The organism is Nocardia sp. NPDC056000 (assembly GCF_042269265.1).
Classification (GTDB): domain Bacteria; phylum Actinomycetota; class Actinomycetes; order Mycobacteriales; family Mycobacteriaceae; genus Nocardia.
Window position 1 is genome coordinate 164,432 of the sequence record NZ_JBHJXS010000004.1, and the last position, 218,655, is coordinate 383,086.

The 218,655-nt window shown below is 65.3% G+C and carries 248 protein-coding genes and 1 pseudogene (1 of these 249 running past the window's edge); 137 read left to right on the forward strand and 112 right to left on the reverse strand.

The features are described from left to right. Positions 1–591, reverse strand: partial view of a TetR/AcrR family transcriptional regulator gene (locus ACFC4D_RS12845; protein WP_376062886.1) — the 5' portion only. It extends 42 nt beyond the left edge of the window; only the first 591 of its 633 coding nucleotides appear in the window; it begins with the start codon at positions 589–591; its stop codon lies off the left edge, out of view. A 143-nt stretch (positions 592–734) separates the two neighbouring features. Between ACFC4D_RS12845 and ACFC4D_RS12850 the strand changes: the two genes are divergently transcribed. Further along, a complete protein-coding gene (locus tag ACFC4D_RS12850) occupies positions 735–1,493 on the forward strand; it encodes an SDR family NAD(P)-dependent oxidoreductase (protein WP_376062887.1) in 759 nt (252 codons plus the stop codon). A gap of 127 nt (positions 1,494–1,620) precedes the next feature. Here the strand turns inward: ACFC4D_RS12850 and ACFC4D_RS12855 are convergent, their stop codons facing one another. Next, positions 1,621–2,511, reverse strand: coding sequence for an RNA polymerase sigma-70 factor (locus ACFC4D_RS12855; protein WP_376062888.1), 891 nt, complete (start codon positions 2,509–2,511; stop codon positions 1,621–1,623). A 173-nt stretch (positions 2,512–2,684) separates the two neighbouring features. Between ACFC4D_RS12855 and ACFC4D_RS12860 the strand changes: the two genes are divergently transcribed. After that, positions 2,685–3,152, forward strand: coding sequence for a carboxymuconolactone decarboxylase family protein (locus tag ACFC4D_RS12860; protein ID WP_376062889.1), 468 nt, complete (start codon positions 2,685–2,687; stop codon positions 3,150–3,152). A 109-nt stretch (positions 3,153–3,261) separates the two neighbouring features. On the opposite strand, the gene ACFC4D_RS12865 is transcribed toward ACFC4D_RS12860, so the two are convergent. Continuing rightward, entirely contained in the window at positions 3,262–3,891 is a 630-nt protein-coding gene (locus ACFC4D_RS12865; RefSeq protein WP_376062890.1) for a TetR/AcrR family transcriptional regulator, read from the reverse strand. A gap of 113 nt (positions 3,892–4,004) precedes the next feature. On the opposite strand from ACFC4D_RS12865, the gene ACFC4D_RS12870 reads away from it, so the two are divergent. The 3 genes from ACFC4D_RS12870 to ACFC4D_RS12880 all read left to right on the forward strand — a co-directional run bounded on the left by ACFC4D_RS12870 (position 4,005) and on the right by ACFC4D_RS12880 (position 7,068). Then, the gene (locus ACFC4D_RS12870; RefSeq protein WP_376062891.1) at positions 4,005–4,226 is read left to right on the forward strand and encodes a hypothetical protein; all 222 of its coding nucleotides are present in this window, start codon (positions 4,005–4,007) and stop codon (positions 4,224–4,226) included. Then, positions 4,223–5,773, forward strand: coding sequence for a carboxylesterase/lipase family protein (locus tag ACFC4D_RS12875; protein ID WP_376062892.1), 1,551 nt, complete (start codon positions 4,223–4,225; stop codon positions 5,771–5,773). Before ACFC4D_RS12870 ends, ACFC4D_RS12875 begins: the two co-directional genes overlap by 4 nt. Before the next feature lie 449 nt (positions 5,774–6,222). After that, positions 6,223–7,068, forward strand: a complete 846-nt coding sequence (locus tag ACFC4D_RS12880) for a class I SAM-dependent methyltransferase (RefSeq protein WP_376062893.1) — start codon at positions 6,223–6,225, stop codon at positions 7,066–7,068. An 11-nt stretch (positions 7,069–7,079) separates the two neighbouring features. Here the strand turns inward: ACFC4D_RS12880 and ACFC4D_RS12885 are convergent, their stop codons facing one another. After that, positions 7,080–7,640, reverse strand: a complete 561-nt coding sequence (locus ACFC4D_RS12885; protein WP_376062894.1) for a TetR/AcrR family transcriptional regulator — start codon at positions 7,638–7,640, stop codon at positions 7,080–7,082. A 38-nt stretch (positions 7,641–7,678) separates the two neighbouring features. Between ACFC4D_RS12885 and ACFC4D_RS12890 the strand changes: the two genes are divergently transcribed. Further along, positions 7,679–8,716: an epoxide hydrolase family protein gene (locus ACFC4D_RS12890; protein WP_376062895.1), complete on the forward strand. Its 1,038-nt coding sequence runs from the start codon at positions 7,679–7,681 to the stop codon at positions 8,714–8,716. A gap of 100 nt (positions 8,717–8,816) precedes the next feature. Here the strand turns inward: ACFC4D_RS12890 and ACFC4D_RS12895 are convergent, their stop codons facing one another. Next, complete coding sequence (locus ACFC4D_RS12895; RefSeq protein ID WP_376062896.1) at positions 8,817–9,731, reverse strand: LysR substrate-binding domain-containing protein; 915 nt, start codon at positions 9,729–9,731, stop codon at positions 8,817–8,819. 129 nt (positions 9,732–9,860) lie between these two features. Between ACFC4D_RS12895 and ACFC4D_RS12900 the strand changes: the two genes are divergently transcribed. The 4 genes from ACFC4D_RS12900 to ACFC4D_RS12915 all read left to right on the forward strand — a co-directional run bounded on the left by ACFC4D_RS12900 (position 9,861) and on the right by ACFC4D_RS12915 (position 13,924). Then, positions 9,861–10,631, forward strand: a complete 771-nt coding sequence (locus ACFC4D_RS12900; RefSeq protein WP_376062897.1) for an SDR family oxidoreductase — start codon at positions 9,861–9,863, stop codon at positions 10,629–10,631. 37 nt (positions 10,632–10,668) lie between these two features. Beyond that, positions 10,669–11,856 (forward strand): MFS transporter, encoded by a 1,188-nt coding sequence (locus tag ACFC4D_RS12905; protein WP_376062898.1) that lies wholly within the window; start codon positions 10,669–10,671, stop codon positions 11,854–11,856. A 907-nt stretch (positions 11,857–12,763) separates the two neighbouring features. Continuing rightward, positions 12,764–13,294, forward strand: coding sequence for a DinB family protein (locus tag ACFC4D_RS12910; RefSeq protein ID WP_376062899.1), 531 nt, complete (start codon positions 12,764–12,766; stop codon positions 13,292–13,294). Positions 13,295–13,489: 195 nt separating this feature from the next. Continuing rightward, a complete protein-coding gene (locus ACFC4D_RS12915; RefSeq protein ID WP_376062900.1) occupies positions 13,490–13,924 on the forward strand; it encodes a hypothetical protein in 435 nt (144 codons plus the stop codon). A gap of 198 nt (positions 13,925–14,122) precedes the next feature. Here ACFC4D_RS12915 and ACFC4D_RS12920 read toward each other — a convergent pair whose 3' ends face one another. Both ACFC4D_RS12920 and ACFC4D_RS12925 read right to left on the reverse strand, forming a co-directional pair. Beyond that, on the reverse strand, positions 14,123–14,425 hold the full coding sequence (locus tag ACFC4D_RS12920; RefSeq protein WP_376062901.1) for a hypothetical protein: 303 nt from the start codon (positions 14,423–14,425) through the stop codon (positions 14,123–14,125). Positions 14,426–14,536: 111 nt separating this feature from the next. Continuing rightward, the gene (locus ACFC4D_RS12925) at positions 14,537–15,130 is read right to left on the reverse strand and encodes a DUF1120 domain-containing protein (RefSeq protein ID WP_376062902.1); all 594 of its coding nucleotides are present in this window, start codon (positions 15,128–15,130) and stop codon (positions 14,537–14,539) included. 199 nt (positions 15,131–15,329) lie between these two features. Between ACFC4D_RS12925 and ACFC4D_RS12930 the strand changes: the two genes are divergently transcribed. From ACFC4D_RS12930 to ACFC4D_RS12950, 5 genes are all read left to right on the forward strand, one after another. Continuing rightward, positions 15,330–15,809: a DUF2975 domain-containing protein gene (locus ACFC4D_RS12930; RefSeq protein ID WP_376062903.1), complete on the forward strand. Its 480-nt coding sequence runs from the start codon at positions 15,330–15,332 to the stop codon at positions 15,807–15,809. Positions 15,810–15,818: 9 nt separating this feature from the next. Beyond that, positions 15,819–16,025, forward strand: a complete 207-nt coding sequence (locus tag ACFC4D_RS12935) for a helix-turn-helix domain-containing protein (RefSeq protein ID WP_376062904.1) — start codon at positions 15,819–15,821, stop codon at positions 16,023–16,025. An 83-nt stretch (positions 16,026–16,108) separates the two neighbouring features. Then, the gene (locus ACFC4D_RS12940; RefSeq protein ID WP_376062905.1) at positions 16,109–16,882 is read left to right on the forward strand and encodes a MerR family transcriptional regulator; all 774 of its coding nucleotides are present in this window, start codon (positions 16,109–16,111) and stop codon (positions 16,880–16,882) included. A gap of 39 nt (positions 16,883–16,921) precedes the next feature. Further along, on the forward strand, positions 16,922–17,146 hold the full coding sequence (locus ACFC4D_RS12945) for a hypothetical protein (protein WP_376062906.1): 225 nt from the start codon (positions 16,922–16,924) through the stop codon (positions 17,144–17,146). An 88-nt stretch (positions 17,147–17,234) separates the two neighbouring features. Further along, complete coding sequence (locus ACFC4D_RS12950) at positions 17,235–18,062, forward strand: hypothetical protein (protein ID WP_376062907.1); 828 nt, start codon at positions 17,235–17,237, stop codon at positions 18,060–18,062. 126 nt (positions 18,063–18,188) lie between these two features. Here ACFC4D_RS12950 and ACFC4D_RS12955 read toward each other — a convergent pair whose 3' ends face one another. Beyond that, positions 18,189–19,064: a sigma-70 family RNA polymerase sigma factor gene (locus ACFC4D_RS12955; protein ID WP_376062908.1), complete on the reverse strand. Its 876-nt coding sequence runs from the start codon at positions 19,062–19,064 to the stop codon at positions 18,189–18,191. After that, entirely contained in the window at positions 19,061–19,453 is a 393-nt protein-coding gene (locus tag ACFC4D_RS12960) for a VOC family protein (RefSeq protein ID WP_376062909.1), read from the reverse strand. The genes ACFC4D_RS12955 and ACFC4D_RS12960 overlap by 4 nt, the downstream gene beginning before the upstream one ends. Before the next feature lie 163 nt (positions 19,454–19,616). On the opposite strand from ACFC4D_RS12960, the gene pip reads away from it, so the two are divergent. Together pip and ACFC4D_RS12970 are read left to right on the forward strand one after the other, a co-directional pair. Continuing rightward, positions 19,617–20,609, forward strand: a complete 993-nt coding sequence (gene pip / locus ACFC4D_RS12965; RefSeq protein ID WP_376062910.1) for a prolyl aminopeptidase — start codon at positions 19,617–19,619, stop codon at positions 20,607–20,609. 223 nt (positions 20,610–20,832) lie between these two features. Next, positions 20,833–21,669: an SAM-dependent methyltransferase gene (locus tag ACFC4D_RS12970; RefSeq protein ID WP_376062911.1), complete on the forward strand. Its 837-nt coding sequence runs from the start codon at positions 20,833–20,835 to the stop codon at positions 21,667–21,669. 27 nt (positions 21,670–21,696) lie between these two features. On the opposite strand, the gene ACFC4D_RS12975 is transcribed toward ACFC4D_RS12970, so the two are convergent. Beyond that, positions 21,697–22,173 carry a MarR family winged helix-turn-helix transcriptional regulator gene (locus ACFC4D_RS12975; protein ID WP_376062912.1) on the reverse strand — a complete coding sequence of 159 codons (477 nt, stop codon included), beginning with the start codon at positions 22,171–22,173 and terminating at the stop codon, positions 21,697–21,699. 41 nt (positions 22,174–22,214) lie between these two features. Here ACFC4D_RS12975 and ACFC4D_RS12980 point away from each other — a divergent pair, with 41 nt between their 5' ends. Continuing rightward, positions 22,215–23,111 carry an alpha/beta hydrolase gene (locus ACFC4D_RS12980; RefSeq protein ID WP_376062913.1) on the forward strand — a complete coding sequence of 299 codons (897 nt, stop codon included), beginning with the start codon at positions 22,215–22,217 and terminating at the stop codon, positions 23,109–23,111. Here the strand turns inward: ACFC4D_RS12980 and ACFC4D_RS12985 are convergent. The 5 genes from ACFC4D_RS12985 to ACFC4D_RS13005 form a co-directional block, all read right to left on the reverse strand. Next, positions 23,108–23,797: an alpha/beta fold hydrolase gene (locus ACFC4D_RS12985; protein WP_376062914.1), complete on the reverse strand. Its 690-nt coding sequence runs from the start codon at positions 23,795–23,797 to the stop codon at positions 23,108–23,110. The genes ACFC4D_RS12980 and ACFC4D_RS12985 overlap by 4 nt on opposite strands. A 45-nt stretch (positions 23,798–23,842) precedes the next feature. Beyond that, positions 23,843–24,655 carry a hypothetical protein gene (locus tag ACFC4D_RS12990; RefSeq protein WP_376062915.1) on the reverse strand — a complete coding sequence of 271 codons (813 nt, stop codon included), beginning with the start codon at positions 24,653–24,655 and terminating at the stop codon, positions 23,843–23,845. 5 nt (positions 24,656–24,660) lie between these two features. Beyond that, positions 24,661–25,815, reverse strand: a complete 1,155-nt coding sequence (locus ACFC4D_RS12995) for an SMI1/KNR4 family protein (protein ID WP_376062916.1) — start codon at positions 25,813–25,815, stop codon at positions 24,661–24,663. 81 nt (positions 25,816–25,896) lie between these two features. Then, positions 25,897–26,847, reverse strand: a complete 951-nt coding sequence (locus tag ACFC4D_RS13000; RefSeq protein ID WP_376062917.1) for an NADP-dependent oxidoreductase — start codon at positions 26,845–26,847, stop codon at positions 25,897–25,899. Positions 26,848–26,999: 152 nt separating this feature from the next. Next, positions 27,000–27,221, reverse strand: a complete 222-nt coding sequence (locus tag ACFC4D_RS13005; RefSeq protein WP_376062918.1) for a DUF2283 domain-containing protein — start codon at positions 27,219–27,221, stop codon at positions 27,000–27,002. 168 nt (positions 27,222–27,389) lie between these two features. Here ACFC4D_RS13005 and ACFC4D_RS13010 point away from each other — a divergent pair, with 168 nt between their 5' ends. Continuing rightward, entirely contained in the window at positions 27,390–28,220 is an 831-nt protein-coding gene (locus ACFC4D_RS13010) for an SDR family oxidoreductase (RefSeq protein ID WP_376062919.1), read from the forward strand. 109 nt (positions 28,221–28,329) lie between these two features. Here ACFC4D_RS13010 and ACFC4D_RS13015 read toward each other — a convergent pair whose 3' ends face one another. Further along, positions 28,330–28,926, reverse strand: coding sequence for a TetR/AcrR family transcriptional regulator (locus ACFC4D_RS13015; RefSeq protein ID WP_376062921.1), 597 nt, complete (start codon positions 28,924–28,926; stop codon positions 28,330–28,332). Positions 28,927–28,991: 65 nt separating this feature from the next. On the opposite strand from ACFC4D_RS13015, the gene ACFC4D_RS13020 reads away from it, so the two are divergent. After that, positions 28,992–29,885 carry an oxidoreductase gene (locus ACFC4D_RS13020; protein WP_376062922.1) on the forward strand — a complete coding sequence of 298 codons (894 nt, stop codon included), beginning with the start codon at positions 28,992–28,994 and terminating at the stop codon, positions 29,883–29,885. A gap of 22 nt (positions 29,886–29,907) precedes the next feature. Here the strand turns inward: ACFC4D_RS13020 and ACFC4D_RS13025 are convergent, their stop codons facing one another. From ACFC4D_RS13025 to ACFC4D_RS13040, 4 genes are all read right to left on the reverse strand, one after another. Continuing rightward, entirely contained in the window at positions 29,908–30,438 is a 531-nt protein-coding gene (locus ACFC4D_RS13025) for a GNAT family N-acetyltransferase (RefSeq protein ID WP_376062924.1), read from the reverse strand. Between the two features lie 65 nt (positions 30,439–30,503). Next, on the reverse strand, positions 30,504–31,154 hold the full coding sequence (locus tag ACFC4D_RS13030; RefSeq protein WP_376062925.1) for a TMEM175 family protein: 651 nt from the start codon (positions 31,152–31,154) through the stop codon (positions 30,504–30,506). 15 nt (positions 31,155–31,169) lie between these two features. Beyond that, complete coding sequence (locus ACFC4D_RS13035; protein ID WP_376062926.1) at positions 31,170–31,709, reverse strand: DUF6790 family protein; 540 nt, start codon at positions 31,707–31,709, stop codon at positions 31,170–31,172. 68 nt (positions 31,710–31,777) lie between these two features. Next, a complete protein-coding gene (locus ACFC4D_RS13040) occupies positions 31,778–32,200 on the reverse strand; it encodes a MarR family winged helix-turn-helix transcriptional regulator (protein ID WP_376062927.1) in 423 nt (140 codons plus the stop codon). 254 nt (positions 32,201–32,454) lie between these two features. Here ACFC4D_RS13040 and erm point away from each other — a divergent pair, with 254 nt between their 5' ends. The 3 genes from erm (at position 32,455) to ACFC4D_RS13055 (ending at position 34,741) form a co-directional block, all read left to right on the forward strand. Further along, on the forward strand, positions 32,455–33,264 hold the full coding sequence (erm, locus tag ACFC4D_RS13045) for an ErmE/ErmH/ErmO/ErmR family 23S rRNA (adenine(2058)-N(6))-methyltransferase (RefSeq protein WP_376062928.1): 810 nt from the start codon (positions 32,455–32,457) through the stop codon (positions 33,262–33,264). A 276-nt stretch (positions 33,265–33,540) separates the two neighbouring features. Next, a complete protein-coding gene (locus tag ACFC4D_RS13050) occupies positions 33,541–33,996 on the forward strand; it encodes a nitroreductase family deazaflavin-dependent oxidoreductase (protein ID WP_376062929.1) in 456 nt (151 codons plus the stop codon). A 232-nt stretch (positions 33,997–34,228) separates the two neighbouring features. Then, positions 34,229–34,741, forward strand: a complete 513-nt coding sequence (locus ACFC4D_RS13055; protein ID WP_376062930.1) for a hypothetical protein — start codon at positions 34,229–34,231, stop codon at positions 34,739–34,741. Between the two features lie 88 nt (positions 34,742–34,829). Here ACFC4D_RS13055 and ACFC4D_RS13060 read toward each other — a convergent pair whose 3' ends face one another. Then, positions 34,830–35,765, reverse strand: coding sequence for a GlxA family transcriptional regulator (locus ACFC4D_RS13060; RefSeq protein WP_376062931.1), 936 nt, complete (start codon positions 35,763–35,765; stop codon positions 34,830–34,832). 71 nt (positions 35,766–35,836) lie between these two features. Between ACFC4D_RS13060 and ACFC4D_RS13065 the strand changes: the two genes are divergently transcribed. After that, positions 35,837–36,172, forward strand: a complete 336-nt coding sequence (locus tag ACFC4D_RS13065) for a cupin domain-containing protein (protein WP_376062933.1) — start codon at positions 35,837–35,839, stop codon at positions 36,170–36,172. Here the strand turns inward: ACFC4D_RS13065 and ACFC4D_RS13070 are convergent. Continuing rightward, complete coding sequence (locus tag ACFC4D_RS13070) at positions 36,169–36,591, reverse strand: MerR family transcriptional regulator (protein WP_376062934.1); 423 nt, start codon at positions 36,589–36,591, stop codon at positions 36,169–36,171. The genes ACFC4D_RS13065 and ACFC4D_RS13070 overlap by 4 nt on opposite strands. 53 nt (positions 36,592–36,644) lie before the next feature. Here ACFC4D_RS13070 and ACFC4D_RS13075 point away from each other — a divergent pair, with 53 nt between their 5' ends. Together ACFC4D_RS13075 and ACFC4D_RS13080 are read left to right on the forward strand one after the other, a co-directional pair. After that, positions 36,645–37,604, forward strand: a complete 960-nt coding sequence (locus ACFC4D_RS13075) for an oxidoreductase (protein WP_376062935.1) — start codon at positions 36,645–36,647, stop codon at positions 37,602–37,604. 66 nt (positions 37,605–37,670) lie between these two features. Next, a complete protein-coding gene (locus tag ACFC4D_RS13080; protein ID WP_376062936.1) occupies positions 37,671–38,477 on the forward strand; it encodes an LLM class flavin-dependent oxidoreductase in 807 nt (268 codons plus the stop codon). 31 nt (positions 38,478–38,508) lie between these two features. Here ACFC4D_RS13080 and ACFC4D_RS13085 read toward each other — a convergent pair whose 3' ends face one another. The 3 genes from ACFC4D_RS13085 to ACFC4D_RS13095 form a co-directional block, all read right to left on the reverse strand. Then, on the reverse strand, positions 38,509–39,747 hold the full coding sequence (locus ACFC4D_RS13085; protein WP_376062937.1) for a thiolase family protein: 1,239 nt from the start codon (positions 39,745–39,747) through the stop codon (positions 38,509–38,511). Between the two features lie 88 nt (positions 39,748–39,835). Then, positions 39,836–40,765, reverse strand: coding sequence for a hypothetical protein (locus ACFC4D_RS13090; protein WP_376062938.1), 930 nt, complete (start codon positions 40,763–40,765; stop codon positions 39,836–39,838). 70 nt (positions 40,766–40,835) lie between these two features. Continuing rightward, on the reverse strand, positions 40,836–41,234 hold the full coding sequence (locus ACFC4D_RS13095; protein ID WP_376062939.1) for a DUF4259 domain-containing protein: 399 nt from the start codon (positions 41,232–41,234) through the stop codon (positions 40,836–40,838). Between the two features lie 96 nt (positions 41,235–41,330). On the opposite strand from ACFC4D_RS13095, the gene ACFC4D_RS13100 reads away from it, so the two are divergent. Next, complete coding sequence (locus ACFC4D_RS13100) at positions 41,331–41,771, forward strand: YybH family protein (RefSeq protein ID WP_376062940.1); 441 nt, start codon at positions 41,331–41,333, stop codon at positions 41,769–41,771. A gap of 5 nt (positions 41,772–41,776) precedes the next feature. On the opposite strand, the gene ACFC4D_RS13105 is transcribed toward ACFC4D_RS13100, so the two are convergent. Further along, positions 41,777–42,757: a protein kinase family protein gene (locus ACFC4D_RS13105; protein WP_376062941.1), complete on the reverse strand. Its 981-nt coding sequence runs from the start codon at positions 42,755–42,757 to the stop codon at positions 41,777–41,779. A 298-nt stretch (positions 42,758–43,055) separates the two neighbouring features. Here ACFC4D_RS13105 and ACFC4D_RS13110 point away from each other — a divergent pair, with 298 nt between their 5' ends. From ACFC4D_RS13110 to ACFC4D_RS13120, 3 genes are all read left to right on the forward strand, one after another. Beyond that, positions 43,056–43,760, forward strand: a complete 705-nt coding sequence (locus ACFC4D_RS13110) for a hypothetical protein (RefSeq protein WP_376062943.1) — start codon at positions 43,056–43,058, stop codon at positions 43,758–43,760. A 32-nt stretch (positions 43,761–43,792) separates the two neighbouring features. Next, a complete protein-coding gene (gene aat, locus ACFC4D_RS13115; protein WP_376062944.1) occupies positions 43,793–44,530 on the forward strand; it encodes a leucyl/phenylalanyl-tRNA--protein transferase in 738 nt (245 codons plus the stop codon). 422 nt (positions 44,531–44,952) lie between these two features. Next, a complete protein-coding gene (locus ACFC4D_RS13120; protein WP_376062945.1) occupies positions 44,953–46,008 on the forward strand; it encodes a DoxX family protein in 1,056 nt (351 codons plus the stop codon). A 47-nt stretch (positions 46,009–46,055) separates the two neighbouring features. Here the strand turns inward: ACFC4D_RS13120 and ACFC4D_RS13125 are convergent, their stop codons facing one another. Beyond that, positions 46,056–47,042, reverse strand: coding sequence for an aldo/keto reductase (locus ACFC4D_RS13125; RefSeq protein ID WP_376062947.1), 987 nt, complete (start codon positions 47,040–47,042; stop codon positions 46,056–46,058). 215 nt (positions 47,043–47,257) lie between these two features. Between ACFC4D_RS13125 and ACFC4D_RS13130 the strand changes: the two genes are divergently transcribed. Beyond that, on the forward strand, positions 47,258–48,151 hold the full coding sequence (locus tag ACFC4D_RS13130) for a helix-turn-helix transcriptional regulator (protein WP_376062948.1): 894 nt from the start codon (positions 47,258–47,260) through the stop codon (positions 48,149–48,151). A gap of 82 nt (positions 48,152–48,233) precedes the next feature. Here ACFC4D_RS13130 and ACFC4D_RS13135 read toward each other — a convergent pair whose 3' ends face one another. The 10 genes from ACFC4D_RS13135 to ACFC4D_RS13180 all read right to left on the reverse strand — a co-directional run bounded on the left by ACFC4D_RS13135 (position 48,234) and on the right by ACFC4D_RS13180 (position 55,392). After that, positions 48,234–49,121 (reverse strand): patatin-like phospholipase family protein, encoded by an 888-nt coding sequence (locus ACFC4D_RS13135; RefSeq protein WP_376062950.1) that lies wholly within the window; start codon positions 49,119–49,121, stop codon positions 48,234–48,236. Positions 49,122–49,217: 96 nt separating this feature from the next. Continuing rightward, positions 49,218–49,538 (reverse strand): hypothetical protein, encoded by a 321-nt coding sequence (locus ACFC4D_RS13140; RefSeq protein WP_376062952.1) that lies wholly within the window; start codon positions 49,536–49,538, stop codon positions 49,218–49,220. A gap of 94 nt (positions 49,539–49,632) precedes the next feature. Next, positions 49,633–50,127: a hypothetical protein gene (locus ACFC4D_RS13145; RefSeq protein ID WP_376062953.1), complete on the reverse strand. Its 495-nt coding sequence runs from the start codon at positions 50,125–50,127 to the stop codon at positions 49,633–49,635. A gap of 230 nt (positions 50,128–50,357) precedes the next feature. Further along, positions 50,358–50,882 (reverse strand): Ltp family lipoprotein, encoded by a 525-nt coding sequence (locus tag ACFC4D_RS13150; RefSeq protein ID WP_376062954.1) that lies wholly within the window; start codon positions 50,880–50,882, stop codon positions 50,358–50,360. 346 nt (positions 50,883–51,228) lie between these two features. After that, complete coding sequence (locus ACFC4D_RS13155) at positions 51,229–51,996, reverse strand: esterase/lipase family protein (protein WP_376062956.1); 768 nt, start codon at positions 51,994–51,996, stop codon at positions 51,229–51,231. Positions 51,997–52,354: 358 nt separating this feature from the next. Beyond that, entirely contained in the window at positions 52,355–52,861 is a 507-nt protein-coding gene (locus ACFC4D_RS13160; protein ID WP_376062957.1) for a hypothetical protein, read from the reverse strand. Between the two features lie 368 nt (positions 52,862–53,229). After that, positions 53,230–53,751, reverse strand: coding sequence for a hypothetical protein (locus ACFC4D_RS13165; RefSeq protein WP_376062959.1), 522 nt, complete (start codon positions 53,749–53,751; stop codon positions 53,230–53,232). Positions 53,752–53,938: 187 nt separating this feature from the next. Beyond that, on the reverse strand, positions 53,939–54,292 hold the full coding sequence (locus tag ACFC4D_RS13170; RefSeq protein WP_376062960.1) for a hypothetical protein: 354 nt from the start codon (positions 54,290–54,292) through the stop codon (positions 53,939–53,941). Positions 54,293–54,589: 297 nt separating this feature from the next. Continuing rightward, positions 54,590–55,045 (reverse strand): hypothetical protein, encoded by a 456-nt coding sequence (locus ACFC4D_RS13175; protein ID WP_376062961.1) that lies wholly within the window; start codon positions 55,043–55,045, stop codon positions 54,590–54,592. Next, the gene (locus tag ACFC4D_RS13180; protein ID WP_376062963.1) at positions 55,045–55,392 is read right to left on the reverse strand and encodes a GntR family transcriptional regulator; all 348 of its coding nucleotides are present in this window, start codon (positions 55,390–55,392) and stop codon (positions 55,045–55,047) included. Before ACFC4D_RS13180 ends, ACFC4D_RS13175 begins: the two co-directional genes overlap by 1 nt. A 159-nt stretch (positions 55,393–55,551) precedes the next feature. On the opposite strand from ACFC4D_RS13180, the gene ACFC4D_RS13185 reads away from it, so the two are divergent. Continuing rightward, the gene (locus ACFC4D_RS13185) at positions 55,552–55,821 is read left to right on the forward strand and encodes an SUKH-4 family immunity protein (protein WP_376062964.1); all 270 of its coding nucleotides are present in this window, start codon (positions 55,552–55,554) and stop codon (positions 55,819–55,821) included. Between the two features lie 17 nt (positions 55,822–55,838). Here the strand turns inward: ACFC4D_RS13185 and ACFC4D_RS13190 are convergent, their stop codons facing one another. Continuing rightward, on the reverse strand, positions 55,839–56,591 hold the full coding sequence (locus tag ACFC4D_RS13190; protein WP_376062965.1) for an SDR family oxidoreductase: 753 nt from the start codon (positions 56,589–56,591) through the stop codon (positions 55,839–55,841). A 222-nt stretch (positions 56,592–56,813) separates the two neighbouring features. After that, positions 56,814–57,428: a TetR/AcrR family transcriptional regulator gene (locus ACFC4D_RS13195; protein WP_376062967.1), complete on the reverse strand. Its 615-nt coding sequence runs from the start codon at positions 57,426–57,428 to the stop codon at positions 56,814–56,816. 80 nt (positions 57,429–57,508) lie between these two features. Between ACFC4D_RS13195 and ACFC4D_RS13200 the strand changes: the two genes are divergently transcribed. Next, positions 57,509–59,080, forward strand: coding sequence for an FAD-dependent oxidoreductase (locus ACFC4D_RS13200; protein ID WP_376062968.1), 1,572 nt, complete (start codon positions 57,509–57,511; stop codon positions 59,078–59,080). A gap of 68 nt (positions 59,081–59,148) precedes the next feature. Here ACFC4D_RS13200 and ACFC4D_RS13205 read toward each other — a convergent pair whose 3' ends face one another. Continuing rightward, entirely contained in the window at positions 59,149–59,787 is a 639-nt protein-coding gene (locus tag ACFC4D_RS13205) for a TetR/AcrR family transcriptional regulator (RefSeq protein ID WP_376062969.1), read from the reverse strand. Between the two features lie 59 nt (positions 59,788–59,846). Between ACFC4D_RS13205 and ACFC4D_RS13210 the strand changes: the two genes are divergently transcribed. Both ACFC4D_RS13210 and ACFC4D_RS13215 read left to right on the forward strand, forming a co-directional pair. Then, positions 59,847–60,629: an alpha/beta fold hydrolase gene (locus ACFC4D_RS13210; protein ID WP_376062970.1), complete on the forward strand. Its 783-nt coding sequence runs from the start codon at positions 59,847–59,849 to the stop codon at positions 60,627–60,629. A gap of 62 nt (positions 60,630–60,691) precedes the next feature. Beyond that, complete coding sequence (locus tag ACFC4D_RS13215; protein ID WP_376062971.1) at positions 60,692–61,426, forward strand: 3-keto-5-aminohexanoate cleavage protein; 735 nt, start codon at positions 60,692–60,694, stop codon at positions 61,424–61,426. A gap of 25 nt (positions 61,427–61,451) precedes the next feature. On the opposite strand, the gene ACFC4D_RS13220 is transcribed toward ACFC4D_RS13215, so the two are convergent. The 4 genes from ACFC4D_RS13220 to ACFC4D_RS13235 all read right to left on the reverse strand — a co-directional run bounded on the left by ACFC4D_RS13220 (position 61,452) and on the right by ACFC4D_RS13235 (position 64,749). Beyond that, positions 61,452–62,144 (reverse strand): LuxR C-terminal-related transcriptional regulator, encoded by a 693-nt coding sequence (locus ACFC4D_RS13220; RefSeq protein WP_376062972.1) that lies wholly within the window; start codon positions 62,142–62,144, stop codon positions 61,452–61,454. Next, positions 62,123–63,361 (reverse strand): histidine kinase, encoded by a 1,239-nt coding sequence (locus ACFC4D_RS13225; RefSeq protein WP_376062974.1) that lies wholly within the window; start codon positions 63,359–63,361, stop codon positions 62,123–62,125. Before ACFC4D_RS13225 ends, ACFC4D_RS13220 begins: the two co-directional genes overlap by 22 nt. Continuing rightward, positions 63,358–64,161 (reverse strand): CPBP family intramembrane glutamic endopeptidase, encoded by an 804-nt coding sequence (locus ACFC4D_RS13230; RefSeq protein ID WP_376062975.1) that lies wholly within the window; start codon positions 64,159–64,161, stop codon positions 63,358–63,360. Before ACFC4D_RS13230 ends, ACFC4D_RS13225 begins: the two co-directional genes overlap by 4 nt. A gap of 183 nt (positions 64,162–64,344) precedes the next feature. Beyond that, entirely contained in the window at positions 64,345–64,749 is a 405-nt protein-coding gene (locus ACFC4D_RS13235; RefSeq protein WP_376062976.1) for a winged helix-turn-helix transcriptional regulator, read from the reverse strand. 97 nt (positions 64,750–64,846) lie between these two features. On the opposite strand from ACFC4D_RS13235, the gene ACFC4D_RS13240 reads away from it, so the two are divergent. The 3 genes from ACFC4D_RS13240 to ACFC4D_RS13250 all read left to right on the forward strand — a co-directional run bounded on the left by ACFC4D_RS13240 (position 64,847) and on the right by ACFC4D_RS13250 (position 67,122). Beyond that, on the forward strand, positions 64,847–65,746 hold the full coding sequence (locus tag ACFC4D_RS13240) for an alpha/beta fold hydrolase (protein WP_376062978.1): 900 nt from the start codon (positions 64,847–64,849) through the stop codon (positions 65,744–65,746). 47 nt (positions 65,747–65,793) lie between these two features. Then, positions 65,794–66,564, forward strand: a complete 771-nt coding sequence (locus tag ACFC4D_RS13245) for a MerR family transcriptional regulator (RefSeq protein ID WP_376062980.1) — start codon at positions 65,794–65,796, stop codon at positions 66,562–66,564. A 123-nt stretch (positions 66,565–66,687) separates the two neighbouring features. Next, entirely contained in the window at positions 66,688–67,122 is a 435-nt protein-coding gene (locus ACFC4D_RS13250) for a YdeI/OmpD-associated family protein (protein ID WP_376062982.1), read from the forward strand. Between the two features lie 23 nt (positions 67,123–67,145). Here the strand turns inward: ACFC4D_RS13250 and ACFC4D_RS13255 are convergent, their stop codons facing one another. Continuing rightward, complete coding sequence (locus tag ACFC4D_RS13255) at positions 67,146–67,844, reverse strand: cysteine hydrolase family protein (protein ID WP_376062984.1); 699 nt, start codon at positions 67,842–67,844, stop codon at positions 67,146–67,148. 137 nt (positions 67,845–67,981) lie between these two features. Here ACFC4D_RS13255 and ACFC4D_RS13260 point away from each other — a divergent pair, with 137 nt between their 5' ends. Both ACFC4D_RS13260 and ACFC4D_RS13265 read left to right on the forward strand, forming a co-directional pair. Continuing rightward, positions 67,982–68,350, forward strand: a complete 369-nt coding sequence (locus ACFC4D_RS13260; RefSeq protein ID WP_376062986.1) for a PCC domain-containing protein — start codon at positions 67,982–67,984, stop codon at positions 68,348–68,350. Next, positions 68,350–68,718, forward strand: coding sequence for a VOC family protein (locus ACFC4D_RS13265; protein WP_376063658.1), 369 nt, complete (start codon positions 68,350–68,352; stop codon positions 68,716–68,718). The genes ACFC4D_RS13260 and ACFC4D_RS13265 overlap by 1 nt, the downstream gene beginning before the upstream one ends. A 132-nt stretch (positions 68,719–68,850) precedes the next feature. Here the strand turns inward: ACFC4D_RS13265 and ACFC4D_RS13270 are convergent, their stop codons facing one another. After that, complete coding sequence (locus tag ACFC4D_RS13270) at positions 68,851–69,267, reverse strand: PASTA domain-containing protein (protein ID WP_376062987.1); 417 nt, start codon at positions 69,265–69,267, stop codon at positions 68,851–68,853. 171 nt (positions 69,268–69,438) lie between these two features. On the opposite strand from ACFC4D_RS13270, the gene ACFC4D_RS13275 reads away from it, so the two are divergent. Next, entirely contained in the window at positions 69,439–69,816 is a 378-nt protein-coding gene (locus ACFC4D_RS13275) for a GFA family protein (protein ID WP_376062989.1), read from the forward strand. A gap of 18 nt (positions 69,817–69,834) precedes the next feature. Here the strand turns inward: ACFC4D_RS13275 and ACFC4D_RS13280 are convergent, their stop codons facing one another. Next, positions 69,835–70,476, reverse strand: coding sequence for a TetR/AcrR family transcriptional regulator C-terminal domain-containing protein (locus ACFC4D_RS13280; protein ID WP_376062991.1), 642 nt, complete (start codon positions 70,474–70,476; stop codon positions 69,835–69,837). Between the two features lie 169 nt (positions 70,477–70,645). Here ACFC4D_RS13280 and ACFC4D_RS13285 point away from each other — a divergent pair, with 169 nt between their 5' ends. From ACFC4D_RS13285 to ACFC4D_RS13295, 3 genes are all read left to right on the forward strand, one after another. Further along, complete coding sequence (locus ACFC4D_RS13285) at positions 70,646–72,124, forward strand: APC family permease (protein WP_376062993.1); 1,479 nt, start codon at positions 70,646–70,648, stop codon at positions 72,122–72,124. Continuing rightward, a complete protein-coding gene (locus ACFC4D_RS13290; RefSeq protein WP_376062994.1) occupies positions 72,121–73,737 on the forward strand; it encodes an amidohydrolase in 1,617 nt (538 codons plus the stop codon). The genes ACFC4D_RS13285 and ACFC4D_RS13290 overlap by 4 nt, the downstream gene beginning before the upstream one ends. A 125-nt stretch (positions 73,738–73,862) precedes the next feature. Then, positions 73,863–74,342 carry a GNAT family N-acetyltransferase gene (locus ACFC4D_RS13295; protein WP_376062995.1) on the forward strand — a complete coding sequence of 160 codons (480 nt, stop codon included), beginning with the start codon at positions 73,863–73,865 and terminating at the stop codon, positions 74,340–74,342. 67 nt (positions 74,343–74,409) lie between these two features. Here ACFC4D_RS13295 and ACFC4D_RS13300 read toward each other — a convergent pair whose 3' ends face one another. Continuing rightward, a complete protein-coding gene (locus tag ACFC4D_RS13300; protein ID WP_376062996.1) occupies positions 74,410–76,131 on the reverse strand; it encodes a hypothetical protein in 1,722 nt (573 codons plus the stop codon). Between the two features lie 229 nt (positions 76,132–76,360). Next, positions 76,361–77,062, reverse strand: a complete 702-nt coding sequence (locus ACFC4D_RS13305; protein ID WP_376062997.1) for a hypothetical protein — start codon at positions 77,060–77,062, stop codon at positions 76,361–76,363. Between the two features lie 171 nt (positions 77,063–77,233). Here ACFC4D_RS13305 and ACFC4D_RS13310 point away from each other — a divergent pair, with 171 nt between their 5' ends. The 12 genes from ACFC4D_RS13310 (at position 77,234) to ACFC4D_RS13365 (ending at position 89,307) form a co-directional block, all read left to right on the forward strand. Continuing rightward, a complete protein-coding gene (locus ACFC4D_RS13310) occupies positions 77,234–78,499 on the forward strand; it encodes an ATP-grasp domain-containing protein (protein ID WP_376062998.1) in 1,266 nt (421 codons plus the stop codon). Beyond that, on the forward strand, positions 78,496–79,368 hold the full coding sequence (locus tag ACFC4D_RS13315) for a hypothetical protein (protein ID WP_376063000.1): 873 nt from the start codon (positions 78,496–78,498) through the stop codon (positions 79,366–79,368). Before ACFC4D_RS13310 ends, ACFC4D_RS13315 begins: the two co-directional genes overlap by 4 nt. Beyond that, the gene (locus tag ACFC4D_RS13320; protein WP_376063002.1) at positions 79,368–80,426 is read left to right on the forward strand and encodes a pyridoxal-phosphate dependent enzyme; all 1,059 of its coding nucleotides are present in this window, start codon (positions 79,368–79,370) and stop codon (positions 80,424–80,426) included. The genes ACFC4D_RS13315 and ACFC4D_RS13320 overlap by 1 nt, the downstream gene beginning before the upstream one ends. Beyond that, positions 80,423–81,466, forward strand: coding sequence for an enolase C-terminal domain-like protein (locus ACFC4D_RS13325; RefSeq protein ID WP_376063003.1), 1,044 nt, complete (start codon positions 80,423–80,425; stop codon positions 81,464–81,466). The genes ACFC4D_RS13320 and ACFC4D_RS13325 overlap by 4 nt, the downstream gene beginning before the upstream one ends. Beyond that, positions 81,463–82,767, forward strand: coding sequence for an MFS transporter (locus ACFC4D_RS13330; RefSeq protein ID WP_376063004.1), 1,305 nt, complete (start codon positions 81,463–81,465; stop codon positions 82,765–82,767). Before ACFC4D_RS13325 ends, ACFC4D_RS13330 begins: the two co-directional genes overlap by 4 nt. After that, positions 82,764–83,609, forward strand: coding sequence for a class I SAM-dependent methyltransferase (locus ACFC4D_RS13335; protein ID WP_376063006.1), 846 nt, complete (start codon positions 82,764–82,766; stop codon positions 83,607–83,609). Before ACFC4D_RS13330 ends, ACFC4D_RS13335 begins: the two co-directional genes overlap by 4 nt. Beyond that, positions 83,606–84,454 carry a hypothetical protein gene (locus tag ACFC4D_RS13340; RefSeq protein WP_376063007.1) on the forward strand — a complete coding sequence of 283 codons (849 nt, stop codon included), beginning with the start codon at positions 83,606–83,608 and terminating at the stop codon, positions 84,452–84,454. Before ACFC4D_RS13335 ends, ACFC4D_RS13340 begins: the two co-directional genes overlap by 4 nt. 55 nt (positions 84,455–84,509) lie before the next feature. After that, positions 84,510–85,358, forward strand: coding sequence for an ABC transporter ATP-binding protein (locus ACFC4D_RS13345; RefSeq protein WP_376063009.1), 849 nt, complete (start codon positions 84,510–84,512; stop codon positions 85,356–85,358). Next, positions 85,358–86,437 carry a FecCD family ABC transporter permease gene (locus ACFC4D_RS13350; protein WP_376063010.1) on the forward strand — a complete coding sequence of 360 codons (1,080 nt, stop codon included), beginning with the start codon at positions 85,358–85,360 and terminating at the stop codon, positions 86,435–86,437. The genes ACFC4D_RS13345 and ACFC4D_RS13350 overlap by 1 nt, the downstream gene beginning before the upstream one ends. Before the next feature lie 34 nt (positions 86,438–86,471). Further along, positions 86,472–87,452, forward strand: a complete 981-nt coding sequence (locus tag ACFC4D_RS13355; RefSeq protein WP_376063011.1) for an ABC transporter substrate-binding protein — start codon at positions 86,472–86,474, stop codon at positions 87,450–87,452. Continuing rightward, positions 87,449–87,973, forward strand: coding sequence for a GNAT family N-acetyltransferase (locus ACFC4D_RS13360; RefSeq protein WP_376063012.1), 525 nt, complete (start codon positions 87,449–87,451; stop codon positions 87,971–87,973). Before ACFC4D_RS13355 ends, ACFC4D_RS13360 begins: the two co-directional genes overlap by 4 nt. A 95-nt stretch (positions 87,974–88,068) precedes the next feature. Further along, positions 88,069–89,307, forward strand: coding sequence for a DUF1254 domain-containing protein (locus tag ACFC4D_RS13365; RefSeq protein WP_376063013.1), 1,239 nt, complete (start codon positions 88,069–88,071; stop codon positions 89,305–89,307). 25 nt (positions 89,308–89,332) lie between these two features. Here ACFC4D_RS13365 and ACFC4D_RS13370 read toward each other — a convergent pair whose 3' ends face one another. The 3 genes from ACFC4D_RS13370 to ACFC4D_RS13380 are packed head-to-tail and all read right to left on the reverse strand — an operon-like array spanning position 89,333 to position 92,882. Then, entirely contained in the window at positions 89,333–91,165 is a 1,833-nt protein-coding gene (locus ACFC4D_RS13370; protein ID WP_376063014.1) for a glycoside hydrolase family 15 protein, read from the reverse strand. A gap of 20 nt (positions 91,166–91,185) precedes the next feature. Further along, positions 91,186–92,508: a hypothetical protein gene (locus ACFC4D_RS13375; RefSeq protein WP_376063015.1), complete on the reverse strand. Its 1,323-nt coding sequence runs from the start codon at positions 92,506–92,508 to the stop codon at positions 91,186–91,188. Further along, complete coding sequence (locus ACFC4D_RS13380) at positions 92,508–92,882, reverse strand: SHOCT domain-containing protein (protein ID WP_376063016.1); 375 nt, start codon at positions 92,880–92,882, stop codon at positions 92,508–92,510. The genes ACFC4D_RS13375 and ACFC4D_RS13380 overlap by 1 nt, the downstream gene beginning before the upstream one ends. A 224-nt stretch (positions 92,883–93,106) precedes the next feature. Here ACFC4D_RS13380 and ACFC4D_RS13385 point away from each other — a divergent pair, with 224 nt between their 5' ends. Continuing rightward, a complete protein-coding gene (locus ACFC4D_RS13385; protein WP_375960117.1) occupies positions 93,107–93,517 on the forward strand; it encodes a hypothetical protein in 411 nt (136 codons plus the stop codon). Positions 93,518–93,567: 50 nt separating this feature from the next. Then, positions 93,568–93,894 (forward strand): hypothetical protein, encoded by a 327-nt coding sequence (locus ACFC4D_RS13390; RefSeq protein WP_376063018.1) that lies wholly within the window; start codon positions 93,568–93,570, stop codon positions 93,892–93,894. A 9-nt stretch (positions 93,895–93,903) separates the two neighbouring features. On the opposite strand, the gene ACFC4D_RS13395 is transcribed toward ACFC4D_RS13390, so the two are convergent. Both ACFC4D_RS13395 and ACFC4D_RS13400 read right to left on the reverse strand, forming a co-directional pair. Then, entirely contained in the window at positions 93,904–96,420 is a 2,517-nt protein-coding gene (locus ACFC4D_RS13395; RefSeq protein WP_376063019.1) for a LuxR C-terminal-related transcriptional regulator, read from the reverse strand. Positions 96,421–96,466: 46 nt separating this feature from the next. Then, complete coding sequence (locus tag ACFC4D_RS13400; RefSeq protein WP_376063020.1) at positions 96,467–96,838, reverse strand: hypothetical protein; 372 nt, start codon at positions 96,836–96,838, stop codon at positions 96,467–96,469. Positions 96,839–97,215: 377 nt separating this feature from the next. Here ACFC4D_RS13400 and ACFC4D_RS13405 point away from each other — a divergent pair, with 377 nt between their 5' ends. Continuing rightward, complete coding sequence (locus tag ACFC4D_RS13405; RefSeq protein ID WP_376063021.1) at positions 97,216–100,587, forward strand: BTAD domain-containing putative transcriptional regulator; 3,372 nt, start codon at positions 97,216–97,218, stop codon at positions 100,585–100,587. A 344-nt stretch (positions 100,588–100,931) separates the two neighbouring features. On the opposite strand, the gene ACFC4D_RS13410 is transcribed toward ACFC4D_RS13405, so the two are convergent. After that, a complete protein-coding gene (locus ACFC4D_RS13410) occupies positions 100,932–101,594 on the reverse strand; it encodes a TetR/AcrR family transcriptional regulator (protein ID WP_376063022.1) in 663 nt (220 codons plus the stop codon). A 162-nt stretch (positions 101,595–101,756) separates the two neighbouring features. Between ACFC4D_RS13410 and ACFC4D_RS13415 the strand changes: the two are divergent. The 4 genes and pseudogenes from ACFC4D_RS13415 to ACFC4D_RS13430 all read left to right on the forward strand — a co-directional run bounded on the left by ACFC4D_RS13415 (position 101,757) and on the right by ACFC4D_RS13430 (position 107,067). After that, positions 101,757–102,654 (forward strand): annotated as a pseudogene (locus tag ACFC4D_RS13415) (metal-dependent hydrolase). A gap of 71 nt (positions 102,655–102,725) precedes the next feature. After that, positions 102,726–103,757 carry a PDR/VanB family oxidoreductase gene (locus ACFC4D_RS13420; RefSeq protein ID WP_376063660.1) on the forward strand — a complete coding sequence of 344 codons (1,032 nt, stop codon included), beginning with the start codon at positions 102,726–102,728 and terminating at the stop codon, positions 103,755–103,757. A 16-nt stretch (positions 103,758–103,773) separates the two neighbouring features. Then, a complete protein-coding gene (locus tag ACFC4D_RS13425) occupies positions 103,774–105,396 on the forward strand; it encodes a cytochrome P450 (RefSeq protein WP_376063023.1) in 1,623 nt (540 codons plus the stop codon). Positions 105,397–105,438: 42 nt separating this feature from the next. Continuing rightward, the gene (locus ACFC4D_RS13430) at positions 105,439–107,067 is read left to right on the forward strand and encodes a cytochrome P450 (protein ID WP_376063025.1); all 1,629 of its coding nucleotides are present in this window, start codon (positions 105,439–105,441) and stop codon (positions 107,065–107,067) included. Between the two features lie 13 nt (positions 107,068–107,080). On the opposite strand, the gene ACFC4D_RS13435 is transcribed toward ACFC4D_RS13430, so the two are convergent. Further along, positions 107,081–107,683, reverse strand: a complete 603-nt coding sequence (locus tag ACFC4D_RS13435) for a TetR/AcrR family transcriptional regulator (RefSeq protein WP_376063026.1) — start codon at positions 107,681–107,683, stop codon at positions 107,081–107,083. Positions 107,684–107,860: 177 nt separating this feature from the next. Between ACFC4D_RS13435 and ACFC4D_RS13440 the strand changes: the two genes are divergently transcribed. The 6 genes from ACFC4D_RS13440 to ACFC4D_RS13465 all read left to right on the forward strand — a co-directional run bounded on the left by ACFC4D_RS13440 (position 107,861) and on the right by ACFC4D_RS13465 (position 113,212). After that, positions 107,861–109,435 carry a flavin-containing monooxygenase gene (locus ACFC4D_RS13440; protein ID WP_376063027.1) on the forward strand — a complete coding sequence of 525 codons (1,575 nt, stop codon included), beginning with the start codon at positions 107,861–107,863 and terminating at the stop codon, positions 109,433–109,435. Beyond that, positions 109,432–110,358 carry an SDR family NAD(P)-dependent oxidoreductase gene (locus tag ACFC4D_RS13445; RefSeq protein ID WP_376063028.1) on the forward strand — a complete coding sequence of 309 codons (927 nt, stop codon included), beginning with the start codon at positions 109,432–109,434 and terminating at the stop codon, positions 110,356–110,358. Before ACFC4D_RS13440 ends, ACFC4D_RS13445 begins: the two co-directional genes overlap by 4 nt. A gap of 48 nt (positions 110,359–110,406) precedes the next feature. After that, positions 110,407–111,300, forward strand: a complete 894-nt coding sequence (locus tag ACFC4D_RS13450; RefSeq protein WP_376063029.1) for an SDR family NAD(P)-dependent oxidoreductase — start codon at positions 110,407–110,409, stop codon at positions 111,298–111,300. A 372-nt stretch (positions 111,301–111,672) separates the two neighbouring features. Beyond that, positions 111,673–111,978: a hypothetical protein gene (locus ACFC4D_RS13455; protein WP_375960105.1), complete on the forward strand. Its 306-nt coding sequence runs from the start codon at positions 111,673–111,675 to the stop codon at positions 111,976–111,978. Continuing rightward, positions 111,971–112,327 carry a hypothetical protein gene (locus tag ACFC4D_RS13460; RefSeq protein ID WP_376063031.1) on the forward strand — a complete coding sequence of 119 codons (357 nt, stop codon included), beginning with the start codon at positions 111,971–111,973 and terminating at the stop codon, positions 112,325–112,327. The genes ACFC4D_RS13455 and ACFC4D_RS13460 overlap by 8 nt, the downstream gene beginning before the upstream one ends. 600 nt (positions 112,328–112,927) lie before the next feature. Continuing rightward, on the forward strand, positions 112,928–113,212 hold the full coding sequence (locus tag ACFC4D_RS13465) for a hypothetical protein (protein ID WP_376063032.1): 285 nt from the start codon (positions 112,928–112,930) through the stop codon (positions 113,210–113,212). 14 nt (positions 113,213–113,226) lie between these two features. Here the strand turns inward: ACFC4D_RS13465 and ACFC4D_RS13470 are convergent, their stop codons facing one another. The 3 genes from ACFC4D_RS13470 to ACFC4D_RS13480 all read right to left on the reverse strand — a co-directional run bounded on the left by ACFC4D_RS13470 (position 113,227) and on the right by ACFC4D_RS13480 (position 114,830). After that, on the reverse strand, positions 113,227–113,727 hold the full coding sequence (locus ACFC4D_RS13470) for a hypothetical protein (protein WP_376063034.1): 501 nt from the start codon (positions 113,725–113,727) through the stop codon (positions 113,227–113,229). A gap of 113 nt (positions 113,728–113,840) precedes the next feature. Then, a complete protein-coding gene (locus ACFC4D_RS13475) occupies positions 113,841–114,116 on the reverse strand; it encodes a GlsB/YeaQ/YmgE family stress response membrane protein (protein WP_375960099.1) in 276 nt (91 codons plus the stop codon). Positions 114,117–114,191: 75 nt separating this feature from the next. Continuing rightward, positions 114,192–114,830 carry a TetR/AcrR family transcriptional regulator gene (locus ACFC4D_RS13480; protein ID WP_376063036.1) on the reverse strand — a complete coding sequence of 213 codons (639 nt, stop codon included), beginning with the start codon at positions 114,828–114,830 and terminating at the stop codon, positions 114,192–114,194. Between the two features lie 123 nt (positions 114,831–114,953). On the opposite strand from ACFC4D_RS13480, the gene ACFC4D_RS13485 reads away from it, so the two are divergent. The 6 genes from ACFC4D_RS13485 to ACFC4D_RS13510 are packed head-to-tail and all read left to right on the forward strand — an operon-like array spanning position 114,954 to position 121,635. Further along, positions 114,954–116,324, forward strand: a complete 1,371-nt coding sequence (locus ACFC4D_RS13485) for a flavin-containing monooxygenase (protein ID WP_376063038.1) — start codon at positions 114,954–114,956, stop codon at positions 116,322–116,324. A gap of 29 nt (positions 116,325–116,353) precedes the next feature. Continuing rightward, on the forward strand, positions 116,354–117,586 hold the full coding sequence (locus tag ACFC4D_RS13490) for an NADH:flavin oxidoreductase/NADH oxidase family protein (RefSeq protein ID WP_376063040.1): 1,233 nt from the start codon (positions 116,354–116,356) through the stop codon (positions 117,584–117,586). Between the two features lie 16 nt (positions 117,587–117,602). Then, positions 117,603–118,403, forward strand: a complete 801-nt coding sequence (locus ACFC4D_RS13495; RefSeq protein WP_376063042.1) for an SDR family NAD(P)-dependent oxidoreductase — start codon at positions 117,603–117,605, stop codon at positions 118,401–118,403. Between the two features lie 2 nt (positions 118,404–118,405). Next, complete coding sequence (locus ACFC4D_RS13500; protein ID WP_376063044.1) at positions 118,406–119,185, forward strand: acetoacetate decarboxylase family protein; 780 nt, start codon at positions 118,406–118,408, stop codon at positions 119,183–119,185. 31 nt (positions 119,186–119,216) lie between these two features. Next, on the forward strand, positions 119,217–120,341 hold the full coding sequence (locus tag ACFC4D_RS13505; RefSeq protein WP_376063046.1) for a hypothetical protein: 1,125 nt from the start codon (positions 119,217–119,219) through the stop codon (positions 120,339–120,341). A 16-nt stretch (positions 120,342–120,357) separates the two neighbouring features. Continuing rightward, positions 120,358–121,635: a cytochrome P450 gene (locus tag ACFC4D_RS13510; protein WP_376063048.1), complete on the forward strand. Its 1,278-nt coding sequence runs from the start codon at positions 120,358–120,360 to the stop codon at positions 121,633–121,635. 237 nt (positions 121,636–121,872) lie between these two features. On the opposite strand, the gene ACFC4D_RS13515 is transcribed toward ACFC4D_RS13510, so the two are convergent. Both ACFC4D_RS13515 and ACFC4D_RS13520 read right to left on the reverse strand, forming a co-directional pair. Continuing rightward, on the reverse strand, positions 121,873–123,333 hold the full coding sequence (locus ACFC4D_RS13515) for an aldehyde dehydrogenase family protein (RefSeq protein WP_376063050.1): 1,461 nt from the start codon (positions 123,331–123,333) through the stop codon (positions 121,873–121,875). A gap of 28 nt (positions 123,334–123,361) precedes the next feature. After that, positions 123,362–124,867: a GMC family oxidoreductase gene (locus ACFC4D_RS13520; protein WP_376063052.1), complete on the reverse strand. Its 1,506-nt coding sequence runs from the start codon at positions 124,865–124,867 to the stop codon at positions 123,362–123,364. 393 nt (positions 124,868–125,260) lie between these two features. Here ACFC4D_RS13520 and ACFC4D_RS13525 point away from each other — a divergent pair, with 393 nt between their 5' ends. After that, positions 125,261–127,057: a thiamine pyrophosphate-requiring protein gene (locus tag ACFC4D_RS13525; RefSeq protein WP_376063054.1), complete on the forward strand. Its 1,797-nt coding sequence runs from the start codon at positions 125,261–125,263 to the stop codon at positions 127,055–127,057. Positions 127,058–127,114: 57 nt separating this feature from the next. Here the strand turns inward: ACFC4D_RS13525 and ACFC4D_RS13530 are convergent, their stop codons facing one another. From ACFC4D_RS13530 to ACFC4D_RS13540, 3 genes are all read right to left on the reverse strand, one after another. After that, positions 127,115–127,459, reverse strand: coding sequence for an STAS domain-containing protein (locus tag ACFC4D_RS13530; RefSeq protein WP_376063056.1), 345 nt, complete (start codon positions 127,457–127,459; stop codon positions 127,115–127,117). A gap of 347 nt (positions 127,460–127,806) precedes the next feature. Continuing rightward, positions 127,807–128,763 carry a YihY/virulence factor BrkB family protein gene (locus ACFC4D_RS13535; RefSeq protein ID WP_376063058.1) on the reverse strand — a complete coding sequence of 319 codons (957 nt, stop codon included), beginning with the start codon at positions 128,761–128,763 and terminating at the stop codon, positions 127,807–127,809. A 27-nt stretch (positions 128,764–128,790) separates the two neighbouring features. Further along, complete coding sequence (locus ACFC4D_RS13540; RefSeq protein WP_376063060.1) at positions 128,791–129,066, reverse strand: cold-shock protein; 276 nt, start codon at positions 129,064–129,066, stop codon at positions 128,791–128,793. A 163-nt stretch (positions 129,067–129,229) separates the two neighbouring features. Between ACFC4D_RS13540 and ACFC4D_RS13545 the strand changes: the two genes are divergently transcribed. The 11 genes from ACFC4D_RS13545 (at position 129,230) to ACFC4D_RS13595 (ending at position 136,775) form a co-directional block, all read left to right on the forward strand. Then, a complete protein-coding gene (locus ACFC4D_RS13545; RefSeq protein ID WP_376063062.1) occupies positions 129,230–130,357 on the forward strand; it encodes a YbdK family carboxylate-amine ligase in 1,128 nt (375 codons plus the stop codon). Positions 130,358–130,488: 131 nt separating this feature from the next. Continuing rightward, the gene (locus tag ACFC4D_RS13550; RefSeq protein ID WP_376063064.1) at positions 130,489–131,502 is read left to right on the forward strand and encodes an iron-containing redox enzyme family protein; all 1,014 of its coding nucleotides are present in this window, start codon (positions 130,489–130,491) and stop codon (positions 131,500–131,502) included. A gap of 17 nt (positions 131,503–131,519) precedes the next feature. Continuing rightward, positions 131,520–131,672 carry a CDGSH iron-sulfur domain-containing protein gene (locus ACFC4D_RS13555; protein WP_364644286.1) on the forward strand — a complete coding sequence of 51 codons (153 nt, stop codon included), beginning with the start codon at positions 131,520–131,522 and terminating at the stop codon, positions 131,670–131,672. 39 nt (positions 131,673–131,711) lie between these two features. Next, on the forward strand, positions 131,712–132,212 hold the full coding sequence (locus ACFC4D_RS13560) for a flavin reductase family protein (RefSeq protein ID WP_376063066.1): 501 nt from the start codon (positions 131,712–131,714) through the stop codon (positions 132,210–132,212). Positions 132,213–132,324: 112 nt separating this feature from the next. Next, positions 132,325–133,053 (forward strand): glycosyltransferase, encoded by a 729-nt coding sequence (locus tag ACFC4D_RS13565; RefSeq protein ID WP_376063068.1) that lies wholly within the window; start codon positions 132,325–132,327, stop codon positions 133,051–133,053. Then, a complete protein-coding gene (locus ACFC4D_RS13570; RefSeq protein ID WP_376063070.1) occupies positions 133,028–134,020 on the forward strand; it encodes an acyl-CoA dehydrogenase family protein in 993 nt (330 codons plus the stop codon). The genes ACFC4D_RS13565 and ACFC4D_RS13570 overlap by 26 nt, the downstream gene beginning before the upstream one ends. Further along, positions 134,005–134,754 carry a PIG-L deacetylase family protein gene (locus ACFC4D_RS13575; RefSeq protein WP_376063072.1) on the forward strand — a complete coding sequence of 250 codons (750 nt, stop codon included), beginning with the start codon at positions 134,005–134,007 and terminating at the stop codon, positions 134,752–134,754. The genes ACFC4D_RS13570 and ACFC4D_RS13575 overlap by 16 nt, the downstream gene beginning before the upstream one ends. Further along, complete coding sequence (locus tag ACFC4D_RS13580; RefSeq protein WP_376063074.1) at positions 134,751–135,371, forward strand: class I SAM-dependent DNA methyltransferase; 621 nt, start codon at positions 134,751–134,753, stop codon at positions 135,369–135,371. The genes ACFC4D_RS13575 and ACFC4D_RS13580 overlap by 4 nt, the downstream gene beginning before the upstream one ends. Positions 135,372–135,570: 199 nt before the next feature. Beyond that, the gene (locus tag ACFC4D_RS13585; RefSeq protein ID WP_375960056.1) at positions 135,571–135,870 is read left to right on the forward strand and encodes a hypothetical protein; all 300 of its coding nucleotides are present in this window, start codon (positions 135,571–135,573) and stop codon (positions 135,868–135,870) included. Positions 135,871–135,927: 57 nt separating this feature from the next. Next, positions 135,928–136,395 (forward strand): response regulator, encoded by a 468-nt coding sequence (locus ACFC4D_RS13590; protein WP_375960054.1) that lies wholly within the window; start codon positions 135,928–135,930, stop codon positions 136,393–136,395. Between the two features lie 86 nt (positions 136,396–136,481). Beyond that, on the forward strand, positions 136,482–136,775 hold the full coding sequence (locus ACFC4D_RS13595) for a hypothetical protein (protein ID WP_375960052.1): 294 nt from the start codon (positions 136,482–136,484) through the stop codon (positions 136,773–136,775). 24 nt (positions 136,776–136,799) lie between these two features. On the opposite strand, the gene ACFC4D_RS13600 is transcribed toward ACFC4D_RS13595, so the two are convergent. Continuing rightward, positions 136,800–137,792 carry a TIGR03557 family F420-dependent LLM class oxidoreductase gene (locus ACFC4D_RS13600; protein WP_376063076.1) on the reverse strand — a complete coding sequence of 331 codons (993 nt, stop codon included), beginning with the start codon at positions 137,790–137,792 and terminating at the stop codon, positions 136,800–136,802. A 199-nt stretch (positions 137,793–137,991) separates the two neighbouring features. Here ACFC4D_RS13600 and ACFC4D_RS13605 point away from each other — a divergent pair, with 199 nt between their 5' ends. The 5 genes from ACFC4D_RS13605 to ACFC4D_RS13625 all read left to right on the forward strand — a co-directional run bounded on the left by ACFC4D_RS13605 (position 137,992) and on the right by ACFC4D_RS13625 (position 141,732). After that, positions 137,992–138,540: a hemerythrin domain-containing protein gene (locus ACFC4D_RS13605; RefSeq protein WP_375960048.1), complete on the forward strand. Its 549-nt coding sequence runs from the start codon at positions 137,992–137,994 to the stop codon at positions 138,538–138,540. A gap of 40 nt (positions 138,541–138,580) precedes the next feature. Next, the gene (locus ACFC4D_RS13610) at positions 138,581–139,249 is read left to right on the forward strand and encodes a hypothetical protein (protein WP_376063078.1); all 669 of its coding nucleotides are present in this window, start codon (positions 138,581–138,583) and stop codon (positions 139,247–139,249) included. A 61-nt stretch (positions 139,250–139,310) separates the two neighbouring features. Beyond that, positions 139,311–140,111 (forward strand): alpha/beta fold hydrolase, encoded by an 801-nt coding sequence (locus ACFC4D_RS13615; protein WP_376063080.1) that lies wholly within the window; start codon positions 139,311–139,313, stop codon positions 140,109–140,111. Further along, the gene (locus tag ACFC4D_RS13620; protein ID WP_376063082.1) at positions 140,111–141,376 is read left to right on the forward strand and encodes a SpoIIE family protein phosphatase; all 1,266 of its coding nucleotides are present in this window, start codon (positions 140,111–140,113) and stop codon (positions 141,374–141,376) included. The genes ACFC4D_RS13615 and ACFC4D_RS13620 overlap by 1 nt, the downstream gene beginning before the upstream one ends. Then, positions 141,373–141,732 (forward strand): STAS domain-containing protein, encoded by a 360-nt coding sequence (locus ACFC4D_RS13625; RefSeq protein ID WP_376063084.1) that lies wholly within the window; start codon positions 141,373–141,375, stop codon positions 141,730–141,732. Before ACFC4D_RS13620 ends, ACFC4D_RS13625 begins: the two co-directional genes overlap by 4 nt. Before the next feature lies 1 nt (position 141,733). Here ACFC4D_RS13625 and ACFC4D_RS13630 read toward each other — a convergent pair whose 3' ends face one another. Continuing rightward, entirely contained in the window at positions 141,734–142,240 is a 507-nt protein-coding gene (locus ACFC4D_RS13630) for a MarR family winged helix-turn-helix transcriptional regulator (protein WP_376063086.1), read from the reverse strand. A gap of 97 nt (positions 142,241–142,337) precedes the next feature. Here ACFC4D_RS13630 and ACFC4D_RS13635 point away from each other — a divergent pair, with 97 nt between their 5' ends. Beyond that, on the forward strand, positions 142,338–143,975 hold the full coding sequence (locus ACFC4D_RS13635; RefSeq protein ID WP_376063088.1) for a DHA2 family efflux MFS transporter permease subunit: 1,638 nt from the start codon (positions 142,338–142,340) through the stop codon (positions 143,973–143,975). A 78-nt stretch (positions 143,976–144,053) separates the two neighbouring features. On the opposite strand, the gene ACFC4D_RS13640 is transcribed toward ACFC4D_RS13635, so the two are convergent. Further along, positions 144,054–144,482, reverse strand: a complete 429-nt coding sequence (locus ACFC4D_RS13640; RefSeq protein ID WP_376063091.1) for an SRPBCC domain-containing protein — start codon at positions 144,480–144,482, stop codon at positions 144,054–144,056. Between the two features lie 163 nt (positions 144,483–144,645). Between ACFC4D_RS13640 and ACFC4D_RS13645 the strand changes: the two genes are divergently transcribed. After that, positions 144,646–145,449: an aminotransferase class IV family protein gene (locus ACFC4D_RS13645; RefSeq protein WP_376063093.1), complete on the forward strand. Its 804-nt coding sequence runs from the start codon at positions 144,646–144,648 to the stop codon at positions 145,447–145,449. A gap of 42 nt (positions 145,450–145,491) precedes the next feature. On the opposite strand, the gene ACFC4D_RS13650 is transcribed toward ACFC4D_RS13645, so the two are convergent. From ACFC4D_RS13650 to ACFC4D_RS13660, 3 genes are read right to left on the reverse strand one after another with little or no spacing between them, the layout of a single operon-like run. After that, on the reverse strand, positions 145,492–145,818 hold the full coding sequence (locus tag ACFC4D_RS13650) for a DUF1048 domain-containing protein (RefSeq protein WP_376063095.1): 327 nt from the start codon (positions 145,816–145,818) through the stop codon (positions 145,492–145,494). Between the two features lie 2 nt (positions 145,819–145,820). After that, positions 145,821–146,177: a DUF1048 domain-containing protein gene (locus tag ACFC4D_RS13655; RefSeq protein ID WP_375960028.1), complete on the reverse strand. Its 357-nt coding sequence runs from the start codon at positions 146,175–146,177 to the stop codon at positions 145,821–145,823. After that, positions 146,174–146,479 (reverse strand): PadR family transcriptional regulator, encoded by a 306-nt coding sequence (locus tag ACFC4D_RS13660; protein WP_376063662.1) that lies wholly within the window; start codon positions 146,477–146,479, stop codon positions 146,174–146,176. The genes ACFC4D_RS13655 and ACFC4D_RS13660 overlap by 4 nt, the downstream gene beginning before the upstream one ends. A gap of 104 nt (positions 146,480–146,583) precedes the next feature. Here ACFC4D_RS13660 and ACFC4D_RS13665 point away from each other — a divergent pair, with 104 nt between their 5' ends. Beyond that, positions 146,584–146,850, forward strand: coding sequence for a MerR family transcriptional regulator (locus ACFC4D_RS13665; protein WP_376063097.1), 267 nt, complete (start codon positions 146,584–146,586; stop codon positions 146,848–146,850). A gap of 154 nt (positions 146,851–147,004) precedes the next feature. Continuing rightward, positions 147,005–147,211 (forward strand): hypothetical protein, encoded by a 207-nt coding sequence (locus ACFC4D_RS13670; protein ID WP_376063099.1) that lies wholly within the window; start codon positions 147,005–147,007, stop codon positions 147,209–147,211. On the opposite strand, the gene ACFC4D_RS13675 is transcribed toward ACFC4D_RS13670, so the two are convergent. Beyond that, complete coding sequence (locus ACFC4D_RS13675; protein WP_376063101.1) at positions 147,184–147,699, reverse strand: DUF4383 domain-containing protein; 516 nt, start codon at positions 147,697–147,699, stop codon at positions 147,184–147,186. The genes ACFC4D_RS13670 and ACFC4D_RS13675 overlap by 28 nt on opposite strands. 108 nt (positions 147,700–147,807) lie before the next feature. On the opposite strand from ACFC4D_RS13675, the gene ACFC4D_RS13680 reads away from it, so the two are divergent. Beyond that, positions 147,808–148,374 (forward strand): TetR/AcrR family transcriptional regulator, encoded by a 567-nt coding sequence (locus ACFC4D_RS13680; RefSeq protein ID WP_376063102.1) that lies wholly within the window; start codon positions 147,808–147,810, stop codon positions 148,372–148,374. Positions 148,375–148,558: 184 nt separating this feature from the next. On the opposite strand, the gene ACFC4D_RS13685 is transcribed toward ACFC4D_RS13680, so the two are convergent. Further along, complete coding sequence (locus tag ACFC4D_RS13685) at positions 148,559–149,104, reverse strand: DUF6968 family protein (protein ID WP_376063103.1); 546 nt, start codon at positions 149,102–149,104, stop codon at positions 148,559–148,561. Between the two features lie 117 nt (positions 149,105–149,221). On the opposite strand from ACFC4D_RS13685, the gene ACFC4D_RS13690 reads away from it, so the two are divergent. Then, entirely contained in the window at positions 149,222–149,761 is a 540-nt protein-coding gene (locus tag ACFC4D_RS13690; protein ID WP_376063105.1) for a GNAT family N-acetyltransferase, read from the forward strand. A 31-nt stretch (positions 149,762–149,792) separates the two neighbouring features. On the opposite strand, the gene ACFC4D_RS13695 is transcribed toward ACFC4D_RS13690, so the two are convergent. Further along, complete coding sequence (locus tag ACFC4D_RS13695; RefSeq protein ID WP_376063107.1) at positions 149,793–150,401, reverse strand: TetR/AcrR family transcriptional regulator; 609 nt, start codon at positions 150,399–150,401, stop codon at positions 149,793–149,795. A gap of 87 nt (positions 150,402–150,488) precedes the next feature. Between ACFC4D_RS13695 and ACFC4D_RS13700 the strand changes: the two genes are divergently transcribed. The 4 genes from ACFC4D_RS13700 (at position 150,489) to ACFC4D_RS13715 (ending at position 156,733) form a co-directional block, all read left to right on the forward strand. Continuing rightward, complete coding sequence (locus ACFC4D_RS13700; RefSeq protein ID WP_376063108.1) at positions 150,489–152,693, forward strand: molybdopterin-dependent oxidoreductase; 2,205 nt, start codon at positions 150,489–150,491, stop codon at positions 152,691–152,693. Beyond that, positions 152,693–154,375, forward strand: a complete 1,683-nt coding sequence (locus tag ACFC4D_RS13705; RefSeq protein WP_376063110.1) for an FAD-dependent oxidoreductase — start codon at positions 152,693–152,695, stop codon at positions 154,373–154,375. Before ACFC4D_RS13700 ends, ACFC4D_RS13705 begins: the two co-directional genes overlap by 1 nt. A gap of 59 nt (positions 154,376–154,434) precedes the next feature. After that, complete coding sequence (locus ACFC4D_RS13710; RefSeq protein WP_376063112.1) at positions 154,435–155,436, forward strand: zinc-binding alcohol dehydrogenase family protein; 1,002 nt, start codon at positions 154,435–154,437, stop codon at positions 155,434–155,436. 370 nt (positions 155,437–155,806) lie between these two features. Then, entirely contained in the window at positions 155,807–156,733 is a 927-nt protein-coding gene (locus tag ACFC4D_RS13715) for a LysR family transcriptional regulator (RefSeq protein ID WP_376063113.1), read from the forward strand. 11 nt (positions 156,734–156,744) lie between these two features. On the opposite strand, the gene ACFC4D_RS13720 is transcribed toward ACFC4D_RS13715, so the two are convergent. Both ACFC4D_RS13720 and ACFC4D_RS13725 read right to left on the reverse strand, forming a co-directional pair. Beyond that, positions 156,745–157,425: a hypothetical protein gene (locus ACFC4D_RS13720; protein ID WP_376063114.1), complete on the reverse strand. Its 681-nt coding sequence runs from the start codon at positions 157,423–157,425 to the stop codon at positions 156,745–156,747. Positions 157,426–157,536: 111 nt separating this feature from the next. Beyond that, positions 157,537–158,574 carry an oxygenase MpaB family protein gene (locus ACFC4D_RS13725; protein WP_376063116.1) on the reverse strand — a complete coding sequence of 346 codons (1,038 nt, stop codon included), beginning with the start codon at positions 158,572–158,574 and terminating at the stop codon, positions 157,537–157,539. A gap of 53 nt (positions 158,575–158,627) precedes the next feature. On the opposite strand from ACFC4D_RS13725, the gene ACFC4D_RS13730 reads away from it, so the two are divergent. Further along, the gene (locus ACFC4D_RS13730; RefSeq protein WP_376063117.1) at positions 158,628–159,017 is read left to right on the forward strand and encodes a hypothetical protein; all 390 of its coding nucleotides are present in this window, start codon (positions 158,628–158,630) and stop codon (positions 159,015–159,017) included. Positions 159,018–159,034: 17 nt separating this feature from the next. Here ACFC4D_RS13730 and ACFC4D_RS13735 read toward each other — a convergent pair whose 3' ends face one another. After that, positions 159,035–159,475 carry a YdeI/OmpD-associated family protein gene (locus ACFC4D_RS13735; RefSeq protein ID WP_376063119.1) on the reverse strand — a complete coding sequence of 147 codons (441 nt, stop codon included), beginning with the start codon at positions 159,473–159,475 and terminating at the stop codon, positions 159,035–159,037. 140 nt (positions 159,476–159,615) lie between these two features. Here ACFC4D_RS13735 and ACFC4D_RS13740 point away from each other — a divergent pair, with 140 nt between their 5' ends. The 4 genes from ACFC4D_RS13740 (at position 159,616) to ACFC4D_RS13755 (ending at position 164,943) form a co-directional block, all read left to right on the forward strand. Continuing rightward, on the forward strand, positions 159,616–160,638 hold the full coding sequence (locus ACFC4D_RS13740) for an AraC family transcriptional regulator (protein WP_376063121.1): 1,023 nt from the start codon (positions 159,616–159,618) through the stop codon (positions 160,636–160,638). A gap of 162 nt (positions 160,639–160,800) precedes the next feature. Continuing rightward, positions 160,801–162,198 carry a lipase family protein gene (locus ACFC4D_RS13745; protein ID WP_376063122.1) on the forward strand — a complete coding sequence of 466 codons (1,398 nt, stop codon included), beginning with the start codon at positions 160,801–160,803 and terminating at the stop codon, positions 162,196–162,198. Positions 162,199–162,261: 63 nt separating this feature from the next. Next, positions 162,262–164,280 (forward strand): CocE/NonD family hydrolase, encoded by a 2,019-nt coding sequence (locus ACFC4D_RS13750; RefSeq protein ID WP_376063123.1) that lies wholly within the window; start codon positions 162,262–162,264, stop codon positions 164,278–164,280. A 204-nt stretch (positions 164,281–164,484) separates the two neighbouring features. Next, positions 164,485–164,943, forward strand: a complete 459-nt coding sequence (locus tag ACFC4D_RS13755) for an ATP-binding protein (RefSeq protein WP_376063124.1) — start codon at positions 164,485–164,487, stop codon at positions 164,941–164,943. A gap of 13 nt (positions 164,944–164,956) precedes the next feature. Here ACFC4D_RS13755 and ACFC4D_RS13760 read toward each other — a convergent pair whose 3' ends face one another. Together ACFC4D_RS13760 and ACFC4D_RS13765 are read right to left on the reverse strand one after the other, a co-directional pair. Then, positions 164,957–165,343 carry an STAS domain-containing protein gene (locus ACFC4D_RS13760; protein ID WP_376063125.1) on the reverse strand — a complete coding sequence of 129 codons (387 nt, stop codon included), beginning with the start codon at positions 165,341–165,343 and terminating at the stop codon, positions 164,957–164,959. A gap of 72 nt (positions 165,344–165,415) precedes the next feature. Beyond that, positions 165,416–166,162 carry a pirin family protein gene (locus ACFC4D_RS13765; protein ID WP_376063126.1) on the reverse strand — a complete coding sequence of 249 codons (747 nt, stop codon included), beginning with the start codon at positions 166,160–166,162 and terminating at the stop codon, positions 165,416–165,418. A gap of 179 nt (positions 166,163–166,341) precedes the next feature. On the opposite strand from ACFC4D_RS13765, the gene ACFC4D_RS13770 reads away from it, so the two are divergent. After that, entirely contained in the window at positions 166,342–166,758 is a 417-nt protein-coding gene (locus ACFC4D_RS13770; protein WP_364644404.1) for a lipopolysaccharide assembly protein LapA domain-containing protein, read from the forward strand. Between the two features lie 110 nt (positions 166,759–166,868). Then, the gene (locus tag ACFC4D_RS13775; protein ID WP_376063665.1) at positions 166,869–167,573 is read left to right on the forward strand and encodes a PAS and ANTAR domain-containing protein; all 705 of its coding nucleotides are present in this window, start codon (positions 166,869–166,871) and stop codon (positions 167,571–167,573) included. Between the two features lie 5 nt (positions 167,574–167,578). On the opposite strand, the gene ACFC4D_RS13780 is transcribed toward ACFC4D_RS13775, so the two are convergent. The 4 genes from ACFC4D_RS13780 to ACFC4D_RS13795 form a co-directional block, all read right to left on the reverse strand. Continuing rightward, complete coding sequence (locus ACFC4D_RS13780) at positions 167,579–168,130, reverse strand: DUF6968 family protein (RefSeq protein WP_376063127.1); 552 nt, start codon at positions 168,128–168,130, stop codon at positions 167,579–167,581. Between the two features lie 88 nt (positions 168,131–168,218). Beyond that, complete coding sequence (locus ACFC4D_RS13785; RefSeq protein WP_376063128.1) at positions 168,219–168,902, reverse strand: PP2C family protein-serine/threonine phosphatase; 684 nt, start codon at positions 168,900–168,902, stop codon at positions 168,219–168,221. Between the two features lie 409 nt (positions 168,903–169,311). Next, entirely contained in the window at positions 169,312–169,581 is a 270-nt protein-coding gene (locus ACFC4D_RS13790) for a hypothetical protein (protein WP_376063129.1), read from the reverse strand. 84 nt (positions 169,582–169,665) lie between these two features. After that, a complete protein-coding gene (locus tag ACFC4D_RS13795; protein WP_376063131.1) occupies positions 169,666–170,034 on the reverse strand; it encodes a VOC family protein in 369 nt (122 codons plus the stop codon). Positions 170,035–170,098: 64 nt separating this feature from the next. Between ACFC4D_RS13795 and ACFC4D_RS13800 the strand changes: the two genes are divergently transcribed. Further along, positions 170,099–170,551 carry a MarR family winged helix-turn-helix transcriptional regulator gene (locus ACFC4D_RS13800; protein WP_376063133.1) on the forward strand — a complete coding sequence of 151 codons (453 nt, stop codon included), beginning with the start codon at positions 170,099–170,101 and terminating at the stop codon, positions 170,549–170,551. Positions 170,552–170,561: 10 nt separating this feature from the next. Here ACFC4D_RS13800 and ACFC4D_RS13805 read toward each other — a convergent pair whose 3' ends face one another. Genes ACFC4D_RS13805 through ACFC4D_RS13815 form a run of 3 tightly spaced genes read right to left on the reverse strand, consistent with a single transcriptional unit; the run spans position 170,562 to position 172,722 of the window. Then, positions 170,562–171,338 carry a MerR family transcriptional regulator gene (locus ACFC4D_RS13805; RefSeq protein WP_376063135.1) on the reverse strand — a complete coding sequence of 259 codons (777 nt, stop codon included), beginning with the start codon at positions 171,336–171,338 and terminating at the stop codon, positions 170,562–170,564. Between the two features lie 30 nt (positions 171,339–171,368). Beyond that, the gene (locus ACFC4D_RS13810; RefSeq protein ID WP_376063136.1) at positions 171,369–172,262 is read right to left on the reverse strand and encodes an alpha/beta fold hydrolase; all 894 of its coding nucleotides are present in this window, start codon (positions 172,260–172,262) and stop codon (positions 171,369–171,371) included. A 28-nt stretch (positions 172,263–172,290) separates the two neighbouring features. Beyond that, complete coding sequence (locus ACFC4D_RS13815; RefSeq protein WP_376063137.1) at positions 172,291–172,722, reverse strand: winged helix-turn-helix transcriptional regulator; 432 nt, start codon at positions 172,720–172,722, stop codon at positions 172,291–172,293. 99 nt (positions 172,723–172,821) lie between these two features. Between ACFC4D_RS13815 and ACFC4D_RS13820 the strand changes: the two genes are divergently transcribed. Beyond that, entirely contained in the window at positions 172,822–173,229 is a 408-nt protein-coding gene (locus ACFC4D_RS13820; RefSeq protein WP_376063138.1) for a RidA family protein, read from the forward strand. A 3-nt stretch (positions 173,230–173,232) separates the two neighbouring features. On the opposite strand, the gene ACFC4D_RS13825 is transcribed toward ACFC4D_RS13820, so the two are convergent. Continuing rightward, entirely contained in the window at positions 173,233–173,805 is a 573-nt protein-coding gene (locus ACFC4D_RS13825) for a TetR/AcrR family transcriptional regulator (protein ID WP_376063139.1), read from the reverse strand. A 163-nt stretch (positions 173,806–173,968) separates the two neighbouring features. On the opposite strand from ACFC4D_RS13825, the gene ACFC4D_RS13830 reads away from it, so the two are divergent. The 6 genes from ACFC4D_RS13830 to ACFC4D_RS13855 all read left to right on the forward strand — a co-directional run bounded on the left by ACFC4D_RS13830 (position 173,969) and on the right by ACFC4D_RS13855 (position 179,547). Then, complete coding sequence (locus ACFC4D_RS13830; RefSeq protein ID WP_376063141.1) at positions 173,969–175,492, forward strand: ABC transporter substrate-binding protein; 1,524 nt, start codon at positions 173,969–173,971, stop codon at positions 175,490–175,492. Between the two features lie 55 nt (positions 175,493–175,547). Continuing rightward, complete coding sequence (locus ACFC4D_RS13835; RefSeq protein ID WP_376063142.1) at positions 175,548–176,474, forward strand: ABC transporter permease; 927 nt, start codon at positions 175,548–175,550, stop codon at positions 176,472–176,474. Further along, positions 176,471–177,283 carry an ABC transporter permease subunit gene (locus tag ACFC4D_RS13840; RefSeq protein WP_376063143.1) on the forward strand — a complete coding sequence of 271 codons (813 nt, stop codon included), beginning with the start codon at positions 176,471–176,473 and terminating at the stop codon, positions 177,281–177,283. The genes ACFC4D_RS13835 and ACFC4D_RS13840 overlap by 4 nt, the downstream gene beginning before the upstream one ends. Continuing rightward, positions 177,280–178,725: an ABC transporter ATP-binding protein gene (locus tag ACFC4D_RS13845; protein WP_376063144.1), complete on the forward strand. Its 1,446-nt coding sequence runs from the start codon at positions 177,280–177,282 to the stop codon at positions 178,723–178,725. Before ACFC4D_RS13840 ends, ACFC4D_RS13845 begins: the two co-directional genes overlap by 4 nt. A 70-nt stretch (positions 178,726–178,795) precedes the next feature. Further along, entirely contained in the window at positions 178,796–179,233 is a 438-nt protein-coding gene (locus ACFC4D_RS13850; protein ID WP_376063146.1) for a hypothetical protein, read from the forward strand. Then, on the forward strand, positions 179,221–179,547 hold the full coding sequence (locus ACFC4D_RS13855; RefSeq protein ID WP_376063148.1) for a transcriptional regulator: 327 nt from the start codon (positions 179,221–179,223) through the stop codon (positions 179,545–179,547). The genes ACFC4D_RS13850 and ACFC4D_RS13855 overlap by 13 nt, the downstream gene beginning before the upstream one ends. A gap of 73 nt (positions 179,548–179,620) precedes the next feature. Here the strand turns inward: ACFC4D_RS13855 and ACFC4D_RS13860 are convergent, their stop codons facing one another. The 6 genes from ACFC4D_RS13860 to ACFC4D_RS13885 form a co-directional block, all read right to left on the reverse strand. Continuing rightward, positions 179,621–181,177 (reverse strand): alpha/beta hydrolase, encoded by a 1,557-nt coding sequence (locus ACFC4D_RS13860; RefSeq protein WP_376063149.1) that lies wholly within the window; start codon positions 181,175–181,177, stop codon positions 179,621–179,623. A gap of 134 nt (positions 181,178–181,311) precedes the next feature. Beyond that, positions 181,312–182,145 carry an alpha/beta fold hydrolase gene (locus ACFC4D_RS13865; RefSeq protein WP_376063151.1) on the reverse strand — a complete coding sequence of 278 codons (834 nt, stop codon included), beginning with the start codon at positions 182,143–182,145 and terminating at the stop codon, positions 181,312–181,314. Continuing rightward, positions 182,126–183,601 (reverse strand): AMP-binding protein, encoded by a 1,476-nt coding sequence (locus tag ACFC4D_RS13870; RefSeq protein ID WP_376063153.1) that lies wholly within the window; start codon positions 183,599–183,601, stop codon positions 182,126–182,128. The genes ACFC4D_RS13865 and ACFC4D_RS13870 overlap by 20 nt, the downstream gene beginning before the upstream one ends. Next, positions 183,598–184,275 (reverse strand): TetR/AcrR family transcriptional regulator, encoded by a 678-nt coding sequence (locus ACFC4D_RS13875; protein ID WP_376063154.1) that lies wholly within the window; start codon positions 184,273–184,275, stop codon positions 183,598–183,600. The genes ACFC4D_RS13870 and ACFC4D_RS13875 overlap by 4 nt, the downstream gene beginning before the upstream one ends. Beyond that, positions 184,272–185,309 carry an alpha/beta hydrolase family esterase gene (locus ACFC4D_RS13880; RefSeq protein WP_376063156.1) on the reverse strand — a complete coding sequence of 346 codons (1,038 nt, stop codon included), beginning with the start codon at positions 185,307–185,309 and terminating at the stop codon, positions 184,272–184,274. Before ACFC4D_RS13880 ends, ACFC4D_RS13875 begins: the two co-directional genes overlap by 4 nt. Then, entirely contained in the window at positions 185,306–186,673 is a 1,368-nt protein-coding gene (locus ACFC4D_RS13885; RefSeq protein ID WP_376063158.1) for a spinster family MFS transporter, read from the reverse strand. Before ACFC4D_RS13885 ends, ACFC4D_RS13880 begins: the two co-directional genes overlap by 4 nt. Before the next feature lie 181 nt (positions 186,674–186,854). On the opposite strand from ACFC4D_RS13885, the gene ACFC4D_RS13890 reads away from it, so the two are divergent. Further along, positions 186,855–187,739, forward strand: coding sequence for an SDR family oxidoreductase (locus ACFC4D_RS13890; protein ID WP_376063159.1), 885 nt, complete (start codon positions 186,855–186,857; stop codon positions 187,737–187,739). 80 nt (positions 187,740–187,819) lie between these two features. Here ACFC4D_RS13890 and ACFC4D_RS13895 read toward each other — a convergent pair whose 3' ends face one another. Genes ACFC4D_RS13895 through ACFC4D_RS13915 form a run of 5 tightly spaced genes read right to left on the reverse strand, consistent with a single transcriptional unit; the run spans position 187,820 to position 190,255 of the window. Beyond that, entirely contained in the window at positions 187,820–188,338 is a 519-nt protein-coding gene (locus tag ACFC4D_RS13895) for a hypothetical protein (RefSeq protein ID WP_376063160.1), read from the reverse strand. After that, complete coding sequence (locus ACFC4D_RS13900; protein WP_376063161.1) at positions 188,335–188,607, reverse strand: Ada metal-binding domain-containing protein; 273 nt, start codon at positions 188,605–188,607, stop codon at positions 188,335–188,337. The genes ACFC4D_RS13895 and ACFC4D_RS13900 overlap by 4 nt, the downstream gene beginning before the upstream one ends. Positions 188,608–188,631: 24 nt before the next feature. Then, on the reverse strand, positions 188,632–189,249 hold the full coding sequence (locus ACFC4D_RS13905; RefSeq protein ID WP_376063163.1) for a methylated-DNA--[protein]-cysteine S-methyltransferase: 618 nt from the start codon (positions 189,247–189,249) through the stop codon (positions 188,632–188,634). After that, positions 189,246–189,737: an RNA polymerase sigma factor gene (locus ACFC4D_RS13910; protein ID WP_376063165.1), complete on the reverse strand. Its 492-nt coding sequence runs from the start codon at positions 189,735–189,737 to the stop codon at positions 189,246–189,248. Before ACFC4D_RS13910 ends, ACFC4D_RS13905 begins: the two co-directional genes overlap by 4 nt. A gap of 2 nt (positions 189,738–189,739) precedes the next feature. After that, a complete protein-coding gene (locus ACFC4D_RS13915) occupies positions 189,740–190,255 on the reverse strand; it encodes a methylated-DNA--[protein]-cysteine S-methyltransferase (RefSeq protein ID WP_376063166.1) in 516 nt (171 codons plus the stop codon). Positions 190,256–190,733: 478 nt separating this feature from the next. On the opposite strand from ACFC4D_RS13915, the gene ACFC4D_RS13920 reads away from it, so the two are divergent. The 4 genes from ACFC4D_RS13920 to ACFC4D_RS13935 all read left to right on the forward strand — a co-directional run bounded on the left by ACFC4D_RS13920 (position 190,734) and on the right by ACFC4D_RS13935 (position 193,755). After that, complete coding sequence (locus ACFC4D_RS13920) at positions 190,734–191,615, forward strand: hypothetical protein (RefSeq protein WP_376063167.1); 882 nt, start codon at positions 190,734–190,736, stop codon at positions 191,613–191,615. A 164-nt stretch (positions 191,616–191,779) separates the two neighbouring features. Then, a complete protein-coding gene (locus tag ACFC4D_RS13925) occupies positions 191,780–192,466 on the forward strand; it encodes a hypothetical protein (RefSeq protein WP_376063169.1) in 687 nt (228 codons plus the stop codon). 368 nt (positions 192,467–192,834) lie between these two features. Continuing rightward, positions 192,835–192,975 (forward strand): hypothetical protein, encoded by a 141-nt coding sequence (locus ACFC4D_RS13930; protein WP_376063170.1) that lies wholly within the window; start codon positions 192,835–192,837, stop codon positions 192,973–192,975. A 207-nt stretch (positions 192,976–193,182) separates the two neighbouring features. Then, entirely contained in the window at positions 193,183–193,755 is a 573-nt protein-coding gene (locus ACFC4D_RS13935) for a TetR/AcrR family transcriptional regulator (RefSeq protein ID WP_376063172.1), read from the forward strand. Here the strand turns inward: ACFC4D_RS13935 and ACFC4D_RS13940 are convergent. Further along, entirely contained in the window at positions 193,749–194,363 is a 615-nt protein-coding gene (locus ACFC4D_RS13940) for a TetR/AcrR family transcriptional regulator (protein ID WP_376063173.1), read from the reverse strand. The two genes, ACFC4D_RS13935 and ACFC4D_RS13940, sit on opposite strands and share 7 nt — an antisense overlap. 16 nt (positions 194,364–194,379) lie before the next feature. On the opposite strand from ACFC4D_RS13940, the gene ACFC4D_RS13945 reads away from it, so the two are divergent. Both ACFC4D_RS13945 and ACFC4D_RS13950 read left to right on the forward strand, forming a co-directional pair. Continuing rightward, complete coding sequence (locus ACFC4D_RS13945) at positions 194,380–195,531, forward strand: RNA-guided endonuclease InsQ/TnpB family protein (RefSeq protein ID WP_376063174.1); 1,152 nt, start codon at positions 194,380–194,382, stop codon at positions 195,529–195,531. 117 nt (positions 195,532–195,648) lie between these two features. Next, positions 195,649–195,795 (forward strand): hypothetical protein, encoded by a 147-nt coding sequence (locus ACFC4D_RS13950; protein ID WP_376063175.1) that lies wholly within the window; start codon positions 195,649–195,651, stop codon positions 195,793–195,795. Between the two features lie 8 nt (positions 195,796–195,803). On the opposite strand, the gene ACFC4D_RS13955 is transcribed toward ACFC4D_RS13950, so the two are convergent. After that, positions 195,804–197,213 carry an amidase family protein gene (locus tag ACFC4D_RS13955; RefSeq protein WP_376063176.1) on the reverse strand — a complete coding sequence of 470 codons (1,410 nt, stop codon included), beginning with the start codon at positions 197,211–197,213 and terminating at the stop codon, positions 195,804–195,806. A gap of 194 nt (positions 197,214–197,407) precedes the next feature. Here ACFC4D_RS13955 and ACFC4D_RS13960 point away from each other — a divergent pair, with 194 nt between their 5' ends. Further along, the gene (locus ACFC4D_RS13960) at positions 197,408–197,929 is read left to right on the forward strand and encodes a nuclear transport factor 2 family protein (RefSeq protein ID WP_376063177.1); all 522 of its coding nucleotides are present in this window, start codon (positions 197,408–197,410) and stop codon (positions 197,927–197,929) included. Between the two features lie 6 nt (positions 197,930–197,935). Here ACFC4D_RS13960 and ACFC4D_RS13965 read toward each other — a convergent pair whose 3' ends face one another. After that, the gene (locus ACFC4D_RS13965) at positions 197,936–198,601 is read right to left on the reverse strand and encodes an NAD-dependent epimerase/dehydratase family protein (protein ID WP_376063179.1); all 666 of its coding nucleotides are present in this window, start codon (positions 198,599–198,601) and stop codon (positions 197,936–197,938) included. Positions 198,602–198,686: 85 nt separating this feature from the next. Further along, positions 198,687–199,568: an NAD(P)-dependent oxidoreductase gene (locus ACFC4D_RS13970; protein ID WP_376063180.1), complete on the reverse strand. Its 882-nt coding sequence runs from the start codon at positions 199,566–199,568 to the stop codon at positions 198,687–198,689. A 49-nt stretch (positions 199,569–199,617) separates the two neighbouring features. Here ACFC4D_RS13970 and ACFC4D_RS13975 point away from each other — a divergent pair, with 49 nt between their 5' ends. Continuing rightward, a complete protein-coding gene (locus tag ACFC4D_RS13975; protein WP_375957922.1) occupies positions 199,618–200,022 on the forward strand; it encodes a MerR family transcriptional regulator in 405 nt (134 codons plus the stop codon). Positions 200,023–200,050: 28 nt separating this feature from the next. Here ACFC4D_RS13975 and ACFC4D_RS13980 read toward each other — a convergent pair whose 3' ends face one another. Then, positions 200,051–200,941, reverse strand: coding sequence for an alpha/beta fold hydrolase (locus ACFC4D_RS13980; RefSeq protein ID WP_376063182.1), 891 nt, complete (start codon positions 200,939–200,941; stop codon positions 200,051–200,053). Between the two features lie 122 nt (positions 200,942–201,063). Here ACFC4D_RS13980 and ACFC4D_RS13985 point away from each other — a divergent pair, with 122 nt between their 5' ends. Both ACFC4D_RS13985 and ACFC4D_RS13990 read left to right on the forward strand, forming a co-directional pair. Further along, complete coding sequence (locus tag ACFC4D_RS13985) at positions 201,064–201,936, forward strand: alpha/beta fold hydrolase (RefSeq protein ID WP_376063183.1); 873 nt, start codon at positions 201,064–201,066, stop codon at positions 201,934–201,936. A gap of 80 nt (positions 201,937–202,016) precedes the next feature. Then, on the forward strand, positions 202,017–202,667 hold the full coding sequence (locus ACFC4D_RS13990) for an alpha/beta fold hydrolase (protein ID WP_375957929.1): 651 nt from the start codon (positions 202,017–202,019) through the stop codon (positions 202,665–202,667). Positions 202,668–202,723: 56 nt separating this feature from the next. Here ACFC4D_RS13990 and ACFC4D_RS13995 read toward each other — a convergent pair whose 3' ends face one another. Further along, positions 202,724–203,161 carry a response regulator transcription factor gene (locus tag ACFC4D_RS13995; RefSeq protein ID WP_376063185.1) on the reverse strand — a complete coding sequence of 146 codons (438 nt, stop codon included), beginning with the start codon at positions 203,159–203,161 and terminating at the stop codon, positions 202,724–202,726. 497 nt (positions 203,162–203,658) lie between these two features. On the opposite strand from ACFC4D_RS13995, the gene ACFC4D_RS14000 reads away from it, so the two are divergent. Next, entirely contained in the window at positions 203,659–203,901 is a 243-nt protein-coding gene (locus ACFC4D_RS14000) for a hypothetical protein (protein ID WP_376063186.1), read from the forward strand. A gap of 69 nt (positions 203,902–203,970) precedes the next feature. Then, positions 203,971–204,636, forward strand: coding sequence for a hypothetical protein (locus ACFC4D_RS14005; protein WP_376063188.1), 666 nt, complete (start codon positions 203,971–203,973; stop codon positions 204,634–204,636). Between the two features lie 12 nt (positions 204,637–204,648). Here ACFC4D_RS14005 and ACFC4D_RS14010 read toward each other — a convergent pair whose 3' ends face one another. After that, positions 204,649–204,849, reverse strand: a complete 201-nt coding sequence (locus tag ACFC4D_RS14010) for a CsbD family protein (protein ID WP_364644510.1) — start codon at positions 204,847–204,849, stop codon at positions 204,649–204,651. Between the two features lie 112 nt (positions 204,850–204,961). Next, positions 204,962–206,071, reverse strand: a complete 1,110-nt coding sequence (locus tag ACFC4D_RS14015; RefSeq protein ID WP_376063189.1) for an FAD-dependent oxidoreductase — start codon at positions 206,069–206,071, stop codon at positions 204,962–204,964. A 65-nt stretch (positions 206,072–206,136) separates the two neighbouring features. Between ACFC4D_RS14015 and ACFC4D_RS14020 the strand changes: the two genes are divergently transcribed. Then, positions 206,137–206,817 (forward strand): TetR/AcrR family transcriptional regulator, encoded by a 681-nt coding sequence (locus tag ACFC4D_RS14020; protein ID WP_375957940.1) that lies wholly within the window; start codon positions 206,137–206,139, stop codon positions 206,815–206,817. Positions 206,818–206,848: 31 nt separating this feature from the next. Here ACFC4D_RS14020 and ACFC4D_RS14025 read toward each other — a convergent pair whose 3' ends face one another. Next, positions 206,849–208,279, reverse strand: coding sequence for an MDR family MFS transporter (locus ACFC4D_RS14025; protein ID WP_376063191.1), 1,431 nt, complete (start codon positions 208,277–208,279; stop codon positions 206,849–206,851). A 160-nt stretch (positions 208,280–208,439) separates the two neighbouring features. Here ACFC4D_RS14025 and ACFC4D_RS14030 point away from each other — a divergent pair, with 160 nt between their 5' ends. Beyond that, a complete protein-coding gene (locus ACFC4D_RS14030; RefSeq protein WP_376063192.1) occupies positions 208,440–209,117 on the forward strand; it encodes a TetR/AcrR family transcriptional regulator in 678 nt (225 codons plus the stop codon). Between the two features lie 4 nt (positions 209,118–209,121). On the opposite strand, the gene ACFC4D_RS14035 is transcribed toward ACFC4D_RS14030, so the two are convergent. Then, on the reverse strand, positions 209,122–209,748 hold the full coding sequence (locus tag ACFC4D_RS14035; RefSeq protein WP_376063193.1) for a peptide deformylase: 627 nt from the start codon (positions 209,746–209,748) through the stop codon (positions 209,122–209,124). 30 nt (positions 209,749–209,778) lie between these two features. Here ACFC4D_RS14035 and ACFC4D_RS14040 point away from each other — a divergent pair, with 30 nt between their 5' ends. Beyond that, positions 209,779–210,189 (forward strand): YrdB family protein, encoded by a 411-nt coding sequence (locus tag ACFC4D_RS14040; RefSeq protein WP_375957951.1) that lies wholly within the window; start codon positions 209,779–209,781, stop codon positions 210,187–210,189. Continuing rightward, on the forward strand, positions 210,186–210,641 hold the full coding sequence (locus tag ACFC4D_RS14045) for a hypothetical protein (protein WP_376063195.1): 456 nt from the start codon (positions 210,186–210,188) through the stop codon (positions 210,639–210,641). The genes ACFC4D_RS14040 and ACFC4D_RS14045 overlap by 4 nt, the downstream gene beginning before the upstream one ends. 7 nt (positions 210,642–210,648) lie before the next feature. On the opposite strand, the gene ACFC4D_RS14050 is transcribed toward ACFC4D_RS14045, so the two are convergent. Further along, on the reverse strand, positions 210,649–211,410 hold the full coding sequence (locus tag ACFC4D_RS14050; RefSeq protein WP_376063196.1) for a dienelactone hydrolase family protein: 762 nt from the start codon (positions 211,408–211,410) through the stop codon (positions 210,649–210,651). Positions 211,411–211,450: 40 nt separating this feature from the next. Beyond that, positions 211,451–213,034: an acyl-CoA synthetase gene (locus ACFC4D_RS14055; protein WP_376063668.1), complete on the reverse strand. Its 1,584-nt coding sequence runs from the start codon at positions 213,032–213,034 to the stop codon at positions 211,451–211,453. Between the two features lie 301 nt (positions 213,035–213,335). Between ACFC4D_RS14055 and ACFC4D_RS14060 the strand changes: the two genes are divergently transcribed. Both ACFC4D_RS14060 and ACFC4D_RS14065 read left to right on the forward strand, forming a co-directional pair. Then, complete coding sequence (locus tag ACFC4D_RS14060) at positions 213,336–213,590, forward strand: hypothetical protein (protein WP_376063197.1); 255 nt, start codon at positions 213,336–213,338, stop codon at positions 213,588–213,590. After that, complete coding sequence (locus ACFC4D_RS14065; protein ID WP_376063198.1) at positions 213,587–213,940, forward strand: hypothetical protein; 354 nt, start codon at positions 213,587–213,589, stop codon at positions 213,938–213,940. Before ACFC4D_RS14060 ends, ACFC4D_RS14065 begins: the two co-directional genes overlap by 4 nt. Before the next feature lie 1,096 nt (positions 213,941–215,036). On the opposite strand, the gene ACFC4D_RS14070 is transcribed toward ACFC4D_RS14065, so the two are convergent. The 3 genes from ACFC4D_RS14070 to ACFC4D_RS14080 all read right to left on the reverse strand — a co-directional run bounded on the left by ACFC4D_RS14070 (position 215,037) and on the right by ACFC4D_RS14080 (position 217,304). Next, positions 215,037–215,720 (reverse strand): type 1 glutamine amidotransferase domain-containing protein, encoded by a 684-nt coding sequence (locus tag ACFC4D_RS14070; protein ID WP_376063200.1) that lies wholly within the window; start codon positions 215,718–215,720, stop codon positions 215,037–215,039. Then, complete coding sequence (locus tag ACFC4D_RS14075; RefSeq protein ID WP_376063201.1) at positions 215,717–216,649, reverse strand: acetoacetate decarboxylase family protein; 933 nt, start codon at positions 216,647–216,649, stop codon at positions 215,717–215,719. The genes ACFC4D_RS14070 and ACFC4D_RS14075 overlap by 4 nt, the downstream gene beginning before the upstream one ends. A gap of 76 nt (positions 216,650–216,725) precedes the next feature. Next, positions 216,726–217,304, reverse strand: a complete 579-nt coding sequence (locus ACFC4D_RS14080; protein ID WP_375957969.1) for a TetR/AcrR family transcriptional regulator — start codon at positions 217,302–217,304, stop codon at positions 216,726–216,728. Between the two features lie 61 nt (positions 217,305–217,365). On the opposite strand from ACFC4D_RS14080, the gene ACFC4D_RS14085 reads away from it, so the two are divergent. Further along, on the forward strand, positions 217,366–218,649 hold the full coding sequence (locus tag ACFC4D_RS14085) for an NADH:flavin oxidoreductase/NADH oxidase family protein (protein ID WP_376063203.1): 1,284 nt from the start codon (positions 217,366–217,368) through the stop codon (positions 218,647–218,649). Positions 218,650–218,655 lie beyond the last annotated feature (6 nt).

Here is a 218,655-nt window from a genome sequence, read left to right on the forward strand (position 1 = left end):
GGCCTGCTCGACGGAGTAGCGGATGTCCGAGGGTGCGGGGTTCCAGTCGGTCAGCAGCATGCGGGGCCACAGGACGTAGTTGGCGATCATCCCGAGGAATTGGTTGGCGGCACTCTCGGCGTCCGGGACGTCGGCGTTGCCGGCCTCGTGCTCGGACTCGAGGTAGTGCTGGACCGAGGTGAAGTAGGGCAGTTTGCCGAGCTGGAACTGCATTCGTCCCAGTTCGGGGAAGCGGGGTAGTTCGGCGATGACGATGCGGAACAGGGCTGTCATGCCGGGCCTGCTCATCAGGTCGGCGTAGCGGTGGCCGATGGAGGTCAGGCCCGAGCGCAGGTCTCCGGTCTGAGGTTGTGCGACAGTGCCTTCGGCGTCGCGCTGCCAGGACTCGGTGACGATGGCCTCGAAAAGTGCTGCCTTGGTGGGGAACTGCTTGAACAAGGTGGACTTCGATACTGCCGCCCCTTCGGCAATGCGGGCTAGGGACGTGCCGTCGTAACCGTGGTTCAGGAACAGGTCCGTGGCTGCGGAGATGATCGCCTCCCGCTTTTGCTGGGCGAGGCGGCGGTGATGGGGGGAGAGCTCTGCTGCCATGCGTGCAGTATGCCCTAGCTCCGAGGCGAGTCACTTGACTCGCCTCCTGCGGCGTGCCTACAGTGCGACGGGATGGCGAGTCGATCGACTCGCATCTGGTTGCGGCCACCGACTCGTTGGTGCCGTGCGATGAGGAGCAGCTGATGACAGTCGACAGGATTGCCTTGGTGACCGGTGCGAATCGTGGCCTGGGTCGGAGCACGGCCCTCGCCCTGGCAGCGCGCGGGGTGCGGGTCGTTGTGACCCATCGCGGTGATGCGGACGGGACCGAGGAGACGGCGCGGCAAGTGCACGCTGCGGGCGGGAGTGCCGCCGTGGTGCGTCTCGACATCAGCGACGTCTCCTCTTTCGGGGCCTTCACGTCCGAGCTGAACGGACTGCTCGAGCGCTGGGAGGCTTCGCGGCTCGATATCGTGGTCAACAATGCGGGGGTCGGTGTCTTCGGCCCGCTGGAAGCTGTCACGGTCGACGACTTCGACACGGTGTTCGGCACGAATGTGCGCGGCACCTTCTTCCTTATTCAGGCGCTTGTGCCGTTGCTGGCGCAGGATGCCCGCATCATCAACGTCTCGTCATCGTTGACCCGCCACACCAGTCCCGCGACCTCGGTCTACTCGGCTTCCAAGGCTGCGGTCGAGGCCCTGAGCCGCACTCTGGCAGCAGAACTCGGCCCCCGTGGCATCCGGGTCAACTCCATTGCCCCGGGGCCGACCGCCACCGACTTCAACGGCGGTGCGATGCGCGATGACGCCCAGATGCGCCAGGGCCTCGCCGGGCAGACGGCGCTCGGCCGCGTCGGCGAACCCGAGGAGATCGGCGACGCCATCGCGACGCTGGCGTCGCAGGGTCTGCGCTGGATGACCGCCCAACGCATCGAGGTCTCCGGCGGCGCTCTGCTCTGACCGACTCGGCTGGCGCGAGGCGACGAAAACTCAACTGGCCGTGGCTATCTGGGGCCGATCGAACATAGAACCGCCGAGTTGAAGGTGTCTTGGCCTCCGTTTGCAAGGTGGGTTCGTGGACATCGCACTAGCGGTGCAGGATGGTCTCCTGGGCAATGCGCGACAGCTTCTCCGGGTTGCGGACGGAGTAGAGACCGGTGATGAGTCCGTTGTCGACGTGCACGGCGATCACGGTGTCGATCTCGCCGTCGAGCCGCAGGACCAGGGCTGGGAAGCCGTTGATGGCGGCGGGTTCGGCCGACATTTCGCGGCCGATTCGGGGGAGCGAGGCTGCCAGTAGAGCGGCGACCGCGTCGGCGCCCGTAATTGGTTGCAGCGCAGCCTGTTTGATACCTCCGCCGTCTCCGAGGAAGACGACGTCCGGGGCAAGCCTGTCGAGAAGCCCTTGCACGTCGCCGGTTTCGATGGCGCGATGGAAAGCCTCGACGGCATCACGCGCGTCCGTCGGGGATACGCTGCCGCGGGGCCGACGGGCGGCGACGTGTCCCCTTGCGCGGTGGGCGATTTGACGAACGGCGGCCGGGGTTTTGTCCACGGCATCGGCGATTTCGTCGTAGTCGAGGTCGAAAACCTCGCGCAGCACGAACACAGCCCGTTCGGTCGGGGCGAGGGTTTCCAGAACCAGGAGCATGGCCATCGACACACTGTCGGCGAGCTCCACGTCCTCGGCCACATCCGGTGCGGTGAGCAGCGGTTCGGGTAGCCAAGGACCGACGTAGGACGCCTTGCGGCGGCCGAGAGTGCGCAGGCGCATGAGCGACTGGCGGGTGGTGATGCGCACCAGATAGGCGCGCCGGTCCTGCACGGTGGACAGGTCGACGCCGACCCACTTCATCCAGGTTTCCTGCAGCACATCCTCGGCGTCGGCGGCCGAGCCGAGCATCTCGTAGGCGATGGTGAACAGCAGATTCCGGTGCGCCACAAACGTTTCTGTGGCGGCGTTGCCAGGCTGGCTCATCAGTACTTTCCGTCCGTTCGATCTCGTCTCTCGCGCACATGAGATGCCGGCGCCGCCCGTTTTGTGACAGTCCTGCGTAGTGGGATGGGTCACAGCCCAGCCCTGTCACAGGGCTCGGACCGTCGGCATCTCATGGTCGTCAAGCACAACAACACGATTCGAAGGACGATGTCATGGAACCCCGTTTCAACCTGTTCATCAACGATCTCGGCGCCAAGTTCGCGAAGCGATTCGGCAACGCCAGCATGGTGATCATCCAGTCCGAACTGCCCAAGGCCACACAGGATCTGGTGATGCTGCGCGTGAGCCAAATCAACGGCTGCGCGTACTGCACCGACGTGCACAGCAAGGATCTCGCACACGCCGGAGAACCCGCGGTGCGCGTCAATCTGCTCGCCACCTGGCGCGAGGCGACGGTCTACACCGACGCCGAGCGCGCCGCACTCGCACTGGCCGAGGAGGGAACCCGCATCGCCGACGCGCACCCCGGCGTCTCCGACGAGACCTGGACCCAAATCCGCAAGCACTACGACGACGACCAGACCGCGGCCCTGGTCGCGCTGGTCGCCCAGATCAACGCGGCCAACCGGCTCGGCGTCATCGTGCGACAACGGGGCGGTTCCTACGAGCCCGCTGCCTGAGCCAGCACCTCAGCGAGGTAGTCGAGACCGCGACGAGCACTCTGAATGCCTGCGCGTTCAGGCGGTCATCATCGGGTGCTCGACTACCTGGTGTCCCGGGTCCGCCCGGTCAGCGACTGGGATCTGCCTCGGCTCGAGGGTCGCTGATGAAGATGCGGTCCAATTGCCTATCGATCAGCGCGACAGCACGATCTGCGGACAGCTGCTCGAGTAGCATCCGAGTCTGCAAACCTTCCGTGCCGGCCAAGAGGAACATCGCTTCGTCGCTCGGGTCGGCGTCGTTTCGGACCTGGCCGAGCCTCTGCCCTTCAGCGATCAGGTCGGCAACCAGGTTAGCCAGTGCGTGCGGCGCATTCCGGGCCACCGAGGTGAGGGCGGGCTCGGTGAGAAAGCGGATGAAATACGCCGCGTACACGATGTGGCGGTTACGGCGTTCCTCGTCGAGCGGCAGCATTTCATGCAGGACTCCGCGGACGATCGCGCGCATGCCGGGGGACTCGCCGAGGGTTGCCATGCGTTCTTTGGCTTGCTGTTCGGCCTCGTTGTTGAGGATTTCCAACGCGCCGAGCAGCAGCTGATCGCGGGTGCCGAAGTAGTACTGCAGGAGTCGTGCCGAGACTCCGGCCTCTGCGGCGACCAGTCGCAGGGTTACTTGTTCCAGCCCGCCGCGTCCGGCCAGCCGCCACACCGCTTCTGCGATCTGGTGCCGGCGCAAGTCGTGGTCGACCTGCCGGGGCATGGGCCTTCTCCTTCTGCCAGGACAACTTGTGGTGCGATCGTATCAACAACCTGTTATGGTGCGATCGAACCACAACGGAGAAGTGCTCCCCGGAGCGATAGGAGAAGGCAGTAGTGCGTCACACAATCACCCTGGTCCTGGGAATGATCCTGCTGGTGCTCGGCGTGCAGAGTGCCATCCGGCTGACCGCCGACCATGAGAACGGTGGGTTGCTCGGCGAGCTCCCGGGCGGGTTTCCGGTCCTGCTGACCTGCTACGTCGTAATCGGTGCCGCAGGTGCGGGCCTGGCCGGCTGGGGTAGTCGCGGAGCCAAGCGAACCGGGCGTGCCAAGTGAGCCGTCGTCAAGCCCTGGCTGCAGGCATTCTCGTTGGGCTGCTTGGTCTGATCGCGTGTGCCTCGCCGAGTGAGCCGCACGTCGATATTGTCGTCGCCACCGAGTCCGGGACGGTCCGCGGTACCGGCGGTGATCGTGTGCAGCACTTCCGGGGCATCCCATACGCGGCCGCGCCGATCAACGAGAAACGTTGGGCTGCACCGCAACCTGTGCCCGACTGGAACGGTGTGCGCGACGCGACGAACTCCGGGCCGGCCTGCATGCAACCAGAAGCGCCCGATATGCCATCCGGTGTACCGCGCAGCGAAGACTGTTTGACCCTCGATGTGACCGTGCCTGCGCGATCCGGCAAGAATCGTCCGGTCATGGTGTGGCTTCCGGGCGGTGGCTTCATCACCGGCGCCGGATCGATCTACGATCCGACGCGTCTGGCGCAGTCCGGCGACATCGTGGTGGTCACCGTCAACTATCGGCTGGGTGTGTACGGCTTCTTCGCCCACCCAGAACTTGGCGACAGCAACTTCGGCCTCCAAGATCAAGTGGCGGCGCTGCGCTGGGTTCGAGCCAATATCGCTCACTTCGGCGGAGACCCGACCCAGGTCACCCTGGCCGGAGCCTCCGCCGGCGCAATGAGCGCCTGCACCCTCATGGCAGCACCGCAAGCACGAAACCTGTTCCATCGCGCGATCATTCAAAGCGGATCATGCCGAACCAACCACCCCGCCGGGGCTCTGGGAGAAGGAGTCGGCGCGATCTCGACCTGGCAGCCGCTCGCCACCATTCAAGGTGCCGGCCGAGCATTGGCCGAGCAGTTCTCCTGCGAAGACCTCGCTTGCCTGCGCGCGTTCCCCGCCGAGACGCTGCTTGCCTACACCGCCATGTTTCCGCTCGTCGCGTACGGAACGCCGCTCGTCCCAGTGGAACCCGGCAGCGCTTTCGCCGCCGGGGAGCAATCCGACATCGCACTGTTGCAAGGCAATACGCTAGACGAACATGCCGAGTTCACTGTGGCGGCCTATCCCGAACCGATCACCGCCGAGCGGTACTCGGCCATTCTGAGAACCGCGTTCGGCGACGCGGCCGATCTCGTCGAACGCCGATACCCCGTACACGCGTTCACCTCGCCGACCGCCGCGGCAAGCCGGGTGTTCAGCGACCGCGATTGGATCTGCGCTTCCTGGAGATCCGGCCGTGACCACGCCCAACAGGCTCCCACCTACGCCTACACCTTCACCGACCCCACCGCCCCGACCCCTGGCGGAAACCCGGTGCCCGCACTCCTGCACCCCGCGACCGTCCACGGATCGGAGACGTACTTCCTGTTCGACTTCCCCGACGGCCCCCCACTCACCACCGCACAGCGCCCCCTGGCCGAACAACTCATCGGCTACTGGACCCGATTCATCCGAACCGGCAACCCGAACGGCAACTCCGCGCCCAGTTGGCCCCGACTCGACGCTTCAGATCTCGCCCTCTCGCTCACCCCCGACGCAATCGCGCCCTTCAACATGCGGACCACACACCACTGCGACCTCTGGGACGCATAGATGCTGCTCGTGACCGCCTCAACATACTGAGTCGCTTCCGGGCCATGCTGACTTCAGTCAGATTCAGTGAGCGATAATGCCGCGACCCGAGCGTTGGTTGGTCGTCCAAACCGGTTGGCTGTCAGCGCTTCTCGGTGCACTCTTCTGCCGAGTGGCGGATGCTCACCGGCGGTGGGATTCGCGCAAGGTAGTCGTCGGCGTCGGTTCTACTGCGACGCAACACGAGTTCGTTGTCGCACCGGTTCAGAGGCCCCGGGGTTCCGGTGGCGCCCGGGCGTGGTGGCGTGCAGGCGGTTGTGATGCTGGCGTGGATGGCGTCTGGAGTATCCCGAACCGACGCGCAGATCGCGGCGGCGAGGGCGATGTGGCTATGGCCGTCATGGCACTTCAGGCGCATCCTGTGAAGAGCGGGGAGTGAACGAGCGTGATCGGCCGCCGGGGAGGAATGCATGGAAAGCGCACCGAGCAGGACGGCGATGTTCGCGGCCGTCTCGCGTGGATTGTTCCGCCTGGAGAACGCGTCGCCGTGGGTACTGGACGATGTGCTGGCCCTGGTGCTCGTCGGCCCGGTGTGGCAGCAGCTACGAGACCGGTTCGATCCGATGTTCCCTCGGCAGGTCGTTCGCGAATCCCGCGCGGCTGTCTGCACTCGTAGCCGGTACGCCGAGGACCGGTTGGCTGCCGGTGCCTTCACGCAGTACGTGATTCTCGGTGCGGGGCTTGACTCGTTCGCGTGGCGGCGGCCGGATCTGCTCGGCCCGCTGACGGTGTTCGAGGTCGATCACCCTGCCTCCCAGGCATGGAAGCTCGAGCGAGTCACCGAACTCGGCCTGCTGCAGAGTGATTCGCAAATATTCGTGCCGGTTGATTTCGAGGCCGGGCCTGTCGAGGATGCGCTGGGCCCGGCCGGGTTCGACTGGGCGCAGCCGACCATGTTCTGCTGGACGGGCGTCGCTCCCTATCTGACCGCACAGGCGATCGAGTCGGGGTTGCGCACGATCGCGGCGGCTGCACCCGGGTCCGAGGTGGTGTTCTCCTACCGTCCCGAGGACTCTGCGCTCGATGACGTGGGGACCGAATTCGCTCGTATCTACACGCCGATCGCGGCTTCTGTCGGCGAGCCGCTTCAGCCCGGCTGGCCGGTATCGGTGATTGAGCGACTGATCAGCCGATGCGGGCTGAAGGTCATGGACCATCCCACCCGTGCAGACCTCGAGCAGCGGTACTTCGCCGGACGCACCGATGGCCTGCGGCCCTATACCTTCGAAACCCTGGTGGCCGCACGGGTCATCTGAGACGGTTCCGATCACCCGTCGGCGAGACGCTGGATGGTGGCGCTCAGCCAAGTCCGCAATTCAGCAGCGTCACCGAGTTCTGAACGCAGCACCCGTCGACGAGTCGAAACACCCAGCACGAAGGCGTCGATCGCCGCGGCTCGCGCATGGGCGTCGACATCGTCCAGGCCGCTCTCGCGCAGATATTGATACAGCGGCTGCAGTGAGTTGGTATCGAGGAACACCGCGAGCGCCTCCGCCGCTTCCGGGCGTTCGCCGGACGCGCGTTGCAGCACGAGCAGCGGATCCTCTTCCGGCACACCGAACCAGCGCTCGACGATGCTCGCCGCGAGGCGCGAACCCAGCTCGGAACGGTCACCGTCGAAGGAATTGGAGACCGGTATCTCCACCCGAGTCGCCGCCAAGAAGACGCCCTCCTTGCCGCCGAAGTAGCGGGTGATGAGGTTGGGCGACACACCGGCCGCATCGGCAACGCCTTTGACCGTGGTCGCCGCGTATCCGTTCTGCGCGAACTGGCGTTGCGCATGCTCGAGGATGCGCTGCTTGGTGGCGGCCGCGTTGCGCAGAGTCATGTGTACGAGCATACACATTGTTGTGTACGCTGATACACATGATCGATGATCTACGGAAACGACTCGAGCGGGCGCGACGTGTCACGACACCGTGGAGCGCCGACGAGACGCGGGGCATCACCGGAACTCGCCTGGACGCGCTGCTCGAACGCTGGGCAAACGGATACGACTGGGGCGTACACGAGCGCCGCATCGCCGAGTTGCCTTGGGTAACAGTGCAAGCGGGCGATAGCGAGCTCCGGGTGATCCACCGGTCCGTGTCACCTGATGCCCCGGTCGTCGTACTACTGCACGGCTGGCCCGACTCGGTGCTGCGGTTCGAGCGTGTCCTGCCGTTGCTCGCGGACATGAACGTGGTGGTTCCCGCGCTGCCGGGCTTCCCGTTCGCGGCCCCGCTCGAAGGCTCTGGCATGTCGGTCAACCGGATCGCCGAGATCGTCGCGGACGCATTGGCTGCACTCGGTTATGCCCGCTACACGGTGTCCGGCGGCGACGTAGGCGGCACCGTCGCGGAAATTCTTGCGGCACAACACCCGGACCGTGTCGCCGCCCTGCACCTGACGAACGTGGCGCCACTACGCGCGCTCACCGCGGATCGTGCGACGCTCGCGCCCGACGCGGCCGCTTACCTCGACCGGGCCGCGCACTGGTTCCGAACCGAGGGTGGATACATCGCCGAACAGTCGACGCGGCCGAACACTCTCGCCGTCGCGCTCGGCGACTCACCCGCTGGTCTCGCGGCCTGGATCATCGAGAAATTGGAATCCTGGTCCGACGCTTCGGCTTTCACCGATGACGACCTGCTCACCTGGGTCACCGCCTACTGGGCCACCGGCACGATCGGCACCTCATTCGCCACCTACGTCGAACCGGCTACTCTCCCCGCCCGAATCCACACGCCGACAGTACTTTCCATCTTCCCGCGCGACATCAAACCCGAGCCCCGAAGCTACGCCGAGGTGTTCCTCGACATCCGCGCCTACGTGGAACACGCCGCCGGCGGCCACTTCGCAGCGTGGGAACAGCCCGAGGCATATGCGGCCGACCTACGCCGAGCGGTCCAGCTGAACGCGTGACACTCCGCCGAAACGCATTGGCGTCGAACGAATTCCCGAAGTATCGAGGAATTCGTTCGCGACCCGGCTGCGGCGCTCCCCGCGGTTCGCTGATCCGGAATCAGACGAGGGCGGCGTGCGTGCTTCCGATGATCGTGCGGACCTCGGCGATCATGCGGGCGATGAGATGCGGTGGGGCGCTGTCGGTCCAGACGATGGCGAGGTCGGACGCGGGTGCGTCGAGCACCGGGCGCCACACCACGGTGGTGCCGGGGATCCAGCGGGTCAACGGTTCGGGGGCGAGCCAGACGCCCTTGCCGCGCGCGACCATCATCAGGGCGTCCTCGACCTTGTCGACGACCGAGCCGCGTAGGGCAGAGGTGCCGTCCGGGCGCGGGTCGGCGAGCCAGTGGCAGAGGTTCTGTTCGGACAGGTAGATGTCCGGGCGCAGCACCGGCTCATCGGCCAGTTCGGCGAGTGTCACCGATTCTCGCTGGGCCAGTGGGTGTTTCGGTGACAAGGCGACCATGCGCGGGTCGGTGCGGACCGTCGCGTGCTGAAATCGGTCGTCGCCAAGTGGAAGCCACATGAATGCGGCGTCGACCTCCCCGGACAGCAGCAGCGCGCGTTCCTCCGGTGGGGTGTGCACAGTGGTCAATTCGACCTCGAGTCCGGGGACCGCGGCCTCCATGGCATCGGCGACCTCGGTGGCGAACAGCGCTGTGGCGTACGGGCAGCAGGCCAGGCGCAGTCGGCCGAGGCGGCCGCGGTCGGCGGCGCGGACTCGGTCGGTGAGATCGCCCAGCTCGGCTACGACGGCATTGCCGCCGCGCGCGAGTTCCTCACCGGCGGGCGTGAGCAGGACTCCCCGCGAGGTCCGGACCAGCAATGTCACGCCGATCGCCCGTTCGAGCTGCTGAATCTGGGTGGAGACGGTCTGCTGGCTCAGGTGCAGGCGCGCGGACGCACGCGTGATATTGAGTTCGGCCGCGACGGCCAGAAATGACTGCAGCTGACGGATATCCAGGTCGATCACAGCAGCCACCCTATCGTTCGCTCGGCTACCGGCTTCCTCGGTGGCGGGTACCGAGTTCTTTTGTTTCCGCTTTCCTCGCGGACCCAGCAGGCTTGTGGCAACACACCGACCATTACGAAAGGAACTCCGGTGCGACCCATTACGACCACCCTGGCGCGGCAGCAAAGGCACACCGGCACAAAGGATCTCATCGGCAAGGTCGCGCTGGTGGTGGGTGGCAGCCACGATCAGGGCGCCGCCTGCGCCGAGGTGCTCGCCGCTCGTGGCGCGACCACCGTGATCAGCTACGCCCACGGCGAGCACGCCGCCGCCCGGACCCTGTCCACGCTGGAAGGCTATGGGGTACGGGCTGAGGCGATCCGGTCCGACGCCATCCAATCCTGTGATGTCACACGTCTTTTCCAAGGTTTGGCCGCCCGCCACGGCCGACTCGACATCGTGGTACACGCGGTCGGGGCGGTCGTGCACAAGCCGCTGGCCGAGCACACCGACGCGGACTTCGATCTGCTGATCGACTACAACACGCGCAGCGCCTTCAATACCTTGCGGGCCGCGACGCACCATCTCGCGGACAACGGCCGCTATGTCGTCATCACCGGTGCGCTCGTCGACACCGGCACACACGCGTCGGGAATGTCCGCGGCGGCCAAGTCCGCGGTGGAGCACCTCGTGTCGGCGACCGCGCGAGAACTCTCGGGTCGCGATATCACCGTCAATTCCGTTGCCCCCGGGCCTGTTTCGGATTCCATCTACTCCGCTGCGGACATCCCGTTTCCGTCGTCGGCGCGCAGTCGTCTCGGCCAACCGGAGGATGTCGCCTCGGTCGTCTCATGGCTGACCAGCGAGGCCGCCACCTGGATCTCGGGGCAGGTCATTCGCGTCGACGGCGGAATCGCCTGAGCGCGACAGCAATATCTCACCATCAAGGAGCACAACCATGACCACCACCACTACCCCCTCGGGCATCGATGAGCGGGTATCGCTCACCCGCTGGCTCGGTGTCGGAGCCGTAGCCGTCGGCACCTTCGCCGTCGTCACCTCCGAACAACTGCCCGTCGGGCTGCTCACCTCGGTCAGCAGTGCCCTCGATATCTCCGAAGGTACTGCGGGCCTTATGGTTACGGTGCCCGGCCTGGTCGCCTCCGCTACCGCGCCGATCCTGCCGGTCGCCATCGGACGTCTCGACCGCCGACACGTCCTGATCGGTCTCATCTCCCTCATGGTCGGCGCGAACCTGCTGTCGGCCTTCGCTCCGAACTTCGCGGTACTGCTGATCTCCCGCCTGCTGATCGGCATTGCCATCGGCGGATTCTGGTCGCTGGCAGCCGGGATCGCCGTCCGCATGGTGCCCGGTGAATACGTTCCCAAGGCCACCGCGATCGCCTTCGGCGGCGCCACCGCGGCCAATGTCCTGGGCATCCCCGCGGGCACTCTGATCGGCGAACTCACCGACTGGCGTATCGCTTTCGGCCTGCTCGGCGGTCTCGGCCTGCTGGTGGTCGCCGCCCTGCTCTGGCTCCTGCCGCCGCTGCCCGCCGACACCGCCATCCATCTGCGCACCCTCGCCGATCAATTCCGCAACCCCGTGGTCCGCACCGGCGTCCTCATCACATTCCTTCTGGTCAGCGGTCACTTCGCCGCCTTCACCTTCGCCGCCCCGATCGTCGAGCAGCACATGGGAATCGACAAGGCTCTCCTCGGCCCAGTTCTGCTGGCCTTCGGTGTAGCGGGCATCATCGGCAACTTCGTCACCGGCGCGGCCACCGGGCGCAACGTCCGCGCCACCATCATCGCGATCAGCGTCGCCCTGGCCACAGTCCTCGTCCTGATCGCTCTCGTAGGCACCGGCCCCGTCGCAGGCACTGTCCTGATGATCTTGTGGGGGTTGTCTTTCGGCGGCATCCCAGTCGGTGTCCAAACCTGGATCCTGCGCGCGGCCCCCGACTCCGCCGAACCCGCCACCGCCCTCAACACGGCCGTCTTCAACCTCGCCATCGCCCTGGGCGCGCTCTTCGGCGGCCTCCTCACCAACACCTTCCCGCTCACCACCGTCCTCTGGTTCGCAGCGGTTCTGAGCCTGCTGGCCACCGCCGCAGTCCTGACCACTCGCCCCAGCGCCAACTGAGCATTCGAAGGAGTAAGCCCATGCCCGCTGATACCCGTCCCACCACGCCGCCTCCGCCACCATTCCAGCGCCGCCCCAGCTGGCGAACCACCCCTTGCACCGCCCCGCAACGCCCGCCCTCGCCCCGCCGCTCCTGACTCGAAACCAACCATGAAGACGCCGAATCCTTCTCGGCAAGTGGTGATTCGAGCCCTGACCGCTCACGACGTCGATCCCTTGACCAGACACTCAGGTCAAGGGATCGACGTCGTGAGCCGCTCGACTCCCTGACACAACCTCGCACGCCCGCCCGAGAGCCGACAGCAATCCCAGTACTGGCCGAGTATCGCCAACGCGTCCTCATGAGAGAGCACCAAAGGTGGACGTTCGCGGTAGTACCGACCTCTCAGTCTCACGTCCGTCTCGGTGATCACCGCGAACCATCCATTACCGGATTGGGGCCGTTGCCCTCACCAGCACCCTGTTCAGAGGATGTCTCGACAGCTGCCTGGGGTTCGGAACAGATCTCGGTGAATCCCGTTTCGGCGGTTCGGCGTTCGGCGTCGTATTCACTGGCCTGCGGATCGGCGCTGAGGAACGCGGTGGTGAACCCGCGCTCGGCTACCTTTATGTCGCTGATCGTCCGCCAGGGTGAGAAACAATTGAATCTCGTACTGCTCCACGCTCACTAAACACTTTCAAGTCCCAGCCCGGATCAGGCTACGGCTGAGGGTTGTCACGTTCGGCACGGTCTGTGTCTCCATGGCCGGATTCCGACACTACAAACCCAGCTTCGGCGTACTCGAGGACGCGCTTGCCAAAGCGTCTTTCCAGGCCCGCTTCCCGAGCGAAAGCTTATGTCCCGCCTGAACGTGGGACCGCGAAATCAAGTTGTTGACGCACATGTCCGTCAGGCAGTGTGCGACGTATGGATACCTCGCGCTCTGCTGTGCTGCGCCTGCAATTCGATATCGTCTGGGGCCTGCTGGACTACCACCTCGAACGGCTTGTGACCGACGACTTCCTGTGGGAGCCGGCGCAGGTGGTGTGGACGCTTCGGCAGGACGAACACGGCCACTGGGTGCCGGATTGGGCAGATTCCGAACCGGACCCGATTCCGGTGCCGACCATCGGCTGGATCAGCTGGCATATCGGTTGGTGGTGGAGTGTCACCATCGACCATCTACGACACCGCAGTCCGCGCGACCGCGATGACGTTCGGTGGCCGGGGCCCGGCCCCGCCGTCGCCGAGTGGTTGCGTGAGCTGCGACTGCAATGGCTCGAGATCCTCGACGGCTGCACCGAAGCCGACCTCGAAACCCCGATCGGCTTTCCGTGGCAAGACGACCCAGCGAAGTCCGCTATCCATACGATCGCGTGGGCCAATGCTGAGCTGATGAAGAACGCCGCCGAACTCGGCCAACTTCGAATCCAGCGGGTGGCCGGTCTCGCGGCCTGATCGAAACCCGAGTCTGCGCTGGTCGGCGCTGGAACTGTTCGCTGGGTGTGGACAGCCGAGCCGATCAGGATGGGCCCAGGGCGCGATCGAACTCGAGGGCGGCAAACCACCTCGAACAGGACGGACGGCAGCGAAAGTTCTTCGGACGCTGTCGATTCGACGGCAAATCGGGCCAGGCCCGGTCACGCTGACTTCATGTACATCCCATGCTCGCAGCTACGACGAACACCGCTGGAGCGCTTCGATCAGGACCTTGCTTGGCATCGATACGACCAATGGTTCTTCGCTGCCGGCGCCTGCCACATCCTGGCCTACGTGTTCGTCGAGCAGCATCACGAGGGTTTCACCGTCGTCGGGCTGTGGCCAGGCACCGCCGCCGATCCGAGTCACGTCTTCGCCACAGACGGCACCTGGGCGTTCGACCACAGCGGATGGACACCGATGGCCGAACTACTCGAGGCGAGCCGCGCGGCCGAGCCCGACGCCGACTATCACCCGCACCCGATCTCCATGGATCTCGACGAGTTCTGCGCTCGTCACTGGAGTCGAAGCCCAGCGGAATTCCCTCGGGATCCCCGACCGCGAGCCTGTGCCTACATCGCACGATTCCCGCCGCGAGGCGCACGATAATGCCGCCTACAAGTCCGTTCGAGATCTGCAGAAGTCAGACTTTGAGCCCGGTGACGTCATCGTGGGCGAGATCAATAGCCAATAGGTCCAACCCGTGAACAGCCCCAACTGCTGTCGGGCACCGAAACAGAATCCGCTGCAGCAAACGCATTCGGGAACATTCTCTGGAGGTCCGTCGAGGGTGCTGGTTGGGCGCGATCAGAGGTGATCATCGGCGAGGGCGAAGGGGTCTTGGCCGGATTTGTACGCGCACCATTCCTGCCAGACATTGTCGGGGTCGATGTCGCGGTATCCACGTGACTGATCCACCGCTTGCTGTGCCGACAGTGGCAGCATCATGCAGTGGGCGTGATCGCGTACCTCGAGGACCTCGTCCTCTGTCAAAGCCTGTCCCTTGTCGTCTTCCCGGCGAATCAGCAGGGTCATGAGCGCGGGAATCGGGATGGGCACCAAAGGATCGTCGTCGTGCACCGCCGGCTTGCTGGGTTGAACAGTGGGCACGACAGATCCATTCTCCAGGGCAGGCAAGGCGGCAGCACTCGAAAGCACTGCAGGAACGGTATAACGAACTCGACGCCACACCTTCCTCGACTAATGCTGCTGGCGGACGGACTACAGGTAAACCAGCGTCAGGGTGGCGGAGCCGTCGATGGCGATTTCGTCGGTCAGGGTCAGGCCCGTGGTCGGGGGAAGGGAGGCGCTCACATCAAGGTCCAGGGTCAATTTCCGGACTCGCAGTGGCTGGTTGACCTCTGTCATGGAGGCGAACGCGATCTGGATACCGGGCATCCAGAGGTCATTGGGGTGCCAGGTGGCACCCTCATCGGTGGAGCCGATCGGTTGTACCGGCACGCCGTCGGCGATGGGGTTGCGCAGGGCGATGGCGTACCAGCCCCACGACCGTGCGTCCTCGGTTCGTCCCAAACCGAAGGCATCGGCCCGTGTGGCCGAACTGGCTCGTTGGTCGAGGGCTTGCAGCGCATAGAGATTCGGGGCGTCGCAGGTGATCGAGAGCGACATTGTCTGCGTGCCGAGGTTCGTCTCTCGTTCGGAGTTCAGATCCTCGGCGGAGACCTTTCCGAATTCGACCACTCCGCCGCTGGACAGGCTGGGAGTGCAGGCGCTCGGCGTGATCAAGCCGGTGACTGTTAGGTCGACGGACCTTGTCCGGCTTGCCGGCAGGAGACTGATGGTGACCGTTGCCATGAGACGGCACTCCTTCGATTGGCCGAAGGTCAACAGTAGCAACGTATTACGTGTTCAGCGTCGGGATCAGTTACTGCCGGTCAGATTCCCCGGCATCGTGCGGGCTGCGGAGTCAAGGCTGGTTCGCAGCGCGAAGGAGATATCGATTAACAATATATTAGTATTGACAAACGATATGCCGTGATCGTACGTTGGGTGCGTGAACCGAGGCTCAGCGGTTTTTCTGCAGGTAGTCATCGCCCTGGTTGGGCTCGCGGCCCTCGCGATCCTGCTCGGAGAACCTCATCTCGAGGGTAGGAATGCGCACGCCACGCTCACCGAGATCTACTTCCACGATCCGTTCCTGGTGTGCGCGTATATCGCATCCATTCCGGTCTTCGTTGCGCTCTATCACACGGCGAAGTTCACCGGATACGCCGGGAGGAATCGCGTTTTCGCGCACGCGGCGGTGAAATCCCTACGGGCCATTCGCCGTTGCGCGATCGCCGTCATCGGATGTGCGGTGGGATTCGAAATCTATCTTGTCGCTTCCAACGGCTCCGACGATCGAGCGGGAGGCGTCGCGATCGGTCTGCTGATCATGTTCATTGCATCGGTGATCGCTGCGGGCGCGGCCCTGTTCACGCGGATCGTGCAGCACGGCGTGGACCTGCAAACCGAGAACGATCTGACGGTGTGACGAGACGATATGGCAATCGTAGTCAACATCGACGTCATGCTCGCGAAGCGAAAGATGACCGTCACCGAACTCGCCGAGAGAGTCGGAATCACGATGGCCAACGTGTCCGTGCTGAAAAACGGTAAGGCGCGGGCTATTCGGTTCTCCACATTGGACGCGATCTGCGAAGCGCTGGAGTGTCAGCCGGGCGACATCCTGGAATACAAGCAGAACTGATCCCTTCGAAGGGTCAGCGGGTTGAACACCGCTCGGCTTGCGCTGCTTGACCCTGACGTGGCGTGAGGGTGCATGGTGAGGAAGTGACTACTTCCGGAGGCTGGACAGTCGGACCGCTTGCCGAGGCCAGTGGTGTGACGGTGCGGACGTTGCATCATTGGGACGCGATCGGTGTCTTGAGTCCGTCTCGGCGGACCCCTGGCGGATACCGGGAGTACACCGGCGAGGACCTTGTCCGTCTGTATCAGGTCTTGGCGCTGCGTAGTTTGGGCTTGAGCCTGGAGTCGATCGTTGTCTGCCTCGATGCGGGCGTCGATGCGGCCCGGGTCGTCGATGACCATCTGCGTGGTGTCGAGGCGTCCCTCGCGGCACTGGATGCAGTGCGGCGGAAACTGGTGCGGCTCGCTGCCGAATTGGCGACCGATCAGGGTGCGACACCCGAGACACTGCTGCAGGCGCTTGGTGCGCTCGGCGGTGCGAGCCCGGCGAGCGAGCAGGTACTGAACCGGCATCTCGATACCGATCAGATCCGACGACTCGATGCTCGGTCGACGGCGCTCGGCCCCGCGAAACACTATCTGTTGGAGATCGAATGGCCCGAGCTCTATCGCAGGGCTGATCGGCTGCGGCGGGAAGGGGTGGATCCCGCTGACGACCGCGTTCGACGCCTGGCGCACCGCATGGACGAGTTGAGCGCGCTGTTCACCGGTGGGGACGCCGGGGTTTCGGAGGGAGTTCGTAATGCCTGGCGTGACAACCCGGCTGCCATGTCCGGTGATCCCGCCGCGCCCGCCGATGAGTGGCGAGCACTGGCGGACTATCTCGACCACGCGCGCCATGACCCCACCCGTGAATAACCGCCACCGAAATCATGTGCTGCGCAAAGGAGTAACTCCATGAACCGCCGAGCACGCCTGTCCGTCGCCGTCGCTTCGATGGTGCCGATGGGACTGGGTGTCCTCATCTGCTGTCTGCTGGTCGCCGCGGGAACCGAACCCGCCGGTGTGGTGTCGGCGCTGGCACTCGCCGCCGTGATTATGGGCATCTTCACCTATTTTCGGTTACGCCGGACACCGCCCACTCGACGCGGGCGAACCAGCGCCGAGAACAGCAATCCGTGAAAAGACGTACCGGTCAAAGTGCCTGTATCGGTTCGGATACCGGCGCAAACTGGTTGTGTCCCTTCATGAATCGGCACTGGAGTACGCCATGCTCGTTCTTACCGATCACAGCAAATCCGGCAGCACGGAGACCTTTCCGCAGAAGGACTTCATCGAGGGGGCGAAGATGCTGGCGGACAGGGTCGATCCGCCCACCAAATCGGCTGGGACGCTACACAAGTTGCTCACCGTCGTGGTCCAGGTCGCCATCGAGGACACCGAGAACACCTACACCGAACAAGACGTCGCCTACGCATACCGCAAACTGGTCCGGCTGGCCAAGGCGCGGGTGACGAAATGGCAATCCGATTCCGCCGCATGTGATTTGTTCTTGGCGGACAAGGAAGAGAACGGTCGGCGTGCCGGCTGGCTGAGCAAGATCCAGCGGGAGCAGGACAAACGGCTCGACAAACTCGAGCAGAGCGATTTCGTGGTGTTCACCCGCGGCACCGATCCGACGCAGGCGCTCAACATCATGACCTACGAGACCTTCGGCGGTGTATGGCCCGGTCCGCAGCGCACCGACAAGCCGACCGAGGAGCAAGCGGGCGTGCAGACCGGTTTCGGCATCAAATCGACGAGTCAGGGGCGGCTGGAGGAGTGGTCGCTGGGCACCCTGGATGGTTTCTCGACGGGCGGATACATGCTCATCGCGGCGGCGAAACCGACTGCGGTACGGCTGCCTCCGGTGAAGGTGCGTGGCGCGGGCGAGAGCGGTGTCACCGGGTTCGCCGATCAACGGCTACTCGGTGTCGCAATCCTGAAGGCCGGTCCCAAATCCAGCGCCGATCCGCTGGAACGGGCGATCGAGGGCGTGATGAAACAGGGACAGGACAACGCGGCAAGCGCCTTGCGCGACGCCATCCTGCATCGCTGACGGTCCGGCACACAGCTGGGACCATCCGTAACTGCCGACCGTCCCGCTGGCCAACCGGCCGCTGTGCTGCCGGTTGGCCAGCTCGGACGACTATCTCAGGCGCAGGCCGATGTCGGCGACACACACTCAGGACGGGTCGGGCAGGTGGATCGAGGCGAGTTTGGCCGGATCGACCACGATATGAATAGTGGTGATCCGTCCCTCGGTAACGCCAAAGGCGATGACCGACAAGACAGTTCCGTCGGTACGCCAGGACATATGCCCGGGAATGCCGTTGACCAGCACGGGCCGGTGACGGGCGACCTCCCCGGAGAACATTCGGGCACCGGCGGCGACCTTGGTCGCGCCGAGCGTGACCACCACGCCATCGGTAGTGTCCACGGTCAACTTCACGTTCGGATCGAGCACGCGAAGTAGTGCCTCGAAATCCCCACCCCGGACAGCGGCCTGGAAGGCGTGGACGACCTCTCGGTGTTCTCGACCGCTACCCGTCTGCCGGTCTCCGGCGTGGACTTTGCGGCGCGCGCGACTTGCGATCATCTTGGCGGCGTCGGTGGATTTGCCCAGGATCTGGCCGATGTCGTGGAACGGGATTGCGAACATGTCATGCAGCACGAACGCCAGCCGCTCACTCGGGGTGAGTGAATCGAGCACGACGAGCAGCGCGAAGCCGACTGAATCAGCCAGCGCCACTTGCTCATCCGGCGTGAGGTCGTCGTCGGGCGTCACCACGAAGTCCGAAAACTCCTGCCCATAGGTGGTTTCCGGGCGGGCCTGACGCGACCGCAGCAGGTCCAGGCTGATCCGGCCGACTATGGTGGTCAGCCAGCCTGCCAGGTTGTCGATGCTCGCCGTGTCCTGACGGGCGAGACGCATCCAGGCCTCCTGCACCACATCCTCGCTGTCGACGTGCGAACCCAGCACGCGGTACGCGACCGCGCGCAGCCGATCGCGCTGGGCTTCGAACGTCTCGATGACGACGTCGGAGGGATGGGTAGTCACGGCTTGCGCTGCTGACGAAGCGAGATCCGATTGCCGTCCGGGTCCGTCGCCTCGGCGCGAACCCCGAAGGGATAGTCCTCGGGTTCGGATGTATCGAAGGTGACGCCGCGTGCGCGCAGGAGCTCGAAATCCTTTCGCAGATCATCGGATTCGAGGATGAGCGGACCGGGCGCGGCATTCCGGCCCACAGCGGCCGGCTGTCCTGCGGCCGCCGCGTGCGGCCACAGGATGATCTGCACCGGGCTGTCCGCAACACCGACGGTGAGGAAACGCCCGTCCGGCCCGGCGACGTCGATCCGCTTGTCCAGGCCGAGTCGCTCGGTGTAGAACTCCAGCGCGCGGTCCTGATCGGTGACGTAGATCGTCACGTACATGATGTTGGTCAGCATCTCGTTCTCCATGTGCTCGTCGAGGTGACGACCGTCGAATTCTGTCGTCGCACCTATGACGAGGGCTCGCCGGGGAAGGTAACAGGACCGTTCGCTGACGTGGTTCGCTCATCCCGTCCCGACACGTCACCGCTGTCGCTGTCGCCTGCCTCCGTTAGCCTCGATGATTGTGCCGACGTCGTTTCCCCTGATCGATCCGTATGCCGACGGTCTGCTCGAGGTCGGTGACGGTAATCGCGTGTACTGGTGTACCAGCGGCGATTCCGCCGGTCGACCGGTGCTGGTCGTACATGGTGGGCCGGGCAGTGGGAGTAGTGCGCGAGCGCGGAAGTCGTTCGACCCGAACATCTTTCGGATCGTGCAGTTCGATCAGCGCGGGTGCGGGCGCAGTATTCCGAACGCCGCCGATCCGGACACGGATATGGCGGTGAACACCACTGAGCACCTGATCGGCGATATGGAGCGGCTGCGCATCCATCTGGGCATCGACCGCTGGTTGCTGTACGGCGGCTCCTGGGGTTCGACGCTCGCCCTCGCTTACGCCCAGCGATACCCGGAGCGAGTTACCGGCATGGTGCTGATCGGTGTCACCACCACGCGCCGCCGTGAGATCGATTGGCTGTACCGGGGTCTGGCGCGGCTGCTGCCCGCGCAGTGGGAGCGATTCCGCGCCCTGGTCCCTGGCGACGGTGACCCGGTCGAGGGCTACCGTCGGCTGCTCGAACACCCGGACTTAGAGGTGCGTCGCACTGCCGCGGTCGAGTGGTGTCGCTGGGAGGACGCTGCCATCGCACACGAATCCCAAGGCAGCCCAGGGCAATACAGCGCCAAACCCGACGCCGAGATGCTCACCTTTGTCCGGATCTGCACCCACTATTTCGCGCACGCGGCCTGGCTCGAGGAAGGGGTCCTACTCCGCGAAGCTCATCGGTTGGCCGGGATCCCCGCCGAACTCATCCACGGCCGCCTCGACCTGAGCGCCCCACTCGAAACCGCCTGGGACCTCGCCCGAGCTTGGCCGGACGCCCGCCTGCACATCATCGACGATTCCGGCCACACCGGCAGCCCCGCGATGGGCGAAGCACTCGCCCGCGCCATCGCCCGCTTCGCCGGGCCCAGTACCGACCGGTCACCCTTGAATTCGAAGCCCGAATGACAACGGGCAGAGATCATCTCGGCACGCCGAAGATACTGACGTCGGCGTAAGACATTTTGTGCCAGGCGATTGTCCAGGAATTGGCTTTTACCAGGTCAGATGTGCTGACAGCGATCTCACGGCATATCCAAAGCTATTGGCGATCAACGCATTCGCGCGAAATTCGCCGCTCGGCTGTTACATACTTGTGGCGAACTGGACACATGACACTCAGGAGTCTGCGATGCCCGAGTCCGACTACCCGAGCTCGGTGCCGGTAGGGGTGGACACCACCCGTGCCAGCATCGCCCGGGTTTACGATGCCTTCCTCCACGGGAAGGACAACTTCGAGGTGGATCGGGAGGTGCTGGCGCGAGTGCAATCCGTTGCGCCCCAGGCCACCGACCTGGCCTGGGCCAATCGTGACTTCTTGATTCGGGTGTGCCGCTTCCTGGTTCGCAATGCGGGGATCGATCAGTTCCTCGATCTCGGGTCGGGGTTGCCGACGGCGGAGAACACCCATCAGGTGGTGCAGCGCGTCGATCCCGATGCGCGCGTGGTGTACGTGGACAACGATCCGATGGTGCTCGCGCACGGTCGGGCGTTGCTGGCTGAGAACAACAAGGCCACCATCTCCACCGCCGATATCTTCCAGCCGCTGGAAGTGCTGAAGCACCCATCGGTTGTCGAGCATCTGGATTTCAGTCGGCCGCTGGCGCTGCTGCAGGTCGGGACGCTGCACCATTACCTCGGTACGGACGCGCCCGAGATCATGCAGACCTATATCGACGCCCTGCCGTCCGGGTCGTTCGTGGCGATTTCGCACTTCTTCGATCCGAAGGATCCCGAGGAGCCCGAGCTCAGCGAGCTGGCGGTGAACATGGAGGACAAGTTCATTCACAGTCCGATGGGCAGCGGGCGCTTCCGCACCCGCGAGGAAATCCAGGCCATGTTCGGTGATCTGGAAATGATCGAACCCGGACTGGTGCTGTGCGATGACTGGTGGCAGGACGGTCCGCGGCTGACCAATCTCAGCGCGGTGCGGCATTGCATCGTCGGTGGTGTCGGCCGCAAGCGGTAGCCCGAAGGTATCGGGCCGGGGGATCGGTCAGCCTGCGGGCGTACCGATTCCGGCCTGCTCGAGGACGCCGCGCAGCTGCGAAAAAGCTTGCGCGACAGTCGATAGCGATGAGCTCGGCAGATTGCTGCCGAGCAAATCGGTCAGGCACTCGGTGAAGGTGTCGTCCGTCGCCTGTACCAGGCGCATGCCGTCCTGGGTCAGTGCCAGCAGCGACGATCGGCGATCGGCGGGATTCGGTTGTCGCGCAACCCATCCCTGCTGCTCCAAGCGGTCGATGCCCTTGCTGATCGCTCCCACGCCCGCGGCGAATTCGCTCGCGAGGTCGGCCACTCGCGCGCCCGGATGATCGCGTAGGAACCGCAGGAATTCCAGCTGCGAGGTGACGATCCCGTGCCGTTCGCGCAGCCGATCGTTGAGCGCGTTGTACAGCCGCGTCTCGCACCGGACCAGATCGGAGAACAATCTCGGCAGGTCAACGGCCTCGCTCGCTGATATATATTCCATGGCATATAGTGTACTGGAAGATACTTCTTAGGAAGGTGCATATGAGCAGGGAGCAACGCGCGCAGATCGACACACTGCTACGCCAGCCGCGACCGGCCGGACCTCGATCGATCGACGAGATCCGCACGGGATTCCGGGCGCTGATGGCCCAAATGAACGTGCCGAGCGAGATACGCACTCGGCCCACCACCCTCGGCACCCGGCCCGCCGTGCTCGTCGAACCGACGAAAAGCGTGCGCCCCGGGACGATCCTGTATTTCCACGGCGGTGGTTTCGTCAGCGGCTCACCCGAGACCGCGATGTCACTGACCGCGAACCTGGTGACCCGCACCGGATTTCGAGCCGTATCGGTGGATTACCGGCTCGCACCCGAATATCCGTTCCCGGCCGCGATCGAGGACACCCTCGATGCCTACCGGGCCCTGCTCGACAGTGGCGAAGACCCTTCGGCCATCGCTTTCGCCGGTGACTCCGCAGGCGGGGGACTGACCATCACCACCTGCCTGGCCGCTCGCGATGCCGGATTGCCTGTGCCCGCGGCGATCGTGGCGTTCTCACCCGGCCTTGACGCGACGCGCACCGGCGACAGCATGCGCACCAAAGCGGGTATCGATCCGCTGTTCACCCGCGAAAGCCTCAACCACAACGGTGCCATGTACGTCGCGGGCCAGGACCCGCATCAGCCGCTGCTCAGCCCGGCTGTGCTCGCCGACCTCGGCGGCTTTCCGCCGCTGCTGCTTCAAGCAGGCAGCAATGAAATGCTGCTGGACGATTCCACCCGCTTGGCCGAGCGCGCCCGAGCCGCCGAGGTGGATGTCATCCTCGACATCACCGCCGACGTACCGCACGTCTTCCAATCCTTCACCGGCACACTCGATGAAGCCGACCAGGCACTGGACCGTGCGGCGCTCTTCCTCATCCAGCACCTCGGCGTTTAATCGAACGCGTCGGGGACGGTGGACAACAGCAGTTCGAGGAACTGCTCGGGACCATCGGCGAGCACATTGTGCCGAGCCGCCATCTCATGCACGTGCCACTCCGAGTCCCCTTGCAGCCGTTGATATGTCGAGGTGAAGGGACTGTTGTCGAACTGCGCCGCGTACACGTAATCCTTGCGCCGGAAGGTGTGCTCGGGTCCGATCAGCCGCAGGCGCTGAACCACCGACGCCAGTGGATGCGGTGTGGCGCGGGGGTCGAAGAACGGCAGCGGTGCGATCCCGATCCCGTCATCGGAGGCCCCGTCGATGTACCAGGCGCGTTGTTCATCGTTGGTGAGATTCCATGCGGCATCACCGTTTCCGGGAACGAAGGCATCGACGTACATCACAGCGTCGATCCGCTCACCCACCCGATCGGCCACGCCACTCACGACCATGCCCGCATAGCTGTGTCCAACCAGGATGACCTCGTCCAAGCGCTCATTCTCCAACAGCGCCAGCACATCACGGATGTGCGTATCCAGATTCACCGAGGCGTTGAGCAGATGCGCCCGGTCCCCGAGCCCGGTCAACGTCACCGCGTACGCGGTATGCCCCAACTCGCGCAACCGCTGAGCGACCGGCTCGAACCACCAGCCACCATGACATGCGCCAGGAATCAGAACGAACGTGCTCAACGCGCCCACTCCTCTGTCGTCTTCGGACCGATGGTGACTATTCTCGGCTATCGATCAGACGCCCTGCATCGGCTGGTGCGCAAAGGGTTTTGCGCGGGGGTGACTGAAGATCTGGAGCAGGCAACCGGAGTCACTCGTGTGTAAGCGCAGTCGATAGTCGCCGTACCCTGCGGGCAGCGGTGGCAGCTCATGGCGGGCTCCGGCGAGTTCGCACAGATACACCCCGCCCGCGTGGAATCGAGAGCTCAGCTCGGCGATCTGCGGGTAGGAGCGATCGGGCCCGGGGTCATCGAGTGCGGTGACGACAGTAACCGCCATCTCGCCGTCGTCGACCGGCGCCCAGCACAACGCCGCACCGGGGACGGCGTCTATCGGGCCGAGGGAGGTGGCGTGCGGCGGGATCGGGAGAATCTCACCGATCTTGTTCGGCCATTCGAGCAGAAAGAACTGCCCGGCGCGGATGCGCAGCACGAATTCGTGTTGCTCGGTACCTTCGCGCCGATCCGGAGCATAGTAAGCGGGAATATCGCTGATGCCTCGTGTGGCAAGGTATTTCGTGTATTCGGCGTCGGTGATCCGTCGCGTGCGATCGACGATGCCGGGAACGTCTCCCGGCTCGGGGTACTCCTGTTGGCCCATCACGGCGAAACCGCGCGCCGGTTCGGCGGGGTCGGGTTTGTGCCACCTGGACACCTTGAGCATGCCGCAGGACCGGCAGGCGATCCGGCTGATGTTGATCGTGTGCCCGGACTCGTCGATCTCGGTATCGGTCACCACGAGTCTGTCGCGGTCGGGAAAGTCATGGCGGTCGCCGCACTCGTCGAAGATCAACGCCATCGCCATATCGTGACGACTGGGGAATTGCACGCCGATCACCCTCTCGGTCGGGACAGTAGTGCATGGCCGCGCTCGGGAGTCAGCGTCTCGGCCAGGATCGGATCTGCCAGTAGCGCGATCGGAGCGATGTGGTCGGGCGTTCGCGGCCGCCATCGCACCAGCGCCGCGCCCACCGCTTCCCAGAGTGCATCCGGATCGTCGGCATGCTCGCGCAAAGCCTGCCGGATCAGCGCATTGAATTCCGGATTCCCGAACTCGAGTTCGGGACCGCCGCGCCGCAGCCGGGCCTGATACTCACCGATGATCAGATGCATCCGCTCGTCGAGCATCGCCGTTTGCAGGACCGTGCTCTGGTACGGGCGCGCGTTCGCGGCATGATCGGCGAACAGCGTCGGCAACAGTTCCGCGGTGAACAGCGGATCGTCGCGAAAATTGGCGAATCCCGGTGCCGCGGCGACCCATCGGCGCAGCGACTGCGTAGTGTCCATGCGTTCACGATTGAGGAACATCTGGAGTTGCGCCCGCAGCACGGTGGCACGGTCACGCCCGAACTTCTCGGCCTCCTCCAGCAGCTGTGCCGCCGCGTCGACCGCACCGGCGAGCGCGGCCGCGCGGGCCTGCTCGACCGCCGTATCCCAGTCATCGCGAGTTTGGCCCTCGGGCTGGTCGATATTGTGGAATGTGGCGTAGAGGTCTTCCATCAGCGCGGTGAACGACGCGAACCTCCGGGGGCCATCACTCCAGGAGGACAGGATGTAGGCGGCCCATTCCCCCTCGGCGTCGACATCACCCGGATCGAGGAACAGGATCTGCGCGTCACCCTCCCGCGAGATCAGCAGCCCACGGCCCAGCGGATTGCCGTCCTCGGGAGCCGGATTCTCATCGAGGAGGTCCTTCCAAGCTTCTTCCCAGAACGGTTCGATGTCCCGCAACCACCCGATGTCGGACGTGTCCAGCATCTGGTCAACGAAAACCCCCGCATGCCGCCAGCCATCGGTCGTCAACAGAAATTCGCGATACGACGGCGGCAGCGTCCGCCCGATCCGCCCCTCGGCCCCCGCGATCGCCTCCTCGCTCGCCGGTGCGAACCCGAGCCACCCATCGCGCAGGATCTCCGGATCCTCCTGCCCGGGTTCGCGGCTGCGAATCCACTCCTGACTCCAGCGCGACAACCACGGTCTCCAACTCATGGTCGAGCACTGTGCCAGAAGGGTCCGACATGCTTGCTTCGAATTGCTGTCCCGCATCTGGCGGATCGGCCACCTCCGGGATCAGAGATCGATCACGACCTTGCCCCGGACGTGTCGGTCCGCTTGGAGTTCGACGGCCGTGCGGATGTCTTCGACAGGGAACGTCGCGGCGATGGGCACACGGAGACGGCCGGAGGCGATCAGTCGCGCGATGTTCTCGAGCGCATCGGGTGCGGCGTTGGCTCCGTTGGCGGCTGGGATCCCCTCGATCACGGTCGCGATGGTGCAGATGCGATTGTCCGGAACTCCGAGTTCGCGAGCCGCGTGCACGGTGTCAGTGCCGTGCAGATCCAATGCCGCTGTGACGGTGCCCATTTCGCGGACCCGGTCGGTGAGGCCGTCGCCGTATGCGACCGGTTCCGCGCCGAGGTCGCGCAGGTACTCCGCCGTCGACGGCGAACCGGTTCCGATAACTCGCGCTCCCGCGATTCGCGCCAACTGCACAGCGAACACCCCGACTCCGCCGCCCGCGCCGCCGATCAGCACCGTGTCCTGCGGACCGAGGTCGAGCACGTCGAGAGCGGCGGACGCGGTACTGCCCGCGATCGAGAGCGTGGCGGCGGTGCGATCATCGACCCCGTCCGGGGTGTGATGAGCGACCCCGCTCACGATGTTCCCGTCCGCGTCCACCACGACGAAATCGGCGATCGCCCGGGACAGCGCCGTCCCGAACACCCGGTCACCCACCGCGTAACCGCTTACGCCCGTACCGATTTGATCGATGACACCCGCGTAATCGGTCCCGAACCCGACAGGCAGGCTCAATCCGAACCGAGCTGCGGTCTCCGCATCCGCGGTCATCACCCAGTCCATCGGATTCAATCCGGCCGCCGTGACCCGAACCCGGATCTGCCCATCTCCCGCCTGAGGTTCAGGCACATCCTGAACGGTCAATACCTCAGGGCCACCGAATGATTCGAGCCGAACGGCCCTACTCGCGTCAGCCCGCCGTCCACCATTGCGCTGCTGCATATTCGCCGTCTCCTCGCGTTCGTGGAGCCATCGGACCGAGCCATTCCCACCGTCATCGATCATCGCAGGATCGACAACCCGTGAACGAACGACACGACAAATCGATCACCAGCCCGAGCGCTGTACAGCGGCCGGCAGTGAGCCGGCGGGTGTCATTCGCCGGGAAGCAGGTCCGGATCCAGTTTCGAACTCGCGCCGAGCACCTCTATCCCGACAATGACGCCATTGGCGTCGAGATCGAGATTGACCATGCCCCCGACCGCGTTCGGATCAACCGGAACCACCGTTGCCACACCCCCGGGCGGAATCTCGCCCGTCAAATATATGTACGCGGCATCGGCCACGGGGTCATAGGTGACTCTGGGTTCGATCATGCTGACATCCTGCCTCTACCAACGAATCCGACGTGTACCGCGCGCACTGCTCACTGATCCGGATCGAGCGATTGGAACCACCTGGTATGGCTCGCGCAGGTGCTCGGGACGTTCGGTCGGAACATATCGCTTGACCTGAACATTGGTTGAGGTAGCAGGATCGAGTTCATGATCTTGGTAACCGGTGCAACAGGCAGGGTCGGCCGCGCGGCCGTCAACCAACTACATGAGGCGGGCGTCGAGGTCCGGGCACTGGTCCGCCGCCCGGAGGCGGCGGATCTTCCGCCGGGCGTCGAGGTCGTTCGCGGCGATCTGTCGGATCCGGGCAGTCTCGATGCCGCGCTGGAGGGAGTGCAGGGGGTGTTCCTGGTGTGGCCCACACTGGAAGCGGACGCGGTCGCGCCAGAGGTGATTGGGCGGCTGGCCGAGCAGGCCCGCCACGTTGTGTACCTCTCCGCCCGGGGCGCCGACGAGCGGGTCGGCGCGGTACTCGGTTCACACGGCTATCTCGAACGGCTCATCGAGGAATCGGGGGTGGGTTGGACCTTCGTGCGGGCAGGGGGTTTCGCGGCCAATGACCTCGGCTGGGCGGAGTCGATTCGCTCGGAAGGTGTTGTGCGCGAACACTACGATCAATGGGCGAGGTCGGTGATTCACGAGCGCGATATCGCCGCGGTGGGCGTCGGAGCACTGCTCGAGGGCCGTACCGGCACTGTCTACGACGTGACCGGCCCCGAGTCGCTGACCGCCCCGCAGCGGGCGCGGATCATCGCCGACGCGCTCGGGGTGCCGGTGCGGTTCGAGAAGATGTCCAGGGAGCGGATGCGTGCGGTGACGGCTGCGTGGATGCCGGTCGACGATGTGGACAAGGCGCTGCGGGAAATGGACGAGATGACCGCGCGGCCGGAGCCGGTGCTGCCCACCGTCGCCGAGGTCACCGGCGCGCCCGCGCACACATATCGAGAATGGGTCAACGACCACCTTGCCGATTTCCGTTGAACCCCAGCCGGTTTGACGCTCTGCCTCATTCGTGTTCGGCGTGCCACGGCGGGGCGATGATCTGACCCGGCTTCTCGCTGAGAAGATCGACTGCATGAGGTGAGTCGGGTCAGACCTCGCGGGGGAGCAGGCCCTGGGTCAGGTTGGTGACGACCTCGTCCAGCAGTTGCTCGGCGGCCTCCGGGGTGACCATTCCGGAGATGACGAAGCTGGCCAGGCCCTGCAGCGAGACCGCGACCGACATTCCGATGCGCAGCGGATCGCCCGCGACGATCTCCCCGCGTGCCTGTGCCTCGGCCGTCAAGGCCACCGGCACAGCGAAGGCGTGTCGTACTGCGGTTGCCATTTCCGTGCCCCCGGTAGGGCTGTGCTTGCGGGTGAACATCAGCGTCAGCAATGCCGGATTGTCCACGGCGAAGCGCAGATACGCGCGCGCGAGCCGGTGGAAGCGTTGTACGAATGGGCCGTCGGCGTCGGAAGCGCGAAAGGCTGCCCCGAGTCGTTCGAAACCCGATTGCGCCAACGCGTCCAGCAGCGCCTGCTTGTCCCGGAAGTGGCGACTGGGCGCGTTGTGGGTGACGCCCACATCGCGGGCGAGCTGCCGAAGCGAGAGTTGCTCCGCGCCGGTTTCGCGCAGCGTCTGCTCGGCACGCTGGAGCAACTGCTCGCGCAGGTCGCCGTGGTGATACGAACGGGAGGTTGTCATGACGGATGCAGCGTATCAGCAATGTGGGCATTGACCACTTTGTGGGCAGTGTCTACATTGGCGATATGTCGAAAACCAACTGGACCGCACAGGATCTACCGCGCATGGACGGCCGCACCGTCGTCGTCACCGGGGCCAACAGCGGGCTCGGACTGGTGACCAGCCGGGAACTGGCCAGGGCCGGTGCACGGGTTGTACTCGCCGTGCGCGACACCGAACGCGGGGCCGCCGCGGCACGCGAGATCGGAGGTGTCACCGAGGTCCGCCAGCTCGACCTCGCCAATCTCGGCTCGATCCGGGAATTCGCCCGGCGCTGGTCCGAGCCGATCGATGTGCTGATCAACAACGCCGGAATCATGATGGTCCCCGAGGGTCGCACCGCCGACGGTTTCGAGCGCCAGTTCGGCACCAACCATTTGGGCCACTTCGCCCTCGCGAACCTGCTGCTCCCGCATCTGACCGACCGCGTGGTCACGATCTCCTCGCAGGCGCACCGCCGCGGCCACATCGACCTGGCCGACCTGAACTGGAACAAGCGGCCCTACAACCCAAGTGGCGCCTACGGTCAGTCGAAACTCGCCAACCTGCTGTTCACCCTCGAATTGCAGCGCCGCCTCACCGCGGCGGGCTCCACGCTGCGCGCGGTCGCCGCCCACCCCGGCTGGGCGGCGACGAATCTGCAGAAGCACACCCAGAACCCGATCGCGGACTTCGCAATGTCCGTGGGCAACAAGCTGATCGCTCAAAGCGCCACCGCCGGTGCCCTGCCGACTTTGTTCGCCGCGACCCAGGACCTGCCGCCTGCTGCCTACATCGGCCCCGACGGCTTCTACGAGTACCGCGGCTACCCCACCCTGGTGGGTCGCTCCCATGCCGCATCGAATCCCGAACTGGCACAGAAACTCTGGCAGCAGTCGGAGAAACTCACCGGCATCATCTTCTCATCGCTCGCCATATAGCCGCTCGCGACAGAGCCGCACATCATGCTCGAGGCTGCGCGCTCAGAGACTTGCCGTACCAGACCTCGGCGTAGTCGCCGGTGTTGTACGCCGGAATTTCCGCGTAGCCGTGGCGGCGGTAGAGGGCTTGGGCTTCGACCAGATCCAGTCGGGTATCGAGAACGACCCGGGTGGCACCGAGGGCGGTAGCGGCGGCTTCTGCCGCGATCAGCAGGTGTTGTCCTCCACCGGTTCCGCGCCATTGCGGCCGTACGAACACGCGGGTCAGTTCGACGACATCGTTGCCGAGTGCTCGAAGGCCGGTGCATGCGGCAGGTTCGCCGTCGTATCGGCCGAGCAGGAATAGACCGCGTGGCGGGATCAAGTCGTCTGTCGAATCGGCGGCGAGTTCTCGGTCGAGTTCTGCCGGTGTCGATCGGCGGCCCAGATGGAGCAGGCGGTAGCGGTCGGCGACCTCGACGTAGTACTCCCGCAGCAGCGCGGCGGCTTCGGGGTGTCGCACCGGGGCCGGGGCAACGACCCAGCCTGGATGTTCGTCCGAGTTACGGGTCACGGTCGCAACACCTTTCGGGTTTCGGTCGTCGAAGTCGCTGCACTGGTCAAGAGCTGCAACAGATTTCAGTCAGTCGGAGCGCCCCCGCGCAACCGGTAGATCAGACCTCCGCCGAACGTGGCTGACAATGGCGCGAGAATCCAGACGTACCACACGTACGGACTGAGCCAGGCGAGTGCGGCCGTGGCGAGGAAAACCGAGGCGACCGCGAACGAGGCATCGGCGCTACGACGGATATCAGCCGCGACGATGCCCTCGGCGAGTACGGATCGGCGTGCGGCCAGCTCGCGCACCACACCTTCGTTGCCGAACAGCAGCGCCGCTGTCACGGCGAACAGGCATACGGCGAGACTGTTGTCCGTCGCGTGCCCGAACACCGCCGTCGAATAGGGCAGGATCGCGACGAAGAACAAGAGCGGCGCATGCCAGGCGAGAGTGAGCCGATCCAGCAGCGTCACCTCGTAGATCAATGTGTGATGGCGGCGCCATACCGACCACAGCAGGAAGAACGCGAGGACGAACGCCACGAACGAGGCGCGCTCGTGCCACAGGAATGACGCCAGGGCACCGGTATCGACCAGGTCCTCGCCTTCCGGCCGCTTGATCTCGACGACCAGCAGCGTGATCGCGATCGCGAGAACGGCGTCGGCGAACGCGCCGATGCGGTGTGGTGACCAGCCGCTGGCGTTGCTGTTCGCGTCGGTGTGATGCGACATCGGAGTCTCCCGGGGTTATGCGCGGGCTGCGCGTGCGGCGGGCGCGAGTGTGGGCTGCTCGGTGCTGGCGAGTTGTTGCGATCGGAGCGCCAGGATGATCATGACTGCGGGAAAGAGTATGTCGCACACCAGAACTCCACCGGTATTGCCGGGAGCATGGTCGCCGTGGGCGAACCACTGGTAGACGTGGCCGATCGCCGCGCCCCACAGGAACATTCCGGCGCCGAGTCCGATGGTGATGCGCTCACGGGCGCCGGCCGAGGCGGCGCGGAAACCCATGACAGCGAGCCCGAGATTGGCGAAGGCGATCTCGAACTGGAACGGGGTGCGGTCGAAGCCGATCGCGGTGGCCATCACGTCCGGGGCGGTCAGGAAGGCGATCGTCATCCACAGGCTGCCGCAGCCGAGCGCGGCGACGGCCCACCATCGCTGCCACGTCTCGAGAGCAGCCGCACGGGAGGGGCTGTGCCGTGTGCGGACCAATGCGCCGACAACGGCGATCACTATCCACACCAAGGGGAAAGCCGACTGGGCAAGGTACGACATCGCGTTCATACCTTGAGTGTTGCATGGTTAATATTAACCATGCAACACTTACGTTGATCGAGAAAGTCGGCGTCGTGCTATCGACGCGGCTCCAGAAGCTTTGCCAGCGCGGCGGTATCACGCAGGTACTGCTCGTACGGGAAACCCGCTTCCAGCAGCGCGTCGCGCAATTGGTTCTGCAATGGCCTGTCGGTGCTGTGGAAGGCATCGCGCCCGGCTTCGGTGGTGCTGACCAACCGTCGCCGCGCATGCTCCGGATCGGTCTCGACCGCGACGAACCCGGCGGCTTCAAGCGGCCGCAAGGCCCGGCTGACCGCCGGATCGGATACCGAAAGTGCCTGTGCCAGCTGATGCTGGGTCACCGGCTCGATTTCCTCCAGCATTCCCAGCAGGCGTATCTGGCTGTACGTCAAGACCTCGGTCTCGCCGCCGCGTCGGCGCGCGGCCTCGCCGAGTAGATACACCACGCGATGCAGCAGGTCTCCGAGTCCATCGTCCATGAATCGAACGTATCAGAGTCTTGCCTGGTTAAGATTCATCGCCGAGGTCCACCCCGCGCCGAAAATCGTTTGCCGCGTCGAACGGCGGTTTCTAGGGTGGCAGCCATGTGCAGCTTCCAATTCTTCGTGCGGGTGCGCCCGAGCCGGGCTCTGGCCCGCTAGCCGTCGCAGGTAGATCCGTACCCGCGTCGGCAGGCGCGCCCAGGGCCCTTCGAGATCCGTCAATTTCTCGAGGACCCGAAAGGGCATGTGCTGTGGCGCAACGCTTTTCTTCCCGTACCCAAAGCAAGCTCGGCACCGGCGGCGGGCGCACCCCGCGCGACCGGGCTCGCCGTGAGCTCTCACAGAATTTCCTGGTGGACCGTCATGCCGTCGAATCGTTTGTGGCGTTGGCGAATCCGTGTGGACTCGTGCTCGAACCCGGTGCGGGTGAGGGTGCGCTGACTCTGGCACTGGCCGGACACGGCGCGGAGGTGATCGCGTACGAAATCGACCCGCTCCCGGCGGCGAAACTCACCGCGCGCACCCGAAGGCATCCCGAAATCCGCGTGGTACAGGGTGATTTCCTGCGAGCCCGACCCCCGCGCACCCCCTTCGCGGTGGTCGGCAATATTCCTTTCTCGGCTACCACCGAGATCGTGGACTGGTGCCTGAACGCACCCGCACTCACCTCCGCGACACTGCTCACCCAACTCGAATACGCCCGCAAGCGGACCGGTGACTACGGCCGCTGGAGTCTGCGCACGGTGCTGAGCTGGCCAAGGTTCACCTGGACCCTGCATAACCGAGTGCCGCGCAGCGCATTTCGTCCGATCCCGGCGGTCGACGCGGCGATCCTGCGCATCGACCGCCGACCACACCCGCTCGTGGCGGACCGCTCTTCCTTCGAGCGACTCGTCCGCCTCGGCTTCTCCGGGATCGGTGGCTCGATCGGCGCATCACTGAAAACCCGTCACCCACACGCGGATTCGGCTCTGTCCGCCGCAGGCATCGCCCCCGGCACGGTGGTGGCCTACGTTCATCCGGACCAGTGGCTGGCGCTGCACGCGGCGCTCACCGGATAGTGCTTAGGGGCATGGGTTTCGCCAACTCGTAGACGAGCGGCGGCCGCACGGTGTAGAACGACCGCATGCTGATCCGGACACGATCGAATCAGCACGGCGGACAATGGAATGGCTGGCACCGTGCGGCGGCTACTCGTCTCGGGGTGTGACCAACGCAGACGCCTACCGTTCCCGACCAAAGGCAATGCTCATGTGCGATGAGATGAATACATACAGGTCGACCGCTGACCTCATCCCTGCGTGTACCAGCCCGTCTGTCGCTGACGCGGTGCTGTCGTGACCGCCGGAGCCGAACTCGGTGCCCGACTGCTGCGCACGCGATGGGTCGTGCGTGCCCCGATCGCGCTGTTCCGTGCCGGATTGGGGTTCGTCTTCGGCTCGCGCATGCTGATGCTGCAACACATCGGACGCCGCAGCGGCGCAGCACGATTCGTGGTCCTCGAGGTCGTCGATCGACCCGCGCCGCAGGAGATCGTCATCGTGTCGGGATTCGGCAAACAGGCGCAGTGGTACCGCAATATCGTCGCCGACCCACATGTGCGGGTGTGGATCGGAACGCGCCGCGGCGCCCCGGCGATCGCCACCGCGATGAGCGAGCCGGAATCAGCCGCAGCGCTCGCCCACTACGCTCGGATCCATCCCGTAGCGTGGGATCGGTTGCGCGCCACCATCGAACAGGCCACCGCCGCACCGGTCGAGACATTGCCGATGGTCCGATTGACACTTGCCTGACCTGAGCACGAGGTGCGGTATCCACCTGTCACCGCCGAGTCCGCCGGACTCCTCACCAACGGTGGTTCTCACTTCAGGGGCAGGGGTACGCGCCGGTCCATCCACATGCGATGTCACGATGCCCGCTCGCTCGGTGACTGTGTCGGAGTTGTTAGATTGCAGGACAATGACATCCGAGGGTTTGCCAGGGGGATCTGATCCCGCGCACGATGTAACGGCGTCAGTTCGTTCTGTGATCGAGCGGGTGGTCGCCGACGGGCTCCGGCGTGAGTCGATGGTGGGGGCGTCTGATGCACAGATCGAGAGTTGGGCGATCGCGCAGCGTGTGTCGGACGTTCCCGTTGCCGTGCGAGAGGTGTTGCGCTGGATCGGAGTTCGAGGCGGTCGATGGCTCAGCGGAAGCTCGTTCGGAGTCGACGCGGTAGGTGCGAGGTCAAAGGGCGCGGCACAGGCCACGTTGCGGGAGCTCGGCGACACGATGGCCGACTCCGGCGGGATGCTGGTCCTGGTTGATCACCAGTCCTACCAATTCGACGTGATTGGTGGAGCAGACCTGAGTGCGCTCGATCCTCCGGTGTGGGCGATCACTGAAGGCGAGTTCGTGGAGCAGTGCTGGCCTTCGGTGACCGAGTGGCTCAACGCGATCGCACCGGAGGTGGCTCGCGATCGTGAACGCCTAGCATTTCAGCGCGCGCACGGTGAATGGATCGATCCAGCCTGGTCCGAGTACATCGAATTCGATTGAGAGGTTGGCGTCGGTGACTCACGTCCATCGTCGCCCAGTGATGTCGGTACCCGCGCTCGCCGCATATCGCGTTGACCGACATGGCACTTCAGGGGCACCGGAATGCGCGACGGTATGCGCCCGGCGTCGTGCCGACGTGGGCGCGGAAGCGGCGTCGCAGGTTCACTGCCGAGCTGAGGCCGACCCGTGTCGCGATGACCTCGACGGGAAGTTCGGTCTCTTCGAGCAGAGTGCGCGCGGCGGCCACCCGCCGGGACAGCACCCACCCGCCGGGGCTCGTGCCCAGTTGATCGGCGAAGCGCCGGGCCAGCGTGCGCGGCGAGACGTTGAGAAACGAGGCCATCTGCTCGACCGACAGTGGGTCGTGCAGGCGCGCTCCCGCCCAGTCGAGCAGACCATCCAAGGTGTCCGCCGCAGGTGCGGGCGGCGGGTGCTGGGTCTGGTCGCCTTCCCGATGCGGCGGCATGACCATGTGCCGGGCGATCAGCGCCGCATGCGCCGCGCCGTGGTCGCGACGCACCAGGTGTAGGCACAGGTCGATGCCGGCGCCCGCTCCGGCGCTGGTGGCGACGTCGCCGTGGTCCACGTAGAGCGCGCCGGATTCCACACGCACATCGGGGAATTCGCGCGCGAGCTGCTGCGCGCGAGCCCAGTGCGTGGTCGCGGAGCGGCCGTCCAGCAGGCCGGTGCGAGCCAGCGCGAAGACGCCGGAGCAGATCGTCACCAGTCGTGCGCCGCGCGCGTGCGCCCGCAGCAGTGCGTCGCGGACCGCGTTCGATAGCGGCGCGTCCACCGGCGACCAGCCGGGGATGAGCACCGTGTCCGCGGTCTCGAGCGCCGCCAAACCATGCGTCACCGAGATCGCGTACCCCGCTGTCGTCGGCACCGGACCGGGCGTCTCGGTGCACACCTCGAACTCGTAGTGCTGCGGTATCCCGGCCCGTTCCGTACCGAATACCTCGACCGCGCAGCCGAGCTCGAAGGTCGACTGCACCGGCCGCACCAAGGCAACCACGCGATGCATGGCAGAAAAGTACCCCATGCTGTCCGGCGGGACTCTCGCCACCTCCACGGCTACCGGGCAGCGTGGAGCGCATGCACTCCGAAATCCTCGACCAACACGGATACACCTTCGCCACCGTCACCGAATCCCCTGTCCGAGAACTCTTTCCCGGCATCCGGCTGCGTTCGCTGTGGAGCGGACCTTCCGGTGCGCACGCTCACGTGCTGGAAATGGACCCCGGCTCCTCGTGGCCACACCGCGACGTCCACGAGCCGGGACCGGAAGAGGTCTACGTGGTCGCAGGCACCTTCAACGACGGCGCCCGTGACTACGCGGCCGGTACCTTCCTGCACGCACCGGCGGGTACCTGGCACGTCCCCGCGACCTCGACGGGCTGCACGCTTTTCCTCTTCTACCCCGAGGGTTAGCCGACTACCGGCGGTGCGGGCGACCAGATTCCGGCGGCGGTGCCGTTCTCGACATGCTCACGGTAGGTGGCGACCTTGCCTCGAATGATGTCCAGGCTTTCGGTCAGGTCGCTGATCTTTTCCCGGACCGCCTTCTCGTGGGATTCCAACAGCGCGAGGCGTTCTCGTTCATTGCCCGGGCCTGATCGGACCAGTTGGGCGAACTCTCGCAAGGTCGCGATGGGCATGCCGGAACCGCGCAATCGATTGCACAGCAACAACCATTCGACATCGACCGAGTCGAAGGTTCGTTGTCCGCCGGTGGTGCGGGGGATCGGGCGCAGGAACAGTTCCTCGCGTTCGAAGAACCGTAATGCGTGTACGCCGAGGCCCGTGGCCTTCGCTACGTCGCCAATGGACAGACCGTCCGTGTGACCCATCGCCGCTCCCATAGCTTGACCTAGATTGCACTCTAGATTTTAGGTTGGGCCGCATGACACTCACACGGCAATCCCCGATCGGCTCGGGCCTGGGTGCGCACAGCACGGCTGACGACGCACTCACTGGTATCGACCTGACCGGCAAGACCATCCTGATCACCGGCGGTTATTCCGGCCTGGGCAAGGAAGCCACGATGGCACTCGCGCGCGCCGGCGCGCGAGTGATCGTGCCTGCCCGCCGTCGGGACGTCGCCCGCGACGCGCTCGGCGGCATCGCCGGAACGGAGATCCATGAACTCGACCTCGCCGATCTCGACAGCATCCGGACCTTCAGTGAGAGGTTGCTGGACGCCGGCACGACACTCGACATCGTCATCAACAACGCGGGCGTCATGGCCTACCCGCAGCGACATCTTCCTTCCGGCTGGGAGGCACACCTGGCCATCAACCACCTCGGACATTTCGCGCTGATCAACCGACTGCGGCCTGCCCTGGCCGGCGCCGGAGCGCGAGTGGTGTCGGTGGCCTCGTCGGGCCACTTCCTCAGCGATATCCGTTGGGAAGACCCGCATTTCGCGCGCGGTTACGATCACTGGCTCGCGTACGGCCAGTCCAAGACCGCGAACTCACTATTCGCCACCCATCTCGACACTTTCGGCGCGGGAATCGGCTTGCACGCCTTCGCGGTTCATCCGGGTAGCATCCTGACTCCCTTGCAGCGCAACATCTCCCACGACGAACACCTCGCGCAGGGCTGGATCACGGCCGAGGGCCGCCACGCCGAGGGCTTCAAAACCCCGGCCCAGGGTGCGGCAACGGCGGTGTGGGCGGCCACCTCTCCGCAATTGGACAACCGCAGCGGCCTCTACTGCCAGGACTGCGATATCGCGAATCCGGCGACCACCGACGACATGCTCATCGGTGGTGTCAAACGTTGGGCCGTCGATCCGGAATCCGCGGCCCGCCTATGGAATCTGTCGAGCGAACTCACCGGTCTCGACAGTTTTTCCTGACCGCCGATGAGTTTCGGGTGGTTTCATCGTCCAAGCCTCTGAATTGATCGAGAGAAGGAGTTCGATGTGACCAGACCATTTCGATTCGGAGTTGTCGCCCCGATCATGACCGATCTGCCGACCTGGCGGGACAGTGTGCGCCGCATCGCCGGCCACGGCTATTCGACGCTGCTGGTGCCCGACTTCCCGCTGACGCAACCGGCGCCCGCCGCCACGCTCGCCACCGTCGCGGCCACGACCGACTTGCGGGTGGGCACCTGGGTGTACGCCTCCCCGTTCCGCGCACCCTGGCTGACCGCCTGGGAATCGCACTCGCTGTCGGTGCTCACCGAAGGCCGCTTCGAAATGGGCATCGGCACCGGGCGGCCGGGTATCGAGGATGAGTTGCGCGACAAGGGAATATCCGACGTGCCGTCGCCGTCGGCGCGATTGGCGCAGATTCGTGAGACCGTCGCCAGGCTGCGCGATCTCGACGGCCCCGACCTGCATACGCCGGTCGCGATGGCTGTATTCGGTCCCAAGGCCCGGGCGCTGGCGGCCGAGGTCGCCGATACGGTCACCTTCGTACTGGGTGGTCAGCCCCGCGATGAAGTCGCCAGGCTCGCAGCCGATTTCCGTGCTACTTCCGATGCCGAGCTCGCCCTTGCGGTGCCGGCGGTCGGTGACACGGTCGCGCCGCATATGGCGCCGCCCGGCACCGACCCCGCCGCGTGGCGTGCGGCGGACGCGATGACCGTGCTCCCGGAGGACCCTGCGGCCGCCATCGAGGAGATTCAGCGTCGGCGCGAGGAGAACGGCTTCTCCTACTTCGTCATCGGTGCGCACGTCGCCGACCAATTCGCGCCGGTTGTCGCCAAACTCGCCGGACAGTGAACCCGACTACCGCCTGATCGCTATCGAGTTCTCATGCGGCAGCAGGGTTTTCCAGGACGATGGCGACGCCCTGGCCCGAGCCGATGCAGACCCCGATCGCCCCGTACCGCGCATTGCGTTCGCGCAGTTCGGTGGCCAGGGTCAGGACGTAGCGCGCGCCGGTGGCGCCGAACGGGTGACCGATCGCCACCGCACCGCCGTTCGGTGTGAGCTTCTCATCGGGAATGACGAAGCCGCCCAGCTGATTCGGCAGTTCCCGCAGTACGCCGAGCGCTTGAGCGCTGAACGCCTCGTGCACTTCCCAGATGTCGATCTGCTCGGGTGTCAGTCCGGCTCGTTTGAGCGCCAAGGGCAGTGCCCACGCCGGAGCCAGACCCATGTAGAGCGGGTCGATCCCGTACACCGCGGACGACACCACCCGTGCCAGCGGTTCGACACCGAGCTCAGCGGCCCGTTCGCCCGAGGCCAGCACCAGCGCACTGGCCCCATCGGTCAGCGGCGTCGAGTTCCCGGCGGTCATCTGCGTCGTCCCCGGCTGCGGGGGCAGCGCGGCGAGGCGTTCGGCCGTGGTGTCGTCCCGGATGAACTCATCGTGTTCGAACAGCCGCGCGGGCGTCTTGCGGGTTCCCGGAATCTCGACCGGCATGATCTCCTTGGCCAGCCGTCCGGAATCCCTGGCCGCCTTGGCATTTCGCTGCGTGCGGAGCGCGAACGCGTCGATTTCCTCGCGGGTCAGCCCGTAGCGGTTGGCCACGTTCTGGGCCGTCTCGATCATTCCGATGTAGGCATTGCGCGCCAGCAGCACCGGATTGGCCGGACCGCCCGCGCCCGCCCACATGGTGTCGAGCAGGATGACCGGCCCGCGCGGCCCGAACGGAGTGTCGCCCTTCATGTACGCCCAACCCGACCGCGACATTGACTCGACACCGCAGGCGATCCCGACGCCCAGGTCTCCGGCCTTGATCGCATGCGCGATATTGACCGTCGCGCTCAATGACGATCCGCAGAACCGGTTGATCGTCGCACCCGCGACAGTGTCCGGGAAGCCCGCCGCCAGTGCCGCCCACCGCGCGACATCGCCCATGCCCTCGTGGGCCGGATTCACGCATCCCGCGACAATGTCCTCGATCTGATCGAGTCCCAGGCCGACGCGCTCGCACGCGCCCTTCATAGTCATCCCGAGCAGGTCATCGGCCCGAATATGCGAGAGCGAACCCCCGTATTTGGCGAACGGGGTCCTGACTCCACCGAGCACGAACGCATCCGTCATCACGATCTCCTTCGACAGGGTCCTGCGTGTCCGCCAGGATCGATCTTGGCGCTATCGATCTTGCCAGTTCCGCGGACGCGCGGTGCGGTCAGTCTTCGATGCCGAGGATCGCGGCCACGTCCGCATCGGCGCCATCGGTGACCTCGAGCCTCAGGTGGGCGAAGGCCGGGGCCAATGCCGCGAGCGCGGTGGGCCGGTCGCCCTCGATGTCGTGCTCGTGGATGTACACGCTGCGCAATGTCAACGATTCGAGCTGAGGCAGCAGCGGGGACTCGGCCAGCGTCACGAGGGTGTCGTAGTCGTCGGTGTCGAACTCCGCGGCACCCAGGTCGAGATGGCGCAGTGCGGGGAACCCGGCCGGATCCAGGCTGCCCAATTGCTCACCGGGACAGACGGTGCCGAAGACATCGGGACCGATCTCCAGTGTCAATGTCCGAAGGCTCGGCAGCTTGGCCGGGAAGACCGCGCCGTCGGCGAAAACCGCACCGCGCACACGCAATTCGGTCAGCTCGGGCAATGCGTCACCGTCGATATCGTCGAAGAGCAGGCCACCTTCGATGGTGAGTTCGCGCAATGCGGGCACCGCGGCCCACAGGTTGCTCGCGATGTCATCCACGAATCCCTCGTGCAACCACTCCAGCGGATCGATCCGGCCACTGGTGGAGGTGATGGCGGGCTCGAACAGGTCCTCGAAGTCGTGGCCGAAGTACAGGGCGGTCAGCTGTTCGCGGCGGAGCCCGGCAAGTGCCCACGCGGCCCGGCGCGCAGAGTAGTGAAAGTCGGTCAGGTGCAACTCGAGTCGGCGCAGCGAGGCCGAGGCGGGGTCGGTGAGCAGGGCCTCGATCAGCACGGCCTCCCACTGCTCCGGGTCGCTCGCATCCGAGCCGAGCTGCTCCACCAGCGCGCCGCGCACAGCGGTGGTGTGCGGCGATAGCCGGAATACGGCCTCCTGCAACCGGTTACCAGACCAGGTGAGCTGCCAGGAACCGTCAGCGGCCAAAGCTTCGAAGTCGATCACGGCCGCATAGTAGTTGGTGCGCACGACATTTCACGCACACGGGCCTCGTGCGCGGCAATCGATGTGCGCGCTACAGCTCTTCCGCCAACTCTTGCTCCCGAATCGCGGCCAAAGCTATGGCTTTGTCGAATGTCCCGGTGAGTACCGCGCGACGCTGGGCCTTGAACTCCTCACTGGGGCCGAGCTCGTCGATATACCCGTCCCACACCCGCAAATACCGCTCACGCCATTCGCTGAGCACCGCCACCGACGGAATGTTCGCACCAACCCGCGCGGGTTCGACCAGCTGGACAAGGATTTCGAGCCATGCGGGCACCATGTCCCCGCCCCACTCATCGGGTTCCAACGTGGTGTCATCGGACGGATCCTGGAATTGTTCGGCGATATTGCCGATGATGTGATCGGTCAGCTCCCCGAGCCCGTCTGCGGCGGTATCGCTGTCGAAATTCCCCGGACCCCATACACCCATGACAACCTCTCCGGCCGAACGCTTTTGGCGCAGGCAGCGTATCAACACCTCGATTGCCCGCCGTGCGCCGCATCCGGACGGTCGTACGGTGGAACGATGACTGTCGACATCCACGGCCAGCGCCCGACAGCGGCGACTGCCGCAACCGATCAGGATTCCGCTCCAGCAGAGATCGCGAGGGTGTTCAGCGATCTCGAAGCCGCGCTTGTGGCAAGGGATGCCGAGGCGTTCGACAGTGTGTTCACCGATGATGTCGTTTTCATCAATCCGGCGGGTGCGATCTATTCGAACTGGGATCAATTGCACGCCTATCACTCGGCCGCGCTGCGGAACAGCCCGGATGCCGAGTCGCACTACACGATTCTGGCACTGCGATCTCTTGCCGGTGGACACGCGATCGTCAATGTCGAACAGACCCTGCGCACTCCGGATTTCTCGGTAACCAACCGTGGGACATGGGTTTTCACCGAACGAGATGACCGCTGGTGGGTCTGTTCGGTGCACAATACGAATGTGGCCGGCAGCGCCCGAGCCTGAAGCCACTACCTGTCCAGTAGTCGGCGGATCTCCTCATTCGGATACGGGGTCTTCCTGCTCGTTTGCTGAAACGCACGCGTGAACACCGACATTGCTGCGGCGACCGGCGCGTGGCGGGTGAGGACTGCGGCGGCGCCCTCGGGGATGCCCTCCGGCTCCTTGCCCTCGGCAATGTCGTGCGCCATCGATGCGCGTGCCTCCCGGTCCTGCGGGCCGTACAGGGCGTACAGCAGCCAATTCACCAGATAGGTTGCCGTGAAGCCGCGGTCATAGCTCCGGTTCTGCTCGAAGAACGCCGTCTCCCGCGGCGAGAGATCGAACTCTTCGGAGAGCGCGAGGCCGTAGTCGGCGAAATAGAGTCGTCGGCCGTCGGTCAGGACGTTCCAGAAATGCGCGTCCAGGTGCAAAAGCCCGCGGCTGTTCATGAACGAAACTCCCTCGGCCAGTTCTCGTTCCACCATGGCGCAGGCTCGATCGGTGGCCGCAGCACCCGACTCGATCTGTTCGTTCAGCCACTCGTGGAGGGTCTGCGGGATGTACTCCAGGAACAGCGCGATACTCGCCGACGAATCCCGCAGGGCCTCGATCCGATGGCGTATCTGAGGTCGGTTGTCCCAGTAGGCGACGGCGCGATCGACATCGGCGAGTTCGGTCGGCAGCGGTGTCGTGTCCGGCAGTACCCGCCAGTGGTACATCAGCGGAAATCCCTCATGTTCGCCCGCGAGCACCCAGTCGGTCGTCATGGTGTGCACGGCGAGTTCGCGCCACGCGCCGAAGCCCGCCCCACCGATGAGGCCGACGCCGTAGTGGTGGAACATCGGCAACTCGAACAGGTTCGCCGTGGACCGGACATGCTTTGGTCGGCGTTCGAGATCGGTGAGCGGCACACGCTTCACGAAGACCGGGGTTCCGGCGATATCCAGCAGCGCTGACTTCCCGCCGATACCGGCACCGAGCGGTGCGGCCGCATCCACGAGTTCACGCAACGCGTCATCGCTGTGCAGCGCAAGGGCCGTGGAGACAGCGCTGTGTGTGCGAAGTCGCGTCGAGGGCCTAGGTAATGGGCGGGGATCGGTCCGGTCCTGTACCCGACGGACATCGTGGCTTGTCCCCATAACTGCACTCTAGTTTGCGAATTCCGAGGATTGCCGTTCGTCCGGAGCGAGGGATGACCGCTGAGGCAGGATCGGCAGGGGTTGATACCTTCACTCGGCGTGGATGATTCGCTGAATCGTCCCTGCCGTCACCGAGCTGTCCGCTGTTTCGAACTGGAAACCACAAGGCATGTTGGATCGTCCCGCCCATATTCCCGCCGCCATTACTCAAGCTCCGCTCACCTTCCCGTGGACCAATCAGATCTCGATGCGCCTCGACGACTTCGACGGTGTACCAGCACATCTGGGGACCGCGCTGGCGAAGATCAGTTACAAAGGCAGACTGGCTCTCGCGCTGGCCAGTCTGGAATGGGTGGTGTGGCGGCTGTCCGGCTGGATCGATGTGCGGGACGCGCTCGAGCGACTCGAGGCTGCCTGGGTGTTGCAGGTGTCGGTGTCCGAGGTACGCGATTTGGGGCTCGAGAGTGTGCGTGATGACCTCGGTGTGCGCGGCAACCCTGCGGGCCCGTTGCAGGAAGTGTTGATGCGTCTGGAGATCCTGGAATTGATGTTCCGGAAAGGCAAGCCGCAGTTGAGTACCAAGTCAGGCTTATGCGCGGTGCTCGCCTCGCATGTGCTGCCCGCGGACAGCGGATTCGAGGACTGGCTGGAGGTGGCGCTCCACGCGCTGGCGGTCACCGATCCCTGCGCACCCGATTTCGACCGGCGTGCCCTGCGCTTCGATTACAGCGGCGAGGCTGCGGTGCCTCGCGCCTGGTTCGATAATCCGAGCGCCCCTCGTGATCCGGAATCCGCTGTGGCCCAGTGGGATTCCTTCGTCGCCACCGCCCATGCCGGGAACAACCCATACCTCGTACCCGTCGTCACAGCCTGAGTTTGTCCTCCCGGATCGGTAATGTCTGCCCGGTGACCGACGCTACCGACCTGATGCGGATGTATCTGGCCGATCCGGACCAGCCGTTCCCGCCTGTCGAGCTCGCGGACCCGTCCGGATTGATCGCTTTCGGCGGTGACCTGTCGCCCAAGCGGCTGCTGGACGCCTATTCCGCGGGCATCTTTCCCTGGTACAACCCCGGTGAAACGATCCACTGGTACTGCCCGGACCCGCGAAGCATTCTGATTCCGACCGATTTGCGGGTGAGTAAGTCCTTCCGGAAGTCCGTCGCGGCCGCCGATTACGCGGTGACGATGGATCGCGCATTCGCCGATGTGATGTCGAATTGTGCCGGACCGCGTGCCAAAGAGGCCGGAACCTGGATCGGCTCCGATATGCAGGCGGCTTACCTGGAGCTGCATCAGCTCGGCCATGTCCACTCGGTCGAGGTGTGGCGCGACGGTGATCTGGTCGGCGGACTCTACGGTGTCGCACGCGGGCGCTCATTCGCCGGCGAGTCGATGTTCTCCCGTGCCCGTGACACCTCCAAGGTCGCGCTGTATTGGCTCTGCGCCCAACTGACCGCCTGGGAATTCGCTCTGATCGACTGCCAGGTCACCACCAGCCACCTCGGCTCCCTCGGTGCGATCGATGTGCCCCGTGCGGACTATCTGCGCCTACACGCCGAGGCTGCCGCCCGTCCCGCCCTACCCGGCCCCTGGCAGTTCGATATCCCAGTCCCCAACTCCGCCAACCATGTACCGGCGTGAGGGTCTTCGTATCCGGCTTCCGATTTAAGAATCTTGTAAGCACCGAACATGGTCCGCCTTCATAGGGTCGCCGTTATCGCGCCCCTGTGATGAAACGGATTGTGAATGAGCGTTCGAACCGTCGAGCCGGGACTCGATGCCCAGGCATCGGAGCGACCGGAAGTCGAACGCTGGCGGCCTATCACCAGAATTCTGATCCGGTTCGCACTGGTCTATTTCGGCCTGTTCGCACTCCTGACCCAGGTCATTCTGGAATTTCCGGGCCTGGGGGCGCTGGTGCGGCCGATCGTCCAGGAATGGCCGCGGCCGGTGGTCGAATGGACCGGGCGTGCGGTTTTCGGAATGGCTGTCGCACAACGAGATTCAGGTAGCGGGGATACGGCTACGATTGGGTGCTGCTGTTCTGCATTCTCGTGACGGCGGTGACTGTGACGCTGGTGTGGAGCATCCTGGACCGCAGGCGCGTCGAATACCGCAGGGCCGCAGGCTGGTTGCTTGTATTCGTGCGGGTATGCCTCGCGGTGACTATGCTGAGTTACGGCTTCGTCAAAGCCTTCCCGCTCCAAATGCCCTCCCCATCACTGACCCGGTTGCTCGAGCCGTTCGGTGATCTCACCCCGATGAGTGTGCTGTGGAGCCAGGTCGGGATATCCCCGGTGTACGAGATCCTGCTCGGAATCGCGGAAATACTCTGCGGTGTACTGCTTCTGGTGCCGCGCACAGCCGTGGCCGGTGCGCTGCTGACCGTGGTCAGTGCCGCGCAGGTGTGGATCCTGAACATGACGTACGACGTGCCGGTGAAGATCCTGTCGTTCCATATATTGCTCATGGCGCTGGTTCTGGTGGCCCCCGAAGCGCGCCGAATCGTGACCGTGCTGCTGGGCAATGCCGTCGGACCTTCGACCGCACCGCAGCCCTTCCGGACCACCCGCCAACGGCGAGCCATGGCGGGTATCCAAGTGGGACTGCTGATTTGGCTGATGGTGGCGGGCGCGGTCACCGGCGTGCTGTCCTTGCAGCAGCGCGAGTCCAGATCGGAGTTGTACGGGATCTGGGAGGTCGCTTCCTTCACCCGCGACGGACAACTCCTACCGGCCCTCCTCGACGATGAAATCCGCTGGCGTCGAGTGATATTCGACCGGCGCGCCACCGCAGACGTCCAATCGATGAATGATCGATTCCTGCCCATGCGTGCCGAAATCAGCCCCAACGCACACCAACTCCTACGGCGCCCCCGAAACGATCCTGACTCCACCGCCCCGTGGGCGAACCTCACCGTCGACCGTCCCACGCCGAATCAACTGCGACTCACCGGTGATGTAGATGGACATCCGGTCACTGTGGAACTGACCCGCTACGACCTGGCCCGTTTTACTCTGCGACAGAGCGGATTCCACTGGATCAGCGAATTCCCCAACAACAGTTGCGTTTCCGGCCGACCGGCATGCCCCGCACCCTCGGGACTGTCAGTGAGGTGAACAAGGACTACATTATCGCCGTGCCCGATTTCGGGCAGCGGCCTGGTTCAGCGGCCGAGCAGCGACTTCAACTGTTCGGGAACGCGCTCACCGTGGACATGGTTCGCGGCGGCCTCGATGCTTTGCAGGTCGTGGGGCGTCAATTCGACGTCGACCGCTCCCAGATTTTCCCGGAGGCGATGCGGTTTGGTCGTGCCGGGGATCGGCACGAACCATGGCTGCTGCGCCAGCACCCAGGCGAGAGCGATCTGAGCCGGTGTGGCTTCCTTGTCGTCGGCGATCTGGCGCAGCACGTCGATCAGCGTTTGATTGGCGAGCCGTGCTTCTACAGTGAAGCGCGGCAGCATGCGGCGTAAGTCGTTGTCGGCCAGCGATGTACGGGAATCGATCGTGCCGGTCAGATAGCCCTTGCCCAACGGGCTGAACGGCACCAGGCCGATACCCAGCTTCGCCAAGGTCGGAATGATCTCGGCTTCGAGGTCTCGCGTCCAGAGCGAGTATTCACTTTGCAGCGCGGTCACGGGCTGCACAGCGTGGGCGCGGCTGATTGTCGTCGCACCGGCCTCCGATAGACCGAAATGCTTGACCTTGCCTTCGGCGATCAGTTCCTTGACTGTGCCCGCGACGTCTTCGATGGGTACGTCGGGATCGACACGGTGTTGGTAGAGCAGGTCGATGCGATCGGTTCGCAGACGCTGGAGCGAGGCCTCGGTCACTCGACGGATCTGCTCGGGTCGGCTATCGAGCCCCGAGGTCGGGGTCGGGCCGTGCTCTCCGTGCGCCAGGCCGAATTTGGTGGCGATCACCACCTGGTCGCGAACCGGCGCCAGCGCCTGACCGACCAGCTCTTCATTGGTGAATGGACCATAGACTTCCGCGGTGTCGAAGAACGTCACACCGTGCTCGACTGCGGTCCGCAGCAGCTTCGTCATCTCGGCCGGGTCCGGGGTCGTCCCGTAGAAAAAGCTCATGCCCATACAGCCGAGGCCCAGGGCTGAGACTTCGAGGTGCTGTCCGAGTTTGCGTGTCTGCACTGGAGAATGCTCCTTCGGTTGAGGTTGTCCCGGCTATGGCTCCGCTGTATGGCGGGCCGGTAACAGCACGTTATGACCGCCTTGCATGGGTGGGGAGGGCCCGCTCATACAGGTACGGTCATTACCCCCTTGTCCGAGCGCCACTCAGGTCTCGAACCTCTCGGGGGCACCGGCAGAACCTCCCTCGGCGTGCGCGCAGCGCCTACGGTGAAGAGATGACCACGATCGACTTGCGCACCGAGATCAAGGAATTCCTGAGCTCACGTCGCGCCCGGATTGCGCCCGAGAGGGCCGGGCTGCCCGCCTTCGGCGGTAATCGAAGGGTCGAAGGTCTGCGTCGCGAAGAGGTCGCTCTACTGGCCGGGATATCGGTCGACTACTACGTGCGGATGGAGCGCGGCAGCCTCACCGGTGCCTCCGATGGAGTGCTGGACGCTTTGTCCTGTGCCTTGCAACTCGACGAGGCCGAGCGCGATCACCTATTCCACCTTGCACGGCAGTCCAAGACCTCCACCGGTCCGCGCCGCCGCAGGCCCGCCGTGACAGTGCGTCCGGCGCTGCACCAGGTGCTCGACGCCATCACGGCGGCGCCCGCCTGGATCTGCAACGGCCGCTACGACGTACTCGCCGTGAATCCGCTTGCCCGCGCGCTGTTTTCACCGGTGCTGGCCGACACACGCCGCCCGGCGAACGTCGCACGGTTCGTATACCTGAATCCCGAAGCGGCACAAACGTTCTTCGTCGACTACGACCGAATCGCCCGCGATGTGGCCGCAAAACTCCGCATGGAAGCCGGTCGCAACCCGCACGATGCGGAGCTGATTGCACTCATCGGTGAATTGTCAACGCGCAGTGAACTATTCCGTCGGCAGTGGGCATCGCGGGACGTTCGCCTCCACCGATCCGGCCGCAAGCGAATGCATCATCCGGCAGTAGGCCAGCTCGACCTGGACGTCGAGTCGATGGAGCTCCCCGCCGAACCCGGCCTGCTCCTGAATATCTACACCGCGCCCGCCGGCTCATCGACCGCAGATGGTCTGGCGGTACTGGCATCGTGGGCGGCCAGCCAGGAGAGGCCGGCAACCGAGGTTCACACGCTCATCGACTGACCGCCGCCTCGATCGCGAAAACCTGGAGCACTCCGCCCAGATGGGCTCAACGGTCTCCTCAGCTCTTCACCATGCAGCTACGTCAGCTCGTGCGCGACACCCAGGCCGACTGCGCCAGCTGCTCGGCCAGCGCCTCTGCCTGGCGAATGCCCGCTCGGAAAGCCTCAGGCCAACAGGCGAATACGTCGGGATTGGTCGCGGACGCTTTGAATACCTCGACGGTGGCGGCATCCGGAACGAAATGCACGACGGCATCGGCCGCGGTCCCGGCGAGTTCGGCACGAAGCGGTTCACGCGGCCACTGATATGCCAGTGGCTCGATGACCAGGACAACATCCGCGTCCGCGGCGATATCGGCGTTGGTGGCCGACCACACCCCGCCATCGATGTAATAGCGGTTGTCCACAACGACCGGAGGGAAGGTTCCGGGGAAGGCGCGGCTTGCGACGGTGGCCGTCGTCAGCGCAATACCGCTGTCACTGTTCCAGATTCGGCGCTGCCCGCTCTCGGCATCGACAACGACGACCTGCAGTCGTCCATCCGGCCAGGCGTCGCCGCCGATAAACCATGTCGCCTGCTCGATCAGTTCGGGCTCGGCCGGTTCCTCGGCCATCACCAACTGTCCGACCTTGCGTCGCGCGACATCTCGATCCGCATTCCGGTCGAACAGTACGGAAAACACCGCGGCCGTCAGCTCAGGCTTGCGGGGTGGGTACGACACTGTCACGCCGTCGAGAAAGGGGCTTTCGGCGAGCGAGTCGAGATCGCGGCCGGTGACCAGCATCGCACCGACCGACGCGCCCGCAGAGGTGCCCACAATCGAATCGGACGCGCTCAAATCGATTCCGCGACGGCGCAACTCAGTGGCCAACCCCGCCATCCACGCTGTGCCGTAAATACTGCCGCCGCCCAGTACCACCGAACGTCGAATGGCGTCACCCGAGGTTCGATCATCAATATTCCCCACCATGCGGCCATCCTAGCCACGCTGAACAGCGTTGCAAGTCAACAGATTCCGCTGACCGGTGGGTCATCACGGCAATACCGTGCGATCCGAAGGCACCGGTCAGTCCTGCGATTCCTTGCGGATAAACGCCACTTCCCATCCGGATTGCACCACAACCCTCGCGGGTGCGTCCACCCGGTCGATGAGCTCCTCGACCCCAAGCCCGGGGAAGTCGGCGACGACCTCACCACCCACACAACTCGCCGACTCTCGATCGCCTGCGGTGATGGGTCCATCCACGACGAACCGAATCAGGATGCAATCGTCCTCAACCTTGTAGAACACCGCCCGGACCGCAGTCGAAACCTCACCCCACAAGGCACGATTGACCGAGGCGAGAAGTGCACTGCGGCTTGGTCCCTCCCGGCCACGATCAGTCACATACCGAGTATCCGGTGAGGATCGCGAGGTCCCGCAATCGACATGCCGAGTCGGCCATCATGGCCATGTCGATGAGCGGCGGAACAGTGCTTTGTCAGCCATGGCAATAGACCCGGACAAGTACTGTGTCTTCGGGCAATCCCGCCAGGTAATTCTCGTTGCCGCCGGGCGGCACCGGGCAGTCGGGCTCGTCTTCGTAGGACGTGTGTTCGTCCCAGTCCTCATGCGCCCAGACACCCCTCGGCTCCACCCACCAACCGTCGAGAGTGAGCACATCGGTCCATCGGAGAGTGTCAACCGGGATGTTCAGCAATGCCTTTGGGCCGCCCGCGCATTCGCGTCGGATGTGCGGAAACCTGAAGCCGGCGTTGTCGGGGGAGTCGTAGATCAGCCGAGGATCGTCCTCACACCCCGGTCGTACATCGAACCTGCCTTCCTTGCCGCCAGCCCGAATACGCCATGAATCCCACATCGATCGCTCAGCGGGCTGTTCGTACATCTCGAATGGCGCGAGCGCTCGAGTGAGCGCGGCCTGAACGTCATCGATCGCATCCGGCGGCAAACACACAATTACCCAGATATGCGCCAAATCCCTACCCTCCCGCAGAACCAAGCGCTCAGGCTATCGCCCAGAATCAGCAGACGCAGCTGGATTTTCGACCGATTCGCCGACCGCAGCGGCCTGATCATCAGGACTAGCGGATCTTTCTGCGCCGCAGTCGATCTGACCGCACGCGCTGCGGCTGTGCGAGCACTGCGACCGGCCGCGCGCCGCAGTGCTCGCTTCTCGTCAACGGGGTCTACCACCCAAAAAGGTTGTCAGTAGGAGGCATTGGCTCCGTACTCGGCCTGGGCGCGCGTAAAGCCGTCGTACACCAGCTGATCGATCAGTCCGGACCGAGAGAACGAGGTGTAATCGAGGTACTGCTTGGCGCACTTTGCCGCCTGCTTGTTCCAGTCCACATCCAGGCTGTCGACTGCGAACGTAGCGTCTGCGGTGGAGAAGTGTTCGTACTCGAGTTGGTGGATCAGACCGCTGCGGGAGAAGGCGGAGTAGTCGAGGTACTGCTTGGCAGACCGAATGGCGTTGCGCTGGCTGGAGGTGATGTCCTGCTTGGCCGGGGAGAATTGGACCGCGAGTGTCGATACCGGCGCCGCGATATCCGACTGAGCGATGTCCGCCGCGGCCGCAGCGCTGTTCCAGGCGGGTGCCGCCAGAGCGAGAGCCAGTACCGGGGCGCCGATCAGCCACACCCATTTCTTCTGCTTCTTCGGCGCGTCCGCGGCCGACAGGTAGCTGGGCAGCAGGGTGGGGAGCGGCTCGACGTGGGTCGGTGTGTTCACGAGTGTCCATTCGTCAGGTGATGGGTGGAGCATCATGCAGCCGTCCCATCTGCTGACGTCAGAGTGTTGTTAGCCGGATAGGTGCGGTGAGTGCCAGTTAGGCACGGGATGTCGGTGCGATGGCCGTTGATGTCCCCTGAGCACCTACGAGACCGCGCGGCATGCGCCGTTCTCAAACCCGTAGGTGCGGAAGGTATCTGGTTGCCTGGCATGCTCGGTGAGTACGACGACCACAGGCCCCTCGGTGCCGCCCGACGAGGGTGATGAACTGAGCGGGGACCAGTTCGGTGTGTGTTCATCTCGTACCCGCGGTCGTCGATTGGGCGCTGGCGGTTGTCAGAAGGTGTTAGGGCTGGAGTTGCTGTGCTACCCAATTCGCGGTGTCGGAGCTTGATCGCAGGCTGGAGTGCCCGACTGGGGTGGTGCCTGGGAACAGGTCCTCGTAGAAGTTCATGTTCACGCCCGGTTCGGTGAGATTCGTGCACACGGTCGCTGGTGTCGCGAGTTCGTCGTTGCGGGTGGACAGCACCGAGTAACGGACGCCGGGCTGGGTGATGGGGCCGTTGAAGACGGCCTGGTACACCGGCGAGGACGGCAACATCTGGACGAGGTTGGCCTTGTCGGGGGTGAGAAACACCGCATGCGCGACGACGGGGGCACCGTCGAGGACTTTGAGGAAGTAGTTGGCGACGATCGTTCCGGCCGAATGCGCGATGATGTCGACCTGATCGGCGCCGGTGGTCTGGCGCACCTTGGTCACAAAGTCCGCGACTTGCTGTGCGGCGCTGGGAATATCGCCGGTCCAGCGGCTGCCGTTGATGACCCCTCCCTGGAACAGGAACGCGCAGTGCCCGGCTGCGCGCACGGTGCTCAACAGTGTGTTCCATTGAGTCGTGGTCTCGGCAGTGGTTCCGTCCCCGCCCGGCAGCACCACGACTGGCCGGGGGTGCGCAGAGTCCGGCGTGCAATCGATGGGCGGCTCGATCGTCGTGCCCGCGGGCACAACCGCCGACCCGGAACCGGTGTCCGGAGCGGCGGCTACGGGTCCCGCCGCCATGATTGCGACTGTGCCCGCGCTGACCAGCGCAGTCATGAACTTCGCGGCGATTCTCATCTTTTCGACAGCCCCTTCGGCATCAACTTCGTGATCGACCCCCGACCGAGTGCGAATCCCGCACCGGGACAGGACGATACAGCGACACTGGCATTTCGACAGCTGCAGGAGTAGGTCGCCGGATGCTGATGTGTATGAACCCAAGGATCATTCGAAGGTTGGGGCGCGGGCCGCTGGGAAGTTGGGGCCACCCGCCGCGAGTGCTCGGCGAGGTTGCCTGACCGATGTCGGTGCGGTCCGCTGGGGCGGCGAAGTATGCCATGGCGGGCGGTTTGGCCCGCTCGGATGAGAGCGAGCCAGATTCGGCTTACACCTCAGACAAAGGAATTGGAATGATCGCGGGCTGATACCGGTGATCTCACCACCAAGGTGAGCGATCACCGTTACTCCAACGGTGACGGTACTGGATCCAGTAGATACTCAGTGTACGACGCCATTCTCCTGGGCCCTCGCGCAGCAACTGAGGCCAGTCAGCCATATATAGCGGGTTGTATCGATTCTTCTTCTCTTTCCTGAGCCATCGTGGAACCGAGCCGGTGGCCTGCCTCCATGCTTCGTCCCACTGCTCAGGTGCGGCCACGCGGTGCATGCAGGCCGCCGAACGGATATCGCGGATTTCATCGCGGTCCTTGTTCTTTCGAAGCGCGGCCAACAGCCAAGGGATTGCATCGGGATTGCCCAGCGGAGTCCGCAGTGCCGCCATGATCAACACCCGGCGTTGCTCGAAAACCGAAACCCCGTCCAGCACTTCATTTATAGCCGCGTTGAGGCGTTCGAGTTCCCAGCTCCCGCCGTGCAGACTGACAATAGCTACCAGCCTGCCGGCAGCCTCGTCCAGCTTCTCCCAGTGGTTGTCGTAGTGCACTGCAGACTCCCACTGAAACTAGGCGAGCCTGACCAGGCCCCGGATCGTCATGGTAACTGGGAGAACGAAGGTCAGCAGCGAATTCTGTCGATACGGGCCATGGCCGGTCGTTCCCGCTTGCGGTTACTGATACTACGGATGCAGGTCACTGCCCACGGCCACGTTACCGATCATTGGTATGAGCCCGCAGTGGGAAGTTACTGTCGGCCAACCGGTTTGGGCAGCCGACCATCGCTCGGGTCGCGGCAAGAGCGATGTTCAATCACGCCTATCTGACGGTATGAATCGGCTATGCCAGTGGCCTGGCCTGCACCCGGAGGATGGTGGTAATCCCGAGCTGGGCAATCGCTTCGGCCATGACCGGGGACTCAATTCAGCGACGTCACTGGCTGTGTCTGTTCGATGTTGCGCAGGAGTCGGCTGCGGTAGGTCCGCAAGGCGGCGATCACGGCGAACAGCGCGGTGAGCGCTCCCAGTGCAACGCGTACGGAGTGCGCTACCTCAATTTCCCGGACGGTGCGGTTCAGTTCTTCGACGGTATAGCGGTCGCGATCGTCGAACAGGATTGTCCAGCGTTCCGACAGGTATAGCGCCGACAGCAGGAACAGCCCCGACACCAGCGCCGCCAGCGAAGCGAGCGTCCACGCCCGTGCGGTTCGCGACCAGAGGCTCGCCGCCGTCGCCACGACCGCGCTCAGAGTCAGGACCGCGCCGAGTGGGCGCATCACGCTGCCGACCGAGACGACTGCGGTGAATTCGTCGGCGACGATCAGCGACTTCGGGATGTCGTGAAAATAGTTCGGGTACAAGAAGACTGTTTCAGCGATCATGGTGCAGAACACCAGTGTCGCGAGCGCCGCGTAGACGGTGGCGGCAGTCAGTTTCGGCAAGGCGTTCCCTCTGTAATTCCTGGTCCGGTGATGGGCTTGAGCGAATTTAGGTCGCGCCGCCACCGGGCACATCCGGGCTCGACCCTGAATCGAGACCGCAGTCACCCTGAATCTGGGGCCCGCCGGAGCCGCGAAGGGACTTCAGAACGGGAGTCTCGCCCGTATGTTCCACCGACCTCGGATCGGCTCAGTCCGTTGACCTTCCGAGGAAATGCGCTGGGTGTTCTGATGCTTCGGTCACTGCCACCAGGCCACCGGCGACCGCTCGCACCCAAAGGGTGTGATGCCATTCGTTGGCGTCGGGTTCCGGCTCGGTTGTGATCACAGGATTGGGGCCGGTTTCGATGAGATGCAGCAGAGTCCACGCGAGGCCGTAACAATCATCCGGTCCAAAGCAGTGGACCAGCGCGGCGGCTTCCTCGCCGGTGACCGGACCGGCTATCGCTTCGAGCTGGGCCTGGCGGTACGAGATCTGCTCTTCGCTGGCATCCCGATCCGGTAGGGCGCCCGCGGCGACGAATGCGGCGACTTCAACTCTCACACTGCCAGCTTGCAGGATCCGACATCAATCGATGAAAACGCGAACCTATTCGGCATGAGCCCGCGATGAAACGGCCCGAGTTCACCTCGGGTCGTTGATCTTCCGTCAGCGTGCCAGCTCATGAGGTTGGTGTTGTAGTGGTGACCTCGACGGCTGGATCAGAATCCGCAGGATGTGCCGATCGCGTCCATCGCATCGGTGAAGGCCGTCCGCGTCCCGCTCCCGAAATCGTCGAGGTCGATGCGGACGCGAGTCGATTCAGTTGTCGCATGCGACCGGTTCCCAAATTCGCGAGAGTTACGGTGTGATGCCCATTGCCCACACTGCGGCTGCGGGCTCCGGCATCGAGATGGTCATTGTGCGGCCGCTGGCCAAATGTACGCGTAGCGCGGGTCCGAACTTCGGGGTCAGGAACCATCCGCGTTTCCCTCGTCGGTAGATACCCCAACCGCGCCAAGGAGATTCCCGCAGAAAGACAGGTTCGGCGTGAACGATCGCTGCGCGAGCAACCCTGGCCCGGGGCAGGCCGAGCAATCCCATGCTCACTGTCAGGCCGGTAGGGCCCGCGCTTACGCGCAGACTCGAATCCACCACCGTTTTCACCAGCGTGAGGATCAACAGCACGTACAACGGTGCTGCCCATCGCGTGGGCGTCATGTGCATGTTGTAGACCATCAGAATCGAGGCGAACAGGCTGAGGCACAAGAACGGCCAGTTCGTGACACGGCCGGTATAGACCGTCGAGGCGGGCATTACATCAACTCCTGGATCATGCCGAGTATCTCGGTCTTGCTGTAGCCGTGGGCATGTGCGATATCGATGAGTTGACGTGCGGCCTGCTCCACAGGTGCCGTGGCGGGCGCGGTCGCGGTGACACGGACCCCGCGACCGCGCCGGAAGTCCACCACCCGCTCGGCTCGCAGCCGCCGATAGGCGGCCAGCACGGTATTGCGGTCCACCGACAACGCCTCGGCCAATTCCGTTGCCGGTGGCAATGGTTCGCCTATCGACAGCTCTCCCGTGGTCACCGCGCGCCGTACACACGCGGCAATCTGCTCGTGCAGTGAGACCCGGGAGGCTTGATCGATATGCCACAGCATGATGCTAATAAGACTAGCACCATCTGTCGCCGCAGATGGTGCCGTGGGAAGGAGTGGCTCATGCCGTGCGCCGGGATGTAAGCCTCGCCCGCCCCGTAGGCTCGTTTCCAGTTCCGCTGGCGCGGTAGAGGTTTGACCATCCGACCTATCGACATGTCGATGGTGTTCACCTGCTTTCTCGATGGGAACGAGTACGACCTGTACGAGCGGGTGAACCTCGAGCTCGTGAACTCGACCGTTCGATCGTTTGTCGAGTTTCTCCACAGATTCTCGGTCTTCATCGATGCGGATATTGGGATCGAGGGGCGGATGGATCGAGCGACCGCACTCCGCGCAGAGCTCATGGAGATCGATGAGGCGGCATTCATAAGCCCGCAATCGTGGTGGTCAATGGCAATGGCCGAGCTCGGCGCAATCCAGTCGCGATAGTCAGCCCGGAGCCAATGTCATTCCGGGACAGTGAAAGCCTCGGTGATGCCACCGTCGAGTGGGATGGCGGCGCCGGTGATGAATCCGGCATCGTCACTGGCCAGAAACGCGATGGTGCCGGCGGCCTCGTCCAGGGTGCCGAAGCGGCCCATCGGCCAGTGCACCAGTCGCTTTTCCAGCACACTCGGATTGCTTTGCAGGATCTCGCGTTGCGCGGGCGTCTCGATCGGCCCGAACAACACGGCATTGACCCGAACTCCGCTGCGGGCCAGGTGGACGCCGAGGTCTCTGCTCAATTGCACCACCCCGGCCTTGGCCGCTGCGTACGCCATCGGCGCCGTCGCTGACCCGACAGCAGCCAGGAACGAGGCGGAATTGATCACCGAGCCACCGGATGGCTCGGTGTTCAGAAGGTGTGGGATTCCGTGCTTGCAGGACAGGAAGATACTGGTCAGATTCGCATCCTGGGCGTCACGCCAGGTTTGCAGGCTCATCTCCAATACCGACCGATCACCGCGATCCATCAGGCCCATGTTGTTGTAGATGACGTCGAGGCGACCATGGTCGCGAACAACGTCGCGGTACATCGCCTCGACCGCGGATTCGTCGGTGAGGTCGGCCTGTATCGCCTGCGAGCCGACCGAGTGAGCGAGTTTGTCGACACCAATGACCACCCCGCCCTCACTCGCGAACCGCTCGGCCACCGCTCGGCCGATCAGACTGGCGGCTCCGTTGACGACGCACACCTTGCCGGCAAACCTCTCGGCCACAACGACCTCCGCATCAACCTGACAGAATGACCTCGGTCAATATCCGTACCAGAGGTAGGTTCCCATGGTGGATCCGCCGAGCGGGGGCAACACCCTGCGGCATAAGCGCGCAGTAGGGCGGATCGCGCTTCGTCAGCACCGCACCTCTGTTCCTCGGCACCGGGTGCGTGGTCTGCTCGGCGCGGAGACTCGGTGTCGAAAAGTGTTGCGGCTAAACCGGATTCAACCCTCGTGATCTCGCTCAGGTCGGACCAGCGGCAGGAATATCGTGTCGACGATATCCGCGATATCCGCGTCGGTCATCGGCTGCATCGTCATGAAGATGTGGTGACGCAGGAGATCGACAGGTAGCGCGCGCAGCCGCGGGGTGAGTCTGGCCGGGTCGATCTCGCCGCGTTCGGTGGCTGCCGCCAGGATCTCGTCGAGTACGGTCGGTGGCCGCCCGCCCAGGGAGATCTCGCGCAGGTCTGCGAGGGTTTTGCCGGTTTCCTGGTAGTAGCCGCCCAGTTGTACGCCCATGACGGTCGCGAGATCGAGGCGGGAGTCGTTGAGGTCGCGCAGCAGGGCGATGAGGTCCCCGCGCAGGGATCCGGTGTGTGGGGTCGTGACCGGTCGCATCCGCCCGGCGTGCGCGATGGTGGCGTGCAGCATCTCGTGCCGACCCGCCCAGCGCCGGGCCAGGACCGGGCGGCTGGTCCCGGCGCGGGCGGCGACGGCTTCGAGGGTGAACCCGGCGTAGCCGTGCTCGCACAGCACGGCCCAGGCGGCGTCGAGCAGCGCTTCCTCCAGGGCCGCGCCGCGGCGCCGTTGGATGGGTTGATCGTTTTTAGGATGCACTTGTGCATCTTATCAGCCCGCAGTACTCTCGATTCCATAAGATGCGGATCTGCATCTAAAGACTGTTCGTGGAGGAAGTCATGAACGCACACAACACGATTCAGACCGAAGTCCTCGTCATCGGTGCCGGCCCGGTGGGCCTCACTCTCGCGTGCGATCTTGCCCGCCGCGGCGTGGCCTGCCATGTCATCGAACGCGCGGACGCACCCAGCCGCGCCTCCAAAGCCAAAGGGATCCAGTCACGTTCGCTCGAGGTGCTCGACGATCTCGGCGCCGTGGACTACATCGTGCGACAGGGCATCGTGGAGCTGCCGGTGCGTTTCCACGATGCATCCGGCGCAACGGTCGATCGCCCGCCGCTCACCGTCCCGGCCGCGCCCTACTTCCACACCCCCTACCCCAACATGCTCTGGATCGGGCAGTTCGATGTCGAGCACGCACTGCGCGAACGGCTGTACCAGCTGGGCGGTGCGATCGAATACGGCGCGGAAGCTATTGCCCTGGAACAGGATTCGGACCGCGTCACGGTCACCGTGCGAACCGCGGTGGGGGAGCGCACCGTCGAGGCGCGCTATGCCGTCGGGGCGGACGGCGGCAAGAGCACCGTCCGCCATCTGATCGATCTCCCGTTGAAGGGCGAGACCCGCGACACCGAGCGCTGGTACCTCGGCGATGTCACCATCGCCGGACTGCCTCGCGACCGCATACATGTCTTCACCTCGTCCTCGGGCATGCTGGTCCTGACCCCCCTGCCCACCGCCGATATCTGGCAGCTCCAGAACCGGATCCCCGACGATGCGGACCCGGCCGAGCCGTCGCTCGAGCTGTACCAGCGCCTGCTGGACGACCGCAATGCCGAGATCACCCTCGCGGACGCGACCTGGCTCTCGATCTACCGGGTGAACATCCGCATGGTCGATGACTACCGCCGCGGCCGGGTGCTGCTGGCCGGTGACGCCGCGCATGTGCATTCGCCCGCCGGCGGACAGGGCATGAACACTGGCATCCAGGACGCCTACAACCTCGGCTGGAAGCTGGGTGCGGTGATCAAGGGCGCGGACCCGGACCTGTTGGATAGCTATGCCGCCGAACGCATTCCGGTCGCCCGGAACGTACTGGAACTCAGCACGCGGCGGCTGGACAGCGTCGTCGGCGGCGCGAACGGTGATATCGGGCAGGCGGCCGATGCGCTGTCCGGGCTCGCCGACAGCGCACTGACCACCGGGCTCGGCATCCACTACGGCGATCGCGCCGCCGCGAACGGTGACACGCGTCCGATCGCTGGTGACCGCGCCCCGAACGCCACCGGGCTGCGCGGCCCCGAGGGCACACTCGGCCTGTTCGACCTGACCCGCGGTCCGCAGTGGACCCTGCTCACCTTCGACATCGACAGCAGCGCAGTGGATCTCATCGATAGCCTCGAATCCGATGAGCTGCACGTGTACCGGATCACCAGCACCCCCGGTGACGGAATCTTCGACGGGAACGGCGAATTCGAGCAGTTCTATGCGCCCGCGCCCGGTGAATTGCTACTCATCCGGCCGGACGGTTACCTCGCCGACCGCGTGACCGGCACGGACTCGAGCCTGGCGAACAGCGTCAGCGCACTGCTGCGGTTGATGCCCGCGTCGCCGGTGAGGAACGCGGGATAGGCGTCCAGCCCGGCGACGAAGTGCCGCACCGCGTTACCGTGCGTCCTGCTCTCCTGCGGCCGGGTTGATCACGCGGTGGCCGCGTGTCGCGACGGTGGTGAGGTGACCTGCTGGCAGATCAGCTCCCGGGCGAGGCCCGCGGTCGCCAGCAGGTCCTCGCGCACCGCGCCGAGGTTGGACTGGACCGACAGTCCATCCCAGATGGCCTGGATGAGCTTGATCAGGACCGCCGCACCGGTATCGGCGGGCAGGTCGCCGTCGCCGATCGCTTGTTCGATGCGCGCGAGCAGGATCTGTTCGTTGGCGTAGCGGAGTTCGGCAATGTAGGCGGTGGTGTCGAGAGTGCTTGTGCTGTCACTCATTACCGCGCTGTTGATCAGACATCCGGGGTGCGTGTCGCCGGGTTGGGTGAACTCGTGCACGGAGTCGACGAGGAGGCGGTCGACAACGGATCGAATGTCCTTCTCGGCCACGGCTTGGTGATGGATCTCCCGGTACCGCTCGGCGTAGGTCCGTACCGCTTCCTCGAACAATCCAGCCTTGCTGCCGAAAGCGGCGTAGAGGCTGGAGGTGGACAGGCCGAGTGCCGTTGTCAGATCTCGGGTCGATGTGCCGGAGTATCCGCGCCGCCAGAACAGTCGGGCCGCGGCGAGAACCGCGTCGTCGCGGTCGAAAGCACGTGGTCGTCCACGGTGTCGCTCAGGCATGACTACCAATTGTAGAGCAGTTGATCCATAATCAATTTATGGAGCGATCGATTCAGAAGGTGCTGTCGAACGGCGAGCGCAGCCGGGTGGTCATCGATATCTACGGGGATCCAGAGGCCCCCGGCCTCGTCGTGGTCCCCGGTGTGATGACTGACGCGCGCGCTTGGCACGATGTCGCGCATGCCATCGACGCCTGGCCGTCGGTGGCGGTCGTGAACCGCCGGGGCCGTGCTCCATCCGGGCCATTGACCGATGAGTACTCGATGCGCGGCGAACTCGACGATCTCGACCTGGTCATTGACGAACTCGGCGGTCCGACAACCTTTTTCGGCTGGAGCTACGGCGGTCTGATCGCATTGCTGGCCGCAAACGATCGTCCGATGCGCCAAGTGATCGCCTACGAGCCGGTCATGCGGCCGTTCGGTGCCCACGCGCTACCGGCATTGAAAGACGCTACCGAACAACAGGATTGGGACCGCTGTGTCGAGATCGTGAACCGGCAGATCTCCGGATTCCCCGCAGCGCAGGTCGAAGCCCTCAGAGCGGACCATGACGGGTGGGAGATGCTGCGTCGCTGGAGCGAGCCGCTATACGCCGAAATCACCGTGCTCAATACGACGCCGATACCGGACGCGCTTGCACAACAGGCAGATCGAGTGGATTTGCTCATCGGCCAGCACAACCGCGGCACGGCTCCGTACGGCACCTCGTTCGACGATGTGCGCCAGCGCATCACCCATGCCGACATCCACGAACTACCTGACCAAGGCCACCTGGGGCACATCCAGGCCCCTGCTCGGCTCGGCCACCTCCTCAATACGCTCGCGTACCGGCAGGCGTAGCGCGCCAAGGCAATTCGTGCACGGCCCCATCGATGTCACAATCATCTGAAAAACTCGGCAGCATGCTGCAGGTATGCCTGAACGGTGCCCGAACCCGGAATGACTTCGCCTCTCTCCCGGTGACCCCCGACCAGCTCGCGGCAGCGGCCCGCGACGCGGTGCGCGCCGGAGCCGAGGACATTCATCTGCACCCCAAGGACTCCGCCGGGTACGACACCGTGGAGCCCGACCATGTTGCCGCAGCGGTGACGGCGGTGCGTGCAGCGGTTCCGGGCGTGCGCGTCGGTGTGACAACCGGCGCGTGGACCACCCAGCACGCCGACCAGCTTCTCGCACACGTGCGTGAGTGGACCGTGCTGCCCGATCACGCCTCGGTGAACTGGCATGAGGACGGTGCCGTCGCGATCGCGGAAACGCTGCTGGCCAAGGGAATCGGGATCGAGGCCGGAATCTGGTCCGGAACCGATTCCGCCGCAGGGTTTCTCGCCTGGCCCCACGCGCACCGGGTCCTGCGCGTGCTGGCCGAAGTCACCGACACCGATCCGTGCACCGCCCCACAGACAGCCGCAGCACTCCTGGACACATTGACCACGCTCACCGATGTGCCGATCCTGCTCCACGGAGAGGACAACGCCGCCTGGACCATCCTGTCCATGGCCGCCGCCCGCGGCCTGGACACCCGCATCGGCCTCGAGGACGTACTCCACCTACCCGACCAGTCACCGGCCGAGAACAATGCCGACCTGATCCAGGCCGCTCGTCACATCATCGGCCGGGCAGGCGACCAGTCTCGATAACTCCCGCACTAGGGATGGTGACCATTCATTGACGGCTGTTGAGGTACGCGATGGTGGCGAGGACTCGGCGGTCTCCGGTTCCGTCGAGTGGGAGTTTCGCGAAGATGCTTCCGACGTGTTTCCGGACGGCGGCCTCGGAGACGACTAATTCTCGGGCGATCTGGTTGTTGGTCATGCCCTGCGCGATGAGCGCGAGTACCTGTTGTTCGCGCGGCGACAGCGACGACAACGCCCCCTGATGTCGGGATTTTCCGATGAGCGCGGTGATGACGTCGGGATCGATCACGGTCGCGCCGTGCGCGATCGCGTTCATCGTGTCCAGGAAGTGGCGTACGTGAGCGACCCGATCCTTGAGGATGTACCCGAGACCGCCCTGACCGGTTCGCGCGTTCTTGTCGATGAGTTGGTCCAGCGAGGCGACCGTCGTGTACTGGGACAGAATGAGCACCGGCAGCGCAGGCCGGTTTGTCCGCAGTTGCACGGCAGCGCGGATCCCTTCATCGCTGTGGGTCGGGGGCATACGGACATCGGTGATGACCAGGTCCGGATTGTGTGCTTCGGTGGCTTCGAGGAGGCCGTCTCCGGTCGCGACCGCGGCGCATACCGTGTGTCCGTCGGTTTCGACGACGGCGGCGATCCCGGCGCGCAGCAGCGGACTGTCTTCGGCCAGGACAATCCGCAATCCTGTTGTGGGGGTTAGTTCGTCGGCAGTGGGCATCGCATGGCTACTTCGGTTGGTCCTCCGGGTGGGCTGGTAATCGTGAGCGTGCCATCGATGGCCGCGACCTGGTTGATCAGCGACTCGAGTCCGTGGCCTGGAATCGGCTCGGCGCCGCCGCGTCCATCGTCGATGATGCTCAGACGCCACGATGATCGGGTGCGGTCGGCGGAAATGGTCACCTGGTGTGCGCCGGAGTGCTTCATGATGTTGGTCAGCGACTCGGTGATCACGAGATAGCCGGTTTGCTCCAGCACGGCAGGTAATCGACTGGGGGACTGCGTATTTCGGAGGTCGACGTGCACCGGCAGCGGACAGTGGCCGACGAGATCGGTGACCGCGGCGGCCAGCCCGTGCTCGCTGAGCGCGCGCGGCTGCACCCCGAGGATGACCGCGCGCAACTCAGCCAGCGCGGCGTCGAGCTGTTGGTGAGCCAGAGCTGCCAGCTTGCCGGTGTCGTCATCGCCATGGGCGGCTTCGGCGAGTCCGAGCGTGACGGCGAGGGCGACCAGTCGATGCTGGACGCGGTCGTGCAGCTCGGCCTCTATCCGGCGACGTTCCTGCTCGACGGCCTCCAGCAGCGCGGTGCGCGAGTCGGTGAGCCGAACCACCTCGCGCCGCAGTTCCGAATCACCGGCGATGGTGAGACCCGCCAGTGCGGATCCGGCGGCGGCGAGCAGGCCGTGCAGATAGGCCGTGACTGCCACGGCGAGAACGCCTATGGCCATCGCGGTCCACGCTTGCGGCATTGTCTCGATCTGCCACCACAGGACAGTGACCGGCCTGTCGTCGAGCAGCCACGGTGCGGCGATCAGCACCAGGTCGAGTCCCAGCATGAGGACGGTCACGCAGATCGCGACGGGGCCGATCAGGACTGTCAGGAGCGCGAAATATGCGAGGTGACGCCACGCGGGAAACCTGGCTCGAGCCGTGGCGGTGCGAGTGTCGTCGCGGACGCGGTCGGATATCTCGGGGTCGATCAGTGCGAGCCGTGCTGCTTCCAACTCCATCACTGGCGTCCACAGCGCGGTCCGGAGCTTGCCGGTGATGCCCACGAGCAGCAGTGGGATCAGTGCCACCATCAGAACCCCCGCGACGATTCCCGCGAGAATGTTGCCAACGGCAGCCCGCAGCGGCCAGGCGGTGAACAGATAGCGCGGTCCGGTGAGCATGGCCTCGGCCACCGAGGAGGTCTCATCGTGTGCGGGAGCAGTCACGACCGGCGGCTCCGGTCCACAGGGCGCTGATTACTGGTCACTCGCCCAGTGTGCCCGCTGGCAATGATCGCGATGACGAACGGGGTCAGTCCGGCGCACAGCAGCAGCATCAGAGCATTGGTGCCGAACGCATCACCGAGAACCAGGTGCAGGCCCTGCGAGATGACGAAATTGCTGCCGGCGTGCAGCATCGCGCCTGGCCACACCGATCGCGTCTCGGACCACAGCCATCCGATGATGAACTCGAGCAGCACACTCAACGGCAGCCACAGCAGCATGGCCCACACCGCGTCCAGGACGCCGGTATTGCCGCCGAAGTATCCGACCCAGGGGAGCGGCCAGTGCCACACACCCCAGATCAGTCCGGTCAGAAATGTCGTCGCCACCGGCCGTCCCGGGACCAGTCGATCGCGCAGATAGGCGGTCCAGCCGTACTCTTCGCCCCAGAAGAACGGAGCCATCACCACGCACATCAGCGGACCGGCGAGCAGATACAGCCATGACGCACCGTCCATGTCGAGATCGGCAGGTGACCATCCCGCGGTGATCGCGATGCTCACCGCTACCGCCAGCGCACCCCACGGCAGCGTCACCGCCATCACCACGTGCCGCCACACCTGCCGAAGATCAATTCGCAGACCGGAGTTCGCGAACCCCTGACGCGTAATCCATCGCCGCACCACGCACGCCGCCAGTGCCGGAACGAATGCGGCGGTGAGAATTTGGGTGAGCGGATCGTCCAGCGATCCCCCCGCCGCGTGCACTCCGAGCCACGGCACCCATGCCCCGGCGAACGCCAAGAACAAGAACCACAACACACCACGGCGACGTATCGCGGGCGGCTCGGCAGCTGCCGTCGCCGCGGGATGGATGGTTCGATCCTGAACACTCGCGATTGGAGGGTGTTTCAACATGTTTCGAGTGTCATCGCGAGTTCGGCGCGGGACCCTACCCCGTGCGCCCGTTGTCAGGTAGCGCGTGCGCTACCTGTCGGTGTGTGCGTCGTTGGCGATGTTGGCGTGGTCGATCTCGGCCATGTGATCCTCGGCCCAGGTGCGCAGTGCCGCCAATGGGATCTCCAGGGACAGGCCAAGTTCGGTGAGCCGATAGTGCACCCGAGGCGGCACGGTCGGCTCCACTCGACGGATGACCAGACCGTCCCGGACCATGCTGTGCAGGGTCACCGAGAGCATCTTCTGCGATACGCCGGGCATGCGCCGCCGCAGTTCGGCGAACCGCACCTCGCCCGGAGCGGCTTGTGCGAGGACCTTGACCGCCATCGATGTCCACTTCGTGCCGATGCGGTCGAGCAGCTGGCGGGTCGGGCATTGCGAATCGAACAGATCACCGCGAACCGGCGTCGTCGTGTGCGCTGATCGAGTGGTCACCTGGACCTCACCACCTGTCGTCGAAGTGCCTTCTTGGCAGCGCAACTGTCGTTACCTACCGTTTCCTGGTAACCGATGGTAACCACCTGGAGGTCTCATGGCCCACACACCACCGCTCCACCCCGCGCCGATCGAGCTGCGCCGGATCGAGACCAACGGCATCCACGCCAATGTCGCCGTTGCCGGTTCCGGCCCCGCAGTCGTTCTGCTGCATGGTTTTCCGCACACCTGGCGACTGTGGAGCGAGATCATCGGCCCGCTGTCCGCGCAGTACCGGGTGATCGCTCCGGACCTGCGTGGATTCGGAGCCACCACCCGTGCGGCGGACGGCTACGACGCCGGAACACTCGCCACCGATATCGCCGGGATCCTCGACGCGCTCGGCGAACCCACCGCGGCCGTGGTCGCGATCGATGCCGGGACCCCCGTCGCGGTCCTGCTCGCCCTGCGCCACCCCGACCGGATACGACGGCTCGTGGTCATGGAGGCACTGCTGGGCAGACTCCCCGGCGCGGAGGATTTCCTCGCCGCCGGGCCGCCGTGGTGGTTCGGATTCCACGCCGTCCCCGGTCTCGCCGAATCGGTCCTGCTCGGCCACGAGGCACGGTATATCGACTGGTTTCTCACCACCGGCACCCGCGGCCGGGGTGTGCGGGCAGACATCCGTGACGCGTTCGCCGACGCCTACACCGGACAGGACGCCCTACGCTGCGCCTTCTCCTACTACCGGGCACTCCCGGCCAGCGCTCACCAGATCGATCTCGCCCTCGCCGATAACCGGCTCACCACACGCACTCTGGCGATCGGCGCCCACCCGGTCGGCGATGCGCTGGAGCAGCAACTTCGACCCATCGCCGATGACCTTGTAGGACAGGTCATTCCGGACTGCGGTCACATCATCCCGCTGGACAGGCCACACGAACTGCTCGATCTGGTGATGCCATTCCTCGAGGCGGACTCCACCCGGATTCGGCGCGAAACGCAGGCTTGCTCCTGACGTAACGTCAGGTCATAGCGTCGTCGATATCGGCGCACAGTGCGCCGATGGGAGCGAGTGGAAGCGGGATGAAGGTGCGGGAAACCGAAACGGTGTGGAAGGTCGGTGAACTCGCGGCCGAGGCCGGATTGACAGTGCGGACGTTGCACCACTACGACCGCATCGGCCTGGTGAGCCCGGCCGAACGCAGCGGTACCGGTCACCGGTTGTATACCGAGCCCGATGTCGAGCGGCTGTATCAGGTGCTGGCCCTGCGTCAGCTGGGTCTGAGCCTGGATCGGATCGCCGAGGTGCTCGCGGGCACGGTGGAGATGCCGCAGGTGCTGGCAACGCATCGCGATTACCTGGCCGCGCAGTTGGCCGCGACACAGGAACTGCACGCCCTGGTGGCAAGGCTGGCCGCGACCGCGCAGAACCGCCCGCACATCTCCGCGGATCGCTTCCTGGAATTGATCAGAAGGACAGTCATGGTCGACGACATTCTCGAGCAGTACTTCACCCCGGAGCAGTTGGCGCAGCTTGCCCAGCGCCGGGAGGATCTCGGTGAACAGCAGATCCAGCGCGCCGAATCCGCCTGGAGCGAACTGATTCCGCAGGTCGATGCCGCGATCGAGGCGGGCATGGACCCGACCTCGGAGCGCGCTCAACAGCTGGCGGCACAGTGGATGGGCTTGCTGGAGGAATTCCACGGCGGTGACGACGGGCTGCGCGAGAGCATGACCCGGATGTACACCGGCGATGCGACCCAGGGCGAGGTCTGTGGCCCGTCACCCGCGCAGATCGCGTTCATCACGGCCGCGAATTCCGCACGCGGATAACCGATTTCGCAGGCTGACCGGCACGCTCCAGCGTGCCGGTCAGCCCTGTCTGAAATGTCCGGAACTTCGGCGCATATAGTGCCGAACACGGCGATGGTCCCGGCGGAACAACAGGAGACGACGATGAAGTTCAAGACCGAGGTCGAGCCACCCGAGCCCATGCGCGGCCTGGAAGTCCCGCCCGAGGTGGTGGAAGCGCTCGGCGAGGGCGCACGACCACCGGTGACGATCACGATCAATGGCCATTCCTGGAAGAGCCGGATCGCCCTCATGCGCGGCCGCCACCTGATCGGCCTCAGCCACGCCAACCGGCAAGCCGCAGGCGTCGACATCGGCGAGCAGATCGAGGTCGAGGTGGAACTCGACACCGAGCCCCGAGTCGTCGTCGAACCCGAGGATTTCACCGCGGCCTTGGACGCCGACCCCGTTGCCCGTGCCGCCTACGACAGCCTCTCCCACAGTCGCAAGCGCGAGCACGTGCTCTCCATCGAGAGCGCGAAGAAGCCCGAAACCCGCCAACGCCGCATCGAGAAAGCCATCACCACCCTGCGGGGCTGACGCCCGAGCGGCGAACCTGCCTCTCAGTCGGATGTTTGAGCCAAAGCAGCCACGGCTCTCTCGTCCCAATAGGCAGGATCGCGGCCGTAGTTGGGTGTGGTGAACGCGCGATCCCATTGCGCGCCTTCGGCAATGAGTTCACGCCAGGGTGCGACTTCGACGTAGAGGACGCGCATCGAATTGAGGGCGCCGTGGTGCAGGGCGGGTCCGTCGGTGGAGACGGCGTCCTCGGCGACGGCCATCTCATAGTTGCGTTCGAGACCGCTGCGCACGGTCGCCTCCACGCATACGTTGGTTTGCAGCCCCGCCACCAGAAGGCGTTGTACACCAAGGCTTCTCAGGATCGGATCGAGTTCGGTGTAGGTGAAGAAGCTGTGCCGAGTCTTGTCGAGCACCAATTCTCCAGGCGCGGGCGCAACCAAATCCATGATCTGGCTACGCCATTCGCGCTCGGCGGCAGTCAACGCCGGAAGTCGTGCGCCCCGAATCTTCTGATGATGGGCTGCCCGCGGATTGGCGGCCAGCAGCCCGGCCGGACTGGCCGTCTGCCGTGAGTACACGATCGGTACATCGGCCGACCGCGCCGCAGCCAGCAGTTCCGCGCATTCGCTGACAACTTCGTTCAACCGCCAGATCGGCGGCCACCCCAAAAGATCCCGGACACGATCCTCGGCGATGTACCCGTTCTGTACATCGATCATCAACACTGCGAGATCGGCCATGACCCACCTTTCCGCACCCGAATACCGACCGGCGTCGCCCTATCGATCATCCGCTGTCCACGTCACAAGCGCGCCGAATCGGCATTTCAAGCCGAAGTCGCACACCGTGACGCTGCCTGCTGACTAGCATGCCGAGCATGCTGATCTTCACGATCGACGCCGGCGAGATGATCGAATCCATTGAGCACCAGTCGAACTCCGCCGGAATCACCCAAGCTGCGATCGTGTCGCTGATCGGCGGCGTCGATGAGTTCACCGTCTCCACGATGCCCGCCGACGACCCGACCAAGGACATCGTTTGCACCTATCGACTACCAGGCGAAATGCACGGCAGTGGAGAGATCCGAGACGGCAAAGTCCACGTGCACGCCACCTTCGCGATCCAGGGCGATCGAGCCGTGGCAGGTCACGTGCATGCGGCCACAATTGGGACCTGGTTTGCCCGCGCCTATGTGCTGCCGGTGGGGGATAGCTGGGCCACCGTAGTCGCCTGTGCCACTTTGTAATTGACGTCAGCGACCTCGACCGTGCTACCGATTTTTGGGGCAGTGCCCTCGACGCGGTCGAAGAGCCGGTCAATCCGCAGAGTCGCCATGTATACCGGCGCTTGCGCTTGCCTGACTCGCAGATCCGGGTGCTGCTACAGGCAACTCCGGAAGAAAAGCGGATGAAAGAACGGATGCATCTCGATATCGAGACCGACGACGTTGAAGCCGAGGTCTGTCGCCTCGAGGCGCTCGGGGCCGAACGTTTCGATCATCAGTGCGAACGAGGCTATGACTTCTGGGTGCTTCGCGATCCGTGGGGCAATGAATTTTGTGTGCTGCAAACTGAATTCCCCAACCTGTTGGCTCACAGACCCGTGTGGGACTGAGATCCGCTCTTCAAGTCTGTCTGCGGCAGCAGGCCGATCACATACGCAGGTGTATGCGGTCATCCGATCGGAGCGCTGATCGTGGTGTTCTCACGATCCGGAACCGGTGTGAATTGGCCGACTGGCGCTGTCCTAGTTGGGCTTACTCTCTGCGACGCTCAGAGTTATCGACTGTTGTTCCCCGACCAGCGTGCCCGGCGCTGGAGATTGATCGATGACGAGATAGATCGGGCTGTTGGATTTGTCTAGTACGTTGGTGCCGTCAGGGCCGATCGCTGAATCAATCGCGAAGCAGACGCCATCCCCAAGTTCTGCGTCAACCAGTCGCTCACCTCGCAGATCAGGAAGGGCTTGCGGCCAAACCTTCGCGTGGCACCTCTCGGCGATGGTCGATGCCGACGTGGGCGAGGCTTGTGCTTCTCTCGGGGAGTTGTCGCACGCGGTCGCGCCAATGGTGAACACGCCAAGCAACACTCCAACGATGGCACGCCTTGCAGGCATTAAGTCCCCCTTGGGAATTGGATCCTGGAATGCAAGCATATTTTCCACGAGAACACTCGGTAGTGTCAGCGGATCGTCAAGGGTCCGCTCAGTGGCTAGCGCACCGGGGGATCTGTCGGTCCACCTTGCTAGGGTTCGGCCGTACCTCGTCATCGAATCTCTTCCGGATCAGAAGAACCAGCGTCTGCCTCGGGACGATCATGCGAAAGGGTGTGCGCCATGCATTCCGGTGGTTGCTTGTGCGGGAATATCAGGTACCGGGCAGTGGGGGAGTTGTCGTTTCCTCATCTGTGCAGTTGCCCGCATTGTCAGCGACTGTCCGGCGCTCCGGTGATGTCGTGGGTGGACTTTCCTCGTGACGGGTTCGAGTGGACCGGGCCCGGTGGTGAGCCGGTGTGGTACAACACCTTCCCTGATTCTCAGCGCGGGTTCTGCGGGGTGTGCGGGAGTTCGGTTGCCGCGCAGGATGATAGTGATGCGGAGTTGGTCGGTGTCACGATGATGAGTCTCGATGACCATGGTGGGCTGGTGCCCGAGCGGCAGAGTTTTCGGCCCAATGCCGTTCCGTGGTTGCCGATTGTCGGCGCGCAGGACTGACCTGTCACAGGTGGCGGTTCACGAATACGAGGTGCTTGTGGCGGAGGGTGTTTCCCCGAGTCGGAGCGCCAATCCGTCGAGCAGGCAACGTAATCCGTATTCGAAGGCGGCGTCCGCGCGTGCCACCACTTCGGTGGGTGCGGCGGCGATGGCGGTGGTCATGTTGGGGTGATTGGTGTCGTCGGTCGCCCAGATCACGTCCGGTGCGGACAGATCCAATGCCGAGCCCAGGGCGAAGCTGTCGAACACCATGATCACCGGGAGTGCTTCTTCGCGGGGGAAACCGGCGTCGATGATGACTCCGGCGATGTACTCGTACTGTGCGAGCACCTCCGGCGCGGAGACTGTCTGCCCGATCAACAATCGCACCAGTTCGGGATAGGCGCTGAACGCGGAGCGATATTCGCGCAGCCAGGTGGCAAGGACCGTGCGCCACGGGCCGTTTCGGTCGACGTTCACGAATTCGCGTCCCGCGATGCGGCCGCGGATCAGTTCCACCAGCTCGGTCCGATTGCGGACGTGGTGGTAGACCGAGGACACCGATACCCCGAGTGTGTCCGCCAGTCCGGGCATGGTCAGCCCCTTGGATGAGGTGACCAGTTCCAGCGCCGCGTCGACGATCATCGCCCGGTTCAGGCGCGGGGTCTTCGGTCTGGCCATGCCTCGGGTCCACCTTTCTGTTTTCCACGAAGTTACCGCGATGCCTTGACGGGACCGTTGTCGTCCCTCAGCATAGTTAATCGAATCACATTCGATTAATCTTCGTGCCGGTGTCCGCGCCCGGAGAACTCTGGAAGGCCGCCCGCCTATGTCTTCACTCGATCAGTCGATGGCTGCCGACCGTCCTGGTGACGGTCTCAAACGAAATGCCCTGGGGGCCAGCGGAATTGCCTTCATGGTGATTGCCGCGGCAGCGCCGCTGACCGTCATGGCGGGGGTGGCCCCGCTGGCCTTGGCCGTTGCCGGGCCGGGCGCGCCCATCGCCTATCTGGCCGCCGGGGTCATCTACGCGGTATTCGCGGTCGGATTTCTGGCCATGACCCGCCATATCGGGGGAGCAGGGGCGTTCTACAGCTACATCACCCTCGGCCTCGGGAAAACCGTCGGTCTGGCCTCGGGAGTGCTGGCGGTGGTGTCCTACAACGCGCTTCAGATCGGCGTGTACGGGCTGATGGCGGTGCAAACCCAAGCGGCCATTGACCGGCTGTTCGGCATCCATGTCGACTGGCCGATATTGGCCCTGAGCGCTATCGCGATCGTTTGGTTCGTCGGCCGTCGCGGTGTCGATGTCGGCGCGAAATTCCTGGGCGTACTGCTGATCGCCGAAACCGCGATCCTGCTGGTACTGGCTGTATCGGTGGTCCTCAAGGGCGGCGCGAACGGCATCACCTTAACTTCGTTCACCCCCGATGCGGCCTTCGCGCCCGGTATGGCCGGGGTGCTGTCCTTCACCTTCGCGGCGTTCATGGGATTCGAATCGACCGCCGTCTATCGCGCCGAAGCCCGTGATCCCGACCGAACCATCCCGCGCGCAACGTATTTCGCGGTCGCGTTCATGGCGCTTTTCTACTGCTTCATCGTATGGTCGATCGTGCAGGCGTTCGGCGATGCGAATGTCCAAGCGGCCGCACAACAGGACACCGCCGGACTGTTCTTCACCGCGATCGAACAGTACGTCGGGGTGTGGTCCTCGGATGTGATGTCCGTGCTGATCGTGACCAGTGCGCTGGCCTCGCAGATCGCCTTTCACAATGCGATCAACAGGTACACGCTGTCGCTGGCCCGCGATGGCGTGCTGCCGAAATGGCTCGACCGGACCCATCCCACGCTCAAGTCGCCCAATCGGGCGGGTGCGCTGCAAACCGTGCTGGCGGCGGTCATCGTGATCGGCTTCGCGATTGCCAAGGCTGATCCGTACCGCCGCCTGCTGATCTTCGTCAATACCCCGGGGATCGTGGGAGTGATTGCCCTGCAGGCGCTTACGGCTATCGCCGTGGTGGCGTACTTCGTCAATAAGAAGGCCGTCTCGGTCGAGCGTGTCGGGGTCATCGCCGCCTCACTCGGAGCGATAGCTCTCGGCATCGCTCTGTTCCTGGTGATCTGGTACATCAACCTGCCGACCGCCACGACCGGCACCACCAACGCCATTCTCATCGGCGTCGTTCCCTTCGTCATGATCCTCGGCGCGGCTGCCGCCGTCTGGTTCCGCAGATACCGCCCCACCGCCTATGCCGCCATCGGTGGTTTCGGCGAAGACCGCGACACCACGACCCCAACCAACCTCGAAAGCAAGGAGACAGCCCTATGACAACGGCCGATATGATCATCACCGCCGCAACAGTTCACACCCTCGACGGCGCAAGTCCCGTCGTGCGTTCGGTGGCCATCTCCGATGGATATATCGTCGCCGTCGGCGATCAGGCCGACACCCGATCGTGGCGTGGCAGCTCCACCGAAGTCATCGACCTCGGAAACGCCACTCTCACACCGGGACTCATAGACGGTCACATCCATCCGGTCACCGGCCTGAATCTGACTTACGGCACTGACCTGTCCGGGGTTCGTGATCTCGATGCCCTACGCGAAACTCTCAGCAGGGCACGCGAATCCATCGACAGCGATGGCTGGCTGCGCGGCTGGGGCTTGGACCCCAACGTATTCGGCGACCTCCCGGTCACCCACGCCCCCATCGTGGAGACGATCGGATCATCGATCCCCGTATTCATCGAAATGTTCGACGCCCATTCGGCATTGGTGACCCCTGAAGCCCTGCGCCGCGCGGGCATCACCGGCCCGCGAGAGTTCGTACAGCACTCCCGCATCGTCTGTGACGAAACCGGCACCCCCACCGGACATCTGCTCGAACCCGCCGCAATGGCCCTGGTCCGCGAAATCCTGCCCCGCGAATCCACCCAATCGCGCCGAATTCGTCTGCGCGCCATCCTCGATGGCATGGCCGCGGTAGGCATCACCGCCGCCAACGCCATGGATTTCGAAGGCGACAGCAGCGACCTGATGTTCGACCTCGAATCCGACCGCGACCTCCCCATTCACCTGCGCTTCGCCCCCTTCTGCCTCCCCGGAAGCGACCGCGCGACCCTGGATCACATCATCGAACTCCAATCCACCCGCGGCCGCCGCTGGCGAGTAGACGGCGTGAAATTCATGATGGACGGCACCATCGACGGCGGCACCGCCTGGCTCGACGAGCCCGACACCCACGGCGAATCCACCGCCCCCTTCTGGCCCGAACCGGCCGAATACCGCCGCGCCGCACTGTATCTGGCCCAACACGGCGTCCCCATCGTCACCCACGCCATCGGCGACGCCGGAGTCCGCTACGCCCTCGACACCCTCTCCCGCGCGGCCCTCCCGCCCAACGGTGCCCGGCACCGCATCGAACACATCGAAACCCTCCCCGACGACCTGGTCCACCGCTTCGCCGAACACAACGTCGTAGCCAGCATGCAACCCACCCACTGCACCCACTACACCCGAGCCGACCACACCGACAACTGGTCCACCCGCCTGGGCCCCGAACGCGCCGCCCGCGCCTTCCGCACCCGCGACATCCGAGACAACGGCGGCACCCTGGCCCTCGGCTCGGATTGGCCTGTGGCCCCGTACGATCCGCGCGCCATCCTCGCCGACGCCCAACTTCGCCGCCCCGCAGGCCACCCCGATATAGAACCGGTCTGCCCCAAACAATCCCTCTCCGCCCTGATGGCCCTCGAGGGCTACACCACCCACGCCGCCACCGCCGCAGGCCAATCCGCCCTGACCGGCCGCATCGCAGTAGGCATGCGCGCCGACCTCACCGCCTTCACCGTCGACCCCCTCCAGGCCCCACCGGACGAACTCGCCGACGCCCCCATCGCCCTGACGGTGAACAGCGGCCGAATCACCCACCGCCACAACTGATGAACCGCCGCCGTTGCTGGACTGCTCCGAAAGCTCGATGCTGTCTGGATACCGGGCAGTGGATATTGTCGAATTCCGCGACATGTTCAGCGGCACGAGCAGATTCGGCAACGTTAGGGGGCGGCGTGATAGAGGTGCAGGTGCTTCGACCCGATGACTGGAGGATATGGCGTCAGCTCCGCCAGGAGGCACTGACGGACGCACCGGCAGCATTCGGCTCGACACTCGTCGAGTGGACCGGCCCTGGCGACACCGAACCGCGGTGGCGTGCGCGGCTGACCGACGTTCCGTTCAATGTGATCGTCCGGTGGTGCGGGATTCCGTCAGGCATGGTCAGCGCCTATAACATTGCCGACGACGGCCCGGTCGAACTGATATCGATGTGGGTCGCACCGCTCGCCCGCGGGAGAGGTGTCGCCGACGCGGCAGTCAATGCGGTCCTGCGCTGGGCCGTAGGCCGACCAGTCGGCTTATCGGTGAAGGTCGACAATCAGGCCGCGATCCTCCTGTATCAACGACACGGATTCGCCGATGCGGGCCCTTCGCCTGACGACCCCGGCGAACGGCGCATGCTGAGGTCGATGACTCTGAACCCGACGCCCTGACCCGCACCTCGGAAGGGCAGGTCCCGGGGCTTCCGGACAGCGTCTTAACGGCTGTGAGAGCTTCCGGCTAGCGCTGCTGCGGGGTGCAGTCGTATTTCGCAGGGCCCCAGTTGTTCTGGCTGAAGTCTGCCGGGCGGTAGAGCGCCTGGATCAAGGTCGCGCGGTCGGGGAGGGTCACGCACAGGCTCGGGCCGGCGGGGCCGTCCGGGGAGTATTCGGTGGCGAAGGCCCGGGACATTCCGGCGATCGGCTCGCGGAGAGCCGCGCACGCACCCTCGTCGGTGTCGGCGCGGCCGTAGCACTGGAACCAATTGATCGCCGAGGTGGTCGACAGGTAAGCCGATTTCACGTTGTAGGGGATGCCGAACAGATTGAACGAGTCGGTGTGGGTGCCGCCCTCGTAGGTCAGGAACATCAACGGACTGTTGCCGTGTGCCTCCCGGCGGAGGTTGTCGTAGTACTCCTTGACCCCGATCGGGCCGTCGGTGACATCGGCGAGGCCGTTGGGCTGGGGTGTGATCAGGTAGCCGTTGGGCACCGGGATGTCGAAGTCGGCAGTTTGCAGTTGGATCGGGATATCGGCTGTGGTGTAGGAGAATCCGGACAATCCCACGATCGAACTCACTTTGGGCAGGGGATTGCCATCGAACCCCTGCCCGAGGCCCTGCCAGAAGCCGTAGCTGGTGATACCGCCCGAGCCGAAGGACTGACCCCACAGGTTGACGTGGTCGAGGTCCATTCGGTCGGCCCACGGGTTGAGTTCGTTGTCCCCAGCTGGAGCGTAGGCGGGGTTGTAGCGCTGAAGTCGTGGAATCTCACCGCGTGCCAGATTGCCGAGTTCGTCGCCGTTCAGATCGACGATCGGCGCGATCGGGGCGCGGTTGAGCCAGCGCATGAAGTCCTGGATGTCGCGGGCCGAGCCGGGGAAGTTCAGGTGCGGATTCTTCAGCTGGGGGAAGTAGACATCGGCGATGGTGCCCCCGGTCCCCGCGGCATTGCCCGAGTAGGCGAGTGAGATTCCGATGAAGCCTTCGCGCACCGCGCTGAGCGTGTATCTGTTGACGTCGGACTGCTTTTCGGCCGCGCCCGGGAGCATGACGGTCACCGGGAATTTCTCCGACGAGTCCTCGGCCCCCTCGGGGAAGAAGATCTTCGCGCCGAGTTTGATCCCGCGATTGTTGACGACCTGGAATTTCTTGACGGTTCCGAGTTTGAATACCTCGCCGGGTGCGGTGCCCGGCACGCATACGCCCTCGGTGTTCTCGAACAGGACATCCGCGTTGGGCTGGACGCACGGATAGCGGAACTTCGCCTCCTGTGCGTCAGGATTCTCGTAGTCGTCCTCGAGGACCGCGTCGGTGACGTTGTTGGTGAAATTGCCGTCGTGGCTCCAGTTCGGGACGTACGCCGGGTTCACCGGCGCGGCCAGCCCGAGGGGTGGCAGGTGCAGTACGCCGTCGATGATCTTCTGCGCCGCCACCAATTGCCGTTGCGCGGCATCGGGACCCGACCACGTCTCCGGTCGCAGCAGATCTTGGAACGGCAGCCCGGCATTGGCCAGATTCACGAGCGCGGCCGAACGGAGCCAATAATCCAATGCCCCCGGCATCGACAGGTCGTGCTCGGTGCCGGTCAGCAATTGCAGGACCTCGGCGAACGGATAGGTGGGATCGGGTGGTTGTGGAGCCGGATACGGCTCGGCCGCAGCGGGATTCGCCCCACCGAACACCACAACCATCGCTACTGCGGCGATAGCGATCCGGGTGAATACGCGGCGCATAGTCGTCATATCTATCCCCTGCCGATCTGGAATCCACCGAACGGCGGCTCCCCGAAGCAGGTCGCCGCCGTTCCGCTCGATCACCCATGCCGAACCGTATGGATTGCTTCATCAACCGTATGGACCCCGAGCGGACCGGCCTACGACCCCAGCCGCCAGGATGTTGACGATTGGCGACACCGCAACGGCCACAACGGATATGCGGCCCTGAGGTCGAGATCGACCTCAGGGCATCGGTCTATTTCCCCGGGTAAGGGGAAGTGATCGTGGTGAAGTATTGCGCGGCGGCGAGGATCGCGGTGGGGGCTGTGACGAAGAGTTGGCCGGCGAGGGTGCCGAGGAAGCCGATGGCGGCGGTGCCCGCGATGCAGCCGACGAGAGCGCCGGGGAGGGCCCCGAACATGGCGGTGAGAGCGCCGGTGAGGGTGGCCCCCGCCGCGCCGCCGATGAGGCAGCCGATGGCGGCGCCGCCGATGCCGCCCACCAGAGTGCCGATCGTGGCGCCCATGCTGATGGTGCTGGTCATGCGGCTCCAGGCGGCCTGTTCACGGTCGTACTCGGATTTCCACGGCGCGGAGTTCTCGAAGGGCAGAGCGACCGGGCGGTAGACCGCGTGTGCCAGGTCGAACTGTGGTGTCAGGGTGGCTGTGCGGTCGGTGACCTGCGCGGCTATGGGAAAGACGAAATCGTCTACACGGAAGGCTAGTTCGGTGCCGCCCAGTACGGTGCCGTCGGTCGCTCTGATCGTGAAGGTGCCGTTGTCGGCGCTCAATGAACCGCCGTCGGTGCGAATGGTCGTGCTCGTGTCGCTGACGGTCGCGGTGTAGTTGACCGGCGATTCGGCGGTTGCGGGGGTGGCATTGACCGTCGCGGCGGTGACGCAGGCGGCGGTCAGCAGTAGTGCTGTGGACAGCACGGGACGGTGGGCGGAATATCCCATCGATGTACCTCGAATTCCTCATCGGGTGTGGTGGATTGCGCACGGGTGACCGCATCGGACTTGGCTCGCTGGCCATTCGGTCGAACCCCGGCGGTGGGCGAGCCTACGGGTTTACAAGCATAATGACAATCGTTATCATTAGCGGCCTGACGCCAGGGTGAGGGAGACCGAGTGGGACATCTGCTGATGATCGAGAGTTGGGTCGGATCGATGAGTACGCTGCTGCCGCAGGCGATTCGCGAGCGTGGAGATCGGTTCAGCTTTCTGACCCGCGACCTGCAGCACTACCTGCGAGCGGCGCCGAATACGGGGCATCCACTGCTCGGAGCCGCGAATATCGTTGCGGCCGAGACGAATGACGAGGTGGCGCTGCTGCCGTGGGTGCGGCGGCTGCACGATGCGCTGGAGTTCGACGGCGTGGTGTCCTCCTGTGACTACTACCTGCCGACGGTGGCCGCGGTTGCCGCGGAACTGGGATTACCCGGGGCGAGCAGGGAAGCCATGGCGGCGGCCTGCGACAAAGCGCGTACGCGCCGAATCTGCGGTGCCGCAGGGGTTCCCGGTCCCGAGTTCACGCTCGGAAGCGACCCCGCCGACCTGGTCGAGGCCGCCGAGCGAATCGGCTATCCGGTGGTGGTGAAACCGGTCGATCTGTGCGGTGGCATGTTCGTGCGCCGCGTGCACACCGCCGACGAGTTGCGCGCGGCGGTCGCGGAGATCGCCGGATTTCCGGTGAACGCCCGTGGGCAGTCCCGCGCCGCCCAGGTGCTGGTGGAGGAGTGTCTCAACGGACCCGAATTCAGCGTGGAGACAGTCACTTTCGGTGGCGAAACCGCGGTTATCGGAATCACCGACAAGCAGGTGATCGGTGCGCCGTTCTTCATCGAGGCCGGACATATGTTCCCGGCGGCTCTCGAGCCCGACTTGGCGACTCGGATCGGCGATGTAGCCTGCGCTGCCATTGCCGCTCTGGGACTGGACAATACGGTGGCGCACACCGAGATCAAGCTGACCGCGAGCGGTCCGCGACTGGTCGAGGTGAACCCGCGGCCGGCGGGCAATCGCGTCACCGAACTGGTGCGCCGGGTGACCGGCATCGACCTGGCCGCGGTCTGCGCGGACCTGGCCCTGGGCCGCGAACCGGAGTTGAGCGCACGGCCCACCGGAGTGGGCAGTGCCGCAATAGCTTTCCTCGTTCCGCAGGAAAGCGGTGTGCTCGACGGCATCACCGGCGCGCAGGACTGGCCGCTGGACCCGCGGATCGTGGACTACGACATCGCCATGCCGGGCAAGCGAGTCGAGGCCGCGCACAACAACAACGGCTACCTCGCGCACGTCATGGTCGTTGACGAAAAGCGCGGGGCGGCAGGGGACTATGCGCGAACACTGATCGATTCGCTCCGGGTCGGATACGACCGGGTCGAGGTTTCGCGATGATCGACCGCACGGTCACCGAACTCGCCACCGGCGTCGATACGCACAGTCGGCCATACTCGGTGCCGGAGTTGATCTCCTGGGTTCGGCAGGGGCGAGTGGGTCCCGATCCCGCCGCGGTCACCGTGGCAAGCGCCTTCATCACCCTGCACAGCACCCGTCACCTGGGCCGGAATCAGAAGTACCGCAATGAAATTCTGAGTCTGCGCGTCGGCGCGGGTGTCGGCTCGTGCGCCTTCGAACCCGGCGAGCGCGCCGATCACACGGACGCGGTTGAGGACTGCGTCGGGTCGAGCATCGCCGAACTGCTGGACCATCCGAGCCGTACCGTGCGGATCGCCGCGTTGGACGCTTACCTCGCACACGCTCGCCCGCACCCCGACGCCGGGGGAGTGCGAGGTGAATCGCAGCTGGTGGCCGGAGTGTCATCACTCGAGAAGTCTCAGCATCGTGCCGCCGGTGTGATCGACCTGCTGCCCGCGCGAACACGCACGGTACTGGTGATCGGTGTGGTGAATTCCCTTCTGGCACAGTTGCGCGAGCGCGGAATCGACTACATCCCGTGCGATTTGGCGGGCGGGGTCACCGAATGGGATGAACCGGTGCTCACCCGACCCGATGCCGCCACCACGCCCTACGACGCACTGCTCGTCACCGGGATGTGCCTGGGTAACAACAGTTTCGACGACCTCCTGGAACAGGCACGCCGACGGGCCATTCCGATGGTCATGTTCGCCCAGACCGGCAGCGCGGTGCTGCCCTGGTTCCTCGGCGCACCCGGATTGACCGCGGTGGCGGCCGAACCCTACCCGTTCTTCTCCCTCGACGGCGGTCCCAGCACGCACTATCACTACCGTGGCGGGGAGTTCTGATGTCGTGGACCGCATCCGGTGAGCGGGGGTTGCTGCCGCTGATCGGTGATACGCCACTGGCGTGGATACCCGCTGACGCGCACGGCCACACCGGCTTCCACGCCAAGATCGAATCCGCCGGGATCGGCGGTATGAAGGCCCGCGCGGCCGTCGCCATGCTCGCCGGTGCGACCGCGCGCGGCGAACTCACACCCGGCGCACCGGTGGTCGAATCCACCAGCGGCACACTGGGTGTGGGCCTCGCCCTGGCCGCTCGGGCACTCGGGCACCCGGTGATCCTGGTCGTGGACAACGAGATCGAATCCGATATGCGTGCCCTGTTCACCGCCTTCGGGGTTCGCCTCGAGGTGGTCGAACACCAGCATCCCGAGGGCGGCTGGCAGCAGGCGCGCCTGGACCGGCTGGCGCAGGTCCTGGCTGCCGTGCCGGGCGCGTACTGGCCCGATCAGTACAACAATCCCGACAACGCCGCGGGCTACGCGGAGATGGCGCGCGAGATCACTGACCAGCTAGATCGCGTGGATGTACTGGTGGCGACCGTCGGATCCGGCGGGCACTGTGCGGGACTCACGCGCGTACTGCGCCGACGCTGGCCCGAACTGCGGGTCATCGGCGTCGATTCGGTCGGGTCGCGAATCTTCGGCCAGCCCGCCCGCCAGCGCGTCATGCGCGGACTGGGCAGCAGCATCCTGCCGCGCAATGTGGTGTATCCGGACTATGACGAGGTGCACTGGGTGGGTCCGGTCGAAGCGGTCGCGTCCTGCCGCGCGGTCGCCGCGCGCACCTGTCTCGCGGGTGGCTGGAGCACCGGCGCGGCGGCTTTGGTCGCAGGATGGGCGGCGCGCCGCGAACCCGGCGCTCGGGTGCTGACCGTGTTCCCGGATGGCCCGCACCGCTACCTGCGCACCATCTATGACGACGAATGGTGCACCACGCGTGGGCTTTTCGCTCCTGCCGCGATGCGGCCGGTGGAAATCGCGGATCCCGGGCAGGTCGAGGTCAGCGGCTGGGCGCGCTGTCGTATGGTCCGCGATCCGGCCGCGGCGGTGCCGGTATGAGGCTGGATCATCGGGTGCGGCGGCTCACCCTGGCGGAGCCGCTGCGCATTTCGCGCGCGGCGATGAGTGAACGCGACGCGGTGTGGGTGCGGTTGTCGCACAACGATATCCACGGTCGTGGTGAAGTAGTGACCAGCCCTCGGCTGGCCTTGGATGTTCCGGCGATCGAGCAGTCGCTGCGGACCGTCACCGCCTGGATCGGGGCCGAACCGCACCCGGGCGGGCTGCGCGAGCGATTGCCCGAACTGCGGAAACGGCTGGCGCATGCGCTGCCGGTCGCAGCCGCCGTCGACGCGGCGGTGCACGACTGGCTCGCCATCGAGGCGGGAATGTCGCTGTACGAAGTGCTGGGTACGCCGCGGTGGGATCGGGTGCCGACGGCCTACACCATCGGCATCGTTGCCGCCGGGGAGGCGGCGCGGACCGCGGAACGGTTGGCGCACAAGGGATTCACCACTCTCAAAGTCAAGCTCGGCGCGGGTGACCCGGCCGAGGATATCGAGCGAGTCGCCGCGATCCGCGCGGTCGCGCCGGAGTCCGAGCTGCTGCTCGACCCCAATGGTGCCTGGGATGCCGATACCGCGATCGCTGTCCTGAGCGAACTCACCGAGTTCGGCATCGCCGCGGTAGAACAGCCGGTCCCCGCCGGTCGCCCCGATCAGCTTGCCGCAGTGGCGAAATCGGTGCCCATCCCGATCATCGCGGATGAGGACGCCGGGACCAGGACCGATCTGGATGCCCTGCCCGATGGTCTGGGCGGCATCAATATCAAGCTCGCCGAATGCGGCGGACTGGACGCGGCGCTATCGATGATCGAGTGGGCGCGCGGGCACGGTGTCGAGGTGATGCTCGGTTGCCAAGCCTCGACCTCCCTGAGCATCGCCGCCGCGGCGCATCTGAGCGCGGCGGCGCGATGGATCGACCTGGACGGGCACCTGCTCCTGGCCCGGGACCCGTGGCAGGGCCTCGGCGGAGAGGACGGTTACCTGCACCGCCCGTCCGACCCCGGACTCGGCATCCGGTACCGAGGCGACTCGTGAACACCCTGCGCCTGTTCCGGTCCTTCCCGCTCTCGGTGCGACTGCTGCTGGTGAACCAGTTGGCGGGCAATACCGGGTTCTACATGCTCATGCCCTTCCTGGCCGGATACCTGCTGACCGATGTGCGGTTGTCCGCGGCGGTGGTGGGTGTGGTGCTCGGGGTACGCAATCTCAGCCAGCAGGGCCTGTTCCTGGTGGGTGGAGCGATCTCGGACCGACTGGGTGCGCGCGGGGTGATCATCGTGGGCGCGGCCATCCGCGCTCTCGGATTCGCGCTGTTCGCCGTCGGCGGATCGCTGGCGGTGGTGCTGCTCGCCTCGGTGCTGACCGGGTTCGCCGGGGCGCTGTTCAATCCGGCCGTGCGGGCCTATATCGCCCGCGACAGCGCCGAGCGTTCCGCCTCGGCCTTCGCGCTGTTCAACGTCTTCGGCAATGTCGGATCGGCGCTGGGTCCGCTGGCCGGAACTGTCCTGGTGGCCATGGGTTTCCGGCTCACCGCAGGGGTGGCGGCGGGCATTTTCCTCGCGCTCACCATGGCCCAGTTGGTGCTACTCCCGGCCCGCCTGGTACCCCGTGCCGATCACGGCGTCCTGCGCGACTTCCGAAATCTACTCGCCCACACAGCTTTCTGGGGCTTCGCGGCGGCGCTGGCGGGCATGTTCGCATTGCAGAGCCAGAGCTATTTCATCCTGACACTGCAGGCGCGCGAGGTGGCCGGTCCACACGCGACCGCGGCGGTCGCCGCATTGTTCCTGGTCGATACCGCGGTGATCCTGCTCCTGCAGGTTCGGATCACCCAGCGCATCGCCGGTGGTGAACGCGGACCCGCGATGGCTACCGGAATGGCCGTCATGGGCGCGGCTTTCGTGATTCCACCGCTTTCCGCACCGTTGCTCGACTCCGAGGCCGGAGGCGGAATCGTCGGCGTCACGCTGCGAATGACGCCGATCCTCGCGGCCGTGGTCGTACTCACGATCGGCGTGATGATCGTGCAGCCCTTCGTCAACGAACTGATCGCCGCTTTCGGCGGCGAGCGCCTCACCGGAACCTACTTCGGCGCTTTCTATCTCATATCCGGCGTGTACACCGTCTGCCTGACCTCACTGGTCGGTGTGGCGGTCGATCACAGCGGAGGACCGCTCGCATGGTGGCCCGCCGTGCTGTGCGCCGGAACCGGATTCGCCGCCGCTCTCGCGGTGACCGCCCTCTATCGCGGCGGCCACCTACCCGAAACCGCCTCGGCCGCCGCGTCTGTCGCGGACGAGGCACTCCCCGAACCCGAAAACCGAGGCTCCCGATGACCAGTCCCATCGCCGGGCCGGTGCTCGCCACCGAGAACCTGCTCACCGACAATCCGGCCCTGTACGAACGAACTTTCCCCGACACCGGCGAGCGCAATGCGCGCTTCGTCCACGATCTGGTCACCGAATTCGGCGACGGCTCCGGAACCGCCGCGCCGCGAGTGCTCGATATCGGATCCGGCACCGGTCGTGATGCGGCGCGTCTGGCCGAATTGGGTTACGCGGTGTCGGCGGTGGATATTTCGCCGCGCATGGCCGACTACGCACGCACGAAATACCCCGGCATCGACTTCCGGGTGGGCGATGCTCGCCTGGTGGAGACTCCCGCGCCGGTCGATGTCCTCACCTGCCTGGGCAGCACACTGCTGCACCTGCATTCCAGTGTCGACGTGGCCGCCGCGCTCAGCCGTTTCGCGCACTGCCTGCGGCCGGGCGGATTGCTGATACTCGAAATGCGCAATGGCGCTTTCCTGCTCACCGATCGCGGGCGGCGCGAGCTGCTGGACACCGTATCGGTACGTGAAATCGATTGGGAGGGAGTGGCTTACACCTCCCGAACCACGCTGTCGCTCGACCTGCCCGCCCAGCTGCTGCGGCGGCGACGGGAATGGACCTGGGCCGGAGGCGGTCCCGTATCCCAGGACACCGCGTGGCGATTGCTGTTCCCCGAGGAATTGCGATATCTATTGCACAGCAGCGGATTCGAGACGCTCGAGCTATTCGATGCCCCCGGCCCGCTCACCGAACCCGCCTGGCCCGGTGACGGCGCGCGCCGCACCGATCTGACCGGTGATCGCCTGCATGTGGTGGCTCGCCGCCCGGATCGATCCGGGACACGGTGAACGGACCGGCCCGGATCGGCGTGGGCAGCGCCTTCGGCAGCTGTGGTGAACTGCTGCAGGGCGTGACCGCCACCGACAATCGCGACTTCCTGGTCACACTGCCCATTCGGCAGGGATCGGTCGCGGTCTTCGAACCCCTAGCGGCCCAAGCGAATATCGAGACCATCCCACCGCACAAGACCAAATCGCGCACCCTGGCCGAACTGATGCTGGAACGCTCCGGCAGCCGATGCGGCGGGCGCTTGACCATCGTCAGCGAACTCGCCGAAGGCAAGGGCCTGGCCAGCTCGACCGCCGATCTGGTTGCCACCGCGCGCGCCATCGCGGACGCGGCGGGTCGCCGCATCGGGGCCGCCGATATCGAGGACCTGCTGCGCAGCATCGAACCGTCGGACGGGGTCATGTATCCCGGCGCGGTGGCGTTCTATCACCGCGAGGTGCGCCTGCTGACCCGCCTGCCCCAGCTACCGCCGCTGACCGTGGTGCTCGCCGATGAAGGTGGCCAACTCGACACCATCGAATTCAACCGGCACGCCAAGCCTTTCACCTCCGCGGACAAGCGTGAGTACTCGCGTCTGCTCACCGCCCTCGCCGAAGCGGTGGCACGGCGCGATCACCGAGGCATCGGCGAGGTCGCCACCCGCAGCGCGCTGATGAACTCGGTGCTGCGCGAACGCCCGCACCTGGATATGGCGCGCACCGCGGCCCGGCGCATGGGCGCGCTGGGAGTGGTGATCGCGCACAGCGGTACCACCACCGGCATTCTGCTCGCCGACGACGACCGGACTATCGAGGCAAACTCGCCGAGGCACAGCGTATTTCCGCCGACTACGCGACCACGGTGAGTGTGCACCGCAGCTGGCGGCCCGGCCCGCCGGACTTCGCGGGGGTGCGCGCCCGATGATCAGCGCCCACGAGGTGAGCTTCGGCTATGACGGATCGTTCGCACTGTCGGGGGTCGGACTGGTCGCGGAGACCGGATCGACCGTCGGGTTGATCGGGCCCAACGGCTCCGGGAAATCGACCCTGCTGCGGGTGATCTACCGCGCCCTGCGGCCTCGCACCGGAACCGTCCTCATCGACGGGACGCCGGTATCGGATTTGCGCGGTAGGCAACTCGCCGCGCGGTTGGCCGTCGTCACCCAGGAGAACCACGTGCAGACTCCGCTCACCGTGACCGACATGGTCATGCTCGGGCGTGCGCCCTGGGCGGGACCGGTACGCGGCTACTCCCAGGCCGATCACCAGGTCGCGGCGGCGGCCCTGCACCGGGTCGGTGCGCGTGAGCTCGCCGAGCGCGCCTTCGCCACCCTGTCCGGCGGGGAACGTCAACGCGTGCTCATCGCCCGTGCTCTGGCACAGCAGGCGGATCACCTACTCCTGGACGAGCCGACCAACCACCTCGATATCCACTATCAGCACGAATTGCTCAGTCTGCTCGCCGAACTCGCCGCCACCACCGTGATCGTCCTGCACGATCTGAACCTCGCCGCCCGCTATTGCGACCGCATTGTCCTGCTCGACAGCGGGCGCGTGGTGGCAGCCGGAGCGGTGGACGATGTGCTGACCCCGCGGATACTCGAGCCCGTCTACGGCGTTCGGGTACAGCGTTGCTCGGCCTTCGGCGCGACCCAGCTCCTCTTCGGTCCGAGCGACCGGGACGATGCCCGCAGCGATGAGTCGCCGGGCGAGGACAGTTCGGCACCGGTCGATCACGCGAATGCAACTGCGGGACAGCAGGTGTCGTGATGACCCTCACGCAGTCGGCGGCCCACGCGCCGCCGGATGACCTCGGGCATGCACGCCGCCGCTGGATCACCGCAGCCTGGATCGCCGGGTTGACGGCCGCACTCTTGGCCGTGGTGGTGTGCGCCTGCGGTATCGGACCCGTGGCGGTGCCCCCGTCGACCGTGGCGCGCATTGTCGGCCATCACACCTTCGGCCTTGCGGCCGTGGGGGATTGGACGGCGGCTCAGGACGCCATCGTCTGGCGGGTACGGGTACCCCGGGTGCTGCTGGGCGCGCTCGTGGGTGCCGGGCTCGCCGTCAGCGGTGCGGTCCTACAGACCGTGGTGCGAAATGTGCTGGCGGATCCGCACATTCTCGGGGTCACCTCGGGAGCCTCGACCGGTGCGGCGCTCTCGCTGCTGTTCGGCGTGGGCGTGGGCGGGATGCTCGCCGCGAGCGCCTTCGCCGGTGCGCTCTGTGCGACCGCGCTGCTGTTCGCGGTGGCCCGCAGCAATGGGCAATTGACCTCGCTGCGCCTGCTGCTGGGCGGGGTGACCATCGGCTACATCTTCTCGGCCGCGACCAGCTTTCTGATTTTCGCCTCCGATTCGCCGGAAGGCGCTCGCGCGGTGCTGTTCTGGCTGCTCGGCTCCCTCGGATCGGCGGCCTGGCCCGCCGTCGTGGCCACGGCGGCGGCGGTGTGCGGCTGCACCCTCGTGCTGTTCCTCATGGCCACCCGATTCGACGCGCTCGCCGTGGGCGATGACACCGCCCGGACCCTCGGCTTCGCGCCGACCCGGTGGCGGGTCGCGGCACTGGCGGTGGTGTCGCTGTGTATCGGCGCGGTGGTCGCGGTCGCCGGTGCCATCGGTTTCGTCGGCCTGATCGTGCCGCACGCGGCGCGACTCGCGGCTGGGAGCGCGCACCGGCGGCTGATTCCGGTGTCCGCCCTGCTGGGTGCGATCTTCCTGGTCATCGCCGACGTCGTGGCGCGAACCGCGTTCGCGCCCAGGGAAATACCGCTGGGCATCGTGACCGCGGTCGTCGGCGCACCGCTACTGCTGGTCCTGGTCCGGCGCTTCCGCGAGCCGGTTGCCTGAACCATTCGAACTACCCGATAGGAAACCTGCAATCATGTCTGTCTCCACCCCGCTCGGCCGGGCGCTGTCGATCATTCCGGTCGCGCTCGCGGCGGTGCTCGCCCTGACCTCGTGCGGCGCACCGGCATCGGAGAACGCGCAGCCCTCCGACGGTGGGTTCCCGCTCACCATCTCCAGTTGCGGCCGGGACGTACGTTTCGAACGCCCGCCGGCCCGCGTGGTCACCGTCGGCTCGATCGCCGCGCCGCTCATCGCCGCCGCCGGGGCCGCCGACCGCATCGTCACCCGGACCTTCGAGACCGCGCCGTTCCCGGGTGAATACGCGCCCGCGCTCACGCATGCTGAAATGATTACTCCTACAGCCGATCTCGCGCGCGAGCAGATCATCGCCCGTACTCCTGACCTGGTCGTCAGCTTCGAAGGCGCGGCCATCAAACCCGAGGATCTGTCCACCGCCGGTATCCCGCTGCTGGTGACCCGTGGCTACTGCAAGAACGCCGCCGGTACTTACGACGACATCTTCGCCGACATCGCGCTGTACGGAAGGCTTTTCGGCACCGCGAAGCAGGCTGACGACACCGTGTCAGCCCTACGCGGCCGCGTCTCCACCGTTGCGGACAAACACCGCCCCGGCACCCCCACCCGGCCCGCCGCCGCGCTCATCCTCTCCCGCGACGGCGCGACGCTGAGCGCCTACGGCAGCACCAGCACCGTGCACACCCAGATGGGAATGCTGGGCCTGGACAACATCTTCGGTGATGTCGCCAAACGCAATTTCGAGGCGAGCACCGAAACCCTCATCGCCCGCAACCCCGAGGTGATCATCGCCCTCACCCAGGGCGATCAGACTCCGGACTCGGTGCGTCAGGCCCTGCGCAATCGCCCGGAACTGGCCTCGCTCAGTGCGATTCGCGACGACCGCATCATCGCCGTCCCGTTCGGCTACACCGGCCCCGGCCCGGTCGCCGTGGAAGGGCTCGAAGTGCTGTCGGCCAAGCTCGGAGCTCTGCGATGAGCGACTACCTCATCCGTGCGGCCCTGCCGAAGGACATGCCCGGCGCGCGCAGCGTCATGCTCGACACCTTCTACACCGACCTCGGCTACGGCTACCTACCCGAACACCACGACGACGTCATCGATCCCGCCCGTGTGTACCTAAGCCATCCGCATCAGCGACTCTGGATAGCCGAGCACGACGGCCGAGTGGTCGCCACCACGGCCATTCGCGCCCGTGGGCCGCGCACACCCCCGCATCCGGCCTGGCTCACCGCCCGCTATCCGGACCACACCACAGCGCAGCTCTTTCGCGTCTATGTTCGCCCGGACCATCGCCGCCACGGCCTCGCTACCGAACTGGTCCACCGTGCTATCGAGTTCGTGCGCGGAACCGAGGTGTTCGACCGCCTCTACCTGCACACGGACGCGAATTCGCCAGGCGCGCTGGACTTCTGGACGTCTCTGGGCACCATCGTCCTCGACGACCGTGATCCGCGTCGTCAATTCCAGACTGTCCACCTGGAGATCCCGCTGCGTTGATTTCTCGGCTGTTAATAGCGAACGAACGACGTATTTGATATTAGCCTGATGATTGCTGGCGTTGGAGCGAATCCACTATGTCCGGAGGTAATCGCGTGGAGATAACCGACGACCTTGCCCGCGATGCGTACCTGTACGGGTACTCGATCGACGAGGCCTACAAGTTCCTCTACGAGACGACAATCGCGCCCGGCACGCCGCTCAACGAGTTCCAGTTGCTGCGCGATCTGGCTGATGACACCTATACCGCGCATCCGACCATCAACAATGACACCCTGCACCTGCAAGGGTGGTTCGATGTGGGCGCGGAACCGGTCGTGGTCACCATTCCGGACTTCGATCCCGGCCGCTATTGGATCCTGCACACCATGGATCTGGGGCATTACACCAACGCCATGATCGGATCCCGCACTCGTGGCACGAAAGGCGGGCGGTTCCTGTTCGCGGGTAGCGCCTGGGACGGCGCGGAGCCCGAGGGCATTGAACAGGTTGTGCGCTCGGAATCGGACCTGATCAAGGTCATGGGTCGCATCATGACCGTCGGCAGTGACGACCTCGCCGCTGCCCGCGCGCTGCAAGACCGGTGGACCATCCAGACTCTGTCGGAGTTTCTGGGCGGCTCTCGACCGGACCCCATCGTGCGCGAATATCCCGATCCCGACTCGACCACATGGCTCGAACGCGTCTGCTTCGCGCTGTCGCTCGGTGCCATGGCCACCGCCGATGCCGACTGGCTGGCACGGTATCGCGATATCGGATTAGCGCCCGGCGCAACCGATTTCACCGCAGAACAGCGCGCCGCCGCCGAAACCGGCGAGCGCCTGGGCCTGGCCCGCATTCGTGAGCTGGCACCCCGGATGACCGACAGCGAACAGCTCCTGGGCACCCGCGCGGATCTGCAGAACACCCCCCGGGAGACTTTCGCCATCGGTACCTTCCTCGGCCAATGGGGACTTCCCCCGGTCGAATCGGTATATCTGAAGATCGACACCGGCACCGACGGACTGCCCATCAACGGCTCCGGAGGCAAGACCTATCGCGCGCGGTTCCTGCCGCCGCCGGTCAGCGAATTCTGGTCGTTCACCGTTTACGGCAGTGATAACCGGCTCATGGCCCACAACGACATCAACCGCCACAGCCGAGGCGACCGTACCCTCTCACCCGACTCCGAGGGCTATTACACCCTCGAACTCGGCTCGGACGCCTCGGCGCACTTCGATGACCCCAACTACCTGCCCATCCCCGAGAAGGACTGCTACCTCATCCTGCGCATGTACGGCCCGAGCCAAGCCGTCCGCGATGGCGACTATCAGGTCCCGGAGTTCACGCCGTAGCCACTGCGGGACGGAATAGCGAGAATCAGCCCACCGGTTGCGGGCTTGCATCCATCGCCCTATCCAATGTCAGGGCCGCGTCGATGAGGGACAGGTGGGTGAAAGCCTGGGGGAAGTTGCCCAGTTGCTCTCCGGTGAGGGCGATTTCCTCCGCGTACAGCCCGAGGTGGTTGGCGTAGGTGAGCATTTTCTCGAAGACCACGCGGGCTTGGATGAGGTTGCCCGCGCGGGCCAGGGCGTTGACGTAGTCGAAGGTGCACAGCGAGAAGGTGCCCTCCGAGCCCGCGAGCCCGTCGGGGGAGGCGCTGGGGTCGTAGCGGTGCACCAGGCTGTCGGTGACCAGTTCGCGGCGGATGCCCGAGAGGGTGGACAGCCACATGGGGTCGCGGGGTGCGATGAAACCGACCTGGGCCATGCGCAAGAGCGCGGCGTCGAGGACCTCGGAGTCGTAGCGTTGGACGAAGGCGTGGCGGTGTTCGTTCCAGCCGCGATCCCATATCTGTTCATCGATGCGGTTGCGCTGTTCGCGCCAGGAGTCGATGGGGCCGGGGAGGCTGTGGCGTTCGGCCAGGCGGATGCCGCGGTCGAAGGCGACCCAGCTCATCAGGCGGCCGTAGGTGAAATCGGCTCTGCCGCCGCGGGTTTCCCAGATGCCTTCCTCTGGCTGATCCCAATTGTCGACCAGCCAATCCAGTAGTTCGGTGACGCGCTGCCAGCCCTGATGGCCGATCCGCAACCCGCGCCGGTCGGCGGCGTCGATGCTGTCCAGCAGTTCGCCGTAGATATCGAGTTGGAGCTGCCCCGAGGCGTCATTGCCGATACGGACCGGGCGCGAGCCGCGATAGCCCTCCCAATGCGCGAGGGTCTCCTCTTTCAAATCCGCCGAACCATCGACCCGGTACATGATTTCCAGGCGGCTGTCCTTGTTCTGATAGCGCCCGCGCAGCCAGGTGGCGTAGTCGGTGGCCTCAACGGTGAAGCCCAGCCCCAGCAGTGCCGAGACCGAGAATGAGGCATCCCGTATCCACGTGTATCGGTAGTCCCAATTGCGTTCGCCGCCAAGCTGTTCCGGTAGCCCGGCGGTCGGGGCTGCGACGATCGCACCGGTCGGGGCGTAGGTCAGCAGCTTGAGCGTGATCGCGGAGCGGTGCACGATCTCGCGCCACCGGCCGCGATAGGTCGAATGCGATACCCAGGTGTGCCAGAAGCGGACCACATCGTCGAACATCCGCTCCACCTCCGCGACGCGAATCGGTTGTGGTCTGCGCGCGACACCGGATTCGAGCACGAACCCGCGCACCTGCCCGGCCCGCAACGGCAGCAGACCGTGCAGCGCGTTGTCCTCGGAGATCTGCACCTGCGCCAGCCGCGGGTCCTCGGGTTCGCGCACCGCATGCAGGGTCAGGGCGGTGTCACCGGCATCGAAAACCGCTCCGTCCGGGGTGATCTGGGTGGCGTGGGAGCGCCGCCCGTAGTCGAAGCGCGGGGCGACGTCGATCTCGAAGGTGATGCGTCCGCGCACGCACCGCAGCATGCGGACGATGCGATGGGTCTCGGTGCTGTCGCGGCCCGCGGGCGGCATGAAGTCGATCACCTCGCCGGTGCCGATATCGGTCATGAAGCGGGTGATCAGAATGGCGGTATCCGGGAAGTACATCTGCTGGGTGCGAAAAGGCCGCTGTGCGGGCCGGATCCGGCAGTGGCCGCCGCGCTGCTGATCCAGCAGCGATCCGAACACGCTCGGGGAATCGAAACGGGGGCAGCAGAACCAGTCGATGGTGCCGTCGGTGGAGACCAGCGCGGCGGTGTGCAGATCGCCGATCAGGCCGTGGTCGGCGATGGCGGGGTAGCGGGTCATGATTCGGCTCCTCGGGTGAATTATGTTGTCGATACCGGGGTTCGATCAGTCGGTACGGATTGCGCGAGGGTCTCCAGGACCATGAGCGAGAGTCCCGCGATCGCCACGATCCCCACCACGACCATGGCGGTGGGATAGGGCCAGAACAGCACTGCCAGCGCCGCGACGGTGAGCACGCCGATGCGCAGGGGGATTCGCCGACGTTCGGCGAATCGCGCTGCGGCGGTGGGCTTGCGGTCTTGTCCGCGTCTCGTCAGCGCGGTGACGAGTCGCCGGAAGTCGGCGCGGGCCGTGCGCGCCGATGGTGATGGACCGGCCAGATAGGCACCCAGCGCGGTGCACAGGCACAGGGTCGCGACCGCGCGCATGCTGGTGCGCAGGGGAGCGACCACGGTGTCGAACATGGCGCGGGCCGCATCGGGGGAGACGGTGTCCGGCGGTATCGCCTCGAGGTACAGGCCCCGGACGATGACCAGCCCGATCCCGAGCATCACCATGGAAAACGCGCCGGTGAGCCCGGCCAAGGCGAGGCCCCGGAGTCGAAATCCCCTCGGCGACAGCCAGATAGCGGCGATGAGGCCGCCCGCGGCGATCAACGGCAGGATGGTCGCGGCGCGGTCGAGGAAGCGCACGATGCGCTGCGCCTTGGGCAACTGGGTGTCCTCGAACAGCACGAACCGCGCATCGACATCGGGAATGCGATCGGCGAAAGTGAACCCGCGCTCATCGAGCCGCTCGCGCACCGTCGCCAGAATCGGTTGCAGCGCAATGCTTACCGTGCCATCCGCATCGACCTGCACCCCCGGTCGGGTATCCCCGGTGACGATGCCGACCAGCGCCTCGTGCGCCAGCCGATTCGCCGCGGTCCACGCCTGCGCGAATTCATCACTGCCGACCACCGAGGCGGCGGTCTGGTGAATGAACGACTGGGCCTGCGAAGCCACCAGCGTCGGCAGGTTGTTCAACGCCGCCGCTATACGCGGGCGATCGGTCACCTGTCCGGCATTGTCGGTCAACGCCGTGATCGCCTGGGTGGTCATCCCCGCGATATCCACATGCGTCACAATCGATTCCGTGAGCCGGTCCGCCAGCTCACGCTGAATCGCCGGATCCGACGCCAACGGTGCGACGGTGGCGACATAGCGATCGGTATCGAAGATCTCGCTGCGGGCGAAGCGGGCGGTCACGGTGCCCAGCAGCACGATCGCGGTGAGCGTCAACAGGATTCCGACCGCGCTCCAGCGCAGCAGTTGCCCGCCGCTGTGCGATTCGGCGGCGACCGCGGCGCGCAATCGATCCAGTTCGGCGCGTTCCTCACCCGAGAGCGGACCGTCGGCGTCCATCAGCCGATGACCATTCGTTTGATGTGGGCGAATTCCTCCGCACTGATAGCGCCTTCATCGAGGAGCTTCTTCGCATCGGACAGCTGCGCGGTGGTGTCCGCGCGGGCAACCTGCCGGATGTAATCGTTCTGCTGTTCCTGGCGTCGAAGGCCCTCCGCGGCCGTTCGCGCCGCCATCGAATTCCCCCGGGTGATCAGGTAGATCAGCGCGGATACGAAGGGGAAGAACAGCAGGAAGAGCACCCAGATGGCTTTCACCCAGCCCGAGACGCCGCTGTCGCGGAACAGGTCCGCCAGGATCGAGAACAGCAGCATGAGATAGGCGAAGAACAGAAAGCTCAGAACGATGAACCACACTATGTCCCAGAACGACATTGCGAAAACCCTTCTGTGCGGCGGACTTTCCCGCGACGGGTGATACAGATTCGACCCTGCGGCGGCCGCCGCGGCATCTCCTCCTACGCAGCGGATGAACTCCGCTGCGGTCGCCGGATCGATATCGGCGGCGGGTCCTGGCTCATCCGAATCGGAGGAGGCGCGCCGGATCGGTGGCGGTGCAGGTTCGAGGTGCACCCATCACAGTCGAGAAGGGGTAGACCATGACACTCAGTGCAGACAGCGATCAGGTGGTGCGCGAGCAGCGCACGCCCGGGGGAGCCGTCGCCGCGGCGATACTGCTGGTGACCGTCGGGGTGCTCGATATGTTGCAGGGCATCTCCGCGGTCGCCGCCGACCAGCTGTACGTCGCAGGGCTCGAATACATCTACAAGTTCGACACCACCGCGTGGGGGTGGATCCACATCGTGACCGGAATCGTGCTGGTGCTCACCGGAATCGGATTGATGAGCGGGACCGCGTGGGGCCGGGTCGCGGCCATGGCGGTGGCGTCGCTGTCGATCATCGCCAACTTCATGTCCCTGCCGTACTACCCCGCGTGGTCGATTCTGGTCATCGTGCTGGATGTCGTGGTCATCTGGGCGGTCGCGACATGGCATACCCAGGCGGCCTGACGGAAGCGCCGGACACCCGGCGCTCCCGTGCGGATACTGTTGTGCGCCTGATGCTCTGGGCAACTTTGATCTTGCAGGCGCTGCGTTTGACCGGCACTCTCGAAGGCGTGCACGCGCTCATCGCGATCACCGTGGTGATCGAGGTGCTGGATATGGCGGCGCGCCGCTGGGCTCGATCACCGCGTGCACAGCAGCGCAGGGCCGCAAGCGATTTCGGCCCTGCGCTGCCCGGGATGACTTGGCGTGGAGCGCTATTGCGGGCGGTGGCCGTGGTAATCCGCATCGTCGGCACACCCAGGCCCGTGCGAGATCCTCGCCATGCGGTGCGTCCACTCGCCACCAGCCAAAATGTGTTGTACATCAACCATATTCGCTAGCGCGGTTGCTCAAAGGAGTCCGGTGCGCCGCGCCAGGTCGAGCGCACCCGCGCGGGAATTGGCGCCGAGTTTGGCGTAGATCCCGCGCAGGTGCGTTTTCACGGTCGTAATCGACACCCCCAGCATTTCGGCGATCTGCTGCGCGGTCCGGCCCGAGGGCAATTGATGCAGCACCGTCAATTCGGTCGCGGTCAGATTCGCGACGGTGTGTTCGCGACCGATGCCCGGGTGTGCGCGCACGGCCTCGGCGAAGTCACTGTCGTGCCCGAAGGTTCGCGAATGCGTATCCAGCAGCGCCCCGGCCCCGGGAACATCGAGAAACGGCCGGACCAGATGTTCGGGAGCGGCGCGATGCACGGCGGCCGCGATCGCCGTGCGCGCCTTGGGCGGATTCGCCAGCGCCGCCTGCGCGCTCGCCTCCACCACCCACGCGGTGATCATGCTGACCGGATGACGGGGATGGTCGGTAGCGAGCAGCGGTTCCACCTGCGCGCGAGCCGAGGCGGGGTGATCCCGCACCAGGCTCAGCGCCCGCGCCAGCACGATATCGACGGTATCGCCGAGCACCGCGCCCGCCTGTTCGACGATCAGGCGGGCGGAGTGAGCGGCCTCGACCTCGAGCAGCACCCGGACCACATGCGGCACCAGCCGCCCTATCGCGGCGGGCAGCGACGGCGGCCGGTGCAGCAGGACCGACAACCCGCGCCGCAGTTCTTCGGCCGCATCGTATTTGTCCTCGGCCTCGTCGAAGGCGATCAATCCCCACATCAGCTCCGCGTACCGCCCGCCACCGGGCTCCTCGCCGATGACCGGGCGCGGTCCGGTGTAATCGCGGGTCGACGCTGTGGCACCGCAGAGATATTCGGCGAATGCCGACAGTGCCGCGGCCTGGCGGGCGTCGCGTGAGTCGAGGAGATCGTGTGCGACGGCCACCTCGGTAGCGGCGTCGGCATGTCGGCGCATGCGCCCGTTCGCGCCGCCGAGTCCTGCCGCGATGGCGCGCCGGGTGCCCGCGCGCACGGTCAGTCGTGCGTTGCCGCAGGAGTCCGCCAGTGCGAGCGCGCGCCGGAAATGCTGATCGCCGGAGGTGATATCGCCGCGCGCCATCATGATGGTGCCGAGCTCGATGGCGGCGTAGCTGTCGATATCGGACTGCCCGGTGGTCGGAAGCCGTTGCGGGATACGGAATTCGGTCAGTCTGGCACCGGTCGCCACGGCGATCGAGGCGGTGGTGGCCAGGGCCAGCGGCGTGAGCCACGGGTCGGGAACGAGGGTGGCGGGCCCGCCGGGGCGGCGGCGCAGCAGCAGGTCCAGCTGAACCGTCGCGGTGGCGATATTGTGCCCCTCGAGCGCCGCCACCGCGCGCATCGCCCGCAGATAAGGGTCGCCCGCCAGCTCCGGCCTGCTGTGCTCGATCTGCTGGAAAAGGCCGGGGCCGTTGCCGTCGAGCACCACGCCGAGCGCTCGGTCACGCAGGAATCGACGCAGCGGCGCAGGTTCGCCGGTGTGCAACAGATGGGGCAGTGCCGACATCGGCAACCCGTGCGTCAGGTACCACTCCGCGGTGCGCGCATGTAGTTCGGCGAACGAATGCGAACCGTCGCGCCGGAATTCGGCCAGCAGATGCGCGCGCAGCAGCGGGTGATAGCTGCACCACAGCTCACCGGCGCGGGCCGCGCGATGCATCGGGAATCCGCCCCGCACGAGTTCGTCGAGAATCGGCTGTGCCGTTGTGCCGGTGAGGTATTCGGCCTGCGCGGCGGTGTAGCGATCGGGCACGCTCATCACGGTCACGAACCGGCGTACGTGGTCGGGCAGTGGTTCGAGCACGTCCTGGGTGAACAGGTCCGCGATCGCCGGCGGGACCAGGGCCAGTTCGGCGAGCGCGGTCGGGCGGTCGTGGTGTGCGGCCAGATGCCGCACGGCGATGCGGACCAGTGCGGCCCAGCCGCGCGTCAGGCGCATGAGGGTGGCGAGTTCGGCGTCATCGGGCCGGTAGCCGTGATGTTCGCACAGCTGTCGTACGTGCGCGGAGTTGAGCGCGAGATCTGTTGCGTGCAGGCGGGTTACGCCTCCGCGCAGTTCCATGGTGTGCCAGCGCAACGGCGGTTCCCCGCGCGCGGCCACGATCGTGGTCCGCGTGGACGGTGCGTTGTTGAGCACATCCTCGAGGACCGTGATCGCTTTCGGATCGGTCACCTCGTGCGCGTCGTCGATGACGAGCACGGTGCGCCGATCGGCTTCCTCGACCGAGTTGCACTCGTGCGGATCGGGACCGAGGGCTTGGCGCAGTGCGTCTCGCAGCGTGCTCGGCGCACGGTTCGCGTCGGCGATCGTGAGCCAGGCGATATGCGCGCCGGGGTGGGATCGGCGGAATCGATTGTCCAGCCAGTCGGCGATCAGCAGGGTCTTCCCGGCCCCGGCCGGGGCGCAGATCCGCAGCACATGCGCGGCGGGGGATCGCACCGCCGCGTCGAATGCGCCGTAGAGCTCGGGGCGTGCGATGGGGGTGAATGTATCGGTCATCGTCCCTGCCTCGATTCGATAGGAAAACTCGGCGTGGAAGCGGAATTCAGTACGAGGACATGAAGGTGAAGGGCCCGTACTCGTGGACGTGACCGTCGATCCAATGCCACGGGGAAGCCTCATTGAGCTCGACACCCTGCTGAATGCGCAGGCGCCAGCCGCCCGCGGTCCGCTCCCAGACATCCCCGTCCCGGTCTCGATATAGGCCGGGCAGAATGGGTTCCGAGAGATCGGAGCCGGGCAGGTCCGGGCTGGAATCGTCGGCGGGGGTGAGCAGGTAGCCGCTCAGTTCCATCGCCCGTTCGGCAACGCCGAGTAATCCGGTCAGCACTGCTTGCCGATGCGAATCTGAAAGCTGTCGCAGCGAGTCTTTCACGCGAACATCCCGCTCGAATTCGCTGCTCACCGATATATTCATGCTGTTCAACTCCTGATGTGTGGCAATACGATTGGCCGATTGTCCATCGGGGCACTTTGCGATCGCTTCCTCGTGACTTCCTCGTGACTTCCGATTCGTTTCGATGCGATCTCGTAATTCTGTCGTGTCGCGATGGTGCCGGATTCCGCGAATACAGTTGCGGTAGAGCCGGTGTGATTCTGCCGGTCGTGGCGTGTCGGGAAGCCGCACGGACTCGCTGAGATACGAGCGTGATACGCCAATTAGGTTGGCGGTCAATGGCTTTGATGACACATCAATATGCGGTGATGATTTGTCAAGGCTGTTTTCCGGAGGTAATTTACCGTCGACTGTCTGAGAAAGCGTGACCGAAAGCGTCGAGATCGAAGGGAACGCAGGTGATTACAGAACCGAAGGTGCGGGTGTTCGGTCCGCTGCAAGTCGTACTCGGCGACCAGACCGCGCGGATAGGGGCGGGACGGCAGCAGGCGATCCTGGGCCGTTTGGTATTGGCCGGGGGACGAACGCTGGGTGTCGATCGATTGGTCGAAGATGTGTGGGAGGGTCGCCCGCCACCGCATGCGCCGTCGGCGCTGCAGGTGCAGATCCATAACCTGCGGCGGGTGCTCGAACCGAACCGAAGACCCCGGACGCCGGCTCGGATTCTGGTGTCCGAAGGCAGCGGATACGCACTGCGACTGGACTCGGGAAATGTCGACGCCTGGCAGTTCGAGACACTGATGCGGCAATACGAAGAGCGCGTTCATGATTCGGCCGATCGGCCCGGTCCCGTCGAACGATATCGAATTCTCGGTGAGGCGCTGGCGTGCTGGCACGGTGCCGCTTTCGAATCCTTCGCCGACGCCTCGTGGGCGGCGTCGGAGGTATCGCGACTTACCGATCTGCACGCCAGTGCGATGGAGATGCGCGCGCAGGCCGCACTCGAACTCGACCGGTTCGGGGAAGTGGTCACCACGCTGCGCCGGCAGATCGAGGAATTCCCGGGGCGAGAGGAAACCGCGCGCCTGCTCGCGCTGGCGCAATACCAGCTCGGGCAGCAGATCGAGGCGCTGGAGACGGTGCGCCGCACCCGGGAGTTTCTGCGGACCGAGTACGGCATCGATGCCGGTGCGAAACTGAACGAACTCGAATTCGCGATTCTGGGTCACACCATTCCTACCGATCAGCGATCTGAATCCGTGCCCGCGCCCCAGTCCCGTCAACAGTTTCCGGCCCTCGAACGTGCGAATCTCGAACCAGTCGAACCTCGCATGCCGCCGCCACAGGAGACCAGTTGCTATCCGCAGCATTTCGCCGCCATCCTCGATTCCGCGCAGCGGGCCCGGACCGCGGGAGTGCGGCTGATCTGGCTGACCGGTGACATCGGGACCGGAAAGACGACCCTCGCGGCCGCGGCATCGACCGCTCTCGCTGCCGAGGGCTGGGCGACAGCGGGCGGCCGATGCCCCGATGTCGATGGAGCGCCGCCCGCGTGGCCGTGGTCCGAATTGCTCAGCGGTCTGGGCGGCGAGCCGGTCGATCGGCTCGAATCGGTCGACCCCTTCACCATCGCGCGGGCGGTGAGCCTGCGCTGCCGAGAGCTCGTGCGCGGCGGTCCGGTCGCCCTGGTACTCGAAGATGTGCATCGGGCTGATCCGGCGACGCTGCAGGTGCTGCGCCAGCTGGTGACCTGGTTACAGGATGAGCGGGTGCTGATCATCGTCACCGCACGCGATTGCGAACTCTCCTCGGCGGTCCGAGCCACCGAGGCGGTGCTGGCGGACCGGGTCAGTGAACGCCTGCAGCTGACCGGGTCGGATCTGTCCGGCACGCGGCAGATCGCCAGGGACGCCGGTCTGGTGTCGGTGGATTGCGATACCGTGCGGTCGCTGCACGAGAGGACCGGCGGCAATCCGCTGTTCATTCGCGAGATGTCCAAATTGATTGCGGTGCAGGGGGATCGGCGGTCGATGCCGACCAGTATTCGTGCGGTACTGGTCGAGCGGATCGAGCAGCTGGAGCCGGATGTGCGGACGGTGCTGCAATATATCGCGGTGTGGGGCCGGGCGATCGATGCCGAGGCCCTGGCTGCGTTGTGCGGTACGTCGGAGGAGCTGATCGTCGATCATGTCGAGGCCGCAGCGGCGGTGGGACTGGTGCGGTTCAACGCCGACGGGCGGATCGAGCTGTGCCAGGTGCTCGCCCTCGAGGCGTTGTACGACAGTCTATCTCCGCTGCGACGACATCGAATGCATTGTGCAGCACTGGAATTGCTGCGAAAGCAAAAGCCGGGACAGCCCTTGGAGGGTGATGATCCGCGATTGCGCGCACGGCACGCCTTCCGTGGAGCCACCCGCGCGACCGCCGCGGACGCGCTCGACAGCGTCACGGTGGCGGCCCGTCTGTGCGATCAGCAAGGCGCATGGCATGAGTCCGCTGAATTATGGCGCGCGGCAATCGAATTGCACGAGCTCGCCGGTGGATCACAGCGCCGCGATGACACCGAGCTGCTCGAGGCGCTGTGCGCGCTGACCGATGCGCTCGCGCGGGACGGCCAGATCTCCGCGGCCCGCGCCGCCCGGGAGCGGGCACTAGATTTCGCCGAGACGCTGAGCGATCCGGCGAGGGTGATCGAGGCGCTCACCTGCTGGCGATCACCGGTGATCTGGTCGATCAGGGATTGGCGGCACCCCGACGCCCGAATCCGGATCGCCCTGGAATCGGCCCTGGCCCGGTCAACCGACGCATCCGAGCGCTGCCGACTGCTGATCGCGCTGGTGCACGAGTCCGAGGTCGAGGGTGATGTGCGCCGAATGCATGAACGCGCTTGCACGGCAGTCGATCTGGCACGTGGGACTGGGGATGGGGAGCTGCTCTGCGCGGCGTTGTCCGCGCTGGCGTTCACCGTGACCGGACCCGCCATGCTCGACGACTGGCATGCGGTCGCCGACGAGCTGTTGCGGGCCGCGCACACCGCGCACTCGTTCGAATATCAAGCGCTGGCACACTATCTACGCTTCCGTGCCGCCTGCCGCGACGCCGATGTGGCCGCCGCCCGCCTGCACGCGGCCTGCGCCTTTGAATGCGCCTCGACCGCACAATTGCGCCCCCTGCTGGACGCCCTCGCGGCGTTCTCACCCGTCACCGCCGTGCTCCGCGACGATTTGGGCGCGGCCGAGGCGGGTTATCGGCAATTCGGTGTCCGCATCGCCCGATCCGGCGTAGCCAACGAGAGTGAGCTACTGCTGCTCGGCGAACTGGTGGTGGCATGGGCGCGCGGCGATATCTCCCCGCTGGCAGAGCAACTCGACGCGCTGTACCGCGTGGAGCCCGACCTGGTGGCACAGGTGTACACACTCGCCCTACTGCACGCGGGGGACTGGGAGCGCGCACGAACACTATTCGACCGGCACCCGCACATCCGCACCGACTTCTATCCGCAACTCATGACAGCATTCCGAGCCCACGCCGCAGTCGAACTCGGCGCGCTCGAGTCCGCTCCTGAACTCTACGCCGCCCTCACATCACATTCGGGGACCCTGATCGGATTCGACAGCGGCGCGGCGATATTCGGCCCCATGGACGCATTACTTGCCGACCTTGCCGACCTGATGGGCGATCTGAAGAGCGCCGCCAAACTGCGCGACCGCGCGAAAACCCAACTCGCCCGCGCCCACCGCGAACTCGATACCGGGGAATCACCAGCACGATCGACCTGGCGCTCGACCCGCGAGACCTGCATCGACCCACCATGCGAACGCCCCGCCTGACCCCGACCACGTAACCCGCCCCGCGCACGCATATCTCGCCGACCATCGATTGCTTACCGTGTAACCCGGTCCGAGCGCGCATATCTCGCCGACCATCTGTTCCTGCCGCACGAAGGGTCCTCGAAATCTGCGCATCGACGCTGCGTTGCGCGCGGAATCACCTGGTGTTCAGCATGTTTCACGATCCACTGGGCCGTATGGCACGAAACCACGGACGATCTCACCGCCGAGCGGGCGCTCGAAGTCGACGGTGACACCGCCGTCACCGGTGCAAGGCATGCGCATCTGTCCCCGGTGAGGTCGGCAGGATATGCGTAGCGGATCCCGGCCCCCGGGGCGGGTTTTCAGACGATCGGCCCGGCCAGTATCTGGGTTGTGAAGCGCTCCAGCGCCTCCATGTACGGCGTGCGGTCCGCCGGTTCGAGGTCGCCCCGGATGGCCCGGAGCAGACCCGCGACCGAGACGCCGACCAGGGCGTGCGCGGTGAATTCGGGGTCCAGGTCCGGGCGAATGGCTCCGGTGGCGATTGCCTCGGCCAGCATGGCGGCCGCGGCTGCCTCGAGCGTGCGGCTCAATCCCATCAGGCGGGTGCTGATTTCGTTGTCGACCATGGATTCTCGGGTCACGATCCGGACCAAGCCGGGGTTTTCGTCGAGCAGGGCGAGCAATGCTTCGCCGGTGCGGCGCACGCGGGCCGCCAGTTCGGCGCTCGAGCGAGGCGGTTCGCCCAGTGACTCGGTGGTGACCGTGCCGACGATCCGCTCCAGGACGGAATCGAAGACGGCGTCGAGCATTTCGCGCTTGCTGTCGAAGTAGAGGTAGAACGAGCCCCGCCCGACCCCGGCGCGTTCGGTGATATCGGTGACCGCCGTGTCGTGGTAGCCGGTGGTGGCGAAGCATTCGATGGCCGCGTCCACGAGAGCCTGCCGACGGCGTGCGGTGTGCTGCGGATTCGGCGGCCGACCCGGCCCGCGCCGGCGCGCGGTCTCGGTCGAGTCGGGGGTCATCTTGCCGATCCTATCCGCGCGATCGTCCGAAACGGTCGGGGGAATGTCTGAGACAGTCATTGACCAGACGCGCTGCCGCGGTTACCGTTTCTATTAATTGAACAGCCAGCTGGAAAATAATCGCCAGTTCACAAGGCTGTTCTGCGTGACGAGGAGACGAGGATGTCCCCACATCGCACTGATTCCCCCGACGAGCTCCCGGTTGCGTTGCGGCCGCGCGATGTTCGATTCGAGTGGTCCCGGGTGCCACTGCACTGGATTCCGGGCTTCCCGGTCGCCTCGCACCTGATCAACGCGTTCAATATCGGATTGCCCTATGGCGAGGGCATGTTCGTCGACACCTTCACCGAGGCGCTGCCCTACGTCAGGGACGAGCGCGTTCGCGAGATGATGATCGGTTTCATGGGTCAGGAGGCGGTGCACGCCGCTACCCACGATCGTGTGGTGCACGAGTTCCTGGAGGCGCACGGGCTCGATACCCGGCCGTTCGCTCGCTATGCCGAATACCTGCACACCACCTACGGCAAGCCGCTCAACAGCGCGGACCCACTGAAGAACTATCGCAATATGGTGTGGCGACTCGCGCAGGTGGCGGGCGCGGAGCACTTCACCGCGTTTCTGGGCAATTGGATTCTCAACGCGAATCTCGGAGCGCTACAAGCGGATCCGACGATGACAGATCTGTTTCGCTGGCACGGCGCGGAAGAGGTGGAACACCGCCACGTCGCATACGAGGTGGCACGCTACTTCGGAGTGGGCTTCATCCAGCGCAATCTGGCGTTCGTCATGGCCAACGCCGGAATCGTCGCGGGCGTGCTCGCCGGGGGGGAAATTCCTGGTGCGGCAAGATGATTCGATTCCCGACCTGGGATACGCGGGGATGCTCAAGGGTTGGCGCGCGGCGGCGAAAAGCGGTGCGCTGCCGGGGTTCCGATTGCTGGGAACCGCGTTCCTGCGATACCTCACTCCGGGATACACGCCCGAACACGAAGGCGATACCGCCCAGGCCGTGGCCTATCTCGCCGCCTCCCCGGCTGCGAAGGCGGCACAGTCGTGTTGAGTCGATGGCGCACGGCCATAGCCGAATTGCCGCCGCATATCGATGACGAGCGGCGGCGTCCGGGGCTCTACATGAGGACCTTCGCGGTGGCCGGTCCCTGGATGCAGGATGTGGTCGGCGCGGTGGTCCGGGCCCGGCCCGAGAACGTGCCCATAGCGCTGGACGGGCTGGTACTGACCGTGCGCGAGCATCGCCGCATCGCCGATGATGTGGTCACACTGACCCTCACGCGCGAGGGTGAACCACTGCCCGCGTGGGCTCCCGGCGCACATCTGGATCTGCTGCTGCCTTCGGGGCGGGTCCGGCAGTACTCACTGTGCGGCGATCCGGCCGATCGGCACACCTACCGAATCGCGGTGCGCCGCATCGTCGATGGCGGCGGCGGATCGCGGGAGATTCACGACGAGCTGTCGGCCGGGATGCGACTGTGGGTGCGTGGTCCGCGCAATGCCTTCCCGCTGGCGCTGCCGGGGCGGGGATCCGGCTCGCCCAGCATGCATTTCATCGTCGGCGGAATCGGCATCACGCCGGTCTTGCCGATGGTGCGTGCGGCCGACCGTGCCGGTGTGGAATGGACGATGGTCTACAGCGGGCGCACCCGGGAATCAATGCCGTTCCGGGATGAGCTGGCGCGCTACGGATCTCGCGTGGTGGTTCGAAGTGACGACCTCGACGGGCCACCCGCTGCGGCGGACCTGTTGCCCGCGGACGAGCGCGCCGCCGTGTACTGCTGTGGACCCACCCCGATGCTGAACCCGGTGCGGGCGATCCTGCTCGATCGGCCGGGCGTCGAGTTCCACGTCGAAAGGTTCGGTCCCACACCGGTGCTCGGTGGCGAAGCGTTCGAGGTGCAGCTCGCGCGCAGCGGGCCGATCCTCGAGATCCCGGCCGACCGCACCGCACTCGAGGTGATTCGCGCGGTGCGGTCGGGCACGGCCTATTCCTGCGGGCAGGGGTTCTGCGGCACCTGCCGAGTGCGGGTGCTCGCCGGAGTTCCCCGGCATCGCGACACCCTGCTCACCGCCGAGCAGCGTGCGGCCGGGCAGATGCTGCTCTGCGTCTCACGGGCGGCGGCCGGAACCCGGCTGGTTCTTGATATTTGATCGAAAGGATCGTGCGATGACCTCTCCTACGACCACCGCGACCCCGGTGCGGCGTGACCGGCGCGGCCGCCAGCCCAAACCGCCGTTTCCCCGCGGCATCATGGGGACGTTCGCGCGTATCGCCATGAGCGGTACCCGCCCGGCCGGCGCGGTCGACGCGGACCTGGCCACCTCGGAATTGAATCGATACGGGCATATCCTGACCGGCCCGGGCATCTTCCTCCCCAAACCGTTGCGGTTTCTCACCCGGCGGATCGCGGAGAACTCCGATGGTGAGGAGTTGATGATCACCAGCCCGCGGGGCGTGCGCGAGTTCTACTCGCACGGCCGGGACGATATCGACCACGAAATCGTCAAGGACATGTACCTGCGGTTCGGGCTGGGCACGTATTCGCCGTTCCTGCTCGATGGTCCGGCGCATGTCGCGGCGCGGCGTGCGCTCACACCCGAACTCACGCAGGCGGCGGTCGAACAGTACCGGGAGATGAGTATCGAGGTGCTGGATCGCATTCTGGACGAACTGCCAGTTGGTGAGCCGGTGGCCATGCACGATGTGTTCTACGGTTTCACGCAGGAAGTCATTCTGCGGGTGGTACTCGGACTGACCGATCAGGCTGAAATCGATGATGCCGTAGCGGTTTTGCACAGATTCGTCCGCATCGGGACCAACTCGATGTTGCGGTTCTGGCCTGTCACCGTGGCGCTGATGCTCGCTCAGCCCCGGGCCAAGCGCTTCGGGGACAAGCCCATGGACCGGGTGCCGCTGGTGCGCCGCAAGGTCGACAGGCTGCTGGCCCGCAAGATCGCCGAATTCCGGGCCGATCCGAGCGATGCCTGTATCGGATCGCGAATTGTGAAGGCCCGCTTGACCGATGACACCTGGACCGACAAGAAGTTCGCCGATCTGTTCCGCACCCTACTGTTCGCCGGTCACGAAACCTCGGTATCGGCGTACAGCTGGGCGCTGGATCTGTTGCTGCACAACACACCCGAGCGGGAACTGCTGATCGCCGAGGCACGCGCGGCCGAGACCGACACCTACGCCCAGGCGTGCAATAACGAGACACTGCGCATGCATTCGCCGTTCTGGGCCTTCGGCGGCATGGCCCGCCGCGATCTGACCGTCGACGGCTACCGGGTGCGTGAAGGCGCGGCCGTATTCACCATCTCGTCTGCCGTGCACTACGACCCGCAGGCCTATCCCAGCCCGTATGAATTCCGGCCCGAACGCTTCCTGGACAAGACCCCGGACCGCTTCGGATTCGTGCCCTTCGGTGTCGGCAAGCACCGGTGCCCCGGCATGAACTTCTACATGATCGAGGCGAATATCGTGCTGCACCGCATATTCGGCCGCCTCGACCTGCGCCCGGCCGGGCCGCCCGAACGCGGGCACGTGGCACTGGGCGCGCTCACGCGTCCCTCGCGCGGGATGAAGGTGCTGATCGATCACCGTCGCCCCGCCGGGGAGGTGCCGTGCTATCGCGCCACCACTCAGCGCGAACGTGAGCAGGTCGCCGCGATGCGCGCGCCGATTCCCGAGGACTTCCCGGTCGACTCGTCACCGGTCGTACCCGAAAACGTCCATCCCGCAGGCGCTCCCATGCCTGCGGTCTGCCCCGTCACCGGAGCGCGCGCCTGACCGATCGAGCGAATTGCTCGCTTTTGCAAAGGAAGTCATCACATGACCGCTCAATCCGAAAGCTATCGCACAGAGCCTCGATTGGACTCGCGGGGACGACAGTTGCTGCCGCCGTCGCCGCCCAGTGCCTGGGCCACCTTCATCCGTTTGGGTCTGAGCGGGATCCGAGCCGTCGGGTTCACCGATTCGGATCGTGAGAGTGCGCGACTGCGGCAATCCGGACACATGGTGACCGGCCCCGGCCTCTACCTCAAGCCGCGTTTCCGGTTCCTGACCAAACGTGTATCCGAAGGTCTCAACGGCACCGAGATCGCGCTCAACAGCGCGCAGATCGTGCGCGAGTTCTATTCCTATCCCAAGGAAATGATCGATCACGAGATCGTCAAGGACCCGTATATCCGTTTCGTGCTCGGCACCTACTCGCCGTTCCTGCTGGACGGACAGTTGCATGTGGCGACCCGGCGCGCCATCACCCCGGAGCTGACGCAATCGGCGGTCGAGCAGTACCGCGATATGAGTATCGAGGTGCTGGATCGGATCATCGACGACATGCCGCTGGGCGAGCCGGTCTCCTCGCAGGCCATGTTCTACCGCTTCACCCAGGAGATCATCCTGCGCGTGCTGTTCGGGCTCACCGACCAAGCCGAAATCGATACCGAGGTAGGGCATCTGAACAAGCTGGTGCGCCGCCTGAGCGATTCCTACCTGCGCTTCTATCCGATGTCGGCGGTACTGCTGCTGACCCAGCCGCACAGCAAACGATTCGGGCGCAGATCTCAGGATTGGATGCCGTACTTCCGCCGCAGGACCGATGCCCTGATCACTCGTAAGATCGCCGAGTTCCGCGCGCATCCGAACGAGGACTCGATGGCGGCGCGGATCATCAAGGCGCGGCTGGACCAGCCCGAATGGACCGACAAACGGTTCGGTGACCTGTTCCGCACCATGCTGTTCGCCGGTCACGAGACCTCGGTATCGGCGTACAGCTGGGCGGTGGATCTGCTGGCGCACAACACAACCGAGCGCGAGAAGCTGATCGCGGAGGCGCGGGCGGGCGAGACCGATGTCTACGCGCAGGCGTGCAATAACGAGACATTGCGATTGCGCCCGCCGTTCTGGGGGTTCGGCGGCATTCCGCGAGAAGACATCAGCCTCAACGGGTATCACGTGCGTGCGGGCACCTATTCGATGATTGTGAGCTCCGCGGTGCACTACGACCCGAACACCTATCCGAGCCCGTACGAGTTCCGGCCCGAGCGCTTCCTGGACATGACTCCGGATCGAAATGGCTTCGTACCCTTCGGGGTTGGCCGTCACCGCTGTCCAGGGCTCAACTTCTACATGATCGAGGCGAATATCGTGCTGCACCGCATATTCGGCCGCCTCGACCTGCGTCCGGCGGGTCCGCCGGATCGCGCCTACGTCGCCCTGGGCGCGCTCACTCGCCCGGCCGGGGGAGTGAAGGTGATCATCGATCATCGTCGCCCGGCAGCCGAGGTGCCGTGCTATCGCGCGAAGACCAGCGAGGATCGTGCGCGAATCGCCGCGATGCGTGCACCGCTGCCGGAGGACTTCCCCGCCGACCACGTCCCGACAGGACGCGAAAAGCATTCTCCGGCAGATGCTTCCGTGGATCCTGGCGTGTGCCCGTACAACGGCGCGAAGGGGTAGCTGTATCGCACCGTCACGGTGGTCGGAGGCGGTGCACCCACTGGCGCATTGTCGAGTTCAGAATGCTCGCAGATAGGTCGATATCGATCATTCCGGTTGCGTGCGCGATGGCCAGTCCGGTGCCCGTCGCCAGGACGCCGACGGTTGCTTCCTCCGCGAGCGGGTTGTCGTCGCTCACCTTCGCGAGGTCGGCGACGAAGGCTTGCAGTAGTCCGCGGATACCGGCGAGCAACGCTTTCTGCCCCGCGACGCGTTCGGCATCGTGGCGGGCGGCCAGGGTGTATTCGGCGAGCAGGATGGTGAGGCGGTCGTCGCTGCCGAGTTTGCGCCACCAGGTGGTGACGGCTTCGATGCGGTCCTCGAGGGACGGGTCCGAGCCGGTGCCGAGGGTGAGCATTTCGGTGAAGGTGCGGGTGTAGTGGCGTTCCAATACGGCTTGGCACAGTGCTTCCTTGCCGGGGAAGTTGCCGTAGATGGAGCCCTGGGTGCGGCCGACGCGGGTGGCGATCTGGGCCATCGTGGTGCGGGTGAAGCCCTGGGTGAGGAAGAGTTCCTCGGCGGCGTCGAGTACGGCTTCCCTTGTCTGAGCCTGGCTTTGGGCTCGGACCGACCGCATGGCCCTGCTCACTGGTCGGATCTGTCCTTCCCGTTCGGTGTGGGTCGGTGACCATCCTGCCATGTCAATTCTGTCTCAGACAGCACTTGTATTTCGTATAGCGCCGCTATACCGTTTTCATTACCCGCCGGATTCCGGTCGGAGTTGCATCAGCGAAGATGTGGATGGAGACAGCTCATGGGCCGTACCGGCGCGCGCAAAGCCGCGGTGAATGTCGTTGTGGAGCCGGACTTTCAGGCGGTGATCGTCGGCTGTGGATTCGGTGGTATCGCGGCGGCGGTGGCGCTGCGCAAGATCGGTGTCACCAATATCGTGATGATCGACAAGCACGACGGGGTCGGGGGTACCTGGCACGCGAACTCGTATCCCGGTGTGCAGGTTGATATTCCGTCGATGGTGTACAGCTTCTCGTTCGATCAGCGGTCAGACTGGTCGCGGGTGTTCGCGCCCGGTGAGGATTTGAAGCGCTACGCCAATGAGGTGGTGGACCGGCACGGGCTGCGGGACAAGGTGCGATTGGGCACCGCGGTGACCGGGGCCGAATGGGATGAGGCGAACAGCCTGTGGCGTGTGCGCACCGATAAGGGTGAGGAGTACACCGCACGATTCCTGGTGCCTGCCCTGGGCGGTATCGAAGTGCCCAAGCTGCCCGATATCCCGGGACTGGACACCTTCACCGGCAAAATCATGCACACCTCGCAGTGGGATCATGACTACGATCTGACCGGTAAGCGGGTCGCCGTCATCGGTACGGGAGCCTCAGCGCTGCAACTTATTCCGACGATCGCCGATACCGTCGAGCATCTGACCGTATTCCAGCGCCGCGCCATCTGGATCGCTCCGAAACCGGACTGGGAAGCTGGGCCGGTGACGCAGGCGCTGTTGCGCAACAAGCTGTTCCGCGCGCCGGTGCGGGCAGCGGTGGGCGTGGGTGTGTCCGCGGGAACCGGTGGCGCGCTTATCGCCGGAAAGCGTGCACTGCCGGTGCTGAAGGTGGCCGAAGGCGCTTTGCGATTGTGGATGCGAACCCAGATCCCCGATCGTGAGCTGCGCGAAAAGCTCACCCCGGATTACCCTTTCGGCTGCAAACGCCCGTCGATGTCCAATACCTACTTCAAGACGTTCGCGCGCAAGGACGTCACCCTCGAAACCGATCTCATCGCCAAAGGCACCGAGACCGGGCTCATCACCCGCGACGGCACCGCGCGGGATTTCGATGTTATCGTCTGCGCCACCGGCTTCGCGGTGATGGGGGAGGGCACCACCCCGGCGTTCCCGACCTTCGGGCGCGGTGGCCTGGATCTGGGCCGGTTCTGGCATGAGAACCGCTTCTCCTCCTACCAGGGCGTCAGCATTCCCGAGTTCCCGAACCTGTTCACCATCGTCGGCCCGTACGGCTACGCGCCGAGTTCCTACCACTGCTTCGTGGAGGCGACCGCCGCGCATACCGCACGCGCCATCAAGGAGACGATGCGCCGCGGCGCGAAGGTGTGCGAGGTGACGCGGGAGGCGCACGATGCCTATACCGAGAAGTGCCGCAACAAGGTCGACCGGATCGGCTATGTCGACCTGTGCTCGGGCTCGAACACCTACTACATCAATTACCAGGGCGATGTGGCGCTGATCCGGCCCGAATCGCACGCGACCATGTGGTGGCAGAGCCGGTTCTTCCCGCATGAGGTCTACAACTACTCGCCCGGCGCGACCGCCCCGAGCGTCACGAAATCCACTGTGGGGGCGGCAATCCGATGACTCGACACGCAGATCCTCGCCTGGTTCTGATCACCGGCGCGGGCAGCGGCATCGGCCGCGCGACCGCGCTGCGCTACGCGGGCATGGGCGCGAAAGTGATCGTCACCGATATCGACGGTGCCACCGCCCAGACCACCGCGGATATGATCGCGGCCCAGGGTGGCAAGGCCGAGGTCTACATCCTGGACGTCACCGATGACAACGCCTGGCAGACCGTGGCCGCGCAAGTAGCCGAAAACCACGGCGTGCCGGACCTTCTCATCAATAATGCCGGATTCGGTATCGCGGGCGGATTCCTCGACCACACCAAAGCCGATTGGGACCGACAGCTCGCGGTCAACCTCGACGGGGTCGTCAACGGCTGCCGCGCCTTCGCGCCGCTCATGGTCGAACGCGGCAGCGGTCAAATCGTCAATATCTCTTCGGGATTGGGTTACATCCCGCTGGCTATGACGCCCTCCTACTGCACCTCCAAGGCCGCGGTCCGCATGTTCAGCGAATGCCTGCGCAGCGAGCTGGCCCCGAAAGGTGTTGGCGTGACCGTGATCTGCCCCGGCATGGTCGGCGGCACCAACCTGCTCAACCACGGCAGCATCGTGGCCGAAATCGACGGCTTCGATGAGGCGGACAAGAACGAACTGCAAGGCGTATTCGGTGCGCTGGCCGAGAAATACGGGCCGCTACTCACCTCACCTGACTACATCGCTCGCGGCATAGTCCGTGCGGCGCGGCACAACTGGGGCGTGGTGCCGGTGCGACCGGAGTCCTGGCTGATGTTCGGATTGCACCGCCTCGCACCCGGATTGCTGCGTTCAGGCGCGGCGCTGCTGGCACCCGAACGCGTCGAACGCGGGGTCGCGCTGGTCTCGGATCGGATCCCGCAGCGCTGGATCGACTTCGCCAAGACGCGCGCCGGTGTGTAGGCGAAACGCAGTGCCCGTCCGTATGACACTCAGCGAGAAAGCATTTCGATGAAAACAGCAATCGTCACCGGAGCCGCGTCCGGTATCGGCAAAGGCTATGCGGTCGCCCTGGTCGAGCGCGGCTACTTTGTCCTGGTCACCGATATCGACGCCGTGGGCGCGGAGCGAGTCGCCAAGGAATTGGATGCGCTCGGCCCCGGCCGTGCCCAAGCCAAGCGAGTCGATGTCACCGACGCCGACGCGGTCGCCACCGCCGTGCACGAGGTGGTGGATCAGCACGGCCGCCTCGACATGATCTTCAACAATGCCGGGCTGGCCGTCGCGGGACCGGTGGAACAACTCGGCGTCGAACACTGGCGCAAGGCGTGCGAAGTCATGGTCATGGGCGTCGCACACGGCGTCGACGCCGCCTACAAAGTGATGGTCGAACAGGGCTTCGGCCACATCGTGAACACCGCCTCGGTGGCCGGACTGATCCCCGCGCCCTTCATGGGCCCGTACAACATGGCCAAGCACGCGGTCGTGGGAATGACCCAATCCCTGCGCGCCGAAGCCGCACCGCGCGGGGTCAACGTGACCTGCGTATGCCCGATCGCGGTCGACACCAATATCGTGCGACAGACCAACGACGGTGTCGGCGCGGTCACCGAATCGATCCTGGTCGCAACCCTGTACAACCGCATCGAACCACTCCTGCACTACGTGCCGACCTTCCTGGTCGAGACCCCGGAATCGCACGGCCGCAAGGTCGTTCGTGCCGCCCTGCGCAATCGGTCCTTCGTGATCCTGCCCGCATACGGACGCGCACTATGGTGGCTCTCGCGCCTCAATCCGGTCATAGTGACCGGCCTCGGATCCGGGCTGACCCGCGTCGCCGATGCGCTCCGCCCCCGAGTCCAAGAGCAACTCACGACTCGCGCATCGGATGCTCGCATCATGTGAAAAGCACGGCGCTACAGTACTTTCGGACTTCGTGCACAACCACGAGCCACCCGGCTATCACTGCCCGTTCTGCTTTCTGCTCGACGGGGGCGAGACCCCACTCGACGGTCCCCGCTACAGTTCGAAACCGCTGCCGGACATGGCAACCGCGGACGCGCGGTCGCCCTATATCGACCGGCTGCGCAACCACCCGGAGTCGCCGGCGGACACGTGATGCCTGAGGCATGTTCGCCAGAGCGATGAATTCGCCTGCCCTTCGCGCCTACCTCATGACTGCGCCCGTTTCGATCGGTGGGGAGTCGCGCCGCTCGGAGCATTTCGGACAAGAAGCCACCGTGGTAGTCTCATTGTGTTCTTGGGTAGTCTCAGCCAGTGGCTATCCACTTGTACTACGCGCTTGCGCAGATGATGAGGAATGCCGGCGTCGACCTCACGCCAGAGCAGGCCAAGGATCTGATGCGTCGATGGCTCGCCGGTCAAGCCAAGGCATGGGGCGAGCCCGCACATGACCCCGCGACCGGGTGGGTGATGTACCAGCTGTGGATGCGTACCGACGACGGACAAGCCGTCCAGGTCACCGGCCGAATCACCCCGCCTGACTTCTATATCGTCGATGTCCGTCCGTTGACCAGCACCGAAATCGCCGAACTCGCCAAGTGGGAGGCCAGCAATGATTGACAACACCACCCACACCGATGACGTCACTCCCGAGCAGATGGCGCAGTTGCTGGCGCGCGTGCAGCGCGGCGCTGCTCCCGCGACAGCCCCCGAGCCGGGCAACGAGGATCGCATGCAACCGCGATCGGTGAAGTTGACCAAGGATCTGGACTTGCGCGTGGGGATCCGTGCCGCCGAACTCGGTATGACCAAGAGCCAGTATTTCCGTTGGCTGGCAGAGAAGGATCTCGAGAACGCCTACGGAGACAAACCGGAAATGGTGTCGCTCAAGCAGGTTCGTACCATCGCGACGCAGGCCATCGACGAGGCGCTGGCACGGTTGTCGCACCGCCCCGGCGACGCCGCCTGAGCGTCCGGGATTCCCAGGGACAGCGGATTGGACAAGGGCCCCGCCCCGCGTCCCAGGAGTACACGCAGAGCGGAACCCTCGTATCGGCTCGGACACATGGGTCGCGGCTGCGCCGACAATCACCGCATACCAAGATCGGCGCGTTTTAAACCGCGAACGGATCGAGAAATCAGGTGGTGGTCGCGGGCGGCTGCGTGTGGTGCATGATCGCGTCCCACCACGATTCCAGACGACTCGGCTCGGGCCACCGGACTACCGGTGCCTCATCCTCGGGCTCGATAGCAGGCGTACGCCGACTTTGTGCGGCCCGGGCATCGGGAGCTGTATCGCGCGAATGTGCCGGATGTGTTGCCATGACGAAATCGGTCTCCGATCGATTGCTTGCCCGATGCTCATCTCACCGGGCAGGCTGGGAGTTCAACCAGCCACGGCAGCGACATCGAGGCCAACCATGCGCGGGAGCACCGACGACGTTGTGGGCGACACCGCGAGAGCGGTCACCGTTCTCATCGTAGGCATCCAAGGTCACCGCTAGGCCAACGTCGGTTTGCGTGATGCACACGCGTTCGCGAAATACAGCAGAGGTCTAGCCTTGGTCGGATGGTGAGCAAGCACATGGTGGTGACGCTGAGTCAGGACGAGTGGGTGGTCCTGGGTGAAGCTGCCGATGCCGCTGGGATGGATATCGAAGCCTACGTGTCCTGGTGTGCTCGAATCTTTGTGACTCGAGCCCGACCGGGCGGTGGCAAGCGGGCCGACGAGCTACCTCGCTCTAGCGCCCGGCGCAACCGGCCCGGACCGGACGATGAGTCCGAATCGGCGGCCTGGGCCGAGACGTTCTCCGAGCGGCTATCGCACCGGGCCGACCGGGATATCGACAGCTGAGGCTTGGGCCGGGTTCATGATCTGCTGTCCGCAGCGGTGTCGGAATCGCTGTGCTCGTGAGTGGTCGCCGATCCGCGATGGGTCAGGGCGATTCCGGAACCGACCAGGCCGATCAGGGTCAGGGCGATGGCGATGCTGGGCCAGCCCGCGGTCTGCCAGTACACATCTTTCAGGGTGATGAGCAGTGCTGCTTCGTCGACGATCAGTCCCAGAGCGATACCCAGGGCGAGGCCCATCCAGGTGCGGGCGCGTGGGCTGCGGTCGACCATGCCGAAGATGGCGACACCCGCGAGCAGCAGGATTCCCCAGAGGTAGTGATGCAGGTGGGTGCCTCCTGCGGAGACGTTGCCGACATTCTTCGGATCGATCTGGATCAGCCAGGTCACCAGTCGTGCCCCGCCGAAGGTGATGGTGAACGCCACCCAGGCCAGCACTATGCCGCGACGAGATTCGTCGATGTCTCCCCATCGACGAGGTACCCGGAAACCAGACCGATCGCGCGCGGAGTTGATCATGCATCCGGTCTACTCCCTCTGCTCGGCAGCAACCGGTGCGGGTCGGCCGATGGGCCTCACCTGCGGGATGTGCCTGCCCGCATCGTGCGTGGTCCGCTATCGAGTGCCGGATTTCATCGTGCGCCAGATGTTTTCCGGGTGATGAGCTTGAGGATTCCCAGCAGGATCACCGCGCCGATGAGACAGGTCAGCAGGCTGAACAGCAATCCGCCACCGGAGACGTCCACCCCGAATCCGCGCAGCAGGAACCCGCCGATCAGGCCGCCGACGATCCCCACCACGATATTGAGCAGAATCCCCATCTGCGCATCCGTCTTCATGAGCTTGCTGGCAAGCCATCCCGCCAGCCCGCCGATAATGATCCAGCCGATCACACCGAGTGTGAGCATGTGTCCTCCTAGGGGCATCGCGTCCGTGCTTACCGAACTGCCCGCCACAGCGCCCGTCTAACCGATACGGCGCGATTACTTCTCGAGAGTGCTCGAGGTGGCGAAGTGATCGGCGACGATCGTGCGTGCGAAGGTGAGAAGGCGCTCGCGGGTGAAGATTTCGGGTTCGGACAGCAGCATGCGGCCCGCTTCCCAGGCGAGGGTGAAGATGACGCGGGCGGTCATCTCGATATCCATGGTCGGCATGCCGGGAGTGTCGCGCAGGTAGTTCTCGAGGAGTTCGGTGATGGCCTTGCGCTGTCGTTCGATGCGACGGCGGAATTTGGGGGTGGTGCTGTCGACCAGGCTGAAGGCCGCGCGCCAGCGGTCGGGGGCGGCCAGGACCTCGGTGAGGAAACCGTCGAGGTAGGCGATGATCGCGGGGCCGGGATCGGTGGATTCGCGCAGTGCGATCAGCAGTGGATGCACTTGCGCGAGAGCTGCATTGGTTTCACGGTCGAGCGAGGCGCGCAGTAGGTCGTCGGTATCGGAGAAGACGCCGTAGACGACCGGGCGGGTGACGCCGACCTCGCGGGCGACCGTATCCATCGAGACCTTGTGGATGCCCTGCTCGACGATGATCTTCAGGACCGCGTCCAGCAGCTGCTCGCGGCGTTCCTCGGGGGACATGCGCGGGGCGTATGTCCTGCTCCGTCGTGCCGGGGCGCTGGTCACGCCGGCTCCTTCCATTCGTGTCGCTACCTCGCGAAACACCTTACGGCCTTGACATCGGGCACCGTCGCCGCAAATACTACACTCACTGTAGCTACATTGGCTGTAGCTTTTGAGGAGGTCGCAATGACGCGCCGATACTGCATCATCGGGGCCGGATACACCGGGTTGGCGGTGGCGAAGGCGTATACGGATCTGGGTCTGGACTACGACCACATCGAGGCCACCGACGCGATCGGTGGCAACTGGTCGCACGGGGTGTACGACTCGACGTACCTGATCAGTTCCAAGGACATCACCGGATATCCGGACTATCCGATGCCCGAGCACTATCCGGACTTTCCCAGCGCCGCACAGATGCGCGACTACCTGCGCGGCTTCGCCGCCGAATTCGGGTTGGACCGCCGCATCGAGTTCGACACGCTGGTGACCGATATTGCGCCGCTCGATGATTCGGGTCTGGCCGGGTGGCGGGTAACCGTGGCGGACGGCACCGTGCGCGAATACGCCGGTGTCGTGATCGCCAACGGCCACTACTGGGATGTCAATATCCCGTCGTACCCGGGCGAATTCACCGGTCAGCAGATCCACTCCAAGAACTACAAGCGTCCCAGCGACTTTCAGGGCTCACGCGTGCTGGTGGTCGGGGCCGGAAACTCCGGATGCGACCTCGCCGTGGAAGCCGCCACCACCTTCGGCGCCTCGGAGATCTCACTGCGCCGGGGCTACTGGTTCATTCCCAAGTACGTGCTCGGCGTGCCCAGCGGCAAGTTCGATATCGGTTCGGTGCCGGTGCCGAAGGTGGTGCAGGAGGCGGTGTTTCGATCGATCATCGCGATCGGCATGGGCAGCTTCGCCAGCTTCGGCCTGGACAAGCCCCAGCACGGGATCTTCGACCAGGACCTGGTGGTCAACCAGCAGCTGCCGTACTTCCTCAAACACGGCCGCATCGCGGTCCGGCCCGAGATCGCGCGATTCGACGGGCACACCGTGCATTTCGTCGACGGCACCAGCGGTGAGTACGACAGCATCGTGTGGGCGACCGGATTCCGGACCACCTTCCCCTTCCTGCGCGACGGACTGCTCGAGTGGGAACAGGGCCAACCGAAGTTGGTGGCGCACACCTTCGCGCCGGGCCTGGCCAATCTGAGCTTCGCCGGACTGGTCGCACCGCGCTCGGGCGCGGGCATGCTGCTGATGAACAGCGCGCGACTGCTCGCCGAGGCCGCGCTGCTGCAACAGCGGTTGCACACTCCGGTCGGCGATCTTTACACCCGCGTCTCCAAACCGTCGGCGCGCATCCTGGCGGGCGGACCGGAATTGCGCTGGGAGGCACGGCGCGGCAGATGGCTGCTCCGCGCGATGGCCGAACTGTTGATCCTTCGCGGTCTGGTGACCGGATCATCGGTTGCCGCGCAGGCGAATTCGGTGGAGAAGCCCGGTCTGCCCGTCAGCGTGCTGCGCCCGATCCTCGCCCTCTCCCGCCGGATCGCCTGAAATCTCGTCCCCGACAAGGAGTCTGACCCATGCCACCCAAAAGCCGTGTTATCGCCGTCGGCAGCCCACTGACCCTGCCGTGCGGGGTGAGCCTGCCCAACCGCCTCGCCAAGGCCGCCATGAGCGAACAGCTCGGCGAGATCGACGGCGCTCCGAGCCAGACCGTGACCCGGCTCTACAGCGCCTGGGGTCGCGGCGGCGCGGGCCTGTTGATCACCGGCAATGTCATGATCGACCGCCGCGCCTACGTCGAACCACGCAATGTGACCCTCGAAGACGACCGGCATCTCGAGGCCGTGAGCAATTGGGCGCGTGCGGGATCACGCGACGGTGCGGTGATGCTCATGCAGATCAATCACCCCGGACGGGTTGCGGTCGGGCCGCTGTTGCGTCGGCCCGTCGGCCCGTCGCCGCTGCGGCCGCAGGTGATCGGCTACAACCTGCGCAAGCCGCGAGAACTCTCGCTCGATGACATCGCCGATCTGCGCCGCCGTTACGCACGAACCGCGGAGCTGGCGGTGGCCGCCGGATTCGCGGGCGTGCAGGTCCACGCCGCGCACGGATATCTGCTCTCACAGTTCCTGTCCCCGTTGGCCAATCAGCGCGAGGACCGGTACGGCGGTAGCGCAGCTAATCGTCGCCGCCTGCTGCTCGAGGTGATCGCCGATGTGCGCGCGGCCATCGGCTCCGATGCGGTGCTGTCGGTGAAGCTCAATTCGGCCGACTTCCAGGACAAGGGGCTCGAGGAAAGCGAATCACTCGATATCGCACTGGCTTTGGAGCAGGCCGGGATCGATCTACTGGAGATTTCCGGCGGCAATTACGAGGCTCCGGCCATGACCGGTGTGGTGGCCGATTCCACCCGCGAACGCGAAGCGTATTTCCTGCGCTACGCCCAGAACCTGCGTGCGCGCTCGACCATGCCGCTCATGCTCACCGGCGGCATCCGCACCCTTGACTTCATGAACGAGGTGCTCGCTCAGGGCGCGGTCGACGTGATCGGACTGGGCCGCCCGTTCGCGGTGCGCCCGGACATCGCGGCCGAACTGCTGGCCGGTACCGCCGAACCACAGGTGCTACCCACCGCACCGCGCATCCCGCTGCCCATCGCCCCGCTCAATTCCTATCTCCAACTCGCCTGGCATGCAGCCAATTTCCGTCGTATCGCCGCAGGAGACAAGCAGGTGAGCGGCCCGGGCGCGGTCCGCACCCTGGCCGCGGCCGGGGCCACCGTGACCGTGCGCGCCCTGACCCAGTTCTGAACCGAGGAGTCCCCTGATGAGCCTGCCCAAACCCACCCACGCGATGCGGGCCGTCGTGACCGGAGCCTCCTCCGGCATCGGCGTCGCCCTTGCCGAAGGTCTTGCCCGGCGCGGATATTCGCTGATCCTGGTAGCCCGGCGCGAAGACCGGCTGCGCGCACTGGCCGATCGCTTGGGCGACCACTACGGCATCGAGACAGAGATCCGGGCGATCGACCTCTCCGATCGCGGCGAACGCGCGAAACTGTGCGCCGAACTCGCCGAACGTGAGATCGCCGTACTGTGCAATAACGCCGGTTTCGCCACCTACGGCGAGCTGGCGACCTCGGACCCGGCCCGGGAACGACAGCAGGTCGAACTCAATACCGTTGCGGTACACGACCTCACCCTGGCGGTCCTGCCGTCCATGGTCGAGCGCGGGGCGGGAGCGATCCTGATCACCGGCTCCACCGCGGGCAACCAGCCCGGCCCCAACAACGCCACCTACGCCGCGTCCAAGGCGTTCGCCAATACCCTGGCCGAATCGCTGCACAGCGAACTGGCCGGAACCGGGGTGCAGTGCACGCTGCTCGCGCCCGGCCCGGTGCGCACCGAATACGCCGAGGTCGCACAGGCCCCGAACCTGGACCGCATGGTGCCCGGCCCGCTGTGGGTGAGCGCGGAACAAGCCGCCGAGCAGGCGATCTCGGGTATGGCCGCCGGACGTCGCCGGGTCGTGCCGGGAGTGTTCGCCAAGGTGCAGACCCTGGGCGGCCAGTACACCCCACGCGCGTTGGTCGGGCCGATCCTGCGCACCGTCTATCGAAAGGTCAACTGATCATGGGCTGGGAACCCGCCATCCGCAGCATGGGCCGCACCCTCGGGGGCGATCTGCGCCGCGTGCTCGCCCTGGGCGATCCGCGCAAGAGCCTGTACCGCGATGCCCACTACTTCAGTGCCACAGTGGAAATCGACCCCGACCGTATGAACCAGTGGCTGGCCGCCGGCGTGCGGCTGACCGAACCGGCTCGCGCGGACCTGTTCACCGCTTGGTTTCCCGACAATAATTTCGAATCGCCGGGCTATCACGAAGCCGGGATCTTCGTGCACGTGAAGACGGTGCAGGGCACCGGAATCCATTGTCCGTGGATGATTCTCGACGATGACGTGGCCCTGATCATCGGCCGCGAATTGCTGGGCTACCCGAAGAAGCTCGGCGAGATCGACTGGACGGTCACCGATACCGAGATCCGCGCCGAGGCCACCCGCCGCGGGCACAAGTTGCTCAGTATGGGCGGCCGGCTCGGTGAGGTGATCGCGGACCCGCCGCCGATCCTGGGCCGACCGCACCGCAATGTCGTGGGTTCGGCGGGACTGTTCCCCTCCTGGCTGGTGGGGTTCACCCCGCGCGAGAGCGTGGTCGAAGTCCGCAAGGTCGAGGACTTCCACCTGGAAGTCCTCGGCTCCGAACGTGATCCGCTGGACCAGTTGGGTATCGGCCGGGTCATCGAAGCGCGCCTGCACCGCGTCGACCTGCTCGGGGTATGGGTGCCGCCCCTGCCGATCCGCCCACTGACCCCGCTGTTCTCGATGGCCCATATGCGGCCCCGAACCCTGTGACCGCCTCACTCACCGCCGCCAGGAGGCTCGCATGAGCATCGCCGAACGCCTCGCCACCGAACCGCTCGCCATTCCGCGACCGGCCACCACCGCACCGTTCGCCCGCATCGACACCTTCGACAAGGCGCTCACCGCACCCGGTGGCTTCGGCCCGCGCTTGCGCGCATCCCGCACGGCCGCACTGGATTTCCGCCGTGAGTTCGCCGCCACCGGCACACCGGATTCGGTGCGCACCCACGATCTGATCTCACTGCCGTACCCCACCGGGTACGGGCTGTTCCGGGCCGCGATCAGCCCGACGCCGTTCCTCACCATTGTCAATCGCATGCTCATCGTGCGCTGGACCGACACCGACGGCACCCGCCGCACCCTGCTATTCGAACCGAGCGATCACGAACTCGACTCCTACACACCGTATTTCGCCGAGCTCCAGCGATATACGCCGGGCCCGCTGCGTAACCTGTTCGTCCATGAGTACACCGATGTGCTCAGCGCCTGCCGCACAGCCGGGATCGATCCGGCCGAGGTGGACTACCTGGCGTTCGATCATCTGCATACCCAGGACGTGCGACGCTGGCTCGGCACCACCCGCCCGCAAGCCGATATCAGCCCGAACGCGCCCGTGGCGGCGGCATTTCCGAACGCGACCCTGCTCGCCCAGCGCGATGAGCTCGAGGCGATGGCGGATCTGCACCCGTTCCAGCGGCCCTGGTACCAGCCCGCCACCTTCGTCGACGTACCGCCGGAGAAGATCACTCCTCTGGACGGCAGCGTGCTGCTCGGTCCCGGCGTCGCGCTGCTGGCCACGCCCGGGCATGCCATGGGCAATCAATCCCTCGTCCTGAACACCGATACCGGAATCTGGGCGATCAGCGAAAATGCCATCGCCGCAGAGTGTCTCACCCCCGAGCACTCCCGTATCCCGGGTGTGTCCCGTTCGGCCCGCTCGTGGGGCCACGAGGTGATCCTCAACGCCAACACCATCGAGACCACCTACGAGCAGTACAACTCGCTGGTGATCGAGAAGACCATTGCCGATGTGTCCCAGCGGGATTCACGCTTTCGGCAATTCTTCCCCTCCAGTGAGCTGACCGGCGCACGCTTGAACCCCGGCACCACACCGACTTTCACCCACCGTGCCATCGGGCACGGCTGACCTCATCGGCGGAACCATGACCAGCACACCACCGGACCCCGGGTTCTTCGCCGGACTCCTGGACCCCGCCCAGCGCGCGGACCCCTACCCGCTCTACGACCGGATTCGGGAGCAAGGGCCGATCCGGCTCGGTAAGACTCCGGTGGTCGTGCTGTCCTCGCATCGGGACTGCACGACCATCCTGCGCCACAGGGCGGCCGCCGTGGAGCGGCATCACGCCTCGATCCCATTGGGCCCCACACCTGTCCACGACCTGGCGGGGGACCGGGCCGGTGAGTTGTCCGGGACGGCGTCGATGCTGTTCCGCGATGCTCCCGACCACACTCGCCTGCGCAAGCTGGTGGCCAAGGCGTTCAGCCCCGCAGTTGTGCGCGGTCTCGAGCCGCGCATCACCGCGATCGCCGATGCGGCGCTGGACCGCGCGGCCGAACGCGAGGAATTCGACCTCGTCGCCGATCTCGCCTATCCGCTGCCGATCACGGTGATCTGCGAACTGCTCGGCGTCCCCCTCGAGGATGAGCCCCGGTTGCGCGGCTGGTCGATGCAGTTGGCGCGGGCGCTGGACCCGATCTCGGCCACCGGTGCGGGCCGCCCGGATCCGGGTGAGATGGTCCGTGCGAACAATGAATTGCACGACTATTTCGAAGAACTCGTGCGTCATCGCCGCACCCGGCCGGGGGAGGATCTGCTGTCGGCGCTGATCGCCGCCGAAGAATCCGGGGACGCGCTCACCCATGGCGAGCTGATCGCCACCTGTGCCCTGCTACTGATCGCGGGACACGAAACCACCGTCAACCTCATCGCCAACACCGCGCTCACCCTGCTCCGGCACCGTTACCATCTGGCCATCCTGCGCACCGCACCAGCCTTCGTCACCTCGGTGATCGAGGAGAGCCTGCGTTATGACCCTCCGGTTCAGCTGGTTCCGCGCATCGCCCGTGAGGCCATCGCGTTGCCCGACATCGATATCGCCGCCGGGGATCTCGTGGTGCTGCTGTTGGCAGCCGCCAACCGCGATCCGGAGGTGTTCCCCGATCCGCACCGGTTCGATCCCGCACGCGGGGACCGGCATCTGGCTTTCGGTCTGGGACAGCACTTCTGCCTCGGCGCTCCACTGGCCCGCCTCGAAGCCGCTGTCGCACTGCGGTGTTTCGCCCGCCGTATCCGCGACCCGCGCCTGATCGATGAGCAGCCGCCGTATCGCGAACATGTCACCCTGCGCGGCCCCGCTCGGCTACCGCTGTCCTTCGCTTCGATCGCCGAATCACACGCACTCGCGCGGGGCCAGCGGTGAGGTGCGGGTGCAGCCAGGGACGCAGGAGGCGGTTGACCGCCGGGACGGCGAAATAGGTCATGGCCGTGCTGAACACGCACACGAACAGGAGTGTGCGCACCACGACCGGTAGATCGCCGAGCAGCCGGATCAGAATTGTGTTGCCGAACAAGGCGATCGGGAAGATCGCGAATCCGGAGGCGACCGCTTGTTTCCAGCGCGGCACGCGAGTTAGTGGCTGTCCGCAGAGCTGGGCGTTCATGCCGAGCGCGGGGCGGCGTGCACGAGGTGTTTGATTTCCTGGAATTCCTCGAGTGCCCGTAGGCCGTTGAGGCGGCCGACGCCGCTCTGTTTAAAGCCGCCCTCTTCAAACTGGTCGTGCACGATGGCCCAGGTGTTGGTCCAGACGGTGCCCGCCTGTAGTTCGCGGCCGACGCGCAGTGGCCGGTCCACGTCGCGGGTCCAAATGCTCGCGGCCAGGCCGTATTCGGTGGCGTTGGCCATGGTGACGGCGGTGCGCTCATTGTCGAAGAGCTCGAACGTCGCGACCGGGCCGAAGACCTCCTGCTGCACGATCGGCGCGGTGGTGTCGTCGACCTCCACCAGACTGGGGCGGTAGTAGGCGTCGAGGGCATCGGAATGCGGGTTCACCAGACCGCCGCGCTCGATGACGCTCGCGTAGCGGGCCGCCTCGGCGACCATGCGATCCACGCGTTCGGCATTAGGGCGATCGATCATCGGACCCATATCGCTGGCCGGATCCTCACCCGGGCCGACCCGAACCGCCGACAGCGATTTGGCCATGCGTTCACGCAATTCATCGGCGATACCGTGCTGGGCCAGGATGCGGCTGCCGGTCATACAGAACTGGCCGGTGAAGGTGGTGACGGCTTTGGTCAGCGCGGGGACGACCGCGTCGAGATCGGCGTCGTCGAAGACGAGCATGGGGCTCTTACCGCCCAATTCCAGTGAGAGCGTTTTCAATTGGGCCGCGGCCTGCGCCATGATCATGCGGCCGACCTGGGTACTGCCGGTGTAGCTGATCACCTCCACATGCGGTGAGGAGACCAGCAGGGGCGCAGCGGCATTGCCGGATTCGGTGAAGCTGTTCATCACGCCCGGAGGCAATGCCGGTGTGGCTGCGAAGATTTCGTTGAGCAGGCCATTGACCAAACCGGTCTGGCCGGGAAGTTTCATGACCACGGGGCAGCCTGCGGCCAGGGCTGGTGCGAATGAGCGCACCGACAGCACGATCGGGGAATTCCAGGGCGCGATCACCCCGGCGATTCCGGCGGGTTCGGTGAGCGTCATCGAATATAACCCGGGTTTGACCTCGGCGGCGCGCCCGCCCTCGACCAGTGCCAGCGCCCCGTAATAGCGCAGCTTGGGAATGGCCAGATCGATCTCGAATGCGGCCTCGGCGAGGATCTTCCCATTCTCCCGAGCCAGCAAGTCGATGAGTTCCGCACGCCGCGTGGTCATTTCATCGGCCAGCTGGAACAGCGCACGCGAGCGCAGTTCCCGGTCCCGGGTCCAGTCCGACTCGGTGAACGCCCGGCACGCAGCATCGATCGCGGTCTGCGCGATGGTTTCGTCGGCGTCGGCGAAATGGCCGAGCACGGTCCCGGACGCGGGGGCGAACGAGAGCGTCGTGGCGGGGCCGTCGACCAGGTGTCCATCAATGAAGTGGCGTCCGGGAGATAATCGGTTGTCTGCCATGGTTTCTCCTGTTCGAAGCGGAGTTCGCTCAGAGTTGGGCGGCGATGTGTTCGGCGGCCATGATGACCGTGGTGTTGGTGGCCGCGGACGGGACGTCGGGGAAGATCGAGGCATCGACCACCCGCAATCCGGAAACCACACGTACGCGGCCGAGATGATCCACGACCGCATCAGGATCGTCGGGACCGCCCATGGGAATCGTCGAGGTGGGGTGGTGGTAGGTATCGAGCGTCTCGCGCATCGAAGCGTCGATGTCATCGGTGCTCGCATTCGCCCCGGGCGCGATCTCGTGATCGATGAGATCCGCCAGCGGGGACTGTGCGGCGATGTTGCGAGCCAATTCGATGCCATCGCGCATGCGAGACCGATCATGGGGATCGGCAAGGAAATTCAGATCGATGCGCGGTGCGACCGTCGGATCGCGGCTGACCAGGGTGAGCGTGCCGCGCGACACCGGGCGGGTGAGCGCGACCGCGAGCACGAAAGCCGAGCCGGTGGAGCTGATTGCCTGATCGACCAGATGCGTTGCGGTGATATGGATGTCGAGCTCACCCGGGGTCGCGGAGGAGCTGGCCGTCCACACCTTGGCCCCGATCACCGGATACGGGTCCCCTATCCGCTCCGGGTCAGCGGCATAGGCGTTGTAGTAGAACGGATGGTCGTACAACCGCACCCCGACAGGTAGGTCCGCCACCGCTCGAATACCCAGCACCCCAAGCTGTTCGGACGGTCCGATACCCGAGCGCATCAGAATCGCGGGACTGCCGTACGCACCGGCGGACACGATCACCTCACCCGCGCCGATCTCGCTACCATCGGCCAATTTGACCCCCACGGCCTGTTCGCCGTCGAACAGCACGCGATCGACCAGCGCGTTGTCCCGGATCGTCAGATTGGGCCGTGCGCGAACCGCCTCGGTCAGGTATGCCATCCCGGTATTGACCCGCACCCCGTCGATCACGTTCATCGCATATGGTCCGACTCCGTGCGCGTCGCGGCCGTTGAAATCGTCAACCGCGAGAAGCCCGGTCGCCAAAGCGGATTCGACGAACGCCCGCTGCATCGCGCTCACCTCGTCCAATCCGAGCTGCCGCACCGGGAACGGCCCGCTGCGCCCATGCCATTCGTCCTCCCCGGCGGTCGTGGATTCCAGCGCTCGAAACGTGGGCAGCACCTCCTCGAATGACCAGCCCTTCAAACCCGCTGCGGCCCAACGATCGAAGTCGGCGGGCCGCGCCCGCGCCACCACCGACCCGTTCACCGCCGAACACCCACCCAGCACTTTGCCGCGCCACGTCTCGATCGGACGCCCGATGTACCCCGGTTCGGAGTGGTACCCCCAGTCGTGCCCGGTGAACACCCCCAAATTGGCTGGGGACGAAACACTTTCGGGATACCCGTTCGGTGGATAGGCGGGCCCAGCTTCGAGGAGCAGCACCGACCGTGCCGGATCCTCACTCAATCGGGCGGCAAGTACGGCACCTGCCGAGCCGCCCCCGACAACGACGACATCATTGGTTTCGCTGATGGACACGGCATTTCTCCTCGCGCGTCGGTGAATCGACTCCTCGGTTCCGCATCGGTTGTCCCCGGCGGTTCGGTGAATCCGGAACCGAATCCTTCGCCAATGAAGGTTCCGATCCAGGGTTCAAGGACAACATCACAGCTATCTAATGGCAACCGTCACGGGCGGGCCGTTATGGGCCGTTAACTGCCGATCGGGCCGTTTCGACGCCGGTCATCGCGGGTGTGAGCGCGACACGGTGTTACACAAGTGATCTGTGGCACATGCCGATCGTTATCTGAAAACATCGACGTTTTTCACTAGCGGCGATTCGGACCGGAGTCGAGATACGCGGTGATTGCCGCGTAGCGATGCGGGTATCACGCCGCTGATGAGTGCCGGGCACGAAGGACGGGAGAGATCATGACGCGACAGGTTGGCGATCATGTGGTCGAGCGGCTGCGTGAATGGGGGGTCGAGCAGGTATTCGGGTATCCGGGGGATGGGATCAACGGGTTGATTGCCGCATTCGGGCGAGCAGACGGGGATCCCGCGTTCATTCAGGTGCGCCATGAGGAGATGGCGGCCTTCGCGGCGGCCGGGTATGCCAAGTTCAGTGGGAAGGTGGGCGTGTGTGTCGCCACGTCCGGGCCGGGGGCGATTCATCTGCTCAATGGGCTCTATGACGCCAAGCTCGACCATGTGCCGGTGGTGGCGATTGTCGGGCAGACCGCGCGCAGCGCGATGGGCGGGAGCTATCAGCAGGAGGTGGATTTGCAGAACCTCTACAAGGATGTCGCCTCGGATTATCTGGTGGAGGTGAATGTTTCGAGCCAGCTGCCCAATGCCTTGGATCGCGCGTTCCGGACCGCCGCCGCACGGCGTGCGCCGACCGCGGTGATCATCCCGTCCGATGTGCAGGAAGAGCCGTATGAGCCGCCAACCCATGACTTCAAACAGGTGCCGTCGAGTTCTCCGGACCCGTTCTCCACGTCCGTGATTCGTGCGCCGCAGGATCAGATCGAGCGTGCCGCGGAGATTCTGAACGCTGGCTCTCGCGTGGCGATCCTGATCGGTCAGGGCGCGCGCGGCGCTGCCGAGGAGGTCAAGCGCATCGCGGATCTGACCGGGGCCGGGGTGGCCAAGGCGCTGCTGGGCAAGGACGTACTCTCGGACGAATTGCCCTATGTCACAGGCTCTATCGGACTGTTGGGCACTCGGCCCAGCTATGAGCTCATGCGTGACTGTGACACCTTGCTGATCATCGGATCCAATTTCCCTTACACGCAGTTCATGCCGGACTTCGGCCAGGCCCGGGCCATTCAGATCGATATCGACGGCGCGATGATCGGAATGCGGTATCCCACCGAGGTGAATCTGGTCGGCGATGCCAAAGCCACACTGGCGGAGCTGATTCCGCTGGTACATGCCAAACCCGACCGGGCCTGGTCACTGGAAATCGAGCAGAATGTCGTGCGCTGGTGGCAGACGATCGAACGCCAATCCATGCTCGACGCCAAGCCGGTCAATCCCATGCGCGTGGTGTGGGAGCTGTCGCAGCGCATCCCCGAAAACGCCATCGTCACAGCGGATTCGGGCTCATCCACGAACTGGTACGCACGGTGTCTGCGAATGCGCGGCGATATCCGCGGCTCACTGTCCGGAACGCTCGCCACCATGGGACCCGCCGTGCCCTACGCTCTCGGCGCGAAGTTCGCCCACCCCGACCGCCCGGCCATCGCCCTGGTCGGCGACGGCGCGATGCAGATGAACGGACTGGCCGAACTGCTCACCGTCGCCCGCTATCAGGATCGCTGGAGCGACCCGCGCCTTATCGTGTGCGTCTTCCACAACAACGACCTCAACCAGGTCACCTGGGAATTGCGCTCCATGGGCGGCGCACCGAAATTCGAAGAGTCGCAAACTCTTCCGGATATCTCCTACGCCGACGTAGCCCGTAGCGCCGGTCTGGCCGCCATCGAAATCGACTCCGCCGATGAGGTCGGCCCGGCGTGGGAGACCGCCCTGGCGGCCGATCGCCCCATCCTGCTCGACTTCCGCACCGATCCCGAGGTACCGCCGATTCCCCCGCACGCCACCTGGGAACAGATGAAGGACACCGCCGAAGCGATCCTGCGCGGCGACCCCGGCGGCTGGCACCTCATCGCCCAGGGAGTCAAAACCAAAGCACAGGAAATGTTTCCCGCCCGCGATAAATAGCCCACGTATGTGGTTTGTCCATTTTCGCTGGGGAAAGGTTTTTCGAGCTCGAATCGGTCAGGCGTCCGACAGGGCCTGGTCGAGGCTGTCGTAGACATCGAGCGCGATATCGAGCCCGGTGATCTCTATGGGCCGTCGGACCTGCGGGGACGCCACCACTTTCATAGTGCGGTTCGAGGCCGATTCCCGTGCTTCGAGCAGCACACTCAATCCGACCGAACCGATGAATCGCACCTGCGCGAGATCGACGACCAGCACCCGCGATTCCGAAGCCGCCGCTTCGGCCAATGCCGCGGACAGTTTCGGCGCCGAGACGACATCGATCTCGCCGGACGCGGACAACACCAGTGCGGCCCCGACATTGCGGGTGCCGAGGGTCAACTCCGCCGCCTCGCCGCTCATCGCGCATCCCCGGTGCCCGGGAGTGAACTCCGATCGGGAATCGTGCCACGGCAGATGATCAACTCGAACATATCCTTCCTCCGGGTATCGGTATCAGATCCGGCCCATCCAATCATCTTGGAGCGTGCCGTCGGTGGATTTCGTGCGGCCGTCGAAACGCCCCCTGCGGTTGCCCGCAAGGGGCGCTCGGCCAGCCATTCGCGGGGGCTCGCTTCCCACTGCCGCGCCGGCCAGACGTGCCCCGCCGCTCGCCATTGAGTCGCCGGGCAAAACAGCCGAGCCCGCGTAGCAATTCACATTTTACGCCCCGACGGATCTGATTGTGCAGGTCCAAGCGTTTTTCGGACTCAGGAGTCTGGTTCGGGGCCGGGTTCGTCCCTGGGCGGCAGGATGGGGTCGGCGTGTTCTGGGCGGCCCTGTTCCATGCGGCGACCGCGGGCGAGTTCGGCGTCGAACTGTGCGCCGAGCAGGACCGCGAGGTTGGTGAGCCAGAGCCAGACCAGGAAGATCACCGCTCCGGCGAGTGAGCCGTACACCTTGTTGTAGGAGCCGAAAAAGCTGACGTAGAGGGTGAATCCGGCCGATGCGGCGATCCAGATCAGCACCGCCAGCGCACTACCCGGGGTCAGCCAGCGAAAGCCGTATTGGCGAGCGTTCGGGGCGGCCCAGTAGAGCAGCGCGATGACCAGGGTCACCAGCACGACCAGCACCGGCCATTTGCCGATCTCCCAGACCCGCACGCCCGCCGACCCCCAGCCCAGCCAGCGCCCGGCTCGTTCGGCGAGCGAGCCGGTGAAGACGGTTCCGATCGCGCAGACCGCGATCAGGCCCACCATCAGCGCGGTCAAGCCCAGACGCAGCGGCACCGTCTTCCACAGCGGGCGGCCTTCGGGGGTGTGGTAGATCGAATTCGTTGCTCGGATAAAGGCTCCCAGGTATCCCGACGCGGTCCACAGTGCGGTCGCCAGGCCAATGATGGCCAGACCGCTGGAGAGCGAGCGTGAGCCCTGGAGTTGCTCGATGGCATCGACCAGCAGCGCGGTGCCGCTCCCGGGGCCGATGGCGCGAACGGTGTCGATCAGCGATTGCGTCGATGCCGGGCCGAGCAGCCCGAGCACGGCAGTCACCACGATCAGGGCCGGAAAGATGGACAGCACACTGTAATAGGTCAATGCCGCCGCCCAATCGGTGAGCTTATTGGCATCGAATTCTCGGATGGTGCGCCGCAGCACACCCCACCACGAGTGTCCGGTCAAATCGGTGGGATCGTCCGGAACCTGGTCGGCATCAATACTTTTCGTCATCTGTGGCGTGGATCTGCGAGCGAGGAACTAGCGGGGGAGCACCCACGTAGCGCGTGCGCCTCGTGCGTCCCGTTCGAAGCGGAACAGGACCGCTTGCCCTTCGGACAGCGTGCGGTATCCCGGTTGATCGATGCAGGAATGCTCGACGAATATGTTCCGGTCCGGTTGATCATCGGAGGCGAGGAAGCCGAATCCCTTCGCGGAGTCGAACCACAGCACGGTTCCGTGAATACGGTCGTCCGGTCCGGCATCGTCGCGGTGCGCGAGCTGCGGTGCGGGCGTGGGCACGGCTAGTAGGGGCACGGCAACTCCTGGGGCGTCGGCTCAACTGGGTTCACCCGCTATACCCGGCTCGTCCCGGCCGAATCATGCTCGAGAACACACGATGTGCGAGCGTGCGACTGTTTCCAAGATCGCTGTCGGGGTATGGCCAGGTCATCAACCCTGCGGCGAAAGAGCGGTCCCGATGCGAGCGACGCGCACAATGGGTTTCGAAGAAGAGTTCCTGCTCCTGGATGCGGACGGTGCGGCGCAGCCGAAAGCCGAGGCCGTCCTCGGCTGGTTGCGCGCCAACCCCGCGCCCGGAGCGCTGCGGTTCGAACCCGAACTGCAACCGATCCAAGTCGAAGCGGTCAGCGCGGTCCATACCGATATGGCCGCGCTGCGCGCCGAACTGCTCACCTCGCGTGAGCGATTGGCCGCGGCGGGCCTCGACTGCGGGGTGGCGGTGGTGCCGATCGGGACCGCGCCGCGACGCTGGGAGCATGCGCCCGATACGGCGATGGCGGATCGCTACGCTTGTATCCGGGGTCGATTCGAGGGCGCGATGCGGAGCTACAGCGCGTGCGGCGCCCACGTGCATGTCGGGGTCGAGTCGCGCGATCTCGCTGTCGCGGTGATCAATCACCTGCGGCCGTGGCTGCCGACTTTGATTGCGGCGGGAGCCAATTCACCGTTTCACGGCGGCCGCGACTCCGGATACGACTCTTGGCGGATCGCCGAACAGAGCCGATTTCCCGGCTTCGGCCTGCCGCCGTACACGGGCTCGGCCGCGGACTACGACGAGCGAATCGCCACGCTGATCGACTGCGGTGTGCTGGTCGATGACCATATGTCGTTCTGGCTGGCCAGGCCCTCGGATGCCTATCCGACCGTCGAGATTCGCGCCGTCGACACCGCCGCGACGGTCGATGACGCGATCCTGCAAGCCGTGCTGTCGCGCGGGTTGGTGCACAAGGCCGTTCACGAACTGGCCGCCGGAATCGAGGGTCCGCGATTCGATGCCCAGCTGGGTGCGGCCGCGGTGTGGTCGGCGGCCCGGTTCGGGCTCGCCGGTCGCGCGGTCGATCCGGTCGAGGGGGTTCGTGTCCCCGCGATACACCTGCTCGATCGCATGGTCGAGTGGATCTCCGAGGAACTCGAGGAGCTCGGCGATCTCGATCTGGCGCATCGGTTGCTGCGCACACTGCGATTCGCGGGCACCGGTGCCGATCGCCAACGCGCCGCCGCGCGTTCGGGCCTGGCCGGGCTGGTGGATTCGTTCCGCCTCGGCCGTGCGAGCGCGCCCGAACCGATGCCGGCCCTCGGCCCATGATTCATACCGTTCGAGCCGGGGTAGAGCGGCAAGACCCGCAGCCCGCGGAACCAACAGGAGTATTTATGTACGAGACCCCATCCGAGATATCGGTATTGCCTTCGCCCCGTGGGCCACTGTCGCAGGGAGTCATGGACGTGCTTCGCGGCGACGCCGAGCTCGACGGCGACATGGTCGAGGAACTGCTCCGAATCGCCTCCACGGCAGCACCTTACGGTGACGACCTGCATCTGACGTTGCACACCTGCTACGAATTGCATTATCGCGGTGTCGAATTCGTCGATCCTCGCTGGGAATGGGATCCGGACCTGCTGCGGGTGCGCGCGGGTCTCGAGCAGCGGTTCCTGGCCACGTTGCGGCAAGACGTCACCGGCGGGGTCGACCTCGAGGGCGAGATCGCCGCATTGCTGATCGAGCCCGAAGACGGGATCGCCCGCTATCTCGCCGAGCAAGGAGAATGGCCGGAACTGCGCGAATTCTTCATTCACCGCTCGATCTATCACCACAAGGAAGCCGATCCGCACGCCTGGGTGATCCCGCGCCTGCACGGAGCGGCCAAAGCCGCGCTCGTGGCGCTCGAATTCGACGAGTTCGGCAGCGGCCATGCCGACCGCATGCATGCGCGGCTGTACGCCGATCTGCTCACCGGAGCCGGACTGAACCCGGGCTATCTGCACTACCTCGATGACGTGCCCGCGCCCATGCTCGCGCTGGTGAACCTGATGTCGCTGTTCGGATTACATCGCGATCTGCGCGGTGCGCTGATCGGGCAGCTCACCGCCGCGGAGATCACCTCCTCCCCGTCGGCGCGCCGAATGCTCGCGGCGCTGCGCCGACTCGAGGCCGATCCGGCGTGTGAGCGTTTCTACGCCGAGCATGTCGAGGCGGACGCGGTCCACGAACAGGTCATGCGCCGCGAAGTCGTCGGCAACCTGCTCGCGGCCGAGCCGGAGTTGACCGAGTTGGTGGTGTTCGGAATCCAGGCTTCGAACCTGCTGGAGGACCATTTCAACGAACTTGTGCTGCACCATCATTGGCGCGCCGGCCAGAGTTCGCTGCTCCCATCGTTTTCATCGGAGGAAAGGATCGGTGATGCGCTGTGCCCGCCGAATCAGAGGCTACTGAATACCGCCGCGTCACACTGACCCGTGAGGGGCCCGCATTGATCGCGGGCCCGGTGGAACTGGTCACCGATGACGGCACCGTCATCCGCTCGGACCGCTTCGTCGTGGCGCTGTGCCTGTGCAAGCGGTCCCGCACCTACCCGCTGTGCGACACCAGCCACCGAAAACTTCGCAGGCCCGCTCGCTCGTGATTGAGTGTCATCGGACTTGTCGAACAGCGGGAGGTGCCGATGTCACAGGATCTTTCGAGGATCGCACGCAATTTCGATGCCGTCCTGGCCCAGGCCGACGGCCCGATGTGGGTGGTCACCGCGGTCGCCGGTGATCAGCGCGCGGGCTGTCTGGTCGGCTTCGCCTCGCAGGTCAGCATCGAACCGCGTCGGTTTCTGGTCTGCGTGTCCAAGGTCAACCACACCTATCGCATCGCCGAGGCAGCCAGGCATCTGGCCGTCCATCTGCTCGGCGCGGACGCCACCGCGCTGGCCGAGCTCTTCGGCGTCGAAACCGGTTCGGAAATAGACAAATTCGAGCATTGCGAATGGCAGCAGGGGCCGCACCGGCTACCGATTCTGGCGGGCGCGGCGGGCTGGTTCACCGGTGAGATCGAGCAGACCGCCGACTTCGGCGACCACGTCGGGTTCGTGCTGTCGCCCACCGCGGCGGAGCCCGCGACGACTACGAGTCTTCGATTCCACGCGGTCGCGGATCTGACACCCGGCCACCCGGCGTAGTCCTGACCATCTCCGAATGCACCGTTGAGTCGGGAACGCCGTCGAAGTCGGCGGCGCGGCAATCTCCCCCCGTGGATCGTTTGTCGACGGACCTCGCGGGTAGACCGCAAGCATGATCATCCCGGAGGTCGCCGTGCCCGGCCCGCGCGCGATAGACGATGTCGTGATCGTGGTCCCGGCCCGTGATGAACAGCAACTGCTTCCGGGGTGCCTCGACGCCCTGCATCGGTGCGCGGAGCAGGTAAGTGTCCCGGTCCGCATTCAGGTGGTGCTCGATGCGTGCACCGACGACTCCGCATCGATCGCCGAGGCCGCTGGGGCGAAGGTCAGCACCGTGACCGCACACAATGTCGGGATCGCCCGTGCCGCCGGGTTCGCCGCGGCGGGCGCCGATCGCGGTGCCCGCACCTGGTTCGCCACCACCGACGCGGATTCCCGTGTCGATCGCTATTGGCTGGATCGTCAGCTGCGGTACGCCGATGCCGGTGCGGAGGTCGTGGCCGGGGTTGTCACGGTGACCGAGTGGGATCAGTACACCCCGCAGGTGCGCGCTCGCTACGAGCGGGCGTACCGGATGGGACGCGCGGCCGGTCATGTGCATGGTGCGAGTCTCGGTTTCCGGGCCGATACCTATTGGCGCACAGGAGGATTCGAACCGCGAAGCTCCGGCGAGGATGTGGAGTTCGTGCGCCGGGCGACCGCCTTGGGCGCGCGAGTGACCTGGGCGGAGGATGTCGTGGCGGCGACCTCGGGGCGGCGATTCGGCCGCGCGCCCGGCGGGTTCGCCGCACATCTGCGGCGACTGGAGTCCTCGTATGCACCGGGAGCCGAAAGTGCGTGAGCGCTCCCGCGACCTCCGTGAGCGGCTGCGCCAGCTGTCGAGTTCGGGCTGCCTGGACATCCCTTTCCCCGGCAGCGGGATGACGCTGCAGCGGTTTCGTGCACTCGCGGCAGCCAGTGCCGAGGACACCGTGCTGGGGCGCATGGTCGAGGCGCACGCCGACGCGGCCGCGATTCTGCACGAACTGGGTGGGCGGCAACCGGTGACCGGGCAGCTCTGGGGGGTCTGGGCGGCCGAGCCGCCCGAGCCGGTACTGCGCGCTCGCACGGGCTCGGCGGGCTGGGTGCTCGAAGGGCGCAAGCCGTGGTGCTCGGGTGCGAGCATCTGCAGCCACGCACTGGTCACCGCCCGTGACGGACGGCAGCGCCGCCTTTTCGCGGTGTCATTGTCCCAGCCCGCGATCCGACCGGTGCCCGATAGCTGGCATGCGGTGGGAATGCGCGAATCCGATTCCGGCGCGGTGGATTTCAACGGCGCTACGGCTACGGAGGTGGGTGCGCCGGGCGCCTATCTGGACCGCCCCGGATTCTGGCACGGTGCGATCGGGGTGGCGGCGTGCTGGTACGGCAGCGCCTGCCAGGTGGCCCGGCCACTGCACGAGCGTGCGGCCAAGGGCAGGGCCGATGAGCACGCACTGGCCCATCTGGGCGCGGTGACCGCTGCCCTGCGTGCTGCGGGACTGGCTTTGGCCGCGGCGGCGGCGGACATCGACGCCGATCCCCGCGGCGACAGCCGGCGCGCGCGTATCCGCGCCCGGACCGTCCGTGCCCTGGTCGAGGACGCGGCCACCACGACGGTGGATCGTGTCGGTCGTGCTCTGGGTGCCGGGCCGTTGTGCATGGATACCGAGCATGCGAGGCGGGTCGCCGACCTCACGGTGTATGTGCGTCAAAGTCACGCGGAAGTCGATCTGGCCGACCTAGGCCGCGACGTCGCGGGAGAGGAATTCCCATGGCCGGACCTGTGATCGACGTGCGGGCCACCGGTGTTCCCGAGGACCGATGGGAGCAGTGGCGGCGCGACCGCGCACCCCTGCCGCTTCCGGGGGCGCCACATCTGGTCGTCGTGGCCGCGCATCCCGATGACGAAACGCTCGGTGCGGGTGGACTTGTGGCGATGGCGCACGCGGCCGGCACGGCGATCACCATCGTCAATGTCACCGACGGCGAGGCGTCCCATCCGAATTCCCCCTCGCACAGCCCTTCCCGACTGGCCGCGATTCGCATCGACGAAGCCCGCAGTGCCGCAAGGGAGCTGGGTGCCGGTGCGCCCCTTCGCCTCGGCCTGCCCGATGGCGAGATCGCCGCGCACGAAGACGCGTTGACCGACGAACTGCGTGCGCTGCTCGATGGTTTCGGCGCGGGCGGGGCGGTCTGTGCGGCGACCTGGCGATACGACGGTCACCCGGACCACGAGGCGGTCGGGCGTGCTGCCGCCACGGCCTGTGGGGACACGAATACCGAACTGCTGCAGTACCCGGTGTGGATGTGGCAGTGGGCCAGCCCGGACGATGTGCGGCTGCGGTCGTGCACACCGGCGGTGCTGACATTGCCCCCGGCCGTGCAGGCCGCGAAATGTCGTGCCATATCGCACTTTCGCAGTCAGCTGCTGCCGTTGTCCGAGGACCCGGCCGACGCCGCGATCGTGCCGACCCACGTCCTGCGCCGATTCACCGGCCCGACCGAAACCTACTTCCGATGAGCCCGGCCCGGCTGCCGAACTCCTACTTCGAGCAGATGTACGCCGCCAGTGCCGATCCCTGGGAGTTCACCACCCGCTGGTACGAGAAACGCAAACGCGCACTCACCCTGGCGGCGCTACCGCGCCCGCGCTACCGGTCCGCGTTCGAACCCGGTTGCGGTATAGGCGTTCTGACCGTCGAGCTGGCTGGGCGCTGCGATCGGATCCTGGCCACCGACATCGTGGACGATGCCCTACGCCGTGCGGCGGACAGGCTGGCCGGGGCGGCCGCTACCGTTGACCTGCGGCGTTGGGGACTCGGGGATGACTGGCCCGCAGAGCATTTCGACCTCATCGTGCTGAGCGAGGTGTGCTACTACCTCGAAGCTCCTGCCCTGCGCACGGTCGTGGACGAGCTACTGGACCACCTCGAGTCCGACGGGGTCGTGCTCTGTGTGCACTGGCGTCACCCCGTGCCCGAGTATCCGCTGACAGGTGATGAGGTTCACGCCATCCTCGGGGGCCATCGCGGCCTGTCCACCGTGGGGTCCTACCGCGACGACGACTTCCTGCTCGAGGTGTTCACGCCGGCGCGGTCCCCGCGTCATTCCGTGGCACAGCAGGAGGGCCTGGTCTGACGTCGGCGCGGTGGCCCGGGAACGGTTTGGTTCGCGTCGACGGGGTATGGCGACAGTGTCGGACTGTTCGGCCTGGTTTCGAGCTCGGTTCAGGTCGCGGCCGATGCTCACGGCGTACGCACCGTCACCGATGACTGCACCCTCAACGCGGAGGCACAGCGTCCAACGCCGTGAGCTCATCTACGAAGGGAGATTGCTCATGATGGTCGATCGACGAACGTCCGGAGAATCGTCGCCGCAGCCGCGCCCCACGCTTCATCACGCCGGGGAAGGCATCGAGGATGGCGTCAACGTCATCGGCATCGTGCTGGGCGGGTTGGGAATTGTCGCCCTAGGATTAACGCTCGTCGCTGCCGGATACGGCTTCGCCGGGTGGGCGACGGTGGCGGGAATCGCCTGTGTCGTGCTGTTCTTGTCCAGCGCGGGAGTGATTTACGCTGAATGGCGCCGCCGCAGTGGTGACGAGCAGCCGGATCCCGAAGTCCGGCAGGGGCATTGAGTCGATACCTTGCCGACCGGTGTGGCCGGTCGTTTACGCCGTGCCTAGTATGCAGGGGTGCTTACTCGCGGTGAACCCATCGATATCCTGTTGGTCGAGGACGATGCCGGTGATGAGCTGATAACGCGAGAAGCGCTCCAGCACAATAAAGTCGGCAATGTCCTGCACGTGGTCCGTGATGGCCAGGAGGCGCTGGATTTTCTCTATCGTGCGGGCGAGTTCGCCGATGCTCCGCGCCCGGGCCTGATCCTGCTGGATCTGAATCTGCCCAAGTACGACGGTCGTGAGGTGTTGCAGCGCATCAAGTCCGATCCCGAGCTGTGCGCGATACCGGTGGTCGTGCTCACCACCTCCGCCGCGCAGGCCGATGTGCTGAACAGTTATCGCCATCACGCCAGCGCGTATATCACCAAGCCCGTGGACCTCGATCAATTCCTCGAGGCGGTCAGGAAGATCGACCACTTCTTCCTGCAGTTCGTCCGTTTGCCCGCACGCGAGCATCCTGCATTGCAAGCAAAATACTAATTCCGGCCACTGTGCCCGGCGGCGAAACTCCGCCCTGACCGGCCCGTCGCCCGAGAATCGGCGCACGTCGCGCCATGATGAATCGCATGACCGAACCCGTACGCGGATCCTCGGCACCCCTGCCCCTGCAGCAACAATTACGAGGCACCGCGGCCGCCGCACAGCACGCCGCCTGCGCCGTCATCGGCCGAGACGTCGACCTCTACTCCGAACTCGAATTGCAGATCGTGCTGTTCGACGAACTCGATCTGCCTCCCACCCCTGATTCGGCTACCGATACAGCGTCCCTGCGCGAGCTCTATGACAATGACCCGCACCCGTTTCTCGAGCATCTATTGGCCTATCGCGACACCATGGGCAGACTCGGCGATCTCGGGTGAATAGCCGATAGACGCTTGCTGGTGTCAGGAATCACCGTCCGCGGCACGTAGTTTCGCCAGCAGCGGGCCGGCGGCCTCTGCTAGGAACCGGTCCTGCTGTTCGTCACCGATCTGGACCAGAGCCAGATCGGTGAATCCGGCGTCCTGATACGGGCGCACCGCGGCGACGACGGCATCGAGGTCGGGACCGCAGGCGATGGTGTCGGCCACGTCCTGCGGGCGCACGAACTGGGTCGCGGCGGCGAACGCGGCCGGTGTCGGCAGATTCGAGTTCACGTCCCAACCGCCGGCGAACCATCGGAACTGCTCGTGCGCGCGGGCTATCGCCTTGTCGCGGTCGGTATCCCAGCTGATAGGCAGCTGGCCCGTCACCCTCGTCGTGGGCGCACCGGAACCGGCGACCCGAGCGGTGTGCCAGGCTCGGACCAGGTCCGCGTCTGGATCGGTGGTGATCATCTCATCGGCCAGATCGGCGAAGCGCCGCACCGACCGGTCCCCGGACACCGCGACCGCGATCGGCACCGGTTCACGCGGCACATCCCAGAGCTTGGCCGCGTCGACCCGATACCAATGCCCGTGGCGGCTCACCGTATTACCGGAGAACAGATCGCGGATGATGCCGATGGCCTCCTCCAACCGGTCCTGGCGTTCGTCCAGGCCCGGCCAGCCCGCGCCGACGACATGCTCGTTGAGGCTTTCGCCGCTGCCCAGCCCGAGGGTGAACCGGCCGTCGGCGAGGATCTGCAAGGTCGCGGCCTGCTGAGCCACGACGGCGGGGTGATAGCGCAGGGTCGGACACGTCACGTACGTCATGAACGGGATGCGCTCGGTCGCCTGCGCGACCGCTCCGAGCATGGTCCACGCGTGCGGCGCATGGCCTTGTTCGGCGAGCCAGGGCGAATAGTGATCGCTGCTGACCAGGAAGTCGAATCCGGCCTGTTCGGCGGCGACGGCATAGCGCACCAGTTCGCGCGGCCCGCTCTGCTCCGTCATCAAGGTGTATCCGAATCGGGTCATGGCCCGGCCCCTCTCACTCGATTGATGGACATCGACTGGCTACCCGCTACCGATCGGATGTATCGGGCGAACGAAAGGCAAAGCGCAGGACGGTTTTCCGCCGCGGCATGCCGCTACCGGCCGGTACGAAGGGTGTTTCGGTGTCGATCGAATGGGTAGCGCGATGGATATCCCTGCATTCGATACCGAAGGATGTTCGATGTCCGAAACGAATCACGAGGCAATCGACCTGCTATTGGCCCAGCACCGGCAGATCAGAGTCGCGTTGGATGAGGTGCGGTCCTCGTCCGGGAGTGAGAAGCGCGCGCGATTCGCCGACCTGGTGCGATTGCTCGCGGTGCACGAAACCGCCGAGGAACAGGTGGTGCACCCCGCGGTACGCCGCGTTCTGGACGATCCCGAGCTTGTCGCCGACCGGCTGCACGAAGAGCACGAGGCGAAGTACCTGCTGAACGGGCTGTACAAGATCGGTGCCGAGCACAAGGGTTTCGATACCGAGTTCGAGGTGTTCGCGGACAAGGTGATCGCGCACCTCGAGCTCGAGGAGACCGAGGAATTCGGGCTGGTGCTGGATTTGGTTCCGGCCGATGTGCGCGACCGGATGGCAGGTGCCATCGCCTTCGCCGAATTTCTCGCCCCACCCCTGGACCATTCCGGGGCCGAGGTAGTCGCCGAGCCGCCCCTGGAGGTCTTCGACCGCTTGCGCAACGGTTTGCGGGAATGGCGTCGCCAAGCCAGCATCGCCTGACCGCGCGATTGTTGTCGGACGGTTCGGGTTTGATGAGCCCGTGACCGTAAATGATGTGGCGCAACGCCTTCCGGCGATCGCCGAACTTCGGGACCTGTGCCGTTCGATGGCGATGCTCGAGGCGATCTTGAGCCCGGACTGGGTTGACCGGTACTACTCCTTCAACGCCGCGTGGGATGAAGGCCAGGAAATGGCGTCGATGCGCAACGGGTCGGGGGACGAGTACTCCATCGTGTTCTCCGCGGCCGGGGCGTATATCCGCGGGTTCGCCCATGAATCGCCGATGAGCCCGTATGCCAATGACGGTGAGCCCTGGCCCGGGGTGATCGACGAGGTTCCCGATGCCTTCACGCCTTTCGTGACCGAGCCCGCGTTCTCCGACCAGAACAAGGTGCCCGTGCTGACCGTCTGTCTGTGGCGTGCCGCGACCGATGATCGATGGCAGCACGGGGTGATCGAATTCCCTTCGGGTAGTGGTGATCTCGATGGATCGGCGGAGCTGTTCCAGCTATTGGTAGACCGATCGCCCGAAGCGTTCCAGCGCTTCGCCGAGGACTATTACGAGGTCGACGTGGACCTGAACGTGGTGCGCGCGGTCTATGACCTGCGTCCGCTGGATCAGGCCCTCGTATCGTCGTTGAACGCCGAGTTGACCCTGGCGGATCTGGCGGACGATCTCGCCGCGATCGGGTACCCGCACGCCGACTGAGATGCGGCCCGCGTCGTCGGTGGCGGCGAAGCGACCGCCGAAAGGTGGCAGGATGAGGTGAATGAGCGCGCGTAGCAGGAACAATGTGGTCGTCACGGGCGCTCTGGACGGTCCGACGGTGCTGTTGGCGCACGGGTTCGGCTGCGATCAGCACATGTGGCGGTTGATCGTTCCGGCACTGGCCGAGCGATTCCGCGTGGTGCTGTTCGACCATGTGGGGGCAGGGCGGTCGGACACCTCCGCGTGGACCGCGGATCGATACGCGAGTTTGGACGCGTACGCGCAGGACGTGGTCGAGATATGCACCGAATTGGATTTGCGGGACGTTGTTCTCGTCGGGCATTCGGTGTCGGCGATGATCGCGGTGCTGGCCGCGAATCGAGCACCGGACAGGTTCGCGAAGCTGGTGCTGCTGACCCCCTCACCGCGCTATATCGACGACGGGGACTATCGCGGCGGATTCAGCGACGCCGATATCGCCGAACTGCTGGACTCGCTCGATGCGAATTATCTGGGCTGGTCCAACACCATGGCCCCGGTGATCATGGGCAATCCCGAACGCCCCGAGCTCGGGCAGGAGCTGACCGAGAGTTTCTGCCGCACCGATCCGAAGATCGCGCAGGTGTTCGCCAAGGCCACGTTCCTGTCGGACAATCGCGCTGATCTGCCGAAGGTCAGCGTGGAAACCCTGGTGATCGAGACCGCGCAGGATGCCATCGCGCCGCGCGGGGTCGGCCGCTACGTGCACGAGAACATCTCCGGCAGTGCGCTTCTCACCCTCGACGCGACCGGGCATTGCCCGCAATTGAGCGCACCCGAGGCCACCGCGGCGGCCATCGTCGCCTTCGCGGGCACGAGATGATGTCCCGGACCGGCGACAGCACCAGCGGCCCGCACCTGCCGGGCGACGATCACGCCGATACCGTGTTCTCGGCCCTGCTCGAGGACAGCGCCGAGGATCTGTACGAGAACGCGCCGTGTGGTTATCTGTCCACGCTGATGGACGGCACGATCGCGAAAATCAACGGCACGCTGCTGGGCTGGCTCGGTTACGAGCGCGAAAACCTGGTCGGGCGAAAGCATTTCGCCGATCTGCTCACCGTGGGCGGGCGCATCTACTACGAAACCCATATCTGGCCGATGCTGTCGATGCACGGTGAGGCGGGCGGTCTGGCGCTGGAGCTGGTGCGCGCGGATCGCTCGCGGCTCTCGATCCTGGTGACCTCGGTGGTCAAGGCCGGACCGGACGGCACCCCGCAATTGATCCGCACCACTATCTTCGACGCCACCGACCGGCGTGCCTACGAACAGGAATTACAGCGCGCCCGCGATGCGGCGGATCTCGAACGTGAGAAGGCCGAGCGCGAACATCAGCGGGTCCAGAAGCTGGTCACCACCCTGCAACGCTCACTGTTGCCACCGGTGCTGCCGCAGGTGCCCGGGATGGAGGTCGCGGCCTACTACCACCCCGCCTCGGCCGAGAACGTGGGCGGCGATTTCTACGATCTGTTTCCCCTCACCGGCGATCGCTGGGGATTCTTCCTCGGCGATGTCTCGGGTAAAGGGGCATCCGCGGCGGCGGTGACATCGCTGACCCGCTACACACTGCGCGCGGCCGCGGTCTATGACCCGGATCCGATAGCGGTGCTGGAGAATCTCAATACCGTTCTGCACCACCGCTATCGCAATGACGAACCCCGCTTCTGCACCGTCGTGTTCGGCTCTCTCACGCCCGGAATGGACGGCGCGGAACTGGTGCTGAGCACCGGCGGGCACACCCCCGCGGTCCTGGTTCGCGCCGACGGCACCACCACCCTGATCGAATATCGCGGCGGAATGCTCGTCGGCGCGGTGCGCAAGGCCAAGTTCACCAGCGTCGAAATCCGGCTGCTCCCAGGCGATACCGTGCTGTTCTACACCGATGGGCTCACCGAGGCCCGCACCCGCGGACGCGAACGCTTCAGCGAGGAACAACTACGCGACCTCGTCGCCGACCTCGGACCGACCACCGCGCCCGCATTGATCGAGGCGATCACCGCGGTGCTCGCCGGGTTCGGTGACGGGGTCGACGATGACACCGCCCTACTCGCCATGAGCATTCCACCGGCCGGAGGCCAGCAAGCGTGAGCACCGATTTCACCGTCACCCAGCACACCGGTCCGGCGGGTCCGGTTCTCACCTTCACCGGTGAGCTCGACGCCGCGAGCTCACCGACCGCGTTCGAGGCGATTCGCGGGCTGGAACTTGTTGCCGCCCAACTACTTCTGCTGGATCTGACCCAGCTCGGGTTCTGCGATTCGAGTGGCATCACCGCACTCCTGGCCGCGCACAACTGCGCCGAAGACGCCGATGCGGCAATGGCTTTGGTCGGCGTTCCGGACCAACTCGCGCGCATCTTCTCTCTGATCGGCCTGGACGGTATCTTCACCGTCTATCCGACCGTCGATGACGCGCATAAAGCCTGGACCGCCGACAGGTCGTGAGTCAGCTCTTGCGCGGAATCCGCTGTGCCGGTGGGGCAGTATGGGATTCGGCGAGCTGAGCGTTCATCGCGGCGGTCAGTTCGGTGAGGAAGCCGTCGAACTGACGCAGCTGCTCGGGGGAGTAGTGGGCCATCACCGCGTCCACGCGCTCGCCCAGGGGCCGGAAGAACTCATCGGCGAGATTTTGCACGTCGGCGCTGCTGCGTAGCGTCACCACGCGCCGATCGCTGCTGTCGCGCGTGCGCAGCACATGCCCGGCCTGTTCGAGCCGGTTCAGCAGCGCGGTGGTCGCGGGCTGGGACAGTGCGATGCGCTCGCTCAGGCGCGCCGGGGACAGAAACACGCCGCGTTCCTCGGCGGCCAGGATCTCGATGAGGGCCTCGGCGTCGGTGGAGTGCAGCCCGAGCCAGGCCGCGAATTGGCGGCTGAACTCGCGAAAGTTCGCGCCGTAGGCGCGCAGACCCTCGATGACCTGCTCCTGCTGCGCCCGGGTAGCCGGGTGGTTCATCGGCCCTGTCCACCTTTCTCCGGCCGGATCGGCACCGGCGACACCGTTTGACAACCTACCTCCATTGTAGATACTTTCACCATGGAATGATTCCATCATGGAAGTAGGAGATATGGACGAGACGACGGCGTCATCCCGTCGATGGCTCGGGTTGATCGCCATCGCCCTCGGCGTGGCCTTGATCGTGGTCGACACCACGATCGTGAACGTGATCATCCCGTCGATCATCGAGGGCTTGCATACGGGATCGACTCAGGCGCAATGGATTCAGGAGTCGTACGCGATCGTGTTCGCGGCGCTGCTGCTGGTGGTCGGGCGGATCGCGGACATCATCGGCGCGCGGCGGGTATTCGTCGCGGGCGTGGTTGTGTTCGGCGCGACCAGCATTCTGGCCGGACTCGCACCCGGTGGCGGGCTGCTGGTCATCGCTCGATTCCTGCAGGGTGCCGGTGCGGCGATGATTCTGCCGACCTCACTGGCGCTGCTGAACGCCAACTTCACCGGCAAGGCGCGGGGCCAGGCGTTCGCGATCTGGGGTTCGACCATCGGCGCGGCCGCCGCACTGGGCCCGCTACTCGGTGGCTGGTTGGCTGAAAATGTTTCGTGGCGTTGGGCTTTCGGCATCAATGTGCCGCTGGCGGTGCTGATCGTGGTCGGCGTGCTGACCTGCGTCGCGCCGTCGCCTCGGGTTCCGGGGCGCATGGATGTCCTCGGATCGATCCTGTCGGTACTGGGCCTGGGCTTGTTGGCCTTCGGTCTGGTCGAAGGGCGCACCTACGGCTGGATCACCACGACCCAGCCGCTGGATATCGGTGGATTCTCCTGGGGCAGTGGACCTTCGCCCGTTCTGGTCGCGCTCGTCCTGAGTGCCGCCGCACTGGGCGGATTCCTGTGGCGGCAAGCGCAATTGCGTCGTGCCGGAGCCACCGACAAGGCGCTGATGGATCTGGGGCTGTTCTCACTGGCCTCGTTCCGCAATGGCAATATCGCCACGTTGATCATCGGCCTGGGTGAGTTCGGCATTGTCGCCGTGCTGCCGCTGTGGCTGCAATTCACCCTCGGCTACAGCGCCGTGCAAGCCGGTTTGGCGTTGGTACCCATCGCAATCGGCAGTTTCATCGCCAGTGGCGCGAGCTTCGGGATGGCGGGCAAGGCCTCGCCGCTGAACCTGGTCCGGCTGGGATTGGCGCTCGAGGTGCTCGGGCTGGCCGGGCTCGCCCTGGTCGCCTCGACCGACAGCTCCTGGTGGTCACTCGCCCTGGTGCTGTGCCTGTACGGCGTCGGTGTCGGCTTCGCGACCGCGCAGGTCACCAATGTGGTGCTCGCCGACATCCCGGAGAACGACAACGGCCAGGCTTCGGGAATTCAGAGCGCGTTCCGCCAACTCGGATCCGCGCTCGGAATCGCCATCCTGACCACGGTGTTCTTCACGACGCTGAGTTCACAGGTCACCGACCATCTCGAAGCGGACGGTGTGCCCGCGGCTCAAGCCGAGCAGCATGCGCACGCCATCACCAACAGCGCGGGCGCTGCGATCGAAGGTTTCGCAGCCCAGCCGCAAACCCAGTCGATCGCCGATGCCGGACGGACCGCCATGACCGATGGCATCCATCTAGGCGGTTATCTCGCGGCAGGTTTCGTACTCCTGGGCTTGATCGCCACGGCTCTGATCCCGAAATCGGAAGTGAGCGAAGAGGAATCGAACAAGACTGCGGCCCCACCGGCGCACGTCTGACCGAGACGAACCCCGGCCCGCCATAGAGCGGGCCGGGGTTTCGCATTGCCGGGCACGCGCGCTGCGTTGCCCGTGACGCTATGAGCTCTCGGCAGCCTTCTTGATGCCACCGACCTGGGTCTCCCACATGCCGCGAGCATGCGCCGCTTCGTCTTCGCTGGCGTTGTTGTCCTGGCTCAGCGTGAGATGGGTGCTCGACCCGTTTCCGGTCAGCTCATAGGTGAGGGTGTGGTAGTTCTCCGGCACATCCGGCTGGCCGGTGAGCGGGCTGTAGTGGGTCATCTTCAACAGACGACCGGGTTCGAACGATACGATCTCGCCCTTGTCCTCATACTGTTTGCCCTGGTACTCGCCCTTCCAGACGATCGGGCTGCCCACCTGCCAGTCGGTGCGCACCTGCGCGCCGAACCAGAGCTCGGTGAGCTGCTCGGGGTCGGTCAGGACGGTCCACACCTGCTCCGGCGAGGCGGTGATATCGGTTTCTGCGGTGGCGACATATCCGGTCATGATGCAACTCCCTTGGGTGGATTGCTTACCTTCACCCTAGGAGCACGGCGCTTGGCGTTCTTGGACAAACACGTCAACCGCATGGTGGATCGAGGGTGGTTGTGTCGCACCCCGGATAACCGAGCACTGGTTGTGGTCGGCGTGCGGCGGCAGGGTCGGAGGTATGAACTCATATGTTGCTCAGCGCAATGGCCGGTCGGTGGATGTGCGGGATCTGACTCCGCTGGCATTCGCCGGATATGCCCACTTCACCGCAATGCAGGTGCGGGACGGCAGGATTCGCGGACTCGATCTGCATCTCGATCGGTTGCGGGACGCCTCGGTGCGGATGTTCGGCCGTGCCCTGCCGGACGAGCGGGTGCGGGCGTATCTGCGGACCGCATTGGCGGACGGTCCGGCCGATCTGTCGTTGACTGCGACGGTGTACTCGCCGGCGGGCGAATTCACGGTCGCCGGAACAGATGTCGAGCCCGAGATGCTGATTCGGACCGGCCCGCCCTCCTCGGGACCGGACGGCCCGCTCGCGCTCGCGGCGATCGAACACGAGCGAACGCTGCCGAGCGTGAAGCACGTCGGCGAGGTGGCCAAGACGTACTACCTGCGTGAGGCCGTCGCGAAGGGTTTCGATGACGCCGCGTTCCTCGACCGTCAGGGGCGCCTGAGCGAGGCGTCGATCTGGAATCTGGCCTTCTGGGATGGGTCCGCGGTGGTCTGGCCCATCGCGGATATGTTGCGCGGCACCACATTGGGCATCGTGCGCAGGCAATTGGAGCGGCTCGGGGTTGCCCAGCACGATCGGGACATCACCCTGTCGGACCTGCCCGCGCTGTCCGGTGCGGTGGTCATGAACTCGTGGAATCCGGGCATCGCGGTGCGGCGGATCGAGTCGGTGTCGTTCGCCGAGACGGCACCGTTAGTGGAGCTACTGCACCGGGCCTATGCGGCCGAGCCACTGCTCGCGCCATAAATGGATAGGCCGGGAAGCTGCCCGCAAGCTCTTGGGTGTCGGTCACTTCAGTTTCTTGGCGACCTCCTCGGCGACGGACGCCTGGTAGCGGTCGGCGTAGGTGGGGGAGTCCTTGATCAGGTCATCGCAGAAGGCGGCGACGTCATCGCCGACGACCTGGCGGACTCCCTTGCCCGCCGCGACGCCTTCCTCGAAGAAGTCGACGAGGCCCGAGAGCAGGTTCCCTTCGGCCAGATCGACCGGGCCGACCTTGAACAGGTACTTCTGGATCTCGTTGTAGACGATCTGGTAATCGGGCGGGAGCGCCTTGACCCGTGCCACATGCGCACGCCATTCGCGCTTGCCTTCGATGATGTCGCGGATTCCCATGGCTATTCTCCCAACCGGCCGAGTTTGGTCGCGACGTTCTTGTTCAACTGCTTTCGCCATTTGTCGCGGTAAGTCTTGGCTCCTTCTTCGCCCGCGATCGCGGCACAGAAGCCCTGGATGTCGTTGCCCAGAGCGTCCTGGACACTCTGCCCCTCGGCCGCTGATTCCTCGAGCAGTCCCAGGGCGCCGTCGAGGATCGGCATCAGATTGCGACCCGAGAAGTCCGAGTACACAGCCAGATTGGCCTTGATCTCGTCCCATGCCGCTCGATACTCGGCCGGCAGAACCTCCGCTCGCGCGTCGAAGGCCCCGTATTCCCTGGTGAGGTCGCTACCGGTGACTTTCTCCCAGAAGTTCATTTGCTTTCCTTGAGGTCATTGATGCGAGATGAGACGAATTCCCATTTCGCCCAGAAGGTTGCGAGTTCAGCGCGTCCGGAGTCATTGAGCGCGTAGAACTTTCGCGGCGGGCCGACCTCGGAGGGTCGCTTCGACACGTCGACCAGCTTGTTCTTCTCCAGTCGCAGCAGGATGGCGTACACCGTCCCCTCGATCACATCGGTGAAACCGAGGTCATTCAATCGGCGGGTAATGGCGTAGCCGTATGTCTCTTCGGCTCCGATGATCTGCAGCACACAGCCTTCGAGCGTGCCCTTCAACATCTCCGTCAAGTTGTCCGTGGCAATCCTCCTCGATCCCGAGCGCACTATGCTGTGTCGCTGAGTACTAGTAGACTGTAGCACAGAGTAGCTAGAGGAGGCGATGCATGAATACACAGATGACCGGGTTCACGATCGACCAGGCGGCGGCATTCGCCGGGGTCACGGCAGCGACAGTGCGGCAGTATCACCGGCGTGGCCTGCTCGGCGAACCCGAATCCGACGGCTCGGGCTGCCGCCGATACCGATCGGCGGAACTGCTGCGGCTGGTCCAGGTCCGAGCGCTGGCCGGAGCGGGTGTACCGCTGGTCGAGATCGGCGATCTGCTCGAGTACCTGTCGCACGTCGAGCGCATTCTCGAAGGCGCGCAATGATTCTCGGTAACCAGGCGCCGAGGGTCGGGCATAAAGGAATCGAAAAGATTCACACGCCGGATGGTGGTGGAATCATCAGGAACCGCAACGCTTTCGGGCCCGCTTGGCAGAATTCAGGATCCAGATTCACGGATCATCAGAAGAGGCAGCGGTCATGGGCAACGTCGGCGGAACATTGTGCCTGTCGTCATTCCACGTGTACTGGTCATCGGACGACGAAGTGTTCGTCGCCCACTCCGACCGGCATCCGGGTCTGGTCGCTCGCGACGAGTGGTCCTCACTCGCCGCGATGGAAACGCTGATCGATCTGATCGAACGGCAACGGCCGCATGATCATTCGGTTGATCGCTCCGCGGCGTGAGCTACTCCGCCGGGCTGGTTCGGGGCGCGCTTCGGGCCCGCTGTGAGCGCGGTCAGCGCACCGATGGCGATAACGATGCTGCCTTCGGCGGTATGCACGATATTGCCGAAGGTGTCGACCGCCATCATGTGCAGGACATGGTCGCCGCCGGTGAATCCCAGGGCGGCGATGAGTAGATAGAACGGGCCGCATACCCAGGTGTAGCGCAGGGCGCCGCGGCGCACGGGTGCCAGTGCGAGTCCGGCTATGCCCGTGACCAGGTGGAACAGGGCGTGCCAGCCGTTGACGGTGACGGGGATGAATCCGAGGAATTGGATCGTGCAGGCATGCATGTCACCGCCGAAAGCCATATCGGGGTAGATCCCGAAGGCGATGACGCCGTTGAGGGTGAACCACGCGCCGATCAGGAAAACGGCGAACTGCCACGGTGTTTCGAGGACCGCGGTGACGTAGCGCAGTGCCAGATCGCGGAAGGTGGCGAAAGACATGGGGGTCCTGTTCGTCGGGCGGCAAGCTCGCTAAGTCGATCGTCTTATTTTGCGAGTGGAGTATGTTCTAGGTCGATCGACTTAGTCAAGACCGATGGAGGGACGCAGGTGGCGCGCGAAACCCGCAGGCAGATGATCGAGCAGGCGGCGCTGCTGTTCCGGGGTCGCGGGTACGGCGCGACCGGCATCCGGGAGATCGCCACCTCCGCCGGGGCCCATCGCGGGGTGATCTATCACCACTTCCCGCGCGGCAAAACCGAAGTGGCAGAAGAAGTCCTGGCCGCCACCGATGCCACCGTCGGGGCCTACATCGAATCCTGGTGTACCGCACAGCAACCGCTCTCGGCCATGCGGGCGATCATCGCCGGCACCAAGATGATCATGACCGGTGGCGAACACCCGCCCGGCTGTCCGGTCGCCGCGATCACCATCGGCGCGGGGCCCGATGACCAGGCGCTGCGCGAGTCCGCCCGCGCCATCTTCGATCGCTGGCAGCGTGCGTTCCGAGACTGCCTGCGCCGTAATGGAACACCCGATCCGCAGGCGACGAATATCGCGACGCTGCTCATCGCGGGAATCGAAGGCGCATTGGTCCTGTGCCGCGCCGAAGGAGACAACGCGCCCTTGGACCGCGTCGCGGCAGCACTCGAGCCCCTGCTCCCACATCCCAATTAGCGACTGGAATATGCCGGTCTTCGGCGAGATCCCGCCCTGCGGGCGCGGTTTACATCCGTCCCGACGGCTACGTGGCCTGGGTCAATCCCGGTGGCCACCCCGTTGTCCCCCGACGCTCTGACCGCGACTTTGCGGCAGTAGGTCGGTACATCGACCCATGTCATCACCGTCTTAGAGTCCACCGCTACTGCGAGTCCGACTCTCCCAACATCATTCGAGCCTGCGTCACTCTCTTGGAGATCAGTTGCAGGTTGGTGTCCAGATCAGCCAACGCCTGCGTGGTCGTCTCGGCGAGTATCCCCAGTCGATCGAAGGTATCGGCGACCACCGTGTCGATCTCGGGGAGCAGTTCACCCATGCCGCGTGCGGTGATCTCGTGTGAGGGATTGCGTGGCGGCGGATAGGTCAGCCGCCATCCGCCGTATGCGGACTCAGCCGTCAGAGACCGATCCATCTTGGTGTTCCAGAGGTAGATGACGGATTCGATAGCGTGAGCGGCGAGCATGAGCGCGGCCATATCGTCGAGCCCCTTGGCGTAGGCGTCGCCGCCGCCTGGCGCATCGGGAAGATCTCCGGTGATCCGGTACGGGCACGCGTACATGTCGACGCCCAGGTCGGTCCAGGGGCGCGGGCGGCCGATCTGCACAGTCACCGTCCCCTGGGCGTCGGTGTAGACGCGGGTGGCGATCGGGTCGCCGAAATCGCCGACTCCATCAACTGTCGCAGGCATGGCAGGGACTTTAGCCGCCCTGCCAACCCGGCAAGGACTAATCCGCGCGAGCCTCGGAAGGTCAACGCGCAGAATCGATCTACGTCGTGCGCACAGCTGATCGCGTAGGTTGGAATCATGCCCACGTACGCGGCATTCCCTTCGAGTTTGGTGACCGAGCGACTTCGATTGCGCCCCTGGCTACCCGCGGATGCGCAGGCCCATCGCGCGCTGTGGGCCGAACGGGATCCTCGGGCACTGCGCAGAATCGACGCCGCCGGACGCCCAACGGTCCAGCAGATGCGCGACTGGGCGATCGCCAACCCTCTCGGTAGCCCTCCAGGGCTGGGATTGCTTCCCATCGAGCGCCGCGACACCGGCGAGTTCATCGGCTACTGCGGCCTGATCATCGGCCAGGGCACCTACGACGAACCGGAAATCGCCTACGAACTCGCGCAACGCTTCCACGGCTTCGGATACGCCACCGAAGCCGCGCGTGCCGTCGTCGAGGCAGCGGCACGCACTGGGCGTCAACGATTGTGGGCGACTGTCCGCGAATGGAACGGCGCCTCATTCCGTGTCCTGGAAAAACTCGACTTCTATAACAGCGGCCGCGTCGACCCCGATCCCGACCGCGGCGACTCGATCTGGATGACACGCGAACTCGGACAGCCATAGAGGCCCTAGCGCTGCGTCACAACGATCGCTATTACCGGTGCGCTTCCAGGTAGCGGGTCAGGGCGAGGGTGCCTTCGGCGATGATTCGGTCATCGCCGGTGGGATGGTCGCGGTAGGCCATCTCGAAGATCCGATCGCCGAGTTCGACGGCGACCTCGACGACGTATCGGTCGGTGTCACGGGGGAGTAGTCCCGAGGCGATCAGGCCTCCGTACAGCATGTCGACCATCCGGCTCAGGTGCACTTGGGCGTCCGTGTTCAGTCCGATGCTGCGGGCGCGGCCCTTGTAGTAGAGGGCGACGAACTGAGGGTGTTCGAGGTAGTGGGCCTTGTGGATGGCGAAGAACTTCTCGATGGCGGCCGCGAGGGTGTCCACGCGAATCGTGGTGAGCTCCTGGGCCATTCGGAGGTCGAGTATTTCGATCTGACTGCCGATCAGCGCCTCCAGGACCGCGTCGCGATTGGCGAAGAACTGGTACAGCGTGGCCACGGACACCTCGGCGCGCGCCGCGATCGCCGTGGTGGTCACCGCGTCCACGCCACCCTCCTGCATCAGGGCGAGCGCTGCGGCGTGGATGCGCTGGACGCGTTCGAGGCTGCGTGATTGCGTCGGTTTGCGTCGCACCCTGGCTTCGGTCATGCGATCATCATGCCAGAATGTAAATGTAAATCACTTTTCAGGTTAGGGTGGGCCGACATACCGCCATCCAGCGAAGGAGTCCGTGCCATGGCCGACCGATCGGGAACGCCCGCCGTCACGGTCCACCACGCCGCATGCAACCTGTGCGAAGCGATCTGCGGGATCGCCGTCACCACCACCGGTGGGGAGATCACCGACATTCGAGGTGATGCAGCCGATCCGCTCTCGCATGGCCATGTCTGTCCGAAGTCGGTGTCTCTCATCGACATTCAGCACGATCCGGATCGATTGCGGCGACCGATGCGGCGGATCGGCGAGCAGTGGCAGGAGATCGGCTGGGACGAGGCAATCAACACCGTGGTGGAAAACCTGGTCCGGATCCGGCAGCAGCACGGCCCCGATGCGGTGGCGGTGTACTTCGGCAATCCCACCGTGCACAGTCTCGGCGCGATGACGCACGGCACCCTGTTCGGTTCGCTACTGCGTACCCGCAATCACTTCGCGGCCAGCTCGGTGGACCAGCTGCCTCACCACGTGGTGTCATGGCTGCTCTACGGTCACCAATTGATCCTGCCTGAACCCGATCTGGATCGAACCCGCTATCTGCTGATGTTCGGCGCGAATCCGGTTGCCTCCAACGGCAGCATGATGACCGCACCGGGGATGGCACGACGCCTGCGCGAGATCCGCGAGCGCGGCGGCCGGGTGGTCGTGATCGATCCACGCCGCACCGAAACCGCCGCCGTGGCCGATGAACACATCTTCGTGCGTCCCGGCACCGATGCGGCGGTACTGCTGGCCATGCTCAATGTGATGTTGACCGACGGTATCGGTGAACTGCCCGACTACCTGACCGAGTTCCACGAGATGTGCTCGGCCGTAGCGGAATTCACACCCGAGGTGGCGAGCCGCGTCAGCGGGATACCGGCCGACACCATCACGCGTCTGGCCCGGGAGTTCTCGGCTGCCGACGGCGCGGCCTGTTACGGACGCATCGGGGTGTCCACCCAGCGCTACGGAACCCTGTGCCACTGGGCGATTCAGGTGATCAATATCGTCACCGGGAATCTGGGCCGCGCGGGTGGGGTCATTCCCACCGATCCGGCGGTCGATGTGACCAAACTGCTGAGCCGCGGCGGGTTCGGGTCCAGGCGCAGCCGGGTGCGGGGTCTGCGACCGTTCGGCGGTGAACTACCCGTGGCGGCGCTCGCCGAGGAGATCGCCACCCCGGGTGAAGGGCAGGTGCGGGCGCTGGTCACGGTCAGCGGCAATCCTGTGCTCTCCACACCCGGTGGGCGCGGCTTGGACGACGGGCTGGCCGGGCTCGATTTCATGGTCGCGGTCGATTTCTACCTCAACGAAACCACCCGGCACGCGGACATCATCCTGCCGCCGACCCCGGCGTTGGAGCGTGACCACTACGATCTGATCTTCCGTGCCTTCGCGGTGCGCAATACCGCGAAATACTCCCCGGCGGTCCTGCCGAAACCAGAAGGGGCGCGGCATGACTGGGAGATCTTCCGTGACCTCGGCCTGCGATATCAACGCAGGCTCGCGGGCTCACCATTAGGCGTGCTGAAATCGCTGCGCCGCCCCAAGAATGTCGAAACCCAAGTGCGGCTGTGGCTTTCACCCCGGCGCCTGGTGGACCTGCTGCTACGGACCGGTCCCTACCGGTTGTCGATCGCGAAACTGCTTGCCGCCCCGTCCGGTATCGACCTCGGGCCGCTGCGTACGGGATTCGCCGGCCGGGTCCGCACCAGAGATCGAAAGATCCATCTCCTGCCCGAGCTCATCACCACCGATTTGCGGCAGTTGGCAGCGGACCTGCGTGCGGACGCCGATGTCGATCCGGCGCTGCCGCTGCGGCTCATCGGGCGCAGGCATGTGCGCAGCAATAACTCCTGGGCGCACAACTCCGGGCGACTAGTCGCGGGAGACCCACGTCATCACCTGCTGATACATCCGAGTGACGCCGCCCGGCATGGGCTTTCGAATGGACCGGCGATATTGCGATCCAGCATTGGAGCCATCCGGGTGGATGTCGAACAGACCCCGGACATGATGGAGGGCACGGTCAGCCTGCCACACGGCTTCGGGCACAACCGCCCAGGCGTGCGCCTGGGGGTCGCCAATCGTGTTGCGGGAGAGAGCATCAACGACATCACCGATCCGAACCTGCTGGACAGTTCCGGCAACGCGGCCTTCTGCGGTCTGCCCGTCGCGGTCGAACCACTGTCGGCATCCACTGCGATCGGACTCGGAATCCTCGGTGAGAAAGGCGCACGCTGATGGCGCACGTGATCACCCAGGCCTGCTGCAATGACGCCTCCTGCGTAGCGGTCTGCCCGGTCGGCTGCATTCGACCCGGCCCGGACGAGCCCGGATTCGCGACCACCGAAATGCTCTACATCGACCCGGCCACCTGCATCGACTGCGGCGTCTGCGTACCCACCTGCCCGGTTGGCGCGATCAGCCGCGATGACGCTCTGACCGGCATCGACACCGCGTACCTCGACATCAATGCCGCCTATTACCAACATAATCCGATCCGTCAGACCCTCGGCCCGGTCGACCTACCGGCACCGGCTCTGACGCCCGCACCGGGACCGTTGCGGGTGGCGATCGTCGGATCCGGCCCGGCGGGCAGCTACGCCGCGCGCGAACTGCTCGAGCATCGCGGTGTCGAAGTCGCCATATTCGACCGGCTCCCGACCCCGGGCGGGCTGATTCGCGCCGGCGTCGCACCCGATCACCCCGCGACCAAATCGATTGCGGGCGTATTCGATCCGATGATGTCGGACTACCGCGTCCGCCTGTACCTGGACGTGGAGGTCGGCACCCACCTCACCCACTCCGAACTCCTGGCACACCATCACGCGGTGATCTACGCGCACGGCGCGGCCGGTGACCGCCGCCTCGACATCCCGGGCGAGGAACTTCGCGGCAGTGTCTCGGCGACCGAGTTCGTGAACTGGTACAACGGCCATCCCGACTATGCCGATCGGGCCTTCGACCTGTCCGGCACTCGCGCGGTGATCATCGGAAACGGCAATGTCGCACTCGATGTTGCCCGGGTACTTGTCACCGATCCCGATCGGCTGGCGCGTACCGATATGGCCGATCACGCCGTAAACGCGTTGCGGCACAGCGCTATCGAGGAGGTCGTCGTGGTGGGCCGCCGCGGCCCCGCGCAGGCCGCCTACACGACGCCGGAACTGCTCGCACTGTCGAACCTGCCCGGCGTGGATGTGATTACCTACCTGTCGGAAACGGAGCTGGACTCCGCCAGCCACTCGATGGTGCACGATCCCGCGAGTCCGTCATCGCTACGGCACAAGACCCGGATCGCGTCCGAATACTCCACGCGCCCAACCACATCCGGCAACCGCCGGATCGTGCTGCGCTACCTGGCCACGCCGGCCGAAATCCTCGGAAGCGATCACGTCACCGGCCTGCGGCTGACCCGAAACCGTCTCGGGCCCGACCCCTCCGGAACATTGCGGGTGGTCCCGACGGGCATCGAGGAAACCATCGACGCCGGACTGATCCTGCGTGCAATCGGATACCGCGGCGCGCCCCTGCCCGGCCTGCCCTTCGACACCTCCCGAGCAGTGCTCCCCAACGATGCGGGCCGCGTGCACGACCCGGCCACCGACTCGGTCCTCACCGGCGTCTACACCACCGGCTGGATCAAACGCGGCCCCTCCGGAGTCATCGGCACCAACAAAGCCTGCGCCAAAGAGACCGTCGGACAACTACTCGCCGACTTCGCCGCCGGTCATCTCACTGCCCCCACGACCTCGACCCTCGAATTCGAAGCGCTCATCCGAGAACGCCGCCCGAACCTCGTCGACCTCACCGGTTGGCAGGCCATCGATTCCGAAGAACGGCACATCGGACGATTGCACGACAAGCCACGTTCCAAGCTCACCGATATCACCGAACTGCGCGCAGCAGCGCTCCCGCGCTGATCCGCACGCTACGACGCGGCATCGCGTATGTGTGTGCTGCGGTGAACTACGCTCGAGAAATGCGCGCTTGGCGGGTTGAGCGACCGGGGGCGATCGATGACGGGCCGTTGCGGCTCGTGGATCTGGATACGCCGGAACCGGGGGCGGGTGAGCTGCTGGTTCGGGTGCTGGCCTGCGGGGTGTGCCGGACGGATCTGCATGTGGCGGAAGGGGATCTGCCGGTGCATCGGCCCGGGGTCGTGCCGGGGCATGAGGTGGTGGGGGAGGTTGTGGGGCTGGGCTCCGGTGATACCGGGGGATTCGCGGTCGGGGAGCGGGTCGGGATCGCGTGGCTGCGACATACCTGTGGGCGGTGTCGTTACTGTTTGCGTGGCGCGGAGAATCTCTGCCCGAATTCGCGCTACACAGGGTGGGATGCGGACGGCGGCTACGCCGAATATGCCACGGTGCCAGCGGATTTCGCGCACCGACTGCCTACCGGATATAGCGATGCCGAGCTCGCGCCGCTGCTGTGCGCCGGAATCATCGGCTATCGGGCACTTGAACGCGCCGCGCTTCCGGCAGGCGGGCGACTCGGCATCTACGGGTTCGGCGGTAGCGCCCACCTCGCCGCGCAGGTCGCTCTTGCCCGAGGCGCGGAGGTCCATGTGATGACCCGTGATGGCGCGGCACGGCGGCTTGCAATGGAACTGGGTGTGAGTTCGGCGCAAGGGGCCGCGGACCCGCCGCCGGTCGCGCTCGACGGCGCGATTCTCTTCGCACCGGTGGGTGAGCTGGTGCTGCCCGCGCTCGAAGCCCTGGACCGGGGCGGGATCCTGTCCATCGCGGGAATCCACCTCAGCGATATCCCGGTCCTGAACTACCAGCGGCATCTCTTCCAGGAACGAGAGATTCGCTCGGTCACCGCCAACACCCGCGACGATGCCCGGGCGTTCCTGGAATTCGCCGGGAAGCACCGGCTCGAAGTGACCGTCCACCCGTACCCGCTCGATCACGCCGACCGTGCGCTCACCGACCTGGCGCACGGACGCTTCACGGGCGCGGCAGTGCTGGTGCCTTAGATCCGCCCTAGGCGCTGAGGAAAGCAGGGGCCGGGCTTGGGCTGCGGGCGGCTGCACTGGGCCTGGCCCCTGCCGATCAAGCTTCCGTCAGGGGCGACTCGCAGTTCAACAACGATGTCGGGCAGTTCGATCGGCGTCTTCGATCAATCGAGGCTCTTCCGATGACCGGCCACCGACAGGGGTGGGTGCAGTGTCGTTGGCCGCGCTGGCGGGGGAGCGGCGTGCGGTATGCAGTCGGCCCGTTGGTCGGGTATCCGGTGCGGATTTCGCGACGATCGGGGAGATCTATCAGTGATCGGAGAGTGGTCCCCGCACCGAGGTGGCACGCGTTGTCGGTTCGAGATCGACTGGGGCATGGTCGAATAGCGGGATGTTGTTTCGCCAGCTCGAATACTTCGTCGCGCTCGCTCGGGAGCGGCATTTCGCGCGGGCCGCGGCGGCCTGCTATGTGTCCCAGCCCGCGCTGTCCGAGGCCATCCGAAAGTTGGAGCAGGAGTTGAAGGTTCCGCTGGTCCAGCGCGGTCGGACCTTCGAGGGACTTACTCCCGAGGGTGAGCGACTGGTGCTGTGGGCGCGCCGGATTCTGGCCGATCACGATGCGCTCAAACAAGAGGTCGTGGCGTTGCAGAACGGGTTGACCGGTGATTTGCGGATCGGTGTCATTCCCGCCGCGGCGGCTACGGTCGCCCTGCTCACCGACCCGTTCTGCGCCGAGCATCCCCTGGTGCGAGTGCGGCTGCATGGCAGTCTGGGATCGGCGCAGATCGTGGATCGATTGCGGCGCGGTGAACTCGATGCCGGGGTCATCTACCCCGATGGGCAGGACACCTCCGGGTTGACCGTCACCCCACTGTATTTCGAACAGCAGGTGCTGATGGCGGGCAACGAACTGCTCACCGGCCAATCCGGCACTCTCAGCTGGAACGAGGTCGTGGAACTGCCACTGTGCCTGCTCAATTCGGAGATGCGTGCCCGCCAACTCGTCGATGACGCGCTGGCCACCCAAAACCTTGTTGCCAGCCCCCAGCTCGAAACCGACTCGGTGGCAACACTGTTCGGGCATGTGGCGACCGGCCGCTGGGCCACGGTGATACCCTCGACCTGGTTGCGCACCATGCGTCCACCGGCGGGCGCGCGTGTGCTCCGGCTCGAGAATCCCTCGATCAGTGCGATGATCGCGCTGATCACCCCGTCCGTCGAGCCGGTGTCCATGGTGGCGCGGGCGCTGAACGAGACCGCCCGCAGTACTCGCCTCGATGCCGCGGTGCAGCGCTCAGCGGATTCGCTCGAACTCTGACGCGGCCCGCGTCACCGGGTGAGTGCGAAACAGTCCGCGATGCAGGCTATTTCGCCGTACAGGAAGTCGATGATGTCGGCGACGGACGAGCCGGATTCGGTGTACGCCCAGGCGTTGGTCAGGGCGAAGGCCGCACCGGTGGTCTCATCGGCGGTGCCGTTCCAGGTGCGGAACGCGCCATCGAGGTGTTCGACGATTGCCTGGAGATGGTCCAGGGAATCGTGGACGGTGACGGACTGGGCGAGACCGACCAGGGCCGTGAGGTATCCGCGATAGAAACCAGAAGGGCAGGTCGGGTCGTACCTGTTGCTCATGAGGGCGCGGTCGTAGGCTGCGTAGCCGCGCATAGGCTGGATCTCCTGGTCCACCAGCCAGTGATCGACGGTGAGACTGAAAACCGGTTCGGCCGTGGGTGATTCGATATCGGTCGGGAACGCGGGCGGGTGCGCAGCCGACTTGGTTCCAGCATGTTCGTACACGGTGGTCGATTCCATGCCCTGGCGACCGACCTCACGCCGAATCTCGAGGTCGATGCCCGGGCTGCCGGTGAAGTCCGTTCCGAGGTACCCGGCCGCCGCGTTGACAATGTCCTGCTCGGACATATATCCGCTCAGCGCACCCTGCCGGGCTCTGCGCACCGCCTCCTGAATCTCCTCCTGAGCGCGGGGATCCCGGGGATCAGCATCGGACATGCAGACCCTCCTCACATGCACGAGCAGCCGATATTCTGCACCGTATATCGCGGCACATCGGAAGGGCATTACCGAACCGGTGGGCGAGGTGTCATCGGCGCGCTGTGCGGCTCACGACCTGAGGGCCGCGCTGGCGATGCGGTCCAGGCGCACCCGTGCGGGTACGGCGGAATTGACGGTCCGGATGGTGGTCCCGAACCTGTTGAGGCGTCGTTGGTCCCGCGCGTTCCACGCCATGTCGAATTGTGCGCGGGCGGTAGGCCGCAGCAGACCGACCGCGAACAACCGCACGAACGAACCTGCTGGCCGACGGAGCTGACTCCATACAGGATTGGGCAGGTACGGCACCGGTGAGGCCATCGCAGACTCCATGACCAGAGTTTTGAACATCCGGTGGAATACGCGGCCGGTCTGCAATCGCTCGGCGATCATCGTTTCGTAGTACTCGTCGAACTCTGTGACGTTCGGCGGGAGATGCCAGGGTTGCAACCCCAATACCGCGCCGACCTGACGCCAATCCTGATACAGCAGTTCGCGATCGGGTTCGGACACCGGCGCGTTGATCGCCCTGCGATAGCGAACCAGCCCGTCGAACAGCGTCGCGAGCACCCACGCGTAGGCTTCCGGGTGCAACGCGTGATATCGATTGCCCTCTGCGTCAATGCCTTTCATCGATTTATGCAACTCGAACAGTCGTTGTGATTCGTCGAGCGCACCCTGCCCGCCATAAATGAGCCGCCGGATCGAATCGATGGTTCGAATCAACCGCCCGGTCGGATCGGCGTCATACGCCGAATGATCGAACACCGCCGCAGCGATGGACGGATGCGCGGTCTGCATCAGCAGACACGACGCACCCTGCAAGCTCACGGTTCGATCCCCTGCCAAACGCCAGATCACACTGCCCGGTCCGAGGGGTTCCGCCGGGGCCGCGCCCCGCCTCGCGATGCCGTCCATGTTCGTCTCCATCTCTGCGTGTTGTAGCGAGAAGATAAGGAGTTCTATTGGCGCGAGAAACATCGAGAGATGCAGGCCAATTGGACACACTACCGAAGCCGGGCGGGAAAAGTGAGAAGTGCTGCGATTGGGTAATTCTGCCGTCGTACGCTCATTCCCCGGGGATACCCGGGCTGGACCGTAGGATCGCAAGAGTGTTGTACACCATCAGCCGATCGCGGAGTGTGCTCTGTGCGGTTGGACTCGTGGGCGCGGTATCGGTGCGATTGTCCCCGCTGCCCAAATCCGAGTCGTTGACGGCGCATTCGATCGCGGTCGGATTCCTCGGGCTCGCGGCATTCGGAGTAGTGCTTATGTCGGCCATGATCGCGGTCCGATCGCCGGTCGCTCGTGGGCGCTCGGTTACCGTCTTGATTGCCGCAGCGGTCTCGATTCTCATGCAGTTCGCCAAAGCCATGTTCGCTGCCAGGGGGCATCGGGAGCTGAGATTCGACAATCATGTCCTGATGAACTCACCGGAATCTCTGGTGTCCTTCAACATTCCCTTGATTGTCGTGAATACGGTAGACATACTGCTCTGGCTCGTGTGCCTGATTCTTTCCGCTGGCGTGACACATTCGTTGAAGCATCGATGATTTCAGGTGACTGGCTGCTAGTCGGCTGAAAGTGTGGCGATGGACTTCGCTATGCGGCGTTCACGGGTCGCGGCGGTCTTCGCGCCCTCGATCGACAGGACGTGGGCGCGGCGGTTGCTGTATGACAGTTGATCGAAGGCGGCGGCTGCGCGTGGTTCACGGTTCAGTGCCGCGGCGAAGTCGTCGGGGACCTCGACAACGCGGGGCTCGGTATCGAGTTGGAGATCGATCTCGATGACGTCGTCCGCGGCGATGCCGGTCTGCTGCCGGACATCGGCGTTCAGGCCGAGCATGTATACCCCGTTCATCGGGGCCACCGAGTTGCGGAAGGTGGTGTCCCCGATGGTGACCCGGACTTTCGGACGCTTGCCGCCGCCCAGTGCTTCGACGATCTCGGGCGGCACCACGACGCCGGTCGCTGTCTTGCCCGCGAGCAAGACGGTTGCTGTGAACTTCATGGCGGGCTCCTTCTGTGATGTGTGCAGCTTTCGAGTGGGTAGACGGCGGGATTGCGTGGAACTCATCGGCGGCTGTTGGCGATTTATGGCCAGTTTGCCCTGGTACGGTCGCGTTCGACGGGCATGGGCAGGAGGGGTGCGTGGCGGGGAGGACGGCATCGGGGGATATTGCGCGGACCGTGCCGATCGATTTCGTACGCGCGGCGGTCGCGCTGGCGGCCGCTCGCGGTGTCGATACCGAGGGGTTGCTGCGGTCGGTAGGGGTGGCGCCGGATTTGATCGGGCAGGATCGGGCGCGGGTCACCGTCGAGCAGATGACTCGCACGGTGCGGGAGCTGTGGCGGATCTCCGATGATGAGATGTTCGGGTTGGGGACGCGGCCGGTGCCGCGGGGGACGTTGCGGTTGATCTGTTTCGGGGTGATCGGGTGTCCGGATTTGGGGGCGGCGTTGGCGCGGTTTGCCGAGTATCACCGGCTCGCACCCGGGTTGCCGATGATGACGACCATGACCGAGCGGGCGCGTGCTCGGTTCACCATCGATGTGTCTGGGCTCAATGATCCTGCGCATCTGATGACTTCGTTTCTGCTGGCCTCGGCGCATCGGATGATGGCGTGGGGGATCGGGCGGCGAATTCCCTTGCGGCAGGTTGATTTTCCGTTTCCGAGGCCGGTGAACGCCGCCGATCTCGATCTGGTGTTCGCCGCACCGCTGGTCTTCGGATGTGAGTCCGCCACACTGGTTTTCGACAGCTCGGTGCTGTCATCGCCGATCACTCAGACCGAAGAGACACTGATCGAGTGGGATCGCAACGCCCCGGCAGACCTGCTAACTCGACGTGAGTACGGAACGACGTTGTCCGAGCAGGTGCGGCGGATCCTGAGTCGCGGCTTGACCGGTGCGTGGCCGACCGGTGAGGAGATCGCGCAGTGCCTGGCGTTGAGTCCGCAGACCGTGCGCCGCAGGCTGGGGGAGGAGCACACCTCCATCACCCGGATTCGCGAGGACATTCTGCGGGACGCGGCGATCGCGGCACTGGCGCGCGGTGAGGAGACCGTGGAGGAACTCTCGGGTCGGCTCGGGTTCTCCGAACCTAGTGCCTTCCGGCGGGCGTTTCGCCGCTGGACGGGTAGCCCGCCGGGGTCCTACCGCGCGGGAGTCTGACCCGGGGAGCCGATCGCGCGCTCATTGGGAATGACCGCGATTCTCGGAATATATGACCGCAGCGCTCGATTCGCGCATATCGCGCTTTCAGCCTGGTCAATGCGCCGATGCTGTGTCTACGCTCGCCGAATTCCACTCGTCGTTCGGGAAAGGCAATTCGGGATGAACGTGCGCAGCGCAGGGCGCGTACTTATCCTCGGTGTCGCGGTGCTGCTGACGCCTTGGGTCTCAACGGTTTCGGCGCAGGCGGCACCGGATGATCCGAGCACGCTGCCGATCGAGTCGGCCCCGGCGTTGACCCTCCCGCCGGAACTGGATGATTTCTATCGACCGGCAGCCGGTGTGGTCACCGCGGCCGAGCCGGGCGAGATTCTGCGCGTGCGCCGCGTAAACCCCGCGTTCTTCGGTCTGGTGCAGCTCAATATCGATGCGTGGCAACTGCTTTACCGCACGAACAACTCGCATGGTGAGGCCATCGCTACCGTCACGACCGTGCTCAAACCTCGCGGTGAGGCGCCGGCGGGCGGGCGCAAACTCCTGTCGTATCAGATCGCCGAGGACAGTGTCGCGCAATACTGCGCACCGTCCTATGTCATCCAATCCGGTGCCATTCCGGCGGATTATGTCAATGCCGCCGAAACGCTCATTCCGATTGCCGCGGGCATCGGGCAGGGGTGGACCGTCGCGCTGCCGGATTATCAGGGACCGAATTCGGCGTACGGGGCCGCGCGTATGAACGCGCAGGCCACTCTGGACGGTATCCGTGCCGCCGAGCGTTTCGAGCCCGCACAGCTGAGCGGTGCGCAGACTCCCGTCGCGCTGTGGGGTTATTCGGGCGGCACCATTCCGAGCTCGTTCGTCCCGGAAATCAAGGAAAGCTATGCGCCGGAACTGAATATCGTCGGCGCGGCCGCCGGTGGCGTCGCCCCGGGGGACTACGCCGCGGTGGTCCGGCACAACAACAACGGCGTCTACGCCGGACTGATCTCGGCCTCGTTCGCGGGTCTGGCGACCGAGTATCCGGAGATGGCGCGGGTGCTGCGCGAGCGGGTGGACCTGCTCGGCCAGTTCGTGCTCGCCTCGAAGAAGGTGCTGTGCCATCCCCAAGGCGCGCTGCTGTTTCCGGGATTCAACTATCTGGGCACCTTCGGTGGTTCGGATCCCTTGGCGCTGCCCGAGATTCGCGATGCCATCGCGGACAACTCCCTCGGCCAGCAGCGGCCCTCGGTGCCGATCTACTTCTATCACGCGCAGAACGACGAACTGATTCCCATCGCGGGAACCGATGCGGCAGTGGACAAGTACTGCCGTGAAGGCGCGCCGAGCGTCACCTATGTGCGCGAGTTCGCCGCCGAACACATCTCCGGTGTCGCCACCCATCTACCCGGAGCCTTCCATTGGCTGCGTGATCGGCTCAATGGCGTGCCCGCGCCGGTCGGCTGCGATATCAGCAGCCCGGTGAGCACGCTGACCGAACCGCAGTTCGGGCAGGCACTGGCGGAGATTCTGCCGCCGTTGGCGCAGGCGCTCGTCGGTCAGGCCATCGGACAGCAGAACTGAGGTCGGTCAGTGAATCGCACGACTGTTCGAATCCTAGGCAGTGCCAACATCATTGGTGCCTTGATGCTCACCATCGCGTACGCGGTCGTTCTGCCTGTCAGTGCCGCTCCCGCGCCGGACAATATTCTTCCGAAGGCCAACGCCCGCACCGGATTACCCGAGGGCTGGAATCCCGGCCCGGAGCTCTACGGCGTCGGCGAACACAAGAACGTCGAGATCCCGATGGCGGACGGGGTGATCCTGCGCGCCGATGTCCGATACCCGACCGATTCCTCGGGATCGCCTGCGGCCGGGCCGTTTCCGATCGTCATGACCCAGACCGCCTACGGTAAGGACAGCGCCGGATTCCTACGGCTGCTGTCCTACGACGGGATCGGACCCGCACTCCAGAACGCGCTGCCCTCGGTCATCGATGTCGCCAAACAGCTCACCGACGCGGCGGGATACGGCGACTACTTCGTCAGGCGCGGCTACATCAGCGTCATCGTCGATATCCGCGGTACCGGCTCCTCGAACGGGAACTGGAGCATTCTGCAACCGCAGGAACGCGAGGATTCCAAGCGAGTCGTGCAATGGGCTGCGGCACTGCCGAATTCGACCGGCGAGATCGGCCTGTGGGGCCTGTCCTATCTGGGCATGAGCGAGCTGCTCACCGCGGGCGTCATGGAGCCGGGGTCCCCGATCAAGGCGCTGTTCCCGCTCATGCCGGGTAATCACATGTTCCAGGACCTGCTCGATCACGACGGATTCCTCAATATCGCCTTCCTGACCTCGATCCTGGCGTTCCCGATCACCGCGCTGCCCCAGATCGACCCGATCATGGGCCTGTACCGCGAGCCCGGCAAGGCGCTGAGCGTGTTCGTCGACCACCTGCTCACCCACCTGCGCGATGACGGCACCTGGCCCTCGATCATCAACGCGCTGCTGGACGGCGACAAGCTCTACAACAGCCCGTACTGGGAATCGCGCGCCATCGACAATGTGCTGGAACAGATTGCCGCCAACGACATTCCGACCTATCTGATCAGCGGCCAATACGATCTACTGCAGGACGGCACTCCGCGCACCTTCGCCGGATTGCAGAACGCCTACGCCGGACGGCCCCACGACGGCCCCATGCCGTTGGACGCATCACCGAGCGGACGATTCCAAATGCTCACCGGCCCTTGGTTTCACATCCAACCCGGCAGTCAGCGCAACACCGACGATATCGACATGCACGCCATTCAGCTGGCCTGGTTCGATCGCTGGCTCAAGGACGATCACAACGGTATCGACGAAACACAGACTCCGTTGCATGCCATCGACGTCAACGGCAATGTCATCGAGAGCGCGACCTATCCGGTCCGCCAAGCACCGACCCAACGCCTGTATCTGCAAGCGGGCAACCGGCTTTCACCCGACAAGCCCACCGACGTGACCGCCTCGGACCGCGTCGACTTCACCCCGGTCAACGCGGGAACCATTTGCAACGCAAGCTACTCCCGGAACTTCTCCGGCGTATTCCAGCTGCTGACCTCCATGATCGGCATCGATGATCCCTGCGCCCAATTCCCCGCGAATCCCAGCGTGCCCGGCCTGCTGACGAACCCGACCTACACCACCGACGCCTTCACCGAGCCGACCCTGCTCGCGGGGCCGATCGGAGCCACCCTGTTCGCCGTCTCGAACAAACCGGCTTCGGCCTTCAACGTGACGGTCCAGGACATCGCCCCCGACGGCACCGTTACCGCTCTCACCGACGGCCAACTGGCAGGCAACTACCGTGCCCTGGACGACAATCGGACCTGGCGCGCGCCGGATGGCACCGTGCAGGGCCCATTCCATCCCGGCACCCGTGACTCCCTGCTCCCGGTCATCCCCGGCGAGAGCACCGAATACACCATCAAGATCCGCCCCGCCTTCCACGTTTTCGCGCCGGGCCACCGCCTCCAAATCACGATCGGCACAGGTGATTTCCCCACCCACATCCTCAATTCTAAGGATTATCCGGCCCTGCTCGGCAGCTCCTACGACATCCATCGCGACGACACCGCCGCGTCGTTCCTGACAATCCCACTTGCACCGGCTGCTTCGCGGTAGCCAGCAGTTCACGAGAACCGGGCCACAGCAGCCGAAATACCTCTCGGATCGCTGACCGGACGGTCGTCTTCGCAACCTCGCAGACCGTTGTTTTCTTGGGAGAGCGGTCAACGCGTTCTACAGTGTGTTGGGCTGGCGGGTTTCCTCGCCGAGCACTCGGGTAGCCGAGGGCTGTCTTGATCTGGCGAGCGGAGGGTGAACGCGATGACCGAACCCCTACCCGTGATTGTCGGTGACGGCGGGCAGGTGGCCCAATTCGATCTCGAGGAAATGCAGGGTTGGCAGGTCCGCGAGGCAGTGCGCGAACTGCTGGCGCCCGGCACCGGCGTCACCGTGGAAGACGCGGTACTGGTGATCGAGGAGATGGTCGCCAACGCGCGTGAGCACGGCCGATCACCGCGTCGCTGCCGCCTACAGCTGCTGGCCGGGCGATTGCGCGTCGAGGTCGACGACAGCGGCTCCGGTGACCCGCGCGTGCGCACCCCGGATCTGGCCGGTGGGCGCGGCATGATCGTCATCGACCGCCTCGCCACCGACTGGGGAGTGCTGCACTACGAGGGCTTCAAGACGGTCTGGGCCGAACTTCCCCTCGATCGTCCGCGGTTCTCCCCGCTGGCCACCGCGTTCGAACCGAAGCAGAGCGACACCCGCAACGATTCCTAGGATCGCCGACCCATCACAGCGACCCGCCTTGACCGGCCAGCGCTTCCTCGACGGTGTGATAGAGCTCCAGGACGTGTTCGAGACCTGAGATCTCCAGCGGCCGGATGACCGGACGGTTGGCATCGACCACGATGCGCAGCGGTTCGTGACGTATCTCGGCCACCAGATTGGTCGCCGCCAGGGTCTTCAAACCCGCGCCACCGAGGAATTCGACATCGGTCAGATCCAAGATGCAGTACGCCGCGCGGGTCCGGTCCAGACCGGCCTGGACCGCAGCCGCCAGTTGCCCGGCCGTGCTGCTGTCGACTTCCCCCTGGATCGCCACCACGGCGACCTCGCCGATCATCCGATGCTCGACACGAAGGTCGGGCGTACGCGATTCCTGCTCCTGATCCGTCACAGTGCGCACTATATGGGCTGCCACCGACGAGCAAATCCGGTTCGCGCTTGAATCGGCTGATCGGCGTGCGCGTCAGGCGAACTCGCCGTGCATCTCCCAGACCAGGACCTCACTGGGTTCGACGGCGGTGATGGACTGGCCGCCAATTCGCGTGAGGCGCACCGCATCACCCTGTTCCAGGCGGCCCGATCCCTCGAATTCGACCTGTCCGCGCGCAATGAATACGTGGCCGAACGGAGCGTCCGGAACAGTCACGGTCGAGCCCGGCTCCAGGCGTGCGACGTGAAGTGCGGCATATTTGTTGTGCAATGTGATGGCGGTTTCATTGCGATGGCGGCGTATGCCCGACGCGACGGTAACCAGTGAATTGCGTGCCAACTCTCCCGCGACGTCCATCTCCTGATAGCCGGGCGTGAGCCCGGATTCGTCCGGGGGGAGCCACATTTGGACCACATGCAGAGTCGGCTTCTCGTAACGGCCCGCACCGTTCTTCTCCGAGTGCAGAATTCCGGTTCCCGCCGTCATGCGCTGCGCCAGGCCCGGATTGATGATGCCGGAGTTCCCCGCCGAATCCTGGTGCACCACACTGCCTTCCAGCACCCAGGTGATGATCTCGGTATCGCGGTGCTGATGGGTGTCGAAGCCTTCGCCGGGATCGACGAAATCCTCGTTGTGCACCATCAGCAAACCGTGCGCGTTGGCGGCGAGATCGAAATTGCCGGTGGCCGGAAACGATTGCCGCGAGTCCAGCCATTCATTGCGCCAGTGGTGGCGATCCGCGCTGCGAATCACCTTGACCACGGCCGTTGGTGCCGACATCGAGAACCGCCTTCCATGGGTCGCTGACCGTCCAGCGTGCGGCGGCGGGCGGATATTCCCCGAATATCCCGGGCCGATTCGGGGATACCTGGCAAAAGCCGGGTATCCGGGTGATAGGGGTTCGGCCCGAAACGGTGAGCCGGATGACACGCGAGCGTCGATGTTGATGGAGGTCAACCATGTATCCCGCCGGTGAGAACGAGCCGTATCCGACCAAGGGGCTCGAGCGTGAGCCGGTCACGCCGCCGACCCATGACGCGCCGCCCCCTCCTGCACCGCCCGCAGCGCCCCCGGCGGTCGAACCCGCGCCCAAGCCCGCACGAATCAAGCGAACCAGGGCCGGCAGCGTCTGGGTGGGCTTGACCGCAGGCGGGGTATTCCTGGTGGTCCTGCTGATCTTCGTGGTGCAGAACACCGAGAGCTTCCGCTTCGGCTTCCTCGGCTGGCATTTCGATATGCCGGTCGGAGTCGCGATTCTGGTCGCCGCCTGCGCCGGACTGCTGGTGATGGCCGTGGCGGGTGGAGTGCGAATCATCCAGCTGCGCCAGGCGTTCACGCGCGCCGCGCGTGCGAACCAACCGGTGCCGCCCGCGTGAGGTGCTTGATCTCGCCTCCGCCGAACGCCGCCGCCGTGTGCGCATCGACCTGAAATAGCGAGAGTTTTCCGCTTGTCGGCCGGTGCGTGCACACTGGTGCGGTGACGGAGATGGAGTCGGCGATCGCTCAGGACGCGACCGAGGTGGAACAGCCGGTCAGCGCGGCCGCCGCCGAAGAGGTCGCCGAAGTGGAATCGGTGGTCGGTGTGGGAACGCCGCAGCCCATCGGCAGTTTTCGCTTCTGGTTCGCCGAGCAGCGCTGGGAATGGTCCGACGAGGTCGCGGCGATGCACGGCTACGCGCCCGGTGAGGTCGAGCCGACCACCGAACTCCTACTCGCCCATAAGCATCCCGAGGATCGCGACCGTGTGGCCGGTGCGATCACCAAGATGATCGAGGACGGTGAGCCGTTCTCCAGCAGGCACCGGATCATCGACACCTCCGGGTATGAGCATGAAGTGATCGCGGTGGCGGACCTGATGGCCGACGACGAGGGCGCGATCGTCGGGACCCTCGGCTACTACATCGAGATCACCGACATCGTGCAGGAAAGTCCCGAAGAGCCGCTCCCGGAAATGTACGAGGGCCGGGAAACGATCGAGCAGGCCAAGGGTGCGCTCATGCTGATTTACGGGTTGACCCCCGATCAAGCCTTCAGGTTGCTCAAATGGCGATCACAGGAGACCAACGTCAAGCTGCGCGTCCTGGCCGCCCGGTTGGTGACCGAGCTGCGTCCGCTCACCAACGAGATACCGCAGTTCCGGACCCGGTTCGATCATCGCCTGCTGACCCTGCACGAACGCGTCTCCGACTGAGGCGATTACGAGGCCCGGGTCAGCGGCCAGTCGGCGGGCAGCATCAGGCGCGCTCCGATCATGCGTAGTGCGGTGAGTAGAGCCTGGATCTCATCGAGGCCGGACGCGACCGCGTGCGGTTTGCCGTCGATGCGGAACCGGCAGAGGTAGTAGCGCTGTCCCGGCGCGCGGGTGGGCCTGTGGATCTCCACCGCACACGGACCCACCCGGGTGATCAGGATGCGCAGCGCGATCACTTCGTTCCCGCGCGCACCGGTCGTCGGCGCCGAATCCATTTCGGTGCGCGGTGCCGCGGGGAATCCCTGCTCGGAGGAGTCGAGCACGGTGAATCGATGACCATTGCCGTTGGCCCGCGCCAGGACTGCGCCGATGTCCAGTAGGGCGTTGTACAGTGCGGCCACCCCGTCGCTGCCCGTGGCCGTGAATTCGCCCAAACCCTCGATGCGGAAGCCCGCCGTGCCGCCGCCGTCAAGGGTGGTGTGCGCGGGCCTGCCCATTTCGATCAGCACCGGTCGATCGCCATCGGTCACGGCCCGGGTCGCGATGACTTCTCCCACCTGATCATCCACCTGCCCAGTCGCCTCCACGTTGTGGCGATACCCACTGGCCGATGACGCAATCACAGCGCCGTGGTGCGGTCGATTCTCACGCCCAGCGCAGGTACACCACCGCGACATCGTCGTCGAGGCCACCGGACGTGCTCGCCAAAGCTTCGACACGCCTGATCAATTCGTCCACGAACCCGCCGGGGCGCACCGCTGTCACGGTGCGTGCGAGCGCGAGCAGACCCGCTTCGCCCAACCGCTCGCGTCCGTTGCCGGTGTATCCCTCGTACAGGCCGTCGGTGAGCAGCACCAATCCGGCACCCTCGGGGACCGTCAGCTCGGATACCGGCCATGTGGCGCGTCCGGGCATTACTCCCAGTGCGGGACCGCCCGCGGCCTCCAGCCAATTGGTGTCCGTTCGCGAGTGCAGCAACATACCCGGGTGGCCCGCGCGGATCACCTGCACCGCGCGATCGCGCGATGATGCGCGCACCGCGGTGAGCGTGGCGAATGTGCGATGGTCGACGCGCTCGGCAACCAGCACCCGCTCCATCATCCGCACCTGCTGTGGTCCCGTGATACCGCTGAGAATCAGTGTGCGCCAAGCCAATCGAAGCGCGACCCCTAGGGCGGCGGCATCGGGACCATGACCGGCGACATCTCCGATCACCGCGTGCACGGTGCCGTCGGGTTCCTGCACGATGTCATAGAAGTCGCCACCCAGCAGCGAGTGTGTGCGTCCGGGCCGATAGTGCGATTCGACTTCTATGCCACCGTCACCCATCAGCAAGGGCCTGGGCAACAACCCGCGTTCGAGCCGTGTGGTTTCCCGTGTCCTGTCGACCAGGCACTCGACGGCCCTCGTCAGCGTCCGAGCCCATTCGTGGCGCGGGCGCCGATTCCCATCGGCGGCAGCGTCCGGCATCTTGTCCGTCACCCTGCCTGCCAATGAAAATCGTCGGCGGGGAGGGGTTTTCGGGCACGCGCAAGCATCGCGGGCCTCCGATCAAACGACAGGGCGCCTTCGACTGCACACCAGCTCTCTCGAACAGCCGTTTGTTGGACCGCGAGGCACGATGAGCTTAACCGACCGAGTTGCCAGGTTCGCGCAACCGGTCGAGAGGCGACGTGCGCAATCTATCCCGTTCGGCCACCGACGTATTCGAGCGGACTGAGAGGCAACAGCGCTGCCCTCAGCGGGCCAGCCACCCGGCGAAGCGGCTCGTCAACAAGGGCATGATTCCCCACACCATGGCTGCGACTGCGACTGGCACGATGCAGGCCAGGCGCAGCGGTGTCGGCAGGTGTTCGAGCAGGGGGCCGGTGACTGTCACCAGCACCGTCAGCATGGGGTATAGGCCCACGACGGTCAGCAGCCAGAACTTCCATTTGGGCGGGTGCGCAACGCTTTCGGTGGCTGCCGCATCATTTCGCTGATCTTCGATAACCTGTGTCGCCGACATGGCCTGTGCCTTTCGTTCGCTTACAACGTCATTGGATAGACGACGCAGCGTCCGCAGGTGTGACACGGCCTGGAGCAATCGCTTTCAGGCCCGGTCGTGGAGGGTGATCTGGTAGCCGTCGGGGTCGGCGAAGGTGAAGGTGCGGCCGAAGGGGCCGTCGATCGGTGCGGTGACGATGGTGTGGCCGTCGGCGGCGAGCGCGTCGTGGATGGCCTGAACGTCGTTGGCGTGCAACCAGATCGCTGCGCCGATGCCGGGCTGGACAACCGATGACAGGTCGGTGCCGGGGACGAGATCGCGCAGGGCGAACGCGATCGGCTTGGTTTCGAAGACGACGGCGTGCGGCGGTCCGGCGGGGGAGCGAACCAGGCCGAGGTACCGCTCGTAGAACGCCCGGGAAGCATCGAGGTCTCGCGCTTGCAGGGAGATGAAGTCGGGGCCGGTGACAGACATGATAATTAATCCTTCCGTTCGTGTCAGTTAGCTGACACGAATCAATGTATGTCAGAATACTGACATGAGTCAAGATGGCGTCGACCTGGAGACTTCGCTCGGATACCTACTGAAAGAGGCGTCCAGCGCCCTGCGGGTGGCGATGGAAGAGGTGCTGCGCCCGCTCGGAATGAGCGTGACGCACTACTCCTGCCTCGAGCTGCTGGCCCAACGACCGGGCCTGTCGAACTCCGAACTCGCGCGCGGCGCGTTCGTCACCCGCCAGACGATGAACGTGCTGCTCCAGACCCTGGAACGAGAGGGCGAGGTGACCAGGCCCGCAGCCGCCCCGGTCGGCAAGGTGCTTCCCGCTCGGCTCACCCCGCGCGGCCGCCGAAACCTCGAGAAGGCGACCGTCGCGGTGCGGTCGGTCGAACTCCGAATGCTCGCCGGTATGACCGAGGCCGAGCGCGCAGATGCATCACGGATCCTGCGCGGCATGATCGGATCCCTGCGCGATGGCAACGGCGGCGCATAGCCAGGCCGCTCTAATCACGTTGCGGCCGAACGCGTTCGAGTTTGGTCCAGCCGCTCCACCCGCGTTCGGTCAGCAGTTCGGTCAACCGTCGGGCCGGTGGTGCGGTGTCGAACGCGAGTGTGTCGAGCAGCTTCGCCAGCGCGGGGTCGATGTTGCCCGCGACGTAGTCCTCGCCGTGCTCATCGGCGAGTTGGGTCAGGTAGGCGGCTATGGTGTCGACCGCGTCGAGCAGCTCGGCGCTGTCGTCGGTCAGGTCGAGTGCTCTGCTGAGGGCGAGATAGAAGTCGGCCAGCGGTGCTTGGTCGAGCTGGTTTCGCTTGCGCGCGATCAATTCCGGGATTTGCCGGGGCGAATGCGCGGCCAGTGGGATCCAGCCGTCACGTTCGACTTCGATGACGCGTTCATCGACCCCGAGCGCCCGCAACCGGTCGAGAAACTCGACGACCTCCGACGGCAACGCCAAACTGTCACCCGCTTCGAGCCGGGCAATCTGCTCGCGATGCTGTTGCAGTGTAAGGATTTTCGCGCGCAATCGCTCGTCCAGGTCCGTGAGGGCCGCGGCGAACTCCTCCGCGTCCGCGCGGAGCAGCTCGCGCACCCGGGCCAATGGCACCCCGGCCGCGGTGAGTGTTCGAATCCGGATCAGCTCGACCACACTGTCCGCGTCATAGCGGCGGTAGCCGGAGCTGTCGCGCACGGGTTCGGGTAGCAGCCCGGTGGCGTGATAGTGCCGGACCGTGCGCACGGTGACTCCGGCGTAGGACGCCAGCTCGCCGATGGTCAGCATCGGAACAGTCTCCCGGATCCACCATCGATTTCAAGGTCTCGCCTGGTCGGCGGGGTGTTGTGCGGCCCGGATAATCCGGGTGATCTCCGAGGCATGCGTGATCACCAGCGCATGCGTGGCATCGAGCCATGTCACCGGAATGTCGGGACGCTCGCGCACCAGCCGATCAACGCCGCCGTGCCAGAGACGATTGAACCGTGAAGTGCGTGCATCGACACCGTCACCGGCCATCGAGGTCGCCATGATCAAGTGGATCGGACACTCGATCGCGTGATACCGGTCCAGGATCCCCGGACCGATGACATTGTTCCGGCTGTCGATCCCGGATCGGATCGCGTCCAGCTCGAGATTGAGGTCGAGAATCTCCTGTGCGCTCAGCGTCACTCGACCTGCGGCACTCATTCCGGCCTGACGCGACGAGGCGGAGTCCTCCCACATCGTGCGCAGGTCCGGCAGGTCGGCCGGTGTGATGAACGGTGCGGGTAGCGGGTTCGCCCCATCGATGATCACGAGTTCGCTTGCGCTGCCAGGAAATTCGCTGGCGTAGTGCACGATCAGATCCGCGCCGTACGAGTGGCCCACGAGCATCGGCGGCTCGGACAAATCGAGCGATCGCACTTTATTCATGACCGCACCGAAATCGTCGAGGGATGCCTCGAAGCTGTACTGGTCCGCGGCGGAGGACAAACCGTGCCCCCGCAGGTCGAACGTCATCACATCGAACTCGCGCCGCAATAGCGAAATGAGTTCGTGCAGTTCGGCTTGCGTTGACGTCAAGCCGAGACACAGCACCAGCGACCGCCCGTGTCCGCCCCGCGACGCCGATATGGATACCTCGCCGTGATTGATCGTGAACTGCTGTGTAGCAATGGGCTTCCCAGTCATGCCAGCCATGCTGGCGGGTTGACCCTGCGTCAGGGTCAAGGCCCGGATCGGCCCGGGTGGACGACGGCTACTCGGCAGGATGCGTCAGGGTGTGCGCCCTCGCGGGGATCTCGCGCGGATCGGCGTCGAAGCGCGTGCGGGCGTCGTCGATGTGGCCGAGATACTCATGGGTCCAATCGCACATTCCGTGCACCAGTTCGCGCAGCACGTGGCCGGGCTGGGTGAGGGTGTAGTCCACGCGGGGCGGGACGGTGGGGAAGACGGTGCGTTCGATCAGGCCGTTGCGTTCCATCATGCGGAGGTTCTGGGTGAGCATCTTGTGGCTGATGCCCTCGATCGCATTGCGCAGCTCGCTGAATCGCATGGTGCGCTCGCCGAGTAGGTCGACGATCAGGAACGCCCATTTATTGGCGATCTCGGTGAATATCTCGCGTGCGAGTGAGTCCGCGCGCGTCACATCGGCCATATCGAGCGGGCTCTCGAACTGTTTGGTTCCCATAAGGTTCCTCGGTTACCTGAAGGTGCGTTCTTCCATGTCCGCGCTCACTCTCCTACGGTGACCGAGTATCCGCAAGTGACAACGTAGGAGGACGGCGCTGTGGCCATCGAACTGACGAACGTGGACGGGCTACCGAAAATCGATCTGTACCACCAGGTTTCGGTGGCGACCGGGTCTCGGCTGGTGCATATCGCCGGCCAGGTGTCCTGGGACGCCGAGGGAACCACCATTGGTGCCGGCGACCTGGCCGCCCAGACCGAGCGCTGCTACCTCAATATCGGCGCTGCCCTGGCCCAGCTCGGCGGCAGCTTCGACGACATCGCCAATCTCACTGCCTACGTGGTGGATTGGACGCCGGACAAGATGCCCCAGCTCACCGAGGGCATCGCCCGCGCGGCAGCGAAACTCGGCACCACCGCCACCCCACCTGCCACCCTGCTCGGCGTCGCCGCGCTCGACATCCCCGATCATCTGATCGAGATCACCGCCACCGCGGTCCTGGACTAGTTGTCAGGTGAGCGATTGGCTCGCTGCCCGCAAATCCCGCAGGGCCGCAAGGGTATACGGCGCGAGTTCGGCGTCCTGGCTGGCTTCGAGCCAGTTGGCGTAGCCGCATTTGAAGGCGAGGATGCCCAGTTCGGCGGCGAGGTGTGCGGTGGGGTTCGGCACGTCGCGGGCGAGTAGGGCCTCGGTCATCGCCGCTGCCATCCCGACGCTTTTGAGGGCGTCACGCTCCTGGAGTTCGGCATTGGCGGCGATGGCCGCGGCCAGTCGGGGCGCGAGTTCGCGATTCATCGGACCCATTGCGCCGGAAGCGCGTTCGAGGCCGGCCGCGACCGCCTCGAGTGGAGTCGCATCGATGGGCGCTTCGGCGATACCCTCGGTCAGCAGTTGGCTCAGGGTCTGCTGACCGGCGCTCAGCAGTTCGCGCTTATCCGAGAAGTGGCGGAAGAACGTACTCTTGGTGACCCCGGCGCGCTCGGCGATCTGGGTGACTGTCGTGGCGTCGTACCCCTGCTCGGTGAACAGGTCCACGGCGGCCAGCACAAGCCGCTCACGTGCCCCGGGTTCCCATCGCGCCATGCCAGCCATGATAGGTGACGGGACAAAGGTGCTGTCACATGGAAGAACGACCTCGATAACGTCCGAACCACCACCGATGTCAATGGAAATCGGGTAGTTGCCGCCGCCAACCGCCTAAGTTAGGTTATGCATTCCAAACTTGGTCCGAGGCGAAGGTGTGTTCGTGGAGTTCTCTCGTCGGCAATTCCTGGCAGCAACCGGACTCGGGACCGCCGGACTGCTCGCGGTTACCGCGTGCGGCACGTCGAGCTCGGACGGCGGAAGTCCGCGCAATGGGGGAACGTTGCGGGTCGGCGCGCTGGGGAAGGCGTCCAAGATCGAACGTGATCCGCACAAGACCTTGAGCAATGACAGTGATTTCCTCATCGCTTCGCTGGTGTTCGATCCACTGACGGTTCCTGCCGCGAATCCGAATGTCGCGCCGCGATTGGCTTCCTCATGGAAGCAGCTCGATGATCCGCGCAGTTGGCGGTTCACCATCGCGCAGGGCGCGGCTTTCCACGACGGTGCCGCGGTGCGTCCGGAGGACGTGGTGTGGTCGCTGCGGCGGCTGCGGGAAATCGCGGGGGAGACCAAGGTTCCGGTCGCCTCCGGTGATGCCATCACCGCAGACGGTGCCGATGGCGTGATCATCACGACCATGGCACCCAATCGCGATCTGCCGATGCTGTTGCGGCTCATGACATTTGTGGTCAAGGCGGGCACAACCGACTTCACCGCCGCGGTGGGCAGTGGGCCATTCCGGCTGGAGTCCTACAACGACGGCAATGCTCGGCTGGTGCGCAACGAGACCTGGCACGGCGGGGCACCCCGGGTGGATGCGATCGAAGTTCGCCGTTTCGAAAGCAATACCGCGCTGTCCAACGCCGTCATGGCCGGGCAGATAGACCTGGCCTCCAATGTCGGTGCGGTCGCGGGCCGAACAGCCGCCGGGCGTGGTGACCTCTCTGTCGTGCGTCGCGCGAACGATATCGTCATCCCGATTGTCATGCGCACCGCGGACGGCCCGTTCGCGGATGCGCGAGTGCGAAACGCGTTGCGGTTGGCTGTCGATCGCGACGTCATGGTCAAACAGATCACCTCGGGCTACGGAACGGCCGCCAATGATGTACTCGGCACAGCCGATCCGACATACGACACCACACTGCCCAAGCGTGGTCGAGATATCGTGCGCGCCAAGGCATTGCTGGCCGAGGCGAAGTTCGACACCGGCCGCACCTATCCGCTGGTGACCAAGGATGAAGCGGTCGGCGAGGTCGATTCTGCGCGACTGTTCGCGACCCAGGCCGCTGAGATCGGAGTCAAACTCGATGTCGTCGTGCAGGACGCGAATGTGTTCTACGACGAAACCTGGCTGAAGGCACCGCTGTACACCGCGAACTGGGGAACCAATGATTCGGTGATCTTCTTCGCCAGCAAGACCATGATCTCCACGACGAAGTGGAATGAGGCGGGCACTCACGATCCCGATCTCGATGCCGCCTATCTACGCGCATTGTCGGCAACCGATGATGCCGGGTATTCGTCCGCGAGCCGTGAGATCCAGCGTATTGAATACGATCGCGGCGGATACCTGGTGTGGGGCACCGCCGATGGCGTCGATGTCGCCTCCAGGAAAGTGCGCGATTTGCCGACACTGGCTGGATATGGCCGAGTACAACTCGAACGGACCTGGCTGGCCGGTTGAGATCACCGAACGGAGCACCGCTGATCCCATGTCGCACATAGGGTTTCCGAGTACCGTGACCCGCTGGGCGCGGCTGATTGTGCTACGCGTGGGATGCCTGCTGGGTGTTCTGGTCGTCGTGTTCGCCACGGTGGCACTGCTTCCCGGTGGTGGAGCCGGGGCGGTGCTCGGTCGTGACGCCAGCCCCGCGCAGGTTGCCGCCTACGAGTCCGCGATGGGTATCGACCGGCCGCTGCCGATTCGGTTCTGGTCCTGGCTGTCCGGGTTATCGCATGGAGACCTCGGAGCCAGCGTGCGCGGAGGCTCGATCAACGACATGTTGTCGGCGAAATTCCCGAATACGTTCCTGCTGGGTGGAATCGCACTGATCGTCACCGCTGCGGCGGCGACGATCGTCGGCTCCTGGTGGTTTCTGCATCCGAGTGGTCCCGCCCGGCTGCTCGGTCCGGGCACGACCGCCGCTGTGGCGGTACCGGAGTTCGTGGTCGCTACGGTGCTGGTCTTTGTCTTCGCGCTGGGTTTGGGGTGGTTACCCGCGGTGACAGTCGTCGATGCCGGCGGTGTGGTCGTGGACGGTAGGTCGTTGGTGCTACCGGTACTGGCGCTGGCAATCCCGCAGGCGGCGTGGAACATTCGGGTTACACGTGCCGCCCTCGAGGAAGCTGCGCAGTTGCCGCATGTGCATGCCGCCGAACTCGACGGTCTGACACCCCGTCATATTCTGGTGCGGCATGTGCTGCCCATCGCCGCTCCGACCATCGCGTCCTCGCTGGCGACATCGGTGGGCATGCTGCTGGGCGGTGCGATCGTGGTGGAAGCGGTATTCAACTATCCGGGCATAGGTTCCGTACTGGCCGGGTCGGTCAATGACCGCGACCCCGCGGTGGTGGCTGCCGTCGTTGCGCTTGCCGGGATCGCGATCACCGTGGTGCTGATCTTGGCGGACTTGGTGCGCAGTTGGTCAGTGCGAGGGCGGTTATGACGACGCGGCCGGTATCGATTCCGCCGCGGACGGTGCTCACCGTACTTCCGGCGATCATGATCGCGGCGGTTGCGGTGTGCGGTCCATTCCTCGCGCCGCACGGGATTCGTGACAGCGTGGATATCCCGTTTGCCGGCCCTTCGGGCGATGCCTGGCTGGGCACGGACCATCTCGGGCAGGATGTCACGAGCAATCTGCTCGCGGGCGGCTGGGGGCTGATCACCATCGCCGCTGTGATCGCGGTTGGTGTGACCGCGTGTGCGGCATTCTTGGGAGCCGCTGCGGCGCTGCGGCCCGGCATTGGGGCCGTGGTGGAGCGAATCGCCGACTCGGTGATGCTCGTGCCGCCGATTCTGGCGATGCTGCTGGTCATGCTGTCCTGGCCGAGCTCGGGAACATTCGGCCTGGTGCTGGTCGCGACCCTCATCGGAACCCCGTATTCCGCACGTGTGTTCGCGGCGGCCGCAAGCTCCATCGCGGCGAGCGGATACGTCGAAGTCGCAGTCGCCAGCGGTGAATCGCTGCCGTACCTGCTGGTGCGCGAAGTGCTGCCGAATCTGCGCCCGACGATTGCCGCGCAACTCGGGCTGCGGTTCGTGGAAGCGATCTATCTGGTCAGCACAGCAGCCTTCTTGCAGCTGCCCGCATCGCTGGGCCAGACGAATTGGGCAATCATGGTGCGCGAGAACAGCTCCGGAATCATGCTGAACCCGTGGGCGGTTATCGCCCCCGCTGTCGCGATCGCCGCCGTCTCGATCGGGGTGGCGTTCACGGTTCGGAGATTCGATACCGCTGGGCGGATCCGATGACCAAGCCCACGGTGGCCGTCGAGGACCTCGGCCTGGTCGATTCACGCAGCGGCACAACGATTCTGGATACCGTCTCGGTCGCTCTGGACTCCGGCACCGTCAGCGGCCTCACCGGTGAATCCGGATCCGGTAAGACAATGTTGATGAAAGCCCTGTTGGGTTGGCTGCCCCGCACCGTTCACCGCACCAGCGGCACCATTCACATCGCCGGGCAATCGGTACTTGACCTCGACCCCGGCGCACTGCGCGCGCTCCGCCGCACCCAGGTATCGTTCGTCGGCCAGGATGCCGGATCGGCGCTCAATCCGGTGATGCGAGTGCGTGCGCTCTTGGCTGAGACCGCCTCTGACGCAACGGCCGTCGAGCATGCGCTGGCCAGAGTCGGGCTTCCGCAGTCCCTCGTCGAACGGCGCTCGGGCGAGCTGTCCGGTGGCCAGCAACGCCGGCTCGCGCTCGCACGCGCGGTATTGCGAGACACGCCCATTCTGATCATCGACGAACCCTTCGGTGGCCTCGATGCCCAGGCCCGGCGGACCGTCGCCGACCTCCTTCGCTCCCTGGCACACGATTGCGGTAAAACGATTCTCGTCTCGGGACATGACGTCCCGACCCTGGACGCTCTGGTCGATGCGCATATCCACCTCGGCAAGGACTTCGAATCCACGCCTGCGGAAAGCCGCGGGACCGCTGCGCCGACACGTCCGAATCGACTCTCCGCCAGCGGAATTGGCCTCGTACGCGGCGGACGGACGATTCTGTCGAACATCGAACTCACGGCCCGTACGGGTTGTGTCACCGCGGTCCTCGGCGAATCCGGCGCCGGGAAAACGACTTTGGCGCGAATCCTGGCCGGGCTCGAACCCGCTGCCGTCGGACAGTTGACCCTGGAGTCGCGTCCGATGCCGCTATCGGGGCGCCGCCGCGGCAAGCAGATCACCCGCATCCAACTGGTCCCGCAGGATCCGCTGTCCACGCTCAATCCGCAGCGCACCATCGGTCAGATCCTCGAACGACCGCTGACCCGCCGCGGCATTCGCGACCGCGCGCGACGTGCCGAAACAGTCACGCAGGTACTCGGAGCGGTGGGTTTGAACCCTGAGCTGGTGACTCGTCGTCCCAGCGAGCTGTCCGGTGGCCAACGCCAACGGGTCTCGATCGCGCGCGCACTGTCCTACAACCCGGAAGTCCTCATCTGCGATGAAGTGACCTCGGCCCTGGATCCGGACACCGCGAACACGATCATGGCGCTGCTGGCGAGCGTGGCTCACGAGTCCGACATGGTGGTAATCGTCATCGGCCACGATCTCGACCTGCTTGCCCGTCATTGCGCGGAAGGCATCGTGGTCCACGAAGGAGTTCGTCTAGCCGCCGGTCCGGTCGCGGACCTGCTCCCGCATTTCCGATATCAGCCCACAGGCTCCGATAACACCGGTTCCCCGTAGGCGTTTCGGATCGTAGTGGCGAACGGGATACTAGTTGGCGATTGGAAACTAGTTGATTATGGTGGCAGCTGTGAGCGATGAATTGACACCACAGGCCGCGCTGGACATTGCCTCGGCTTCCAACCATCGGGCCCGCACCGCGACGGCTCGGCGCGGCTGGGTGGCGCCGGTGGGAGCGCTGCTGTGTTTCGGTGCGTTCTTTCTGATCGGCGACACGATCGGCATGCTCGTCGATCGGACGATCACCGCCCGCGGAGTTGCCGGAATCGTGGCGACGCTGGCGCTTGGGCTGTTCATCGCATGGGTGATTCGGAGTTGGAGGAACGGCGGTGTCGTCCCCAGATCGCTGGCCGAGGAACCGGTGCGGGGCTGGAAGCGGACGGCCTCGGGTGATCTGGTGCCTTCCGTCGCCTTCGTTTTTCTCAGTGACGGTGCGTTCGCACTGGTCATGGGTGTGTGGACCTGGTTGCGGCTGGCGCGGCGGCGGGTCACGGCGTGGCGGAACTGAGTGCGGTACTCGCCTCGCTGCCGCGTCTGACCGTGGTCGCGTTCCTGGACGGGTGTCAGGAGGCGGAGTTCGGGACGATCGTCGAGCTGTGTGAGATGAACAAGTCAACGTTGTCCAAGGCGATGACCGCGCTCAAGATCGCCGAATACATCACGGTCACAAAGGGATACATCGGGCGCAGGCCCAGGACGTGGCTCGCTCTGACCAATGGCGGCCGCAGGGCGTACCACGAACACCTGCACGCGCTCACCGCGCTCGCACAGCAGGCGCGCAGCGCGGCCGGTGATGCGGATTCACCATCTCACGAACCCTGATCTAGGCGGGTAGCACACCGAGACAGGCACTCCTGCCCGGAAGGCTCAGCGGCAGAAAGCGTCTCGATCACCGCTACAGCTTGCAGCGCGTGTCGGCGGCTGGGCTTCGGAGTTCGACGAGGTAGTCCTCAACGGCCTTGTTGACGCAGGCGCTGGTGGCGGCGAAAGCGACGGTGTGCTGGTTGCCCTCGACTGTGAGCGCGGTACCTCCGAGGGCTGCGGCCAGCTTAAAACCACCTTCGTAGGGGGTGGCGGGGTCGCCGGTGATCGAAATGGTCAGCGTCGGGGGCAGACCCCTGATGCCCGTGGAGTAGGGATAGCTGAGAGTCGGTGTGGCGGGCCAGAATTCACAACCGTCGCGGGCTCCGTCCGCGCCACGGCCGGGGTCCAGGAACGGAGCGACGCGATAGATGTCTCGCCGCAGGTCGGTTTCTTGTTCGGGGGAATGGCGCTGCTCGTCCATGCAGTTGATCGCGTAGTTGGCGTCGGCGATATTGGGCCAGCGGCCGTCGGCGCCGCGGCCGCCGAAGGCATCGCCGATCTTGCGGAGGGTATCGCCGTGCCCGGTGCGGATCTGGGCGAGGCCGGCGGTGATGACGGGCCAGACAGCCGAGTCATAAAGCCCGGCGATCACGGACCCCACCGCGAGTGGATAGTCCGCAATTCGGTTGTCTCCCGCCGGAATTGGATGGTCCAGCAGCGGTCGCACAATGCCCTGAAATTCCGTGACGGCCTGGCTCGCATCGGTGCCCAGGGGACAGTCGGGGCGGGTAACGCAGTCGGCGGCCATGGCGTCGAAGGCTCGCTGGAAGCTCGTGAACTGCGAAATTCGCCGCTCGGAAGTGCCGGTGGTGGGATCGATTCCACCGTCGAGCACCATCGCGCGTACTCGATCGGGGAAGAGCTCGGCGTACACCGCGCCCAGTCGTGTGCCATAGCTCTGCCCGAAATAGGACAGCTTGGTGTCGCCGACAGCGGCGCGCAGGATGTCCATATCCCGTGCCGCGTCGCGGGTTCCCAGGTGGGCGAGCGTCTCTCGGCCTCCGGAGCCCTTCGCGCAACGGTCGACGACTGCGCGGGTGTCCGAGTCGGTGAACCGGCCCACCGTAGCGGCGGTGGGGAAAACCGCTGCGCCACTGTCATCTTCGGCATCGCTATAACAGCGCACCGACGGGCTGGAAGCACCGACGCCACGCGGATCGAAGCCGACCAGATCGAACCGCTCGCTGAGCTTGCTCTGGGCCCAGGTTGTCGCCCCCGCCGCGGCCATACCCATCCCCGGCCCGCCCGGCCCACCGGGATTGAGCAGCAGCGACCCGATGCGCTCGCCCCGTGCGGGCACCTTCAGCACCGCTATGCGCATCGTGGCCCCGCCCGGGTCGGCGTAATCACGCGGTACCTCCAGCCGACCGCACCCGAATCGGGGATCGGCGAACGCCTTCTCGTCCGATGCGGTGGTCGCGTACCCGTCACACGAGGCGAACACCAGTTTCTGGTCATAGAACCGTTGCAGGCGCTCGGAATCCGACTGTGTGCCGGAGCAAGCGCCGAGCGCCATGGTCAGCGCCACGACCGAAGCGGTCGTGGCGAAAACCTTCATCCCCGCGGCCACGCGAATATCCCACGCCATTGCGCTCCTCCTCACTGATCTTCGCCAGGTATTTCCGCCTCAGTGGCTGTGCCCCATCGGCGAATACACAAACACGCGAAGTCCGTTCGCGGCCGTCGCAACGCCGGGCGGCGAGAACAGGACGGGACAGATTCTCAGATCGGCTCGGCCCGTTGCTCTTTCGAGCTCCGGTGCTCGGCCAGGAATGCCAGCACATCGGTGTTGGCGCGGTCGCCGACGTCGACGGGATAGTTGTGTCCGGCTCCTTCGTAGGTGACGAGGCGGGCGTCGGGCAGCGTCTCGGCCAGCCGCACTCCCGCCGCGTACGGCACCGCCTCGTCCGCGGTGCCGTGCAGCACGAGTGCGGGTGCGGTCAGAGCGGCGACCTTGTCGGGGGTCATGTCGTACCCCGCGATGGCGAGGTCCTGGGCGTAGACACCGCGTGCGGAGAAACGCATGCGGCAGAGTACGTCGAGGTCGCGTTCGACCGCCTCCGGCGACGCCATCGGACCGTAGAGTCGCTTGCGCAGTAGGGGTTTCAGCAGGCGGGCCGGTACGCGATACCTGAGCTGGCGGGCCAGGAAACCCGGCGGCGGCGGTAGCGGGTGTTCGGGACTGCGCATCGCGGTGCAGCCCAACACCATCGATCGCACCCGCTCGGGCGCGTCGTGGGCGAGCTGCAGGACTATCCCACCGCCCATGCTCACGCCGTAGAGATGCGGCTCCGCGACACCGGCGGCGTCCATCACCGCGCGTACGTCGGCGGCGAGATCGGCGACGGTCGCGGAGTCGGTGGCATCGCTGGTGCCGGTGCCACGGTTGTCGAAGTAGATCACGCGATACTGCTCGGCCAGCGCCGGAAGCGCCGGATACCACATGTCACTGGAGAACAGGTGGCCCATGACAAGCACCACCGGCTCGCCCGAACCCTGCTCTTCCCAGTGCAGGCGCACGCGCCCGCTGGGGGTGTCACTGATCGTGTACGGCATCGTCCGCCCTTTCGAGTCGTTGAGCGCGCAGCGCCGAGCGGCGCACCTTGCCGGCGTCATCCCGCAGCGGCTGGTCGACGATTTCCAGGCTCCGCGGCAGTTTGTAGGGCGAGAGGCGCTCCCGCAGAAACGTCAGGACGGAATCGAATTCGAGCTCGGCGGACGACTGCACGATGGCATGCGGCACCGCCCCGAGATCCTCGTGCGGCAGCCCGACCACGCACGCGTCGTCGATATCGGGGTGCTCGGCGAGAGCGGCTTCCACCTCGGCGGGGTAGACATTGGATCCGCCCACGAGGATGACATCGGTATCGCGATCGGTGAGGTAGAGATAGCCCTGCTCGTCGAGACTGCCGAGGTCGCCGAGCGACTCCCAGCCGCCCTCACGGGTGCGGGCCGAGCCGCCGAGATAGGTGTACGCGGCCGGGGCGTTCGCGCCGCGGCGCACCCACACCTCGCCCACCTCACCGGGCCGAAGTGCGGTGCCATCGGGACCGAGCACGGTGATCTCCCCGACCACCGCCGGCCCGACCGATCCGGGATGCTCGAGCCAGTCGTCCCCGGTGATCGCGGTGGCCGCCTGTGCCTCGGTACCGGCGTACACCTCGAGGATCCGCTCGCCGCCGAGCCAGTCGATCCAGGCGCGCTTGAGCCAGGGCGGACAGGGCGCGGCCATGTGCACCACCAGGTCCAGCGATGAGAGATCATGCGCGGCAAGCACTTCGGGCTCGAGACGCCAAATGCGTTGCATCATCGTGGGAACGGCGTACAGCCACTGAACTCGATGGGAGGCGATATCGGCCAGCAGCGTGCGGGCGTCGAAGCGCCCCTGCAACACCACGTGCGAGCCCCGCAGCAGCGCCAGTGCCGCGAACATGAAGGGCGCGTTGTGATGGAGCGGGCCGGGCACGGCTACGGTGCCCCCGGCGGGAATGCCCAGCACGTCGGCGAAGCCGATGACCTCGTCGAGCAGTGCCGCATTACCGGCGACGACCACCTTGGGGCGACCGGTACTGCCTCCCGAGGCGGGTGCTTTCCACGCGGGTGAAAAACGCCGGGGCAGCGGGTCCGCGGACTCGTCCGGCTCGGCGACAGCGGGCAATCGCAGTTGATCCGTACCGTCTGGCAGCCCGACCACCCCTGCCGGGTCCACCACCTCCAGAATGGCCTGCAACTCGGCTGGTGTGAGTCGCGAAGACAGGGGCTGCGGCACCGCGCCGAGCTTCCACGCCGCGAACGCCGCGGTCATGAATGCCGGGGAGTTCTCGAGCATGATCGATACGTACGAGCCGGAGGTGACGCCCAGCCGAATCCATTGGCGGGCCAGTCGATTGCTGTCGCGATCCAACTCGACCCAGGTGAGAGTGTCCGCGCCGCGGGTGACGGCGGGCGAATCCGGCCGCGCTGCCGCGTAATCGGCGAGCACCTCACCGAATGTTCTTGTCGCAGTGTTCATTTCCCGCTCCTTTCGGCACCGAGCCGGGTGGCCAGACCGCCGGTGATAAAGTCGCGGTAGAGCGCGACGACCTGATCCTTGGGAATGTCGGGGTTCGCCAGCCACCAGCGCCCGAGCTGTTCGCCGACGCCGCTGATGGCGTACGCGAAGGGGGTATCGATCGCGTCGCCGCCCGAGAAATGCGCGACCATCTCGGCGATGCGATCGATCGTGTGCTTGCGCAGTCCGGCCAGTTGCTCGGCGAACTCGGGTGTGAGTGCGGTGCTGGGGTTGAACAGCACCATCCAGCGGCGTGGGTCGCGCTCGAGCAGGTCGAAGAAGATCTCGCCCGCGCGTTGCATCACGACCTCGATACTGGCTCCGGCCTCGATGAGCACCTCGGGCTCGCGGACCCGGTGTTCCAGTTCCGCGCGAGCTCGGCGCGCGCACTCGAGAAAGATCGCGTCCTTGCTTTGGAAGTGCGAGTAGACGATCGGCCGGGTCACTCCCGCTTCGCGCGCGACGTCTTCGATCGAGGTGGCCTCGAAGCCGCGGGTGGCGAACAGGCGCTCGGCGATGTCGAGTATCTGGGTGGCGCGTGCTTCACGAGACATGCGGGTGCGTCGCTGGGGTGCCGGAGTGTCCACGTCGGTCAGTCTGCCCGACGGCGGTGCGGGTTCGAGCCGCGTGATCACGGCATGCTCCGGGTTTTCGCCCAGTCCCACCACAGGGTGGCGAGATCGGGGCCCTGGTTGTCCACGAGCGGACCGGTGCCGGGGCCGGGCCAGCGGTGCGTCATGCCGTTCACCAGCACGTAGTCGATCAGTGAGGTGTCACCGCCACGCGCGAAGTACTTCGAGTACGTGTACGAGTGCTTGTTCGGATCGTTCACCTGCACCACCGATTCCGGAACATCATCGACCGGGCCATCGAGGGTGCCGCTCATCGCGAGGTCGTCGATCGCGGCCCAGTGGGTGACCAGACGCGTCGCGAAATACGGTGGCACAGTGGTGTCTTGGTCACCCTGGACCACCATGACCGGCACCGGACGCGCCCGCGGGCCCATCTCGGCGAAGGCTCGCTCGGCGGTGTCCACGGGTCCGAGATTGACCGGGTCGAGCCGCCCGGCCGCATCTCGGCCCGCCTCGTTGATCTTGTACTCGCCGCCCGCCATCGACATCACGGAGGCGTAGACATCGGGGTAGGTGACTCCCATGATCACCGCGATGCCCGCACCGGAGGACGCGCCGAGCACATGCACCCGGGAGCGATCCGCGCCGAATTCGGTGATGACCTGTTCGGTGAGACCGGCGATCAGTGCGGGCTCGCCTTCACCGCGCTGTTGATGGGCGGCGTCGTCACCGTTCCAGCAATTCAGGCGCAGGCCCCGCAGGGGATCCTGCGACGGATAGACCACCAGGAAACCCTCGCGGTCGGCTACCGCGTTGAGGTTGGTCATGTCCTTCATCGAGTTCAGGGTGTAGCCGGTCATCGCGCACCCGTGCACCGCGACCACCAAAGGCAAAGGGCGGCCGGAAGATTGAGCGGGCGGAACGTGCACCTGATAGCTCACCGCGCCCGCGTTCCCGACGAAGCTCGCGGTGCGGTCGTAGCCCTGCGAGCCGGGTTCGGCGTGCGCGGCGCTCACGCCGGTGAACATGACGGCGGTGAGCGCCGCGGTGAGGCTGGTCCGAGCCAGCACGGCTCGGACGCAGTGAGAGTTGTTCATCGGGTTACCTCCGGTTGTGCGGCCTTGCGGCGATCGCTCTCGATAGTGGTCATTGCGCCGGCTACACCGAGCGCACATGTCAAGCAGGACAAGGGAAGTAGCCACGCCATGCTCGTATGAAGGCCGAGCGCCGACGCGGTGATCTCGGCGGTGGCGGTGGCGTTGCCGGCGAAATGCTCCGACAGCGCGCCGGTCAGTACCGGCCCGAACGCGCCGCCGAGTAGATAGAAGGCCGCGAAATAGATCGCGACTGCGGAGGCGCGCCGACGCGCCTCGACAATTTCCGAAACAGCGGGCAGCGCGACCGGCTGCACCATGTTGATCAGCACCGATGCGAGCGATAGCAGGACGATGAATCCGACCGCGCCGCTCGGCGACAGATCGAATGCCGCCCACGCGAGCGGGGCCGCGGCCGCCATGCCGACGGCGGCCACCGCGAGACGCGCGACCGATGAGCGGCGTCGTGCCCGGTCGGCGACCGGCCCCGCGATGAGCACGCCGACCAGTCCCGCGACACCCATCACCAGGCCCGCGCCCGTTCCGGCTTCGGACAGGCTCAGCCCGAAGTAGCGCTGCAACAGTGGCACCAGGAACGTCGCCACCGAATAGCTGCTGATCTGCAAGCCGATTCCGGCCACGATCAGCCACCACATCGTCGGGATGCGCAGCAGCGCCCAGAGTGCTCGGCCGCCACGCTCGCGCTCTTGCTGCTGGGCGGTCACTGGAGGTCGCTCGGGCATCGGTGCCACGAGCAGCAGTCCGGCGACCACGAGACCGGGGATCGCGGCGATAAAGAACGGCGTCCGCCAGGAGCCGAACGCTTCGACCAGCGGACCGGTGGTGAAGAAGGCCAGCAGCAGACCCAGCGGCAGGCCGAGTTGCAGCATTGCCGTTGCCCGCGAACGCTTTTCGACCGGGAACATGTCGAAGACGGTGGCGTTGGCGGCCGGGGCATATGACGCCTCGCCGACACCGACGCCGAGCCGGAAGATCAGCAGCGCCGCGAAACTCCATGCTCCACCGCTGGCCGCGGTGAGAAAGCTCCACAGCACCAGGCCGCCGACCATGATCATCCGGCGCGATCGCCGGTCCGCCATGCGCCCGAGCATGATCCCCGCGAGGGCGTAGATCACGGTGAAGCCGCTCATCAGCACGCCGAGCCGGGTGTCACTGAGGCCGAACTCGGCCTTGATGTCCTCAGCGACGATCGTCGGCAGGGCACGGTCGTAGAAGTTCAACACATTGGCCACCGCGAGCAGGCCAACCAGACGCCAGGCATAGGGCGGGATGACGGGCGGCGCGTTCCCGTCGGCATTCGAGCTGCCGGTCGAGTCGTGCGGGGGAAACGTCCTGCTGATCGGCATGGCGTCCTTCGAGCTGCGTGACTGGCGTCACTTTAACTTTACAGCGCGTAACTATAAGTAGACACGATGTAACCGTCAAGGGTGCCATTCGGCGAATATGCGAGGAGAGTGATGGGACAAAGGTGCCGTTGCGGTGCTACGGTGATGGGACCAAAGTCCCATCACTATCGAAGGTAGCGATATGCGCGTCTTCATTACCGGTGGCACCGGCCTGATCGGCTCGACCGTCATCGCCGAACTGCTCGACAATGGCCATTCCGTCCTCGCGCTCGCGCGCTCGGATTCCTCGGCCGAAGCGCTCACGGCCGCAGGTGCGGAACCGATTCGGGGCGATCTCGCCGACCTGTCCACGCTCCGCGCCGGCGCTGCCCGCGCCGACGGCGTGATTCACCTGGCTTTCGACCATGCCGCTTTCGGCAGCGCCGAGGCGGTCGGGGTGGCCGTCGCGCAGGAGGGCGCTGCGATGGCAGCGCTGGGGGACGAGTTGATCGGCAGTGATCGCCCGCTGGTCACGGTCGCGGGTACACCGGGGGTCCCGGGACGGGCGTCCACCGAGGCCGATCCGTCCCCGATCGAAGGGCTTGTCGGCGGGCGCGGTCATTCGGTGAACGCGATTCTGGAGCTGTCCGCGCGTGGTGTGCGCAGTGCGGCGGTGCGGTTGCCGCGCACCGTGCACAACGACGGCAAGGGTGGATTCGCGGGCATGCTCACCGATATCGCCAGGCGCACAGGGGTTTCCGGCTACCCTGGTGATGGCGCTCAGCGCTGGCCCGCGGTGCACGCGCTCGATGCGGCCGTGCTGTTCCGGTTGGTTCTGGAGAGTGCGCAGGCCGGAACCGTGTGGCATGCGGTCGCCGATGAGGGTGACGCCGTGCGCGATATCGCTGCGGTCATCGGCCGCAGGCTCGGGCTCGAGGCAAAGTCCGTGCCGGAGCAGACATTCGGTCCGCTCGGGGCGATCTTCGCCACCGATCAGCCGTCATCGAGCGCCCATACCCGGCAGGTGCTGGGGTGGGAGCCCAAACACCCCAGCCTGCTCGAAGACCTGGAGAACATTGAGCCGTGATCGGCTGAGGACGGAAACCTGGACTCGCCGCATTGCAGTCGACTCTGAAGGGTGAGACTGGTTGCGGCGCAACCAGTCTCCTATTCGATTGACGTGGCGGGCAGTAGCAGGCCATCGGTGACTGTCCAGGTCGATCCGTCGGGGTCAACGCCGGTCAGCCCTTCCAGATATGCGGTCCCGACCAGTGCCAGTGCGGCGGGGTCGGCGATGGTGGTGACGATCGTGTCGCGGGCGGACCAGGCGGTCGACCACAGGAGCCGCCGGGTCATCTGCGCCCAGCCCAGGCGCGGTCCCGTCATGACCCACAAATCCGTTGGGGCGGTAGTGAATCGGCGGGCTTGGCGCAGCCATGACGCCGCGGTCTCGGGCCAGGTGATGTGGTCGGCGATCCGCCCGCCGTCACGTTCCCATTGGTCCGTGACCGCGGCCATCGTCGCTATCGCGGTGGGTGTGCGTCCCGATCCCAAGGTCAGGGTTCGGGCACCCCGCGCGCGAGCCGCAGCAATGATGGCGGCGATCTCGGCGTCGGTGGCCGTGGGGATGTCTTCACCCGCGCGGGATAGGTTGTGCAGCAATGGTGTTGGGGACGCGGCCGTCATCGGTTGCCTTCCTTCCAGATGAGATAGCGGTCAGGGCAACAGTTCGCGCACGGTCGATAGCCCGCCGCGACCGCCGTAGCCTCGTCCGCGAAGAACACCCGGTACTTCACGTAGTGTCCGGCCGCGATCGCCCGCACCGCCGAGCGGCAATCCAGCCGCCCGTAGATCCTGCTGCGCCGATGCCCACCCCACAGTCCCGGTGTCTCGGAGCGATAGGCATTCCCGGCGGCATCGAGCAGCAGATAGGTGCGAGACGGTTCAAGCGCCATCGCGGACTACCGGTTCGGTGGCGCTCATGCGGCGGTCTCCAGATCCAGCAGCAAATGCTTGGCCTCGGCCCCGCCGACATATCCGCCCAAGCTGCCGTCGGCGCGCAGCACCCGATGACACGGCACGACCACCGGCAGCGGATTGGTCGCACATGCCGTGCCGACCGCCCGCACCGCCTTGGGGTTGCCGACCAATTGGGCGACCTCGCCGTAGCTGCGGGTCTGCCCGTACCCGATCTCGGGCAGATGCTGCTGCACGATCTGCCGGAACCCGTGCGAGAGCGAAAGATCCAGCGGCAGATCGAAAGTCGTGCGCCGCCGGGCGAAGTACTCGTCGATCTCACGTACGGCCTCGTAGAGGCGTCCCGGTGCCCGCAGGATCCGCGGGCTCACCTTGTGGGCGAGGGTCTCGAGGACGCCGTCGTGGCCTTCCCTGGCATAGGCCACCCGAATCAGGCCCCGCGGTGTGGCGGCCAAGAGCAACTGCCCGACCGGGGTGTCCATGGTCGTGTAGGCGACGTCGATCAGCTCGGCCTGCTCGGCCTTGCGCTCGAGCAGTCGGTGCAGCCGACCCATCGTGTCCTCGTCCACGGAGGCGGACAGAGCGGCGAGCACGTCATCATCGTGGTGCAGCTCGTTCATCGTGTCGCTCCTTTCAATGTCGCGTCCGGATAGGTTTTGCGCAGGTTCTTGACACCGTCGGCCGCGGCGCGGCGCGCGGCATCGGTACTGCCGCCGAGAATCTGCGCGATCTCGGTGTAGGGCAGTCCGGCCACATAGTGGTAGGCGATGGCTTGGCGTTGTTTGTCCGGCAGTGCGGCCACGGCCGCCCAGACTCCGGCATCGTCGGCCCCGACGACGCCGTCGCCGATCGGTTCCTCGGGCATCTGCTCGACCGGCAGTGGGTTGCGGTTGGCAGCCCGGACCGCGTCGATCGCTTTGCGGTGGGCGATGGTCACCAGCCACGCCTCGATATTCGCGGTCTCCGGAAGATCCGGGTACGCGCGCATCGCGGCCAGAAATGTTTCCGACCAGGCGTCCTCGGCATCGTGCGCACCGAGGACGACCCGGCAGACCCGCAGCACGGTGGGCCCGTATTCGGTCACTATCGCCTCGAACGGTGGCTTCACGCTCAGAACAGCCTTCCCGCGCTGACCGTCGCCGGCTCCTCGAGCTCGAGCAGCGCGCGCTTGCGCTTGAGCCCGCCCGCGTATCCGGTCAGCGATCCGTTCGCCCCGATCACCCGATGGCACGGGATGAAGATACACAGCGGATTGGCTCCCACGGCCTGTCCGACCAGGTACGCCGCGGATCGGTCACCGAGCTGTTCGGCGATCTGCCCGTAGGTGATGGTCGCACCGAACGGAATCGCGGCGACCTGCTCCCACACCTTCCGCTGGAAGTCGTTGCCGGACGGGCTCATCGGCAGATCGAAGTCGCGCCGCTGCCCGAGCAGATACTCGAACAGCTGACCGGCGGCTTCACCCAGGACAGGATCATCGGCGAAGGACACCTCCGGCCCGAACAGCTCCTGGGCCGGTCGCCGGATGTGATGCCGGAAATACACGCCGCTGACAGCCTCATCGGTCGCCACGATCGTGACGGGGCCGAGCATGGCGGTGTCGATCACCACGTGCCGAGTAGTCATCTGCCATCCCTTCTCTCGTTCTCACCCTGTAGACGTTCGGCGGGCACAGAACGTGAGATCGGATCTCGAGATCGCAGATCTTCGTCAGGACGCGGTGGCTCGATCACCGCGTTCCGGGCCGAGAGACGATGCCGGACATGGTTCCTCCGGTTAGCGGACGAGCGCGGTGGGAACCCTTCCCTGTGAGTCCGGACCACGGTGCTCAGTGCCATCGGATCATGAGTTGTGGAGGTTGCCATGGTCTTCGCGGCGTTACCGTCAGCTTGCGGTGCGGCCATTGCCGAATCGATGAAGCGGCCGAGTTCAGCGAAAGACACCGCATCCCGCTCCTCAGCGGCGTCCGGGAGAGTTCGGCTGATGGGGTTGCTGCGTCGAACTCTGAGCACGTAGACGCGCCAGAGGTGGCAGTTGTGCTGGTGCTCTGAGATCGCACAGCACGCACACCGGATCTCCACATTCCGGCGCTAGATTGGCGGCTGTGAATCGAACGGGGCTGGTGTCGGCTGCCGAGGTGGCGCACTCGGTGGTCCGAGTTGGGCTGTCGCTGGCCATGATTGGCTTCGGGATGGTGAAAGTCATTCCGACGCAGTTCATTGTCTTCACGCTGCCCGGGGAGATGGTGGTGTCATTGGGTGAATCCTCGCCCTCGGGGATGCTGTGGAAGTTCATGGCGACATCGACGCCCTATACGGTCATCGCGGGCACGGTGGAGGTGATCGGCGGGCTGCTGTTGATCTTCCGGCGCACCGTCTTGCTCGGGGCGCTGGTGTGCATGGTGGCGCTGATCCAGGTGAGCACGTTCAATATCGCCTATCACGTACCCGTGCTCGCCCCGCCACTGATCATGCTGGGCATGGCGTTGGTGGTGTCGATGCCGTGGTGGTCGCGGCTGATCGATATGCTGTTCCGGAACCGGGATTCTGCGGCGCTGCCGCGGCCCCGGGGCGATCGTCGAATTCGTTTGGCGGGCATCATCGCTCACACAGTGACCGCGGTGCTCGTCATTGTGTTCATGGGGGCCAACGGCATTCGGACCTATCACAACTACACCGAACGCCTCTCGTCCCTCGATGGCGTATGGGCGGTGGACGAGTTTCGTGGCGATGGCCTCCGCTGGGTACGGGTGGCGATCGATGACCGCCCTGCCTCGCGCCGCCTGGTCCTCATCCGCGAGAACGGTGAGCTGACCGAGCAGGGTTTGACCGTCGCGGAAGCGGTACTGCACGTTGGTGAATGGACGCTGCGCTACACGCAGCAGTCCGACGCACGGCTGCATCTCACCGGCGATTTCGACGGAACCTCGGTGGATACGACCCTGCGCCGTATCCCACTGCACACCGAATCGCGCGATTTCCGCTGAGCCGCAACGCACCGACGGCGCGGGCACAGTGCTTCTGTCGCCGAAGACAACGTCGAGCCCGGGATTTCTCCGTTCGGTACAGTGACTCAGACACCGGCGCTCATTGATACTGATGGCTCGTTCGAAGGGTTTCCGGTTTTCCGGCGTTGTAAGGGGATATCAAGGTGCGCAACACGTTTCGTGATCCGGGCATTGCCGATGGTGAGTTGTCCCGATACGTGGTGACGGTGGGTGACGATCCGGCCGAATATCAGGTCACCGCGCTGGTCGAGCACCAGGGTGAGACGGGTTACCGCACGGATCTGACCGTGGAGATGCCGGACGATTTCAGCATGCGGGTCGCGCAGGTCTTCGATCGCACCGGCGGCCGGTTGTCGACGGTCAGCTACTCCGCCGAGAGCAAGCTGGGGGAGACCGTGGTCAGCCGCGAGGAGGGCAATTTCGTCGGCACCTCGCATCTCCAGTTCGGCGGCAAGGTCGAGCCCTTCCCTAGCCCCCTCACCTCCCTGCTCGGCGGTGCGACAACCTTCCGAGGACTCGATTTCACCAAGGGCGCCAAGGCGACCATCAGCCTCTGGCTCGCCTACTCGATCCACTGGCCGGTGGAGGTCAAGGTCGAAAAGCGCACCACCATCGATATCGCCGCCGGCCGATTCGAAGCCTGGCAGGTGAAAGCCAAGCCCAGCTTCGCCCACATCAACGGCCTGTTGGACAAGGTGATTCACGGCATCCTCCCCGCCTTCACCCTCCACTTCGAGGCCGCCGCCCCCCATCGCATGCTGCGCTTCAGCTTCCCTACCGGCCCACTGCCTTGGGATCCCAAGGGCCTGGTCCAACTCGCCGAGGCGTAGCGGAGTCCCGAGTTCGGTGGCCGCCCGCTCGAGTCATTCACCGCGCTCCTGGTCACCGGTGCCCGGTTCGAATGGCCGGCGCATGTCGGAAGTCGTCCTGGTCCTCGGCCGTCGCAGTGATGATCGTTCCCGTTGTCATTGGTCTGATGCCGCTTCGGGCGGGTAATAGCAAATTCGCATGTGGCACAGCGCGTTTCACTGCTCTAGCACCCTCCCCTCAGTGGGGAATCCCACACTCGCGAGGGTATGGAAAGTGTGTCACCGTGGGTTCGACAGTTGAGAGCGGCAGAGCGGCCGGGAGATCGACTCCGGAGGGAGTTCTCATGTCGATGGCAGTGATTGTGGTACTTGGGATTTTGATGCCGGTCATGGGTGTAACCGCCGCGTACGTCACCGTGGCCGCCACCTACTGGTGGGAGACGCGGCGCGTTCGCGCTCCCCGCCGCACCGCAGGTGACGGTGTCCGCGCCGACGTCGCGGCGCCATCGTGGCGAATCCGGTTGACCTAGAACGGGCGAGATAGCACAGCTGATTCAGTGATCGTGCCGCCCTTTCCGCGTCGGGACGGGCGGCAGGGTGTGACCGAGGATCTTCTCGGTTCAATGCGCTCACGATCCGCCCTCCAAGACGATAAGCCCCGAGTCTGCATCGCTGCACGGCCCCAGGGAAACCTATGATCCCTAGGCTTTGGCTTAGGATGCGTAGGAGGAGGTTGGATGTCACCCAGGGCCGGTTTGACCAGGGAGCGGGTTGTCGCGGCGGCGGCGGAGTTGGCCGATGAGATCGGGTTCGACAGGCTCACGTTGTCGGCGCTGGCGCGGCGGGTGGGGGTGAAGGATCCGAGTCTGTATGTGCATGTGCGGAATCTGCATGATTTGCGGGTACGGGTGGCGTTGCTCGCCAGTGCGGAGTTGAACAACCGGATCGGGGCTGCCGTTGCCGGGCGCGCCGGTAAGGAAGCGCTGGTGGCGTTCGCGAATGCGTATCGGGGGTACGTGCTCGAGTATCCGGAACGGTACGCGGCGACGCAGATTCGGATGGATCCGGCCGAGATCGCCGGTGAGCCCGCGTTGGTGCGGAGCATCGAGTTGACCACGGCGGTATTGCGCGGGTACGGGCTGGGGGAGTCCGAGGGATTGGACGCGGGCCGCTTGCTGCGCAGCACTTTTCACGGTTTCGCGACGCTGGAGGCCGGGGGTGGGTTCGCGCATTCGCGTGGCACCGATGAGTCCTGGGCGCGGATTCTGGACGCGCTGCACACCTCGCTGTCGGAGTGGCCCGCCTACTGAGCGGGGCTGTGCGCGCCCAGCAGTTGGGTTGCGACGGTGGTGGTGTGGCGCACGAACGCGTCACGGTCGGTGCCCAGATTGCCCTCGGTCCATTCCACGAAGAGCGAGATCAGGGCTCCGAACAGGGCCGAGAAACGCATGCGGACCTCAGGGTCGTCGGGGGATCCGGGGAACAGGTGGCCCAGCGCGGCGGTGGTGAGGGCGGGGATCGTCTCGCGTACATGGCGACGCAGGCGCATATCGGCGACGGGTTCGACCAGCAGGATCCGGCACAGTCGCGGGTCGGCCTCCATCGCCCGCGCGGCGGCGTCGACGATCGCGGGCAGGTCCTGTGCCGCGACCGCGATCGCCACGGCCTGCTCCAATTCCGATAACGCCGCGGCATAGACCGCGTGCAGCAGCTCGTCGGTGTCGGAAAAGCTCTCATAGAAGAACTTCTGACTCAGCCCGGCTTCCCGGCACACCGCCCGCATGCCCAGTGCGGCAACACCTTCCGTGCCCACCACGCTCACACCCGCGGCGATCAGCTGTGCGCGCCGGTCGGCGACGCGCTCGGTGGCGGTGCGTCCGCCGTAGCCTCTTTCGACCCATAGTCGGCCATAAGCCAAACGATAGAATGTAATGGTGCAGTTGCGTTACCAGTACCGGGTGTATCCCACGCCGGGCCAGCGGGAGTCGCTGGCACGGGCGTTCGGGTGCGCGCGGGTGGTTTACAACGACGCACTGGCCGCGAGGCGGTCCGCGTTCGAGAACCGGTTGCCTTATGTCCCCGACGGGGAATTGTCTGCGCGGTTGACCGCGGCCAAGAAAACGCCGGAGCGGGCGTGGTTGGGTGAGGTGTCGTCGGTAGTTCTGCAGCAGGCCCTCGCGGATCTGAACAGCGCATACCGCAACTTCTTTCAGTCCGCGAACGGCACACGCAAGGGATCGAGGGTGGCGCCGCCTCGGTTCCGGTCCCGCAAGGACTCCAGGCAGTCGGTGCGTTTCACCCGTAATGCCCGATTCGCGATCACAGCGGGCGGGAAGCTCCGGCTGCCCAAGATCGGGGACGTGAAGGTGGCGTGGTCGCGGGCGTTGCCTTCCGATCCGTCGTCGGTCACGCTCATCAAGGACTCGGCGGGACGCTATTTCGCCTCGTTCGTCGTCCAGGTGGGCAACGAATTGTTGCCGCTGGTGGATTCCGAGGTGGGTATCGACCTGGGACTCACCACGTTCGCGGTGTTGTCGAACGGGCGCCGGATCGAGTCTCCGACGTTTCTGCGTCGGGCCGAGCGCAGACTGGCCAAGGCGCAGAAAGTGTTGTCGCGCAAACAGAAAGGCTCAAACAATCGCGCCAAGGCGCGGCTCAGGGTGGCGCGGGTACATGCGAAAGTCGCTGATACGCGTCGGGATTGGGTTCACAAGCAGTCTTCGACGATCATCGATGAGAACCAAGCGGTGTACGTCGAAGATTTGTGTGTGAAGGGCCTGGCCCGCACGCGGTTGGCGAAGTCGGTGCACGATGCGGGCTGGTCGATGTTCACCACTATGCTGGCCGAGAAGGCCGCTCGGCGCGGCCGGTATTTCGGGAAGGTAGACCGGTTCTTCCCGTCGTCGCAGATCTGCGCGGGGTGTGGGCATCGGGACGGTCCGAAACCATTACATGTGCGGATCTGGATGTGCCCGGTGTGTGGGGCGGTCCTGGATCGTGATCTCAATGCGTCGAACAATATTCTCGCCGCCGGTCGGGCGGAGAGGTTAAACGCCTGTCGAGCGGACGTAAGTCTTTCCGTGTGAGCGGGAAGCAATACCGTGCAGAAGCAGGAACCCACCCAGAGCGCCCATCAGGGCGCTCGCGGGAATCCTCGACCTTCAGGGCGGGGAGGACGTCAACACTTCAATCAGGATCACCTGATGTACGACGGTGAGTCCCTTTACGACCTCATCGACGCCGTGCAGACGGCCGGTCTGCTACCCGGCCCGGCGACAAGGAAATTCGCCTGGCTCATGCGCGGCGCGGGACTGGCCACTCGCGTGGCGACCACGCTCGGCCGCCGCTGAGACCCCGCTCAGGACCTCGGATCGATCGGGGTCTCGGGCCGGAACGCCGCTTCGATATGCGCCCCGGCGGCCAGCGCCCGGCGTTCGGCGAACGGTGCGGTGATGAGCTGCACCCCGATCGGCAGCCCCTCGCTCGATAGCGCCGCCGGAACCGTAACCGCGGGCAGCGCAAGGTAATTCGCTGCGACGGTGAGTCGCTGAGCGTCGTACATCGTGGCCACCGCCGCGGTCCCGCCCAGGTCGTATCCGACCGGCCACGGCAGTTGCCCCGATACCGGCCCCAGCACGATCGGATACTCGTGCAGGAACAGTGACCACGCCGCGCGCACGCGCAGCCGCTCACCGAGTTCGGAGATGTATCCCGCGAGATCGAGCGGCGGGAACAGTTCGAGCGCCGCACCGAGGAACGCGTTGAGCCCGGCACTGCCGACCTGGCGCATGAATTCCAGTCGCTGGGGCAGCAATTCGGTGGAGACCAATCGCCCGTAGGAGGTCGTGGCTTCGATCAGCTGCGGCGGGGTCTGCTCGGTGACCGGGTGCCCGGCATCGGCGAGCGCGTCGGCGGCACGCCGGACCGCATCGCGGACCTGAGGGTCGAGGCTGCCCGCTCCGCCGTCGAAGGTGACCGCGACGGCGGGTGGTGTGGCATCGGGGGAGTCGAGCACCGGAATCCAAGAGGGATCGCGAGGATCATCGGCGAGCAGCAGTTCGAAGACCACTGCGAGATCGCGCACCGATCGAGCCAAAGGTCCTGGCGCGGCGAACAATTGATTCGTCGGTGTCGGCGCGGGCCCGGGCAGGCTGGACGCCACCGCGACCCGGCCCGGGGTGACGCGCAGCGAGGCCACACCGGTGAACGCCGCAGGGACCCTGAGCGATCCGCCGAAATCGGTGCCCAGTCCCAGCGGGGTCATCCCCGTCGCGACCGCTACCGCGTCACCACCGCTGGAACCGCCGGGGCTGTGAGAAGCGTTCCAGGGGTTGAGGGTTGGACCGTTGGTGTCATTGTCGGTATGCCACCGTGTGGCGAAGTCCGGCATATTGCCGCGGGCGATCGGGATGGCACCCGCTCGCCGCAGCGCGGCGACCGCCGGGGCATCCTGCGAGGCCACCGCACCCGCGAATGCCCCGACGCCCCAGCTGGTCGCGCCACCGGCGACATCGAGATTGTTTTTCACGGTGAACGGAACCCCGGCCAGCGGCCCGCGCGGCCCGTCTCCGCGATCGATCGCGGCCGCCGCGGCGAGCGCGGTATCGGCCAGCACCGAGGTCGTGGCGTGGACGACCGGATCGATATCGGCGATGCGGCGCAGATGCGCGGACACCACCTCGGTGGCGCTCACGTCGCCGGCGGCGATCATGCCTGCCAGGGTTTGCGCGTCTTGGGTCCATAATGCGGTGGACCGAGTGGTCGTCACTACTGACTCCTGGATGGGTGGGCGAGTATGGTCACCCAAACCTTCGGTCGTGCAATGGCACTCGATCAACAGGTGTTCGGTCAACGCTTCATCAGCGTGGCTAAACCTTGCGGAGATCGGGTGGCGGGCCCGGTCCGGATATTGGCGCATCGGGTCCCCGGGCGTGGCACCTGCACCGGCATACGGTTCGAATCATGTCGTACGAACAGCATCCCGAAATCACTCATCGAGCCGTGGCCGCATCCGCCGCTGATGGCGCGGCGGTCGTCGCCGAATTGCGCGATCGGGCCGAAATCGCCGACGCCCTCTACCGTTTCGCGCTCGGTCAGGATCTGAAGGACAAGGAGCTGTTCGCCTCGGCGTTCACCGTCGACGCCGAACTGGATTTCCGGCCCGCGGCCGCGAAATGGGGAGCGAACCCGCCCGTCATGACCGGGCGGGACGCCATCGTCAGCACCATTCTCGCGATGGTCACCGGGCGCGTGGACACCACCCACCAGGTCACCAATGTGCGGGTGCGGGTCGAGGGCGACACCGCTTATATGACCGCCCTGGTCGAAGCCCAGCACCTGCTCACCGCCGCACCGCAAACCCGTGCGCTGCTGAAGAATCCCTACATTCTCGAACTCCGGCGCGACGGCGAGCGCTGGCTCATCCACCGAATGCGCATCGAAAACACCTGGTACACAGGTGATCCGACCGCGATCTTCGGCTGATCGCCGCTATTGCCGTGCCCGGGCGTTGATCTCGCGAGGCTTGAGCACCCGGGTGTCCGCGCCGGACTCCGCGACCGAGATCATCGCGCGCCCGATCTCCCGATTGTCGTTGACCGCGTTCGGTGCCAGCCGTTTGAACAGCGGGATCAACGGCCCGGTCACCGCGTAGGCGGCGCGATACAGCGGGGTCTTGGAGACCACCCCGTCCATCGGCTGCACGAATCCGGGCCGAAACATGTATCCCTGGAACGGAAGTGCGAGCAGATCGTTTTCCGTCTTACCCTTGACCCGACCCCACATCGACCGTCCCTGCTCGGTGCTGTCGGTGCCCTGCCCGGAGACGTAGATGAACGTCATCTTCGGATTCGCCGCCGCCAGCGTATTCGCCACTCGCAGCGTCAGGTCATAGGTGATCCGCCGATAGTCCTGTTCCTTCATGCCGACCGAGGACACCCCGAGGCAGAAGAAACAGGCGTCGAACTCCGCCAATTCCCCGGCGATCGCCGACAGATCGGACGGATCGGACTGAATCAACTCCCGCAGCTTGGGATTCTCGATCCCCAGCGAACTGCGCCCGACAGCCAGCACCTGCCCAACCCGATCATCACGCAGGCACTCCGCGAGTACCCCCTGACCGATCATCCCGGTCGCACCGAACAGAATTACCTTCATGCCGGAATCCTGCCTCATCGGCAGCGGAATGGCGGGGACCCGGCGTCGGAAATCCCGGTCGCCGCTGTCACGGCGAGCAGATACCTCAGTTGGCGTGAATCCTGGTGAATTCCTCGATGAGCACCGGGTATTGCTCACCGCCGTGGCCTGCGGCGATCGCGCGGTCGGCCATTGCCTTGATCAGCTTCGGGAGTTCGGTGTTCACCCCGAGTAGTTCGCTCTCTTCGACCATGTGTTCCATTGCGCGAGCTTCGGTTTCGAGTGGGGCCACGGTCACGGAGTAGTCGCCCTGGTCGATCTGCTCGGCGTAGCCGGGGAGCCATTCGGCGACACCGGCCGCGATCTGCTGGGCGAAGGGGGCGAAGGTGGTGGCGTCCACACCGGCGGTGCGGAGCATGGCGGTGCCCTGCAACCAGGCATTGAGGACGCTCCACATCATGGTCAGTCCAGCTACGTCGTACAGCGAAGCCAGTCCGGGGTCCGTGCCCAGATGTGTGCCGACGCCCAGTGTTTCGAGCACCTGCCGGTGGGCGTCGAAGACCGGTTGCGGTCCGCTGAGCAGGATGGTGGCCTCGGCGGTTCCGATCGTGGACGGGATGGCCATGATCGCGCCGTCGAGGTAGCGCGCACCGCGTTGCTCAGCCCAGAGCGCGGCGTCGCGGGCCTGGGTCGAGTTCCCGGAGGTGAGGTTGACCAATGTCGTATCGGTCAGGTCGACTTCGGGATCGTCGAGCAGCTCACGGACCGCGCGGTAGTCGGTGAGGCAGATGATCGTCACGGCACCGGCCGCGAGCGCCTTGCCGACCGAGGATGCGACCGTCGCGCCCTCGCCGGCGAGCTGTTCGGCCTTGGCGGGTGTGCGATTCCATACTGTGGTGGGATACCCGGCGGCAAGGAAAGCGCTGGCCAGCGCCCTGCCCATCAGGCCGAGACCGAGGACTGTCACGGGGGTTTCGTTTTTGCTCATGGCACCATGGTCAACGTTGATACCAATGTGAAGGTCAAGTGAGAATTCGATGCTTATCGGTGAATTGAGTCGGCGCACCCGGGTGAACACGCACCAGCTGCGGTATTACGAGTCGCAAGGACTGCTGGAGGCCGGGCGTAGCGCCAACGGCTACCGCGACTACGACGAAACCGCGGTGCTTCGGGTCAAACAGATCAGGCATCTGCTCGGGGCTGGCCTGTCCTCCGAGGACATCGCCTACGTGCTGCCGTGTGCGGTCGGCGAAGTCCCCGAGCTGGCCGGCTGCCCGGAACTGGTGTCCGCGATGCGATCCCGGATGCAACGCATCGACGATCAGATCGCGGCTCTCGCGAAATCGCGTGCGGCCCTGTCCGATTACATCGATGCCGCCGAGCAGACGGGTGCGGACAGGTATCCGCCGTTCGATGGCGATGTGGATCGCATACCCGCATAGGTCGCCTGCACGGTGCCACGGCTCGCGCCTAAGCCGAGGTGGACGCGGACGAAAGGTCGTGCCGTCGTACGTGTTCGAGGATTCGAGGAATGACCCGCTCGGGTACCTGGTCGAGTACGCCGTGGCCCATTCCGGGGTAGATCTCGGTATCGGCGTGCGGGACGAGGCTGGTGATTCGCCGTACGGCCGCGATCGGATCGCATGCGACCGAGTCGCCGCCGAAGATCGCCAGCAGCGGCGTCGGGAATGACCGCAGTTCAGCGTCTTTGAGCACGCGTGCCCAGCCGAGCCGGGTGCGATAGCCGAGAGAGGCTTTCGCGCAATCGAATTGGGCCTGGCTCATGGTGACGCCGGGGGTGATCCAGGCGTTCATTTTGCGCCAGTCCTGCTCGGACGGGTTCATTCCGAAGCGCAGGATCTTGAACAGCACGCTCCATTTCATCTTGGTGATCACGCCATTCGGCTCGATCAGGGTCACGCTCGCCACTCGTTGTGGCAGTCGCAGTCCCACGATCGAGGCATGCCAGGCTCCCTGTGACAGTCCGACCACATGCGCACGGTGAATCCCGAGACCGGTCAAGGCCTCGCCGAACCAACCCGCGAAATCCGCCTCACCGCCAATCAGTGCGGTCTGCACGCTCTTTCCCGCTGTCCCGATCGTGTCCAGCGCGTACACGACACGGTTATCCGCAAGATTCTTCGCGACGAAATCCCAGTACAGGCCGTTTCCGCCGAACGGATGCAACAGCACGATCGGTGTGCCCGCGCCGTCCCCAAACCGGCGTACATGAGTGGTGCCGAAAGATGTTGGGATTTCCCGGGTTTCCGCCTCCAGTGCGGATTGCGCCTCCAGTGCGTCGTAGGCGGCGAGGAAGTCTGTTCGTGCCCGCTCGTTCTTGAATCGCCCAACCTTGGCCATGGCCGCCCCTTCATCATCGTTGATGATATGACCGTACCACTTAAATGATATGTACGTACCATTACAGAGGCGGTCGGCCTGTACCGGACGAACGCGGGATGCCTGCGCGCCTATCGTGAGGTATGGGATTCCCCAAGGGATTTCGAGAGTTCGACATCGACACCACGGCCGGGACGATCCACGGCGTGATCGGCGGGCAGGGGCCGCCGTTGCTCCTGCTGCACGGGTTTCCGCAGACGCATCTGATGTGGGCGGCGGTCGCAGCCCCGCTCGCTTCGGGGCACACGGTTGTCGCCACAGACCTGCGCGGCTACGGCGGCAGTAGTGCCCCATCGCCCTCTGTTGCGGACTACTCGATGCGTGGCCTAGCCCTCGACCAGACAGAGGTCATGACCGCGTTGGGATTCGACCGATTCGATGTGGCGGGGCACGATCGCGGAGCACGGTGCGCCTATCGAATGGCGATCGACCATCCCGAACGAGTGGCTCGGCTGGCCGTGCTCGATATCGTGCCGACCGCCGAGGCTTTCGATCGCGCCGATCACAGCTTCGCGCTCGGCTTCTGGGTCTGGAGCTTCCTGGCCGCTCCCGCACCGGTACCGGAGAACCTGATTCTCGCCGGTGCGGACGGATTCATCGATCACGTGCTGGAGGTGTGGGCAGACCCCGGCTTCGAGTTCGCCGAAGACGATCGCCTCGCCTATCGACGCCAATTCCACGATCGGTCCCGGGTGCACGCGATCTGCGCGCAGTATCGCTGCGCCGCGACGATCGACGCCGACCTCGACAGGATCGATGGCCCTCGAAGGCCGATCAGCTGTCCCACGCTGGTGCTGTGGAGCGCTTCGGGTGCGCTCGCGCAATGGTATGAGCCGCTCGATATTTGGCGTCGCTGGTCCACGCAGGTGGAGGGTGAGTCGATGCGCGCGGGGCATTTCCTGCCCGAGGAAGCCCCCGACCTCGTCTCCCGCAGATTCCTCGAGTTCTTCGGCTGACTCGCGGTCGTACGCAGCTGCCGCTGCCGGTCGGCAATTCGCGCTCCAAACCGGAGCTGAGCCGGTGTCGAAATCGAAGAGTGCATAGAGTCGACCACCCACGTCCGTCCGGTCGCGTGCTGGTGCTGCCCGGCGGGCAGGAGCGCAGTCGTGCCCGGGTTCGTCCCTGGCAGCTCGCCCAGGTGCGCGCCGCGCTGCTCACGCGCAGCCTGCGTCGGCGGCTGGGCCCGGACTACATGGTCGAACAGGTGCGCTATCGCCACCGCGGCTGGAACGCACCGGATTTGGACCCGGTCGCCGACGGTGCACGGGCGGTGCGCGCGGCAGGCTCGCAGGCGGGCCCGATCATCCTGGTCGGGCACTCCATGGGTGCGCGGGTCGCCGCGCACCTGGCCGCCGCGCACGACATCGCGGGCATTGTCGCCCTCGCGCCGTGGTGGCCGGACGAGGACGCCGACCTGATCCCGTCGACCTGCCGAGTTCGCGTGCTGCACGGTGTCGCCGACAGCTGGACCGATGCGGAAGCCTCACGTCGCCAGACCGTGCGCGCTCGCGGTCGTGGCGTCGACGCGCAGTGGTCCGGTCTCTCCCGCACGGGTCACTTCATGCTGCGCAAGTTCTCCGTATGGCACAGTGTCGCAGCGCAGTTCGTGATCGAAGTCGGACCCTGCTCACCGAATTCCGGTGTTACCGACGACGACCACCGTGGACGGCGCGGCGCACAGCCGTGAGTCGTTCGGATCGTTGCGCACGATCGCAGCTCGGTGCTGATGCCGTGCAAGCGTTTTCATGCCTGCGGGTGCAGGCGAGCGCGTATCCGGGTGAGCAGTTCCCCGGTCCGCAACGGCGCGGGCAGATAGTCGCACGCGCCCGCGGCGATCGCCGCACCGACCACGGTGGGATCCGACTGTGCGCAGGCGATGATGATCGGGATCCGGTGTGCGGTGTGCAATCTTCGGCACACCTCGAGCCCGCCCGGATCGGGCAGCGACAGGCTCAGCACGATCAGGTTCGGACGCCACCACTGCGCGATCTCCATGCCCTGTTCGGCGTTCATCGCGTGCAGGGCGTCGTAGCCCGCGCCGGAGAGCGTGCCGACAATGGCTGCGGCGCTTGGCTCATGGCATTCGAGGAGCAAAATTCTCCCCAGCGCGGGGCCCTCGTCCTGCGATGCGGGAATGAGCGGATGCGCTGCCCTGCGACCGCACAGCTGATGTGTATTCACGATCCCTACCCTTTCGGCCCCGACCCTGCCGTCGAAGCTCGAATCGACTTCCCGTCGACGATCTACCCCTCGCCGAAAAGTCGATACCCGAGCCATCTTTCGCACGCTAATGGCTCAGCTATTTATCGGCAATACGCAATCGGAAATTGGCCTTCGCGCGCCGGATCGCATCCATTTCGTAATCGAATCTACTGCGTATCACCGGAGTGTCGCTGCTGGGCGGAGCGTCGAACGCGTGCTGGGGGAGGCGCTTTCGGCCGCCGCGCGGCGGTTAATTCGCAGTACAAGTCTGCGTGCGCACCAATTCTGCTATCCACAGGCAATTTTCGGACATTGAGCCCGTGCGACCATCCGGTTCGGCGATGCCCCCAAGGCTCCGGGGCGAACGCGAGCGGCATCCTGTGGGGTGACGGTGAGCGGGGCCGCTCGAGCGATGTTGCCTCGATGCGTCGAACACGGTTGGAGCGCAGCGTATTTGGTGCACTCCGGGAGTTCGGGTGCAGACGACGGCTGTCGCAGAAATATTTCAGTTGCTTAAATATCTCGTTGATGAAATAGTTGGTTGCGACGATGAGCAGCTTGTACTGGTTGTCGTGGATCAACAGCCCGAAATCGTTCGGCGCAAGCCGTACCCGATGGAGATGATCGCCATGCGTGAGGTGTTCGAGGCGCTTTTCCAGGCCATTCATATGCCCCTGGTCCAGCTCTACTATCTATTGGACAACGCGCTTCCGAGGTAGCGCTTTCAGGCGATAGGGCGGCCGGTGAATTCGGCCGCCCTATCGCCTGTAGACGGGGAGGAATTCGCTGTGGTATCCGGCGCGCTCATATCGCTGGCGGCAGCCCAGTTGGCTTGCGTTGCTTGGCTGCTGGTCAAGTCCGGTCGGCATGAGCCGATCGACAGGGCACGCTGGCTCATCATCGTGGTGGGGTGCGGGCTGGCCTATGACTCGGCCGTGTTCGGTGTCGGCGCGCTGCTCGGTGAGGGGACCACACTCCGCGTGCTGAGCGTCCTGCGCTTCGTCGGTCATGTGGTCCTGACCCCACTGCTGGTGGTCTGGGCTGGTGACCGAGTCTTCCGGGAGCGCGCGTGGTGGGTATGGCCCACGGTGGTGTGTCTTATTGCGTGGGGCGCGGTCGCCGATCTGCTCCGGCTGAACCTGGTGCCACGGACTTTCGCCGATACGCTCCGATACACCCATCTGGTCTCCACCGGTCCGCCGATTGCGGCACTGGCGGTCACCGGCGTCCTATTGATCGCGGGCGTGCGACTGTGGCGGCAGCGACGGTGGGTGTGGCTACTGGCCGGAGTGATCGCGCTGACCGCGGCATCGGCCGTGGGCCCCGTTGTTCCACCGCTCGGTAACGCGGGTGAAGGTGCGTTGTTGATTGCGCTCGTCGCCACCGAAGTCTCGGTGGTGCGGCGCGCGTTCGCGCGCGAACCCACCGGATCGGCGGATTCGCGCGCGATGTGATCACGCCAACTGTCAGTGGCCGGTCAGCTTGTCCTTCACCGACTCGGCGGCTTCCTTGACCTTCTCGGCGGCGTCGTCGATGTGCTGCTTTACCGACGAGGACGTCTGATCGGCCTTACCTTCGGCCTTGAGGTCATCGTCGCCGGTGAGGCTGCCTGCGGCCTCCTTGGCGCGGCCCTTGAACTCCTCGGCCTTGTTATCTGCTGTGCTCATGGCGGGTCCTTCCTCTCGGTGGTGGCTCGCGAACGGCATCGGTGACGTCCTGATCCGAGCCATACCCGGGTTCCGTGGATTCACACGTTCGTCCCGGAATTGCCGTCGCCCATCAGCGCGGCTGGAAGAATTCGAGCAGCCGTCGGCTGGCGTCCGGAGCCATCAGCATGTCCTGGAGCATTGTCGACTTGCGCGCGGCCGCTCCGGTGCGCTCGTACATCTCGGACTCGTATTCCTCGATGGCACAGGCGAAGTCGCCCTGATGTGCCGCAAGCGTGCGCCCGAGCACGGCACCGTCGAGCAGTGCCATGTTCGCGCCCTCGCCGACCGGCGGCATGAGATGCGCGGCATCACCGATGAGTGTGATATCCGGCTTCGACGGCCAGGTCAGGCCGATGGGGAGGGTGGAGATCGAGCGCGGCACGATCGTGTCGTCGGCGGCCGCGATCAGTCCGGTGAAACGGGGGTCCCAGCCGGGGAGCAGTTCGATCAGTCGTGCCCGGGTCGCCGCCGGATCGTCGAACGGTATCGCGCTGGTGGCGAACCAGTCCGCGGCGGTGTTGTAGAAAGACACTCCGATGCGGACGCGGCCGTCGCCATTGCGTTGTGCCGCAAGCGATATGCCGTCACCGAGCACCCAGTAGTTGCCGCGCCCGACCATTTCCGCGAGCCGAGGGTGGGTGCGATCGATATCGGAGATGCAGAGTTCGACGGCGTTCTGGCCGATATGGCTCGGGCGGGCGTCGGTGAGCAGTGCGCGGACTCGGGACTGAGCGCCGTCCGCCCCGACCAACAGGTCATAGTCGGCGGTGCGGCCATCGGCGAACCGCAGCACACCCTCGGCCGCGGAGTCGAACGCGTGGCCCCAGCGCACCGTGCCGTCCGGGAGCGAATTCAGTAGCAGGTCACGCAGATCCGCGCGGTCGACCTCGGGCCGGGCGAGCGGGGCATCGTCGGGGGTGTCCTCCTGCAGCAGCAGGGTGCCGTCGGGTTCGAGCAGGCGCATGTCCTGTCCTTCACCGCGCGCGATCGCGTGGAATTGCTCGATCAGTCCGGCCTCCCGCAAGGCCTGCTGCCCGGAATGGATATCGAGCATGCCGCCCTGGCCGCGCGCCTCGCGCGAATGTTCTCGTTCGTAGACGACGGCCTCGATGCCGTTCACGTGCAGCACGCGGGCCAGGGCCAACCCGCCCAATCCGGCTCCGGCAATGGCTATGGTCATGATTCCTCCGATACACCGTATCTACCGATACACTGTATCGCGCGAGCCGATGTATCGTCAGCGGCATGTTGGTGTGGGAACGACCCGAGCCGCCGAATCGCCCGGTGCCTGCGCAATTGAGCCGGGAGCGGATCGTTGCGGCCGCGATTCAGCTGGCCGATGCCGATGGCCTCGCGGCGGTTTCGCTGCGCAAGGTCGCCGCGGTGCTCGATGTCGGGCCGATGCGGCTGTACGGCTATATCGCCACCAAGGAGGAACTGCTCGACCTGATGGTCGATGCGGTCTTCGCCGAGATCCAGCCGGTCGGACAGGACTGGCGGCAGGTGCTGCGCTCGCTCGCCGAAACCACGCGTCGAGCCGCTCATCAGCATGAATGGCTTGCCGATTTGATCGGTGGGCGACCGCAACTCGGGCCGAACACCCTCGCCCGCGGTGAAGCGGTGGTGGCTGCCATGAGCGGTGTCGACCTCGACATCGTGATGCCGATCGTCGACGCGGTCAACGCCTACGTGATCGGTGCGGTGCGCCGCGAGATCACCGAGCGGCGCAGCGAACGGGCCAGCGGGATGGATAAACAGCAGTGGCAGGCGACCTACGGGCCGTATCTGGAACGCACCTTCGCGACCGGCCGGTTTCCGGCACTGTCGACGGTGATCCGCGATGCCGCGCACCTGGACGCCGACGAGACTTTCGGAATCGGTCTCGAATGTCTGCTCGACGGTATCCAGGCGCGCATCTCGCGATAGTGCGGTGTGATCCATTGCGGCCGTGCTCATGTCAGGAAGCCGTCTCGGCGTCATCGCGCTTGCTCGGCAGCAGGAAGCACAGCGGAATGGACAGCGCGGTCGCGACGATCGCCCACCAGAAGGCTTGGTGGAAGCCGTCATTGAGCGCGTCCAGGGTGTGGGCTCCGGCGGCGGAGTGCTGCAGGATGACCAGCAGGATCGCGGTGCCGAACGAGCCGCCGAGTTGCTGGGCGACGCGAATGATGATGCTGGCGTGCGGGATTTCATCGTGGCTCATCCCGCTGAATCCGGCTCCGCTGAGCGGGATCATGGCCGCGCCCAGGCCGATACCGCGCAGCAGCAGCACTGCCATGAGAAAGATCTCGCTGGTGTCGGCGGTGACGAAGGCGAAGGGAATCGTTGCCACGCAAGCGATGACGAACGCGGCCAGTGCCACCGGGCGCGGGCCGAACTTGTCGGTGTACTTGCCTGCGAGCGAACGCGAGAGCAGGGTGCCGATGCCCTGTGGGATCAGCAGTAGACCCGCGCCGAGCGCGTCGGTGCCCCTGACCTGCTGGAAGTAGAGCGGGAGCAGCAGCATCGAGCCGTAGAGCGCGGCACCGGTGAGCAGCAGCATCGCCGATGAGGCGGCGAGTGGACGGTGTTGCAGCAGGCGGATATCGACCAGCGCTCCCGCGCGGCGGCGCAATGCCCATGCGGCGAACGCGGCAACGAGGACCACGCCGATCAGCAAGGGCGCCAACACCTTCGCGTCCGCGAACCCGGCGGTGCCGTCGATGCGTGAGAGCCCGTAGATGATGGCCGCGACACCGGGGGACAGCAGCAGGAATCCGATGATGTCGAGCGGCTGGCGCGGGCTGGGCGCGTCGGCGGGCAGATTGCGCATGGCCAGCCAGATGCCGATGACGCCGAACGGGATATTGATCAGGAACATCCAGCGCCAGTTCCCGAAGTGCAGGATGAGGCCGCCCAGCACTGGGCCGAGGATGGGTCCGAGCGCGGTGGGCACGGTGATCAGCGACATGAGCTTGCCGATATTGCGGCCGCCTGCGGCCTGCATGATGAGGGTGGCGGTGAGGGTCATCATGAACCCGCCGCCGATGCCCTGTACGACGCGAAATGCGATGAGGCTGGGCGCATTCCAGGCCGAGGCGCTCAGTATCGAGCCGAGCAGGAAGATGCCGAGCGAGGCGATCCACAGTCGCTTGCCGCCGAGCGCGGATTGCGCCCACCCGGCGATCGGCATGGTGATCGCCAGCGCCAGCAGATAACCGGTGCTGACCCACTGGATGGTGCTCAGCGGCGCGTTCAGATCGCGTCCGAGGTCGTTGATGGCGACGCTGAGGATGGTGGTGTCGAACACCACCGCCAGCGCGCCGATGATGATGGTGATCCCGATCTTCCACACGTCTGGATCTATGCGATCGGAGTCGGGGACTTGGGGTTTGCTCGTGGTGGTCATGGAGTTCCTCCTGGGGGTGGGATCGGATCGAGGCTGGTGAGAGGCTGAAGATGTCTGCCGAACGACGTTCGTCACGAACAGCGTTCGTTACGAACAGAGTACGCTGTAAGCTGCACCTGTCAACAGGTCCCATCGCCGAGATACAAGGGAGCCGCCGCCGATGCCCCCCACCAGCCGTCAGCGCTCGACCCGAGATCGCCCCGCCAAAGCGCCGCTGAGCGAGGACGCGGTCGTCGATACGGCATTGGCGCTACTGCAATCGGAGGGAATGGCCGCGGTCACCATGCGCCGGGTCGCGACCGAACTCGATACCGGCCCGTCCTCGCTCTACGTGTACGTCTCCAATCGCGAGGCGCTCATCCAGGCCATGCAGGAGCGCGTGTTCGCCAGTGTCGACCTCGAAACCCCGGATCCGGCGCGCTGGCGCGAACAACTCCACGCGCTACTGGCCCGCATGCATCAGGCGCTCATCGCGCACCCGGGCATCGCCGCGACGGTCGTGGCCGAGGCTCCCGCCACCGAGGCCACTCTGACCTATACCGAGAATCTGCTCGGCATCCTGCTCGCTGCCGGTCTCGAACCGCAGGAAGCCGCTTGGGCCACGGACATTTTCGCGATTCTGGTCACCCATGCCGCCGTCGAGGCCGATGCCCGGCACTCCGACAGTCAGGGCCAGGCCGACGCGGGTTACAAGGCGTTCACCAGCCTCCCCCCGGAGCGGTTCCCGCTGGTCACCACCTACGCCTCCGAGTTGGTCGCGGGTGATACCGAGCAGCGGTTCCGGGTGGCCATCGACGTCGTCATCGATGGCCTACTCGCGCGGGCCGCCCGGAGCTGACCGCTCAGGGCAGCGAGAATCCAAGGGCCCGAGCCGCTTCGGCCGGTGTCGGCTGCGCCCATCGTTCGCGCAGGTGATCGTTCGTGGTCACCGATCGGGTGTCGGCTTTGTCGATGTAGATGATGCCGTGCAGGTGATCGGTCTCGTGCTGGAAAATCCTTGCGGGCCAACCGCTCAGCCGCTCGGTGTGCTGAACGCCATCCACATCCTGATAGGTCGCCACGATGGATTCGGGCCGCGACACCACCGCCTGATATCCGGGCATGCTCAGGCAGCCTTCGTAGAATCCGATATCGCCGCCGTCGGCGGTGTACGCCGGATTGATGATGGTGAACTCCGGCAGCGGCCGCCGTCCGCGCGCGGTCGCGACCTCTTCCGCCACGAGCGCGGAGTCGCCGAGCACCGCCATCCGAAGCGGAATTCCGATCTGCGGCGCGGCCACCCCGACCCCGGGAGCCGCGTGCATGGTGGCGAACAGGATCTCGACCAGGTCCCGAAGCAGTTCGGGCTCCACCTGCCCGTTCACCGGTTCGGCCACCGCCCGCAGTACCGGATCGCCCACTTCGACCAGTGGTGCCGCCTCACCCCGGTATTTCTCGACCAACTCGGTCACCAACTCCGCGATTTCCATACCGGCTATTCTTCACGGAGAGCAGTGCTCTTGACTCGTATCACCGTGCGTGACACAGTGATCACAAAACAGAGCACTGATCTCGGAGCGGTAATGATCAACGAAATCTGGCGGGGCGCGAACCTCACCCTCGCATTCCTCATGGAACTTATCGCCTTCTGCGCGATCGGGTTTCTGGGTGCCCGCTACGGGCGTGGGTCCGTGTGGAAAGTCGTGTGCGGAGTGGCAGCGGCACTGGCGGCGATGACCGTATGGGGTCTGTTCGCCGCGCCGCAGGCGAGCTTCAGTATTCCCGCGCTGGCGGTGCTGACCAAGATCGCGGTCTTCGGCGGCGCGGCGGTGGCACTGTACCGCCTCGGGTATCGACGAGCAGCGGTGATCTATCCCATTGTGGTGGTGGCGAATTTGGCTGCGATCCACCTGGTTACGGTGTCTGCGTGACTGATTCACCCGATGCCTTCACCCATGCGTGGTTCGGTGAGTTTCGCCGAGCCCGAACCGAACTCGGTGCGGGAGAGGTGCTCGAGCACGACTGGTACATCGGCAACGTCGTGGTCGGTGGTGCCGAGATCGAGGTGATGCTCGGGACCGGCGATCCGGTGCGGGCGCGGGCGTTGCTGCCGGACCTCGAGGATGTGGTGGGGACGTTCGCGGCCTTGGCCCGCACCGCCTCCGACGCGGTCGTCACCGAATTCGGCGGTGCGGAGACCGCGCCCGAGGAGTTCGACGACGCCGCGCAGGATCTTCGGGTCAGCACCATCGAGGTGCGCGAGGACGGCACCGTCGTTCTGCACCTCGAGGACACCTGCGGGCAGCATTTCCTGGATGGTTACTGGCCCGCGGTGTCGCTCAGCGCGGAGCGCAAGGTGCTGGAAGTGAGCGTCGAGGCGTAGGTCTCGATCAGGAACGCAGCGTGCGGTCGAACAAGCCCAGCAGTTCGACGTAGTGCCGATCGTCGGATTGGGCGTCGTAGGCGGCGGTATCGGCCTGGGTGAACCCGTGCTGCGCGCCGTCGTATACCTCGGTGCGGTGGCGTACGCCCGCGGCTTCCAGCGCCTTGTCGAATTGGGCGATGTGCTCCGGGGTCATGTGGTGGTCTTCACCCGCGTGCGCGAAATACAGTTCGCCGGTGATGTTTTCGACCATCAGGTGCGGGCTGTCCGGGGTGTCGGTGACCAGTGGGCCGCCGTGGAATCCGGCGACCGCCCCGACGCTGTCGGGGAACATGGCGGCGGCGATGACCGCCAGGCGCGCGCCCATGCAGTAGCCGGTGAGCCCGACCTTGCCGGGAGCGACCTTGGGCGAGGCCGCCATCCAGTTCAGGTACGCGCCGATATCGGCGCGTACGCGATCGGGGGTGAGATCGCGGATCATCGGGAAGACCTGCTGGAAGATCTCCGGGCGCTCACCCGGATCGATGAAATCGGGCAGGTCGACCACCGGAGCGCGGCCGTGGCGGTAGAAGGCGTTCGGCAGCAGCACGGTAAAGCCGTGCGACGCAATGCGATCGGCCAATGTCCGCAGGCTCGGGCGCAGCCCGAAACCGTCCTGGATCACCAGTACGCCGGGGTGCGCGGAGTCGTCGTCGGGATGGACGAGGTAGGCGTCGGCGACGCCGTCGGGGGTGGGAATGTCGAGTGAATGACCTTGCAGCGCAGTCATCGTTGCAGCCTCCAGTTGCATAGTCGGCCTCGAACGTACCTCATTCGATATTCGACAGATTTCGGCGCAGCAGTTTGCCGGTGGCGTTGCGGGGGAGCTCGTCGAGGAAGACGACATCACGCGGAACCTTGTGGCGGGCGAGGTTGGCTTTGACGTAATCCTTGATCGACTGCGGGTCGATGGTGGTGTTCGGGGCCGGGACGATGAAGGCGCGCAGGCGTTTTCCGAAATCCGGGTCCGGGACGCCGACCACCGCCACATCGAGGATGTCCGGGCGCGAGACCAGCAGGTTCTCCACTTCCAAGGGGAAGACGTTCTCGCCACCGGAGACGATCATGTCGTCGTCGCGGCCGTCGATGAACAGGCGGCCCTCGGCGTCGAAATGGCCGACATCGCCGCTGGAGAGCAGGCCGTCGACGGTTTCCTTGTTGCGGCCGTCGGTGTACCCGGCGAAGCTCAGGCCGCTGGAGACGAAGATGGTGCCGGTGATACCGGGTTTCGTTATGCGGCGGCGGTTTTCGTCATACAGCGCGACGCGGCACCCCACCGGCGGTTTGCCCACCGTGCCGGGCGCTTCGCGCATGTCCTGCGGGGTCGCAACGGCGGCGACTGCGACTTCGGTTGAGGCATAGAGGTTGTAGAGCACCTCGCCGAAAGCCTCTGCGGTGCGGCGACTCAGATCGGGCGAGACCGAGGAGCCCGCCGCGAAAATCACCTGCAGCGAGGACGTGTCGATGCTCTGCAGCACCTCGGGTCCGAGGTCGACGATGCGCTGCAGCATGGTCGGCACCAGAACCAATGTGGCGGCACGGTTTTCGGCCACGGCGGCCAGTGTCGCCTTGGGGTCGAACTTGCGCTGCAACAGGACGACCTTGTTCCCCAGCGCCCAGCCGAGCATGAGTTGCGACAGTCCGGTGCCGTGAAAGATCGGTGCGGCGATGACCATGGCGGCATCGCGGGGGAGTGGAATCCGATCGAGGAACTGCGCGGACTGCAACGGCGAAACTTTATCGCGCGGTGCGCCTTTCGGAGTCCCGGTGGTTCCACTCGTGAGAATGACCAGCCCGCCGGGCTTGGTCGGGGGAGTAGGCGGCTCAGAGGAATTGGCGGCGATCAGGTCATCGATCGTCGGCAGGCTCGCATCGACGTCGTCCGATTGATCCACCCACGTGAGGATTCGAGGAATCTCGGCCGGAATCGCATCCAGCAGACCCGCGAACTCACCATCGAGCAGCACCGCCCCAACGTTTTCCCGAGCGGCCACGTCCGCCAGCTGCGGCTTGGCGAACCCGGTGTTCATCAACACAACTCGCGCGCCCACCTTCCCCGCCGCCTGCAGACTCAACACCATCCCGCGATGATCACGGCACAACACCGCCAGCACCGTCCCCGGCCCGAACCCCGCCAGACTCAGCCCCCGCGCCAGCGCATTCGACTGCGCATCAAGCTCCCCGAACGTCAGCGTCCCACGCTCATCACTGATCGCGTCCGCCCCCGGATCCCGCCGCGCCGCATGCGCCAGGATCGTGGTGAACGGCCCATAAATCCCCGCATCCCGCATCGACTGCACCACCTCCCCCGGCCGCCGCACATCGAACATCCCCCGCCTGCGCAACACCTCCATGGCGGACACCGCGTCCGTAACCGTCCGCCCCACCCGCAGCAGCGAATCCGCAGCCCTCACCGGCACCTCCTGAAACGACCTGTCCCGACACTATTGCACAAGAGAATCATGATTCACATAAAATGTCTCAGAGAACGCAAAAGTGAGTGCTCCCAACAACCTTTCCGTCTGTTGCTCTCGGGGTGCTCTCGTGTCCAGGTAGGAACTGCCGCAAACATTCTGTGCTCGGGCACCGTTGCAGCGTGTCAAATGTCAGGCAGTCGACCCCACCAACGCCATACTTTTAGTATGGTGTGAAAGTATGGCCACTCGAAAGATCACCCTCACTGTCGACGAGGACATGTACTCCCTCATTGAGGACGCCGCCGCCCGCGCGGGCCAGAAGATCTCGCCGTTCTTCGCCCGCGCCGCCGTCAAACAGATCCTTCAGGACGACGCTGCCCGCGCTGCTGTCCTCGACAACGCCCGTGACAACGAAACCGAAGCACGCGAACAACACGCAGCGCAGCAAGCCGCGGAGGCCGCCGACCGCGACCACCACGGTCACGCCGCGTGAAACAGGGGGGCGTCTACCGCTACGCCCAAATCCGCCCCGGCCGTGAGGACGACGAACGCACCCCATACCGCGTCATCGTCACTGCCACCGACCAAATCGCACCCGATACGACATGGGTCCAGGTTGCGCGCGTCGAGAACCGCGATCCCGGCCTCCTGATGGCCGTCCCGTTCACTGATGCCGACCCGCGCACCGGCTGGATACGCGTCGATCAAATCGACACCGTCTACACACCCTGGCTTGTCGGCCCCGACGACAGCCGCGAACCATACGGCGAATGCACCCCCGAGACATGGGCGAAGATCCGCACCCGCCTCAAAGCCCGATTCGGGCTGTGGGACGACGAGTAGTTCAGCGCCGAAATCCCGAGACGGGGGAACCATCCGGGTTCTCTGGATGGTTCCCCCGTCGTCGTTGATGGTTGCCGGGCAGCGTGGAATTGGCTGGGGTGCATACGCATTGCCGCCAGAAGGGCGGACCGTGGACTTGTATGGGCGTAGCAGCGAAGCCGAGATCGATTGCCGTGCAGGCGGTCCCGTCTACTCCCCCAGGTGATTTACTGGAGAACATGTCCAATGCGGCTGTCGCCGAATTCTCGAACGTCGATGAGCACGCTGTCTGTCCTGCTCGGGGCACTCGAACAGATCGCCACGGCCGCAACGAATGCGGGGCGCGGGTCACCGTGAACGGTAAGGCCGTGTCTGGCACCGACGGTGTGTGACTAACTGGGCTATGGGAGCGACGAACGGATGATGACAAGCTGGCTCGCGACACAACGGGCCAGCTGATGTCACCGGTTTACAGCGCAGAACCATGCCGGCCGGTGGGGCCGTCCGGGCATGGAGTACCGGCTAGGAACAGCTGCCGCGTGCGGCGTCCTTGAGTCCGGCAGCCATCGCGGCCCTATCGGCCGCTGGTAGGGCATCCCAATCAGACGATTTCGATACCTCAGCGATGAGGCCGTCGGCCCATCCCTGCGCCGTCCACGTCGGATCGTCCTTAGCGAGCTCTGCGGCCGCGTTGAAGGAATCTAACCATTGTTGGCACGTTTCTCGCCGTAATGCGATGTTAGGAGCACCAACTGGAGCTCCTGCCGGAACTGCAGGCGTCGGTGCTATTGAGGTGGTGGGGTGCGCCACCGCCGTGGTGGTCGAAGCCGACGAGATGGCTGCCGGTGCCGATTCGGTGGTGCTGCTAGCGCAGCCGGTGAGGGCTGTAGCTAGAGCGGTGACGAGGACGAAAGTGGCGATGCGCATTGCGGACGAATCCCCCTGGGGTTGAGGCGTTTACGGATCGCGAACGCTACCGGTCAGAAGGATTCGTGTCAGGTTTGCCGGAATGGTGAAGGTCAGCAAGGTAAGTGCTCGACGTCGCGCAGAAGTTCGTCGCTGAGCGAGGTGGGAATAGCGGCGGTTGTATGGATTTTCGGGAGTGCCACCGACACGATCAGAGGAGGGCGGCGACCTTTTGTGCGGTTTCCTTTGCTGATCCCGGGTTTTGGCCGGTGACGAGGTTGCCGTCGACTACGGCGTAGGAGACGAAGGGGAGTTTGGCTTTGGTGTAGTGGGCGCCGCGGTTCTTCATCTCCTGTTCGGCGTTGTAAGGCACGAGCTTGCTCACGCGGGCGAGAACTTCTTCCTGCCAGGCGAATCCGGTGAGGTTGCGGCCGGCGACGAGGTGGGAGCCGTCGGATAGTGTCGTGTTGAGCAAACCGCAGTAGCCGTGGCAGACCGAGGCGACGATGCCGCCGCGTTCGAAGATCTCGCGGGTGATGCGTTGCAGGCCTTCGCTATCGGGGAAGTCGTACATGACCGCGTGGCCGCCGGTGAAGTAGATGACGTCGTAGTCGGCGGAGTCGATCTGGTCGGGGCCGATTGTGTTCTCCAGCAATGCCATTCGGGAGGGGTCGGCGCGCCAAGCTTTGGCGGTCTTGTCGTAGTTGGGGAAGGAGAGTGAGCGCGGTTCCAGGGGTACGGGTCCGCCTGCCGGGCTGATGAGGGTCTGTTCGAAGCCGTGTTCTTCGAAGACCTGCCAGGCGTGGGTGAGCTCGGACAGCCAGAGTCCGGTCGGGTGGGACGGATCGTCGTAGTGGCCGACGTTGGTGACGACGTTCAAGATGCGCTTGGTCATTCGTGATCGCCCTTCGTTCGGACGGAGGTGGGGATCGGCATGTGCAGGGCGTTCTGGCCCTCGGTCATGACATCGAGCTGGATCGTCCGGATGGGGCGGAGTGAGCGGATGTCGTCGGCGACCCGGCCCGCGCCGAGTTCGAGGTCGATCCCACGCGGGAAGCGGGCGGTGCCGGTGGAGAGGGTATTGGTCTGGCTAAGTGTCGAATGCCAGGCGTCATTGATCCTCGTGTATGAGGTCAGGGTCGAAACCTGTTCGCCCGAAGCGTGTTTCACCTGACGAGGTGTGGAGGCGGATAAGGCCACATCGATATCGCCGTCGTCATTCGCGACGCGGGCCGTGACGCTATCGGCGTCGATGTCGATGTCGACATCGATGCCGGTCACCCATTTCGGGAAGCCGTAGCCGTCATGGCCGCGCACCTGGGCGATCTTACTGCTGACGGGTAGGGACAGCACGTAGGTGTGCAGGTGGTCGTTCTTCAATCCGGTGAGCAGATCGAGGAATCCGAATCCGCGGTGCCGCGCGGGTTTGACGGCGATGCCGACGGCGGCCTCGGTGTAGAAGTCGATATCGCAGATGTCGTAGCGGAAGAACATCACTGAGACGAGTCCGACGCCGGGTATGAGTTCGACCGGGGACAACTCGTGCGGCAGTCGTGCGCGGATCGCCGCTGAGGGGGCGATCATCGTCAATCGCGCGGTGGAGATTCGGTAGTAGAAGTTCGGTGTCCAGGTGGGGCCGATCGGGGAGTCGACCTTGGCTTTGGGTAATTGCCGGAAGAACTCGACACCGGGCACTCGCGCATCAGCCGCGATGGCATCGAGGTCGGCATGCATTCGGAAGCGGTCGTAGAGACCGCCTCGGGGGACATCGACCTCGCGGCCTCCGAGGTCGACGGTGACCAGCTGTGGTGTGGGCGCACCCATGAACGCTCCCTATGTTGACAATGCTTACATCGACGAGGCTAAGACTCGATGTAAGCACTGTCAACACTCGGCGTGGCTACTGCGTGCGTACCGCCAGGATCGCGGCGAACGCGGCGCGTACGTGATCGGCGACTTCCGTGCTCGACTGGGCGGTGAGCTTGCCGTCCAGGTGAAGGAATGCCAGGCCGTGCGCGAGCGCCCAGCCCGCCGAGGCGAGTGCTTCGGAGCCGCCATCGGGGAAGACGTGCGTCATCGCCAGCTTCAAGAGGTCATGAATCTCCGCGGCGGCTTGGACGCGGTCCTCGTCGCTCGTATCGCAGGCGTTGCCGAACATCAGGCGGAATAGTGCCGGTCGGCGCAGCGCGAATTCGACGTAGGTGACTGCCAGCTCGCCGAGATCGGTTGTCGAGGTTGGTAATTCGCCACCCGAGATGAGGTCCGCCTTCAGATCCCGCAGACCTTGCGCGGCGAGCGCGGACTCCAATGCCTCCCTGTCGGCGAAGTGCCGATAGGGCGCGGTCTGGGAGACGCCCGCATCGCGTGCGATCGCGCGCAGCGAGAACGGCTCACCGGCCTCGAGCCGGTGCATTGCCGCCTCCAGGAGCGAGGCCCGCAGATCACCGTGATGGTAACCACTCTTCACTGAAGTTGACACTGCACACATTCCTTCCTAGCCTCATGTTAGCAATGTAAACATACCGCGATCAGGAGCAGCGATGTCATCCGCAGTCCCCATCCCCACCAGGTCCGGCGGGTCGGAGCAGGCTTCACCGGTCTTCACGCCCTTCACGCTCCCCAACGGATCGGTGCTGCCGAACCGGCTTGCCAAGGCCGCCATGGAAGAGAACATGGCCGTTCGCGGGCAACTCCCCGGCCCGGCGCTCTTCCGGCTCTACGAGCGCTGGAGTCGCGGTGGAGCCGGTTTGATCATCACCGGCAATGTCATGGTTCATGCCGAGGCGCTCACCGGCCCGGGTGGCGTTGTCCTCGAAGCGAATTCGCCGGTCGAGCCATTCCGTGAATGGGCCGCCGCAGCCAAAAGCGTTGGCGCACAGGTCTGGATGCAGATCAACCATCCAGGCAGACAGGTGCGCGCCGACATGCCGGGCGTAGCCTGGGCTCCTTCGGCAATCCGTGTCGATGTCGGTAAGAACACCAAGCGTTTCGCACAACCGGTTGCCATGACCGAAAGCCAAATCACCGAGACGGTCCAACGCTTCGCCGAAACCGCCCGCCGGGCAGAAGAAGCCGGTTTCGACGGCGTGGAAATCCATGCCGCACACGGCTATCTGCTCTCCCAGTTCCTCTCCCCGCTCGCCAACCACCGCACCGACCGCTGGGGCGGCGGCCTCGAAAACCGCGCCCGCCTCCTACTCGACATCGTCCGCGCCGTCCGGGCCACCGTCGCACCTACCTTCGCCGTCGCGGTCAAACTCAACTCCGCCGACTTCCAACGCGGCGGCTTCGACGCCGACGATGCCGCAACGGTCATCACCATGCTCGCGCCCCTGGGCGTAGACATGGTCGAACTCTCCGGCGGCAGCTACGAATCCCCCGCCATGACCGGCCAATCCGGCGACGACCGCACCCGCTCCCGCGAGGCATACTTCCTGGCCCTGGCCGAACAACTCGCCACCACCAGCCCCCTTCCCCTGATGCTCACCGGCGGCGTCATACGACTCCCGGTAGCCGAAGAAGTCCTGGCGGGCGGCATCGACCTGGTCGGCATGGGAAGCGCCCTAGCAATCAACCCGGACCTACCGAACCACTGGCACGAAAACCCCACTGCCACCATCGAACTCACCCCGGTCCGAATGAAAGACAAAGCCGTCGCCTCCGCCGCCAGTATGGCCCGCGTCCGCCAACAACTCCGCCGCCTCGGCGCAGGCCGCCGCACCCGCCCCTCCAGGAATCCGGTAATCGCGCTTCTCATCGAGACTGTGCTCCAACAGCGCGCACTCCGTCACTACCGCATCTGGTTGGGCCGCCGCGCGGCCTGAACTCGG

Bases quoted from the DNA above. Each gene is read 5' to 3' on its own strand.
- ACFC4D_RS12850 (WP_376062887.1), top strand. From the start codon at position 735: ATGACAGTCGACAGGATTGCCTTGGTGACCGGTGCGAATCGTGGCCTG.
- ACFC4D_RS12855 (WP_376062888.1), bottom strand. From the start codon at position 2,511: ATGAGCCAGCCTGGCAACGCCGCCACAGAAACGTTTGTGGCGCACCGG.
- ACFC4D_RS12860 (WP_376062889.1), top strand. From the start codon at position 2,685: ATGGAACCCCGTTTCAACCTGTTCATCAACGATCTCGGCGCCAAGTTC.
- ACFC4D_RS12865 (WP_376062890.1), bottom strand. From the start codon at position 3,891: ATGCCCCGGCAGGTCGACCACGACTTGCGCCGGCACCAGATCGCAGAA.
- ACFC4D_RS12880 (WP_376062893.1), top strand. From the start codon at position 6,223: ATGGAAAGCGCACCGAGCAGGACGGCGATGTTCGCGGCCGTCTCGCGT.
- ACFC4D_RS12885 (WP_376062894.1), bottom strand. From the start codon at position 7,640: ATGACTCTGCGCAACGCGGCCGCCACCAAGCAGCGCATCCTCGAGCAT.
- ACFC4D_RS12890 (WP_376062895.1), top strand. From the start codon at position 7,679: ATGATCGATGATCTACGGAAACGACTCGAGCGGGCGCGACGTGTCACG.
- ACFC4D_RS12905 (WP_376062898.1), top strand. From the start codon at position 10,669: ATGACCACCACCACTACCCCCTCGGGCATCGATGAGCGGGTATCGCTC.
- ACFC4D_RS12910 (WP_376062899.1), top strand. From the start codon at position 12,764: ATGGATACCTCGCGCTCTGCTGTGCTGCGCCTGCAATTCGATATCGTC.
- ACFC4D_RS12915 (WP_376062900.1), top strand. From the start codon at position 13,490: ATGTACATCCCATGCTCGCAGCTACGACGAACACCGCTGGAGCGCTTC.
- ACFC4D_RS12925 (WP_376062902.1), bottom strand. From the start codon at position 15,130: ATGGCAACGGTCACCATCAGTCTCCTGCCGGCAAGCCGGACAAGGTCC.
- ACFC4D_RS12935 (WP_376062904.1), top strand. From the start codon at position 15,819: ATGGCAATCGTAGTCAACATCGACGTCATGCTCGCGAAGCGAAAGATG.
- ACFC4D_RS12945 (WP_376062906.1), top strand. From the start codon at position 16,922: ATGAACCGCCGAGCACGCCTGTCCGTCGCCGTCGCTTCGATGGTGCCG.
- ACFC4D_RS12950 (WP_376062907.1), top strand. From the start codon at position 17,235: ATGCTCGTTCTTACCGATCACAGCAAATCCGGCAGCACGGAGACCTTT.
- ACFC4D_RS12960 (WP_376062909.1), bottom strand. From the start codon at position 19,453: ATGCTGACCAACATCATGTACGTGACGATCTACGTCACCGATCAGGAC.
- pip (WP_376062910.1), top strand. From the start codon at position 19,617: ATGATTGTGCCGACGTCGTTTCCCCTGATCGATCCGTATGCCGACGGT.
- ACFC4D_RS12970 (WP_376062911.1), top strand. From the start codon at position 20,833: ATGCCCGAGTCCGACTACCCGAGCTCGGTGCCGGTAGGGGTGGACACC.
- ACFC4D_RS12975 (WP_376062912.1), bottom strand. From the start codon at position 22,173: ATGGAATATATATCAGCGAGCGAGGCCGTTGACCTGCCGAGATTGTTC.
- ACFC4D_RS12980 (WP_376062913.1), top strand. From the start codon at position 22,215: ATGAGCAGGGAGCAACGCGCGCAGATCGACACACTGCTACGCCAGCCG.
- ACFC4D_RS12995 (WP_376062916.1), bottom strand. From the start codon at position 25,815: ATGAGTTGGAGACCGTGGTTGTCGCGCTGGAGTCAGGAGTGGATTCGC.
- ACFC4D_RS13000 (WP_376062917.1), bottom strand. From the start codon at position 26,847: ATGCAGCAGCGCAATGGTGGACGGCGGGCTGACGCGAGTAGGGCCGTT.
- ACFC4D_RS13005 (WP_376062918.1), bottom strand. From the start codon at position 27,221: ATGATCGAACCCAGAGTCACCTATGACCCCGTGGCCGATGCCGCGTAC.
- ACFC4D_RS13010 (WP_376062919.1), top strand. From the start codon at position 27,390: ATGATCTTGGTAACCGGTGCAACAGGCAGGGTCGGCCGCGCGGCCGTC.
- ACFC4D_RS13015 (WP_376062921.1), bottom strand. From the start codon at position 28,926: ATGACAACCTCCCGTTCGTATCACCACGGCGACCTGCGCGAGCAGTTG.
- ACFC4D_RS13020 (WP_376062922.1), top strand. From the start codon at position 28,992: ATGTCGAAAACCAACTGGACCGCACAGGATCTACCGCGCATGGACGGC.
- ACFC4D_RS13030 (WP_376062925.1), bottom strand. From the start codon at position 31,154: ATGTCGCATCACACCGACGCGAACAGCAACGCCAGCGGCTGGTCACCA.
- ACFC4D_RS13035 (WP_376062926.1), bottom strand. From the start codon at position 31,709: ATGAACGCGATGTCGTACCTTGCCCAGTCGGCTTTCCCCTTGGTGTGG.
- ACFC4D_RS13040 (WP_376062927.1), bottom strand. From the start codon at position 32,200: ATGGACGATGGACTCGGAGACCTGCTGCATCGCGTGGTGTATCTACTC.
- ACFC4D_RS13060 (WP_376062931.1), bottom strand. From the start codon at position 35,765: ATGCATCGCGTGGTTGCCTTGGTGCGGCCGGTGCAGTCGACCTTCGAG.
- ACFC4D_RS13065 (WP_376062933.1), top strand. From the start codon at position 35,837: ATGCACTCCGAAATCCTCGACCAACACGGATACACCTTCGCCACCGTC.
- ACFC4D_RS13070 (WP_376062934.1), bottom strand. From the start codon at position 36,591: ATGGGTCACACGGACGGTCTGTCCATTGGCGACGTAGCGAAGGCCACG.
- ACFC4D_RS13075 (WP_376062935.1), top strand. From the start codon at position 36,645: ATGACACTCACACGGCAATCCCCGATCGGCTCGGGCCTGGGTGCGCAC.
- ACFC4D_RS13085 (WP_376062937.1), bottom strand. From the start codon at position 39,747: ATGACGGATGCGTTCGTGCTCGGTGGAGTCAGGACCCCGTTCGCCAAA.
- ACFC4D_RS13095 (WP_376062939.1), bottom strand. From the start codon at position 41,234: ATGGGTGTATGGGGTCCGGGGAATTTCGACAGCGATACCGCCGCAGAC.
- ACFC4D_RS13100 (WP_376062940.1), top strand. From the start codon at position 41,331: ATGACTGTCGACATCCACGGCCAGCGCCCGACAGCGGCGACTGCCGCA.
- ACFC4D_RS13110 (WP_376062943.1), top strand. From the start codon at position 43,056: ATGTTGGATCGTCCCGCCCATATTCCCGCCGCCATTACTCAAGCTCCG.
- ACFC4D_RS13130 (WP_376062948.1), top strand. From the start codon at position 47,258: ATGACCACGATCGACTTGCGCACCGAGATCAAGGAATTCCTGAGCTCA.
- ACFC4D_RS13135 (WP_376062950.1), bottom strand. From the start codon at position 49,121: ATGGTGGGGAATATTGATGATCGAACCTCGGGTGACGCCATTCGACGT.
- ACFC4D_RS13155 (WP_376062956.1), bottom strand. From the start codon at position 51,996: ATGAGAATCGCCGCGAAGTTCATGACTGCGCTGGTCAGCGCGGGCACA.
- ACFC4D_RS13175 (WP_376062961.1), bottom strand. From the start codon at position 55,045: ATGCCCGCCTCGACGGTCTATACCGGCCGTGTCACGAACTGGCCGTTC.
- ACFC4D_RS13180 (WP_376062963.1), bottom strand. From the start codon at position 55,392: ATGCTGTGGCATATCGATCAAGCCTCCCGGGTCTCACTGCACGAGCAG.
- ACFC4D_RS13185 (WP_376062964.1), top strand. From the start codon at position 55,552: ATGGTGTTCACCTGCTTTCTCGATGGGAACGAGTACGACCTGTACGAG.
- ACFC4D_RS13200 (WP_376062968.1), top strand. From the start codon at position 57,509: ATGAACGCACACAACACGATTCAGACCGAAGTCCTCGTCATCGGTGCC.
- ACFC4D_RS13205 (WP_376062969.1), bottom strand. From the start codon at position 59,787: ATGCCTGAGCGACACCGTGGACGACCACGTGCTTTCGACCGCGACGAC.
- ACFC4D_RS13215 (WP_376062971.1), top strand. From the start codon at position 60,692: ATGCTGCAGGTATGCCTGAACGGTGCCCGAACCCGGAATGACTTCGCC.
- ACFC4D_RS13220 (WP_376062972.1), bottom strand. From the start codon at position 62,144: ATGCCCACTGCCGACGAACTAACCCCCACAACAGGATTGCGGATTGTC.
- ACFC4D_RS13240 (WP_376062978.1), top strand. From the start codon at position 64,847: ATGGCCCACACACCACCGCTCCACCCCGCGCCGATCGAGCTGCGCCGG.
- ACFC4D_RS13245 (WP_376062980.1), top strand. From the start codon at position 65,794: ATGGGAGCGAGTGGAAGCGGGATGAAGGTGCGGGAAACCGAAACGGTG.
- ACFC4D_RS13250 (WP_376062982.1), top strand. From the start codon at position 66,688: ATGAAGTTCAAGACCGAGGTCGAGCCACCCGAGCCCATGCGCGGCCTG.
- ACFC4D_RS13255 (WP_376062984.1), bottom strand. From the start codon at position 67,844: ATGGCCGATCTCGCAGTGTTGATGATCGATGTACAGAACGGGTACATC.
- ACFC4D_RS13260 (WP_376062986.1), top strand. From the start codon at position 67,982: ATGCTGATCTTCACGATCGACGCCGGCGAGATGATCGAATCCATTGAG.
- ACFC4D_RS13275 (WP_376062989.1), top strand. From the start codon at position 69,439: ATGCATTCCGGTGGTTGCTTGTGCGGGAATATCAGGTACCGGGCAGTG.
- ACFC4D_RS13280 (WP_376062991.1), bottom strand. From the start codon at position 70,476: ATGGCCAGACCGAAGACCCCGCGCCTGAACCGGGCGATGATCGTCGAC.
- ACFC4D_RS13285 (WP_376062993.1), top strand. From the start codon at position 70,646: ATGGCTGCCGACCGTCCTGGTGACGGTCTCAAACGAAATGCCCTGGGG.
- ACFC4D_RS13290 (WP_376062994.1), top strand. From the start codon at position 72,121: ATGACAACGGCCGATATGATCATCACCGCCGCAACAGTTCACACCCTC.
- ACFC4D_RS13300 (WP_376062996.1), bottom strand. From the start codon at position 76,131: ATGACGACTATGCGCCGCGTATTCACCCGGATCGCTATCGCCGCAGTA.
- ACFC4D_RS13305 (WP_376062997.1), bottom strand. From the start codon at position 77,062: ATGGGATATTCCGCCCACCGTCCCGTGCTGTCCACAGCACTACTGCTG.
- ACFC4D_RS13315 (WP_376063000.1), top strand. From the start codon at position 78,496: ATGATCGACCGCACGGTCACCGAACTCGCCACCGGCGTCGATACGCAC.
- ACFC4D_RS13320 (WP_376063002.1), top strand. From the start codon at position 79,368: ATGTCGTGGACCGCATCCGGTGAGCGGGGGTTGCTGCCGCTGATCGGT.
- ACFC4D_RS13325 (WP_376063003.1), top strand. From the start codon at position 80,423: ATGAGGCTGGATCATCGGGTGCGGCGGCTCACCCTGGCGGAGCCGCTG.
- ACFC4D_RS13335 (WP_376063006.1), top strand. From the start codon at position 82,764: ATGACCAGTCCCATCGCCGGGCCGGTGCTCGCCACCGAGAACCTGCTC.
- ACFC4D_RS13345 (WP_376063009.1), top strand. From the start codon at position 84,510: ATGATCAGCGCCCACGAGGTGAGCTTCGGCTATGACGGATCGTTCGCA.
- ACFC4D_RS13350 (WP_376063010.1), top strand. From the start codon at position 85,358: ATGACCCTCACGCAGTCGGCGGCCCACGCGCCGCCGGATGACCTCGGG.
- ACFC4D_RS13355 (WP_376063011.1), top strand. From the start codon at position 86,472: ATGTCTGTCTCCACCCCGCTCGGCCGGGCGCTGTCGATCATTCCGGTC.
- ACFC4D_RS13360 (WP_376063012.1), top strand. From the start codon at position 87,449: ATGAGCGACTACCTCATCCGTGCGGCCCTGCCGAAGGACATGCCCGGC.
- ACFC4D_RS13370 (WP_376063014.1), bottom strand. From the start codon at position 91,165: ATGACCCGCTACCCCGCCATCGCCGACCACGGCCTGATCGGCGATCTG.
- ACFC4D_RS13375 (WP_376063015.1), bottom strand. From the start codon at position 92,508: ATGGACGCCGACGGTCCGCTCTCGGGTGAGGAACGCGCCGAACTGGAT.
- ACFC4D_RS13380 (WP_376063016.1), bottom strand. From the start codon at position 92,882: ATGTCGTTCTGGGACATAGTGTGGTTCATCGTTCTGAGCTTTCTGTTC.
- ACFC4D_RS13385 (WP_375960117.1), top strand. From the start codon at position 93,107: ATGACACTCAGTGCAGACAGCGATCAGGTGGTGCGCGAGCAGCGCACG.
- ACFC4D_RS13390 (WP_376063018.1), top strand. From the start codon at position 93,568: ATGCTCTGGGCAACTTTGATCTTGCAGGCGCTGCGTTTGACCGGCACT.
- ACFC4D_RS13395 (WP_376063019.1), bottom strand. From the start codon at position 96,420: ATGACCGATACATTCACCCCCATCGCACGCCCCGAGCTCTACGGCGCA.
- ACFC4D_RS13400 (WP_376063020.1), bottom strand. From the start codon at position 96,838: ATGAATATATCGGTGAGCAGCGAATTCGAGCGGGATGTTCGCGTGAAA.
- ACFC4D_RS13410 (WP_376063022.1), bottom strand. From the start codon at position 101,594: ATGACCCCCGACTCGACCGAGACCGCGCGCCGGCGCGGGCCGGGTCGG.
- ACFC4D_RS13420 (WP_376063660.1), top strand. From the start codon at position 102,726: ATGAGGACCTTCGCGGTGGCCGGTCCCTGGATGCAGGATGTGGTCGGC.
- ACFC4D_RS13425 (WP_376063023.1), top strand. From the start codon at position 103,774: ATGACCTCTCCTACGACCACCGCGACCCCGGTGCGGCGTGACCGGCGC.
- ACFC4D_RS13430 (WP_376063025.1), top strand. From the start codon at position 105,439: ATGACCGCTCAATCCGAAAGCTATCGCACAGAGCCTCGATTGGACTCG.
- ACFC4D_RS13435 (WP_376063026.1), bottom strand. From the start codon at position 107,683: ATGCGGTCGGTCCGAGCCCAAAGCCAGGCTCAGACAAGGGAAGCCGTA.
- ACFC4D_RS13440 (WP_376063027.1), top strand. From the start codon at position 107,861: ATGGGCCGTACCGGCGCGCGCAAAGCCGCGGTGAATGTCGTTGTGGAG.
- ACFC4D_RS13445 (WP_376063028.1), top strand. From the start codon at position 109,432: ATGACTCGACACGCAGATCCTCGCCTGGTTCTGATCACCGGCGCGGGC.
- ACFC4D_RS13450 (WP_376063029.1), top strand. From the start codon at position 110,407: ATGAAAACAGCAATCGTCACCGGAGCCGCGTCCGGTATCGGCAAAGGC.
- ACFC4D_RS13460 (WP_376063031.1), top strand. From the start codon at position 111,971: ATGATTGACAACACCACCCACACCGATGACGTCACTCCCGAGCAGATG.
- ACFC4D_RS13465 (WP_376063032.1), top strand. From the start codon at position 112,928: ATGGTGAGCAAGCACATGGTGGTGACGCTGAGTCAGGACGAGTGGGTG.
- ACFC4D_RS13470 (WP_376063034.1), bottom strand. From the start codon at position 113,727: ATGATCAACTCCGCGCGCGATCGGTCTGGTTTCCGGGTACCTCGTCGA.
- ACFC4D_RS13475 (WP_375960099.1), bottom strand. From the start codon at position 114,116: ATGCTCACACTCGGTGTGATCGGCTGGATCATTATCGGCGGGCTGGCG.
- ACFC4D_RS13485 (WP_376063038.1), top strand. From the start codon at position 114,954: ATGACGCGCCGATACTGCATCATCGGGGCCGGATACACCGGGTTGGCG.
- ACFC4D_RS13490 (WP_376063040.1), top strand. From the start codon at position 116,354: ATGCCACCCAAAAGCCGTGTTATCGCCGTCGGCAGCCCACTGACCCTG.
- ACFC4D_RS13495 (WP_376063042.1), top strand. From the start codon at position 117,603: ATGAGCCTGCCCAAACCCACCCACGCGATGCGGGCCGTCGTGACCGGA.
- ACFC4D_RS13500 (WP_376063044.1), top strand. From the start codon at position 118,406: ATGGGCTGGGAACCCGCCATCCGCAGCATGGGCCGCACCCTCGGGGGC.
- ACFC4D_RS13505 (WP_376063046.1), top strand. From the start codon at position 119,217: ATGAGCATCGCCGAACGCCTCGCCACCGAACCGCTCGCCATTCCGCGA.
- ACFC4D_RS13510 (WP_376063048.1), top strand. From the start codon at position 120,358: ATGACCAGCACACCACCGGACCCCGGGTTCTTCGCCGGACTCCTGGAC.
- ACFC4D_RS13515 (WP_376063050.1), bottom strand. From the start codon at position 123,333: ATGGCAGACAACCGATTATCTCCCGGACGCCACTTCATTGATGGACAC.
- ACFC4D_RS13525 (WP_376063054.1), top strand. From the start codon at position 125,261: ATGACGCGACAGGTTGGCGATCATGTGGTCGAGCGGCTGCGTGAATGG.
- ACFC4D_RS13530 (WP_376063056.1), bottom strand. From the start codon at position 127,459: ATGAGCGGCGAGGCGGCGGAGTTGACCCTCGGCACCCGCAATGTCGGG.
- ACFC4D_RS13535 (WP_376063058.1), bottom strand. From the start codon at position 128,763: ATGACGAAAAGTATTGATGCCGACCAGGTTCCGGACGATCCCACCGAT.
- ACFC4D_RS13545 (WP_376063062.1), top strand. From the start codon at position 129,230: ATGCGAGCGACGCGCACAATGGGTTTCGAAGAAGAGTTCCTGCTCCTG.
- ACFC4D_RS13550 (WP_376063064.1), top strand. From the start codon at position 130,489: ATGGACGTGCTTCGCGGCGACGCCGAGCTCGACGGCGACATGGTCGAG.
- ACFC4D_RS13560 (WP_376063066.1), top strand. From the start codon at position 131,712: ATGTCACAGGATCTTTCGAGGATCGCACGCAATTTCGATGCCGTCCTG.
- ACFC4D_RS13565 (WP_376063068.1), top strand. From the start codon at position 132,325: ATGATCATCCCGGAGGTCGCCGTGCCCGGCCCGCGCGCGATAGACGAT.
- ACFC4D_RS13570 (WP_376063070.1), top strand. From the start codon at position 133,028: ATGCACCGGGAGCCGAAAGTGCGTGAGCGCTCCCGCGACCTCCGTGAG.
- ACFC4D_RS13575 (WP_376063072.1), top strand. From the start codon at position 134,005: ATGGCCGGACCTGTGATCGACGTGCGGGCCACCGGTGTTCCCGAGGAC.
- ACFC4D_RS13580 (WP_376063074.1), top strand. From the start codon at position 134,751: ATGAGCCCGGCCCGGCTGCCGAACTCCTACTTCGAGCAGATGTACGCC.
- ACFC4D_RS13585 (WP_375960056.1), top strand. From the start codon at position 135,571: ATGATGGTCGATCGACGAACGTCCGGAGAATCGTCGCCGCAGCCGCGC.
- ACFC4D_RS13595 (WP_375960052.1), top strand. From the start codon at position 136,482: ATGACCGAACCCGTACGCGGATCCTCGGCACCCCTGCCCCTGCAGCAA.
- ACFC4D_RS13600 (WP_376063076.1), bottom strand. From the start codon at position 137,792: ATGACCCGATTCGGATACACCTTGATGACGGAGCAGAGCGGGCCGCGC.
- ACFC4D_RS13605 (WP_375960048.1), top strand. From the start codon at position 137,992: ATGTCCGAAACGAATCACGAGGCAATCGACCTGCTATTGGCCCAGCAC.
- ACFC4D_RS13615 (WP_376063080.1), top strand. From the start codon at position 139,311: ATGAGCGCGCGTAGCAGGAACAATGTGGTCGTCACGGGCGCTCTGGAC.
- ACFC4D_RS13620 (WP_376063082.1), top strand. From the start codon at position 140,111: ATGTCCCGGACCGGCGACAGCACCAGCGGCCCGCACCTGCCGGGCGAC.
- ACFC4D_RS13630 (WP_376063086.1), bottom strand. From the start codon at position 142,240: ATGAACCACCCGGCTACCCGGGCGCAGCAGGAGCAGGTCATCGAGGGT.
- ACFC4D_RS13635 (WP_376063088.1), top strand. From the start codon at position 142,338: ATGGAAGTAGGAGATATGGACGAGACGACGGCGTCATCCCGTCGATGG.
- ACFC4D_RS13640 (WP_376063091.1), bottom strand. From the start codon at position 144,482: ATGACCGGATATGTCGCCACCGCAGAAACCGATATCACCGCCTCGCCG.
- ACFC4D_RS13645 (WP_376063093.1), top strand. From the start codon at position 144,646: ATGAACTCATATGTTGCTCAGCGCAATGGCCGGTCGGTGGATGTGCGG.
- ACFC4D_RS13650 (WP_376063095.1), bottom strand. From the start codon at position 145,818: ATGGGAATCCGCGACATCATCGAAGGCAAGCGCGAATGGCGTGCGCAT.
- ACFC4D_RS13655 (WP_375960028.1), bottom strand. From the start codon at position 146,177: ATGAACTTCTGGGAGAAAGTCACCGGTAGCGACCTCACCAGGGAATAC.
- ACFC4D_RS13660 (WP_376063662.1), bottom strand. From the start codon at position 146,479: ATGTTGAAGGGCACGCTCGAAGGCTGTGTGCTGCAGATCATCGGAGCC.
- ACFC4D_RS13665 (WP_376063097.1), top strand. From the start codon at position 146,584: ATGAATACACAGATGACCGGGTTCACGATCGACCAGGCGGCGGCATTC.
- ACFC4D_RS13670 (WP_376063099.1), top strand. From the start codon at position 147,005: ATGGGCAACGTCGGCGGAACATTGTGCCTGTCGTCATTCCACGTGTAC.
- ACFC4D_RS13675 (WP_376063101.1), bottom strand. From the start codon at position 147,699: ATGTCTTTCGCCACCTTCCGCGATCTGGCACTGCGCTACGTCACCGCG.
- ACFC4D_RS13685 (WP_376063103.1), bottom strand. From the start codon at position 149,104: ATGCCTGCGACAGTTGATGGAGTCGGCGATTTCGGCGACCCGATCGCC.
- ACFC4D_RS13690 (WP_376063105.1), top strand. From the start codon at position 149,222: ATGCCCACGTACGCGGCATTCCCTTCGAGTTTGGTGACCGAGCGACTT.
- ACFC4D_RS13695 (WP_376063107.1), bottom strand. From the start codon at position 150,401: ATGACCGAAGCCAGGGTGCGACGCAAACCGACGCAATCACGCAGCCTC.
- ACFC4D_RS13700 (WP_376063108.1), top strand. From the start codon at position 150,489: ATGGCCGACCGATCGGGAACGCCCGCCGTCACGGTCCACCACGCCGCA.
- ACFC4D_RS13705 (WP_376063110.1), top strand. From the start codon at position 152,693: ATGGCGCACGTGATCACCCAGGCCTGCTGCAATGACGCCTCCTGCGTA.
- ACFC4D_RS13710 (WP_376063112.1), top strand. From the start codon at position 154,435: ATGCGCGCTTGGCGGGTTGAGCGACCGGGGGCGATCGATGACGGGCCG.
- ACFC4D_RS13715 (WP_376063113.1), top strand. From the start codon at position 155,807: ATGTTGTTTCGCCAGCTCGAATACTTCGTCGCGCTCGCTCGGGAGCGG.
- ACFC4D_RS13720 (WP_376063114.1), bottom strand. From the start codon at position 157,425: ATGTCCGATGCTGATCCCCGGGATCCCCGCGCTCAGGAGGAGATTCAG.
- ACFC4D_RS13735 (WP_376063119.1), bottom strand. From the start codon at position 159,475: ATGAAGTTCACAGCAACCGTCTTGCTCGCGGGCAAGACAGCGACCGGC.
- ACFC4D_RS13745 (WP_376063122.1), top strand. From the start codon at position 160,801: ATGAACGTGCGCAGCGCAGGGCGCGTACTTATCCTCGGTGTCGCGGTG.
- ACFC4D_RS13750 (WP_376063123.1), top strand. From the start codon at position 162,262: ATGCTCACCATCGCGTACGCGGTCGTTCTGCCTGTCAGTGCCGCTCCC.
- ACFC4D_RS13755 (WP_376063124.1), top strand. From the start codon at position 164,485: ATGACCGAACCCCTACCCGTGATTGTCGGTGACGGCGGGCAGGTGGCC.
- ACFC4D_RS13765 (WP_376063126.1), bottom strand. From the start codon at position 166,162: ATGTCGGCACCAACGGCCGTGGTCAAGGTGATTCGCAGCGCGGATCGC.
- ACFC4D_RS13770 (WP_364644404.1), top strand. From the start codon at position 166,342: ATGTATCCCGCCGGTGAGAACGAGCCGTATCCGACCAAGGGGCTCGAG.
- ACFC4D_RS13775 (WP_376063665.1), top strand. From the start codon at position 166,869: ATGGAGTCGGCGATCGCTCAGGACGCGACCGAGGTGGAACAGCCGGTC.
- ACFC4D_RS13785 (WP_376063128.1), bottom strand. From the start codon at position 168,902: ATGGGTGACGGTGGCATAGAAGTCGAATCGCACTATCGGCCCGGACGC.
- ACFC4D_RS13790 (WP_376063129.1), bottom strand. From the start codon at position 169,581: ATGTCGGCGACACAGGTTATCGAAGATCAGCGAAATGATGCGGCAGCC.
- ACFC4D_RS13795 (WP_376063131.1), bottom strand. From the start codon at position 170,034: ATGTCTGTCACCGGCCCCGACTTCATCTCCCTGCAAGCGCGAGACCTC.
- ACFC4D_RS13800 (WP_376063133.1), top strand. From the start codon at position 170,099: ATGAGTCAAGATGGCGTCGACCTGGAGACTTCGCTCGGATACCTACTG.
- ACFC4D_RS13805 (WP_376063135.1), bottom strand. From the start codon at position 171,338: ATGCTGACCATCGGCGAGCTGGCGTCCTACGCCGGAGTCACCGTGCGC.
- ACFC4D_RS13815 (WP_376063137.1), bottom strand. From the start codon at position 172,722: ATGGGAACCAAACAGTTCGAGAGCCCGCTCGATATGGCCGATGTGACG.
- ACFC4D_RS13825 (WP_376063139.1), bottom strand. From the start codon at position 173,805: ATGGCGCGATGGGAACCCGGGGCACGTGAGCGGCTTGTGCTGGCCGCC.
- ACFC4D_RS13840 (WP_376063143.1), top strand. From the start codon at position 176,471: ATGACGACGCGGCCGGTATCGATTCCGCCGCGGACGGTGCTCACCGTA.
- ACFC4D_RS13845 (WP_376063144.1), top strand. From the start codon at position 177,280: ATGACCAAGCCCACGGTGGCCGTCGAGGACCTCGGCCTGGTCGATTCA.
- ACFC4D_RS13860 (WP_376063149.1), bottom strand. From the start codon at position 181,177: ATGGCGTGGGATATTCGCGTGGCCGCGGGGATGAAGGTTTTCGCCACG.
- ACFC4D_RS13865 (WP_376063151.1), bottom strand. From the start codon at position 182,145: ATGCCGTACACGATCAGTGACACCCCCAGCGGGCGCGTGCGCCTGCAC.
- ACFC4D_RS13870 (WP_376063153.1), bottom strand. From the start codon at position 183,601: ATGAACACTGCGACAAGAACATTCGGTGAGGTGCTCGCCGATTACGCG.
- ACFC4D_RS13880 (WP_376063156.1), bottom strand. From the start codon at position 185,309: ATGAACAACTCTCACTGCGTCCGAGCCGTGCTGGCTCGGACCAGCCTC.
- ACFC4D_RS13885 (WP_376063158.1), bottom strand. From the start codon at position 186,673: ATGCCGATCAGCAGGACGTTTCCCCCGCACGACTCGACCGGCAGCTCG.
- ACFC4D_RS13890 (WP_376063159.1), top strand. From the start codon at position 186,855: ATGCGCGTCTTCATTACCGGTGGCACCGGCCTGATCGGCTCGACCGTC.
- ACFC4D_RS13895 (WP_376063160.1), bottom strand. From the start codon at position 188,338: ATGACGGCCGCGTCCCCAACACCATTGCTGCACAACCTATCCCGCGCG.
- ACFC4D_RS13900 (WP_376063161.1), bottom strand. From the start codon at position 188,607: ATGGCGCTTGAACCGTCTCGCACCTATCTGCTGCTCGATGCCGCCGGG.
- ACFC4D_RS13905 (WP_376063163.1), bottom strand. From the start codon at position 189,249: ATGAACGAGCTGCACCACGATGATGACGTGCTCGCCGCTCTGTCCGCC.
- ACFC4D_RS13915 (WP_376063166.1), bottom strand. From the start codon at position 190,255: ATGACTACTCGGCACGTGGTGATCGACACCGCCATGCTCGGCCCCGTC.
- ACFC4D_RS13930 (WP_376063170.1), top strand. From the start codon at position 192,835: ATGGGTGTAACCGCCGCGTACGTCACCGTGGCCGCCACCTACTGGTGG.
- ACFC4D_RS13935 (WP_376063172.1), top strand. From the start codon at position 193,183: ATGTCACCCAGGGCCGGTTTGACCAGGGAGCGGGTTGTCGCGGCGGCG.
- ACFC4D_RS13950 (WP_376063175.1), top strand. From the start codon at position 195,649: ATGTACGACGGTGAGTCCCTTTACGACCTCATCGACGCCGTGCAGACG.
- ACFC4D_RS13960 (WP_376063177.1), top strand. From the start codon at position 197,408: ATGTCGTACGAACAGCATCCCGAAATCACTCATCGAGCCGTGGCCGCA.
- ACFC4D_RS13965 (WP_376063179.1), bottom strand. From the start codon at position 198,601: ATGAAGGTAATTCTGTTCGGTGCGACCGGGATGATCGGTCAGGGGGTA.
- ACFC4D_RS13970 (WP_376063180.1), bottom strand. From the start codon at position 199,568: ATGAGCAAAAACGAAACCCCCGTGACAGTCCTCGGTCTCGGCCTGATG.
- ACFC4D_RS13975 (WP_375957922.1), top strand. From the start codon at position 199,618: ATGCTTATCGGTGAATTGAGTCGGCGCACCCGGGTGAACACGCACCAG.
- ACFC4D_RS13980 (WP_376063182.1), bottom strand. From the start codon at position 200,941: ATGGCCAAGGTTGGGCGATTCAAGAACGAGCGGGCACGAACAGACTTC.
- ACFC4D_RS13985 (WP_376063183.1), top strand. From the start codon at position 201,064: ATGGGATTCCCCAAGGGATTTCGAGAGTTCGACATCGACACCACGGCC.
- ACFC4D_RS14010 (WP_364644510.1), bottom strand. From the start codon at position 204,849: ATGAGCACAGCAGATAACAAGGCCGAGGAGTTCAAGGGCCGCGCCAAG.
- ACFC4D_RS14015 (WP_376063189.1), bottom strand. From the start codon at position 206,071: ATGACCATAGCCATTGCCGGAGCCGGATTGGGCGGGTTGGCCCTGGCC.
- ACFC4D_RS14020 (WP_375957940.1), top strand. From the start codon at position 206,137: ATGTTGGTGTGGGAACGACCCGAGCCGCCGAATCGCCCGGTGCCTGCG.
- ACFC4D_RS14025 (WP_376063191.1), bottom strand. From the start codon at position 208,279: ATGACCACCACGAGCAAACCCCAAGTCCCCGACTCCGATCGCATAGAT.
- ACFC4D_RS14030 (WP_376063192.1), top strand. From the start codon at position 208,440: ATGCCCCCCACCAGCCGTCAGCGCTCGACCCGAGATCGCCCCGCCAAA.
- ACFC4D_RS14035 (WP_376063193.1), bottom strand. From the start codon at position 209,748: ATGGAAATCGCGGAGTTGGTGACCGAGTTGGTCGAGAAATACCGGGGT.
- ACFC4D_RS14050 (WP_376063196.1), bottom strand. From the start codon at position 211,410: ATGACTGCGCTGCAAGGTCATTCACTCGACATTCCCACCCCCGACGGC.
- ACFC4D_RS14055 (WP_376063668.1), bottom strand. From the start codon at position 213,034: ATGGAGGTGTTGCGCAGGCGGGGGATGTTCGATGTGCGGCGGCCGGGG.
- ACFC4D_RS14060 (WP_376063197.1), top strand. From the start codon at position 213,336: ATGGCCACTCGAAAGATCACCCTCACTGTCGACGAGGACATGTACTCC.
- ACFC4D_RS14070 (WP_376063200.1), bottom strand. From the start codon at position 215,720: ATGACCAAGCGCATCTTGAACGTCGTCACCAACGTCGGCCACTACGAC.
- ACFC4D_RS14075 (WP_376063201.1), bottom strand. From the start codon at position 216,649: ATGGGTGCGCCCACACCACAGCTGGTCACCGTCGACCTCGGAGGCCGC.
- ACFC4D_RS14085 (WP_376063203.1), top strand. From the start codon at position 217,366: ATGTCATCCGCAGTCCCCATCCCCACCAGGTCCGGCGGGTCGGAGCAG.